Annotated in this window: 210 protein-coding genes, 1 tRNA gene, 2 pseudogenes and 1 riboswitch (2 of these 214 only partly in view); of the genes and pseudogenes, 131 read left to right on the forward strand and 82 right to left on the reverse strand. The window is 69.8% G+C overall.

Annotated features, from left to right (window positions below):
- Window positions 1-165, forward strand: partial view of an alkyl hydroperoxide reductase subunit C gene (ahpC, locus tag JNX00_RS10095; RefSeq protein ID WP_070397877.1) — the final stretch only. 399 nt of this gene lie to the left of the window's left edge; 165 of the gene's 564 nt are visible here — the last part of the coding sequence; the start codon falls outside the window, past its left edge; it ends in the stop codon at window positions 163-165.
- A gap of 101 nt (window positions 166-266) precedes the next feature.
- A complete protein-coding gene (ahpF, locus tag JNX00_RS10100) occupies window positions 267-1844 on the forward strand; it encodes an alkyl hydroperoxide reductase subunit F (RefSeq protein WP_204744863.1) in 1578 nt (525 codons plus the stop codon).
- A 2-nt stretch (window positions 1845-1846) separates the two neighbouring features.
- Here ahpF and JNX00_RS10105 read toward each other — a convergent pair whose 3' ends face one another.
- A complete protein-coding gene (locus JNX00_RS10105) occupies window positions 1847-2668 on the reverse strand; it encodes a pyruvate, water dikinase regulatory protein (RefSeq protein WP_070397875.1) in 822 nt (273 codons plus the stop codon).
- 164 nt (window positions 2669-2832) lie between these two features.
- Here JNX00_RS10105 and ppsA point away from each other — a divergent pair, with 164 nt between their 5' ends.
- The 15 genes from ppsA to JNX00_RS10180 all read left to right on the forward strand — a co-directional run bounded on the left by ppsA (window position 2833) and on the right by JNX00_RS10180 (window position 17929).
- The gene (gene ppsA / locus JNX00_RS10110) at window positions 2833-5238 is read left to right on the forward strand and encodes a phosphoenolpyruvate synthase (protein ID WP_070397874.1); all 2406 of its coding nucleotides are present in this window, start codon (window positions 2833-2835) and stop codon (window positions 5236-5238) included.
- 64 nt (window positions 5239-5302) lie between these two features.
- Window positions 5303-5590, forward strand: coding sequence for a sodium/substrate symporter small subunit (locus JNX00_RS10115; protein WP_070397873.1), 288 nt, complete (start codon window positions 5303-5305; stop codon window positions 5588-5590).
- Window positions 5583-7646: a VC_2705 family sodium/solute symporter gene (locus JNX00_RS10120; RefSeq protein ID WP_239478302.1), complete on the forward strand. Its 2064-nt coding sequence runs from the start codon at window positions 5583-5585 to the stop codon at window positions 7644-7646. The genes JNX00_RS10115 and JNX00_RS10120 overlap by 8 nt, the downstream gene beginning before the upstream one ends.
- 236 nt (window positions 7647-7882) lie before the next feature.
- On the forward strand, window positions 7883-9553 hold the full coding sequence (locus tag JNX00_RS10125) for an MFS transporter (RefSeq protein ID WP_204744864.1): 1671 nt from the start codon (window positions 7883-7885) through the stop codon (window positions 9551-9553).
- 178 nt (window positions 9554-9731) lie between these two features.
- Complete coding sequence (locus tag JNX00_RS10130; RefSeq protein WP_070397870.1) at window positions 9732-10031, forward strand: hypothetical protein; 300 nt, start codon at window positions 9732-9734, stop codon at window positions 10029-10031.
- The gene (locus JNX00_RS10135; RefSeq protein WP_204744865.1) at window positions 10028-10603 is read left to right on the forward strand and encodes a tetratricopeptide repeat protein; all 576 of its coding nucleotides are present in this window, start codon (window positions 10028-10030) and stop codon (window positions 10601-10603) included. Before JNX00_RS10130 ends, JNX00_RS10135 begins: the two co-directional genes overlap by 4 nt.
- A gap of 144 nt (window positions 10604-10747) precedes the next feature.
- The gene (locus JNX00_RS10140; protein ID WP_070397868.1) at window positions 10748-11008 is read left to right on the forward strand and encodes a DUF4212 domain-containing protein; all 261 of its coding nucleotides are present in this window, start codon (window positions 10748-10750) and stop codon (window positions 11006-11008) included.
- A 3-nt stretch (window positions 11009-11011) separates the two neighbouring features.
- Entirely contained in the window at window positions 11012-13126 is a 2115-nt protein-coding gene (locus JNX00_RS10145) for a sodium:solute symporter family protein (RefSeq protein ID WP_204744866.1), read from the forward strand.
- Between the two features lie 195 nt (window positions 13127-13321).
- A complete protein-coding gene (rpsF, locus tag JNX00_RS10150) occupies window positions 13322-13693 on the forward strand; it encodes a 30S ribosomal protein S6 (protein ID WP_070397866.1) in 372 nt (123 codons plus the stop codon).
- 30 nt (window positions 13694-13723) lie between these two features.
- Window positions 13724-14011, forward strand: a complete 288-nt coding sequence (priB, locus tag JNX00_RS10155; protein WP_070397865.1) for a primosomal replication protein N — start codon at window positions 13724-13726, stop codon at window positions 14009-14011.
- A gap of 12 nt (window positions 14012-14023) precedes the next feature.
- Complete coding sequence (gene rpsR, locus JNX00_RS10160) at window positions 14024-14305, forward strand: 30S ribosomal protein S18 (protein WP_009520643.1); 282 nt, start codon at window positions 14024-14026, stop codon at window positions 14303-14305.
- Window positions 14306-14319: 14 nt separating this feature from the next.
- Entirely contained in the window at window positions 14320-14775 is a 456-nt protein-coding gene (gene rplI / locus JNX00_RS10165) for a 50S ribosomal protein L9 (protein WP_070397864.1), read from the forward strand.
- Window positions 14776-14932: 157 nt separating this feature from the next.
- Entirely contained in the window at window positions 14933-16354 is a 1422-nt protein-coding gene (dnaB, locus tag JNX00_RS10170) for a replicative DNA helicase (RefSeq protein WP_070397863.1), read from the forward strand.
- A 229-nt stretch (window positions 16355-16583) separates the two neighbouring features.
- A complete protein-coding gene (locus JNX00_RS10175) occupies window positions 16584-17474 on the forward strand; it encodes a hypothetical protein (RefSeq protein ID WP_204744867.1) in 891 nt (296 codons plus the stop codon).
- A gap of 104 nt (window positions 17475-17578) precedes the next feature.
- Entirely contained in the window at window positions 17579-17929 is a 351-nt protein-coding gene (locus JNX00_RS10180) for a hypothetical protein (protein ID WP_204744868.1), read from the forward strand.
- A gap of 9 nt (window positions 17930-17938) precedes the next feature.
- Here JNX00_RS10180 and JNX00_RS10185 read toward each other — a convergent pair whose 3' ends face one another.
- The 3 genes from JNX00_RS10185 to JNX00_RS10195 all read right to left on the reverse strand — a co-directional run bounded on the left by JNX00_RS10185 (window position 17939) and on the right by JNX00_RS10195 (window position 20895).
- Window positions 17939-19678 carry a PhoH family protein gene (locus tag JNX00_RS10185; protein WP_204744869.1) on the reverse strand — a complete coding sequence of 580 codons (1740 nt, stop codon included), beginning with the start codon at window positions 19676-19678 and terminating at the stop codon, window positions 17939-17941.
- Between the two features lie 209 nt (window positions 19679-19887).
- A complete protein-coding gene (locus JNX00_RS10190) occupies window positions 19888-20364 on the reverse strand; it encodes a peroxiredoxin (protein WP_070397859.1) in 477 nt (158 codons plus the stop codon).
- A gap of 129 nt (window positions 20365-20493) precedes the next feature.
- Complete coding sequence (locus JNX00_RS10195) at window positions 20494-20895, reverse strand: Mth938-like domain-containing protein (protein WP_070397858.1); 402 nt, start codon at window positions 20893-20895, stop codon at window positions 20494-20496.
- Window positions 20896-21011: 116 nt separating this feature from the next.
- Between JNX00_RS10195 and JNX00_RS10200 the strand changes: the two genes are divergently transcribed.
- The 9 genes from JNX00_RS10200 to clpB all read left to right on the forward strand — a co-directional run bounded on the left by JNX00_RS10200 (window position 21012) and on the right by clpB (window position 31204).
- Window positions 21012-22238 (forward strand): pyridoxal phosphate-dependent aminotransferase, encoded by a 1227-nt coding sequence (locus tag JNX00_RS10200; RefSeq protein WP_070397857.1) that lies wholly within the window; start codon window positions 21012-21014, stop codon window positions 22236-22238.
- A 22-nt stretch (window positions 22239-22260) separates the two neighbouring features.
- Window positions 22261-23583, forward strand: a complete 1323-nt coding sequence (locus JNX00_RS10205) for a homoserine dehydrogenase (protein WP_070397856.1) — start codon at window positions 22261-22263, stop codon at window positions 23581-23583.
- A complete protein-coding gene (locus tag JNX00_RS10210) occupies window positions 23583-25106 on the forward strand; it encodes a threonine synthase (protein WP_204744870.1) in 1524 nt (507 codons plus the stop codon). Before JNX00_RS10205 ends, JNX00_RS10210 begins: the two co-directional genes overlap by 1 nt.
- A gap of 61 nt (window positions 25107-25167) precedes the next feature.
- On the forward strand, window positions 25168-25701 hold the full coding sequence (mobB, locus tag JNX00_RS10215) for a molybdopterin-guanine dinucleotide biosynthesis protein B (protein WP_204744871.1): 534 nt from the start codon (window positions 25168-25170) through the stop codon (window positions 25699-25701).
- A complete protein-coding gene (gene glp, locus JNX00_RS10220) occupies window positions 25698-26981 on the forward strand; it encodes a gephyrin-like molybdotransferase Glp (protein ID WP_204744872.1) in 1284 nt (427 codons plus the stop codon). The genes mobB and glp overlap by 4 nt, the downstream gene beginning before the upstream one ends.
- Window positions 26978-27232: a molybdopterin converting factor subunit 1 gene (moaD, locus tag JNX00_RS10225; RefSeq protein WP_204744873.1), complete on the forward strand. Its 255-nt coding sequence runs from the start codon at window positions 26978-26980 to the stop codon at window positions 27230-27232. Before glp ends, moaD begins: the two co-directional genes overlap by 4 nt.
- Window positions 27233-27234: 2 nt before the next feature.
- The gene (locus JNX00_RS10230; protein ID WP_070397852.1) at window positions 27235-27708 is read left to right on the forward strand and encodes a molybdenum cofactor biosynthesis protein MoaE; all 474 of its coding nucleotides are present in this window, start codon (window positions 27235-27237) and stop codon (window positions 27706-27708) included.
- 11 nt (window positions 27709-27719) lie between these two features.
- Entirely contained in the window at window positions 27720-28472 is a 753-nt protein-coding gene (locus JNX00_RS10235; protein WP_204744874.1) for a GNAT family N-acetyltransferase, read from the forward strand.
- A 125-nt stretch (window positions 28473-28597) separates the two neighbouring features.
- Window positions 28598-31204, forward strand: a complete 2607-nt coding sequence (clpB, locus tag JNX00_RS10240; protein ID WP_070397850.1) for an ATP-dependent chaperone ClpB — start codon at window positions 28598-28600, stop codon at window positions 31202-31204.
- Between the two features lie 32 nt (window positions 31205-31236).
- Here the strand turns inward: clpB and JNX00_RS10245 are convergent, their stop codons facing one another.
- Entirely contained in the window at window positions 31237-31476 is a 240-nt protein-coding gene (locus JNX00_RS10245; protein ID WP_070397849.1) for a hypothetical protein, read from the reverse strand.
- A gap of 264 nt (window positions 31477-31740) precedes the next feature.
- Here JNX00_RS10245 and JNX00_RS10250 point away from each other — a divergent pair, with 264 nt between their 5' ends.
- The 5 genes from JNX00_RS10250 to JNX00_RS10270 all read left to right on the forward strand — a co-directional run bounded on the left by JNX00_RS10250 (window position 31741) and on the right by JNX00_RS10270 (window position 38704).
- Window positions 31741-34155 carry a DUF1631 family protein gene (locus JNX00_RS10250; RefSeq protein ID WP_204744875.1) on the forward strand — a complete coding sequence of 805 codons (2415 nt, stop codon included), beginning with the start codon at window positions 31741-31743 and terminating at the stop codon, window positions 34153-34155.
- Window positions 34156-34288: 133 nt separating this feature from the next.
- On the forward strand, window positions 34289-35536 hold the full coding sequence (locus JNX00_RS10255) for an MFS transporter (protein ID WP_204744876.1): 1248 nt from the start codon (window positions 34289-34291) through the stop codon (window positions 35534-35536).
- On the forward strand, window positions 35533-37239 hold the full coding sequence (locus tag JNX00_RS10260; RefSeq protein ID WP_204744877.1) for a thiamine pyrophosphate-binding protein: 1707 nt from the start codon (window positions 35533-35535) through the stop codon (window positions 37237-37239). Before JNX00_RS10255 ends, JNX00_RS10260 begins: the two co-directional genes overlap by 4 nt.
- A 114-nt stretch (window positions 37240-37353) precedes the next feature.
- Entirely contained in the window at window positions 37354-38043 is a 690-nt protein-coding gene (locus JNX00_RS10265) for a LuxR C-terminal-related transcriptional regulator (protein ID WP_204744878.1), read from the forward strand.
- Window positions 38044-38053: 10 nt separating this feature from the next.
- The gene (locus JNX00_RS10270; RefSeq protein WP_070397844.1) at window positions 38054-38704 is read left to right on the forward strand and encodes a Crp/Fnr family transcriptional regulator; all 651 of its coding nucleotides are present in this window, start codon (window positions 38054-38056) and stop codon (window positions 38702-38704) included.
- A 79-nt stretch (window positions 38705-38783) separates the two neighbouring features.
- On the opposite strand, the gene JNX00_RS10275 is transcribed toward JNX00_RS10270, so the two are convergent.
- The 4 genes from JNX00_RS10275 to JNX00_RS10290 all read right to left on the reverse strand — a co-directional run bounded on the left by JNX00_RS10275 (window position 38784) and on the right by JNX00_RS10290 (window position 44306).
- Complete coding sequence (locus tag JNX00_RS10275) at window positions 38784-40724, reverse strand: S8 family serine peptidase (protein ID WP_204744879.1); 1941 nt, start codon at window positions 40722-40724, stop codon at window positions 38784-38786.
- Between the two features lie 58 nt (window positions 40725-40782).
- The gene (locus JNX00_RS10280; protein WP_204744880.1) at window positions 40783-41868 is read right to left on the reverse strand and encodes a phosphatase PAP2 family protein; all 1086 of its coding nucleotides are present in this window, start codon (window positions 41866-41868) and stop codon (window positions 40783-40785) included.
- A gap of 21 nt (window positions 41869-41889) precedes the next feature.
- Window positions 41890-43710, reverse strand: a complete 1821-nt coding sequence (locus JNX00_RS10285) for an adenylate/guanylate cyclase domain-containing protein (RefSeq protein ID WP_204744881.1) — start codon at window positions 43708-43710, stop codon at window positions 41890-41892.
- Between the two features lie 143 nt (window positions 43711-43853).
- Entirely contained in the window at window positions 43854-44306 is a 453-nt protein-coding gene (locus tag JNX00_RS10290; protein WP_070397840.1) for an SWIB/MDM2 domain-containing protein, read from the reverse strand.
- Between the two features lie 275 nt (window positions 44307-44581).
- On the opposite strand from JNX00_RS10290, the gene rraA reads away from it, so the two are divergent.
- Entirely contained in the window at window positions 44582-45079 is a 498-nt protein-coding gene (gene rraA, locus JNX00_RS10295) for a ribonuclease E activity regulator RraA (RefSeq protein ID WP_204744882.1), read from the forward strand.
- On the opposite strand, the gene JNX00_RS10300 is transcribed toward rraA, so the two are convergent.
- The 3 genes from JNX00_RS10300 to JNX00_RS10310 form a co-directional block, all read right to left on the reverse strand.
- On the reverse strand, window positions 45076-45891 hold the full coding sequence (locus JNX00_RS10300; protein ID WP_070397838.1) for a sulfite exporter TauE/SafE family protein: 816 nt from the start codon (window positions 45889-45891) through the stop codon (window positions 45076-45078). The two genes, rraA and JNX00_RS10300, sit on opposite strands and share 4 nt — an antisense overlap.
- Window positions 45892-46165: 274 nt before the next feature.
- Window positions 46166-46576: a cell division protein ZapA gene (locus JNX00_RS10305; protein ID WP_070397837.1), complete on the reverse strand. Its 411-nt coding sequence runs from the start codon at window positions 46574-46576 to the stop codon at window positions 46166-46168.
- Window positions 46573-46800 (reverse strand): DUF904 domain-containing protein, encoded by a 228-nt coding sequence (locus JNX00_RS10310; protein ID WP_070397836.1) that lies wholly within the window; start codon window positions 46798-46800, stop codon window positions 46573-46575. Before JNX00_RS10310 ends, JNX00_RS10305 begins: the two co-directional genes overlap by 4 nt.
- Before the next feature lie 53 nt (window positions 46801-46853).
- Window positions 46854-47115, forward strand: a riboswitch (cobalamin riboswitch).
- Between the two features lie 72 nt (window positions 47116-47187).
- On the opposite strand from JNX00_RS10310, the gene JNX00_RS10315 reads away from it, so the two are divergent.
- The 16 genes from JNX00_RS10315 (at window position 47188) to JNX00_RS10390 (ending at window position 62707) form a co-directional block, all read left to right on the forward strand.
- A complete protein-coding gene (locus JNX00_RS10315) occupies window positions 47188-49029 on the forward strand; it encodes a TonB-dependent receptor (RefSeq protein ID WP_204744883.1) in 1842 nt (613 codons plus the stop codon).
- Complete coding sequence (locus tag JNX00_RS10320) at window positions 49026-50348, forward strand: cobyrinate a,c-diamide synthase (protein ID WP_204744884.1); 1323 nt, start codon at window positions 49026-49028, stop codon at window positions 50346-50348. The genes JNX00_RS10315 and JNX00_RS10320 overlap by 4 nt, the downstream gene beginning before the upstream one ends.
- 58 nt (window positions 50349-50406) lie before the next feature.
- Complete coding sequence (locus JNX00_RS10325; protein WP_204744885.1) at window positions 50407-51216, forward strand: ABC transporter substrate-binding protein; 810 nt, start codon at window positions 50407-50409, stop codon at window positions 51214-51216.
- Complete coding sequence (gene cobU, locus JNX00_RS10330; protein WP_070397833.1) at window positions 51209-51775, forward strand: bifunctional adenosylcobinamide kinase/adenosylcobinamide-phosphate guanylyltransferase; 567 nt, start codon at window positions 51209-51211, stop codon at window positions 51773-51775. The genes JNX00_RS10325 and cobU overlap by 8 nt, the downstream gene beginning before the upstream one ends.
- Window positions 51772-52653: a helical backbone metal receptor gene (locus JNX00_RS10335; RefSeq protein WP_204744886.1), complete on the forward strand. Its 882-nt coding sequence runs from the start codon at window positions 51772-51774 to the stop codon at window positions 52651-52653. The genes cobU and JNX00_RS10335 overlap by 4 nt, the downstream gene beginning before the upstream one ends.
- A gap of 83 nt (window positions 52654-52736) precedes the next feature.
- Window positions 52737-53714 carry an iron ABC transporter permease gene (locus JNX00_RS10340; RefSeq protein WP_070397831.1) on the forward strand — a complete coding sequence of 326 codons (978 nt, stop codon included), beginning with the start codon at window positions 52737-52739 and terminating at the stop codon, window positions 53712-53714.
- An 80-nt stretch (window positions 53715-53794) separates the two neighbouring features.
- A complete protein-coding gene (locus tag JNX00_RS10345; RefSeq protein ID WP_204744887.1) occupies window positions 53795-54556 on the forward strand; it encodes an ABC transporter ATP-binding protein in 762 nt (253 codons plus the stop codon).
- Window positions 54557-54575: 19 nt separating this feature from the next.
- On the forward strand, window positions 54576-55145 hold the full coding sequence (cobO, locus tag JNX00_RS10350) for a cob(I)yrinic acid a,c-diamide adenosyltransferase (protein ID WP_204744888.1): 570 nt from the start codon (window positions 54576-54578) through the stop codon (window positions 55143-55145).
- A 13-nt stretch (window positions 55146-55158) separates the two neighbouring features.
- On the forward strand, window positions 55159-55554 hold the full coding sequence (locus JNX00_RS10355) for a DUF1636 domain-containing protein (protein WP_204744889.1): 396 nt from the start codon (window positions 55159-55161) through the stop codon (window positions 55552-55554).
- Window positions 55555-55579: 25 nt separating this feature from the next.
- Entirely contained in the window at window positions 55580-56539 is a 960-nt protein-coding gene (gene cbiB / locus JNX00_RS10360; RefSeq protein ID WP_204745043.1) for an adenosylcobinamide-phosphate synthase CbiB, read from the forward strand.
- The gene (locus tag JNX00_RS10365; RefSeq protein WP_204744890.1) at window positions 56536-57555 is read left to right on the forward strand and encodes an aminotransferase class I/II-fold pyridoxal phosphate-dependent enzyme; all 1020 of its coding nucleotides are present in this window, start codon (window positions 56536-56538) and stop codon (window positions 57553-57555) included. Before cbiB ends, JNX00_RS10365 begins: the two co-directional genes overlap by 4 nt.
- Before the next feature lie 75 nt (window positions 57556-57630).
- Window positions 57631-58608: a biotin synthase BioB gene (bioB, locus tag JNX00_RS10370; protein ID WP_239478332.1), complete on the forward strand. Its 978-nt coding sequence runs from the start codon at window positions 57631-57633 to the stop codon at window positions 58606-58608.
- Window positions 58609-58738: 130 nt separating this feature from the next.
- Window positions 58739-60202, forward strand: coding sequence for a cobyric acid synthase (locus JNX00_RS10375; RefSeq protein WP_204744892.1), 1464 nt, complete (start codon window positions 58739-58741; stop codon window positions 60200-60202).
- A gap of 8 nt (window positions 60203-60210) precedes the next feature.
- A complete protein-coding gene (gene cobT / locus JNX00_RS10380; protein WP_204744893.1) occupies window positions 60211-61338 on the forward strand; it encodes a nicotinate-nucleotide--dimethylbenzimidazole phosphoribosyltransferase in 1128 nt (375 codons plus the stop codon).
- Window positions 61335-62156, forward strand: a complete 822-nt coding sequence (locus tag JNX00_RS10385) for an adenosylcobinamide-GDP ribazoletransferase (RefSeq protein ID WP_070397824.1) — start codon at window positions 61335-61337, stop codon at window positions 62154-62156. The genes cobT and JNX00_RS10385 overlap by 4 nt, the downstream gene beginning before the upstream one ends.
- Window positions 62153-62707 (forward strand): histidine phosphatase family protein, encoded by a 555-nt coding sequence (locus JNX00_RS10390; RefSeq protein WP_204744894.1) that lies wholly within the window; start codon window positions 62153-62155, stop codon window positions 62705-62707. Before JNX00_RS10385 ends, JNX00_RS10390 begins: the two co-directional genes overlap by 4 nt.
- Window positions 62708-63392: 685 nt before the next feature.
- Here JNX00_RS10390 and JNX00_RS10395 read toward each other — a convergent pair.
- Complete coding sequence (locus JNX00_RS10395) at window positions 63393-63995, reverse strand: glutathione S-transferase family protein (RefSeq protein WP_070397808.1); 603 nt, start codon at window positions 63993-63995, stop codon at window positions 63393-63395.
- Window positions 63996-64112: 117 nt separating this feature from the next.
- Here JNX00_RS10395 and JNX00_RS10400 point away from each other — a divergent pair, with 117 nt between their 5' ends.
- Complete coding sequence (locus tag JNX00_RS10400; RefSeq protein WP_204744895.1) at window positions 64113-65087, forward strand: YafY family protein; 975 nt, start codon at window positions 64113-64115, stop codon at window positions 65085-65087.
- A 15-nt stretch (window positions 65088-65102) separates the two neighbouring features.
- On the opposite strand, the gene JNX00_RS10405 is transcribed toward JNX00_RS10400, so the two are convergent.
- From JNX00_RS10405 to grpE, 6 genes are all read right to left on the reverse strand, one after another.
- Window positions 65103-66284 carry a lytic murein transglycosylase gene (locus tag JNX00_RS10405; protein ID WP_204744896.1) on the reverse strand — a complete coding sequence of 394 codons (1182 nt, stop codon included), beginning with the start codon at window positions 66282-66284 and terminating at the stop codon, window positions 65103-65105.
- A 60-nt stretch (window positions 66285-66344) separates the two neighbouring features.
- Complete coding sequence (locus tag JNX00_RS10410; RefSeq protein WP_204744897.1) at window positions 66345-67709, reverse strand: MBL fold metallo-hydrolase; 1365 nt, start codon at window positions 67707-67709, stop codon at window positions 66345-66347.
- Window positions 67710-67746: 37 nt separating this feature from the next.
- Window positions 67747-68745 carry a ZIP family metal transporter gene (locus JNX00_RS10415; RefSeq protein ID WP_070397805.1) on the reverse strand — a complete coding sequence of 333 codons (999 nt, stop codon included), beginning with the start codon at window positions 68743-68745 and terminating at the stop codon, window positions 67747-67749.
- A gap of 185 nt (window positions 68746-68930) precedes the next feature.
- Entirely contained in the window at window positions 68931-70067 is a 1137-nt protein-coding gene (gene dnaJ, locus JNX00_RS10420; RefSeq protein ID WP_070397804.1) for a molecular chaperone DnaJ, read from the reverse strand.
- A gap of 80 nt (window positions 70068-70147) precedes the next feature.
- Window positions 70148-72085 carry a molecular chaperone DnaK gene (gene dnaK / locus JNX00_RS10425; RefSeq protein WP_204744898.1) on the reverse strand — a complete coding sequence of 646 codons (1938 nt, stop codon included), beginning with the start codon at window positions 72083-72085 and terminating at the stop codon, window positions 70148-70150.
- A gap of 98 nt (window positions 72086-72183) precedes the next feature.
- Window positions 72184-72747 (reverse strand): nucleotide exchange factor GrpE, encoded by a 564-nt coding sequence (grpE, locus tag JNX00_RS10430; RefSeq protein ID WP_070397802.1) that lies wholly within the window; start codon window positions 72745-72747, stop codon window positions 72184-72186.
- A gap of 162 nt (window positions 72748-72909) precedes the next feature.
- Here grpE and JNX00_RS10435 point away from each other — a divergent pair, with 162 nt between their 5' ends.
- Complete coding sequence (locus tag JNX00_RS10435) at window positions 72910-73761, forward strand: fumarylacetoacetate hydrolase family protein (protein WP_204744899.1); 852 nt, start codon at window positions 72910-72912, stop codon at window positions 73759-73761.
- Window positions 73762-73778: 17 nt separating this feature from the next.
- Here JNX00_RS10435 and otnI read toward each other — a convergent pair whose 3' ends face one another.
- From otnI to JNX00_RS10490, 11 genes are all read right to left on the reverse strand, one after another.
- Window positions 73779-74600: a 2-oxo-tetronate isomerase gene (gene otnI, locus JNX00_RS10440; protein ID WP_070397800.1), complete on the reverse strand. Its 822-nt coding sequence runs from the start codon at window positions 74598-74600 to the stop codon at window positions 73779-73781.
- Window positions 74601-74616: 16 nt separating this feature from the next.
- The gene (gene otnK / locus JNX00_RS10445) at window positions 74617-75924 is read right to left on the reverse strand and encodes a 3-oxo-tetronate kinase (protein ID WP_070397799.1); all 1308 of its coding nucleotides are present in this window, start codon (window positions 75922-75924) and stop codon (window positions 74617-74619) included.
- Complete coding sequence (ltnD, locus tag JNX00_RS10450; RefSeq protein WP_239478303.1) at window positions 75921-76826, reverse strand: L-threonate dehydrogenase; 906 nt, start codon at window positions 76824-76826, stop codon at window positions 75921-75923. Before ltnD ends, otnK begins: the two co-directional genes overlap by 4 nt.
- A 5-nt stretch (window positions 76827-76831) precedes the next feature.
- A complete protein-coding gene (locus JNX00_RS10455) occupies window positions 76832-77545 on the reverse strand; it encodes an alpha/beta fold hydrolase (RefSeq protein WP_204744900.1) in 714 nt (237 codons plus the stop codon).
- A gap of 18 nt (window positions 77546-77563) precedes the next feature.
- Window positions 77564-78157: a cupin domain-containing protein gene (locus tag JNX00_RS10460; RefSeq protein ID WP_204744901.1), complete on the reverse strand. Its 594-nt coding sequence runs from the start codon at window positions 78155-78157 to the stop codon at window positions 77564-77566.
- A gap of 27 nt (window positions 78158-78184) precedes the next feature.
- On the reverse strand, window positions 78185-79018 hold the full coding sequence (locus JNX00_RS10465; RefSeq protein ID WP_204744902.1) for a carbohydrate ABC transporter permease: 834 nt from the start codon (window positions 79016-79018) through the stop codon (window positions 78185-78187).
- Entirely contained in the window at window positions 79015-79905 is an 891-nt protein-coding gene (locus JNX00_RS10470; RefSeq protein WP_070397794.1) for a sugar ABC transporter permease, read from the reverse strand. Before JNX00_RS10470 ends, JNX00_RS10465 begins: the two co-directional genes overlap by 4 nt.
- A 13-nt stretch (window positions 79906-79918) precedes the next feature.
- The gene (locus JNX00_RS10475; RefSeq protein WP_070397793.1) at window positions 79919-81253 is read right to left on the reverse strand and encodes an extracellular solute-binding protein; all 1335 of its coding nucleotides are present in this window, start codon (window positions 81251-81253) and stop codon (window positions 79919-79921) included.
- A gap of 35 nt (window positions 81254-81288) precedes the next feature.
- Window positions 81289-82389 carry a sn-glycerol-3-phosphate ABC transporter ATP-binding protein UgpC gene (gene ugpC, locus JNX00_RS10480; RefSeq protein WP_070397792.1) on the reverse strand — a complete coding sequence of 367 codons (1101 nt, stop codon included), beginning with the start codon at window positions 82387-82389 and terminating at the stop codon, window positions 81289-81291.
- A complete protein-coding gene (locus JNX00_RS10485) occupies window positions 82389-82823 on the reverse strand; it encodes a VOC family protein (RefSeq protein ID WP_070397791.1) in 435 nt (144 codons plus the stop codon). Before JNX00_RS10485 ends, ugpC begins: the two co-directional genes overlap by 1 nt.
- 89 nt (window positions 82824-82912) lie before the next feature.
- Window positions 82913-83701: a FadR/GntR family transcriptional regulator gene (locus JNX00_RS10490; RefSeq protein ID WP_070397790.1), complete on the reverse strand. Its 789-nt coding sequence runs from the start codon at window positions 83699-83701 to the stop codon at window positions 82913-82915.
- Between the two features lie 37 nt (window positions 83702-83738).
- Between JNX00_RS10490 and JNX00_RS10495 the strand changes: the two genes are divergently transcribed.
- Window positions 83739-84743, forward strand: a complete 1005-nt coding sequence (locus JNX00_RS10495) for an alpha/beta hydrolase fold domain-containing protein (protein ID WP_204744903.1) — start codon at window positions 83739-83741, stop codon at window positions 84741-84743.
- On the opposite strand, the gene JNX00_RS10500 is transcribed toward JNX00_RS10495, so the two are convergent.
- On the reverse strand, window positions 84677-85687 hold the full coding sequence (locus JNX00_RS10500; RefSeq protein WP_204744904.1) for a bile acid:sodium symporter family protein: 1011 nt from the start codon (window positions 85685-85687) through the stop codon (window positions 84677-84679). The two genes, JNX00_RS10495 and JNX00_RS10500, sit on opposite strands and share 67 nt — an antisense overlap.
- A 102-nt stretch (window positions 85688-85789) precedes the next feature.
- On the opposite strand from JNX00_RS10500, the gene JNX00_RS10505 reads away from it, so the two are divergent.
- Complete coding sequence (locus JNX00_RS10505; protein WP_204744905.1) at window positions 85790-86689, forward strand: LysR family transcriptional regulator; 900 nt, start codon at window positions 85790-85792, stop codon at window positions 86687-86689.
- Window positions 86690-86699: 10 nt separating this feature from the next.
- Here JNX00_RS10505 and JNX00_RS10510 read toward each other — a convergent pair whose 3' ends face one another.
- The 6 genes from JNX00_RS10510 to JNX00_RS10535 all read right to left on the reverse strand — a co-directional run bounded on the left by JNX00_RS10510 (window position 86700) and on the right by JNX00_RS10535 (window position 91668).
- Window positions 86700-87026, reverse strand: a complete 327-nt coding sequence (locus JNX00_RS10510) for a winged helix-turn-helix transcriptional regulator (protein WP_070398708.1) — start codon at window positions 87024-87026, stop codon at window positions 86700-86702.
- A gap of 162 nt (window positions 87027-87188) precedes the next feature.
- Entirely contained in the window at window positions 87189-87743 is a 555-nt protein-coding gene (locus tag JNX00_RS10515; RefSeq protein ID WP_070398707.1) for a MarR family winged helix-turn-helix transcriptional regulator, read from the reverse strand.
- 19 nt (window positions 87744-87762) lie between these two features.
- Complete coding sequence (locus JNX00_RS10520) at window positions 87763-88182, reverse strand: acyl-CoA thioesterase (RefSeq protein WP_070398706.1); 420 nt, start codon at window positions 88180-88182, stop codon at window positions 87763-87765.
- Window positions 88179-88943 carry an SDR family NAD(P)-dependent oxidoreductase gene (locus tag JNX00_RS10525; protein WP_116957949.1) on the reverse strand — a complete coding sequence of 255 codons (765 nt, stop codon included), beginning with the start codon at window positions 88941-88943 and terminating at the stop codon, window positions 88179-88181. Before JNX00_RS10525 ends, JNX00_RS10520 begins: the two co-directional genes overlap by 4 nt.
- Complete coding sequence (locus JNX00_RS10530) at window positions 88940-90883, reverse strand: feruloyl-CoA synthase (protein ID WP_083293118.1); 1944 nt, start codon at window positions 90881-90883, stop codon at window positions 88940-88942. The genes JNX00_RS10525 and JNX00_RS10530 overlap by 4 nt, the downstream gene beginning before the upstream one ends.
- A complete protein-coding gene (locus tag JNX00_RS10535; protein ID WP_070398704.1) occupies window positions 90880-91668 on the reverse strand; it encodes a crotonase/enoyl-CoA hydratase family protein in 789 nt (262 codons plus the stop codon). Before JNX00_RS10535 ends, JNX00_RS10530 begins: the two co-directional genes overlap by 4 nt.
- 344 nt (window positions 91669-92012) lie before the next feature.
- Here JNX00_RS10535 and JNX00_RS10540 point away from each other — a divergent pair, with 344 nt between their 5' ends.
- Window positions 92013-92876 carry an amidohydrolase family protein gene (locus tag JNX00_RS10540; RefSeq protein WP_070398703.1) on the forward strand — a complete coding sequence of 288 codons (864 nt, stop codon included), beginning with the start codon at window positions 92013-92015 and terminating at the stop codon, window positions 92874-92876.
- Window positions 92873-94720 carry an AMP-binding protein gene (locus JNX00_RS10545; RefSeq protein WP_204744906.1) on the forward strand — a complete coding sequence of 616 codons (1848 nt, stop codon included), beginning with the start codon at window positions 92873-92875 and terminating at the stop codon, window positions 94718-94720. The genes JNX00_RS10540 and JNX00_RS10545 overlap by 4 nt, the downstream gene beginning before the upstream one ends.
- Window positions 94721-94750: 30 nt before the next feature.
- Here JNX00_RS10545 and JNX00_RS10550 read toward each other — a convergent pair whose 3' ends face one another.
- Window positions 94751-95341 carry a 2-hydroxychromene-2-carboxylate isomerase gene (locus JNX00_RS10550; protein ID WP_070398701.1) on the reverse strand — a complete coding sequence of 197 codons (591 nt, stop codon included), beginning with the start codon at window positions 95339-95341 and terminating at the stop codon, window positions 94751-94753.
- Window positions 95342-95530: 189 nt separating this feature from the next.
- Between JNX00_RS10550 and JNX00_RS10555 the strand changes: the two genes are divergently transcribed.
- Window positions 95531-96571 (forward strand): TRAP transporter substrate-binding protein, encoded by a 1041-nt coding sequence (locus JNX00_RS10555; RefSeq protein WP_070398700.1) that lies wholly within the window; start codon window positions 95531-95533, stop codon window positions 96569-96571.
- 51 nt (window positions 96572-96622) lie between these two features.
- Here the strand turns inward: JNX00_RS10555 and JNX00_RS10560 are convergent, their stop codons facing one another.
- Complete coding sequence (locus JNX00_RS10560; protein WP_204744907.1) at window positions 96623-97744, reverse strand: 5-methyltetrahydropteroyltriglutamate--homocysteine S-methyltransferase; 1122 nt, start codon at window positions 97742-97744, stop codon at window positions 96623-96625.
- Window positions 97745-97905: 161 nt separating this feature from the next.
- Here JNX00_RS10560 and JNX00_RS10565 point away from each other — a divergent pair, with 161 nt between their 5' ends.
- The 7 genes from JNX00_RS10565 to JNX00_RS10595 all read left to right on the forward strand — a co-directional run bounded on the left by JNX00_RS10565 (window position 97906) and on the right by JNX00_RS10595 (window position 104895).
- Entirely contained in the window at window positions 97906-98997 is a 1092-nt protein-coding gene (locus tag JNX00_RS10565; RefSeq protein ID WP_070398698.1) for an aromatic ring-hydroxylating dioxygenase subunit alpha, read from the forward strand.
- 28 nt (window positions 98998-99025) lie between these two features.
- Window positions 99026-99766 carry a GntR family transcriptional regulator gene (locus tag JNX00_RS10570; protein ID WP_239478333.1) on the forward strand — a complete coding sequence of 247 codons (741 nt, stop codon included), beginning with the start codon at window positions 99026-99028 and terminating at the stop codon, window positions 99764-99766.
- Window positions 99767-99771: 5 nt separating this feature from the next.
- Window positions 99772-100764 carry a PDR/VanB family oxidoreductase gene (locus tag JNX00_RS10575; protein WP_204744908.1) on the forward strand — a complete coding sequence of 331 codons (993 nt, stop codon included), beginning with the start codon at window positions 99772-99774 and terminating at the stop codon, window positions 100762-100764.
- A 178-nt stretch (window positions 100765-100942) separates the two neighbouring features.
- Window positions 100943-101977 (forward strand): TRAP transporter substrate-binding protein, encoded by a 1035-nt coding sequence (locus JNX00_RS10580; RefSeq protein ID WP_070398695.1) that lies wholly within the window; start codon window positions 100943-100945, stop codon window positions 101975-101977.
- 115 nt (window positions 101978-102092) lie between these two features.
- On the forward strand, window positions 102093-102611 hold the full coding sequence (locus JNX00_RS10585; protein WP_070398694.1) for a TRAP transporter small permease: 519 nt from the start codon (window positions 102093-102095) through the stop codon (window positions 102609-102611).
- On the forward strand, window positions 102611-103921 hold the full coding sequence (locus tag JNX00_RS10590) for a TRAP transporter large permease (RefSeq protein ID WP_070398693.1): 1311 nt from the start codon (window positions 102611-102613) through the stop codon (window positions 103919-103921). The genes JNX00_RS10585 and JNX00_RS10590 overlap by 1 nt, the downstream gene beginning before the upstream one ends.
- Before the next feature lie 11 nt (window positions 103922-103932).
- Window positions 103933-104895 carry a tripartite tricarboxylate transporter substrate binding protein gene (locus JNX00_RS10595; protein WP_070398758.1) on the forward strand — a complete coding sequence of 321 codons (963 nt, stop codon included), beginning with the start codon at window positions 103933-103935 and terminating at the stop codon, window positions 104893-104895.
- Between the two features lie 3 nt (window positions 104896-104898).
- Here JNX00_RS10595 and JNX00_RS10600 read toward each other — a convergent pair whose 3' ends face one another.
- From JNX00_RS10600 to JNX00_RS10615, 4 genes are all read right to left on the reverse strand, one after another.
- Window positions 104899-106794 carry a hypothetical protein gene (locus JNX00_RS10600; RefSeq protein WP_204744909.1) on the reverse strand — a complete coding sequence of 632 codons (1896 nt, stop codon included), beginning with the start codon at window positions 106792-106794 and terminating at the stop codon, window positions 104899-104901.
- Window positions 106795-106805: 11 nt separating this feature from the next.
- On the reverse strand, window positions 106806-107279 hold the full coding sequence (locus JNX00_RS10605) for a CesT family type III secretion system chaperone (protein ID WP_204744910.1): 474 nt from the start codon (window positions 107277-107279) through the stop codon (window positions 106806-106808).
- A gap of 165 nt (window positions 107280-107444) precedes the next feature.
- Complete coding sequence (locus JNX00_RS10610) at window positions 107445-109679, reverse strand: ATP-binding protein (RefSeq protein WP_204744911.1); 2235 nt, start codon at window positions 109677-109679, stop codon at window positions 107445-107447.
- A gap of 61 nt (window positions 109680-109740) precedes the next feature.
- Window positions 109741-111975, reverse strand: coding sequence for an ATP-binding protein (locus JNX00_RS10615; protein WP_204744912.1), 2235 nt, complete (start codon window positions 111973-111975; stop codon window positions 109741-109743).
- A 206-nt stretch (window positions 111976-112181) separates the two neighbouring features.
- Here JNX00_RS10615 and JNX00_RS10620 point away from each other — a divergent pair, with 206 nt between their 5' ends.
- Genes JNX00_RS10620 through JNX00_RS10635 form a run of 4 tightly spaced genes read left to right on the forward strand, consistent with a single transcriptional unit; the run spans window position 112182 to window position 114915 of the window.
- On the forward strand, window positions 112182-112814 hold the full coding sequence (locus JNX00_RS10620) for a response regulator (protein WP_204744913.1): 633 nt from the start codon (window positions 112182-112184) through the stop codon (window positions 112812-112814).
- A gap of 2 nt (window positions 112815-112816) precedes the next feature.
- Complete coding sequence (locus JNX00_RS10625; RefSeq protein ID WP_204744914.1) at window positions 112817-113437, forward strand: hypothetical protein; 621 nt, start codon at window positions 112817-112819, stop codon at window positions 113435-113437.
- Window positions 113434-114246, forward strand: coding sequence for a hypothetical protein (locus JNX00_RS10630; RefSeq protein WP_204744915.1), 813 nt, complete (start codon window positions 113434-113436; stop codon window positions 114244-114246). The genes JNX00_RS10625 and JNX00_RS10630 overlap by 4 nt, the downstream gene beginning before the upstream one ends.
- Window positions 114247-114303: 57 nt before the next feature.
- On the forward strand, window positions 114304-114915 hold the full coding sequence (locus tag JNX00_RS10635) for a LysE family transporter (protein ID WP_070398685.1): 612 nt from the start codon (window positions 114304-114306) through the stop codon (window positions 114913-114915).
- A 37-nt stretch (window positions 114916-114952) separates the two neighbouring features.
- On the opposite strand, the gene JNX00_RS10640 is transcribed toward JNX00_RS10635, so the two are convergent.
- A complete protein-coding gene (locus JNX00_RS10640; RefSeq protein ID WP_070398684.1) occupies window positions 114953-115711 on the reverse strand; it encodes a GntR family transcriptional regulator in 759 nt (252 codons plus the stop codon).
- Entirely contained in the window at window positions 115708-116964 is a 1257-nt protein-coding gene (locus JNX00_RS10645; RefSeq protein ID WP_070398683.1) for an iron-containing alcohol dehydrogenase, read from the reverse strand. The genes JNX00_RS10640 and JNX00_RS10645 overlap by 4 nt, the downstream gene beginning before the upstream one ends.
- Window positions 116965-117034: 70 nt before the next feature.
- Here JNX00_RS10645 and JNX00_RS10650 point away from each other — a divergent pair, with 70 nt between their 5' ends.
- From JNX00_RS10650 to JNX00_RS10685, 8 genes are all read left to right on the forward strand, one after another.
- Window positions 117035-117790: an alpha/beta hydrolase gene (locus tag JNX00_RS10650; RefSeq protein ID WP_204744916.1), complete on the forward strand. Its 756-nt coding sequence runs from the start codon at window positions 117035-117037 to the stop codon at window positions 117788-117790.
- 65 nt (window positions 117791-117855) lie between these two features.
- Window positions 117856-118668: a sterol desaturase family protein gene (locus tag JNX00_RS10655; protein ID WP_070398681.1), complete on the forward strand. Its 813-nt coding sequence runs from the start codon at window positions 117856-117858 to the stop codon at window positions 118666-118668.
- A 48-nt stretch (window positions 118669-118716) separates the two neighbouring features.
- The gene (gene dctP / locus JNX00_RS10660) at window positions 118717-119784 is read left to right on the forward strand and encodes a TRAP transporter substrate-binding protein DctP (protein WP_070398680.1); all 1068 of its coding nucleotides are present in this window, start codon (window positions 118717-118719) and stop codon (window positions 119782-119784) included.
- An 83-nt stretch (window positions 119785-119867) separates the two neighbouring features.
- The gene (locus JNX00_RS10665) at window positions 119868-120374 is read left to right on the forward strand and encodes a TRAP transporter small permease subunit (RefSeq protein WP_083293113.1); all 507 of its coding nucleotides are present in this window, start codon (window positions 119868-119870) and stop codon (window positions 120372-120374) included.
- Window positions 120371-121693, forward strand: coding sequence for a TRAP transporter large permease subunit (locus tag JNX00_RS10670; RefSeq protein WP_204744917.1), 1323 nt, complete (start codon window positions 120371-120373; stop codon window positions 121691-121693). The genes JNX00_RS10665 and JNX00_RS10670 overlap by 4 nt, the downstream gene beginning before the upstream one ends.
- A 13-nt stretch (window positions 121694-121706) precedes the next feature.
- Window positions 121707-123029, forward strand: coding sequence for an FAD-dependent oxidoreductase (locus JNX00_RS10675; RefSeq protein WP_204744918.1), 1323 nt, complete (start codon window positions 121707-121709; stop codon window positions 123027-123029).
- 18 nt (window positions 123030-123047) lie between these two features.
- On the forward strand, window positions 123048-124727 hold the full coding sequence (ilvD, locus tag JNX00_RS10680) for a dihydroxy-acid dehydratase (RefSeq protein ID WP_204744919.1): 1680 nt from the start codon (window positions 123048-123050) through the stop codon (window positions 124725-124727).
- 16 nt (window positions 124728-124743) lie between these two features.
- Window positions 124744-125562 carry an isocitrate lyase/phosphoenolpyruvate mutase family protein gene (locus JNX00_RS10685; RefSeq protein WP_204744920.1) on the forward strand — a complete coding sequence of 273 codons (819 nt, stop codon included), beginning with the start codon at window positions 124744-124746 and terminating at the stop codon, window positions 125560-125562.
- Window positions 125563-125598: 36 nt separating this feature from the next.
- Here the strand turns inward: JNX00_RS10685 and JNX00_RS10690 are convergent, their stop codons facing one another.
- The gene (locus JNX00_RS10690) at window positions 125599-126018 is read right to left on the reverse strand and encodes a hypothetical protein (RefSeq protein WP_204744921.1); all 420 of its coding nucleotides are present in this window, start codon (window positions 126016-126018) and stop codon (window positions 125599-125601) included.
- A 99-nt stretch (window positions 126019-126117) separates the two neighbouring features.
- The gene (locus tag JNX00_RS10695) at window positions 126118-127272 is read right to left on the reverse strand and encodes a hypothetical protein (RefSeq protein ID WP_204744922.1); all 1155 of its coding nucleotides are present in this window, start codon (window positions 127270-127272) and stop codon (window positions 126118-126120) included.
- Window positions 127273-127395: 123 nt separating this feature from the next.
- On the opposite strand from JNX00_RS10695, the gene JNX00_RS10700 reads away from it, so the two are divergent.
- From JNX00_RS10700 to JNX00_RS10730, 7 genes are all read left to right on the forward strand, one after another.
- Window positions 127396-129036, forward strand: coding sequence for an acyl-CoA synthetase (locus JNX00_RS10700; protein ID WP_204744923.1), 1641 nt, complete (start codon window positions 127396-127398; stop codon window positions 129034-129036).
- A gap of 16 nt (window positions 129037-129052) precedes the next feature.
- Window positions 129053-129850: an enoyl-CoA hydratase gene (locus JNX00_RS10705; protein WP_204744924.1), complete on the forward strand. Its 798-nt coding sequence runs from the start codon at window positions 129053-129055 to the stop codon at window positions 129848-129850.
- A 7-nt stretch (window positions 129851-129857) separates the two neighbouring features.
- On the forward strand, window positions 129858-130850 hold the full coding sequence (locus JNX00_RS10710) for an NADPH:quinone reductase (RefSeq protein WP_204744925.1): 993 nt from the start codon (window positions 129858-129860) through the stop codon (window positions 130848-130850).
- A gap of 12 nt (window positions 130851-130862) precedes the next feature.
- Entirely contained in the window at window positions 130863-131342 is a 480-nt protein-coding gene (locus JNX00_RS10715) for an SAM-dependent methyltransferase (protein ID WP_204744926.1), read from the forward strand.
- Between the two features lie 13 nt (window positions 131343-131355).
- Window positions 131356-131817, forward strand: a complete 462-nt coding sequence (locus tag JNX00_RS10720) for a CoA-binding protein (RefSeq protein ID WP_204744927.1) — start codon at window positions 131356-131358, stop codon at window positions 131815-131817.
- A 1-nt stretch (window position 131818) separates the two neighbouring features.
- On the forward strand, window positions 131819-133102 hold the full coding sequence (locus tag JNX00_RS10725) for an O-acetylhomoserine aminocarboxypropyltransferase/cysteine synthase family protein (protein WP_204744928.1): 1284 nt from the start codon (window positions 131819-131821) through the stop codon (window positions 133100-133102).
- 692 nt (window positions 133103-133794) lie between these two features.
- Complete coding sequence (locus JNX00_RS10730) at window positions 133795-134607, forward strand: hypothetical protein (protein ID WP_204744929.1); 813 nt, start codon at window positions 133795-133797, stop codon at window positions 134605-134607.
- Window positions 134608-134838: 231 nt separating this feature from the next.
- Here the strand turns inward: JNX00_RS10730 and JNX00_RS10735 are convergent, their stop codons facing one another.
- Window positions 134839-135300 (reverse strand): helix-turn-helix transcriptional regulator, encoded by a 462-nt coding sequence (locus tag JNX00_RS10735; RefSeq protein ID WP_239478304.1) that lies wholly within the window; start codon window positions 135298-135300, stop codon window positions 134839-134841.
- Between the two features lie 82 nt (window positions 135301-135382).
- On the opposite strand from JNX00_RS10735, the gene JNX00_RS10740 reads away from it, so the two are divergent.
- Window positions 135383-135868: a hypothetical protein gene (locus JNX00_RS10740; RefSeq protein WP_204744931.1), complete on the forward strand. Its 486-nt coding sequence runs from the start codon at window positions 135383-135385 to the stop codon at window positions 135866-135868.
- Between the two features lie 28 nt (window positions 135869-135896).
- Here the strand turns inward: JNX00_RS10740 and JNX00_RS22360 are convergent, their stop codons facing one another.
- The gene (locus tag JNX00_RS22360; RefSeq protein WP_239478305.1) at window positions 135897-136727 is read right to left on the reverse strand and encodes an ACT domain-containing protein; all 831 of its coding nucleotides are present in this window, start codon (window positions 136725-136727) and stop codon (window positions 135897-135899) included.
- A gap of 308 nt (window positions 136728-137035) precedes the next feature.
- Between JNX00_RS22360 and JNX00_RS10755 the strand changes: the two genes are divergently transcribed.
- Entirely contained in the window at window positions 137036-137629 is a 594-nt protein-coding gene (locus tag JNX00_RS10755) for a hypothetical protein (RefSeq protein WP_070398667.1), read from the forward strand.
- 50 nt (window positions 137630-137679) lie between these two features.
- Here JNX00_RS10755 and JNX00_RS10760 read toward each other — a convergent pair whose 3' ends face one another.
- Complete coding sequence (locus tag JNX00_RS10760; protein ID WP_204744932.1) at window positions 137680-138048, reverse strand: VOC family protein; 369 nt, start codon at window positions 138046-138048, stop codon at window positions 137680-137682.
- 52 nt (window positions 138049-138100) lie between these two features.
- Here JNX00_RS10760 and JNX00_RS10765 point away from each other — a divergent pair, with 52 nt between their 5' ends.
- The gene (locus tag JNX00_RS10765; protein ID WP_204744933.1) at window positions 138101-139315 is read left to right on the forward strand and encodes a multidrug effflux MFS transporter; all 1215 of its coding nucleotides are present in this window, start codon (window positions 138101-138103) and stop codon (window positions 139313-139315) included.
- On the opposite strand, the gene JNX00_RS10770 is transcribed toward JNX00_RS10765, so the two are convergent.
- The gene (locus JNX00_RS10770) at window positions 139305-141515 is read right to left on the reverse strand and encodes a TonB-dependent receptor (protein ID WP_204744934.1); all 2211 of its coding nucleotides are present in this window, start codon (window positions 141513-141515) and stop codon (window positions 139305-139307) included. The genes JNX00_RS10765 and JNX00_RS10770 overlap by 11 nt on opposite strands.
- A gap of 269 nt (window positions 141516-141784) precedes the next feature.
- Between JNX00_RS10770 and JNX00_RS10775 the strand changes: the two genes are divergently transcribed.
- The 6 genes from JNX00_RS10775 (at window position 141785) to JNX00_RS10800 (ending at window position 149333) form a co-directional block, all read left to right on the forward strand.
- A complete protein-coding gene (locus JNX00_RS10775; protein ID WP_204744935.1) occupies window positions 141785-142738 on the forward strand; it encodes a bifunctional helix-turn-helix transcriptional regulator/GNAT family N-acetyltransferase in 954 nt (317 codons plus the stop codon).
- Window positions 142739-143570: 832 nt separating this feature from the next.
- Window positions 143571-144479, forward strand: a complete 909-nt coding sequence (locus JNX00_RS10780; RefSeq protein ID WP_239478334.1) for an MBL fold metallo-hydrolase — start codon at window positions 143571-143573, stop codon at window positions 144477-144479.
- 95 nt (window positions 144480-144574) lie between these two features.
- Complete coding sequence (locus JNX00_RS10785; protein WP_239478306.1) at window positions 144575-146023, forward strand: TolC family protein; 1449 nt, start codon at window positions 144575-144577, stop codon at window positions 146021-146023.
- A 1-nt stretch (window position 146024) separates the two neighbouring features.
- Complete coding sequence (locus JNX00_RS10790; protein WP_070398663.1) at window positions 146025-147002, forward strand: efflux RND transporter periplasmic adaptor subunit; 978 nt, start codon at window positions 146025-146027, stop codon at window positions 147000-147002.
- Window positions 147003-147018: 16 nt separating this feature from the next.
- Window positions 147019-148203: an ABC transporter permease gene (locus JNX00_RS10795; RefSeq protein ID WP_204744938.1), complete on the forward strand. Its 1185-nt coding sequence runs from the start codon at window positions 147019-147021 to the stop codon at window positions 148201-148203.
- Complete coding sequence (locus JNX00_RS10800; protein WP_070398661.1) at window positions 148200-149333, forward strand: ABC transporter permease; 1134 nt, start codon at window positions 148200-148202, stop codon at window positions 149331-149333. Before JNX00_RS10795 ends, JNX00_RS10800 begins: the two co-directional genes overlap by 4 nt.
- A 4-nt stretch (window positions 149334-149337) precedes the next feature.
- On the opposite strand, the gene JNX00_RS10805 is transcribed toward JNX00_RS10800, so the two are convergent.
- From JNX00_RS10805 to JNX00_RS10830, 6 genes are all read right to left on the reverse strand, one after another.
- Window positions 149338-149859, reverse strand: a complete 522-nt coding sequence (locus JNX00_RS10805) for a GNAT family N-acetyltransferase (RefSeq protein ID WP_204744939.1) — start codon at window positions 149857-149859, stop codon at window positions 149338-149340.
- Between the two features lie 123 nt (window positions 149860-149982).
- Complete coding sequence (locus JNX00_RS10810; RefSeq protein WP_204744940.1) at window positions 149983-151575, reverse strand: amidohydrolase; 1593 nt, start codon at window positions 151573-151575, stop codon at window positions 149983-149985.
- On the reverse strand, window positions 151568-152293 hold the full coding sequence (locus JNX00_RS10815) for an ABC transporter ATP-binding protein (RefSeq protein ID WP_204744941.1): 726 nt from the start codon (window positions 152291-152293) through the stop codon (window positions 151568-151570). Before JNX00_RS10815 ends, JNX00_RS10810 begins: the two co-directional genes overlap by 8 nt.
- Window positions 152287-154047: a branched-chain amino acid ABC transporter ATP-binding protein/permease gene (locus JNX00_RS10820; protein WP_204744942.1), complete on the reverse strand. Its 1761-nt coding sequence runs from the start codon at window positions 154045-154047 to the stop codon at window positions 152287-152289. The genes JNX00_RS10815 and JNX00_RS10820 overlap by 7 nt, the downstream gene beginning before the upstream one ends.
- Window positions 154037-155080: a branched-chain amino acid ABC transporter permease gene (locus JNX00_RS10825; protein ID WP_083293104.1), complete on the reverse strand. Its 1044-nt coding sequence runs from the start codon at window positions 155078-155080 to the stop codon at window positions 154037-154039. Before JNX00_RS10825 ends, JNX00_RS10820 begins: the two co-directional genes overlap by 11 nt.
- A gap of 3 nt (window positions 155081-155083) precedes the next feature.
- On the reverse strand, window positions 155084-156274 hold the full coding sequence (locus JNX00_RS10830; protein ID WP_070398656.1) for an ABC transporter substrate-binding protein: 1191 nt from the start codon (window positions 156272-156274) through the stop codon (window positions 155084-155086).
- A gap of 178 nt (window positions 156275-156452) precedes the next feature.
- Here JNX00_RS10830 and JNX00_RS10835 point away from each other — a divergent pair, with 178 nt between their 5' ends.
- Genes JNX00_RS10835 through JNX00_RS10845 form a run of 3 tightly spaced genes read left to right on the forward strand, consistent with a single transcriptional unit; the run spans window position 156453 to window position 158896 of the window.
- Complete coding sequence (locus tag JNX00_RS10835; RefSeq protein ID WP_204744943.1) at window positions 156453-156941, forward strand: flavin reductase family protein; 489 nt, start codon at window positions 156453-156455, stop codon at window positions 156939-156941.
- The gene (locus JNX00_RS10840) at window positions 156938-158143 is read left to right on the forward strand and encodes a hypothetical protein (protein WP_204744944.1); all 1206 of its coding nucleotides are present in this window, start codon (window positions 156938-156940) and stop codon (window positions 158141-158143) included. Before JNX00_RS10835 ends, JNX00_RS10840 begins: the two co-directional genes overlap by 4 nt.
- A 24-nt stretch (window positions 158144-158167) precedes the next feature.
- Window positions 158168-158896, forward strand: coding sequence for a Crp/Fnr family transcriptional regulator (locus JNX00_RS10845; protein WP_083293097.1), 729 nt, complete (start codon window positions 158168-158170; stop codon window positions 158894-158896).
- A 32-nt stretch (window positions 158897-158928) separates the two neighbouring features.
- Here the strand turns inward: JNX00_RS10845 and JNX00_RS10850 are convergent, their stop codons facing one another.
- The 3 genes from JNX00_RS10850 to JNX00_RS10860 form a co-directional block, all read right to left on the reverse strand.
- The gene (locus JNX00_RS10850; RefSeq protein ID WP_204744945.1) at window positions 158929-159333 is read right to left on the reverse strand and encodes a nuclear transport factor 2 family protein; all 405 of its coding nucleotides are present in this window, start codon (window positions 159331-159333) and stop codon (window positions 158929-158931) included.
- A 94-nt stretch (window positions 159334-159427) separates the two neighbouring features.
- Window positions 159428-159820, reverse strand: a complete 393-nt coding sequence (locus JNX00_RS10855) for a nuclear transport factor 2 family protein (protein ID WP_204744946.1) — start codon at window positions 159818-159820, stop codon at window positions 159428-159430.
- Window positions 159821-159912: 92 nt separating this feature from the next.
- Complete coding sequence (locus tag JNX00_RS10860; RefSeq protein ID WP_204744947.1) at window positions 159913-160461, reverse strand: cytochrome b; 549 nt, start codon at window positions 160459-160461, stop codon at window positions 159913-159915.
- 548 nt (window positions 160462-161009) lie between these two features.
- On the opposite strand from JNX00_RS10860, the gene JNX00_RS10865 reads away from it, so the two are divergent.
- From JNX00_RS10865 to JNX00_RS10905, 9 genes and pseudogenes are all read left to right on the forward strand, one after another.
- Window positions 161010-161279, forward strand: a complete 270-nt coding sequence (locus JNX00_RS10865; RefSeq protein WP_204744948.1) for a hypothetical protein — start codon at window positions 161010-161012, stop codon at window positions 161277-161279.
- Between the two features lie 168 nt (window positions 161280-161447).
- Window positions 161448-162662 (forward strand): hypothetical protein, encoded by a 1215-nt coding sequence (locus JNX00_RS10870; RefSeq protein WP_204744949.1) that lies wholly within the window; start codon window positions 161448-161450, stop codon window positions 162660-162662.
- A 16-nt stretch (window positions 162663-162678) separates the two neighbouring features.
- Window positions 162679-163555, forward strand: a pseudogene (locus JNX00_RS10875) (hypothetical protein).
- Window positions 163548-164042: pseudogene (locus JNX00_RS10880) on the forward strand (hypothetical protein); the annotation flags it as partial. The pseudogenes JNX00_RS10875 and JNX00_RS10880, both read left to right, overlap by 8 nt.
- A gap of 59 nt (window positions 164043-164101) precedes the next feature.
- Window positions 164102-164497, forward strand: coding sequence for an SET domain-containing protein-lysine N-methyltransferase (locus tag JNX00_RS10885; RefSeq protein ID WP_204744950.1), 396 nt, complete (start codon window positions 164102-164104; stop codon window positions 164495-164497).
- A gap of 150 nt (window positions 164498-164647) precedes the next feature.
- Entirely contained in the window at window positions 164648-164977 is a 330-nt protein-coding gene (locus tag JNX00_RS10890; protein ID WP_204744951.1) for a YegP family protein, read from the forward strand.
- A gap of 5 nt (window positions 164978-164982) precedes the next feature.
- Complete coding sequence (locus JNX00_RS10895; protein WP_204744952.1) at window positions 164983-165267, forward strand: hypothetical protein; 285 nt, start codon at window positions 164983-164985, stop codon at window positions 165265-165267.
- A 76-nt stretch (window positions 165268-165343) separates the two neighbouring features.
- Entirely contained in the window at window positions 165344-166687 is a 1344-nt protein-coding gene (locus JNX00_RS10900) for a hypothetical protein (protein WP_204744953.1), read from the forward strand.
- Window positions 166684-167004: a hypothetical protein gene (locus JNX00_RS10905; RefSeq protein ID WP_204744954.1), complete on the forward strand. Its 321-nt coding sequence runs from the start codon at window positions 166684-166686 to the stop codon at window positions 167002-167004. Before JNX00_RS10900 ends, JNX00_RS10905 begins: the two co-directional genes overlap by 4 nt.
- An 891-nt stretch (window positions 167005-167895) precedes the next feature.
- Here the strand turns inward: JNX00_RS10905 and JNX00_RS10910 are convergent.
- The 6 genes from JNX00_RS10910 to JNX00_RS10935 form a co-directional block, all read right to left on the reverse strand.
- Window positions 167896-168192: an AlpA family phage regulatory protein gene (locus JNX00_RS10910; protein ID WP_239478307.1), complete on the reverse strand. Its 297-nt coding sequence runs from the start codon at window positions 168190-168192 to the stop codon at window positions 167896-167898.
- A 118-nt stretch (window positions 168193-168310) separates the two neighbouring features.
- Entirely contained in the window at window positions 168311-169135 is an 825-nt protein-coding gene (locus tag JNX00_RS10915; protein ID WP_204744955.1) for a hypothetical protein, read from the reverse strand.
- A 130-nt stretch (window positions 169136-169265) separates the two neighbouring features.
- Window positions 169266-169355: transfer RNA gene (locus JNX00_RS10920), tRNA-Ser, on the reverse strand.
- Window positions 169356-169391: 36 nt separating this feature from the next.
- Window positions 169392-169787, reverse strand: coding sequence for a DUF2237 domain-containing protein (locus JNX00_RS10925; RefSeq protein WP_204744956.1), 396 nt, complete (start codon window positions 169785-169787; stop codon window positions 169392-169394).
- Window position 169788: 1 nt separating this feature from the next.
- Window positions 169789-170709 (reverse strand): stomatin-like protein, encoded by a 921-nt coding sequence (locus JNX00_RS10930; protein ID WP_070398632.1) that lies wholly within the window; start codon window positions 170707-170709, stop codon window positions 169789-169791.
- 47 nt (window positions 170710-170756) lie between these two features.
- Window positions 170757-171182 (reverse strand): NfeD family protein, encoded by a 426-nt coding sequence (locus JNX00_RS10935; protein ID WP_070398631.1) that lies wholly within the window; start codon window positions 171180-171182, stop codon window positions 170757-170759.
- A gap of 125 nt (window positions 171183-171307) precedes the next feature.
- Here JNX00_RS10935 and JNX00_RS10940 point away from each other — a divergent pair, with 125 nt between their 5' ends.
- Window positions 171308-173596, forward strand: a complete 2289-nt coding sequence (locus tag JNX00_RS10940; protein WP_070398630.1) for an arginine/lysine/ornithine decarboxylase — start codon at window positions 171308-171310, stop codon at window positions 173594-173596.
- A gap of 67 nt (window positions 173597-173663) precedes the next feature.
- Here JNX00_RS10940 and fabI read toward each other — a convergent pair whose 3' ends face one another.
- Entirely contained in the window at window positions 173664-174455 is a 792-nt protein-coding gene (gene fabI, locus JNX00_RS10945) for an enoyl-ACP reductase FabI (RefSeq protein ID WP_070398629.1), read from the reverse strand.
- Between the two features lie 38 nt (window positions 174456-174493).
- Between fabI and JNX00_RS10950 the strand changes: the two genes are divergently transcribed.
- The 14 genes from JNX00_RS10950 (at window position 174494) to JNX00_RS11015 (ending at window position 191734) form a co-directional block, all read left to right on the forward strand.
- Window positions 174494-176341 (forward strand): extracellular solute-binding protein, encoded by a 1848-nt coding sequence (locus JNX00_RS10950; protein WP_239478308.1) that lies wholly within the window; start codon window positions 174494-174496, stop codon window positions 176339-176341.
- Between the two features lie 107 nt (window positions 176342-176448).
- Complete coding sequence (locus JNX00_RS10955) at window positions 176449-177474, forward strand: ABC transporter permease subunit (RefSeq protein WP_204744957.1); 1026 nt, start codon at window positions 176449-176451, stop codon at window positions 177472-177474.
- 94 nt (window positions 177475-177568) lie between these two features.
- The gene (locus tag JNX00_RS10960; protein ID WP_204745047.1) at window positions 177569-178603 is read left to right on the forward strand and encodes an ABC transporter permease; all 1035 of its coding nucleotides are present in this window, start codon (window positions 177569-177571) and stop codon (window positions 178601-178603) included.
- On the forward strand, window positions 178600-180204 hold the full coding sequence (locus tag JNX00_RS10965) for a dipeptide ABC transporter ATP-binding protein (protein ID WP_204744958.1): 1605 nt from the start codon (window positions 178600-178602) through the stop codon (window positions 180202-180204). Before JNX00_RS10960 ends, JNX00_RS10965 begins: the two co-directional genes overlap by 4 nt.
- Window positions 180205-180254: 50 nt before the next feature.
- Window positions 180255-181001, forward strand: coding sequence for a DUF2189 domain-containing protein (locus JNX00_RS10970; protein ID WP_070398625.1), 747 nt, complete (start codon window positions 180255-180257; stop codon window positions 180999-181001).
- Window positions 181002-181007: 6 nt separating this feature from the next.
- On the forward strand, window positions 181008-181232 hold the full coding sequence (locus JNX00_RS10975; protein ID WP_070398624.1) for a DUF2788 domain-containing protein: 225 nt from the start codon (window positions 181008-181010) through the stop codon (window positions 181230-181232).
- A gap of 132 nt (window positions 181233-181364) precedes the next feature.
- A complete protein-coding gene (rimP, locus tag JNX00_RS10980) occupies window positions 181365-181964 on the forward strand; it encodes a ribosome maturation factor RimP (RefSeq protein WP_070398623.1) in 600 nt (199 codons plus the stop codon).
- A gap of 37 nt (window positions 181965-182001) precedes the next feature.
- Window positions 182002-183501 carry a transcription termination factor NusA gene (nusA, locus tag JNX00_RS10985; protein ID WP_070398622.1) on the forward strand — a complete coding sequence of 500 codons (1500 nt, stop codon included), beginning with the start codon at window positions 182002-182004 and terminating at the stop codon, window positions 183499-183501.
- Window positions 183502-183531: 30 nt separating this feature from the next.
- A complete protein-coding gene (gene infB, locus JNX00_RS10990; protein ID WP_204744959.1) occupies window positions 183532-186384 on the forward strand; it encodes a translation initiation factor IF-2 in 2853 nt (950 codons plus the stop codon).
- A 26-nt stretch (window positions 186385-186410) separates the two neighbouring features.
- Entirely contained in the window at window positions 186411-186785 is a 375-nt protein-coding gene (gene rbfA / locus JNX00_RS10995; RefSeq protein WP_070398620.1) for a 30S ribosome-binding factor RbfA, read from the forward strand.
- Between the two features lie 2 nt (window positions 186786-186787).
- Window positions 186788-187762, forward strand: coding sequence for a tRNA pseudouridine(55) synthase TruB (gene truB / locus JNX00_RS11000; protein WP_070398619.1), 975 nt, complete (start codon window positions 186788-186790; stop codon window positions 187760-187762).
- On the forward strand, window positions 187759-189585 hold the full coding sequence (gene typA, locus JNX00_RS11005) for a translational GTPase TypA (RefSeq protein WP_070398618.1): 1827 nt from the start codon (window positions 187759-187761) through the stop codon (window positions 189583-189585). The genes truB and typA overlap by 4 nt, the downstream gene beginning before the upstream one ends.
- Before the next feature lie 7 nt (window positions 189586-189592).
- Complete coding sequence (locus JNX00_RS11010; protein WP_239478309.1) at window positions 189593-190609, forward strand: DMT family transporter; 1017 nt, start codon at window positions 189593-189595, stop codon at window positions 190607-190609.
- 30 nt (window positions 190610-190639) lie between these two features.
- Window positions 190640-191734, forward strand: a complete 1095-nt coding sequence (locus JNX00_RS11015) for an enoyl-CoA hydratase/isomerase family protein (RefSeq protein ID WP_204744960.1) — start codon at window positions 190640-190642, stop codon at window positions 191732-191734.
- Between the two features lie 42 nt (window positions 191735-191776).
- On the opposite strand, the gene JNX00_RS11020 is transcribed toward JNX00_RS11015, so the two are convergent.
- Together JNX00_RS11020 and JNX00_RS11025 are read right to left on the reverse strand one after the other, a co-directional pair.
- Window positions 191777-193132 carry a kelch repeat-containing protein gene (locus tag JNX00_RS11020; protein ID WP_204744961.1) on the reverse strand — a complete coding sequence of 452 codons (1356 nt, stop codon included), beginning with the start codon at window positions 193130-193132 and terminating at the stop codon, window positions 191777-191779.
- 124 nt (window positions 193133-193256) lie between these two features.
- Entirely contained in the window at window positions 193257-194132 is an 876-nt protein-coding gene (locus tag JNX00_RS11025) for a pirin family protein (protein ID WP_070398614.1), read from the reverse strand.
- A gap of 114 nt (window positions 194133-194246) precedes the next feature.
- Between JNX00_RS11025 and JNX00_RS11030 the strand changes: the two genes are divergently transcribed.
- Window positions 194247-195158 (forward strand): LysR family transcriptional regulator, encoded by a 912-nt coding sequence (locus JNX00_RS11030; protein WP_070398613.1) that lies wholly within the window; start codon window positions 194247-194249, stop codon window positions 195156-195158.
- A gap of 31 nt (window positions 195159-195189) precedes the next feature.
- Here JNX00_RS11030 and JNX00_RS11035 read toward each other — a convergent pair whose 3' ends face one another.
- Together JNX00_RS11035 and hpnC are read right to left on the reverse strand one after the other, a co-directional pair.
- Window positions 195190-195948, reverse strand: coding sequence for an SDR family oxidoreductase (locus JNX00_RS11035; RefSeq protein ID WP_204742282.1), 759 nt, complete (start codon window positions 195946-195948; stop codon window positions 195190-195192).
- A 147-nt stretch (window positions 195949-196095) separates the two neighbouring features.
- Entirely contained in the window at window positions 196096-197052 is a 957-nt protein-coding gene (gene hpnC / locus JNX00_RS11040) for a squalene synthase HpnC (RefSeq protein ID WP_239478120.1), read from the reverse strand.
- A 72-nt stretch (window positions 197053-197124) separates the two neighbouring features.
- Between hpnC and JNX00_RS11045 the strand changes: the two genes are divergently transcribed.
- The 5 genes from JNX00_RS11045 (at window position 197125) to JNX00_RS11065 (ending at window position 205328) form a co-directional block, all read left to right on the forward strand.
- Complete coding sequence (locus JNX00_RS11045) at window positions 197125-198213, forward strand: efflux RND transporter periplasmic adaptor subunit (protein ID WP_204742284.1); 1089 nt, start codon at window positions 197125-197127, stop codon at window positions 198211-198213.
- Between the two features lie 18 nt (window positions 198214-198231).
- On the forward strand, window positions 198232-201387 hold the full coding sequence (locus JNX00_RS11050; protein ID WP_204742285.1) for an efflux RND transporter permease subunit: 3156 nt from the start codon (window positions 198232-198234) through the stop codon (window positions 201385-201387).
- A 58-nt stretch (window positions 201388-201445) separates the two neighbouring features.
- Window positions 201446-202135: a glutathione S-transferase family protein gene (locus tag JNX00_RS11055; RefSeq protein ID WP_204742286.1), complete on the forward strand. Its 690-nt coding sequence runs from the start codon at window positions 201446-201448 to the stop codon at window positions 202133-202135.
- A gap of 68 nt (window positions 202136-202203) precedes the next feature.
- Entirely contained in the window at window positions 202204-204858 is a 2655-nt protein-coding gene (locus JNX00_RS11060) for a cation-translocating P-type ATPase (protein ID WP_204742287.1), read from the forward strand.
- A gap of 47 nt (window positions 204859-204905) precedes the next feature.
- A complete protein-coding gene (locus JNX00_RS11065) occupies window positions 204906-205328 on the forward strand; it encodes a universal stress protein (RefSeq protein WP_204742288.1) in 423 nt (140 codons plus the stop codon).
- Between the two features lie 9 nt (window positions 205329-205337).
- On the opposite strand, the gene JNX00_RS22490 is transcribed toward JNX00_RS11065, so the two are convergent.
- A complete protein-coding gene (locus tag JNX00_RS22490) occupies window positions 205338-205688 on the reverse strand; it encodes a DUF167 domain-containing protein (RefSeq protein ID WP_345774085.1) in 351 nt (116 codons plus the stop codon).
- 127 nt (window positions 205689-205815) lie between these two features.
- Complete coding sequence (locus JNX00_RS11075; protein ID WP_204742290.1) at window positions 205816-206991, reverse strand: hypothetical protein; 1176 nt, start codon at window positions 206989-206991, stop codon at window positions 205816-205818.
- 178 nt (window positions 206992-207169) lie between these two features.
- On the opposite strand from JNX00_RS11075, the gene JNX00_RS11080 reads away from it, so the two are divergent.
- A complete protein-coding gene (locus JNX00_RS11080) occupies window positions 207170-207427 on the forward strand; it encodes a hypothetical protein (RefSeq protein ID WP_204742291.1) in 258 nt (85 codons plus the stop codon).
- Here JNX00_RS11080 and JNX00_RS11085 read toward each other — a convergent pair.
- From JNX00_RS11085 to tsaE, 4 genes are all read right to left on the reverse strand, one after another.
- On the reverse strand, window positions 207424-208605 hold the full coding sequence (locus tag JNX00_RS11085) for a hypothetical protein (RefSeq protein ID WP_204742292.1): 1182 nt from the start codon (window positions 208603-208605) through the stop codon (window positions 207424-207426). The two genes, JNX00_RS11080 and JNX00_RS11085, sit on opposite strands and share 4 nt — an antisense overlap.
- A 237-nt stretch (window positions 208606-208842) precedes the next feature.
- Window positions 208843-209076 (reverse strand): DUF167 domain-containing protein, encoded by a 234-nt coding sequence (locus JNX00_RS11090; RefSeq protein WP_204742293.1) that lies wholly within the window; start codon window positions 209074-209076, stop codon window positions 208843-208845.
- 17 nt (window positions 209077-209093) lie between these two features.
- Window positions 209094-210521: an N-acetylmuramoyl-L-alanine amidase gene (locus tag JNX00_RS11095; RefSeq protein ID WP_239478121.1), complete on the reverse strand. Its 1428-nt coding sequence runs from the start codon at window positions 210519-210521 to the stop codon at window positions 209094-209096.
- 8 nt (window positions 210522-210529) lie between these two features.
- Complete coding sequence (gene tsaE / locus JNX00_RS11100; RefSeq protein WP_204742295.1) at window positions 210530-211057, reverse strand: tRNA (adenosine(37)-N6)-threonylcarbamoyltransferase complex ATPase subunit type 1 TsaE; 528 nt, start codon at window positions 211055-211057, stop codon at window positions 210530-210532.
- 9 nt (window positions 211058-211066) lie between these two features.
- On the opposite strand from tsaE, the gene queG reads away from it, so the two are divergent.
- On the forward strand, window positions 211067-212143 hold the full coding sequence (queG, locus tag JNX00_RS11105) for a tRNA epoxyqueuosine(34) reductase QueG (protein ID WP_204742296.1): 1077 nt from the start codon (window positions 211067-211069) through the stop codon (window positions 212141-212143).
- 7 nt (window positions 212144-212150) lie between these two features.
- Here queG and JNX00_RS11110 read toward each other — a convergent pair whose 3' ends face one another.
- Complete coding sequence (locus tag JNX00_RS11110; RefSeq protein WP_204742297.1) at window positions 212151-212588, reverse strand: MarR family transcriptional regulator; 438 nt, start codon at window positions 212586-212588, stop codon at window positions 212151-212153.
- Window positions 212589-212659: 71 nt separating this feature from the next.
- On the opposite strand from JNX00_RS11110, the gene JNX00_RS11115 reads away from it, so the two are divergent.
- On the forward strand, window positions 212660-213463 hold the full coding sequence (locus JNX00_RS11115) for a siderophore-interacting protein (protein WP_204742298.1): 804 nt from the start codon (window positions 212660-212662) through the stop codon (window positions 213461-213463).
- Window positions 213464-213487: 24 nt separating this feature from the next.
- On the opposite strand, the gene JNX00_RS11120 is transcribed toward JNX00_RS11115, so the two are convergent.
- The gene (locus JNX00_RS11120) at window positions 213488-215053 is read right to left on the reverse strand and encodes a fatty acyl-CoA synthetase (RefSeq protein ID WP_070398604.1); all 1566 of its coding nucleotides are present in this window, start codon (window positions 215051-215053) and stop codon (window positions 213488-213490) included.
- Between the two features lie 163 nt (window positions 215054-215216).
- On the opposite strand from JNX00_RS11120, the gene JNX00_RS11125 reads away from it, so the two are divergent.
- The 3 genes from JNX00_RS11125 to JNX00_RS11135 are packed head-to-tail and all read left to right on the forward strand — an operon-like array spanning window position 215217 to window position 217703.
- Window positions 215217-216023, forward strand: coding sequence for an ABC transporter permease (locus tag JNX00_RS11125; RefSeq protein ID WP_139146990.1), 807 nt, complete (start codon window positions 215217-215219; stop codon window positions 216021-216023).
- 4 nt (window positions 216024-216027) lie between these two features.
- On the forward strand, window positions 216028-217053 hold the full coding sequence (locus JNX00_RS11130; protein WP_204742299.1) for an MlaD family protein: 1026 nt from the start codon (window positions 216028-216030) through the stop codon (window positions 217051-217053).
- Window positions 217050-217703: a hypothetical protein gene (locus JNX00_RS11135; RefSeq protein ID WP_204742300.1), complete on the forward strand. Its 654-nt coding sequence runs from the start codon at window positions 217050-217052 to the stop codon at window positions 217701-217703. The genes JNX00_RS11130 and JNX00_RS11135 overlap by 4 nt, the downstream gene beginning before the upstream one ends.
- A gap of 77 nt (window positions 217704-217780) precedes the next feature.
- Here the strand turns inward: JNX00_RS11135 and JNX00_RS11140 are convergent, their stop codons facing one another.
- The gene (locus tag JNX00_RS11140; protein ID WP_070398601.1) at window positions 217781-218770 is read right to left on the reverse strand and encodes a tripartite tricarboxylate transporter substrate binding protein; all 990 of its coding nucleotides are present in this window, start codon (window positions 218768-218770) and stop codon (window positions 217781-217783) included.
- A 38-nt stretch (window positions 218771-218808) separates the two neighbouring features.
- A complete protein-coding gene (locus JNX00_RS11145) occupies window positions 218809-219681 on the reverse strand; it encodes a fumarylacetoacetate hydrolase family protein (RefSeq protein WP_204742301.1) in 873 nt (290 codons plus the stop codon).
- Window positions 219682-219831: 150 nt separating this feature from the next.
- Here JNX00_RS11145 and JNX00_RS11150 point away from each other — a divergent pair, with 150 nt between their 5' ends.
- Complete coding sequence (locus JNX00_RS11150; RefSeq protein WP_204742302.1) at window positions 219832-220503, forward strand: FadR/GntR family transcriptional regulator; 672 nt, start codon at window positions 219832-219834, stop codon at window positions 220501-220503.
- A 59-nt stretch (window positions 220504-220562) separates the two neighbouring features.
- Window positions 220563-221801 (forward strand): FAD-dependent oxidoreductase, encoded by a 1239-nt coding sequence (locus JNX00_RS11155; RefSeq protein WP_204742303.1) that lies wholly within the window; start codon window positions 220563-220565, stop codon window positions 221799-221801.
- A 7-nt stretch (window positions 221802-221808) separates the two neighbouring features.
- On the opposite strand, the gene JNX00_RS11160 is transcribed toward JNX00_RS11155, so the two are convergent.
- Window positions 221809-222316 carry the final stretch of a hypothetical protein gene (locus tag JNX00_RS11160; RefSeq protein WP_204742304.1) on the reverse strand. The gene runs 671 nt beyond the window's last position, so 508 of the gene's 1179 nt are visible here — the last part of the coding sequence; its start codon lies off the right edge, out of view; the stop codon is at window positions 221809-221811.

The following is a 222316-nucleotide window of genomic DNA, read 5'->3' on the forward strand; positions in this document are numbered from 1 at the left end:
GCCGAGATCCACGACAACGCGATCGCCCGCGACATGAAGGAAACCCTGCGCAAGCTCAAGGCCGCCCAGTTCGTGGCCAAGAACCCGGGCCAGGTGTGCCCCGCCAAGTGGAACGACGGCGCCAAGACCCTGACGCCCTCGCTGGACCTCGTCGGCAAGATCTGATCGCCGCGATCCGCTGAAAACCCGTTGAGGGTTTTGCGTTGAACCTTGGGTGCCATGCGCCCAGGGTTCCTCGCAAAACGCTGAATCGAAAGGAGTCCCCCATGCTCGACGACACCCTCAAGGCCCAGTTGCAGGCCTACCTGGGCAAGCTGCAGCGGCCCATCCGCCTCATCGCCTCGCTCGACGGTTCCGCCCCGTCGCAGGAGTTGCGCGAACTGCTGCAGACCATCGCCGGCCTGTCGGACCAGGTGAGCTACGACGACAGCGGCACGGACGCGCGCAAGCCCTCGTTCGTGATCGCCCGCGAAGGCGAGACCACGGGCGTGCGCTTCGCCGCCATTCCCCTGGGCCACGAGTTCACCTCGCTGGTGCTGGCCCTGCTATGGACCGGCGGTCACCCGCCCAAGGCCGAGCAGGAAACGCTGGACGCCATCGCCACGCTGCAGGGCGACCTGCGCTTCGAGGTCTACATGAGCCTGAGTTGCCACAACTGCCCGGACGTGGTTCAGGCGCTGTCGCTGATGGCCATCCGCAACCCGGCGGTGCAGGTCACCGTGATCGATGGCGGGCTGTTCCAGGCCGAGGTCGAGCAGCGCCAGGTGATGGCGGTGCCCATGGTCTTCCTCAATGGCGAAGAGTTCGGCGGCGGCCGCATGTCGCTGGAAGAGATCGTCGCCAAGCTCGACGTGAACGCCGACGCCCGCGAAGCGGCCAAGCTGGACGCCAAGGACCCGTTCGACGTGCTGATCGTTGGTGGTGGCCCGGCCGGCGCCGCCGCGGCCGTCTATGCGGCGCGCAAGGGCATCCGCGTGGGCGTGGCGGCCGAGCGCTTCGGCGGCCAGGTGAACGACACGCTGGCCATTGAGAACTACATCAGTGTGCTGGAAACCGACGGCCCGAAGTTCGCCGCCGCGCTGGAAGCCCAGGTGCGTCACTACGGCGTGGACATCATGAACCTGCAGCGCGCCGAGAAACTGGTGCCCGCCAGCGAGCCGGGCGGCCCCGTGCAGGTGGTCATGGCCAATGGCGCCACCCTGAAAGCGCGCAGCGTGATCCTGTCGACCGGCGCGCGCTGGCGCAACGTGAACGTGCCCGGCGAGGCCGAGTACCGCAACAAGGGCGTGGCCTACTGCCCGCACTGCGACGGCCCCCTGTTCAAGGGCAAGCGCGTGGCGGTGATCGGCGGTGGCAACTCGGGCGTGGAGGCCGCGATCGACCTGGCCGGCATCGTCGAGCACGTGACGCTGATCGAATTCGCCGACGCGCTCAAGGCCGATGCGGTGCTGGTCACCAAGCTCAAGAGCCTGCCCAACGTGGCGATCCACACGAATGCGCAGACCACCGAGATCACCGGCGCCAACGGCACGGTGAACGGCCTGAGCTACAAGGACCGCGCCAGCGGCGAGCAGCGCCACGTCGAACTGGAAGGCGTGTTCGTCCAGATCGGCCTGGTGCCCAACACCGAATGGCTCAAGGGCACGGTGGAGCTCAGCCGCTTCGGCGAAATCGTGATCGACGCCAAGGGCCACACCAACGTGGACGGCGTGTTCGCGGCCGGCGACTGCACCACGGTGCCGTACAAGCAGATCGTGATCGCCGCCGGCGCGGGATCGACCGCGGCCCTGAGCGCCTTCGATTACCTGATCCGCCAGCCGGTGGCGGAAGCCACGGCGGCCTGAGCTCAGTACTCGAGGCGTTCGGGCCGCACCTCTTGCAGGATGGTGGTCGCGATTTCCTCGATCGACTTGGTGGTGGTGGAGAGCCAGCGGATGCCCTCGCGGCGCATCATGGCCTCCGCCTCGGCCACCTCCATGCGGCAGTTCTCCAGGTCGGCGTAGCGCGAGTTGGGGCGGCGCTCGTTGCGGATTTCGCTCAGGCGATCCGGCGCGATGGTCAGGCCGAACAGCTTCTTGCGGTGCGTGGCCAGGGCGGGCGGCAGCTTGCGGCGCTCGAAATCCTCGGGAATCAGCGGGTAGTTGGAGGCCTTCAGGCCGTACTGCATGGCGAGGTACAGCGAGGTCGGCGTCTTGCCGCTGCGGCTCACGCCGACCAGGATCACGTCGGCGCTCTCCAGGTCCTTGTCGCTCTGGCCGTCGTCGTGCGCCAGCGAGTAGTTGATGGCCTCGATGCGGTCGTGGTAGGCCTTGCTCTTGGACGCGTCGGAAAAGCGCCCCACGCGGTGGTTGCTCTTGATCCCCAGCTCTTCCTCCAGCGGCTGCACGAAGGTGCCGAACATGTCGAGCAGCATGCCACGGCAGTGGTGCTGGAAGACGTCGAGCACCTCGGCGTTGACGACGGTGGTGAACACCAGCGGGCGCCGGCCCTCCACCTCGGCGGTGTGGTTGATCTGGCGCGCCGCCTGGTGGGCTTTGTCCACGCTGTCCAGGAAGGGCAGGCGCACCCGGCGCACCGTGGCCTCGAACTGGGCGAGGATGGCGTTGCCGAAGGTTTCGGCGGTGATGCCGGTGCCGTCGGAGACGAAAAAGACCGTTCGGTGGGACATGGGAGGGGCGTCCTTACAATCCGCTGCTGTTGCGTGGCGGGCCATTATCCGGGCCCGTGGCGCCCCCCCAGATTTCCGCCTTGCCCGGTGGCCGACCCACAACACAACCACAGGTCACACGCTGGTGCATGGAACCCCGGTTTTTCAACCTTAGGAGTTTTTCCATGTCCAACCTGTTCGAGGCGACCGCCCTGGTCGTGCCTTTCGAGAAGCTGCGGATGAGCGACGTCGAGTCGGTCGGCGGCAAGAACGCCAGCCTCGGCGAGATGATTTCTCAGCTGCCCAGCGGTGTGAAGGTGCCCACCGGCTTCGCCACCACGGCGCACGCCTTCCGCGAGTTTCTCCAGCACGGTGGCCTGGCCGACCGCATCAACCAGCGCCTGGCCACGCTCGACACCGAGGACGTGCGCGCCCTGGCCGCCGCCGGCGCCGAGATCCGCGCCTGGGTCGAGGCCCAGCCCTTTCCGGCCGACCTGGAAAGGGCCATCCGCGAGGCCTTCGCCACCCTGAGCGAGGGCAACGCCAAGGCCTCGTTCGCCGTGCGCTCCTCTGCCACCGCCGAAGACCTGCCCGACGCGTCCTTCGCGGGCCAGCAGGAAACCTTCCTCAACGTGGTCGGCATCGAGGAGGTGCTGCACAAGATGAAGGAGGTGTTCGCCAGCCTCTACAACGACCGCGCCATCAGCTACCGCGTGCACAAGGGCTTCGCCCACGCCGAGGTGGCCTTGTCGGCCGGCGTGCAGCGCATGGTGCGCTCCGACCTGGGCGCGGCCGGCGTGATGTTCACCATCGACACCGAGAGCGGCTTTTCCGATGTCGTCTTCATCACCAGCAGCTACGGCCTGGGTGAGACCGTGGTGCAGGGCGCCGTGAACCCCGACGAGTTCTACGTGCACAAGCCCATGCTCAAGGCCGGCAAGCGCGCGCTCATCCGCCGCAACCTGGGCAGCAAGCTGATCCAAATGGTGTTCAGCACGGCCGAGGAGAAGGCCGCCGACGGCCCGCTGAAGGGCAAGCTGGTGAAGACCGTGGACGTGCCCGTGGAGCAGCGCAACCGCTACAGCCTGAGCGACGCCGACGTGGCGCAGCTGGCCCAGTACGCGCTGGTGATCGAGCAGCACTATGGCCGCCCCATGGACATCGAGTGGGGCAAGGACGGCACCGACGGCCAGATCTACATCCTGCAGGCCCGCCCCGAAACGGTGAAAAGCCAGAGCGCCGGCAAGACCGAGGTGCGCTACAAGCTCAAGGGCAAGGGCTCGGTGCTGGCCAGCGGCCGCGCCATCGGCCAGAAGGTGGGCACCGGCCCGGTGCGCCTGGTGCACAGCATCGGCGAGATGGACAAGGTGCAGCCCGGCGACGTGCTGGTCACCGACATGACCGACCCCAACTGGGAGCCCGTGATGAAGCGCGCCAGCGCGATCGTCACCAACCGCGGCGGGCGCACCTGCCACGCGGCCATCATCGCGCGCGAACTCGGCATCCCGGCCGTGGTGGGCTGCGGCGACGCCACCGAGCGGCTCAAGGACGGCACCCTGGTCACCGTGAGCTGCGCCGAGGGCGACACCGGCAACATCTACGACGGCCTGCTCGAGACCGAGATCAGCGAGGTCAAGCGCGGCGAGATGCCCGATCTCGACGTGAAGATCATGATGAACGTGGGCAACCCGCAGCTGGCCTTCGACTTCGCCCAGATCCCCAACGGCGGCGTGGGCCTGGCGCGGCTGGAATTCATCATCAACAACAACATCGGCGTGCACCCCAAGGCCATCCTCGACTACCCCAACGTCGACGCCGACCTGAAGAAGGCGGTGGAGTCGGTGGCGCGCGGCCATGCCTCGCCGCGCGCGTTCTACGTCGACAAGGTCGCCGAGGGCGTGGCCACCATCGCCGCGGCCTTCTGGCCCAAGCCGGTGATCGTTCGCCTGTCGGACTTCAAGAGCAACGAGTACCGCAAGCTGGTGGGCGGCTCCCGCTACGAACCCGACGAAGAAAACCCCATGCTGGGTTTCCGCGGCGCGGCGCGCTACATCAGCCACGACTTCGCCGAGGCCTTTGCCATGGAATGCGAGGCGCTCAAGCGCGTGCGCGAGGACATGGGCCTGAGCAACGTGCAGGTGATGGTGCCCTTCGTGCGCACGCTGGCGCAGGCCCAGCGCGTGACCGAGCTGCTGGCGGCCAAGGGCCTCAAGCGCGGCGAGAATGGTCTGCAGCTCATCATGATGTGCGAGATCCCCAGCAACGCCGTGCTGGCCAAGGACTTCCTGCAGTACTTCGACGGCTTCTCCATCGGCTCGAACGATCTGACGCAGCTCACGCTTGGCCTCGACCGAGATTCCGGCCTGGAACTGCTGGCGCACGATTTCGACGAGCGCGACCCGGCGGTGCGCGCGCTGCTCAAGCTGGCCATCGGCGCCTGCAAGGCCGAGGGCAAGTACGTGGGCATCTGCGGCCAGGGCCCCAGCGACCACCCCGACTTCGCGCAGTGGCTGCGCGACGAGGGCATCAGCTCCATCTCGCTCAACCCCGACACGGTGATCGACACCTGGCAGCTGCTGGCGCGGGGCTGAGCGCGCGGGGCAGCCCGCGCAAACACCTAAGGCGGGGGGGCGCGCGCAATGCGATGATCCCGCGATGCCCCCCGCGCCCGCCACGAACCCGCGCCACGACCGCCGCGCACTGGCCCTGAAGGCCGTGCTGCTGGCGGTGCTGGTGCTGGTGTCCTTTGGCACCTGCTTCTTCGCGCGAGAGCTCAGCTTCTCCGTGATGGGCTGGCCCCTGCATTTCTGGATCGCCTCCCAAGGGGCGGTGCTGGTGTTCATCGCCATCCTGGCGGTCTACACCTGGGCCATGAACCGCCTGGAGGCCCGCGACGGCGAGGGCGGCGGGGACGGGCCGGACGACGGGGGCGGCGGTGGCTGACGGCCCGGCCTACGCCGCCTACCAGCGCCGCCTGCACCGCATCCTGGCGCTGTATGTGGTGGCGCTGATTGCTTTCCTGCTGCTGATGGCCTGGGCCGAGCAGAGCGGGCTGTCGCGCCGCTGGCTGGGGCCGATCATGTTGTTCGCCACCGTCATGATGTACGGCGGCATCGGCGTCTATGGGCGCACCGCCGACCCCGAGGAGTACTACGTGGCGGGCCGGCGCATTCCGCCGGTCTACAACGGCATGGCCGCGGCCGCCGACTGGATGAGCGCGGCGTCCTTCATCAGCCTGGCCGGCGGCCTCTACCTGCAAGGCTTCGGCGGCACCGACGTGCAAGCTGGCGGACTGGCCTTCGTGCTGGGCTGGACCGGCGGCTTCTGCCTCGTGGGCCTGCTCATCGCGCCGCACCTGCGCCAGCTCAAGCTCTACACGGTGCCCGAGTACTTCATGCACCGCTTTGGCGGCCGGTGGCCGCGCCGCCTGGCGGCGTTCTCGGCGATCCTGTGTTCCTTCACCTACGTGGTGGCGCAGATTTATGGCATCGGCCTGGTGGCTTCGCGCCTGACCGGGGTGCATTTCGAGATCGGCATCATGCTGGGCCTGGGTGGGGTGGTGCTGTGTTCCTTCCTGGGCGGCATGCGGGCCATCACCTGGACCCAGGTCGCGCAATACGTGATCCTGTTGCTGGCCTTTCTGGTCCCCGTGTCCTGGTTGGCCTACCAGCAATTGGGCAACCCCCTGGCGCCGTTGGCCTACGGCAAGCAGCTCGAGAAGATCGCAGCGCTCGAGAGGGACCTGCAGGCTTCGCCGCAGGAGCGGGCGGTGCAGGCCGAGTTCCAGGCGCGGGCCCGCCAGTACCAGCGCTGGCTCCAGGACGTGGAGGGCTCGCTGCGGGAGCAGCGCATGCTCGCGCAAGAGCGCGTGCGCGAGCTGGTGGCCCAGAACGCATCTGTCGAGCGCGTCGTCGCCGCGCGCCGGGCGCTGTCGGCCTTGCCCCGGGACGCGGCCGACGCGCGCGAGCAATGGACGCGCGCCATGAAGGACAGCCAGGACCGTTCCCGCTTCCTGGGCGGGCTGCCGCCCCACACGCAGGCCTATGTCGGCGATCCGAATGGCAGCGAGGCCGAGCGCCGGGCCTTCCAGTCGTCCCGCGCGAACTTCCTGGCGCTCATGTTCTGCCTCATGGTGGGCACCGCCGGGCTGCCCCACCTGCTGACGCGCTACTACACCACGCCGTCCGTGGCCACCGCGCGGGCCTCGGTGGCCTGGTCGCTGTTCTTCATCGCGCTGCTGTACCTGAGCGCGCCCGCGCTGGCCACACTGGTGAAGTACGAGCTGATGCAGAACGTCGTGGGCAGCAGCTTCAACGCGTTGCCGTCGTGGATCGCGCAGTGGTCGCACTACGACGATTCCTTGCTCTCGGTGAGCGACATCAATGGCGACGGCATCCTGCAGTTCGGCGAGATCCGGCTGGGAGCCGATCTGATCATGCTCGCCACGCCCGAGTTGGGCGGCATGCCCTACGTGGTGTCCGGCCTGGTGGCCGCGGGTGGTTTGGCCGCCGCGCTGTCCACCGCCGATGGCCTTTTGCTGACCATCAGCAACTCGCTGGTGCGCGACACCTACTTGCAGGAGTTCGGGCGCCATGTGGCGCCCGAGCAGCGCGTGATCCTCTCCAAGTTCGCGCTGTTGAGCGTGGCCACGGTCGCGGCTTTCGTGGCATCGCTCAGGCCGGCGGAGATTCTGCCGCTGGTGGCCTCATCGTTTTCGCTCGCGGCCTCTGCCTTGGTGCCGGCCATGGTCATGGGCATCTTCTGGTCGCGCACCACGGGCGCTGCCGCGGTGGCCGGCATGCTTGCGGGCCTGAGCGTGACGGTGGGCTACATGGTGGTCAACGCCCCGGCGGTGCGCGCCGTGCTGCGGCTGCCGGCCGGCCAGTCGCTCTGGTTCGACATCCAGCCGGTGTCCGCGGCGGTGTTCGGTGTGCCGCTGGGTTTTGCGGTCATCCTTGTCCTGAGTTTGCTGACGCGCCGCCGCGTGGCGGGGGCGTAGTCGCATCGGCCTGGGCCGGTCGCGCACCGCAATCGGTGCCGCTTTAATTCCTCCTTCAGTTCTGGGTCAGTTTGAAGTCAGTTCCGGGTCAGGGGCTGGTAAGCGCGCGTCTCTACAAATCGGCTCCGGAAGCCATCGGGCCTTCCAGCCCATTGAATGAGGAGACGCATGTGAACAGGAACACCGCAGCCATGGCGGCCGGCGCAAGCAGTGCGCCGGACCCCCGAAAACGTCCCATGACCCGCGAAGAGAAGCGGGTCATCCTGGCCTCATCGGCCGGCACCATCTTCGAGTGGTACGACTTCTATCTCTACGGCTCGCTCGCCGCGATCATCGGCGCGCAGTTTTTCTCTTCCTTTCCCGAGGCCACGCGCAACGTGTTTGCCTTGCTGGCCTTCGCGGCGGGCTTCCTGGTGCGGCCCTTCGGTGCGCTGGTGTTCGGCCGCCTCGGTGACCTGGTGGGCCGCAAGTACACCTTCCTGATCACGATCCTGATCATGGGCATTTCGACCTTCGTCGTCGGCCTGCTGCCCAGCTACGACTCCATCGGCTGGGCCGCGCCCGTGCTGCTGATCGCGCTGCGCATGCTGCAGGGCCTGGCGCTCGGTGGCGAGTACGGCGGTGCCGTGGTCTACGTGGCCGAGCACGCGCCGCATGGCCGCCGCGGCTTCTTCACGAGTTGGATCCAGACCACCGCGACGCTGGGCCTACTGCTCTCGCTCATGGTGATCCTGGTGGTGCGCTCGGTGGTGGGTGAACAGGCCTTCACCACCTGGGGCTGGCGCATTCCCTTCCTGCTGTCGATCTTCCTGCTCGGGGTCTCGCTGTGGATTCGCCTGCAGATGGAAGAGTCTCCCGCCTTCAAGAAGATGAAAGCCGAAGGCGCCCAATCGAAGGCGCCGATTTCCGAGGCCTTCGGCAACTGGAAGAACGGCAAGTACGCCTTGCTGGCGCTGCTGGGCCTGGTGGCCGGCCAGGCGGTGGTCTGGTACACGGGCCAGTTCTATGCGCTGTTCTTCATCCAGACCATCCTGCGCGTGGACATGTTCACCGCCAACATGCTGATTGCCTGGGCGCTGATCCTGGGCACCGGCGGCTTCGTGGTGTTCGGCTCGCTCTCCGACACGATAGGCCGCAAGAAGATCATCCTGGCGGGCTGCCTGCTGGCCGCGCTGACCTACTTCCCGGTCTTCAACGCCATCACCCGGCTGGCCAACCCGGCGCTGCACGCGGCCCAGCAGAACACCACCGTGACGATCATCGCCGACCGGTCCGATTGCTCGTTCCAGTTCAACCCCACCGGCACCGCCAAGTTCACCAGTTCCTGCGACGTGACCAAGGCGCTGCTGGCGCGCAACTCGGTGAGCTACTCGGTGCAGTACCAGTCCGGCGTGGTGCCCGCGAAGGTGCAGATCGGCAGCACGGAGATACCTTCCTATGAGGCCGCCAAGCTCAGCGGCGACGACGCCAAGGCCGTGCCCGCCGCGTTCACGAAGAGCGTGAACGCGGCGCTGGCCGCGGCCGGCTACCCCGCCGCCGACAAGCCCGCGCCCGGCATCGTGAAGGTGGACGGCTTCTTCGGCGTGTTCAACGCACAGGCCTTCCCGCTGGTGATCATCCTCACCTACCTGGTGGTCCTGGTGACCATGGTGTACGGCCCGATCGCCGCGGCGCTGGTCGAGCTGTTTCCCACTCGCATCCGCTACACCGGCATGTCCCTGCCGTACCACATCGGCAACGGCTGGTTCGGCGGCCTGATGCCGGCGACGGCCTTCGCCATGATTGCCCACACCGGCGATCCGTACTACGGCCTCTGGTACCCCATCGTCATCGCCCTGGCCACGGTGCTCATCGGCGCGGTGTTCGTGCCCGACAACCACAAGAAGGACATCTTCGCCGCCGACTGAATTCGCGTGACCGGGTCCTCCCGGCCAGGCAAAGGGCTCTTCGGAGCCCTTTTTTGGTTTGCGATCTAGGGATAACCCTCACAGGGATCACCCGCTGTGGGGCGTTTGGTGTGAGGAATCGTAAGTAAACCGTAAGGGGCAGCGAAAGAATGGCGCCAACCCAAGGTGTCACTCACGCATGTTGCTGTTCCTGTCCATTGCCAAGCTGATCTGCGAGATCGCGCTCATGTCGCTGTTCGGCCAGTGGGTGCTGGGCCTGCTGGCGGGCGCCAAGCGCGACACCAACTTCTTCTACCAACTGCTGGCGCAGATCGGCCGTCCCTTCGTGGTGATGGCGCGCTTCATCACGCCGCGCAGCATCGTGCTGGACCGCCATGTGCCGCTGGTGGCTTTCCTCGTGCTGGCCTTTGCGTGGATCGTGGTGACGGCGCTGCGCATCCAACACTGCCTGCGCATCGGTGTGGAGCTGTGCAAATGAACGCCTCGATGCAACTGCGCTTCCTGCGCGGGCAGATCAAGCTGCTGCTGGCCCTCGGCCGGCGTGCGGCGGCGCTCGAGCGCGTGGAGCGCATGCTGGCCATCGATCCCGACGACGCCTACGCCTGGGCGACGCTCGCCCATCTTAGGGCGGAGCAGGGCGACAAGGCCGGCGCGGTGGCGGCGCTCGAGCGCGTGGTCGCCGTGCGGCCGCAGCAGGCGGCGGGCTGGTTCAACCTGGGCTTCCTGCGCGAAGAACTGGGCTTGCTGGAAGACGCCGAGGCGGCGTTTCGCCAGGCCATCGCCCTTGAAGAAAAGATGGACCGGGCCTGGTACGGCCTGGCCTTGTGCCTGATCCGCCAGCGGCGCTTCGACGACGCCGTGGTCGCGCTCAAGCGCAACACCCAACTGCAGCCCATGAGCCCGTACGGCTGGTATCAGCTCGCGCGGGTTCATGTCGATCGGCAAGAGCCCGAAGAGGCGGCGAAGATCATTCGCCACCTCAAACGGTTCGAGCCCAAGGTGGCCGCCCAGCTGGAGCGCGAGACAGGGCTGGTTCAAGAACCGACCTGAGGCGCGCTGCCGCCGAGCGGCCGCAAAAGGGGCACCGTCCGCAAGGCGGTGCCGACAACATGGACTTGGCGTGCAGGTCACCCATGAGGAGACGGGTGGTGTCCGTGACGTGCCCGTGAGGGTTTGTTGATGGAGGTCGATGCAATGCAATTGACAGAGAAGCACCGCCTGTACTGGCGGAAGAACCTCAACATCACGGCCATATTGCTTGCAATCTGGTTCGTCGTGACGTTCGTGGTGGGCTACTTCGCCCGGGATCTGCACTTCAACTTCTTCGGTTGGCCGTTCAGCTTCTGGGTGGGTGCGCAGGGGGCTTTGGTGGTCTATGTGGCCATCATCGCCTTCTACGCCTGGTACATGAACAAGCTCGACATCGAACACGGTGTCGACGAGGCCGAGGAGTAAACCATGGCAGGCATGTTTGAAACAGGCGGCGCCGGTGGCGCCCGCTCCAACGCTGCCTTCAAGCAGCAGCTCAACAAGGTCTACAAGTGGTACACGGGGGGCTTCTTCGTCTTCGTGATTGCTCTGGCCATCTTCGAGCAGCTCGGGCTGTCGCGCGAGTGGATCGGCTTCATCTTCCTGATCGCGACGATCGCGCTCTACGCCGGCATCGGCATCATGAGCCGCACCACGGATGCGGCCGAGTACTACGTGGCCGGGCGCCGCGTGCCAGCCGTCTACAACGGCATGGCCACCGGCGCCGACTGGATGTCGGCCGCGTCCTTCATCGGCATGGCGGGCACGCTCTACCTCACGGGCTATGGGGGCCTTGCCTTCATCATGGGCTGGACCGGTGGTTACTGCCTGGTGGCGCTGTTCCTGGCGCCGTACCTGCGCAAGTTCGGCCAGTTCACCATTCCCGACTTCCTGGGTGAGCGCTACGGCGGCAACCTGCCGCGCTTTCTGGGCATCCTCGCGGCCATCCTCTGTTCCTTCACCTACGTGGTGGCGCAGATCTACGGCGTGGGCATCATCACGGCGCGCTTGACCGGCGTGGCCTTCGAGCTTGGGATCTTCCTGGGCCTCGGCGGCATCCTGGTGTGCTCGTTCCTGGGTGGCATGCGCGCGGTGACCTGGACGCAAGTCGCCCAGTACATCATCCTGATCATTGCCTACATGATCCCGGTGGTCTGGCTGTCGGTGAAGCAGACCAACGTGCCCGTGCCGCAGCTCATTTATGGGCAGCAACTGGTCAAGGTGACCGAAGCCGAGACGCGGCTGATCAACGATCCGAAGGAGATCGAGGTCCGCAACGTGTTCAAGCAGCGCTCAGATGCCCTGGCCGAGAAGCTGAAGGACCCGGCCGCCGCGCTGGCCGCCGACAAGGCCGCTGCCGACAAAAAGCTGGCCGACCTGCGCGCCGCCAATGCGCCTACCGCCGAGATCGCGGTCGCCGAGAAAGCCGTCGCGGACCTGCCGAAGGACGAGGCCGCCGCCAAGGCCGCCTGGACGCGCGCCAAAGCCGCTGCGGACGCGAAGACCAAGCCGCTCAATGGCATGCCGCGCCACGCCGCGCAGTACGTCGGCGACCCGAACGGCGACGCGGCCGCGAAGAAGACCTTCGACGAATCGCGGCGCAACTTCCTCGCGCTGATCTTCTGCCTGATGGTGGGCACCGCCGCGCTCCCGCACATCCTGATGCGCTACTACACGGTGCCCAGCGTGAAGGAGGCTCGGGCCTCTGTGACGTGGTCGTTGTTCTTCATCTTCCTGCTGTACTTCACCGCGCCGGCCCTGGCCGTGCTGGTCAAGTTCGAGGTGTTCAACGTCCTGGTGGGCACACCGTTCAACAACCTGCCGGAGTGGATAGCGGCATGGAACCGTGTCGACCCGACCCTGCTGTCGGTGACCGACGTGAACAAGGACGGCATCCTGCAGCTCAACGAGATGAGCATTGGCGGCGACATCATCGTGCTGGCAACCCCCGCCATCGGTGGTCTGCCGTACGTGATCTCGGGCCTGGTGGCGGCCGGCGGCCTGGCCGCGGCGCTGTCCACGGCCGACGGTCTGCTGCTGACCATCGCCAACGCGCTGTCGCACGACCTGTACTACAAGATGATCGACCCCAACGCCTCGACGGCCCGCCGCGTCACGATCTCCAAGACGCTGCTGCTGATCGTGGCCCTGGCCGCCGCCTATGTGGCCGCCCAGAAACCGGCCGACATCCTGTTCCTGGTCTCCGCGGCGTTCTCGTTTGCTGCCTCGGCGTTCTTCCCGGCACTGGTGCTCGGCATCTTCTGGAAGCGCGCCACCGGCATCGCCGCTTCGCTGGGCATGATCGCGGGCCTGGGTATCACCTTCTACTACATGGCCACCACACAGCCCTGGCTGCGTGGCATCTTCGGCGTCACCTCGCCGATCGAGCTGTGGTGGGGCATCCAGCCGATCTCGGCCGGCGTGTTCGGCGTGCCGCTGGGCATCGCGGTGATCGTCCTGGTCAGCCTGGTGACCCCGGCGCCGAGCAAGAAGATCCAGGAGCTGGTGGAGCACGTGCGCTACCCCAACCTGAAGGCCGCCTGAACGGCGCCCGATAGGTCCCCGCCCGCCGCGAAGGCGGGCGGTCCCAGGCCCGGACCATCGGCAGGTGGCCCGGGCTTTTCACTTTTGTATAATCGCGGGCTTGCCTTGCTGCACCCCTGCTGACGCCTGGGGGCGGCTGTCAATCTCCCAGGCCAGGGTTTTCCGATCGGCCGGGGGCATCCACAAGGAGAGTCCATGCGTCACTATGAGATCGTCTTGCTGATCCACCCGGATCAGAGCGAACAGGTTCCGGCCATGCTGGAGCGCTACAAGGGCATGATCACCGCCGGTGGCGGCAAGATCCACCGCGTTGAAGACTGGGGCCGCCGCCAGCTGGCTTACCAGATCAACAAGCTGTCCAAGGCCCACTACCTCTGCGTCAACATCGAGGCCGACCAGGCCGTGATGAACGAGCTGGAGCACGCCTTCCGCTTCAACGACGCGGTGCTGCGCCACCTGAGCGTGCAGCGCAAGAAAGCCGACACCGGCCCGTCGTCCATGATGAAGACGGTCGAGCGCGAAGAGGCCCGCAAGGCCCAGCAGCAATCGCAGGAGCAATCCGCCTGACGCCCCTGGCGTGAGGTTCGCGGGAATCGGGTGAACCGTCTCCAGTTGCAGGCCGCGGTGGTGCAGGTGCAGAACCTGCGCTACACACCGGCAGGCATCCCGGTGCTCAATCTCGTGCTCGAACACGAGTCGCAGCAGACCGAACTGGACACACCCCGCACCGTCGCCCTCCAGATCCGTGCCGTGGCCTTCGGGCCCCTGGCCGAGACCCTGCAGAAGCAGGCGCTCAACGAACTGGCGGACTTCGACGGGTTCCTCGCGAACGCGCGCAACGGCAAAGGCGTGGTCTTCCACATCCAGGCATTCAGCAAGACATAGGAGAGGCCCATCATGGCTGCACCCAAGCGTTTCAACAAAGACAAGCGCCCCAAGCGCAACACCCAGTCGCTGCTTTTCAAGCGCAAGCGCTTCTGCCGCTTCACCGTCGCCAAGGTCGAAGAGGTGGACTACAAGGACATCGACGTCCTGCGCGACTTCATTTCTGAAAACGGCAAGATCATCCCGGCGCGCCTGACCGGCACCCGCGCGATCTACCAGCGCCAGGTCACCACCGCCATCAAGCGCGCGCGCTTCCTGGCCATGCTGCCCTACAGCGATCAGCACCGCGTCTGATTGAGGAGCCCGACATGCAAGTGATTCTTCTCGAAAAAGTCCATAACCTCGGCGCCCTCGGCGATGTCGTCAAGGTCAAGGACGGCTACGCCCGCAACTTCCTGATCCCGACCGGCCAGGCCCGCCGCGCCACCAAGGACGCCCTGGCGGCCTTCGAGGCCCGCCGCGCCGAACTGGAAAAGGCCGCCGCTGCCAAGCTGGCCGCCGCTCAGGCCGTGGGTGAGAAGCTGGCCGCCACCACCCTCAAGCTCACGCAGAAGGCTGGTGTGGATGGCCGTCTGTTCGGCTCCGTCACCAACCACGACGTGGCCGACGAGCTGCACAAGCAAGGCTTCAAGGACGTGGTCAAGTCGCAGGTGCGCATGCCCAATGGCCCGCTCAAGGCCGTGGGCGACTACACCGTGCAGATCAACCTGCACACCGACGTCACGGTCGACGTGGCCGTCTCGGTGCTCGGCGAAACCGCCTGATCGCCGCGGACCCCCAGTCCGCCAGAAAGCCGCTGTCCTCGGGCAGCGGCTTTTTCTTTTCACCGGGCATGCACCGCATTCCCACCGGTTCTCCACAGGGTTGTCCCCTGACGAGGACTACCCGGGGGCGTACCATTCCCCTTTGCCCTGACGCCGCATGTCCACCGCCTTCTCCAGCCCATTTCCTGACCTTGGCAGCGGCCTTGACGAGACCGGTGACCGCCAGGTCGCGCAGCTCCGCGTTCCGCCGCACTCCATCGAAGCCGAGTCCAGCGTGCTTGGCGGCCTGTTGCTGGACAACGGCGCCTGGGACCGCGTCGCGGACCTGCTCAACGACTCCGACTTCTACCGTTACGAACACCGCCTGACGTACTCGGCCATCGCTGCGCTGGTCAATGCGTCCAAGCCGGCCGACGTGGTGACGGTGTTCGAGCACCTGCAGAACCTGGGCAAGGCCGACGAGGCGGGCGGGCTGGCCTACCTCAACTCGCTCGCGCAGTACGTGCCCAGTGCGGCCAACATCCGCCGCTACGCCGAGATCGTGCGCGAGCGCGCCGTGCTGCGAAAGCTCGTGGCCGCCAGCGACGAAATCGCCACCTCCGCCTTCAACCCGCAGGGCAAGCCGGTCGCCAAGATCCTCGACGAAGCCGAACAGAAGATCTTCAAGATCGGCGAGGAAGGCTCGCGCATGAAGGAGGGCTTCCAGTCGATGGACCGGCTGGTGGTTGAGCTGCTCGATCGCGTGCAGGAGATGGCCGACAACCCGCAGGACGTGACCGGCGTGCCCACCGGCTTCATCGACCTCGACCGCATGACCGCGGGCCTGCAGGGGGGCGATCTGATCGTGCTGGCGGCGCGTCCTTCGATGGGCAAGACCGCTTTCGCCATCAACATCGCCGAGCATGTGGCGCTGAACGAAGGCCTGCCCGTCGCCGTGTTCTCCATGGAAATGGGCGCGGCCCAGCTCGCGGTGCGTATCGTGGGCTCCATCGGCCGCATCAACCAGGGCCACCTGCGCACCGGCAAGCTCACCGACGACGAATGGCCGCGCCTGACGGAGGCCATCGAAAAGCTGCGCAACGTGTCGCTGCACATCGACGAGACGCCCGGCCTCACGCCCAGCGAGCTGCGCGCCAACGCGCGGCGCCTGGCGCGCACCTGCGGCAAGCTCGGTCTGATCGTGGTCGACTACCTGCAGCTCATGAGCGGCTCCAGCAGCGACGGCGGCGACAACCGGGCCACCGAACTCGGCGAGATCTCGCGTGGCCTGAAGATGCTGGCCAAGGAGCTGCAATGCCCGGTGATCGCGCTGTCGCAGCTCAACCGCTCGGTCGAACAGCGCACCGACAAGCGTCCCATGATGAGCGACCTGCGTGAATCGGGCGCCATCGAGCAGGACGCGGACATCATCATGTTCATCTACCGCGACGAGTACTACACCAAGGACGCCTGCAAAGAGCCGGGTGTGGCGGAGATCATCATCGGCAAGCAGCGAAACGGCCCCACGGGAACGGTCAAGCTGGCGTTCTTGAATATGTTGACCCGTTTCGAATCGCTCGTGGGCGGCGGCGACTACTGAGTCCCTTCACGCCGGAGAGGCGCGGGCGCCCGACCACCCTGACGCCCTAAGTTCTCACCATCTGCTGTTCTCTATGGCCCGGTCACACCAGTACCGGTAGGAGGACGCACATAGTTCGCGCCTCTTGATGCAGGGAGGACGCATGATCAGCCAGTCGCCACCATTGGATGTGCCCGCCGTGGTGCCACCGAGCCCCGCCACTTGGCGGGGCCACCCAGGCCCCGAGGGCGTGACGATCGGATCGCTGGCCCTGCCAGCCCAGGACACCACCATCCTGCGGGCGCTGGTGCGCTTGCTGGACGGGGCGTTGGGCATGGGGCTTCGGTACAGTGAGGACGTCGCCGGTTGCCATGTGGTCTTTGCCTCGCCGGCGGCACTGAGCACCTGCCCGGGCCGCACCACCGTCGTGGTCACCGACGCCGCCACCGTGCCGCTCGGGTGGGGTGGCCCGATCACCATCAGTTCTCCCTTGCGCATGATCGGCGTCATCACGGCCTTGCAACAGGCCTTGCCCCGGCGGCGGTCTTCGAACCCCCTGGATCGCCAGCGGTGGTTGTCCTCGCTGTTCGAGCGTCTGCGAGCGGCGCTTCGGAGCTGTGGCCACAGCGTTTTGCCGATCGGCGGAGGGCAGTTGCTCCGGCTCGATGCGGTGTCGCAGTCCATGCAGGCCACCGTTCCGGTCGAGCAGCTGCTCTCGCACGCGCATGACCTGGGTGCGCTGCGCCCGTGCACGGCGGCCGATGAAGACGCGCTGCAAGGGGCCGAGACGCATTCGCTGAGCGTGTTCCTGTGGCGCCTGAGCGCGACCATGGTGGAGGCGCGCGCGCCCCATCCGCCCTTGCGCGGCGCCTGGCGCCTGCGGCGCTGGCCTCAGGCCATGGGGCTCATGGCGCCGGGCCATCCGCACCTGGCGGCCTTGCTGTGGCGCCGGCCATACACCGCCCTGGAGTTGGCCGAGCGTGCAGGTTTGCCGCTGCCTGTGGTCCGGGCCTTCGTGCTCACGGGTGACGCGCTGGGCCTGGGCCAACTGGAAGAGGCCACCCATCCCCTGGACGTGGCCCGCGAAGCCGCGGCTTGGGGCCGGTTCAAACCCTTGCGCGAGAAGTGGCGGTTGTGGTGACCCCCGCCACGACACCCGCCGAATTCAAGATTGTCATCACCGGGCCCAGGGGGGCTGGCAAGGCCACCGCCAGCCGATCCATTGGTGAGGGCATCGCCGTGCCCATGAGCCTCGACGGAAGCGGGAGGGCGCTGGATGGCCTGCCCCCCGCCGCCGCCGGCGCGTTGGGCTTGATCGTGCTGGTCGACAACAGCCAAACCGACCCCATTGCCCAGGTGGAGTGGCACCTGCGAGTGCTGGCCGGGCCCATCGGGCCCCTGCCCACGGTGGTGGGCGTGGGGCGGCTGGAGACGCATCCCTGGCCCGGCGTCGAGGCCTACTGCGCTGGCCTGGAGGCGGCGGGCTGGCGCGTGCCGGTCATCGATGTCGACGTGCGCCGTGAGGCCGATGTCCGGCTGTTGCTCTCCGTTCTGGTGGGCCTGGCCGAGGCCGACGGGGGCGCGCCACCCGAATGAAGGCGGGCCTTAGAGCACTTCGGAGGCGAAGTCGGCGAGCCTTGAGCGTTCGCCACGCGCCAGCGTGATGTGCCCGCCGTGCGGCCAGCCCTTAAAGCGGTCCACCGCGTAGGTCAGGCCCGAGGAGCCTTCGGTGAGGTAGGGCGTGTCGATCTGCGCCAGGTTGCCCATGCAGATCATCTTGGTGCCCGGGCCCGCGCGCGTGATCAGCGTCTTCATCTGCTTGGGCGTCAGGTTCTGCGCCTCGTCGATGATCACGTACTTGTTCATGAAGGTCCGGCCGCGCATGAAGTTCATGCTTTTGACCTTGATGCGGCTGCGGATGAGTTCATTGGTGGCCGCGCGACCCCATTCGCCCGCATTGCCGCCGTCGCCCTTGGCCAGGAACTCCAGGTTGTCGTCCAGCGCGCCCATCCAGGGGCCCATCTTTTCTTCCTCGGTGCCGGGCAGGAAACCGATGTCTTCGCCCACGCTGACGGTGGCGCGGGTCATGATGATCTCGGTGTAGCGCCGGTCGTCCAGCACCTGCGTGAGGCCGGCGGCCAGTGCCATCAGCGTCTTGCCCGTGCCAGCCGTGCCGGCAAGCGTCACGAAGTCGATTTCGGGGTCCATCAGAAGGTTGAGGGCGAAGTTCTGCTCGCGGTTGCGGCTGGTGACTCCCCAGACGGCGTTCTTGAGGTGGGTGTAGTCCTTGAGCGTCTTGAGCACCGCGGTCTTGTCGCGGATCTCGGTCACGCGCGCGTACAGCGAGGGCTCGCCCGGCGCTTCGAAGTAGACGAACTGGTTGATGTGGAACTGGCCCACCGCCGGGCCGCTCACGCGGTAGAACGTGTGGCTGCCGCTCTGCCAGCTTTCGATGGTCTTGCTCTGGCGCGTCCAGAAGTCCTGTGGAAGGGCCAGCGAACCCGGGTACAACAGCTCACCGTCGTCCAGGGTCTTGTCGTTCTCGTAGTCCTCCGCGGCCAGACCCAATGCGCGCGCCTTCACGCGCATGTTGATGTCCTTGGACACCAGGATCACGTCGCGATCGGGGTGGCGCTGGCGCAGCGCCGCCACCACGCCGAGGATCTGGTTGTCGGCCTTGCCCTGGGGCAGGGACGGGGGCAACTCGCTCAGCAGCGGCTCGGTCTGGAAGAACAGCAGGCCGCGCGCGGATTGGTGGCCGGTGGCGGAGAGCTTCAGGCCCTTGGTCATGTCGCCACCGGCCTGGGCGGCCAGGGCGTCGAGCGTACGGCTGGTCTGGCGGCCGTTGCGGGCGACCTCGGTCATGCCCTTTTTGTGGCCGTCCAGCTCTTCCAGCACGATCATCGGCAGGTAGATGTCGTGTTCCTCGAAGCGGAAGAGGCTCATCGGATCGTGCAGCAGCACGTTCGTGTCGAGGACGAAGAGGCGGGCGGGGCCGCCGCTGGCCGCCTTGCCGCCGGCGCGGCGCCGCGGGGCGGCCACGGGCGAGGAGGGAGCGAGGCTGGTGGAGGCGGGCGCGGCCGGCTCGGGACGCTCGGCGCGGTCCTTGAGTTCCAGGGCGGGGGCCGGTGCGCGGCGGGTCTTGGCGGCCGGCGCGGGACGCGTTTTGCGCGGGGCGGGTGCGTCGACCGGTGCGGGCGCCGCCAGCGTATCGTCATCCGGGAGGATGTTCAGGCCGCCGGTGCGCTCGTCGAAATCTTCGAGGTTGGCGTTGGAGGCCTTGAGGGTGTAGGCGTCGGGGGCGAGGAGGGCGGCGCGTTTGGAGGGGGCGGGGGGCAGGGGCATGTGGGCTTGGCGTTCAGCGCGCGGGCTCGAAAAAACAAAAAGCCGCCGGGAAAACCGGGCGGCCTTGCGTGCGTCGGAGGGGGCGGAAACAGCGGTGGACAGGGAAGATGCCCGAAGACATGCGAATCACTATACACCTTCCGCATGTCACCGAAAGCGCGGTGACGCGGTGGGGCAGCGGGGTGTCGCTGCGCCGCACCACCAGGCGTTCAGGCGGCCTTTTTGAGCGCCTTGACGGCCTTGAGCACTTCCTCGACGTGGCCGGGAACCTTCAGGCCGCGCCACTCCTGGCGCAGCACGCCGTCGGGCCCGATCAGGAAGGTGCTGCGCTCGATGCCCTTGACCTTCTTGCCGTACATGATCTTGTTCTTGACCACGCCGAACATGTGGCACATCTTTTCCTCGGTGTCGGCAATGAGCTCGAAGGGCAGCTCCAGCTTGGCCTTGAAGTCATCGTGCGACTTCATGTTGTCGCGCGAGACGCCGAACACCTGGGCGCCGGCCTTGACGAAATCCTTGTACTTGTCGCGAAACTGCATGGCCTCGGTGGTGCAGCCAGGCGTATTGTCCTTGGGGTAGAAATACAGCACGAGCGTCTGACCGAGGTGGCTCTGGTGGCTGACCTTGACGCCGCCGGTGGCCAGGGATTCGAACTCGGGGATGGGTTTATTGACAACGACGGCCATGCTGTGGAGACCCCTGACGTAAGTGGATGGTGTTGCGTTGGCTGCCCGAGTGGCCGGACCGACGCTGCGCATGCATACGGAAGGTCTGACCGGGCAACAACCCAATATTTTACCTCTTTGGGGGCCCGATTACCCGGATACGGGCTGGGAACCACCTTCTTGTAGGAGGGCCGCCGCAACGCGGCGCCCTTCGCCGGCCAGGATGTTGTAGGTCCTGCAGGCGGCCGCTGTGTCCATGGTTTCCACGCCAATACCCCGTTCCAGCAGGGCCCGCAGCAGCCGGGGTGCAACGAAGCGCAGCCGCGCGCCGCTGCCGAAGACCACCAATTCCGGCGCCACGCCGGCCGGGTCCAGCAGTTCCTCGAAGTGCCCCGGGCCCAGGTCCTCGAAGCGCTGGCAGTTCCAGGGGCGCAGTTGCCCGCTGGCCGTGAGCACCACACTGGCCGTGTGGCGTTCGCCGTTGATCGCGATCCAGCCCTCGCCGAGGGCGGTGATGGCGAGTTGGTGGGGCGTGTCGGCGTGCAGTTTCATGGGGCGTTCGCGCCCTGGGCGAGCTGGAGAACTGTGGTCAAATCGCAAGTTTGCTCGTGACCGGCGCGGCATCCATCTTAGCCTTCCCGTGCCAGGCTTCCGCCCTCGGAGGGACTTTGAAGACCATCCAGAAATCCGCCAAGCTCGCCAACGTCTGCTACGACATCCGCGGTCCCATCATGGACGCGGCGCGGCAGATGGAGGAAGAGGGCCACAAGATCATCAAGCTCAACATCGGCAATCTGGCGGTGTTCGGTTTTGATGCGCCCGAGGAGATCCAGCAGGACATGATCCGCAACCTGCCGAATTCGGCGGGTTACTCCGACAGCAAGGGCATCTTCGCGGCGCGCAAGGCGGTGATGCACGAAACCCAGCTGCAGGGCATCCAGGGTGTCACCCTGGAGGACATCTACCTCGGCAACGGCGCCAGCGAGCTGATCGTGATGGCGACCAACGCGTTGCTCGACGATGGCGACGAGCTGCTGCTGCCGGCCCCCGACTACCCCCTGTGGACGGCGGCGGCCAGTCTGTCGGGTGGCACGCCCGTGCACTACATGTGCGACGAGTCCAAGGGCTGGATGCCCGACATCGAGGACATCCGCCGCAAGATCACGCCGGCCACCAAGGGCATCGTGGTCATCAACCCGAACAACCCCACCGGTGCGCTGTACCCCAAGGAACTGCTGCAGCAGATCGTGGGCCTGGCGCGCCAGCACGGCCTGGTGATCTTCGCCGACGAGGTCTACGACAAGGTGCTGTACGACGACGTCAAGCACGTGCCGATCGGCAGCCTGTCGAACGACGTGCTCACGCTCACCTTCAACTCGCTGTCCAAGAGCTACCGCTCCTGCGGCTACCGCGCGGGCTGGCTGGTGGTGTCGGGCGACAAGAAGCCCGCCAAGGACTACATCGAGGGCCTGAACATGCTCTCGAACATGCGCCTGTGCGCCAACGTGCCGGGCCAGTGGGCGATCCAGACCGCCCTCGGCGGCTACCAGAGCATCAACGACCTGGTGCAGGAGGGCGGGCGCCTGCGCCGCCAGCGCGACCTGGCCTACGAACTCATCACGGCGATCCCGGGGGTGAGCTGCGTCAAGCCGCAGGCGGCGCTCTACATGTTTCCGAAGCTCGATCCGGCGATGTACCCCGTGCAGGACGACCAGCAGCTGTTCCTGGAACTGCTGCAGGAAACGCGCGTGATGCTGGTGCAGGGATCGGGCTTCAACTACCCCGACAACCAGCACTTCCGCATCGTCTTCCTGCCGCACGAGGACGACCTGCGCGAGGCCATCGGCCGCGTCGCGCGCTTTCTCGAACACTGGCGAAAACGCCACGGCAACTGAGTTTTTCCTTTTTCACCGACCGATGAAACCGATTCAAGTGGGCCTGCTGGGCATTGGCACCGTGGGCAGCGGCACCTTCAACGTGCTGCAACGCAACCAAGAAGAGATCCGCCGCCGCGCCGGCCGCGGCATCCAGATCACCATGGTGGCCGACCTCGACGTGGCGCGCGCCAGGGCCGTGGTGGGTGAGGGCGTCACCGTCGTGGGCGATGCGCGCGAGGTGATCGCCAATCCCGACATCGACATCGTGATCGAGCTCATCGGCGGCTATGGCATCGCCAAGGCCCTGGTGATGGAGGCCATCTCGGCGGGCAAGCACGTGGTCACGGCCAACAAGGCCCTGCTCGCGGTGCACGGCACCGAGATCTTCGCGGCGGCCTCGGCGCGCGGCGTGATCGTGGCCTTCGAGGCCGCCGTGGCCGGTGGCATCCCCATCATCAAGGCGCTGCGCGAGGGCCTCTCGGCCAACCACATCGAGTGGATCGCCGGCATCATCAACGGCACCACCAACTTCATCCTCTCGGAGATGCGCGACAAGGGGCTCGACTTCGAGGTCGTGCTCAAGGAGGCGCAGCGCCTGGGCTATGCCGAAGCCGACCCGACCTTCGACATCGAGGGCGTGGACGCGGCGCACAAGGCGACCATCATGAGCGCCATCGCCTTCGGCATCCCGGTGCAGTTCCCCAAGGCCTATGTCGAGGGCATCACCCAGCTGTCGGCCACCGACATCCGCTACGCCGAGCAGCTGGGCTACCGCATCAAGTTGCTGGGCATCACCAAGCGCGCGCCGCGCGGCATCGAGCTGCGCGTGCACCCTTGTCTGGTGCCGGCCAAGCGCCTGCTGGCCAACGTCGAGGGGGCGATGAACGCGGTGGTGGTGCACGGCGACGCCGTGGGCACCACGCTGTACTACGGCAAGGGCGCGGGCAGCGAACCCACGGCCAGCGCCGTGATCGCCGATCTGGTGGACGTGACGCGCCTGCACACGGCCGACCCGCACCACCGCGTGCCGCACCTGGCCTTCCAGCCCGACGCCCTGAGCGACCTGCCGGTGCTGCCCATGAGCGAGGTGGTCACCAGCTACTACCTGCGCCTGCGTGTGGCCGACGAGGCCGGCGTGCTCGCCAAGGTCACGGGCGTGCTCGCGCTCAACGGCATCAGCATCGACGCCGTGCTGCAGCGCGAGGCCGACGAGGTGGGCGGCGAGGGCGCCACCAGCACCGACCTCATCATCCTCACGCACGACACGCGCGAAGGCACCATGGACAAGGTGCTGGCCGAGCTGCAGGCCCTGCCCACGGTGCTGTCGCCCATCGTGCGTATCCGCAAGGAAGAGCTCCGCTGATGCGTTACCTGTCCACGCGCGGCCACGCCGAACGCAAGCGCTTCTGCGAGATCCTGCTGGAAGGGCTGGCGCCCGACGGCGGCCTGTACCTGCCCGAGCGCTACCCGCAGGTGGACGCCGCCGCGCTGCAGCGCCTGCGCGCGGTCTTCAACGAAGGCAAGCCCGGCGGCTACGCGGCGCTGGCCTTTGAGATCCTCTCGCTCTACATCGACGACATTCCCGCGGCCGACCTGCGTGCCCTCTGCGAGCGCACCTACACCGAGGCGGTGTTCGGCAACCCGGCCATCGTGCCGCTCAAGCAGCTCGAGGACGGCTTCTACCTCGAGGCCCTGTCCAACGGCCCCACGCTGGCCTTCAAGGACATGGCCATGCAACTGCTGGGGCAGCTGTTCGAGTACGAGCTGGGCCGCCGCGGCGAGTCGCTCAACATCCTGGGCGCCACCAGCGGCGACACCGGCAGCGCGGCCGAGCATGCCATGAAGGGCAAGCGCGGCGTGCGCGTCTTCATGCTCAGCCCGCACGGCCGCATGAGCCCCTTCCAGCAGGCGCAGATGTTCAGCCTGACGGACCCGAACATCCACAACATCGCCATCGAGGGCGTGTTCGACGACTGCCAGGACATCGTCAAGGCCGTCAGCAACGACCTCGACTTCAAGCGCCGCCACAAGATCGGCACGGTCAACTCCATCAACTGGGCGCGGCTGCTGGCCCAGGTGGTCTATTACTTCGCCGGCTACTTCCAGGCCACCAGCGGAGCCCCCACGCTCCCCGCTGCGCGTGGTTCGCAGCCCCCCCAGGGGGCTGATTCGCCTGGGGGCGGTCCGGCGGCGAATCACAACGCCGAGCGCGTGAGCTTCACCGTGCCCAGCGGCAACTTCGGCAACGTCTGCGCGGGCCACGTGGCGCGGCAGATGGGCCTGCCCATCCACCGGCTGGTGGTGGCGACGAACGAGAACGACGTGCTCGACGAGTTCTTCCGCACCGGCGTCTACCGCGTGCGCGGCAGCGCCGACACGCACGAGACCTCCAGCCCCTCGATGGACATTTCCAAGGCGAGCAACTTCGAGCGCTTCGTCTTCGACCTCGTGGGCCGCGACCCGGCGCGCTGCAAGGCGCTGTTCGCCGACGCGCTGTCGCGCGAGGGCCGCTTCGACCTGAGCGGTGATGCCGTCTTCGCCGATGCCTCCGCGCACTACGGCTTCCAAAGCGGGCGCAGCACCCACGCCGACCGCCTGGCCACCATCCGCGAGGTCGACCGGCGCCACGCCGTGGTGATCGACACCCACACCGCCGATGGCGTCAAGGTGGCGCGCGAGCACCTCGAGCCCGGCGTGCCCATGGTGGTGCTGGAAACCGCGCTGCCGATCAAGTTCGCCGAGACCATCGTGGAGGCCCTGGGCCACGAGCCCGAGCGCCCGGCCGCCTACGTGGGCATCGAGTCGCTGCCCAAGCGCGTGACCGTGATGCCGGCCGACGTCGACCGGGTCAAGGCCTACATCGCCGAGCGCACCGCGGCCGCATGAGCGCCGCCGGGCCGTTCCCCAGGCGACCAGCCCCGCCGTGCGCGGCGCGGAGGGTGATCCGGTGAACGTCGTCGGCTTCGCGGGCTTCTCGGGTTCTGGCAAGACCACGCTGGTCGAACAGCTCATTCCCGCCCTGCGCCTGCGCGGCCACCGCGTCTCGGTCATCAAGCACGCGCACCACAGCTTCGACATCGACCACCCCGGCAAGGACACCTGGCGCCACCGCGAGGCCGGCGCCGTGGAGATCGTGGCCGCGTCGCCCCGGCGGGTGGTCTTCATGCGCGAGTTGGAGACCGAGGCCACGCACGACGTGCACGCGCTCATCGCGCGGCTCAGCGCCGAGGTGGACTGGGTACTGGTCGAGGGCTTCAAGGGCAGCAGCCTGCCCAAGATCGAGGTCTGGCGCCAGGCCAGCGGCCAGCCTGTGATCTACCCGTCGCAGCCCCGGGTGCTGGCCGTGGCCACCGACAGCCCCGCAGCCCTGCCCGAACCACCCGCACGCCCGGTGCTGGATTTGAACGCGCCCGATGACGTGGCCGCGTGGCTGGTCGACAATGCCAGCCGGTTCCACTACAGACCTCCCGACGCCCCATGAACGCTCCGGCCCGCGCGCCCCTGATGGCCCTGGACGACGCCCTGGCCGCCTTGCTCGGCCGCGCCACGCCCCTCGCCGACACCGACACGGTGCCCACCATCGACGCCGTGGGCCGCGTGCTGGCGCAGGACCTGGTGAGTGCCCTGCAGGTGCCGCCGCAAGACAACTCCTCCATGGATGGCTACGCCGTGCGCTGCGCCGACGTGACCGACAAAGGCGTGGTGCTGCCCATCAGCCAGCGCATCGCGGCCGGCCACGCGGGCGGGCCGCTGCAGCCCGGCACCTGCGCGCGCATCTTCACCGGCGCCCCCATGCCCGAAGGCGCCGACGCGGTGGTCATGCAGGAAGACACGCGCGAGGTCGGCGGCGACCTGCACGCGGTGCACATCGACAGCATTCCCGAACCCGGCCAGTGGGTACGCCGCTCGGGCGAGGACGTGGCGCGCGGCGCCACCGTGCTGGCGCGCGGCCAGCGCCTGGACGAAGGCGCCCTGGGACTGGCGGCCAGCCTGGGCCTGCCCCATCTGCGGGTGGTGCGCCGCCCGCGCGTGGCCCTGTTCTCCACCGGCGACGAGCTCGTGATGCCCGGCGAGGTGCCGCCCGAGGCCATGAAACCCGGCGCCATCTACAACTCCAACCGCTTCTTTCTGCGCGCACTGCTTCAGCGTTTCGGCTGCGAGGTAAGCGACCTCGGCATCGTGCCGGACCAGCGCGAGTCCACGCTGGCCGCGCTCAAGACGGCGGCCGACCACCACGACCTGATCCTCACCAGCGGCGGCGTGTCCGTGGGTGAGGAAGACCACATCAAGCCCTCGGTGCAGCAACTGGGCGGGCTCGACCTCTGGCAGATCGCCATGAAGCCCGGCAAGCCCTTCGCCTACGGCCATGTGCGGCGCGACGCGGGGGCGGGGCAGGGCGTGGGCAGCCATTGCCACTTCATCGGTCTGCCGGGCAACCCGGTGTCCAGCTACGTCACCTTCCTGCTGCTCGTGCGCCCCTTCCTGCTGCAGCTGCAGGGTGTCGCCGATCCGCGCGCCCTGCGCCTGCCCGCGGCACTGCCGCTGCGCGCCGACTTCAGCCTGCCGCGCGCCGACAGGCGCCGCGAGTTCCTGCGCGCGCGCCGCAACGCCAGCGGCGGCGTCGAGCTGTTCCCGAACCAGAGTTCGGGCGTGCTCACCTCCGTGGTCTGGGCCGACGGCCTGGTCGACAACCCCTCGGGCACCACCATCGCGCCGGGCGACACTGTGCGCTTCATCGCCCTGTCGGACCTGCTTGCATGAACACCATCCAGCTGCGCTACTTCGCCTCCATCCGCGAGGCCATCGGCACCGGCGCCGAGCGCCTGAGCACCGCCGCGCCCACGCTGGCGGCGCTGCGCGACGAACTCATCGCGCGCGGCGGCGCGCACGCGCAGGCGCTGGCGCGCGGCAAGGCCGTGCGCGTCTCGCTCAACCAGTCCATGGCCGACGAAAGCGCCGCGCTCGCCGACGGCGCCGAGGTGGCCTTCTTCCCGCCCGTGACCGGCGGTTGAGCATGGCCGCGCGCGTTTCCATCCAGACCGCCGACTTCGACCTGAGCACCGAGGTCGCGCTGCTGCGCCTGCAGGACAAGGGCGTGGGCGCGGTCTGCAGCTTCATCGGCACCGTGCGCGACCGCAACGACGGCCTGGCCGTCAGCGCGATGGAGCTGGAGCACTACCCTGGCATGACCGAAAAGGCCATCGAGGCCATGATCGACGAGGCCTTGCGGCGCTTCGACATCCTCGGTGCGCGGGTCATCCACCGCGTGGGGCCGCTGCAGCCACTGGACCAGATCGTGCTCGTGGTCGTCAGCGCCGCCCACCGGGGCCAGAGCTTCCAGGCCTGTGAGTTCCTGATGGACTACCTCAAGACCCAGGCGCCGTTCTGGAAGAAGGAGCAAACGCCCGAGGGCGCGCGCTGGGTCGACGCGCGCGTGAGCGACGACGCCGCGCTGGCCCGCTGGGGCCTGCCGGCGAACAACGCCTGAGGACCCAGGGCATGGACAGCGGCACCGTCGAGGCGATCGAACGCAACACGGTGCAGGCCGTGGCGCCCGAGCGGCTCGACGATGGCCTGACGGGCTGGCTGCTGCCCATGGACCGCGGCACCGTGGGGCGCGCGCAGTGCGCGGTGCCGCTGTCGCACGCGGCCCCCGATCCCGTCCTCATCGACGCCATCGCGGAGCGCTACCGCGCGCGTGGCTTTCCCGTGGCCTGGCGCCTGCCCGAATGGCCCGAGTGGGCGGCCTTCACCCAGGCCCTGGGCGAACGCGGCTTCCGGCGGACCCAGCCCACGCAGACCCACATCGCCGAGGTGGCCGAGCTGCTGCGCCGCCTGCCCGACCCGCCGCACGGCGTCGAGCTGCGCCTGGCCGATGCCCCGGACGCCGCCTGGCTCGCCATGTTCCTCGGCGAGGGCCTGGACCCGGTGGACGGCGCCAGCCGCTCGCGCGCGCTCTCGCGCGCCCAGGGCACGCGCTTCGTCAGCCTGAGCGAGGCGGGGCAGACCCTGGCCTGCGGCGCCGCCAGCGTCGGCCATGGCTGGCTGGGCGTGCACGGCATGCGCACGGCGGCGCGCCAGCGCGGGCGCGGGCTGGCGGGCATGGTGCTGCGCGCCATGGCCGGCGAGGCGCTGCGCCGCGGCATTCCACGCGTGTTCCTGCAGGTGGACGCCGGCAACGCGCCGGCGCTGGCGCTGTACCAGCGCGCGGGTTTCCAGCTGGCCTGGCCCTACGCCTACTGGCGCCGCTGAGGCCGGCGAGGCGGGCCGGCTTGACCTGGATCAAGCGCGGGCGTTGGCAGGGGGCCGGGCCGGCTTGAAAATGGCCCCATCGCCGCCATGTGCCTGGCAATCCACATTTTCGGAGCGCCCCTCCCATGCGTCTCGACAAACTCACCACCAAATTCCAGGAAGCCCTGGCCGACGCCCAGTCGCTCGCGCTGGGCAATGACCACGCCTACATCGAACCCGTGCACCTGCTGCTGGCCATGCTGCGCCAGACCGACGGGCCAGTGTCCATCCTGCAGCGCGCCGGCGTGAACGTGCCCGGCCTCGTGCAGGCGGCCGAGGCGGCCGTCAAGCGGCTGCCCCAGGTGCAGGGCCAAGAACAGGTGCAGGTCGGCCCCGAGCTGGCCAAGCTGCTCCAGGCCACCGAAAAGGACGGCATCAAGCGCGGCGACGCCTTCATCGCCAGCGAACTCTTCCTGCTCGCCGTGGCCGACGCCAAGGGCGAACTGGGCCGCATCGCCAACGAGAACGGGCTGTCGCGCAAGAGCCTGGAGGCGGCCATCGCCGCCGTGCGTGGCGGCCAGCAGGTCAACAGCCCCGAGGCCGAGGGCCAGCGCGAGGCGCTCAAGAAATACACCATGGACCTGACCGAGCGCGCCCGCGCGGGCAAGCTCGACCCGGTGATCGGCCGCGACGACGAGATCCGCCGCGCCATCCAGGTGCTGCAGCGGCGCAGCAAGAACAACCCCGTGCTGATCGGCGAGCCCGGCGTGGGCAAGACCGCCATCGTCGAGGGCCTGGCCCAGCGCATCGTGGCCGGCGAGGTGCCCGACAGCCTGAAGGGCAAGCGCGTGCTCAGCCTGGACATGGCCGCTCTCCTGGCCGGCGCCAAGTACCGCGGCGAGTTCGAGGAGCGCCTCAAGAGCGTGCTGAACGAACTGGCCAAGGACGAAGGCCAGACCATCGTCTTCATCGACGAGCTGCACACCATGGTCGGTGCCGGCAAGGCCGAAGGCGCCATGGACGCGGGCAACATGCTCAAGCCCGCGCTGGCGCGCGGCGAATTGCACTGCGTGGGCGCCACCACGCTGGACGAGTACCGCAAGTACATCGAGAAGGACGCCGCGCTGGAGCGCCGCTTCCAGAAGATCCTGGTGGACGAGCCGTCGGTGGAGGCCACCATTGCCATCCTGCGCGGCCTGCAGGAAAAGTACGAGGTGCACCACGGCGTGGAGATCACCGATCCGGCCATCGTGGCCGCGGCCGAGCTGAGCCACCGCTACATCACCGACCGCTTCCTGCCCGACAAGGCCATCGACCTGATCGATGAGGCCGCGGCCAAGATCAAGATCGAGATCGACTCCAAGCCCGAGGCCATGGACCGGCTGGACCGCCGGCTCATCCAGCTGCAGATCGAGCGCGAGGCCATCAGGAAGGAAACCGACGAGGCCTCGCAGAAGCGCCTGGGCCTGATCGACGAGGAGATCGACCGGCTCAAGCGCGAGCTGGCCGACCTGGAGGAGATCTGGAAGGCCGAGAAGGCCCAGGCCCAGGGCTCGGCCCAGGTGAAGGAAGAGATCGACAAGCTGCGCCACCAGATCGAGGAGTTCACCCGCAAGGGCGACTTCAACAAGGTCGCCGAGCTGCAATACGGCAAGCTGCCTGAACTGGAAAAGCGCCTGAAGGACGCCCAGGCGGCCGAGACCGGCAAGAAGGCCGGCGGCCGCCCGCAGTTGCTGCGCACCCAGGTCGGCGCCGAAGAGATCGCCGAGGTGGTGGCGCGCGCCACCGGCATTCCGGTGAGCAAGCTCATGCAGGGCGAGCGCGACAAGCTGCTGCAGATGGAAGACCGCCTGCACCAGCGCGTGGTCGGCCAGGACGAGGCCATCAGCGCGGTGGCCAACGCCATCCGCCGCTCGCGCTCGGGCCTGTCCGACCCGAACCGGCCCACCGGCTCCTTCCTGTTCCTCGGCCCCACCGGCGTGGGCAAGACCGAGCTGTGCAAGGCGCTGGCGGGCTTCCTGTTCGACAGCGAAGACCACCTCGTGCGCATCGACATGAGCGAGTTCATGGAGAAGCACTCGGTCGCGCGCCTGATCGGTGCGCCGCCCGGCTACGTGGGCTACGAGGAGGGCGGCTACCTCACCGAAGCGGTGCGCCGCAAGCCCTACTCGGTGCTGCTGCTCGACGAGGTGGAGAAAGCCCACCCCGACGTCTTCAACGTGCTGCTGCAGGTGCTCGACGACGGTCGCCTCACCGATGGCCAGGGCCGCACCGTGGACTTCAAGAACACCGTGATCGTGATGACCAGCAACATCGGCTCGCACATGATCCAGTCCATGGTCGGCCAGCCCTACGACGAGGTGAAGGAAGCCGTGTGGGGCGAGCTCAAGGGCTACTTCCGCCCCGAGTTCCTCAACCGCATCGACGAGACCGTGGTATTCCACGCGCTCGACGCCAAGAACATCGAGGCGATCGCCGCCATCCAGCTGCAGGCGCTGCAGGCGCGGCTGCAGAAGATGGACCTCAAGCTCGAGGTCTCGCCGGCGGCGCTGGGCGAGCTGGCCAAGGTCGGCTTCGACCCGGTGTTTGGCGCGCGCCCGCTCAAGCGCGCGATCCAGCAGCGCATCGAGAACCCGCTGTCCAAGCTGCTGCTGGAGGGCCGCTACCCGCCCAAGTCGGCCATTCCGGTCGACGTGGACCCGGTGCGCAACCCGGGCGTGTTCGAGTTCGGCGAGCCGCTGCCCATGGCCTGATGCGCCGCCGCGCGTGGCGGCGCGGCCGGCCCTCAGGCCGCCTCGTCGTCCGCGTCGGCCAGCGCCGGTGCCTGGTTGTCCAGCAGATAGCCCTGCGCGGTCAGGCGGCGGGCCAGTTCGTGCACGTCCTCGTCCAGCAGGCGCGAGAGTTCGCGCAAGCTGCGCCGGCCGTTGGCCATCAGCAGCAGGGTGTGCGCCCGGCGGTCCAGCCCGTCGGGGCGGGCCAGCGCCTCCCAGGCGCGCGGCGTCTTCGTGTAGAGATGGCCTTCCATGTTCCTGAAGCGTGCATGGGTGGCGTGACTTCACCGTGAAACCGCGCCAGGCACCCAGGCATACAAGTTCCGGGCCAGGCGCGGGCGCCCGCCTGCGGGGCCGTCCGGCAGCCCCGGGCGACCGGTTGGAGCCCCAGGGGCTACCCCTGTCCGGAAATCGGCCGATCACCACTTCGTTCACACCCCGGGCGGCTATAACCGTGACCTGCATCACGTGATGCTTTCATCACTGGTGACCGCCGCTCCCCTGGCCCCTTTGCCGACATGACCGTTCCCTCTCCCTTGCTGGAGCAGTGCTTCGAGGAAGCCGTCCGCCACGCCGCGCCCATGCTGGGGCGCTGCATCGACGTGGGCGTGTCCTCCCTGCAGGCCGAGGAGAAGGACATGCGCGAGGTGGCCGCGCGCGACCGCGCGGCGCGGTCCTGGTTCGCGCTGCTCAAGCACCGCAACGGCTGGGGCCCCAATTTCGCGCAGCGCCTGAAAGCGGCCTTTCACACCGGGTACAACGAAGGCAATACCTCCAGCCTGGCCTTGCTGTCCAACACCGAGCTGCTGGCGCTGGTGGACGACAACGCGGTGGCCGAGTCGATCGAGTCCGCCAAGCTGCTGCAGAACCTGCTGCCCGAGGTGGAGCAGGCCCTGGCCGTGCTCGACGCCCGCATGAGCTCGCTCATCGGCCTGGACACCGTGCACGCCGAGAAAAACCCGCTGCGCCCCTCGGTCTACGTGCGGGTGCTGCGCGAGATGCTGACCGCCAGCGAGAGCGACGCCGAGGTGCGCACGCTCTGGATGCGCCACCTGGCCCCGGTGCTGGGCCGCGAGCTGCGCGGCCTGTACGAAAACCTGGCGCTGATGCTGCAGCGCGCGAACGTGCAGGAGGCCAGCTACCGCGTGCGCCTGGTGGCCGATCCGCAGGCCACGCGGCCCGCGCAGCCCAAGCGCGACCTGCTCGATTTCGGCTTCACGCCCAGTGGCGTGGCCACCGAGGCCGCGCCGGCCCGGCCCGAGCCGGTCCATCCCTTCATGCCGGCCATGGGCGATCTGGCGCGCGCCCACCCCACGCTCGACCACGACGTGATGCAGCAGTTCCTGCAGCAGGGCGGCGAGGAGTACGCGCAGGCACTGAACGAGCAGTATTTCCGCCAGCTCGATCGCGAAATGGCCGCGATGCAGGCCGAGGCCTCGTTGCCCGTGCTCGACGACGCGGTGCTCGAAGAGGAGCGCACGCGTTTTCGCGACCTGCCCGTGGTGGACCGCCCGGCGCGCGGCGTCAGCATCGGCTCCCAGCTCAAGGCCGAGGCCTGGGGCGATTTCGCCAGCGCCGTCGCGCGCACGCGCGCGCTGCTCGACCTCAAGCGCCAGGCCCGCTCGGTGGGCCAGGCCATCGGCCTGGACGTGGTGCGCAAGCTGGTCAACCAGGTGGCGCGCGACCCGCTGCTGCTGGCGCCGGTGCGCGAGGCCGTGGTGGCGCTGGAGCCCGCGCTGCTCAGCCAGGCGCTGACCGAGCCGCGCTACTTCAACGAAGACGCCCACCCCGCGCGCCGCCTCGTCGAAAGCGTGGCGCAGCGCAGCTTCCGCTACAACGACGAGTTCAGCGAGGAGTTCGAATCCTTCTTTGGGCCGGTGCGTGATGCCTTCCGCCAGCTCAACGAGCGCGCCAGCAAGGAGCCCAAGGCCTTTGGCGAGGCGCTCGACAAGCTGCGCGGCCACTGGCGCTCGCAAGACGACCGCGAACAGCAGCTGCAGAACGACCGCCTGCACGCCCTGCGCCACGCCGAAGAGCGCCAGGCCCTGGCCGACCGCACCGCCTGGGATCTGAGCCAGCGCCCCGACGTGGAGAACGCGCCGGGTTTCATTCTGGATTTCATCTATGGCAGCTGGGCCCTGGTGCTGGCGCAGGCCGAAATGGGCCTGCCCGACAGCCAGGCCGAGCTCAACGCCTACCGCAAGGCGGTCACCGACCTGCTGTGGAGCATCCGCAAGGAAGTGACCCTGCGCCGCCCGGCCGACCTGTTCCGCATCGTGCCCGGCCTCATCAAGACCCTGCACCAGGGGCTGGACGCCCTGGGCAAGACGCGCGAGGAAACCCAGCCCTTCTTCGACGCCCTGATGCGCCTGCACGAACCCGTGCTGGGCCTGCGCCGCGCCAAGGTGCGCAGCGACTCGGGCCATTCCGACCCGATCCCGCTGGAACCCGCCTTCGACCCCACCCGGCTCGACGAATTCGCCCCGGCCACGCCCGAGCAGCGCCTGCCCAAGGCGGCGGCGCAACCCTGGCTGGGCCAGAAGGAGCTGGCCAACGCCGGTTTCGAGGACACCCTGGCCTCCGACCTGGGCAGCCTGCACGGCGAGGGGGATTCCGACCACGCGCCGCTGGAGGAGCCGGCCATGGACGCCGAGCAGCTGCTGATGTCGCTGCGCGAAGGCACCTGGGTCGACATGTACTCGCACGGCGAGTGGCTGCGCGCCCAGCTCATCTGGGCCAGCACGCGCGGCACCCTGTTCATGTTCACCAGCCGCGGCGGCCGGGCGCACTCCATGACCAAGCGCGTCTGCGTGCGCCTCATCCGCAACCGCTGGCTGCGTCCGGTGGAGGCCCGTCCGGTGGTGCAGACGGCGCTGGACACGGTGCTGGCCTCGGGCGCGCCGCCGGTGCTCGAGCCGGTCAGCGTGCAATAAGGGCCCACCTCTGCCGCCCGGCGTGCCCCTCAAGGGGCGGCGCCAGCGGCCCGGCCAAGCCGGTGGCGCGGCACCTCCCGGTGAAAGCCCGTGGGCGCCCGGGGCGGGTGCCGCCTGGGTACCATCTCGGCCCATGACTTCCGCCGCCACCGCGCTGGGCACGCTGCCGCCCGCGAACCCCGTTCCCCTCAGGCAAGACGCCGCCGTCATCGGGCTGGTCGGCCTGGCGCACGGCACCTCCCACTTCTCCCACATGCTGCTGGCGCCGCTGTTCCCCGTGTTCATCCGCGACTTCGGCCTGGGCTTCGCCGACGTGGGCTTGCTCATGACGGTGTTCTTCATCATCTCGGGCGTGGGCCAGGCGCTGTCGGGCTTCCTGGTCGACCGCGTGGGCGCCCGCCCGGTGCTGTTCGCCGCCATCGGCTGCTTCCTGCTGGCCTCGCTGGTGGCCTCGCAGGCCACGGGCTACTGGGGCCTGATGGCCACGGCCGTGCTCGCGGGCCTGGGCAACGCGCCGTTCCATCCCTGTGACTTCACCATCCTCAACCAGCGCGTGTCCACCGCCCGCCTGGGCCATGCCTTCAGCGTGCACGGCGTGACGGGCAGCCTGGGCTGGGCGCTGGCGCCGGTTTTCCTGGTCGGCATCACCAGCCTGAGCGACTGGCGCACGGCCTACTACTCGGCTGCCCTGCTGTACACGGGCGTGCTGGCGCTGCTCTGGTGGCAGCGAGACAAGCTGCGCACCGAGGTGGTGGTGCGCACCCCCGCGGCGCACGCCGCCGGGCCCCACGACCTGGCCTTCCTGAAGCTGCCCGTGGTGTGGTGGTGCTTCGCCTTCTTCCTGCTCTCCACCATGACCCTGGCCGTGGTGCAGAGCTTCGTGCCCTCCATCCTGCAGGCGCTGTACGGCACCTCGATGGAGGCGGCCACGCTGACCGTCAGCGCCTACATGCTGTGCTCGGCCTTCGGCATGTTCGTCGGCGGCTTCGTCACCGTCTATGGCCAGCGGCACCAGATTTCCAGCGACACGGTGCTGGCCTGGGGCATGGGCCTGGGCGCGCTGCTGATGCTGCTGTGCGCCACCGGCTGGTTCGGCGAGTTCGGCACCATGGCCGTGCTGGCCATCACCGGCTTCGCGCTCGGCGTGGCCGGGCCCAGCCGCGACATGCTCATCAAACGCGCCACGCCCAAGGGCGCCACCGGCCGGGTGTACGGCACGGTCTACTCGGGCCTGGACGTGGGCTTCGCGCTCGCGCCGCTGATGTTCGGCGTGCTCATGGACCACGGCTGGTACGCGGCCACGCTGGCCGGCGGCGCGGTGGTGCTGGCCCTGTCCGCCTACGCCGCGCTGGGCGTGGGCAAGCGGGTGGCCACGGCATGAGCGCGGCCACCCGGCTCGCGGGCCACCTGCTGGTCGAATGCCTGATCGAGCAGGGCGTGACGCACGCCTTCGGCGTGCCGGGCGAGAGCTTCCTGGCCGTGCTCGACGGTTTTCACGCGCACGCGGAGCGCATCCGCTTCATCACCAATCGGCAGGAGGGCGGTGCCGCCTTCATGGCCGAAGCCCAGGGCAAGCTCACGGGCCGGCCCGGCGTCTGCTTCGTCACGCGCGGGCCGGGTGCCACCAACGCCTCCATCGGCGTGCACACCGCCTTCCAGGACAGCACGCCGATGGTGCTGTTCGTGGGCGACGTGGCCAGCGACGCGCGCGACCGAGAGGCCTTCCAGGAAGTGGACTTCGCCGCCTTCTTCGGCCCGTCCACCAAGGGCATGGCCAAGCGCGTGGAGCGCATCGACGACGCCCGCCGCATTCCCGAGTACGTGGCGCGCGCCTTCGCCACCGCCATGAACGGCCGCCCCGGCCCGGTGGTGCTGGTGCTGCCCGAGGACATGCTCACGCAGCGCGTGGACAGCGTGTCGCTGCCGCGTGTGGAGCCGGTGCAGGCCTGGAGCGACCCGGGCGCGCTGCGCGAGCTGCGCACGCTGCTGCTGGCGGCCGAGCGGCCCCTCGTCATCGCCGGCGGCGGTGGCTGGACGCCGCAGAGCGCCGCCGCCCTGCAGCGCTTCGCCGAGGCCTGGCGCTTGCCCGTGGCCAACGCCTTCCGCTTCCAGGACACCTTCGACAACCACCACCCGCAGTACGCGGGCGACGTGGGCCTGGGCATCAACCCCGCGCTGGCGCGCCGCGTGCGCGAAAGCGACCTGCTCATCGCCCTGGGCCCGCGCCTGGGCGAAAGCACCACCGGCGGCTACACGCTGATCGAGGCGCCGCTGCCCCGGCAGCGGCTGGTGCACATCCATGCCAGCGCCGAGGAACTGAACCGGGTGTACCAGCCCGCGCTGGCCATTCAGGCCAGCATGAACGCCGCCGCGCGCAGCCTGGAGGTGCTGAGCCCGCCGCCCAGCCTGCCCTGGTCCGCCTGGACCGAGGCCTGCCACGCCGACTACCTGGCCAACGTCGACCCCGCCAACGGCGGCGTGCAACTGCCCGGGCCGATCGACATGCCGGCCATCGTGCACACGCTGCAGCGCCTGCTGCCGGCCGACGCGGTGCTCACCAACGGCGCGGGCAACTTCGCCAGCTGGCTGCACCGCTTCTACCGCTACCCAGGCCTGGCGCGTGGCCACAAGACGCAACTGGCGCCCACCAACGGCGCCATGGGCTATGGCGTACCGGCCGGCATCGCGGCGTCCCTCCTGACCGGGCGCACCGCCTTCACCATCGCGGGCGACGGCGACTTCCTCATGAACGGGCAGGAGCTGGCCACCGCCGTGCAGCACGGCGCGCGCAGCATCGTGCTGCTGCTGGACAACGGCAGCTACGGCACCATCCGCATGCACCAGGAGCGCGAGTACCCGGCGCGGGTGAGCGGCTCGAACCTGAACAACCCCGATTTCGCGGCCCTGGCGCGCGCCTATGGCTACGCCAGCGAGCGCGTGGAGCGCACCGCCGACTTCGAACCGGCGTTGCGGCGCGCGCTTGCGCACCCTGGCGGAACGCTCATCGTGGTGCCCTTGTCGCCCGAGGTGATCACCACCCGGGGCACGCTGAGCGCCATCCGCGACGCCGCGCTCAAGCGCTGATCCGCCCCCGCCGGCGGGGGGCGGAATGTGAATGGATCACAGGTTTCGGCCCCACCACGGCACAGCTTTCGGCGCCGGCGAATGGAACACTTCCAGTCATACGGAGGTATTCATATGCGACAGGCAACGGAAACGGTTTGGGGCAACAGCACGCAGTACGCCACGGGCGAGGCCCGGGCGCTGAGCCAGGCGCACCTGCTGAGGGTGTTCGACGAGGTGGACTACGGCATGCTGCTGCTCGACCCGCAAGGGCGCATCCTCCACGCCAACCACCTGGCGCGCCACGAACTGGCGCAGCGGCGCGTGCTGCGCGCCTGCAGCGGCAGCCTCATGGGCAGCAGCGCCGAGCACAGCGAGCGCATCCAGCAGGCGCTGGACGCGGCCAGCCGGGGCCAGCGCCGCCTGCTGCTGATGCGCGAAGGCGACCGCGACCTGTCTATGGCCTTCACGCCGCTGTCGCACCCGCTGGAAGACGACTCGCCCACCGTGCTGGTGCTGCTGTCGCGCCAGAGCGCCAGCGACAACCTGGCCGTGCGCATGTTCGCCCGCGCCCTGAGCCTGAGCCCCACCGAAGAGGTGGTGATGCTGGCCCTGTGCCGCGGCCTGGACGTGCAGGAAATCGCCGCCGAGAACGGCGTGGCCATCTCCACCGTGCGCAGCCAGGTCAAGACCCTGCGCGAGAAGGCCGGCGCCAGCAGCGTGCGCCGGCTGCTGCAGCGCGTGAACAGCCTGCCCCCCGTGGTGCCTGCCTTGCGCATCATCACGCCGGTCGCGCACAATCCGGCGGGTTACTCCCACCCCTAGACCCCACCGGATGCCCCCCGCCAGCGCTTCGACACTCTCTTCGCAGAACACGCAGCACATCGAAGCACTGGCCGCGCAAGGCATCCAACGCCGCTACCGGCGCGGCGCCCTGCTGATTCAGGAAGGCGAAACCGGGGACACCCTCTATATCGTGCTGCAGGGCCGCTTGCGCGCCTATGTGGCCGACGCCTCCGGCCGCGAACTCACCCTGGGCCTGTACGGCCCCCTGGAATACGTGGGCGAGATGTCGCTCGACGGCGGCCCGCGCTCGGCCAACGTGGAGGCGGCCGAGGCCAGCACCTGCTCGGTCATCACGCGCGAGCGCCTGCTGGCCTACATCGCCGAGCACCCGGAATTCGCCTTCGAGCTCATGGCGCGCCTGATCCGGCGCGCCCGCCTGGCCACCGAAAGCGCGCGCAGCGTGGCGCTGATCGACGTCTACGGCCGCCTGGTGAAGCTGCTCAACGGCTGGGCGTTGGCGCCGCAGGACGACGGCGCGCGCCCGCTGCGCGAGCGGCTGACGCACCAGCAGATCGCCCAGCACCTGGCCTGCTCGCGCGAGATGGTGAGCCGGCTGCTGAAGGACCTGGAGAACGGCGGCTACGTCGCCGTGCGCGAGCGGCGCCTCTGGTTGCTGAAGAACCTGCCGGCGCGCTGGTGAGCCGGCAGGGGGCATGAGCCCCACGCCGCACCGCCGCGCGGGCCACGGCCCCCGAGGGCGCGGCCCGGCGGGGGCGGTCTCAACCCAGGTCGTTGAGCAGGCGGCGCGCTTCCTTCGGGGCCGACGAGCTGGTCCCTGCCAGCCGCACCGTGCTCCCGCTCAGGCTGCCCACGCCGCGCACGCCCCACAGGGCGGTGTTGCTGTCGCAGGCCGCCAGGGTTTCCGGCGTGATCTTCACACCGGGGCGCTGCGGCCGGGCGGGGCCGGGGTCGGGCCGCTGCGGCGAGTAGCGCGCGAATCGCGCCAGCTCCTGAGGTCCGCTGTCGGCCACGCGCGTGCCCCCCACGCTGATGGTGCGCTGCCCGGTGGACAGGCTGTTGAACACGCCGCTGCGGCGGATGGCCGTGGGGTTGCCCGGCTGGTCGACCCAGCCATTCAGGTTGCCCAGGGTGTCGTAGTGCCGGTCTTCCAGGTACGACTGTCGCGCGCCGGTGCTCACGCCCAGGGCCACGTCGTCGCGCTCCACGTAGGCGTCGAACACCACGGGGGTGCGCCCCCAGTTGCGCAGGGTCACGTTCCACACGCCGCAGGGCGCGAGCGGGTGCTCAGGGTCGTGGCTGGCCGTGCATTCCAACGCCAGCAGGGCGCAGGTGCCCCGGCCCAGCGCGCTGCTCGACGGGTAGATCAGTGACCAGGTGGGCAGGCCCTGCGCATTCGCCCACATGCCCGACTGGCCCTGCGTGAGCGTGACCGTCTGGTCGGGGCGGTCCGGCGGCGCGACCGTCAGGCTCACGCCCCCGGCGCCGTCGGGCAGCCAGATCTCCAGGAAGCTCTGCGTGTGGTCGTCGGGCTGCACGCGCCAGTGCAGCGCCTGCGATTCGCCGGGCGCCAGCGCGGCGTTGGCGTGCGTGCGGCTCTGGTAGCCGTTGCCCCCAGGCAGGGTGATGCGCAGGCGCCCGCCGAGCTTGTCCACCAGCTCGTCCATGGCCGCTTCGAGCAGCGAGCTGCCGTCGTGCGGCCCGGCCAGGGTGCCCCAGCTGACGTTGACCACGATGTCCGCGTCGGCCGCGCAACGCGAGACGATGTAGAGCAGGCCGTCGAGCACGCTCACGTTCATCGCGCCGCCCGAGGTATCGAGCACGTTGGCCCAGTCGAGCTGCACGGCGACGATGGCGCTGCGGCTGGCGGCGTCGTTGAGGCCGGGGTCGAGCGGTCCGCCGGGCGCGGTGGCCAGGCCGGTGACGTGCGTGCCGTGGTTGACGGGGCGCGCCAGGTCCCAGAGCTGGAAGTACCGGTACACCGCGTCCTCGTCCACCTGGCCGTCGCGCGTGTACTCCGCCCTCACGCGATCGATGGTCTCGCGGTCGAGCTCGTGGCCGTAGCCCAGGTCGGGCGGCCGGGGGCCGGCGCGGCGCGGGTCCAGCGGCACGCGGCGGTTGTCGGGCGAGCCGGGCCAGCGGCCGCCATAGAAGTTGTCCTGCCGCCAGAAGTGGCGCACGCGCGTGCGGCCCCGGTGATCGAGGAAGGCCGCGTTGGCGATGGCCAGGCCGCCGTCGATGACGCCCAGCACCGGCCCGCGCACGCGCTGGCGCGGCGGTTGCGGGCGGCAATGGGGCGTGCAGAACTCGGTCAGGCCCAAGGGGAGCTGTTCGACTGGCAGGCCCAGCTCGAAGCGCTCGATGAGCGCGCGCAGCGCCGGGTCGTGGCGCCAGTGGCGGAAGAACTCGCGCGAGACGCGCGCGCTGCAGTGGCGCAGGCCCGGCACCAGCAGGTAGGCCAGGGGCACGCGCAGCCAGCGGGTGGCGGTGGCGTTCACCAGCTGGCGCACGTCAACGCCTTCGCGCAGGCCGATGACGATGGGCAGCCACTTGAGTTTTTCCGGCTCGCGGCCATGGACGTGGTAGCCCATGAAGCCGTCGGCTTCGGCCCAGGCCAGGTAGGGGTCCATGCCATCGATGGCGCCAGGGGCGGACCAATCGATTCCGGTGAACTCGCCCGTGGGCAAGGGCTTCCAGCTCATTGGAAAGTCTCCGCGCCAGGCGCTGCGGCGCGAGCGCCTTCGGGCGGCCGTGCGGCGCTCATGGCCATTCCTTCACGGCTTCCTGCCACAGCCAGGTCAGCAGCGGCGCCTCGCCCACGGCGCGGGCGCGCGGGTCGCGGGTGTAGGGGTAGCCGCTGGCGTGGTCCATGGGGTCGTTCAGGCTGAAGTCCTTGGGCGCGCCGTCGGGCTCGTGGAACAGCGCGGAGTTGAAGCCGCGCGCGTGCACCTTGCCGCCGGTGGCGCGCGCCACGATGAACTCGGCCAGCGCGGTACCCAGCAGGCGGCCGGCGGCGCTGTCCACCGGGTAGTGCACGCCGGCCACGGTGCGGTTGACGGCGATGCGCGCGGCCAGGCGCTGCAGCTGCTCGCGGCTTTCCTGGCCATTGCCGGGGTGGCGGGCGGTGGCGGGCATGCCGGCGTCCAGCAGGGCCTGCAGCAGGTTCGCGGCCAGGAAGGCCTCGGTGGCGTGGCCGCTGGGCCAGGCGCCGTGCCCCGGGGTGGGGATCATGGGCTGGATCTGCGGCGAGAACTCCACCGGGCGGGTGGTGGAGAACATGAACTTGAAGCGCTGGATGACACTGGACGTGAGGTTCAAACCGACCTCCAGCAACTGCAGCGTGTACTTGTGCCGGTGCGCGGTGAGGCCCACGACCGAGCCCCAGAACGGGATGGGATAGCCCATCTGCTCGGTGATCTCCAGCGAGCGGTCGCTGCGCAGGTCGGCGTAGGCGGCGACGAGCGAGAGCTGCTTCTTCAGCAGGGCTTCGTCCGGCCCTTTGAGCGTCACCAGCGGCTGCGGGCGGCCCTGGCGGGCGTATGTCAGTTCGGCGCGGTACTGGCGCGCATTCGTATCGAAGCTCAAGCCCTCCATTAGCTCCGAGCCGATGGCTTGCACGCGTGGGCCGTTGTCCCAGCGCTTGAGGTTGGCCGGGTCGTTGAACGCCGGCCATTTGATGCGCAGCACCGGGCCTTCGTAGGGGCCGACGATGGCGGCGCGCGAGAGGGTGAGGGCGTCGGCGGACGCCAGGGCGCCTGGGGCGTTGCCCCCGAAGCCGCCGCTGAACCCGCCGCTGAACCCTCCGCTAAAGCCGCCGCTGAATCCTCCGCTGAATCCTCCACTCATTGCTTCTCTCCTTCCTGCTGGTTAATCGAGGCCTAAGGCTGACAAAACTTTTGCCGTGCGCTGACGAGTCGGGCTCACAGTTCCCGTCTGCAGATACGTGGCCAGCGTGAGCGACGGCTGAAGCTGTTTGACCAGCCCGAACATCTCGCGCGCCCGCTCGATCTGGCCCAATTCGTAGTGCGCGGTCATCAGCGTACGAATGGTCGGCAGGTGGTATCTGTTCTTCTTCAGCGAGCGTTCGCCATGCTGGATGGACTTCTCCAGCTCTCCCGCGCCCAGGTGGCTGGCGGCCAGCATCATTTCGAAGTAGTAGCGCTGTGGATCCAGTGGAGACAACTCCAATGCCCGGGAGGCCTCGGGAATGGCATCCGCCGTATTGCCCCACATCGTTGACCAGACGCACCGGTACAGCCAGGCCATGGGGTCGTTGGGATTGGCGTCTGTGGCGGAGAAGAGCAATCGCTGGGATTCGCCTATGTTTTCGCCCAGGTGACACAGCGCGTGGCCCTTGATGGCCATGGCCAGCGAGCTGTGCGGTTCCAGATCGAGTGCGCGGTCGGCCACGCTGACCGCCTCGCGAAAGGCATGGGCGGGCTCCGCCGTCAGGCCCTGCACCACCTGCATGATGTGCCACTTGGACAGCCAGGCCCAGGGCGTGGCCACGCGCTTGTGGCGGTCCACCACGGCCTCCAGCAACTGCTGGCTTCGCTGCAGGTCGCGCGGCGTGGAGCGGTGCATCAGCGTGATGCCGCCCAGCATCAGCGCGTTGCTGTCGAGCTGCGGCACCGGTAGCACCAGGGTGCGCTGCACCATGTGGTGCAGCAAGGCCTCGGAGCAGGCCTCACTCAGCTGGTGGATCAGTTGGCTCTCGGTCTGCAGCAGGTCCATCACCTCGCCGGCCAGGCGATCGGCCCAGACCACCTCGCCGCGGCGGTTGTCGCAGAGCTCGGCGTTGATCACCACCTTGTCGCCGTAGCTCACGTAGCTGCCGCTGAGCGTGTACGCGGCCTCCAGTCGCTGGCCGACCTCGGCCGCCGTGGCCTGGCGGCCGCGGAAGGCGCTGGTGGACAGGCGCGAGATCACCCGCAGGTCGGGGCTGCGCGAGAGCTGGGTGATCACGCCGTCGGCCAGCAGGTCACCGATGACGAACTGTTCGGCCACGTGGCTGCGCGTCTCGAAGGGCACCACCGCGATGCTGGGACGGAAGTCGCTGGTGGCGGCCTCGGGCGCGGGCATGCGCGGCACCGCGCCCTGGGCGGCAACGGGCGTCACCGTCCAGGTGCGCACCGGCTCGGGCCAGTGCTTGAGGTAGCTCTCGCCGCGGTCCTGCACGTCTGCGTCGATGCCGACCACGATGGCGTCGTACACGCTGGCGGTGACCACGGTCTCGCCTGGTGCGGCCAGGTCGGCCACACGCGCCGCCAGGTTCACGCCCTGGCCGTAGATGTCGTTGTCGTCGATGTAGAGCTGGGTGGCGTTGAGTCCGGCGCGCAGGTGCAACTGCTGGGCCGCCGGCAGGTTCTGGTTGGCGTTGTCGAAATGGCGGTGCAGCGCCATCGCGGCGCGCACCGCCTGGGCCGGGTGCTCGAACTCCGCCAGCAGGCCGTCGCCCAGGCTCTTGACCAGGCGGCCACCGTGCAGGGGGAACACCTCGGTGGTGGCGTGGTGCACGAAGCCGCGCCACAGCCGCACCACCTGCTCCTCGTTGTGCGCCATCAGCCGCACCGATTCCACCAGGTCGATGACGAGCACGGTCTTGTGTTGCACCGGCGGCAGCTCGACGGCCTGGCCATGGGGTGGCGAGGCAGGCTCGGGGGAGGAGGGCGCGGGTGAGGGGACCATGCAAGCGGATGTGACAAACAATTCAGTTTCGCACAATCGAATTCGTGCGATGGAGCCAATGCCCGATGAACGAGCAGAAACGACAAAGCCGACGGGACGTCGGCTTTGTCGGGTTCACCGCCGTGTCACGGGCGGTTGGGGGATCACTTGAGGTGATCGTTGACCAGTTTGGTCATCTCGAACATGGACGCCTGGGCCTTCTTGAAGATCTCCTTCAGCTTGGCGTCGGCGTTGATCATGCGCTTGTTGACCGAGTCCTGGAGCTTGTTCTTCTTGATGTAGTCCCAGACCTTCTTGGTCACTTCGGTGCGCGGCAGCGGGTTGGCGCCCACGATGGCGGCCAGGGCGGCGCTGGGGGTCAGGGCCTTCATGAAGGCGGCGTTGGGGGTGCGCTTCTTGGCGGGGGCCTTCTTCGCCGGGGCCTTTTTGGCCGGGGCGGCTTTCTTCGCCGGAGCGGCTTTCTTGGCCGGGGCGGCCTTCTTCGCCGGAGCGGCTTTCTTGGCCGGGGCGGCCTTCTTCGCCGGAGCGGCTTTCTTGGCCGGAGCGGCCTTCTTCGCCGGGGCCTTCTTCGCGGCGGCTTTCTTCGCAGTTGCCATGGTGGATGTCCTTCTAGAAGTTGATGTGTTCGCTTGCGGAAAACGCGCTCTCACACAAGCGACATGATGCTAATGGAGTTGCACGCGGCTTCCAAGGAGGAAGACGCGGTTTTGCGAGGGGTGTCCAGGGGGAAACCGCGCTTTTTGGCGCGGAAAACAACACTCCTCGGGGGTGTGCGGCCCGTGGGGCGTTCCAGTGGGGCACCCAGGCGCGCGCCCGGTGGGTTTGTCTCGACAATGCGCGCGAGTCGAAACCCCTCTGTGCGGAGCCCGCCATGAACACGCCTTCCCCCGCCACCTGCGATCTTTGCGACGCCCACAAGTCGGACGACAGCGGCGCCTTTCGGGTGCTGCCGCCGGTGTGGCGGCACTTCGGCGCGCGCCGCCGCTTCCACGGGCCGGTGAGCACGGTGCAGTGCTTCGAGGACAACTCGCTGGTGAAGGCGGCGGTGGAAAGCGCGGGCGAGGGGCGGGTGCTGGTGGTGGACGGCGGCGGCTCGCTGCGCCGCGCGCTGCTGGGCGGCAACCTCGGCGCGGCGGCGGCGCGCAATGGCTGGGCGGGGGTGGTGATCGACGGCTGCGTGCGCGACGTGGCCGAGCTGGCCGGCAGCGAGGTGGGCATCTGCGCGCTGGCGCCGGTGCCGCTGCCGACGCAGCGTCGGGGCGAGGGGCAGCGCGACGTTGTCGTGCGGGTGCAGGGCGTGTGGGTGCGCCCGGGGGACTGGCTCTACGCGGACGAGGACGGGATCGTGGTGGCCGCGACCGCGCTTTAAGCGGCCAGGCCCTTCCAGAGCATGTACGCCGCGAGCGCGTACAGGATGCCCGCGAACACCCGCCTCAGCGTGGCGATGGGCAGCGCGTGCGCCGCCCGCACGCCCAGCGGCGCCATCAGCACGCTGGCACTGGCGATGACCACCAGCGCCGGCGCGTAGATGTAGCCCACCGAACCGGCCGGCAGCCCGCTCACGCCCTGGCCCGAGACCACGTAGCCCAGCGCGTTGGCCAAGGCGATCGGAAAGCCCAACGCGGCGCTCGTGGCCACCGCGTTGTGGATGGGCACGTTGCACCAGGTCATGAAGGGCACCGAGACGAAGCCACCGCCCGCACCCACCAGGCCGGACAGAAAGCCGATGACGCCGCCCGCACCCAGCTGGCCGGCCGTGCCCGGCATGGTGCGCGTCGGCTGGGGCTTGCGGTCGAGCAGCATCTGCGTGGCCGAAAAGCCCACGAAGAGCGAGAAGAACAGCGCCAGCCACGAGCCCTTGAGCAGCGCGAACACGCCCAGGCTGGCCAGCGCCGCGCCCAGCACGATGCCCGGTGCCAGCCGCTTCACGATGTCCCAGCGCACGGCGCCGCGCTTGTGGTGCGCGCGCACGCTGGAGATGCTGGTGAAGATGATGGTCGCCATCGAGGTGGCGATGGCCATCTTGACGGCCAGGTCGGGCGCGACGCCGCGGCCGTTGAGGATGAGGGTGATGAACGGGACCATCAGCATTCCGCCGCCGATGCCGAGCAGGCCCGCGAGGAATCCGGTCCCCACGCCGAGCAGCGCGAGCTCGGCGATCAACAGGGGTTCAAGTGGCATGAAAAGGTGTCTGCAAGTGAGCGCCGGGTCGTTGGCCTGAACCGGGGTTCAGGTGGGCAAGGGCAGCGCGGCGTCGGGTTCGTCTGACGCGAGACGCTCGCACCAGCCGCGCAATGTACCAAGCCCGGGCTCAATGAGCATTGGTTCAAGGACATGAGAACCCGGCACACACTGCAGACGGGGTTGATTCTAGAAGCACCGGGAAAGCCCTGCGGACCATCGGTCGGTGTGGCCGCGCGCGCTGATGGGCGGCGGCGGATTCACGCGGCGTTCGTCAGAGCAGCCGGCCGTCCTTGTCGAGCGTCTGATCGAGCCGGCGCATGAGGTCTTCGACGCGCGAGAGCGTCTGCGGATCGATGGCGTCCTGCTCGAAGCTGCCACCGGCCTCGGCGAAGGCGCTGCCTTCGGCCTGCGCGAAGGACGAGGCCTGGAACTGCTGCTGCTCGGCCTCGCGCTCGGCCTCCTTGCGCTCCAGTTGCGACAGCTCGAACGCCAGGTTCAGCGAGGCCAGCACGGCGATGCGGTCGCGCGCCTTGACCTTGCCCGCGTCGCGGATGCGGCACATGGCGGTGTCCACGCGCTCCACGGCGTCGAGCAGCGCGGTCTCGCCACCGTCGGGGCAGGACAGCAGGTAGCTCTGTCCCATGATCTGCACCTCGATCTGCTTGAAGCCGGGCCGGTTCATGTGCGCTCCTTGCGTTCTTCGGCGCTGGCGCCGGGCAGCCGCTCCAGCAGCGCGTCGATGCGCGCGCGCGCCGCCATCAGGCGCGACTTGAGCGAGTCGCGCTCGGCCTGCAGCGCATGCACCTGCTCGACGAGCAAGGCATTGGTGCGTTGCAGCTCCTCGTGGCGCAGCAACAGCCGCTCCACCTTGTCGGTGATCTGGTCGATGGGCGAGGGCGCGGCCATGGTCTTTGCGTGGCGAAGGGCGTGGGGCATTGTAGGCGTCACCAAAGGCTTTGCTTAGAATCACGGGCGTTGGTGCTCGCGGCGTGGTTCACGCGCCGCGGTTAAACGGGAAGCAGGAGGGCGCGCTGCCAGCGGCGGCGAACCTAACCTGCGCTGCCCCCGCAACGGTAAGCAGACGAGATGGCCGGCGGCCCCAAGCCGCCGGATGCTCTGCCACCCTCACACCGCCACTGGCCGGCGCCCCGCGCGCCGACTGGGAAGGCGAGGGTGGTTGGTCTGCCAGCCCGGATACCGGCCAGCGAGGTGGCGGTGCGTCTTCGGGCGTGCCGCCGTGATGCCCATGCACCGTCGGGGAAGGCGGTGAGGGCTTGCCACCGCTTGTTCACCATGAAAATCCCCGCCCCGCGCGCGCCCCAGGCCGCGCTCCCGCTGGCCCTGCTGGCCGCCTTCGGCGTGTCCGCGTCCCACGCCCAGACCGCTCCCGACGCCACCCTCAAGGAAACCGTGGTCACCGCCACGAGGGTCGAGACCCGCAGCGATGAGCTGCTCAGCGACGTTGTCGTCATCGACGCCCAGGCCCTCGAGCAGGCCGCCGGCCGCACGCTGTCCGAGGTGCTGGTGCGCCAGGCCGGCCTGCAGATGAGCGCCAACGGCGGCCGCGGCAAGCAGACCGGCCTGTTCGTGCGCGGCACCGAAACGCGCCATGTGCTGCTGCTGGTCGACGGTGTGCGCTACGGCTCGTCCACGTCCGGCACGCCCAACTGGGACAACATCCCGCTCGGCCTGATCGACCGCATCGAGGTGCTCAAAGGCCCGGCCTCGGCGCTCTACGGCAGCGACGCCGTGGGCGGCGTGGTGCAGATATTCACCAAGCGCGGCGTCAAGGGCTTCCACCCCGACGCCCGGATCACCGTCGGCAGCGAAGGGCACCGCGAGCTGGCCGCCGGCCTGCGCGGCGGCACCGACAGCTTCACCTACAGCCTGGGCCTGAGTTCCCTGAGCGAAGACGGCTTCTCCTCCACCAACCCGCGCATCGGCGCCAACTACAACCCCGACCGCGATGGCGTGAAGCAGGACAGCGTCTCGGGCTCGCTGCGCTGGCGCCTCGGCGAAGGCTGGTCCACCGACCTGAACTTCACCCAGGCCGACGGCGTCAGCCGCTTCGACCAGGGGCCGGGGACCGTCGATGCCCGCTCCAAGGCGACGACGCGCGTGCTCGGCTGGGGCCTGGAGCGCCAATGGTCCACCGACTCGCGCACGCGCCTGAACGTCTCGCGCAGCGACGACGACACCGACAGCTTCGGCGCCCCCGGCGCGCCCTCGGTGTTCGACACCTCGCAGACCCAGATCACGCTGCAGCACGACTGGAGCACCCGCCTCGGCACGCTGCTCGTGGGCGCGGAGTCGATCAAGGAAGCGGTGTCGGGCACGCAGGCCTACGCGGTGAACTCGCGCACCACCGACGCCGTCTTCCTGGGCCTGACCGGCGGCGTCGGCCAGCACCTGTGGCAGGCCAACCTGCGGCGCGATCAGAACTCGCAGTTCGGCGGCGCCACCACCGGCTTCGCCAGCTACGGCTACCAGCTCACGCCGAACTGGCGCCCGCACATCGCCTACGGCACCTCGTTCAAGATGCCGTCGTTCAACACGCTGTACTACGTGTCGCCGTTCTTCACCGGCAACCCGACCACGCAGCCCGAGCGCGGCAAGAACAGCGAGATCGGCCTGACCTACACCCAGGGCCTGCACGAGGTGAAGCTGACCCGCTTCGACAACCGCGTGCGCGGCTTCATCACCCTGCAGCCAGCGGTGGCCAACGTGCCGCAGGCGCGCATGCAGGGCTGGTCGCTGGGCTACACCGGCGAGGCTGGGGCCTGGTCGTGGTTCACGCAGCTGGAGCTGCTCGACGCCCGCAACGTCCGCACGCGCCAGAAGCTGCAGCGCCGCGCCGACGAGACCCTCAGCGCCGGCCTGGACCACCGCTTCGGCGCCTGGCGTTGGGGCGCCTCGCTGCAGTTGGTGGGGGAGCGGTTCGAGAACGCCGCCAACACCATCCGCCTGCCCGGCTTCGGCACGCTGGACCTGTACACGCGCTACGCCATCAACAAAGACTGGTCGCTCGCCCTGCGCCTGAACAACGTGGGCGACAAGGACTACCAGACCGCCAACGGCTACAACCAGCCGGGCCGCGCGGCCTACCTCACCCTGCAGTGGGCGCCCCAGCGATGAGGCACCAGGCAGCGGCCATCCTCGTGGCGGCCCCGGCCTCGGGCCAGGGCAAGACCACCGTGGCCGCGGCCGTGGCGCGGCTGCACGCGCGCGCCGGGCGGCGCGTGCGCGCCTTCAAGTGCGGGCCCGATTTCCTGGACCCGCACTGGCTCGCGCTGGCCAGCGGCCACCCGGTGCACAACCTGGACCTCTGGATGACCGGCGAGGACGACGCCCGCGCCCGCCTGCACGAGGCGGCGGGGCAGGCCGACCTGATCGTGGTCGAGGGCGTGATGGGCCTGTTCGACGGCGAGCCCAGCGCGGCCGAGCTCGCGCGGCGCTTCGGCCTGCCGGTGTTGGCGGTGATCGACGCCTCGGCCATGGCCGGCACCTTCGGTGCGCTGGCCTTCGGCCTGCGCCACTTTCGCGCCGGCCTGCCCTGGGCCGGCGTGCTGGCCAACCGCGTGGCGGGCGAGCGCCATGCCCAGCTGCTGCAGGACGCCCTGGGTGAGGACCGCGACAGCTGGCTGGGCGCGGTGAACCGCGACGCCGCCTTCTCGCTGCCCGAGCGCCACCTGGGCCTGTCCGTCGCGTCCGAACTGCCCGACGCCCTGGCCCGGCTCGACGCCGCCGCCGACGCGCTGGCGGCCACGCCCCTGGGCGGCATGGACCGCGCCGCGCTGGCGCGCTGGACCGTCTCCTTCGAGGCCCCCGCGCCGCGCCCCGACCCGGGCCGCCCGCTGGCCGGCCGCACCGTCGCCGTCGCGCGCGACGCGGCCTTCTGCTTCATCTACCCGGCCAACCTGGACACGCTGCGCGGGCTGGGCGCCGAACTGGCCTTCTTCTCGCCGCTGGCCGACGAGCCCTTGCCGCCCTGCGACGCCGTCTGGCTGCCCGGCGGCTACCCCGAACTGCACGCGGCCGAACTGGCCGCGAGCCAGCGCTGCCGCGCCGGCCTGGCCGCGCACCTGCAAGCGGGCCGGCCGGTGTGGGCGGAATGCGGTGGCATGCTGTTGCTCATGGACGAACTGCGCACGCACGAGGGCGGCGCCCATGCGATGTGGGGCCTGCTGCCCGGACAGGCCGCGATGCAGCCGCGCCTGGTCGCGCTCGGGCCGCAGCGGCTGGACCTGCCGGCCGGCTCGCTGCGCGGCCACACCTTCCACCACTCGCGCACCGAATCGCCGCTCGCGCCGATCGGCCGCACGGTGCCCCAGCGCGGCGGCGCGGGCGAGGCCCTGTACCAGGCCGGTGGCCTGCGCGCGAGCTACTTCCACGCCTGGTTCCCTTCCAGCCCGGCGGCCACCGCCTCGCTGTTTCTGCCGGAGGCTTCTGCATGAGCCCCGCCCGGCCGCCCGAAGGGGCCCGCACCGCAGCGCGCCGCGCGGAGGTGTTCCTGTGACCACCGCCACGCTCGGCCCGCAGCGCATCGTCTGCCTCACCGAAGAAACCACCGAATGGCTCTACCTGCTGGGGCAGGAGGCGCGCATCGTGGGCATCTCGGGCTACACCGTGCGCCCGCGCCGCGCGCGCGAGGAAAAGCCCAAGGTCAGCGCCTTCCTGAACGCCAAGATCGACAAGATCCTGGCGCTGGAGCCCGACTGCGTGTTCGGCTTTTCCGACCTGCAGGCCGACATCGCCTCGGCGCTGATCCGCGCGGGTGTGCAGGTCACCGTCTTTAACCAGCGCAGCGTGGCGCAGATCTTCGACATGCTCTACCAGGTGGCCGCGGTGGTGGGCCAGGCCGAGCAGGGCCTGGCCTGGATCGCGCGCACCCGGGCGCGGCTGGCGGCCATCGCCGAGGCGGGGCGCGCCCTGCCGCGCCGCCCGCGCGTGTACTTCGAGGAGTGGGACGAGCCCTGCATCAGCGGCATCCGCTGGGTGTCGGAGCTGGTCGGCATCGCCGGCGGCGACGACTGTTTTCCCGAACTGGCCCTCATGCCGCTGGGCAAGGACCGCATCATCGGCGAGCCCCAGCGCATCGTCGATCGCGCGCCCGACATGGTCGTCGGCTCCTGGTGCGGCAAGAAGTTCCGGCCCGAGCGCGTGGCCGCTCGGCCCGGCTGGCAGGCCGTGCCCGCCGTGCGCGACGGCGAACTGCACGAGATCAAGTCGGCCGACATCCTGCAGCCCGGCCCGGCCGCGCTCACCGACGGCGTGGAGCGGCTGCACCGTCTCGTGATGGACTGGAGCGCGCGCCATGGCTGAGACCATCGCCCGCAGCGAATTCATCCTCGGCGGCCAGCGCAGCGGCAAGTCGCGCCGCGCCGAATCGCTGGCGCGCCGGTGGCTGGACGCCGGCGCCGGCCGCGGCGCCGTGCTGATCGCCACCGGCCAGCCCTGGGACGAGGAGATGCGCGCGCGCATCGCGCAGCACCAGCGGGAGCGCGCCGAGCGCGTGCCCGGCATGGCCACGGTGGAGGCGCCGCTGGCGCTGGCCGAGGCACTGGGTGAACACGCGTCGCCCGACACCTTGGTGGTGGTGGACTGCCTCACCCTGTGGCTGACCAACCTGCTGATGCCGGCCCAGGGCGGGGCCGCCGACCCCCAGGCGCCCACGCAGGCCCTGCTGGACGCCATCGCGGGCGCGCGCGGCCCCGTGGTGCTGGTGGGCAACGAGATCGGCCTGGGCGTGATCCCTCTGGGCCGCGAGACCCGCGCCTTCGTGGACGCATTGGGTCGCCTGAACCAGGCCGTGGCCGGCGCCTGCGAACGCGTGACCCTGATGGCGGCGGGCCTGCCGCTGACCTTGAAAGCCCCGCGATGAAGCGTCTCGCCTTTCCCTTGCTGCTGGCCCTGTGGCTGGCCCTGGCCAGCGCCGCTGCCCCGGCGCACGCCAGCGAGATCCGGGTCGTCGACGACCGCGGCGTGGCCGTGAGCCTGCCGCGCTCGCCGCAGCGCATCGTCTCGCTGCTGCCCTCGCTCACCGAAACCGTGTGCGAGCTGGGCCAATGCCACCGCCTGGTGGGCGTGGACCGCTACTCCAACTACCCGGCCTCGGTGCGCGCGCTGCCGCAAACGGGGGGCGGCATCGACCCGAACATCGAGGCCATCGTCGCGCTGCGGCCCGACCTGGTGCTGGCGGCCACGTCCTCGCGCGGCGTGCCGCGCCTGGAGTCCTTCGGCCTCAAGGTGCTGGCCCTGGAGCCGCGCACCGCGGCCGGCGCGCAGCGCGTGATGGGCGTGCTGGGCCAGGTGCTGGAGGTGCCCGACGCCGAGCGCGTCTGGCGCGCCATCGACGCCGGCGTGTCGGCGGCGGCGTCCTCGCTGCCGCCGCCGGCGCGCGGCCTGCGCGTGTACTACGAGGTCAGCACCGGCGGCTACGCGGCCGGGCCGGGCTCCTTCATCGGCGAGCTCATGGACCGCCTGGGCGCGCGCAACATCGTGGGGCGCGAGCTGGGCCCGTTCCCGCGCATCAACCCCGAGTACGTGGTGCGCGCCAACCCGGACCTCATCATGATCGGCCAGCGCAACGTCGCCGGCCTGGCGCAGCGCCCCGGCTGGCAGGGCATGCGCGCCTTGCGCGAAGGCCGCGTCTGCGTGTTCAGCGCCGACGAATCCGACGTGCTGGTGCGCCCCGGCCCGCGCATGGCCGAGGCGGCGCGCATCATGGCGCGCTGCATGGCCGAGAAAGGCGGGAAATGATCCACCCCCGCCGCGCTTTGCGCGACCCCCTCAGGGGGGCGACACCGGCGGCCCGGCACAGCCGGTTCCGCGGTGTCCCTGGCTTGGGGGGGGCTCTGCTGCTGGCGGCGCTGCTGCTGTTGCTGCTGGGCGCGGGCGTGGGCAGCACCGGCTTCGACAGCGTGCTCAACGCGCGCCACGACGCGGTGGCCTGGCAGATCCTGTGGGACATCCGCCTGCCGCGCACCCTGGGCGCCTGGGTCGCGGGCGCGCTGCTGGGCCTGGCGGGCGCGGTGGCGCAGGGCCTGTTCCGCAACCCGCTGGCCGACCCCTACCTGCTGGGCAGCGCCTCGGGCGCCGCGCTGGGCGTGGCCATCGCGCTCGCGCTGTTCGGCGCCTCCACCCTGGCCACGCCCTGGCTGGTGCGACTGGGCCTCACCGGCGCGGCCTTCCTGGGCGCGGTGCTGGGCGTGGCGCTCACGCTCATGCTGGCCAAGGGCGTTCAACAGACGCTGCGCCTGCTGCTGGCCGGCGTCATCGTGGGCGTGGTGCTGGGTGCGGCGCGCGACCTCATCACCATCGCCGAGCCCGACGTGCTGCAGGCCATGCAGGGTTTCATGCTGGGCAGCACGGGCTTCGTGGGCTGGTCCGCCTGTGGCGTGATGGCGGCCATGCTGCTGCTGGCGCTGGGGGTGTCCGCCGCGCTGGGCCGCGTGCTGGACGGCCTGGCCCTGGGCGAGGCCACGGCCCTGAGCCTGGGCCTGCCGCTGGGCGCCGTGCGCGTGGTGCTGGTGGCTGTGCTGGCCCTGGCCACCGGCGCGGCCGTGGCGCAGACCGGCCTGATCGCCTTCGTGGGCCTGGCCGCGCCGCACCTGGTGCGCTCGCTGGTCAAGACCACGCACGCGCGCCTGGTGGTGTTGAGCGCCTTCATGGGCGGGCTGCTGCTGATGGCGGCCGACGTGCTCGCGCGCTGGGTCATCGCGCCGCAGGAACTGCCCGTGGGCGTGCTCACCGCGGTGCTGGGTGGCAGCTACCTGCTGTGGCTGATGCACCGGCGCCGCCGGCCGGGGGGAGGGCTGTGAGCCCCCTCGCTCCACCGCTGCGCGGGTCGCTGCCCCCCGAGGGGGCTGATCCGGCTTGGGGCGGCCGGGCGCCGGATGGTGTGAGCGCCGCGCTGCAAGCCAAAAACATCGGCGTGTCGCTGGGCGGCGTCGAGGTCCTGCATGGCATTGAGTTGAGCCTGCCCACCGGGCGCTGGACCAGCGTGGTCGGCCCCAACGGCGCGGGCAAATCGACCCTGCTCAAGGCCCTGGCCGGGCTGCTGCCGCACAGCGGTCAGGCCGAGCTGCTGGGCCGGCCTTTCGCCAGCTGGCGCGGCCGAGAACGCGCCCGCCGCCTGGCCTGGCTGGGGCAGGGTGAAACCGGCGCCGAGGACCTGAGCGTGTGGGACGTGGCCATGCTCGGCCGCCTGCCGCACCAGCCCTGGCTGGCCGCGCCGTCCGAGGCCGACCGCGCCGCCGTGGAGCAGTCCCTGCGCGCCACCCAGGCCTGGGACTGGCGCGAGCGCGCGCTCGGCGCGCTGTCCGGCGGCGAGCGCCAGCGCGTGCTGCTGGCGCGCCTGCTGGCGGTGAACGCCGACGTGCTGCTCATGGACGAGCCCCTGGCCAACCTGGACCCGCCGCACCAGGCCGACTGGATGCAGCTCGTGCGCGGTCTCGTGGCCCAGGGCAAGACCGTGGTGAGCGTGCTGCACGAAATCGGCGTGGCCCTGCACGCCGACCAGATGGTGATCGTGGCCGCCGGCCGCGTGCGCCACCAGGGCGCCTGCGACGCCGCCGCCACCCACCGCGCGCTGGAAGCCGTGTTCGACCAGCGCATCGCCATCCACCCGCTGGGCGACCAGTGGGTGGCCTTGCCCCGTTGATTGTTTCCTGGAGAAGCCGATGCAGATCGAAGCCCCCCCCGTCGACCGCGACACCCCCAAGCCGCAAGGCGAACGCCGGGGCCTGGTCATCGTGCACACCGGCAACGGCAAGGGCAAGAGCACGGCCGCCTTCGGCCTGGCGCTGCGCGCGCACGGGCGCGGCAAGGCGGTGAAGGTGTACCAGTTCATGAAGGTGCCGTCGGCGCGCTTCGGCGAGCACCGGCTGTTCGAGCAGCTGGGCGTTCCCATCGAAGGCCTGGGCGACGGCTTCAGCTGGAAGAGCCGAGACCTGGAGCACTCGGCCGAGCTCGCGCGCGCGGGCTGGGCCAAGGCCGAAGCCAGCATCCGCTCGGGCGAGCTTTTCATGGTGGTGCTCGACGAAATCATGTACCCGCTGCGCTACGGCTGGGTGCCGCTGGACGCGGTGCTGGCCTGCCTGCGCGAGCGCCCGGCCGCGGTGCACGTGGTGCTGACCGGGCGCGGCGCGCCGGCCGAGCTGGTGGAGCTGGCCGACACGGTGACCGAGATGGCGCTGGTCAAGCACCACTTCCAGGCCGGCGTGCCGGCGCAGCGTGGCATCGAGGACTGATGAAGCGCGCCGAATGACCACCACCACCGAACTCATCGTCTGCACCACCTGCCGCCCGCCCGGCGCGCCGCGCGAGGGGCTCGCCGCGGGCGAAGAGCTGCTGGACGCCGTGCGCTGGGCCCAGGCGGACGGGCCCGCGAGCGCCATGGCCAGCGTGCGCGTGCGCGGCGTGGCCTGCCTCGGTGGCTGCTCGCGCGCCTGCACCGTGGCCCTGCAGGCACCCGGCAAGGCGAGCTACCTGTTCGGCGACCTGGCGCCCGACGCCGAGACCGCTCGCCAGGTGCTGCAGTGCGCCGCCCTGCACGCCGCCACCGCCGACGGTCAACTGCCCCGCCAGGCCCGGCCCGAGCGGCTGCGCGGCGGATTGCTGGCGCGGTTGCCCGCCCCGCTGGCGGCGAGCGAGGCATGAGGGCGCGCGCGGAGGGCGCCGGTTGATGGTGGTGTTCGGCCCGTTTCCTGCGCTGGTCATTCCCCTGGCGCTGCTGCTGGCGCTGGCGCTGGACCGCGCGCTGGGCGAGCCGCCCGCGCGCTGGCACCCGGTGGTGGGCATGGGGCACTACCTCGGCTTCATGGGCCGGCGCATGGCGCCGCGGGTGGGCGCGCCGCCCCGGCCGGCGCGGGCCTTCGTCGGTGGCGCGCTGGCCTGGTGCCTGGGCGCGCTGGGGGTGTTGGCCCTGGCGCTCGCGCTGAACCGGCTGGTGGCTGGCTGGGCGGCTTGGGCGCAGGCGCTGGCGCTGGGCGCGCTGCTCAAGCCCCTGCTGTCGTGGCGCATGCTGCGCGACGAGGTGGCGGCGGTGGAGGGCGCCCTGGGCGAATCGCTGGCCGCCGGCCGCGCGCGCCTGGCCTGGCTGGTGAGCCGCGACGTCACCACGCTCGACGCCTCGCAGGTGCGCGAAAGCGCGATCGAGTCGCTGGCCGAGAACCTGAACGACTCGGTGGTCGCGCCGCTGTTCTGGTTCGCGCTGGCGGGCCTGCCGGGCGCCGCGCTCTACCGCTTCGCCAACACCGCCGACGCCATGTGGGGCTACCGCGGCGAGCGCCAGGGCCGCGACTGGACCTGGGCCGGCAAGTGGGCCGCGCGCGCGGACGACGCGCTGTCCTGGCTGCCGGCGCGCCTCACGGCCCTGCTGCTGAGCCCGCTGCGCCTGTGGCCGGCGCTGGCGGGCGAGGCCGCCCGCACGCCATCGCCCAACAGCGGCTGGCCCATGGCGGCCATGGCGCTGGCCCTGGGCGTGCGGCTGCGCAAGCCCGGCGTGTACGCGCTCAACGCCGACGGGCGCGGGCCCGAGGCCGCCGACACCCGGCGCGCGCTGCGCCGCGCCGGCCGCGCGCTGGCCGGGCTGGTGGCGCTCGCGCTGCTGTGGGCCTTGTTCGAATGGAGCCCCTGGGCATGAGCCTCGCACCACCCGCCGCGCATGGTGGACCCGACGCGCTGGGCGCGCCCGCGCACGACTTCTCCACCAACGCCAACGCCCTCGGGCCCTGTCCCATGGCGCTGCTGGCCATCGCGCGGGCCGACGCCTCGCGCTACCCCGATCCCGCCAGCACGCGCCTGAAGGCCGCGCTGGCCGACTTCCACGGCGTGGCCCCCGAGCGGCTGCTGCTGCTGGCCAGCGCGAGCGAGGGCATCCAGCGCTTCTCGGCCTGGGCCGCGCGAACGGCGGGCGCCTGCGTGTGGCTGCCGCCGCACCACTACGGCGACCTCTCCCGCGCCGCCCAGGCCTGGGGCCTGGTGCGCACACCGCAAGCGGGCAGGGCGCGGCTGCTCTGGGCCTGCGAGCCCTCGTCGCCGCTGGGCCAGGCCGAGGCCGGCCTGGCCGAACGGCTGGCCGGCCTGCGGGTCGAGCAGGCCCTGGTGCTCGACCAGGCCTACGCGCCGCTGCGCCTGAGCGGCGCGCCCTCGCTGGAGGGCGCCGCGCTGGACCGCGTGTGGCGCCTGGTCTCGCCCAACAAGGCCCTGGGCCTCACGGGCGTGCGCGGCGCTTACGCCATCGCCCCGCTGGCCGCGCGCCAGGCGGTGGCCGAGCTGGAGGCCCTGGCGCCGTCCTGGCCGCTGGGCGCGCACGCCGAGGCCATGCTGATGGCCTGGGCCGCGCCCGACACCCAGCGCTGGCTGGCCGACAGCCTGGACACGCTGCGCGACTGGAAGGCCCGGCAGATCGCGCTCTGCGAATCGCTGGGCTGGACCGTGCTGCCCAGCGAGGCCAACTACTTCGTCGCCCGACTGCCGGCGCCGCGCGACACCGACGCGTTGCCCGCGCTGCGCCGCGAGCGCGGCGTGAAGCTGCGCGACGCCACCTCCTTCGGCCTGCCGGGCCACGTGCGCCTGGGGGTGCGTTCACCCGAGGATCAAGCCGCCCTGCGCGCCGCCTGGCCGCGCGGGCGCGGCGGCGACAATTCCCCGCGGTGACGGCCCCGCCACCGCCCCGAAAGCGTTTGAGAGAAACCCACCATGCAAGACACCACCGAACAGACCATCCGCCTCATGCCGCGCCCCGGCGCGGCGCCGTCCGCGCCGTCCACCGAGCGCTGGAGCGTCGAGGCCATCGAGGCCCTGTTCGATCTGCCCTTCGCCGACCTCATGCACCGCGCCCAGAGCGTGCACCGCGAGCACCACGACCCGCGCGAGGTGGAGTTGGCCACGCTGCTGTCCGTCAAGACCGGTGGCTGCCCGGAAGACTGCGGCTACTGCCCGCAGTCGGTGCACTTCGACACCGGCGTGCAGGCTGGCAAGCTGATGGCCGTGGACGCCGTGCGCGAGGCCGCGCAACGCGCCAAGGCCGCCGGCGCCACGCGCTTCTGCATGGGCGCGGCCTGGCGCGCACCCAAGGACCGCGACGTGCAGGCCGTTGCCGAACTGGTGCGCGCCGTCAAGGCCGAGGGCCTGGAGGCCTGCGCCACCCTGGGCATGCTGGACGAGGGCCACGCCGAGCAGCTGCGCGACGCGGGCCTGGACTACTACAACCACAACCTCGACAGCGACCCCGACTTCTACGGCGACATCATCTCCACGCGCGACTACCAGGACCGCCTGGACACCCTGCAGCGCGTGCGCGGCGCGGGCGTGAAGGTCTGCTGCGGCGGCATCGTGGGCCTGGGCGAGTCGCGCCGCCAGCGCGCCGGCCTGATCGCGCAGCTGGCCAACCTGTCGCCCGATTACCCCGAGTCGGTGCCCATCAACCACCTGGTGAAGGTCGCCGGCACGCCGTTGGCCGACCAGCCCGACCTCGACCCGCTGGAGTTCGTGCGCACCATCGCGGTGGCGCGCATCACCATGCCGCGCGCGCGGGTGCGCCTGTCGGCCGGGCGCCAGCAGATGGGCGAGGCCGTGCAGGCCCTGTGCTTCCTGGCCGGGGCCAACAGCATCTTCTACGGCGACAAGCTGCTCACCACCGGCAACCCCGACGTGGCGGCCGACCAGGCGCTGCTGGACAAGCTGGGCCTGCGCGCCCGCCAACAATGAATCACTCCCGCCGCGCTTCGCGCGACCCCCTCGAGGGGGCGACACCTGCGGCCCGGCCAAGCCGGTTCCGCGGTGCCTCCCGCTGGCGGTTCGTCGCACGCAAGGCCCCGCGGGCGCAGGGAGTACCGATATGACAGCGGTTTGCGTGATGGTGCTGGGCACCAGCAGCGGGGCGGGCAAGAGCTGGATCGCCACCGCCCTGTGCCGCCACTACGCGCGCCAGGGCCTCAAGGTGGCGCCGTTCAAGTCGCAGAACATGAGCAACAACGCGCGCGTGGTGGCCGGGCCCGGCGGCGCCTGGGGCGAGATCGGCAGCGCGCAGTACTTCCAGGCCCTGGCCGCGCGCGCCGAGCCCGACGTGCGCATGAACCCGGTGCTGCTCAAGCCCGAGGCCGACACCCACAGCCAGTTCGTGCTGCTGGGCCGGGTCGACGAGGCCATCACGCGCCTGCCCTGGCCGCAGCGCGGCGCCAAGGCCTGGCCGGCGGTGGCCGAGTCGCTGCGCGCGCTGCGCGCCGAGAACGACGTGGTGGTGATCGAGGGCGCGGGCTCGCCGGCCGAGATCAACCTCATGCGCCACGACATCGTGAACCTGCGCATCGCGCGCGAGGCCGAGGCGCGCTGCTGGCTGGTCACCGACATCGACCGCGGCGGCGCCTTCGCCCACCTCTACGGCACCTGGGCGCTGCTGCCGCGCGCCGACCGCGCGCGCCTGCGCGGCTTCGTGCTCAACAAGTTCCGAGGCGACGAAGCCCTGCTCGATCCCGCGCCGCGGCGGCTGCAAACGCTCACCGGCGTGCCCACCGTCGGCGTGATCCCCATGCAGTGGCACCACGGCCTGCCCGAGGAAGACGGCGTCTTCGACGACCGCTCGCGCGCCGCCGGCGAGGTGCACACCCGCATCGCGGTGATCGCCTGGCCGCGCATCAGCAACCTCGACGAGTTCCAGCCGCTGAAGAACCTGCCCGGTGTGCGCCTGCAATGGGTGCGCTCGCCGGCCGACGGCGCCGGGACCGACGTGATCGTGCTGCCCGGCAGCAAGGCCACCGCGGCCGACCTGGCCTGGCTGCGCGGGCAGGGCCTGGACCGCTGGGTGGCCGAGCACGCCGCGCGCGGCGGCCGCGTGCTGGGCGTGTGCGGCGGCCTGCAGGTGCTGGGCGAGGCGCTCATCGACACCGAAGGCATCGACGGCAACGCGCCCGGCCTGGGCCTGCTGCCGCTGGTCACCACCTTCGAGCGCGACAAGACCGTGCGCCGCACCGAGGCGCGCTTCGGCGCGCTGCACGGGCCCTGGTCCGCGCTCTCGGGCGTGCCGGTGCGCGGCTACGAAATCCACCACGGCCAGACCGCGCCGCACCCGGCCCTGCAGGCCGCCGGACAGACGGCGCACGAGGCCATGCCCGGCCTGGCCTGGCAAAACCGCGAAGGCAACGTGCTGGGCCTGTACCTGCACGGCCTGTTCGAGGACGATCGCGTGCTTCAGGCCCTGTTCGGTGCCCGCGTCCCCACGCTGGAAACGGTGTTCGAGGGCCTGGCCGACACCCTGCAGGCCCACGTGGCCCCGGGCGCGCTGGACGCGCTCATCGCTTCATGAGCAACACCATGCCCCACACCACCGCTTCTCCTTTCCGCGTGCCGGAGGTCGCCGACCTGCACGACGCCGCGCTGACCGCCGCGCTGCAGTCCGCCATCGACGGCAAGACCAAGCCCCTGGGCTCGCTCGGGCGCATCGAGTGGCTGGCGCAGCGCATCGGCGCCGTGCTGGGCACGGCCACGCCCGAGCTGCGCGAGCCGCAGATGCTGGTCTGCGCGGCCGACCACGGCCTGGCCGCGCGCGGTGTGTCGGCCTACCCGAGCGAGGTCACACACCAGATGGTGCGCAACTTCGTCGCCGGCGGCGCGGCGGTGAGCGTGCTGGCGCGCCAGCACGGCATCGCCCTCACCGTGGTGGACTGCGGCGTGCGCGAGGCCGTGCCCGAGCAGCCCGGCCTGCTGTCGCGCCGCCTGGGCCCGGGCACGCAGGACGCGCTGGACGGCCCGGCCATGAGCGCCGAGCAGTGCGAGCAGGCCCTGGCCCACGGCGCCGACGTGGTGCGCGGCCTGCCGGGCAACGCGCTGCTGCTCGGCGAGATGGGCATCGGCAACACCTCGGCCGCCTCGCTGCTGCTGGCGCGCCTGGGCGGCCTCGAGGTGGGCGACGTCACCGGTGCCGGCACCGGCCTGGACGCCGATGCCGTGCTGCGCAAGATCGGCGTGCTGCGCGCGGTGCTGCAGCGCCACGCGCAGGCGCGCGAACCCCTGGCCGCGCTGGCGGCCTTCGGCGGCTTCGAGATCGCCACGCTCGCGGGCGCGGCGCTGCAGGCCGCCGCCGAGCGGCGCGTCATCCTGGTCGACGGCTTCATCGCCAGCAGCGCGGTGCTGGTGGCCAGCAAGCTGCGCCCGCACCTGCTGCAGCGCTGCGTGTTCGCGCACCGCTCGGGCGAGCGCGGGCACGCGCTCATGCTGGCGCACCTGCGGGCCGACCCCTTGCTCGACCTTGGCCTGCGCCTGGGCGAAGGCTCGGGCGCGGCCCTGGCCTGGCCGCTGCTGCAAAGCGCCTGCGCGCTGCTCAATCAGATGGCCAGCTTCGCCAGCGCGGGCGTGTCGCAGTCGGCCATCGACGCGGCGCCCACCGCGCGGGCCGAGCCCGAGCTCACGGCGGCCGACGCCTCGGGCAAGCCCGCTCGATGAGCCGCTTCCTCCGGCACTACCTGCTGGCCCTGCAGTTCTTCACGCGCGTGCCCGTCACCGGCCGCCTGGCCGCCTGGGTGGGCTACAGCCCGGCCATGCTGCGCGCCAGCGCGGCGCATTTCCCGGGCGTGGGCTGGCTGGTGGGCCTGTGGGTGGCGGCGGTGTTCGCCGCCTTGCTGTGGGCCTTGCCCGCGCTGCCCGCCGCGCCCTGGGTGGCGGCGCTGGGCGCCACCGTGGCCGGCGTGCTCATGACCGGTGCCTTCCACGAGGACGGGCTGGCGGACCTGGCCGACGGCCTGGGCGGCAGCGCGGACCGCGCGCGGGCGCTGGAGATCATGAAGGACTCGCGCATCGGCAGCTTCGGCGCCATCGCGCTGGTGCTGGCGCTGTCGTGCAAGGTGGCCTTGCTCGCGCTGCTGGCGCAGGGGGACCCGGCGCGCGCGGTGGCGGCGCTGTTCCTGGCGCAGGTGGTGTCGCGCGCGGCGCCGCTGGCGGTCATCTACACGCAGCCGCACGTGGGCGACGTGGCCGGCTCCAAGAGCAAACCGCTGGCCGATGGCCTGACGCTGGCCGCGCTCCTGGCCGGCCTGTCGTGGATGGCGCTGGCGCTGCTGCTGGTGGTGGCGCGTTTTCCCGGCATGGGCTGGTGGGCCGGCGTGCTCGGCGCGGCGCTGGGCACCGCCTGGATGGCGCGCCTGCTGTGGCGCCGCCTGCGGGGCTTCACCGGTGACGGCCTGGGTGCCACGCAGCAGGTGGCCGAGCTGCTGTTCTACCTGGGCCTGGCCGTCGCCTGGTCTGTCGAGGGACCCACCGCATGAAGCTCTGGTTGATCCGCCATGCCGCCGTCGCCTTGCCGCCGGGCCTGTGCTACGGCACCACCGACGCGCCCGCCCTCGCCGACGCCACGCTGGCGGCGGCCGAGGCCGTGGCCGCCACGCTGCCGCGGCATGTGCCGCTGTGGGTGTCGGGCCTGACCCGCGCGCAGCAGCTGGCGGCCGCACTGCAGCGACTGCGGCCCGACCTGGGCGCCGCGCGCGTGGAGCCGCGCCTGAACGAGATGGACTTCGGCCGCTGGGAGATGCAGGCCTGGGAGGCCATCCCGCGCGCGGCTTTCGACGACTGGATGGCCGATTTTTCGCACCACCGCTTCGGCGGCGAGGAAAGCACGCAGCAGGTGATCGACCGTGTGGCCGAGGTCGTGCTGGAGTTGCACGCGGCCGGCATCCGCGAGGCGGCCTGGGTCACGCACGCAGGGGTGGTGCGCGCGGCGCTGTACCTGCGCGAGCACGGGCCGCGCACCATCGCGGGCGCGCAGGAATGGCCCGAGCGGGTGATCGAGCCCGGCGGGTGCGTCGAGCTGGTGTTCTGAGGGGGCGTTGCGGTTGGCGCTGCTGCGTTTTTCGCGGCTTCGTGCAATGGTTTCGTGCAACGGCTTCGTGCAACGGCTTCGCATGGGCCGCCGGTGTGGGTGCCCGTTCTCCGGCCCACGCTCGCGGTCCTCCACCTGGGTAGGCCTGCGTTGTTTCATCAACACCGCTTTGGCGCTCAGCCTCTGTGGCAGCCGCGAATGGGGCCTGCGCCCGGGCACCCACACCGCCGTCCCCGAAACGCGCGGGCCGGCCAAAGAAGACCGGACACCCTTCGAGCGTTGATCGCTGGCCAGATGGAATCTGACCCCGATTCCTGCGTGACCCCGATTCCTGTGACCCCGATTTCCTTGGCCTGCTTGGGTGTCACTCTCGACGGATGGTGGGGTTCGCGGGCGCAGGCCCCATTCGCGGCTGCCACAGAGGCTGAGTGCCGGAACGGTGTTGATGAAACAACGCAGGCCTACCGGGGTATGCGCCCGCGAGCGTGGGCCGGAGAACGCGGACCACGCCAGCCGTCAGCGCGGGGTCTCCGAACAAGGTCTCCGAACGACGCCCACGGCAGCCCGGAGCACAGGAGCACAGGAGCACAGGAGCGAAAGAGCGAAAGAGCGAAAGGCGCAGCGCCCGTGGGCTAAGCTGCCACCGGCGCGCGCGGCACGGCGGTGAAGCCGTGAGCCCCCTGGCTCAGGCGTCGATCCGCATCGCCGGGCGCGCCTGCACCCGCGCCAGCCAGGCCAGTACGTGAGGGTGCTGGTCCACCGGCGCGCCGATGTAGGCGCTGTAGCCGATCACCGAACCCACCGACAGGTCCACCAGCGAGTAGGCCTCGCCCAGCATCCAGGGCCGCTTCGCCAGGTGCGCGTCGAGCAGGGCCAGCAGCTGGTCCATGCCCTCGCGGCCCGCGCGGCCGTGCGCATCGTCGGGTGTGCCCATGTCGCGCGCGGCCTGCAGGCGCACCAGCTGCGCGCCGTAGGTGACGTAGGCCCAGGTGCACCAGGAAAAGGCCTGCAGCTGCGCGGGCGTGCCGGGCGCCGGCCACAGGCCGCGCTCGACGCCGTGGCGTTCGCCCAGCCACAGCTCCATGGCCAGGGCCTCGAACATGGGGGCGCCGTCCACCGTCAGGGTGGGCACCTTGCCGTTGGGGTTGAGCGCCAGGAACGCGGGGCGGCGCTGCTCGCCGGTGGTGATGTCGACCTTCACGCGTTCGTGCGGCAGGCCCAGTTCGGCGAGGGCGCAGGCGATGGGCGTGGCGCTGGACATGGGGTGCCAGTAGAGAACGATGGACATGGCGGGCTCCTGAATGAATGGGGGTGAAACCGGTCCGGCACCGCGCCGATCCGTGCCGCGAACTGTCGCCGCCATTGCGGACAGATTCCGCCCTCGATCAAAGATAGAGTGCGACCCATGCTCAGTTCCTCTTCCCGGCTGCTGCGGGTGCTCTCCTTGCTGCAGGCGCGCCGCCACTGGGCGGGCGCCGAACTGGCCGAGCGCCTGGGCGTGCACCCGCGAACGCTGCGCCGCGACATCGATCGCCTGCGTGAGCTGGGCTACCCCATCCACGCCAGCAGCGGCGTGGCCGGCGGCTACGCTTTTCGGGCCGGGCAGGCCCTGCCACCGCTGCTGCTGGACGACGAGGAGGCGCAGGCCGTGGCCATCGCCCTGCAGACCGCGGCCGCCGGCACAGTGAGTGGGGTGGAGGAGGGCTCGCTGCGCGCCCTGGTGAAGCTGGAACAGGTGATGCCCGCGCGCCTGCGCCGGCGCGTCGATGCCCTGCGCTCGGCCATCCTGCCGCTGGCGAGCCTGCGCCCCACGGTGGACGCGGGTGCGCTGGCCAGCCTGGCCGTGGCCTGCCGCGACCAGCTGCGCCTGGCCTTCGCCTACCGCGACAGCCGTGGCCAGGACACGGCGCGCACGGTGGAGCCGCAGGGCCTGGTGCACACCGGCAGCCGCTGGTACCTGGTGGCCTGGGACCTGGCGCGCGATGACTGGCGCACTTTCCGCCTGGACCGCATCGACGGCGCGCCCGCCCTGGGCGCGCACTTCGCGCCGCGCGCGGGCCCCGAGGGCGGCGACTTGCGCGCCTACGTGTCGCGCTCGATCGGGGTTTCGGCCTACACCGAGCAGGCCCGCGTGGTGCTGCACCGGTCGCTGGAGGCGATGGCCCGGCAGATTCCGCCCACGGTGGCGCGGCTGGAGGCCCTGGACGGCGAGCGCTGCGTGATGCACAGCGGCGCGAACCACCTGGAGTCGCTGGCCTACTGGCTGCTGGCGCTGGACGTGGAGTTCGAGGTGCTGGAGCCGCCCACGCTCAAGGCGCTGCTGTGCCAGGCGAACGAGCGCGTGGCGCGCGCGCTGGCGCGCTCGGGCGGCGGCGCCTAACGCCGGCGCGCCGCCTCAGCCCCCGCGCAGCGCCTTCAGCAGCTTCTGCCCGGCGCGGCCATTGGCTTCCCAGCCCAGGCGCGTCTGCTCGGCGCGCACGGCGCTGCGGGTCTTCTCGCCGAGCAGACCGTCGACCTCACCGATGTCGTGGCCGCGCGCGAGCAGCAGGGTCTGCAGCTCGCGGCGTTCGGCGCGCGTGAGGCCCAGGTCGTCGGTGGGCCAGGGCGTCACGAACGGCCCGCCGCCGCGCAGACGGTCGGCCAGGTGGGCGATGGCCAAGCCATAGCTTTCGGCGGCGTTGTAGCTGTAGATGGCGTCGAAGTTGCGCGTGACGAGGAAGGCCGGGCCCTGCGCACCGGCCGGCGCCAGCAGGCCCAGGCTCATGTCCGCCGGCACCGGCGTGCCGTCGACGCGCTGGACGCCGCGCGCGGTCCATTCGCTGCCGGGGCGCTTGGTGCGCCGGCCTTCGCCAAGCACGGAAAAGCCCTCGGGCAGCTTCACCTCGAAGCCCCAGGGCAGTTCCTGGCGCCAGCCCGCGCGCTGCAGGAAGTTGGCGGTGGAGGCGAGCGCGTCGGGCACGCTGTCGATGAGGTCGGCGCGGCCGTCGCCGTCGAAGTCCACCGCCAGGCGCTCGTAGGTGCTGGGCATGAACTGCGTGTGGCCGAAGGCGCCGGCCCAGGAGCCCTGCAGCCGCTCGGGCGGGAAGTGCCCGGCCTGCAGCAGGCGCAGCGCGGAGTAGAACTCGGTGCGGAAGTAGGCCTGGCGCCGGCCGTAGCACGACAGCGTGGCCAGCGACTGCACGATGGGCGTCTTGCCGAAGCCCTGGCCGTAGTTGCTCTCCACGCCCCACACGGCCACCACCGTGGCCGGGTCCACGCCGAAGCGCTGCTGCACGCGCTGCAGCAGCTCGGCGTTCTGCTGCAGCCGCTGCGCGCCTTCTTCCACGCGCTGCGGGTCGACCAGCACGGTGAGGTAGTCCCAGATCGGGGTCTTGAATTCGGGCTGCGCGTCCAGGTTGCCGATGACCGACATCAGCGGTTGCAGGCTGTCGGTGTGGGCGCGGAAGGTGGTCTCGTTGACGCCGTTGGTACGGGCCGTGGGGCGCAGGCCGTCCAGGCACTGCTGGAAGCTGGCGTCCTGGGCGAGGGCGGGAGCGGCGAGCGTGGCCGCGAGGCAGAGGGTGGTGAGTCGTTGCATGGCCATGGGGTCGCCCGGGGGCGGAAAAGTTCAGGCCGGACCGCCGCGGGGCGGGCCGGCTCAGGCGGGCCAGGTGCTGCCGTGCTCCGGCACCAGCGCGGGCCAGCCCAGTTCGTTTTCGATGCGCAGGCGCAGCGCGTCGGCGGCGTCCATGTCGCCGTGGGTGACGAAGGTGCGCCGCGGCGCCTTGGGCAGGCCGCGCAGCCAGGCCATGAGCTGCTCGGCGTCGGCGTGCGCCGAGCCGGCGGTGAGTTGCACCACCTCGGCGCGAACGGGCCATTGCTGGCCGAAGATGCGCAGGCTGGCCTGGCCGGCGGCCAGTTGCGCGCCGCGCGTGCCCGGCGCCTGGTAGCCCGCCAGCACGACCATGGCCCGGTGGTCGCCGAGGTGGTGCGTGAGGTGGTGCAGCACGCGCCCGCCCGTGGCCATGCCACTGGCCGACAGGATGACCTTGGGCCCATGCCGCTGCGCGATGGCCTTGGACTCTTCCACGCTGGTGACCATTTGCGCGGTGCGCTCCATCTCGCGGCACTGGGCGGCGTCGAGGCGGTGTTGGCCCAGGTGGCGTTCGTACAGCTCGGTGGTCGCCACGGCCATGGGGCTGTCCAGGTACACGGGCAGGGCGCGCGGCAGCTCGCCCCGCGCCTTGAGCCGCGCGATGGCCAGCAGCACGGCCTGCGCGCGGCCCACCGCGAACACCGGCACCACCACCGTGCCGCCGCGCGCGGCGGCGCGAGACAGCGCGGCGCCCAGTTCGGCGAGCAGGTCCTCCTTGGGGTGCAGGCGGTTGCCGTAGGTGGACTCGCACAGCACCACGTCGGCCGCGGGCGGTGGCTCGGGCGGCAGCATGAGCGCGTCGTCCGGGCGGCCCAGGTCGCCCGAGAACAGCAGACGCCGCCCCCCCACTTCCAGCAGCACGCTGGCCGCGCCGAGGATGTGGCCGGCGCCGCTGAAGCTCGCGCTCCAGCCGGGCAGCGGCTCGAAGCGCTCGTGCAGGCGCGCGGTGTGCAGGCGCTTGAGGCTACGGCGCGCGTCTTCCACGGTGTAGAGGGGCAGGGCGGGCTGGTGCTTGCCGAAGCCCTTGCGGTTGGCGTACTCGGCCTCTTCTTCCTGCAGGTGGCCGCTGTCGGGCAGCATCACGTGCAGCAGGTCGCGCGTGGCGGGCGTGCACCAGGCGCGGCCCGTGAAGCCCTCGCGCGCCAGCAGCGGAAAGTAGCCGCTGTGGTCGATGTGCGCGTGCGTGAACAGCACCGTGCCGATCTGGTCGGGCGCCACGGGCAACGGCTCGCGGTTGCGCAGACGCAGCTGCTTGTAGCCCTGGAACAGGCCACAGTCCACCAGCAGCCGCTGGCCACCGTAGTCGATGAGGTACTTGGAGCCGGTGACGGTACCGGTGCCGCCGAGGAAACGGATGCTGACGCCCATGCGGAGCATCTTAGCCGTGCGCGCGGGCACGGCCCGTTCAGGCCAGGGCGCTGTCCAGCCAGACCATGAAGATGAAGCCCGCCAGCAGCGTGGCGCTGGCCGCGCCTTCGAAGCCGTCGCGGTGCGTCTCCGGGATGATCTCGTGGCTCACCACGAAGATCATGGCGCCGGCCGCCAGGGCGAGGCCCAGCGGGTAGAACACCGGGGCGCTGCCCAGCACCACCACGCCCAGCAGGGCGCCCAGGGGCTCGGCCAGGCCGGTGAGGGCGGCCACGCCCCAGGCCCGTCCGGCGCCCAGGCCCAGGGTGCGCAGGGCCATGGCCACGATCAGGCCCTCGGGCATGTTCTGCAGTCCGATGGCCAGGGCGACGGCGGCGCCGTCGTGCACCGCGTCCTCGCCCGACGGGCCGGCATAGGCCGCGCCCACGGCCAGGCCTTCGGGCAGGTTGTGGATCATCAGCGCCAGCACCATCAGCCAGGCGCGCTGCGCGGCCGGCTCGCGCGGCAGCCAGGCGCTGGTGTGGGTGTGCGCGGCCGGCGGCAGCACGGCGTGTTCGTGCGGCAGGGCGCGGTCGATGGCCAGCATCAGCCCCATGCCCAGCGCCAGCCCGGCGCCCGAGAGCAGGGCGCTGGCGCCGCCCTCGCCCACCAGGGCGCGGCTGGCCTCCAGCGAGGGCAGCAGCAGCGCGAACACGGCGGCCGCCAGCATCACCCCGGCCGAGAACGCCATGAAGGCCGACTCCTGCCGCTTGCTCACGCGCTGCACCACGAACACCGGCAAGGCGCCCACGGCGGTGGCGATGGCCGCCAGCAGCGAGGCCTGCACGCCCGCGACGAGGGCGCTGCCGCCTTCCACGGCCAGCCACCAGGCGCGGGTGGGCGCCCAGAAGGTGGAGCCGGCGGCGATGCCCGCCATCACCAGCACGCCCGCGGCCAGCGCCAGCAAGGCCTTGCGCAGGGCGTGGGCTGGCACGGGCCACTCCAGCCGCTGGAGCTGGGCCCAGGCGGGTGGGATCTGGCGGAGGAGGGTAGACATGCTTGGGCTGCTATCGATGTTGACCCATAGCTTGTCAAAAACGATCAAATAAGGCCAATCGATGCTGCTTATGGTGGCGATAGGGGCACCGCTGGCGGCGCACGCGCCAGGCACCGAGGGAGCGCGAATGGCCCAAAAAAAAAGCGACGCCGTGGCGTCGCTTTTTTTTGGGGGGAGCGTCTGGCTCAGCTGAAGAAGTCCTTCGCCTTCTCGAACCAGCCCTTGTCGTTCGGGCTGTGCTTGTGGCCGCCTTTTTTGAAGGACTCGTCCAGTTCCTTGAGCAGCTTGCGCTGGTGCTCGGTGAGCTTGACCGGCGTTTCCACCGCCACGTGGCAGTACAGGTCGCCCGGGTAGCTGGAGCGCACGCCCTTGATGCCCTTGCCGCGCAGGCGGAAGGTCTTGCCGCTCTGCGTGCCCTCGGGCAGGTCGATGGTGGCCTTGCCCTGCAGCGTGGGCACGTCGATCTCGCCGCCCAGGGCGGCGGTGGTCATGCTCACCGGCACCTGGCAGTGCAGGTCGTCGCCGTCGCGCTCGAAGATGTCGTGCTTGCGCAGGCGGATCTCGATATAGAGGTCGCCCGCGGGGCCGCCGTTCTGGCCGGGCTCGCCGTTGCCGGTGGAGCGGATGCGCTGGCCGTCGTCGATGCCGGCCGGGATCTTGATCTCCAGCGTCTTCTGGCGCTTGATCTTGCCCTGGCCGTGGCAGGTGGTGCAGGGCTCGGGGATGACCTTGCCGCGGCCCTGGCAGGTGGGGCAGGTCTGCTGCACGCTGAAGAAGCCCTGGCGCATCTGCACCACGCCCTGGCCGTGGCAGGTGCCGCAGGTCTTGGCGCTGGTGCCGGGCTTGGCGCCGCTGCCGTGGCAGGTGTCGCAGTCGTCCCAGCTGGGGATGCGGATCTGCGTTTCCTTGCCGTTGGCGGCTTCCTCCAGCGTGATCTCCATGGCGTAGGACAGGTCCGCGCCGCGGTACACCTGCCGCCCGCCGCCCGCGCCGCGGCGCGCGCCGCCGAAGATGTCGCCAAAAATGTCGCCGAAGGCGTCACCGAAGCCGCCGAAGCCTTCGGCGCCGCCCGGGCCGCCGCGCATGTTCGGGTCCACGCCGGCGTGGCCGTACTGGTCGTAGGCGGCCTTCTTCTGCGCGTCGGAGAGCATCTCGTAGGCCTCCTTGGCCTCTTTGAATTTCTCTTCGGCACCCTTGGCCGCATCGCCCTGGTTGCGGTCGGGGTGGTACTTCATCGCGAGCTTGCGGTACGCCTTCTTGATCTCCTCGTCGGAGGCGTTCTTCGGCACGCCGAGCACTTCGTAAAAGTCGCGTTTGGCCATGGTTTCTCTGGCTGGTGTTTGAACACGAACGCCGCGTCAGGTTGCCCGGACGCGGCGGTGTGGCGGACGTCGCGGCGCGATCAGCCCTTCTTGACTTCCTTCACCTCGGCGTCGACGACGTCGTCGTCGGCCGCCTTGGACGCTTGCTGCGGCTGGGCGTCGGCGGCCCCCGCCTCGGCACCGGCCTGATCGGCCTGCTGCGCGGCGTAGACCTTCTCGCCCAGCTTCTGGCTGGCGGTCATGAGCTCGGTGGTCTTGGCCTCGATCGCGTCCTTGTCCTCGCCCTTGGCGGCTTCTTCCAGGGACTTGATCGCGTCCTCGATGGCCGACTTCTCGCCCGCCTCCAGCTTGTCGCCGTGCTCGCTCAAGCTCTTCTTCACGCTGTGCACCATGGCCTCGGCCTGGTTGCGCGCCTGCACGAGCTCGACCTTTTTCTTGTCCTCGGCCGCGTTGAGTTCGGCGTCCTTCACCATCTGCTGGATCTCGGCTTCGGACAGGCCCGAGTTCGCCTTGATGGTGATCTTGTTTTCCTTGCCGGTGCCCTTGTCCTTGGCGCCCACGTGCAGGATGCCGTTGGCGTCGATGTCGAAGGTCACCTCGATCTGCGGCAGGCCGCGCGGCGCGGCGGGAATGCCTTCCAGGTTGAACTCACCCAGCAGCTTGTTGCCGGCGGCGATCTCGCGCTCGCCCTGGAACACCTTGATGGTCACGGCCGGCTGGTTGTCGTCCGCGGTGGAGAACACCTGCGAGAACTTGGTCGGGATGGTGGTGTTCTTGGCGATCATCTTGGTCATGACGCCGCCCATGGTCTCGATGCCGAGCGACAGCGGGGTCACGTCCAGCAGCAGCACGTCCTTGCGGTCACCCGAGAGCACCTGGCCCTGGATGGCGGCACCGACGGCCACGGCCTCGTCGGGGTTGACGTCCTTGCGCGGCTCCTTGCCGAAGAACTCCTTGACCTTCTCCTGCACCTTGGGCATGCGGGTCATGCCGCCGACCAGGATCACGTCGTGGATGTCGCCCACGCTCACGCCGGCGTCCTTGATGGCGGTGCGGCAGGGCGCGATGGTGCGCTCGATCAGTTCTTCCACCAGGGCCTCGAGCTTGGCGCGCGTGAGCTTGATGTTCAGGTGCTTGGGACCCGAGGCATCGGCCGTGATGTAGGGCAGGTTGATGTCGGTGGCGGCCGAGGACGACAGCTCGATCTTGGCCTTCTCGGCCGCTTCCTTCAGGCGCTGCAGGGCCAGCACGTCCTTGCTGAGGTCGACGCCCTGGTCCTTTTTGAACTCGGAAATGATGTAGTCGATGATGCGCTGGTCGAAGTCTTCGCCACCCAGGAAGGTGTCACCGTTGGTGGACAGCACTTCGAACTGCTTCTCGCCGTCGACGTCGGCGATCTCGATGATGGACACGTCGAAGGTGCCGCCGCCGAGGTCGTACACGGCGATCTTGCGGTCGCCCTTGTCCTGCTTGTCCAGGCCGAAGGCCAGGGCCGCGGCGGTGGGCTCGTTGATGATGCGCTTGACGTCGAGGCCGGCGATGCGCCCGGCGTCTTTGGTGGCCTGGCGCTGCGCGTCGTTGAAGTACGCGGGCACGGTGATGACGGCCTCGGTCACGGGCTCGCCCAGGTAGTCCTCGGCGGTTTTCTTCATCTTGCGCAGGATGTCGGCCGAGACCTGCTGGGCCGAGATCTTCTTGCCGCGCACCTCCACCCAGGCGTCGCCGTTGTCGGCGGCCACGATGGAGTAGGGCATGAGGTCGATGTCCTTCTGGACTTCCTTCTCACTGAACTTGCGGCCGATCAGGCGCTTGATCGCGTACAGCGTGTTCTTGGGGTTGGTGACGGCCTGGCGCTTGGCCGAGGCGCCGACCAGCACCTCGCCGTCTTCCTGGTAGGCCACGATCGACGGCGTGGTGCGCGCACCCTCGCTGTTCTCGATCACCTTGGTGTTGTTGCCTTCCATGACGGACACGCACGAGTTCGTGGTGCCGAGGTCGATGCCGATGATGCGTCCCATGTGAGTGACTCCGAGGATGTGGTTAAAGCTGTTGAAGAAGTGTGGATAAGCCGGGGGAATTCAAGGGGAGGGCGTGTGCACAAGTCCCTTGGCGGCCCTTACTTGGGGGCGGACACCGTGACCAGGGCCGGGCGCAGCACCCGCTCGGCGATGAGGTAGCCCTTCTGGAGCACGGTCACCACGGTGTTGGGTTCCTGCTCGGCCGGCACCATGCTGATGGCCTGGTGCTGGTGGGGGTCGAATTTGGTGCCGGCGGGCGGCGCGATCTGCACGACCTTGTGGCGCTCCAGCGCGCTCAGCAGCTGTTTGAGCGTGGCCTCGGTGCCCTCGCGCAGCTGTTCGCGCGTGGCCTCCTGCACGGCCAGGCCGGCCTCCAGGCTGTCGGCCACGGCCAGCAGGCTCTCGGCGAAGCTCTCCACCGCGAACTTGCGGGCCTTGGACATTTCCTCTTCGGCGCGGCGGCGGGCGTTTTCGGCCTCGGCCTTGGCGCGCAGGTACTGGTCGGCCAGGTCGGTGTTCTGGGCCTTCAGGGTGGCCAGTTCGGCCTGCTGGGCGGCCTGGGCCTCGGCCTCGCTGGCCGCCCGGGCGGCTTCGGCCTCTTCGGGGCTCAAGGGCGCGCTGTTGTCCTGGGGTGGCGGGGCGTTGGGGGGCGTCTGGCTCATCGTGGCGAGTCTGTGGATAAGGTGAAACGGGGGCGGTTGCGGTGGGCGGTTTGCCCGACAAGTCGGGCAGCTGGGGCCGCCTCGGCGGATTTCAAGGGCCGGCCGGGACCGGATGGCCCCAGGCGGCAGAATCGGCGGTTTTCACCACCACCGAAGCCCAGCATGAAACTGATCCGCCACGGCCTGCCCGGCGCCGAACAACCCGGTCTGATCGACGCCAGCGGCACGCCGCGTGACCTCTCCGGGGTGCTGGCCGACATCGCGCCGGCCACGCTGGGCCCGGATTCTATGGCGCGCCTGGCCGCGCTCGACCCCCTGACGCTGCCGCCCGTGCCCAGCGGCACCCGCCTGGGCCCCTGCGTGGGCCAGGTCGGCAACGTCATCGGCATCGGGCTGAACTACGCCGACCACGCCGCCGAGGCCGGCCTGAAGGTGCCGGGCCAGCCCATCGTGTTCAACAAGCACGTCAGCGCCATCAACGGGCCGAACGACGAGGTCTGGCTGCCGCCGGGCTCGCGCAAGCTCGACTGGGAGGTGGAGCTGGGTGTGGTGATCGGCCAGCGCGCCTTCCACGTGGGCGAGGACCAGGCCCTGTCGCACGTGGCCGGCTATTGCCTGCTCAACGACGTGTCCGAGCGCGCCCACCAGATCGAATATGAAGGCCAGTGGGTCAAAGGCAAGAGCTACCCCACGCACTGCCCCCTGGGCCCCTGGCTGGTGACGCCCGACGAGCTGGGCGATCCACAGGACGTGGCGCTGTGGCTGGAGGTGAATGGCCAGCGCCGCCAGAACGGCAGCACGCGCACCATGGTGTTCGGCGTGGCCACGCTGGTGAGCTACCTGAGCCGCTTCATGGCCCTGCAGCCGGGCGACGTGATCGCCACCGGCACGCCGCCCGGCGTGGGCATGGGCCACCAGCCGCCGCTGTACCTGAAGGCGGGCGACGTGATGACCCTGGGCGGGCGCGGCCTGGGCGAGCAGCGCCAGCTGGTGGTGGACAGCCCGGTGGGCTGAGGCGCGGGGGAGCGGCGTCAGGCGGCTGCGGCCTGGGCGGCGCGCAGCCAGCCCAGTCCGGCCGAGGTGCCCCCGGGAACCGCGCCGCGGCTGGGGCGGTACTCGCAGCCGATCCAGCCGTCCCACTGGCCGGCGGCCATGAGCTCGTCGATCACGCCGAACAGGTAGGGGTGGTTCAGCTCGCCCAGGTCGGGCTCGTGGCGCTGCGGCACGCCGGCGATCTGCAGGTGACCGACGCGCCCCGTGGGCAGGTACTGCCGCAGCTTGGTGGCGACGTCGCCCTCGACGATCTGGCAGTGGTACAGGTCCATCTGCACCTTCAGGTTGGGCGCGCCGACCGCGTCGAGGACCTGGTGCGCGTGGTCCTGCCGGTTGAGGAAGAAGCCGGGGATGTCGCGCGGGTTGATCGGCTCGATGAGGATGTCACGCCCGGCGCGGGCGGCCTGTTCGGCGGCCCAGCGCAGGTTGCCCAGGTAGGTGGCCTGCATGTCCTCGCGCCGCAGGCCCGGGGACACCAGGCCGGCCATGGCGTGCAGGCGGGGGCAGTCCAGGGCGTCGGCGTAGCGCAGGGCCAGTTGGACCGCCTCGCGGAACTCGGCCTCGCGGCCGGGCAGGGCGGCCAGGCCGCGCTCGCCGGCGTCCCATTGGCCGGGTGGCAGGTTGAACAGCACCTGGCGCAGGCCATTGGCCTGGAGGCGGGCGGCGAGCTCGTGCGCCGGGTAGGCGTAGGGGAAGAGGAATTCGACGGCCTCGAAGCCGTCGCGCGCGGCGGCCTCGAAACGGTCCAGGAAGTCGAGCTCGGGGTAGAGCATCGACAGGTTGGCGGCAAAACGGGGCATGGCAGGGGTCCGGTGGTCAGTGCGCGGCCGCGGGGCGGTGCGCGCCGTCGGGGGTCGGGGTGGTCAGCGAGAAGGCCCGGGTGAAGAAGTCCTCGCCGCCGAAATTGCCCGATTTGAGCGCCAGCCAGAGCGGCGCGCCAGCCGCGGCGGCGGCCGTGGCGTGGCACCAGGGCACGCCGGGGTCGATCTGCGGGCCGATCTGCAGCCGGGCGATGCCCAGCGCCTGCACGCAGGCGCCCGAGGTCTCGCCACCGGCCACGATGAGCCGGCGCACGCCGGCCCGCACCAGGCCGCTGGCGATGGCGGCGATGCAGCGCTCGACCAGTTCGCCCGCCTGCGCGCCGCCCAGTTGGGTCTGCGCGGCGCTGACCGCCTGCGGCGGCGCGGTGGAGTACAGCAGCACGGGCCCGCCGGCCAGGTGCGGCGCCGCCCAGGCCAGGGCCTCGGCGACCACGTCCTCGCCGGCGGCGATGCGCAGCGGGTCGAGCTGGAACGCCGGCCGGCCGCTGGCGATGAAGTGCGCCACCTGCTGGTTGGTGGCCAGCGAGCAGCTGCCCGAGACAATGGCCTGCGCGCCCGCCACCGGTGGCAGCGCGCTGGCCCGTGCCGAGGGCGCCAGGCCGGCGTTGGCCGGCAGCGCGATGGCCACGCCGGAGCCGGCCGTGAGCAGGGGCAGGTCGGCCAGGGCCGGGCCCAGGCGCAGCAGGTCGTCGTTGGACAGGGCGTCGACCACGGCGATGCCCACGCCCTGCTGCCGCAGCGCCTGGATGCGTTCGCGCACCGCCGCGGCGCCCGCGGCCACCACGCGGTAGTCGATCAGCCCCACGCGGCGGCGGCACTGGGCCTGCAGCACGCGCACCAGGTTGGCGTCGGTCATGGGCGTGAGCGGGTGGTCCTTCATGCCGCTTTCGTTGAGCGGCACGTCGCCCACGAACAGGTGGCCCTTGAAGACGGTGCGGCCGTTGTCCGGGAAGGCCGGCGTGGCGATGGTGAAGTCGATGCCCATGGCGTCCATGAGCGCCTCGGTCACCGGGCCGATGTTGCCGGCGGGTGTGCTGTCGAAGGTCGAGCAGTACTTGAAGTAGATCTGGCGCGCGCCCTGCCCGCGCAGCCAGTGCCAGGCGGCCAGCGATTGCTCGACGGCCTCGGCCGCCGGGACGGTGCGCGACTTGAGCGCGACCACCACCGCGTCGATGCCCGCCTCGATGGGCTCGCGCGGCACGCCGATGGTCTGCACCACCCGCATGCCGGCGCGCACCAGGTTGTTCGCCAGGTCGGTGGCGCCCGTGAAGTCGTCGGCGATGGCGCCCAGCAAAAGGCTCATGCCAGGGGCCTCGGCAGTTCGATGCCAGGGAAGATCTTGATCACGGCGCTGTCGTCTTCCTTGGCGAAGCCGGCGGTGGAGGCCTGCATGAACATCTGGTGCGCGGTGGACGACAGCGGCAGCGGAAACTTGCTGGCGCGGGCCATGTCCAGCACCAGGCCCAGGTCCTTGACGAAAATGTCGACCGCCGACAGCGGGGTGTAGTCGCCCGCGAGCACGTGGGCCATGCGGTTCTCGAACATCCAGCTGTTGCCCGCGCTGTGGGTGATGACCTCGTACAGCGCGGCCGGGTCCACGCCTTCGCGCAGGCCCAGGGCCATGGCCTCGGCCGCCGCGGCGATGTGCACCCCGGCCAGCAGCTGGTTGATGACCTTGACCTTGCTGCCCGCGCCGGCGCGATCGCCCAGGCGGTAGACCTTGCCTGCCATGGCCTCGAGCACGGCCTCGGCCTTGGCGTAGGCCTCGGGCCGGGCGGCGGTCATCATGGTCATTTCGCCGCTGGCGGCCTTGGCCGCGCCGCCGGAGATCGGCGCGTCGATGTAGAGGATGCCCAGGCGCGCCAGCCGCTCCTCAAAACCGATGGACACGCCGGGGTCCACCGTGGAGCACATGACGAAGACGCTGCCGGGCGCCATGGCCGCGGCCAGGCCGTCGTCGCCGAACAGCACGCTCTCGGTCTGCGCGGCGTTGACCACCACGCTGACCACCACCTCGCTGCCCGCGCCCAGCTCGGCCAGGCTGGCGCAGGCCTGGCCGCCGTCGCGGGCGAAGGCCTGCGCCACGTCCGTGCGCAGGTCGAACACCCGGGGCGCGAAGCCCGCCCGGCGCAGCGATTTCGCCATGCCCAGGCCCATGGCGCCCAGGCCCACCACTCCCACTCGGCTCATATCGGTTTCTTCCACAACACTCAACTCAGGAAATCGACGACGGCGTCGCTGTTCGTCAGCATCATCAGGTGGCCGCCGGGCGCCTCGGCGACCGGCCAGCCGGCCTCACGCGCGATGGCGGCATAGCGCAGGTAGGGCTGCGGCGAGCGGTCGCTGGCCAGCAGGTAGCGGCCCGGGAAGCCGCGCACCTCCGCCTGGGGCGCGGTGACGGGTTCGGCGAAGCTGCGCAGCGGCTGCGGCGTGAGCTGGCGGGCCACGGCCTGCGCCATCTCGTCCGTGGGCAGCTGGAACTGCGCCACGTCGGGTGGGGGCATCCACCAGCCTTCGCCGCGCGAGGCGGCCTGCGCCACGTAGCGCGCGGCGGCCTCGGGCGTGGTGAGCTCCAGCATGGGCTGGCCGGGCGAGGGGATCACCGCTTCCAGCCAGGCGATCTCCACCAGGCGCTCGCGCAGGCGGTGCAGCAGGGCCGGGCCCAGCAGGCCGGCGTAGGAGTGCAGCACCAGGGTCACGCCGCGCAGGTCGAGCGCCTCGATCAGCGAGGCGACGTCGTCCACGTGGGTGTCGGCGCTGGTCTCCCGGCTCAGCCCGGCGCGGCGGTGCGCCAGGCCGCTCAGCGTGGGCGCGTAGCAGCGGCGACCCTGGCGTTCGAGCTTGTCGGCCACCTCGCGCCAGCACCAGCCGCCATGCCAGGCGCCGTGCACCAGCACCAGCGGTCCGTGGTTCTTCGGTTCCATGGACAGGGCGACCCGCGTTCAGCCGTGGCTGGCCTGGGCGGCCATGCCGTTGGCGTCGAAGCCGGCGCCAACGGCCTTGGCTTTTTCGGCCAGCGTGGCGTCCCATTTCACGCGGCCCGGGGTCTTGCCGCCCAGGATGGACACCAGCATGCCGCCGCTGGCCGGGTCCTCGCCGTCCAGGCTGCGGAAGGCGCGGTGCACGAAGGGCGGCACGCTGATGGTGTCGCGCGGCCCCAGGGTGACGGTGTGGGTCTGGCCGGTGGCGCCATCGACCCAGTCGAACTCCCAGCGCCCGGCCTGCACCACGAAGACCTCTTCGCTGTCGTGCCAGTGCAGGGCCGCGCCGCAGCCCTTGGGCGCGACGATGTAGTCGACGTGGAAGTTCTCGGCCGCGGCGATGCTGGGCTTGAAGTTGGGGTCGTCGGTGACGCCGGAGCCGATCACGCTGTAGAGCGTGCGCTCATGGCCCTTGACGTAGGTGTCGACGAAGGCGCGCGGGCTGGCGGGGATGGCGCCCCAGCGCGCCACGCGCCGGGCCATGTCGTCGGGCGAGCAGGGCTGAGAAGGTGCGACGTAGTCGTTCCAGGAGTCGATCAGTGCTTGTTTGTCCATGGGGGGGGTCCTCGAAGGTGGCGGGGCTCAGCCCTTGACCGCGCCCGCGGTCAGGCCGGTGATGATCTGTTTGGCGGCGACGAAGGTGAAGATCAGCGGCGGCAGCGCGATCAGCACGCCGGCGGCCATGATCTTTCCCCACTCCACGCCGGTGTCGGTGATGTAGTTGGAGATGGAGGCGGGCAGGGTGCGCGTGATGCGGTTGGTCAGGATGAAGCCCAGGATGAATTCGTTCCAGGCCAGCCGGAAGGTGAAGATGGCGGCCGCGGCCAGGCCGGGCTTGAGCAGCGGCAGCACGATCTTGTAGAACACCCGGAAGGGGCCGCAGCCGTCGATGGCGGCGGCTTCCTCCAGCTCGATCGGCAACTGGTCGATGAAGCCGTAGAGCAGCCAGATGGTGAAGGGCAGGTTCAGCGCCACGTACACCAGCACCACGCCCGACAGCGTGTCACCTATTCCCCAGGCCGACCAGATGACGAACACCGGCACGGCCAGCACCGCGGGTGGCAGCGTGCGCAGGATCAGGGTCGAGTAGCTCAGCGGCTCGCGGCCGAGGAAGCGAAAGCGCGCCATGGCGTAGGCGCACATGGTGCCCAGCATCAGGGTGATGAGCGTGGCCGCCAGCGAGACCTTCAGGCTGTTGAGCATGTAGCGCTCGATGTGGTTCTCCTCCACCACCGCGCGGTAGTTGTCCAGTGTGGGCGCGAACAGCCAGGACCACTGGGTGTCGAAGATCTGCGCCTCGGTCTTGAGCGAGGTCATGGTCATGATGACCAGCGGCAGCAGGCAGGCCGTGGCCAGCAGCGCCAGCAACAGGTAGTGCAGCGGCGAGCCGCGCGGCACCGAGGTGGGATGGCTCATCGGCGGGCCTTGGCTTTGAGGGGGTTGGAGATCAGCAGGATCGCGAGCGACAGCGCCGAGACAATGACCAGCAGCAGGATGGACAGGGCCGAGGAGTAGCCCAGCTTCTGGCTGATGAAGGCCGCCTTGAAGATGTGCAGCGAGAACAGTTCGGTGCTCAGGCCCGGGCCACCGAAGGTCATGACGTAGATCACCTCCAGGCCGCGGAAGCCGTCGATCATGCGCGCCAGCAGCGTCACGATCAGGATGGGCTTGAGGATGGGCAGCTTGACCCGAACGATCTGCTGCCAGGCGTTGGCGCCGTCGATGCGGGCGGCCTCGATGACGCTTTCGTCCAGGCCTTGCAGGCCGGCCAGCACCATGATGAGCACGAAGGGCGTCCACTGCCAGATGTCGGTAATCACCATGGCGCTGAAGGCCAGCACCGGGTCGGCCAGCCAGGCCTGGGGCGACAGCCCCAGCCAGGCGCTCAGGTGGTTGATCGGGCCGAAGTTGGCGTCGAACAGGTAGCGCCAGATCAGGCCCACGCAGATCGGCGCGACCATCATGGGCAGCACGAAGACCGTGCGGAAGAAGCGCATGCCGCGCACGGGCTTTTCCAGGAACAGCGCGAGCGCGATCCCCAGCACCAGCTCGGCCGACACCGCGATCAGCACGAAGGCGACCGTGATGCCCATGGAGGTCCACACCTGCGTGGACGCCAGCATCTCGGCGAAGGCCTGGAAACCGACGAAGCGTGCGCTGTCGAAGTCGGTGCCCAGGGGCCAGTCGTAGAAGCCGAGCCGCACGGCGCTCAGGATGGGGTACACCAGCCCGGCCAGCATGACCAGCACGGCCGGCAGGATATAGACGTACGGCGTCAGGCGCGCCAGGCGGGCGGAAGGCATCGGGGCGCGGTCCTCAGGCCTTGAGCCAGCCGCCCTGGCGGACGACGTCCTCGGCGGCCTTCACCACCGCGTCCAGCGCCTGCTTGGCCGGCTTGCCGCCGGTGATCACGTCGGGCAGCGCCTGGCCGAGGATCTGCTGGCTGATGTGGTCCCACTCGGGGATCAGCGGGCGCCAGTCGGGGTTGGCGATCTTGAGCGACTCGCGCAGGGCCGGCAGCTCGATGGGGTACTTTTTGGCGACGTCGGCGTTGTCCAGCGTGCTCCAGCGGTTGATGTTGCCGCCCGCCAGCGCGATCTTCAGGTCGGCCTGCTTGCTGGTCATCCACTGCATGAAGAGGAAGGCGGCGTCCTTGTTGCGCGCGTTCTTCGGGATGGCCATGGCGAAGCCGCCGCTCTGCGCCGAATGCTTGCTGCCCTTGGGGTGCACCGCGTAGGCGATCTTGCCGGCGACGCGGCTCTTGGCCGGGTCCTGCGCCGGGCCGAAGATGGACACGGAGTCGAGGTACATCGCGGCCTGGCCCTGCAGGAAGGCGTTCTGCATTTCGCCAAAGCCGTAGCTGGGAATGCCGGCGGGGCCGGTGTCCACGATTTCCTTCAGGATCTCGGCGGCGCGCACGCCCTGGGCGTTGTTGAAGGCCGCGCGCCACTGGCTGTCGAACACCTCGCCGCCATTGGGCGTGAGGTGCAGCAGCCAGGCGGCCGTGACCTGGTGGCCGGTCTGCCCGCGCGAGGTCAGGCCGCCGATGCCTTCCTTGTCCTTCATCAGTCGGCAGGCGGCCAGCAGCTCATCGTAGGTCTTGGGCGCGGCGAGCTTGTGCTTGGCGAACAGGTCGGTGCGGTAGGCCAGCACGCCGGTCTCGGCGCCGAAGGGAATGCCGTAGGGCCGCGCGCCGGGGCCGGGCAGGTACATCTTGGGGCCGCCCACCAGGGCGTTCGTCTCCCAGTAGCGGTCGATGATGTCCTTCTGGTCCCAGGCGGGATCGGCCAGGGCGCTGTTGGCGAAGTAGCCGTCCAGGGGCTGCAGCAGGTCCTTCTTGACGTACTCGGTCTTCCACATCACCACGTAGACCACCACGTCGTAGTCGCCGTTGCCGCGCTTGCCCATCTCCAGCACCTGCTTGTCCTTCATGCGCAGGTACTGCATCTTGTCGCGCTCGACCTTGATGCCGGTCTCGGCCGTGAACTCGGCGAACAGCTTCTCGGCCTGGTCGTAGTGCGGGTGGGCCGGGTAGTTGACGACGATGGTCTGGCCCTTGTACTTGGCGTAGCGGTCCTGGGCCAGGGTGTGCACCCAGGGGCCCAGGGCGGCGCCCGCGGCGGCGCCTTGAAGCAGTTGGCGGCGTTTCATGCTGTGTCTCCTGTTGTGGGTGGGGGCGGATCGGATCAGAGGCCGAGCGAGCGGCCGTGCTCGCCCGGTTCGAAGGCATGGAGGCTGTCGAGCGGCGCGTGCACCGCGACGGTCTGGTTGATCAGGCCCGTGTGGTTGCCCGGCGCGCTGAGGGTGAGTTCGCCGGCCTCGCCCGGCAGCGAGCCGCTGAGCACGCTTTCCGTGCCCAGGTACTCGCAGACCTTGACCTGCAGCCGCAGGCCCAGGCCGTGTTCGCTGGCGCCCAGGCGCAGGGCCTGCGGGCGAACGCCCAGCACCACGGGGCGGCCGGTGAAGCGCCGCGCGTGTGGCGCCATGGCGGCGGGCACCTCGCAGGCGAAGTCGCGGCCCACGAATCGCAGGGGCCCGCCGCCGTCCTGGACCTCGGCGTCCAGGAAGTTCATGGTCGGGCTGCCGATGAAGCCGGCGACGAAGCGGTTGAGCGGGCGGTTGAAGACCTCGTCCGGGCTGCCCATCTGCTGGATGCGGCCCTGGTCCATCACCACGATGCGGTCGGCCAGCGTCATCGCCTCGACCTGGTCGTGCGTGACGTACACCGTGGTCTTGCCGAGCCGGCGGTGCAGCAGCGCGATCTCGATGCGCATGTGGCCGCGCAGCTTGGCGTCCAGGTTGGACAGCGGCTCGTCGAACAGGAAGACCTTGGGTTCGCGCACGATGGCGCGGCCCATGGCCACGCGCTGTCGCTGCCCGCCCGAGAGCTCGCGCGGCTTGCGTTCCAGCAGGTGCTGGATGTTGAGCACCTGGGCCGCGGCCTGCACGCGCTCGGTGATCACCGCCTTGGGCGTGCGCGCCAGCTCGAGCGCGAAGCTCATGTTCTGCGCCACGTTCATGTGCGGGTACAGGGCGTAGTTCTGGAACACCATGGCGATGTCGCGGTCGGCGGGCGTGGCCGCTGTCACGTCGCGGCCGTCGATCACGATGTGGCCCGAACTGGGCGATTCCAGGCCGGCGATCATGCGCAGGGTGGTCGACTTGCCGCAGCCCGAGGCGCCCACCAGCACGATGAACTCGCCGGCCTCGGCGCTCAGGTCCATCGCCTGGACCACCTGGACATCGCCGAAGCGCTTGGCGACTTTCTGGAGTTGCAAATAGGACATCAGTACGCCAGGGCTTTGGTGGAAGGGCCGGCCTCATGCAGCTCGGCGGCATCGAAGGTCAGTTCGATCTTCAGACCGACGGGGTCGAGCAGGAAGATCTGGTGCAAAGGGACACCGGGCACGGGCGCCTCGCGCCAGTCCATGCCCTGCGCCTGCAGGTGCTCGCGCGTGGCCTTCAGGCCGGTGGCGCGCAACGAGACGTGGTTGAACTTGCCCGTGGGCAGGGCATCGGACGCGGCGGGCTCGCCGGCCGGCTCGTTGCCCGCCAGGTGCACCAGGGCCTGGCCCTTCGCGTACAGCCAGTGGCCGGGGAAGTCGAAGGCCGGGCGATCGCCCTCGCGCAGGCCCAGCACGCGCGTGTAGAAGTCCAGCAGCTCGGGCAGGCGGGCCGCGGCCACGCGCAGGGTGAAGTGGTCTATGTGTTCGAGCCGCATGTCACTTGATTGATCCGGTGATATGGTCATCATATGACTTGGTCGTGGCCATCGGCATCGGGAAATCCCTATGTGGGGGGCGGCCGGACTCAGCGCGGCGCGCTGGGCGCCTGGTCCACCATGAGGGCGCGCGCCAGCACCGCGCCTTCCTGCCGCCAGAAGGCCGGGTCGGCCTCTTCGATGCGGCGGATGGCGTTGTTCATGTGGTTGAAGGCGGCGGCGCGGGCGGCGGCCGAGTCCTGGTCCTCGATGGCGGCGAGGATGGCCTCGTGCTCGTCGCGCACCTGGCGCGCGAAGTCGCCGCGCCGCGCCTCGTTGGCCCGGGTCACGCGCGTGGCGCCGTGCAGGAAGCGGCTGAGGTACTGCAGGGTGCTCAGCAGGAAGGGGTTCTTGGCCGCTTCGGCGATGGCCCGGTGGAAGGCCACGTCCTCGCGCACGCCGTCGCCGCCGGCCTGCACGGCCTGGTCGAGCGTGGTGATGGCGTCGCGGATGGCCTGCACGTCGGCCTCGGTGCGGCGCTGAGCGGCCAGGCCGGCGACCTCGGCCTCCAGGGCGCGGCGCACCTCCACCATCTGGATCACCGCCTCCTTGGACACCGCGTAGCTGGCGTCGAAGCTCAGGGGCGGGATGCTGGCCTCCAGCACGTAGACCCCGCTGCCCTGGCGCGACTCGACCAGCCCGATGGATTTCAGGCGCGAGACCGCCTCTCGGACCACGGTGCGGCTGACCGAGAACTGCTCGGCCAGCTCGGGCTCGGTCGGCAGCTTGTCGCCGGGGCGCAGGCGGCCCGAACGGATTTCCGCGCTCAGGGTGTCCGCGACCCGCTCCGACAGCCGCGCGCCCGGGGCGATGGCGGGAAAGGGCGATGAACCCGACATAATGGCCTCTCCTGAATTCATCCTACGACTTTATCGCATGAGCCCCGCCTTGCCCACGTTCCTCGTCGACGCCCTGGCGCACTGGGGCCCGCGCTGGCACCAGGACATCACGGCCGGCCGCGACGCCATGTTCGAGGCCTGGGCGCCGCTGCTGGAGGCCTCGGCGCTGGCCCCGACGGCGCGGGATTTGCCGTATGGCGAAGACCCGCGGCAGGTGCTCGACGTCTATGCCCCCCAGGTCGAGCGACCAGGCGGCGGGCCGGGCGTGCCCATCCTGGTGTTCGTGCACGGCGGCGCCTTCGTGCGCGGCGACAAGGAGCAGACGCCCTGGATCTACGCCAACGTGCCGGCGGAATTCTCCCGCCATGGCTACCTGGCGTTCAACGTGGAGTACCGGCTGGCGCCCCAGTCGCCCTGGCCGGGCGGCGCCGAGGACGTGCGCGAGGCCCTGCGCTGGGTGGTCCGGCACGCCGCGCGCTGGGGCGGCGACCCCTCGCGCCTGTTCCTGATGGGGCATTCCGCGGCCTGCGCCCATTGCGCCAGCGCGCTCTGGGACGCGCGGGTGCGCCCCGACGGCGGCCTGCCCGTGGCCGGCTTGGTGCTGGTGAGCCCGCGCGTGGTGGCCGACACCCGCGCCGACAACCCCAACGCGCACGGCGTGCGCGCCTACTACGGCGAGGATGAGGCCCTGTACGCAGGGCGCGAACCCCTGGGCCAGGTGCGGGCCGACGCACCGCCCACCTTCATCGCCCTGGCTCAGTACGAAAACCCCTTGCTGGATTTCTATGCGCTCGCGCTGGCGCAGCGCCTGGCGGTGGTGGCGGACCGGGACAAGGGGCCCATGCCGCGGGTCGTGCAATTGATGGACCACAACCACGTGAGCATCGTGGCGCAGTTCAATACCCCCTTCAACGCGCTGGGCGGGCCGATCCGCGACTGGTTCGCGCGCGTGCTGGCCGGCCAGTACGCCGGCCCTCAGCGCCTGAGCGCGGGCGCGGCGCCCGCCACCTCGGCCGCCGGCGCATCGGCCCGGCGTGCGTAGCGCTGTGCCAGCACGGCGCAGACCATGAGTTGCATCTGGTGGAACACCATCAGCGGCAGCACGATCGCGCCGGCCACGCTGGCGGAGAACAGCACGTTGGCCATGGGCACGCCGGTGATCAGGCTCTTGGTCGAGCCGCAGAAGACGATGGCGATTTCGTCCTCCTTGGAAAAACCCAGGCGGCGGCTGCCCCAGGCGGTGAGCACGAGCACCACGGCCAGCAGCAGCGCGCACACCGCCAGCAGGCCGGCCATCGCCGACAGCGGCAGCTGCGACCACAGGCCGTTGATGACGGCGTGGCTGAAGGCGGCGTAGACCACCAGCAGGATGGAACCCTGGTCCACCACCTTCATGATCACGGCGCGGCGCTGCAGGAAGCCGGCGATCCACGGGCGCATCAGGTGGCCGACGACGAAGGGCAGCAGCAGCTGCAGGCTGATGCGGCCCACGGCCTCCAGCGGATCGCCCATGGCGGCATCTTGCGTGAGCATCAGGCTCAGGGCCACGGGCGTCAGGAACACGCCCAGCAGCGTCGAGGCCGAGGCGGCGCAGACCGCCGCCGGCACGTTGCCGCGCGCCATGGAGACGAAAGCGATGGCCGATTGCACGGTGGCGGGCAGGGCGCAGAGGTAAAGAACCCCGGTGTAGAGGTCCGGCGTCACCAAGGGGCGCAGCACGGGCGCCAGCGCCCAGCCGAAGAGGGGGAACAGGGCGAAGGTGGTGGCCACCACCATCAGCTGCAGCCGCCAGTGCCCGATGCCGGCCCAGATGGCCGGGCGCGAGAGCTTGGCCCCGTGCAGGAAGAACAGCAGGCTCACGGCCGCCTTGGTGGCCCAGGCCAGCGCGTCGGCGAACACCCCCTGGGCCGGGAACAGGCTGGCCAGGATGACGGTGGCGATCAGGTAGAGCGTGAAGTTGTCGGGCAGCAGGCGGGAGCGGGCCATGGGAGAGCGCGGGCAGCGTGGTGGGCGGTGAAGCGCGTGATTGGACCCGAGCGGTCAACCAAAGAGAAATGAATTTGTGTGATTCATATATGATTCGGAATCATGAATGTGAGCTTGCGCCAATTGCGGGTGTTCCAGGCCGTGGCCGCGCATGGCAACTTCACCAAGGCCGGCGAGCACCTGGGGCTGACGCAGCCGGCCGTGAGCCGCTGCGTCACCGAGCTGGAGCACCAGCTGGGGCTCAAGCTGCTGGACCGCACCACGCGCGAGGTGGCGCTCACCGCCGCTGGCCGCAGCCTGGCGGCCCGCCTGGAACGGGCGCTGGACGAGCTGGACGCCGTGCTGCTGGACGTGCGCGGCCTGGCCACGCAGCGCCAGGGCCGGGTGCGCGTGGCCAGCAGCCCCACACTGTCGGCCCACCTGCTGCCCGAGTGCATCGCGCGCTGCCAGCGCGAACACCCCGGCCTGGACCTGGTGCTGCTGGACCGCATGCAGAACGATGCGCTGGCCAGCGTGCTGTCGGGCGAGGTGGACTTCGGCGTCGTGATCGACCCCGGAGCGCACGAGGACCTGCACGCCGAGGCCATCCTGTCGGAGCCCTTCTGCTTCGTCGGTCCGTCCGGGCACCGGCTGGTCCGCCGGCGCGCGGTGCGCTGGGCCGACCTGGCCGGTGAGCCGCTGGTGCTGCTGGACCACGCCTCGGGCAGCCGGCGGCTCATCGACGAGGCCTTGCGCGCGCACGGCGTGCAGGCGCAGGTGGCGCAGGAGGTGGGCCACGTCACCACCATCTACCGCATGCTGGACGCCGGTCTGGGCGTGTCGGTGGTGCCCACGCTGGCCCTGCCGCCCAGCGGCCTGCCGGGGCTGCAGGCCCGGCCCCTGTCGCCGCGTGTGGAGCGGCGCATCCTGCTGGTGCGCCGGGCGCGGCGCGTGCTGGCCCCGGTGGCCGAGCTGGCCTGGCAACTGGTGGCGCGCGTCGCGGCCGAGCGCGCCGCGGCCTAGGCGCGCTCGTCTACCGGCCGGCGGCGCGGGTGGGCGCGCGGGCGGCGGCGCGCTGCTGCCAGCGGCTGGCGAAGCCGCGCATCTCGGCCAGCCGGCGCGCCAGGTCGGCGCCCTGCGGGGTGAGCCGGTAGCCGCTGCCGTTGTGGTCGATCAGGCGCGCGGCGCGCAGCTCTTTGATGCGGGTATTGAGTGTGTTGGGGGTGATGCCGCCCACGCTGTCCTGCAACAGGCGGAAGGTCTGCGGGTGGCCGTCGGACAGGGCCCAGAGCACGCGCATGGCGTAACGCGATTCCAGCAGCTCGAACAGCTGGGTCACGGCTTCCTGGTCCTTGCTCATCGGCGGTCTCCTGGCGCGGCCTGGACTGGGCTCTTCGCGCGTGTGTCTCGGATGATCACTATAGGCAGCAAGCCGCCCGCTACCAAGTTGCTAGCTGTGTGCGGTGCAGCAATGTCGCGCCGCCGTCACCCGGGTTTGCCCCGATGGGCGCGGCGCGGGGCTTCAGATGGCGTCGTCGCCCAGGCCCTGCGCGGGGCCGCGCCGGTACACCTTGCGCAGCAGGCCGATGAGGGTCTGCACCTCGTCGGGCGTGAGCGCGCCGGTGGCTTCCGTTTCGAGTTCGGTGGCCGTCGCCTGGGCCTGACGGTGCAGCTTCTGGCCGGCGGGCGTGAGGTGCAGGCCCTGGGCCCGGCGGTCGCTGGGGTGGGGTTTGCGCACCACCAGGCCGCGCGCGTGCAGGGCCTTGACCATGCCCACCAGGTTGGGCGGCAGGATGTCCAGCGCGGCGCAGATCTGGCGCGAGGTGACGCCCGGGTTGTGCGCGATCACGGTGAGCACGGAAAAATCCACCGGCCGCAGGCCATAGGGCGCCATGCGGCGCAGGAACACCGCGATGACGGTGAGGGCCGCGCGCCGCGCGTTGTAGCCCACCAGGGTTTCCAGGAAGTGGGTGTCGGGCAGGCCGTCGCCCGCGCCGCTGGCGTCATCGCCCGGCGGGCTGCCCTTGCGCGCGCCGCGGGGGCGGCGCATGGCGTTGGCGATGGAGGCGTCGCTCATGCGGGGCTGGATCAGGGGCTCAGTGGCACAAGGCCTTGATGTCCTCGGGCACGGGGATGGCGCGGATGCGCGAGGCGTCGGCCGGGTCGCGCTCGCAGAAGGCGCGCACTTCGGTGCCTTCGCACAGCAGGGTGTCGCCGCGCATCACGCGGTGCTGGTGCTTGAACACCTTGGCGCCCCATTCGATGACGCTGGTGTGCACCTGCAGGCGCTCGCCGTAGGTGGCGGGCTTCATGAACTTGGTGTGGATCTCCAGCAGCGGCGTGCCGATGATGCCGCGCGTCTTGACCAGTTCGCGCCAGGGCTGCACGCCGCACTTGACGAAGAAGTTCAGCGAGGACGCGTCCATCCACTTGCTGAAATTGGGGAAAAAAACGATGCCGGCGGGGTCGCAGTCGCCGAACATGACTTCCACTTCATAGATCTGGGTTTTGCTCATCGGGGGGCCATGCGAAGCGCGCCGTCGAGACGGATCACTTCGCCATTCAGGTGCGTATTGGTGACGATGTGCGCGGCCAGGGCGGCGAATTCCTCGGGCTTGCCCAGGCGCGGCGGGAAGGGGATGCTCGCCGCCAGCGAGGCCTGCACCGCGTCGGGCAGCTGGCGCATCAGCGGCGTGGAGAACAACCCGGGCGCGATGGTACACACGCGGATGCCGTGCTGCGCGAGGTCGCGCGCCATGGGCAGCGTCATGCCGACCAGGCCCCCCTTGGAGGCGCTGTAGGCCTGCTGGCCCACCTGGCCGTCGAAGGCGGCCACGCTGGCGGTGAACAGCATCACGCCGCGCTCGCCGTCCTCCAGCGCATCGAGCTTCGCGCAGGCGGCGGCGAACAGGCGGCTGGCGTTGTAGGTGCCGATGAGGTTGACCTGGATCACCTTGGCGAAGTCGTCCAGCGGCGCGGCGCTGCCGTCCTTCTGCACCACGCGCTTGGCGGTGCCGATGCCGGCGATGTTCATGAGCAAACGCGCCGGGCCGTGCGCGGCGGCGGCCGTGTCCAGCGCCGCCTGCACGCTGGCGGTGTCGGTCACGTCGCACTTCACCGCGATGCCACCGATGTCCTGGGCCACGCGCTGCGCGCCTTCCAGGTTGACGTCGAGCACGGCCACCTTGGCGCCCAGGCGGGCGAGCTCGCGCGCGGTGGCTTCGCCCAGGCCCGAGCCGCCGCCGGTCACGAGCGCGGCCTGTCCTTCGATCTTCATGCGTGTCTCCTCTGTTCGGTGGTGGGAAGCAGGGTGTTGGCCGCCGCGCCCGCGTGCAGGGCGGCGACGAGTTCGGCGCGGTGCTTGAGCACGGCGCGCTGGTTGATGGAGCCCTTGTCGGTGACCTCGCCCTTGTCGATGCTGGGCGGCTCGGCCAGCAGGATCAGGCGCGCCACTCGCGTGGCGCTGCCGGTGGCCGAGGCCGCCAGGTCATTGAGCACCTGCTGGAAGTGCCCGAGTACCTTGGGGTGGGCCAGCACCTCGGCCAGTGGGGCCTCGGGCCCCAGGCCCGCCAGGCCGCGCACCGCGCCGGTGGGGAACAGCATGGCGCCCACTTCGCGCTCGTTCAGGCCGGTGATGACCGCGTCCTGCACGAAGGGCGCGCCGGCCGCGATGATCTTCGCGCGCAGCGGGCCCACGCTGACGAAGGTGCCGGTGGCGAGCTTGAAATCCTCGGCGATGCGGCCGTCGAAGCGCAGGCCCAGGTTCGGCCGCGCGGGATCGATCCAGGCCACCGCGTCGCCGGTGCAGAAGAAGCCTTCCTCGTCGAAGGCCTCGGCCGTGGCCTCGGGGCTGCGCCAGTAGCCGGGCGTGATGTTGGGGCCGCGGTAGCGCACCTCGGTCTTGTCGCCGCTGGGCACCAGCTTGAGCTGCAGCCCGGCCGCTGGCAGGCCCAGGTCGCCCGAGCGCACCTCGGGCCGCGTGATGTACAGACCGAAAGGGCCGGACTCGGTCATGCCCAGGCCGGTGCCCATCACCACGCGCTCGCCGATGGCCTGCTCCTGCACGCTGTGCAGCGTGTCCCACACGGGCTGCGCGAGCGCGGCGCCGGCGTAGAAGAACAGGCGCACGCGACTCAGCAGGTTCGTGCGCAGCACCTCGTCGGTCTTCATCGCGTTGGCGATGGCCTCGAAGCCGGTGGGCACGTTGAAGTAGACGGTGGGCGCGATCTCGCGCAGGTTGCGCAGGGTCTCGCCGATCAGCGCGGGCGTGGGCTTGCCGTCGTCGATGTAGAGCGTGCCGCCGTGCATGAGCGTTAGGCCCACGTTGTGGTTGCCGCCGAAGGTGTGGTTCCAGGGCAGCCAGTCCACCAGCACCGGGGGCGTGTGCGGGTCGGCCAGCACGGGCATGCTCTGCGCCATCTGCTGCTGGTTGGCGCACCACATGCGCTGGGTGTTGATGACGGCCTTGGGCAGCTTGGTGGAGCCCGAGGTGAAGAGGAACTTGGCGATGGTGTCGGGGCCGGTGGCGAGCATGGCCGCGTCCACGGCCGGCGTGGGGGCGGTGGCGCGCAGCGCGGCGAAGCTGGTGGTGGCGCGGCCGGGCACGCTGCCGCTGGCGGTGACGATCTCAACGTCCTCGCCGAGGGTGGCGAGCAGGGCGCGCTCATAGCGCGGCGCGTCGGCGGCGAACACCAGGCCGGGCGTGAGCGTGTTCACCAGGTGGCGCAGCTTGTCGTAGTCCTGGCTCACCAGCGAGTACGCGGGCGAGGCCGGCGCCCAGGGAATGCCCGCGTACAGGCAGCCCAGCGCGATCTGCGCATGCTCCAGGTCGTTCTCGCTCACGATGAGCACGGGGCGCTCGGCGCTCAGGCCGCGGTCGAGCAGGGCCTGACCGATGCAGCGCGCGGCGTCCAGGGCCTCGGCGTAGCTGAGCCGAACCCAGTCGCCGGTGCTGCCGTCGGCGTTCTTCGCGCGGCGCGCCATGAAGGTGCGATCGGGCGCGGCGCTGGCCCAGTGCACCAGGCGGTCGGTCAGGCGGTGGGGAAAGGCGTGCAGCGGCTGGCGGGCCTGGAGGTAGGCGGTGCCGTCGGCCGTGTGGCGCAGTTCGGCTTCGGTGATGCCGAAGTCCAGCGCCCGGTAGCGGGGCGCGGCGCCGTCGCAAGCCTGCGCGCTGCGCGCTGCGGTGCGAGCGCCTTCGGGCGGCCGGGCGGCGCTCATTGCTTCTTGACCTTCGGGCCGCGGCCTTCCAGGAACTCGCGCACGCGGGCCTTGGCCTCGGGCGCGTCCTGCACGATGGCGGAGATCAGGGCCTCGGTGAAGAAGCCGTGGTCGGCCGTCTGGTCGGCGATGCGCGGCAGCGCCTGCATCAGCGCGTAGTTGGTGAGCGGCGCGTTGCTGGCGATGCGCGTGGCCAGCTCCAGCGCCTTTTCCAGGGCCGTGCCCTGCGGCACCAGGTACTGCGCCAGGCCGGCGCGCTCGCCTTCCTCGGCGTTGAGCACGCGGCCGGTGAACATCATGTCGGCCATGCGCGCGGTGCCGATCAGGCGCGGGATGCGCACCGAGCCGCCGCCGCCGACGAAGATGCCGCGTGAGCCTTCGGGCAGCGCGAAGAAGCTGGAGGTGTCGGCCACGCGCAGGTGGCAGGCGCTGGCCAGTTCCAGGCCGCCGCCCACCACGGCGCCGTGCAGCGCGGCCACCACGGGCACGGGGCCGCGCTCCACCTGGTCGAGCGCGTGGTGCCACATGCGCGAGTGGTGCAGGCCGGCGGCGGCGTCGCGCTCGCTCAGCTCGGACAGGTCCAGGCCGGCGCAGAAGTGTTCGCCGTTGCCATGGATGACGGCGGCGCGCACGCTGTGCGGCATGCCCTGGAAGACGTCGCGGATGGCGAGCACCAGGCCGTCGTTGAGCGCGTTGCGCTTGCCGGGGCGGTTGAGGGTGATGAGGGCGATCTGCTGCTGGTCTCCGCGCAGTTCGATCGTCAGGTCGTTGGTCTGGATGGGCATGAAAAGGGGGCGCTTCGGCTTCTTGTGAGGGTGTTGGATTATTGTTATAAACGATAACCAAATTCAACCGGTTCCCTCTGAAAAGGGATGCGGGTTTACCCTGATTTTGGTGAGCAGACGGGATGCCTGCTGTGGTTCGTCGGCGGTCTTGGCTGGCAAGCCAAGGGCTTGGGCTGTGCCGCCGGGGGCTTCGATGCGCAGCCCTTCGCGCGGCGAGGACCACCGCATTGCAACCGCCAGGGCCAGGGGCACAGCCCTGACACCCCCGACCACCGGACGTGAAATCGCAACGCCAAGCAGCCAAGCAGCCAAGCAGCCAAGCAGCAACGACAAAAGAGACGCCAATGGACCACCAGAACCTCATCGCCATCGACATCCACACCCACGCCGAAGTGAGCTGCTGGAACCCCTTCGACAACTACGGCGAGGAATACGACCGCGCGGCCGACAAGTACTTCGGCAGCAACCGCCGCCCCAGCATCGCCGAGACCATCGCCTACTACCGCGAACGAAAGATCGGCCTGGTGATGTTCACCGTGGACAGCGAATCGAAGCTGGGCCGCCGCCGCATCCCCAACGAAGAGATCGCCCAGGCCGCGCGCGAGAACAGCGACATGATGGTGGCCTTCGCCAGCATCGACCCGCACAAGGGCAAGATGGGCGCGCGCGAGGCCGAGCGCCTCATCAAGGAAGAAGGCGTCAAGGGCTTCAAGTTCCACCCCACGGTGCAGGGCTACCACCCCTACGACAGGATGGCCTGGCCCATCTACGAGGTGATCAACGCCCACAAGCTGCCGGCCATCTTCCACACCGGGCACAGCGGCATCGGCAGCGGCATGCGCTGCGGCGGCGGCCTGCGGCTGGAGTACAGCAACCCCATGCACCTGGACGACGTCGCCATCGACTTCCCCGACATGCAGATCGTGATGGCCCACCCCAGCTTCCCCTGGCAGGACGAGGCCCTGTCCGTGGCCACGCACAAGCCCAACGTCTGGATCGACCTGAGCGGCTGGAGCCCCAAGTACTTCCCCAAGCAGCTGGTGCAGTACGCCAACACCCTGCTCAAGGACCGCGTGCTCTTCGGCAGCGACTACCCGCTGATCACGCCCGAGCGCTGGATGAAGGACTTCGAGGCCGCCGGCTTCAAGCCCGAGGTCATGCCCGGCATCCTGAAGGGCAACGCCGTGCGCCTGCTGGGGCTGGCATGAAGGCCTTCACCTCGCTCGCCGACATCGAGGCGCTGGAGCGCCGCCCGCTGGCCGAGGTGGCGCCGCTGCGCACGCCCTACGGCCTGATCCGCGCCGCCGCCGAGCGCTTCCCCGAGCGCGAGGCCTTCACCTTCCTGCCCGACGCCGATCTGGCGCGCGCGCCGCGCCGCGTGAGCTACCGCGAGCTGCTGGCCATGGTGCACCGCGCGGCCAATGCGTTTCGCGCGTTGGGCGTGGGCCCCGAGGACAGCGTGGCCCTGCTTGCGCCCAACACGCCCGAGGCGCACGCCGTGCTGTGGGGCGCGCAGCTGGCGGGCCGCGTGTGCCCCATCAATACGCTGCTGCAGCCGGACCACATCGCCTCGCTCATGCAGGCCGCGAACGCCAAGGCGCTGGTGGCCCTGGGGCCCAACGCCGAGCTCGCGGTCTGGCCCACGGCGCTGAAGGCGCAGGCGCTGCACCCCTGCGCGCTGGTGCCGATCGCGGTCGACGAGGCCGTGCCCGGCCTGGCCTCGCTGCAGGCGCTGATGGCCGCGCAGCCCGACACGCTCAGCTTCGAGCCCGACCTGAACCCGGACCGGGTGGTCGCGCTGTTCCACACCGGCGGCACCACCGGCGCGCCCAAGCTGGCGCAGCACACCGCCGGCAACGAAGCGCACACCGCCTGGTTCGCGCACGCCTTCTACGGCTGCGACGAACACAGCGTCGAGGTGAACGGCTTCCCGCTGTTCCATGTGGCCGGCGCCTTCGTCTACGGCCTGGCGCTGCTGGCCATCGGCGCGCGCCAGGTGCTGCCCACGCTCAGCGGCATGCGCAACACCGGCTTCGTGCAACGCTACTGGCGCTTCTGCGAACGCGAGGGCGTGACGCACCTGGCCTGCGTGCCCACGGTGCTGGCCAGCCTGCTGGGCGTGCCCGTCGACGCCGACATCTCGCGCGTGCGCGCGGCCTACACGGGTGGCTCGCCGCTGCCCAGCGAGCTCGCGCAGCGTTTCGAGGCCACCACCGGCATCGCGGTGCGCAACATCCTGGGCATGACGGAGTGCGCGGGACTGGTCAGCATCGAGCCCCTGCTGGCGCCGCGGACGGCCGGCTCGGCGGGCTGGCGCCTGCCCTTCACCGAGGTGCACGCCGTGCCCTGGCGCGACGGCGAGGCCCGGCTGGACGAGCGCTGCGCGCCCGGCGAAACCGGCGTGGTGGTGCTGCGCGGGCCGCACATGAGCCCGGGCTACCTCGACGCGACGCGCAACGCCGGCCTGTTTCAGCACGGCTGGATCGTCTCGGGCGACCTCGGCCACCTCGACGCCGAGGGCCGCGTGCACCTCACCGGCCGCGCCAAGGACGTGATCATCCGCGGCTCGCACAACATCGACCCCGGTCTGGTGGAAGACGCCTTCCTCACCCACCCGGCCGTGGCGCAGTGCGCCGTGGTGGCCGAGCCCGACGCCTACGCGGGCGAGGTGCCCGCGGCCTTCGTGGTCTTGCGCGAGGGCGCCAGCGCCGAGGCCGAGACCCTGCTGCGCGAGGTGGCGCCGCGGGTGTACGAGCGCCCCGCCGTGCCCAAGCGGGTGGTGGTCGTGCAGACGCTGCCGCTCACCGCCATCGGCAAGGTGTTCAAGCCCGCGCTGCGGCTGCGGGCGATCGAGCTCAAGCTGGCCGATCTGGCGCGCGAGCTGGCGCCCGACCGGGTGGTGGCGGTGAGCGCGGTGGACGAGGGCGGGCGCCAGCGCGCCACGGTGCGCTTCGCCGGCGCGGCCGACGAGGCGCTCGCCGAGGGCTTGCGGGCCGCGCTGGCGGCGATCGCGGTGCCGACGGCGGTGGAGTTCAGTGGGGCGGAGGGCTGAGCCGCCCCACCAGCCGCCCCACCAGCCGCCTCACCAGCCGCCGCGCTCCAGCCAGCGCTCCAGCTGCTCCAGCTTGTCCACGCCCCAGAAGGGTTCACCGTCCACCACCACCGTGGGCGAGCCGAACACGCCTTGCGCCAGCGAGGCATCGACCTCGGCGCGCAGCAGCGCGGCCGCTTCCTCGCCGGCGGCCGCGCGCGCCAGGGCCTCGCCCAGCACGGGCGCCAGCGCGTCGGGCGTGGACAGGTCCAGCCCCTGGCCCCAGTAGGCGCCGTAGACCGCGTGCACCACCTCGCTGGCGCGTTCGGGCGCGTGGCGATTGGTCCAGGCCAGGGCGCGAGCGCAGGCCAGGGGGTTCATCACCGCGTCGCGCGGCTGGCGCTTCAGGGGCACGCCGCGCTCGCGCGCGTAGCGGCGCACGTCGCGCTCCACGTAGTCGCCCTTGAGCGGCGTGTCCATCAGGGGCTTCAAGCCCATCACCTTCATCACCGCCACGCCCAGCAGCATGGGGTGCCAGGCGACCGTGCGGCCATGCCGGGCGGCGATGGCCTCCAGCCGCAGCGAGGCGAAGTAGCCATAGGGGGAGATGAAGTCGAGGTGGCAGTGCAGGGGGGTGGGCATGGGGGCGGGAGGCGGCATCGAGGCAATGGTTTCATACCATAACGGCATATCAGCCAGTCCCGAAACCGGCTTGTGCAGCCCCACCGGCGCCTGCACAGTGGTGGCCTTGTGTCTGACGTGGCACATGCCTTCGGCGCGCCCTTGGTGGGCGCTGCCCGTCGTGTCTTTTCATTCAGCCAGGTTCTTCCCATGACCCTTCTCCGTCGCCGCAGCGCGATCGTGGCCGCCGCCGCATTGGGCGCCACCTCGATCGCCGGCAAGGCCTTCGCCCAGCAGACCGTGACCCTGCGCCTGCACCAGTTCCTGCCGCCGCAGGCCACCATTCCGGCCCGCGCCATCGTGCCCTGGGCCAAGAAGCTCGAGGCCGAATCGGGTGGCCGCATCAAGGTGCAGCTGTTCCACTCCATGTCCATGGGCGGCTCGCCGCCGCAGCTGTTCGACCAGGCGCGCGACGGCGTCGCCGACATCGTCTGGACCGTGCTCGGCTACACCCCGGGCCGCTTCAACAAGGCCGAGGTGTTCGAGCTGCCCTTCATGAGTGGCAAGGCCGAGCCGGCCTCGCGCGCCTTCCACGAGTACGTGCAGAAGCACGCCGCCGACGAGTTCCGCCAGGTGCACCTGCTGGCCGCGCACACGCACGGCCCGGGCCTGTTCCACAGCAAGTCGGCCATCACCGGCCTGGACAGCCTGCGTGGCCTGAAGGTGCGCGGCGGCTCGCGCATCATCAACAACATGCTCACCAAGCTGGGCGCCGCCCCGGTGGGCATGCCGGTGCCGGCCGTGACGGAGGCGCTGTCGAAGTCGGTGATCGACGCCACCACCATTCCCTGGGAGGTGACGCCCTCGCTGAAGATCGCCGAGCTGGTGAAGCACCACACCTCGTTCTCGGGCCCCACGGGGCTGTTCACCCAGACCTTCGCGCTGGTGATGAACCGCGGCAGCTACCAGAAGCTGCCGGCCGATCTGAAGGCCATCATCGACAAGCACTCGGGCGTCGAGACGGCGGCCCTGTTCGGCCGCGCCATGGACGACGGTGACCAGGACGGCCTGGCGGTGGCGCAGAAGGCCGGCAACAGCATCGTCACCCTGGACGCCGCCGAAACCCAGCGCTGGAAAACCACCGCCGCCGCGGTGGAGGCCGACTGGGTGAAGGAGATGCAGGGCAAGAAGCTCGATGGCGCCCAGCTGGTCGCCGAGGCGCGCGCGCTGATCGCCAAGCACAGCAAGTAAGCGGGCCAGCCCCGCGCGAACACAGGGCGGCCGCGGGCCGCCCTGTGTGTTTCAGCCCCAGACCTCGCGCGCCGTCTCCACCACCAGCGCCAGCTTCTTGCGCTGATCTTCCACGGCGATGTTGTTGCCGTGCACCGTGCTGGAGAAGCCGCACTGCGGCGACAGGCAGAGCTGCTCCAGCGGGGCATATTTCGCGGCGTCGGCGATGCGGCGCTTCAACTCGTCTTTGCTTTCCAACTGGCCGAACTTGGTGGTCACCAGGCCCAGCACCACGGTTTTGCCGGGCTTGAGGTAGCGCAGCGGGCGGAAGTCGCCCGAGCGGTCGTCGTCGTACTCCATGAAGTAGGCGTCGAGGTTCATCTCGGTGAGCAGGGCCTCGGCCACGGGCTCGTAGTTGCCGGCGGCCGCGTGCGTGCTCTTGAAGTTGCCGCGGCACAGGTGCATGGCCAGGGTCATGCCCTTGGGCTTCTTCGCCACCACCTTGTTGATGAAGGCGGCGTAGCGGTGCGGCAGCTCGTTCGGGTCATCGCCGCGCTGGCGCGCGGCCTCGCGCATCTTCTCGTCGCACAGGTAGGCCATGTTGGTGTCGTCCATCTGCACGTAGGTGCAGCCGGCGTCGGCCAGGCTTTGCAGCTCGTCCGCGTAGGCCTGGGCCACGTCGTCGTAGAACACCGGGTCCAGCTCGGGGTAGGCGTCCTTGCTGATGCCGGCGCGCCCGCCGCGAAAGTGCAGCATGGTGGGGGAGGGGATGGTCACCTTGGGCATGAGGCCCGGCAGGCCCAGGGCCTTGACCTGCGCTTGCAGGTACTGGAAGTCGGCGAGCTGGATGTTCTTGGCGTGGCGCACCTTGTCGATGACGCGGATCACCGGCGGCGCCAGCTCCTCGCTGCCGTCGGGCTTGCGGATGGTGACGGGAATGTCGGTCTTCACGCCGCCCAGCTGCTCCAGGAAGTCGATGTGGAAGTAGGTGCGGCGGAACTCGCCGTCGGTGATGGACTGCAGGCCCACGTCGGCCTGGAACTTCACGATCTCGGTGATCGCGCGGTCTTCCACCGCGCGCAGCTGGGCCGCCGTGATCTCGCCCTTGGCCTTCTGTTCGCGCGCCTGCAGCAGGTAGGCCGGACGCAGAAAGCTGCCGACGTGGTCGGCGCGGAAGGGGGGATTCAGGCTCATGGGGTCTCCTCGGGGTTGCGGAAATGGACGGCGCCGACGGTAGCCCAAGCCCCGGTGGTCGGCAATATCGGTGTTTTCAATGGATACATAAAAGCGAAAATCAGATCTCTATAGAAGGATTTCATGGAAAAAACGGCAATTAATGTATACATTGCGTATCCATGAATACCGATCCAGCCCATTTCCCGCTCAACGCCTGGTACGCGGCCGCCTACGACGTGGAGGTGGGACGGGCCCTGTTCCCCCGCACCGTCTGCCAACAGAAACTGGTGCTCTACCGCCAGACCGATGGCCGCGTGGCCGCCCTGGAGGACGCCTGCTGGCACCGGCTGCTGCCGCTGTCCATGGGCCGGCTGGAGGGCGACGAGGTGGTCTGCGGCTACCACGGCCTGGTGTTCAACGCCGAGGGGCGCTGCACCCACATGCCCAGCCAGGAAACCCTCAACCCCTCGGCCTGCGTGCGCCGCTTCCCGGTGGCGGAGCGGCACCGCTTCATCTGGGTCTGGCCGGGCGATCCGGCGCTGGCCGACGAATCGCTGATCCCCGACCTGCACTGGAACCACGACCCGGCCTGGGCGGGCGACGGCAAGATGATCCGCGTGAAGTGCGACTACCGCCTGGTCATCGACAACCTGATGGACCTCACGCACGAAACCTTCGTGCACGGCAGCAGCATCGGCAACCGCGCCGTGGCCGAGGCGCCCTTCGTGGCCACGCACGGCGATCGCACCGCCACCGTCACGCGCTGGATGGAGAACATCGAGGCGCCGCCGTTCTGGGCCGGGCAGCTGCGGCAGGCGCGCGGCCACCAAGGCCCGGTGGACCGCTGGCAGATCATCCGCTTCGAGGCGCCATGCACCGTGGCCATCGACGTGGGCGTGGCGCCGACCGGCACCGGCGCGCCGCAGGGGGACCGCAGCCAGGGCGTCAACGGCATGGTGCTCAATACCATTACCCCCGAGACCGGCAACAGCTGCCTCTACTTCTGGGCCTTCGCGCGCAACTACTGCCTCGACGAGCAGCGCCTGACGCACCAGCTGCGCGAGGGCGTGGCCGGCATCTTCCGCGAGGACGAACTGGTGCTCGAAGCGCAGCAGAAGGCGATCGAGGAGCACCCCGACCACAAGTTCTACAACCTCAACATCGACGCCGGCGCCATGTGGGCGCGGCGCCTGATCGACAAGATGGTGGACGCCGAGCGCGGCACGCCCGGCGCGGGCTCCAGCGTCATTCCCATCCGCCGCGCGGGCTGATCCCATGGCCACCAGCACCTCGAACCCCATGCCCGACACCGCGCCCGAAAGCGCGCAGGTGCGCACGCTGCTGCAGCTGCGCGAACTCATCCTCTCGGGCGAGCTGCCCGGCGGCTCGCGCATCGCCGAGCTCGCCATCGTCGAGCGCCTGGGCGTGTCGCGCACGCCCGTGCGCGCCGCGCTGCTGCGCCTGGAGCAAGAGGGCCTGCTGCGCGCGCTGCCCGGCGGCGGCCATGTGGTGCAGACCTTCACCGAGCGCGACATCGCCGACGCCATCGAGCTGCGCGGCACGCTCGAAGGCCTGCTGGCGCGCCTGGCGGCCGAGCGTGGCGCACCGGCCGCCGTGCTGACCGAGGCGCGCGGCGTGCTGGAGCGCATCGACGCCGTGCTGGCCGCGCCGGCGCTGGACGCCGAGGCCTTCTCCGAGTACGTGGCGCTCAACAGCCGCCTGCACGAGCTGCTGGCCGAAATGGCCGACAGCCCCACGGTGGAGCGCCAGCTGGAGCGCGTGTGCGCGCTGCCGTTTGCCTCGCCCTCGGGCTTCGTGCTGGCCGAGGCCGGCTCGCCAGCGGCGCGCGACATGCTGGTGGTGGCCCAGGACCAGCACCGCCAGGTGCTGGACGCCATCGAGCGCCGCGAGGGGGCGCGCGCCGAGGCCATCCTGCGCGAGCACTCGCGCCTGGCCCAGCGCAACCTGCGCGCCGTGCTCGCGGGCCTCAGCAACAGCCCGACCCACGCGCCCGCGCTCAAACTCATCCGCCGCCGCTGACCCTCATGAAAAGCAACCCGATCTGGCAGACCGCACGCGTGGCCGCGCTGCGCGACCTCACCCCCAGCGTGCGCGAGTTCGTGCTGCAGCCGCTCGACGGCGAGGCCATCGCCTGGCCGCCCGGCGCGCACCTGCAGGTGCGCCTGCGCGTGGCCGGGCGTGAACAGACCCGCTCGTACTCGCTGGTGGGCCAGCCGGTCGACACGCCCGGCGGCTACCGCATCGCCGTCAAGCGGCTGGACGACGGGCGGGGCGGCTCGCGGGCGATGTGGTCGCTGGCCGAGGGCGACGCGCTGAGCCTGAGCGCGCCGCAGAACCACTTCCCGCTGGACCTCGACGCGCCGGCCAGCCTGCTGGTGGCGGGTGGCATCGGCATCACGCCCATGGTGGCCATGGCCCAGGCCCTGGCGCGGCGCGGCCGCGCGGTGCGCCTGCTGTACGCCGCGCGCCACGCTGGCGAACTGGCTTACGCCGAGCGCCTGCGCGACACCCTGGGCGACCAACTGGTGACGGCGGTGTCGGGGCAGGGCCAGCGGCTGGACCTGGCGGGCGAGCTGGCGGCCCTGCCGCCTGGCGCGCCGTGCTACGTCTGCGGCCCCAGCGGCCTGCTGGCGTCGCTGCGTTCGCTCTGGGCCGAGGCGGGACGCCCCGCGAGCGGCCTGCGCTTCGAAACCTTCGGCAGCGGCGGCCAGCGGCCCAGCCAGGCCTTCTCGCTGGCCGTGCCCCGCCATGGGGCATCGCTCACCGTGTCGGCCGACGAGTCCCTGCTCGACGCCCTGGAGGCCGCCGGCATCGAGGTGATGAGCGACTGCCGGCGCGGCGAATGCGGCTTGTGCGCGATGGACGTGCTGGCCGTGGACGGCGAGATCGACCACCGCGACGTCTTCCTCAGCGAGCACGAGAAGCAGGGCAACCGGCGCATCTGCGCCTGTGTCTCGCGCGTGGTCGGGCGCATCACCCTGGACAGCGCCTGGCGTCCCGACGCGGCGCCCCACTGATAAACCCTGAGAGGGTTCCTACTGGTTTCATAACATAACGGCATAGCTGAAAGTCCTTCACCGGACTGGCTGCTGCGCCAAGCCGCATGCACAGTGTGGGTGTTCAGTTCCCCCCATCGCCCGTGCCAATGAGCACCCCCATCTGAGAGGGCCGGGCGCAACCCGAACGGAGACAAGGATGAAACCGATGAAGCGACGCGCCGCGCTGGCGCTGCTGGGTGCCTCGGCCACGCTGGCGCTGCCCGCCCTGGCGCAGCAGACGGTCACGCTGCGCCTGCACCAGATGCTGCCGCCGCAGGCCACCATTCCGGCGCGCGCCCTCACGCCCTGGGCGCAGAAGGTGGAAGCCGAGTCGGGCGGACGCATCAAGGTCCAGCTGTTCCACGCCATGCAGCTCGGCGGCGCGCCGCCGCAGCTCTACGACCAGGCCAAGGACGGCGTGGTCGACCTGACCTGGACGGTGCTGGGCTACACGCCCGGGCGCTTTCCCAAGACCGAGGTGTTCGAGCTGCCCTTCATGAGCGGCAGCGCGGAATCGTCCTCGCGGGCGCTGCAGGAGTACGTCGAGAAGTTCGCGCCCGAGGAGTTCAAGGACGTCAAGCTCATCGCCGTCCACACGCATGGCCCGGGCCTGTTCCACACCAAGACGCCCGTCACCGGCCTGGAGAGCCTGCGTGGCATGAAGATCCGCGGCGGCTCGCGCATCATCAACAACATGCTCACCAAGCTGGGCGCCACGCCCGTGGGCATGCCGGTGCCGGCGGTGACGGAGGCGCTGTCCAAGGGCGTGATCGACGGCACCACCATTCCCTGGGAGGTGACGCCCTCGCTGAAGGTGACCGAGCTGGTGAAGAACCACACCACCTTCGCTGGCAAGGAGGGCCTGTACACCCAGACCTTCGCCTTCTCCATGAACAAGGCCGCCTACGACAAGCTGCCCGCCGACCTGAAGGCCGTGATCGACAAGAACTCGGGCATCGAGACCGCCGCCATGTTCGGCCGCGCGATGGACGAGGGCGACAAGGCCGGCCGCGACATCGCCGTCAAGGCCGGCAACAACATCGTCGCGCTGGACGTGCAGGAGACGCAGCGCTGGCGGCGCACCGCCGCCTCGGTGGAGACCGACTGGGTCAATGAAATGAAGGGCAAGAACATCGACGGCGCCAAGCTGGCCGCGGAGGCCAGGGCGCTGATCGCCAAGTACAGCAAGTGATCCATCCCTTTGGGATCAACGGCCGTCCTCGCCAGAGGGCGGCCTTTTTGTTGAGGGGGCGTGCGGCCGATGTTGGACAATCGCGCCTCTCAGTCTTTCCTAGAAAGCCATTCGCATGATTGCATTCGTCTACCGGCTGTCCCAATGGGCGGCCATCATCGGCGGCTTGGCGCTGGTCGCGCTGACGCTGATGATCGTGGCCAGCGTGAGCGGCCGCGCCATGCTCGGGCTCGGCCTGGGCCCCGTTCCCGGTGACTTCGAACTCGTTGAAGTCGGCACCGCCATCGCGGTGTTCTTTTTCCTGCCCTGGACCTACCTCAAGGGCGGCCACGCCACGGTGGACCTGCTGTACATGCACCTGCCCGCCTGGGCCCAGAAGGCCATCGTGCTGGTGTGCGACCTCGTGATGCTGGTCGTTTGGTTCGTGCTCACCTGGAAGCTCTACGAAGGCATGATCGAAAAGAAGGACTACTTCGAGACCACCTTCATCCTGCAAATGCCGATCTGGTGGGCCTACGCGGCCTGCCTGGTGGGCGCGCTGGTTGGCTGCCTGGCCTACCTCGCCAAGACGGCGACCATGCTGGGGCTGGGCAAAGAGCCCGAGGGCTGGACCACCGAAGCGGGGGCGCACTGATGTCTGGCGTCGAACTCGCGGCCTGGTCCTTCCCGATCCTGCTGCTGCTCATCTTCGTGCGTGTGCCCATCGGGCTGGCGATGCTGGTCTGCGGCATGGCGGGGGCCTGGATGATCTACGGCACCGCTGATCCCATCCTGAACCAGCTCAAGCAGCTCACCTACAGCACCTTCTCCAACTACAACCTGTCGGTGATCCCGCTGTTCCTGCTGATGGGGCAGTTCGCGGCGCTGGGGGGCCTGTCGCAGGCCCTGTTCAAGGCGGCCGAGGCCTGGATCGGCCACCGCAAGGGCGGCGTGGCGATGGCCGCCGTCGGCGCCTGCGCCGGCTTCGGCGCCATCTGCGGCTCCTCGTTGGCGACCGCGGCCACCATGGGCCAGGTGGCGCTGCCCGAGCTCAAGCGCGCGGGCTACGCCGGCGGCATCTCCACCGCCACGCTGGCGGCCGGCGGCACGCTGGGCATTCTGATCCCGCCTTCGGTGGTGCTGGTGATCTACGCCATCCTGACCGAGCAGAACATCGCCAAGCTGTTCCTGGCCGCCTTCGTGCCCGGCGTGCTGGCCGCCATCGGCTACGTCATCGTCATTGCCATCTACGCGCGCCTGAAGCCCGAGGAAGTGGGCTCCATGGCGCCGGTGCCCATGGCCCAGCGCTGGAAGGCCACCGTGAAGGTCTGGCCCGTGCTCACCATCTTCCTGGTGGTGGTCGGCGGTATCTACCTGGGTTACTTCACGCCCACCGAGGGGGCGGCCGTGGGCGCCTTTGGCACCGGCCTCGCGGCCTGGGCGGCGGGCGGGCTGAACCGCAAGACGCTGGTCGCGGCGGTCCTGGGCACGGCCGTGGCCACCGGCATGATCTTCATGATCGTGCTCGGCGCGGGGGTCTACAACACCTTCCTGGCCCTGTCGCAACTGCCGCAGGAGGCCGCCTCGCTGGTGTCGGGCTCGGGCCTCAGTCCCATGGTGGTGCTGGTCGCGATCCTGGTCATCTACGTGATCCTGGGCTGCTTCATGGATTCCCTGTCCATGATCCTGCTGACCATTCCGGTGTTCTTCCCCGTGGTGACGGCGCTGGACTTCGGCATGCCGCCGGAGCACTTCGCCATCTGGTTCGGCATCTTGGTGCTGATCGTGGTGGAGGTGGGCCTGATCACGCCGCCGGTGGGCATGAACCTCTTCGTCATCAACAGCATGGCCAAGGACGTGCCCATTCTGGCGACCTACAAGGGCGTGTTGCCCTTCGTGCTCAGCGATTTCATCCGCACGGCGATCCTGGTGGCGTTCCCGGTGATCGTCACCTTCGTCCTGTAGTGGTGGCGGGCATGCGTCGCCGCCGCTTGATGGCCCTGGCCGCTGCGGCGCTGCCGCTGGCGGCCGTCAGGGCGCAGTCGTTTCCGTCGAAGAACCTGCGCCTGGTCGTGCCCTTCGCGGCCGGCGGCGTGGGGGACCTGACGGCGCGCATCGTCGCCGGGCGGCTGGCCGAGGGCCTGGGCCGTTCCGTGGTGATCGAGAACCGCCCCGGCGCCGGCGGCGTGGTGGCCGCGGAGACGGTGGCGCGCGCGGAGCCCGACGGCCACACGCTGTTCCTCATGTCCAACGGCACGGCGGTCACCGCCGGCCTGTTCAAGTCGCTGCCTTTCGACACCGTCAAGGACTTCGCGCCGGTCTCCACGCTGGGCTTTTTCGACATCGCCGTCGTGGCCCATCCCGACGCGCCGTTCAAGGGCCTGCCCGAGTTGCTGGCCTACGCGAAGGCGAACCCCGGCAAGCTCAACATCGGCAGCATCAACATCGGCAGCACGCAGCACCTGGCGGCCGAGCTGTTCAAGAGCAGCGCCGGCATCGACGCGCAGACCGTGCCGTTCAACGGCACGCCCAACCTCATCGGCGCCCTGCGCGGGCGGCAGGTGGACGTGGGCGTGGAAATCCTCGCGCCGGTGCTCGCGCAGATCCGCGGCGGCGCGCTCAAGGCCCTGGCCGTGGCGGGCGAGAAGCGCTCGCCCGTGCTGCCCGAGGTGCCCACCGCGGTGGAGTCGGGCGTGGCGGGTTTCGTGGCCTCGTCGTGGAACGCCATCGCCGCGCCGGCGAAGACGCCACGCCCCGTCATCGAACGGCTGCAGCGCGAGATCGCCGCGGCCGTGGCCGACGCCGAGGTGCAGAAGAAGCTGCGCGAGCTCAACATCGACCCGCGCTCGTCCACGCCCGAGCAGGCGGCGGCGCTGCTGGTGAACGACATCAAGCGCTGGAGCGCGGTGATCGAGCGCGCGGGCATTCCGAAGCAGTGAGGGCTACTCGTTGGACGGTGCGACGCCCTCGATGAGCCCGTCGATCACCGTCACCGAGCAGGGTGGGTGCGCAGAGGCCTGCGCCGCCACGCTCTGGTCGGCGGTCCCGCCATCGACCACGACGTCGACGAGCGGGGGTGAGGCCCCGTCGTCGGGTGGTGGGGGCCGGTACCCTGGCGGCGGCGGGCCGTCGCTGTCCTCGGTGCCGTCGTCGCTCGCCGATGGCGCGCCGCGCTCGCGGGGGTCCGACGGGCGGCCTATCCATGCCACGGCGGCGTAGAGCAGGTTCAGCAGCAGCTCCGTTGCAGGAATCAGCCCGGCCCGCAGCGAGAAGGCCGCGATGAGGATCCAGCCGGCCCAGCTGGAGTAGAGCTGGGTGTCCTCGGGAACCCCGGCCCCGGCCTGCGTGCCATTGGTGAAGCCCATGTCGCCTGTGTGGGCCCAGGCATCGCTGCCGTTGAGCGGTGCGCCGAAGGGCACCGCTGCCGCGGTGTCCGTGAAGGGCATGGTGCTGGCGAACAGGGTGTACAGGTAGAACATCGAGTACGCCTGGGCGAGCATCGCGAGCATGTTGCCCACCACCTCGCCGGTGGTGCGCAAGCGGATCGCCGCCGGCGAGCGGTTGATGAGCTTGTGCGCTGTCTTGCCCGCGCCTTCGAAGACGATGGCGCCGGTCTTTTCCCGGGCGATCTGATTGCGGCCTTCCGTGGTTTCCAAGAGCGCGCTGCGCCGCTGGTACTTCCGGTGCACCCGCTGCAGCCGCTCGATCGCGGGATCGAGCAGGGGCAGCACCTGGGCCTCGAAGCCCGCCAGCCGCAGGCGCTTTTCTGCCGTGCTCAGGGGACTCTCCAGAATGCTCGCCTCGATGGCGCTGCGGATGTTGACCAGCTCGAGCAGCGAGGGCGTGACCGCCAGGCACTTCTTCAGCGCCACGGCTTGTTCCTGCTTCCAGGTCTGGTGCAGGCCCGGCTTGTCGGCGCCGTGCTGGATCCCGGCATTGCCCAGCATGTGCAGGCTCATGGTGGAGATGCCGGCGAGCTGGCCCATGGCGGCCGACGCCAGGAAGTCCGACAGCGCGAACAGCCCGGCCTTCTGGGCAAGGGTGGCGGGCAGTTGCTCGATCCACGCGCGCAGGTGCGGCGCCAGGCTGCCCGAGAACAGGTACACCATCGAATAGCTGAAGAAGGCCAGGTGGAAGTGGCCGTTGCGCAGCCAGCTCCCCAGCAGGGGGTGTTCGCGGAAATCGAAGCACAGCGGCGTGCCCTTGTCCTGCTCGGCCTGGGCCCGGGCGATCACGCCATCCACCAGCTCTTGCAGGGCGGCGGCGATTTCCTGGGTCTGTTCCGCATCGCCCCGCGCCGAGGCCACGTACCACATGCCCAGCAGGGTGACGTAGTTGTCGAAGGCCGCCTTGTCCGGGGCCTGCGGGCCGCCGTAGTTGGCGCCGGGGCCGAAGGCCACGGTCTTGGCCACCGTGGCGTGCAGGAAGGAGGCGATCAGATCGAACCCCGCCGCGCCCACGAGGAAAAAAAGGCGCGGATCGCTCTGGGACAGCGAGGGCAGGAATCCCCACAGCGAGGCCCAGGCCTTGGCCAGCATGAAGGACACGCTGAACCCCAGGCTGCCGGCGCCACAGACGGCCCTGACCTTGTCTCCGGTGGGGACCACCGCCGCGCTGGCGGGGGCGGGCACGGTGGCCACCTGCTCCAGGGCGGTGCTCAGCAGGTGGTGGATGTACGCCTGCGGGTCCTGGCGCCATTGGCGTGTGCGTTTGCGGCTCAGCCCGGTGTAGGCGGCGAAATCCGCGGGTGTCTCGGGGCGCTTGTGGGGGTTGTTGATGGTTCGCTGGTTGTGCTCGGGGCTGAACTTGCGGGGCTTGGCGCTCGTCTTTGGGTGCATGCGGCGCTCCGTCAGGCCAGCGTGGTGCGGGGCCCGTGGGCGCCATCGCGGGGTGCCTGGCCGGCGCCGACCCCCTCCCAGACGAACATGCCCGCCAGCAGGGTGGCTCGCCATTGCTTCACCTGCGCCGCCATGCCGCGCAAGGCCTGGGCCAGCCAAGGGCCGGTCATGTCCTCGCGCAGCGGCACGCCGAGCATCAGCACCACTGCGTCGCTGCCCTCGTCGTAGCCGAAGCGAACGCCAGGCTGGTGCCAGGTGAGCAGTTGAAGGGCCAGCAGCTGCCGGTAGACCTGTGCGGGATCCTCGGCCGTGATGCGGCCAAGTTCCGCGAGCACCAGCATCGAGGCACTGGATTCGTGGTGCGTCACTTCCAGGCTGACGCCATCGATCTCGACGGTCTCCTCCTGGCCCATGCGCTCGGTGTTGTCCAGGCGCAGCTCCCGGCTGGCGTGGCGGCACAGGTCGTCAAAAAAAACGGCGGTCACAAAGGGACTCCTCTTCATCGGGGTTGCACGCGGTTCGCGTGTGGCCCTGTGTCGGGAGCGCACCCATATGGTTCCGAAGGCCGTCGGCCCTATGGCCGATGGTCATCAGAATGTCATTGATCTGAAGGCCGCCTCTCTGCGGCTGGCGTGCCAGGCGCGCCGCCGCTAGTCCGCCGCGCGCAGGAACCGCTGCAAGGCCTCGGCGCTCACCGGCTTGTGCAGCAGCGTGAAGCCATGGCGGTTCGCCTGCTCGATGCGCTCGGCCGACATGTCGCCCGTGACCATGCAGACGGGCAGGGGGCCGAGGTGCCGCGCGCGCAGCCCCAGCAGCAGCTCCAGCCCGTCCATGGAGGGGTCGAGCATGTAGTCGCAGATCACCGTGTCGATGCGCATCGGCTGCGCCTCGCACAGGCGCAGGGCCTCGCTGGCGTTGGCCGCGCTGAGCACCTGGTGGCCCCACGACGTGAGCAGGTGCGTGGTGGCGAGCAGCACCTGTTCGTCGTCGTCGATCAGCAGGATGTGCCGGCCGGTGCCCGCGGGCGGCGGATCGTCGGGGGCCGGCGCCTGTGCCTGCCGCTGGGGGGCGCATTGCGGCAGCCGCACGGAGAACATCGAGCCCTTGCCGGGCATCGAGCGCACGTCGAGCCGCGCGCCCAGTTGGGCGGCCGCGCGCCGCACGATGGACAGGCCCAGGCCTTCGGAGCGGCCGTCGCGCGTGGGCGCGGTGTCGACGCGGAAGAACTCCTGGAAGATGGCGTCGATTTTTTCGGGCGGGATGCCGATGCCCGTGTCCCATACCTGCACCTCGACACTGGCGCCGCGCCGGCGCGCGCCCAGCACGATGCGCCCTTGCTGCGTGTAGCGCACGGCGTTGGACACCAGATTGGCCAGGATGCGGCGCAGCACCGTGGGATCGGCCAGCACCCAGGCGCGGCTGGGCACCGCGTGCAGGCTCAGTCCCTTGCGCGCCGCCATGGCAGCGAATTCCGACATCAGGTCGTCGAACGGCGCCTGCAGCGGCGTGGGGCGCGGCAGGAGCGGCTTCTGCCCGGTGCCGTGCAGGGAGGCGCCGAGCAGCATGTTGAGCAGCTCCATCAGGCTGTCCAGCGAGGCACGCATGCGCTGCACGATGGGCACGAAGGGTTTGCTGGGCAAGGGCGAGGGCGCGTGGCTCAGGCTGCGGATGGTGGTGAGGAACAGGCCGAGCGCGTGGATGGGCTGGCGCAAGTCGTGACTGGCCGAGGCCAGGAAGACGGACTTGCCACGATCGGCCGCCTCCGCGCGTTCGGTCTGCCAGCGCAGGTCGACGAGCAGGCGGTCGATGCGGCGCTGGGCCTGGTAGCGGTAGCTCATGTCCTGGATCAACACGGCCTGGCAAGGACTGTCCCCGTCCATGAAGGTGATGGCCTGGATCTGCATGGGGGGCTTGTCGTGCGCGCCCGGGAGCAGGGACAGGCTCAGGTCGATGGGCTGGCCGCCGCCCGCCCAGGCCTCGGGCGGTACGCCCAGCCGGTCCAGCACCTGCGCCAGCGACAGGCCGACCAGCTGCTGCCGTTCGAGGCCGGTGTGGCGGCTGGCGATCGGGTTGGCGTCCGTGATGACGCCCTGGTCGCACAGCAGGATGCCTTCGATGCCGGCCTCGAACAGGGCGTTGAGCCGCTCCAGCGTCTGGCGCAGGGCCTGCATGCCCCGGTGGCGCAGCGTGACGTCGCGGGTGAGCGTGGCCATGCGGTTCATCTGCCCGGGCCCGCCTGGTATTGGCCACAGCAGCACATCCATGACGCGGTCCTCGCCTTCGCCGCTGACCAGGGGGCGTTCGTAGCGCACGGGCCGCAGGGTGCGAAACGCCTTGGCCCGAAACGGCGCGGTCATGGCGTGGTTCTCTTCCCCCATCACGGTGAGCACCGAGCGGCCCTCGGCCTGTTCCGGCGTGGTGCTGTAGAAGCGCGCGAACGACACGTTGGTGAAGAGCATGGTCTCGCCCTCGGTCACCATGGACATCAGTTCCTGCAGCTGGTCCAGGGTATGCCGAAGGTGCCGCAGCGTCAGCGCGCGGCGGCCGCGCCGTTCCTCGACGTCCGACAGGTCGACGACGGTGCACAGCCAGTCGCCATTGCCCATGGGCGCCAGGTCGGCGTGCAGCAGGCGCGCGCCATGGCCGTGGGCGGCGGGTTCAAGGCGCAGGCGCCCGTGGAACGGCTCGCCACGCCGCAGCGGTTCGGACAGCTCGCCGCCAGCGTCGAAGGCCCGCCGCCATTCGGCCTCGCCCTGCCCATCGGCGCCCAGCAGCCCCTGCAGGGCCGCATTGGGCGTGAACCGCCAGGGGCTGGGCCGCAGCACGGCGGCCAGGCCCCCTATCTGTTCGATCCAATCGGGTGAAACCGTCGCACCGTGGTTCATGGGATGGAGCCCGCTCGGCATCGCTGTCGGTGCCCGTCGGCGCAGCGTGCGATGCTCGCGTTCATCCCTGTTCCAGCACTTGTCGCAGTAGATCGTGTTGCACGGGCTTGTGCAGCAGCGATAACCCCAAGGCCCGGATGTTCTGGGCCACGGGCACCGAGGTGTCGGCCGTGAAAACGTGCACGGGCACCGGCCGCACCAGACAGGCGCGAACGGTGCCGATGAACTGCGCCGCATCGACCTGCCCGCCCAGGTGGTAGTCCGAGAGCACCAGGTCGATTTCCTCCGCGTGGATGATGGCCAGCATGACCGCCTGGTCCTGGTCGGCCGCGCACCAGACCTGGTGGCCCCAGGCCTGCAGCAGCTGCTGCATGGCCTGCAGCACCATGGCGTCGTCGTCGATGACCAGCACCCGCCTCGGGGCGCTGCCGGCCCTTCGTTTCGCGGCGGGCGAGGGCGGCGGCGCCAGCGGGGCCGCGGCGGGCGTGCCGCGGGGCACGGTGATGGAGAACATGGAGCCGCGCCCGGGCGCCGAGCGCACGTTCAGCCGGGCATCGAGCAACTTGGCCGAACGCTTCACGATCGACAGCCCCAGGCCGAGGCCGCGCAGGCCGCTGTCGCTCGCGCTGGCCGGGCTGACCTGGTAGAACTCGCCGAAGATGGCGTCGAGCTGGTCGGCCGCGATGCCGATGCCGCTGTCCCAGACCTGCAGCTCCACGCACGCGCCGCGGGGCCGCGCGCCCACCAGGACCCGGCCCTGCCGGGTGTAGCGGATGGCGTTGGAGACCAGGTTGTCCAAGATGCGGCGCAGCACCACCGGGTCGGTGAACACCCAGGCGCGGGTGGGCACCACGTCCAGGCGCAGGCCCTTGCTGCTGGCGGCATCGCCGAGATCGGCCGCCAGCTCGCCGAACAGGGGGCCGAGGGGCACCGCGATCGGGTGCACCACCACCGCGTTGGCGTCCAGGCGCGAGACGTCGAGCAGCGAGTTGAGCAGGCGGCCCAGCGCGTCCAGCGAAGCGCCCATGCGCCGCGTCACTTGCTCCAGCGCGGGCAGCGGCAGGTACCGCGACTGGACGAGGGTTTCCAGGCTGGTGAGGAACAGGCCGAGCGCGTGGATGGGCTGGCGCAGGTCGTGGCTGGCCGCGGAGAGGAAAAGCGACTTGGCGCGGTCGGCCGCTTCGGCCCGGTCCCTCTGGGCGCTCAGGTGGTTGATGAGCTCGTGGATGCGCGCCTGCGCTTCGCGCCGGTCGCGCACGTCGCGAACGATGGCCATGCGCATGCGCTGGCCCTTGCGCTGCACGGTGCGCCCGATCAGCTCGACCGCGATGCGCGTACCGTGCCGGTCGACCAGGTGGCATTCCTGCGCCTCGTGCGAGGCCGCGTCGGCGTGGGCCAGGCAGGCCGCCTGGTCTTCGGTGGCGATCAGGTCCAGGAAACGCCGCTCGCGCAGCGCTTCGGCCGTGGTGGAGAGCAGGCGGCAGGCGGCGGGGTTGGCATCGACGATGCGCTCGTCCATGTGCACGACGATGGCGTCGCTGCTCGCGATGACGAAGCGGCGCAGGCGCTCCTCGGAGGCGGTCAGCGCGGCCATGGTGGCGTGGTAGGCCGTGGTTTCCAGGGAGTCGAGCAGGTGGCCGCTGGGGCGGCCCTGGCTGTCGATGAGGGTGCGCAGCGTGCCCTCCAGCACGCGCAGCTGCCCCTGGTCGTCGTGCGCGCGCCAGATGAAAGGCCGCGCGCCGCCGGCCGGCTGGATGGCCTGGATCTCCTGGCGCAGGTGCGCGAACAGCGCCGGGCCGAACAGGCCGAGCGCCGCCTGGCCCACCGGGTTCTGCTGGTACGGGACCAGCAGCCGCAGCAGGCTGCCGGCCGCGAAGGCGCAGCGCAATTCGGGACTGGTGTCGAGCTGAATCACCAGCAGCGGCAGGCTGTCGACCATGTCCTGCAGCTGCAGCAGGGCGTGGCCGGTGGTGTCGTGTGCCGCCTGCAGGTCGCTGATGTCGGCGAGCTGGCAGAGGTGGGACTGGCGCGCCGCCTGCCAATGGCCTTGGCAGCGCACATGCACGGGCTGGCCGTGGGCGTCGTCGAGCAGGCGCAGGCTCAAGGCGAAGGGCCGCGTCTGGCGCAGGGCCGCGAGCAGGGCGGCGCGGGCGGCGGGTGCGACGATGGACCAGTCCGACCAGTGACCCGGCAGGCGCGCCTCCAGCGCCCGGCTGGCGGCGCTCAATGCCGTGGGGGTGCCGCCGAACGGCACGGTGAACCGGGCCCCGGGCGGATCAGGGGCCTGGACGTTCATTGACCACGCATCCACGACAGTGCCAATCGGCTTTGAAGTTTGATGGGATTCTGACCACGCAACCCCGCTTTGGGAAGCTGGCCCGGCGGCGCCGGCACCGGGGTGGGGCGCCGCCCAGGCATGCCTATGCGCCGGTGGGGATTGGCTCCGGCGCCCAAGCGCACTAGCATCGCCGCACCGGCCGGGAGCCGCGTCAGGAGCGGTCCATGAGCGATGCGTCGAGCCTGTGGGTGGAGTTGATCAAGGTGTCGCCCAGCCTGCTGATGGCCCTGGTGGTCATCGTGCTGCTCATCGCCAACGCCGACGCCATCGCGCGCCTGCTGAAGAAGGCGTCCAAGGTCAGCGCGCTGGGCATCGAAATCGAGGCCTCGGCGGCGTCCCTGGACAAGGCGGTCGAGCTGCGCGGCCTGGACAACGTGGTGAGCCACCGGGCGCGCATGGCCGTGCTGCGCCGCCTCTCGGCCAATGCGGCCCTGCTGCGCGGCGCGCGCGTGCTGTGGGTGGACGACCAGCCGCCCAACAACCGCAACGAGCGGGCGCTGCTCGAGACGCTGGAGCTGCGCATCGACCTCGCCACCAGCAGCGCCGCCGCCGAGCAGTTCCTGCGCAACCACCACTACCTGCTCATGCTCACCGACGTCCGGCGCGAAGGGCGCCCCGACGAGGGCATCCGCTTCGTGCAGGGCCTGCCGGCGAAGGGCTTGCTGCTGCCCGCCATCGGCTATGTCGGTACGGACCAGGGTGGCCTGGCGCGGCCCGCGTTCTTCTTCGGCATGACGAACCGCCCCGACGAGCTGATGCAGCTGGTGTGCGACGTGGCGCAGCGAGAAGGGGTCTGAGCGTGTTCGTGCAGCGCTGCATCAAAGGGATCTGGGGGGGGCCGGGCGGGCTGGCCGGCGAGAACGACGCCGATGCCGATCGCATCACGCAGGGCGGCGAGGGCATTCGCTGCAACTGGTGGCGCAACCGGGGGCAGCCCGCGCCCGAGCAGGTGGAGGGGCGGCTGCGCGCGCACGAACTGCACGACCACATTCACCGGTACGCCAGCGCAGGGCCCCTCACGCCCTTCATCTCGCTCACCGCGGGCAGCGTTGAGCGCGACCGCGTGGCGAGCATCAACCGGCTGCTCACGGCCGAGGAAGTCGCCCTGCGCTTCGCCACCGACTGGGGCCGGCGCCCGGGGTACCTGTTCCACTGCTGGGTGCTGGTCGGCCTGAACCCGGCGGTGGAGGTCCAGGCGGTCGCCGAAGAGGTGCGTGAGCTGCACACCTACACGCGGTGGTCCGACTTCCAGCTCGAAGGCGAGATCACCGCCAAGCTGCTGGTGCCCTCGCACCAGATCGAGCGCTGGGCGTACTGGGACATTTCCATTGACCCCGCGGCGCCGCTGAGGCAACACACCAACCCGCGTTACCGGCCCCCCGAGCGCGTGTCCAACCTGCGCGAGGCCCTCGCCCGATGACGCTGCTGGAAGCCATCACCCGGTACGCGCCACCGGACGAAACGGACGAGCTGCGCTCCACGCTGCAGGCCCGGCTGCGGTACCTCCTCGCTCGGGCCGAGGGCCTGCACGAGGCGGGGCGTGCGCCGGATATGGCGATTGCCACGCTCTGGCTCGACGCCTGCGAAACGGCCAGCTTCCTGGGCGACGACAGCGCCGCGCGCCGGGCCTTGCGCGGCGCCGCGCGCGCGCTCACGCTGGCCGGCAATCCGTTTGGCGAGACCTTGCGCGCCGCGTTTCTCGGCCGCTCGCCGCCGCGGTTCGTGGCGCCGGAGGGCGTGGACGAGGTCGCGCCAGTACGGGGTGCCGAACAGGCCTGGGCTGTCTTCAACAGCGCGCAACGCCAGCCATGGAGCGACGAGGCCCAGGCGGCGCAGCGGAGCGGCTTCACCGGTGCCGAACGGTTCGGGCGCCTGGGCTGGACCCAGGACGAACTGCTGTCGGTGCTCACCGAGGGCCGCGAGCAGCGCCGGGCCTTCTTCGCCACCCACCTGCTGGCGCAGTTCCACGCCTTGCGCGCGGCCCAGCGCAACACCGACCTCTGGAGGCGCCAGCTGGCGCCCGTGGCCCTGTTCGACATGGAACTGGCCGTGCTGATCCGCCATGGCCTGGCCGAGCGCTGGGGCGAGGTGAGCACCCCTTGGACGGCGCAGACCGTGGAGGACCCCGAGCGGCGCGACTTCATGCGGGCCTATCTCGACAGCGTGTCCCGCCTGATCGAACCCGAACCGGGCGGCGAGCTGCCGATCCGGGTGGAGCAGCCGGTCTGAGCCCGGCGCGCGGCGGCGGCCATTGACGCCCGGCGGCCTCGCGGCGAGCATCGCCCCATGTCGCTCGATACCTGGCTCATCTACCTGGCCGCCGCCATCGGCCTGTCGCTGTCGCCCGGCCCCAACGGCCTGCTCGCGCTCACGCACGGCGCCCTGCACGGGCGCCGGCTCACGCTCTACACCATCGCCGGCGGGGCGCTGGGCTTCGTGCTGGTCATCGCGCTGTCCATGTTCGGCATTGGCGCGCTGCTCAAGACCTCGCTGGTCTGGCTCACGGTCTTGAAGTGGGTGGGCGGCGCCTACCTGGTGTGGCTGGGCATCCAGGTGTGGCGCTCGCCGCCGCTGGGCGAGGGCATGGCGCAGGCGGCGGCGCCGCGCAGCGGGGCCTCGCTGTTCCGCCAGGGGCTGCTGTCGGCGGTGAGCAATCCCAAGGCCGTGCTGTTCTTCGCTGCCTTCCTGCCGCAGTTCATCGACCCGGCGCGTGGCCTCTTCACGCAGTTCGTGCTGATGGCGGGCACCTTCGCGCTGGTGGAGATCCTCACCGAGCTGTTCATCGCCAGCGCCGCGAACCGCATCCGCCCCTGGCTGCAGCGCACGGGCAAGGCCTTCAACCGGGCCTGCGGCGGCGTGTTCGTGGCCATCGGCCTGGCCTTGCCGCTGCGCGGCTGAGGGACCGTCCTGGCCCAGCCGGCGCGCGGCGGGGCCTTCAGAAGTCCGTGTTCACCGTGGAGCGGGTGAAGGCCTCGTTGTGGTCGATGAGCTCGTCCAGGGCCTTCGCGGCCAGGGTCTCGTCGCCGTCGGCGATGGCCTGCGAGATGCGGGCGTGCAGCACGGCGATGGGCTGCGTGTCGTCGGCCTGGCGGTGGTGCATGAACCAAAAGCGCCGCGACAGGCCATGCATGAGGCCCATGGCGCCGCTGGCGAATTCGTTGCGCGCGGCGCGCAGCGACAGGTCGTTGAAGGCCTTGTCGGCGCGCATGAAGCGCGTCTGGTCCTTGGCCTTGGCGGCGGCGTTGAACTCCTTGGCCAGTTCGGCGAACTGCTGGCGCTCCTGGTCCGTGGCGCGGCGCGCGGCGCAGCGCGCCACCAGGCGCTCGACTTCCCGGCGCGTCTCGAGCAGCCGCAGCTGGCGCTTGATGTCCAGCGCCGACACCAGCACGCCGCGCTGCGGCAGGATCTGCACCAGGTGTTCGCGGGCCAGGCGCTGCAGCGCCTCGCGCACCGGCGTGCGCCCGATGCCCAGGCGGGCCGACAGCTCGGCCTCGCTGAGCGCGGTGCCGGGCAACAGTTCGAGCTGGACGATCAGCGCCTCGATGCGCTCATAGGCCTGCGTGGTGAGGCTGCGGGGCCGGGCCGCGGGCGCTGACGCGTCGGCCGGCGGGGCGGCCTTGCCGCTGGCCTTCTTCGCGGTGGCCCGCGGGGTGCTGGGGGTCCCTGGTGTCTTTTTCGCCGTCGCTTTGCTCATGGGCGCGATTCTCCGGAAAGTTCTCCGTGGTAGGCATGGTGCACGATGCGGGCGTAGGCCTCGTTGGCCGGCCCCCCTGGCCAGGCCTTGGTCAGCCGCGTCACCGCCAGGCCGTCCGACACCAGCTGGGCCAGTTGTGCCGGCCCGACGCCGAAACTTATCAGATCGCCGGCCAGGCCCAGCCGGCGCACCAGCGCGCGCGTGAGCACCGGCGCCTGCCGGGCCAGGGCCAGCGGGTCGTCGCCCGTGGCGCCCGCCAGGCGCGCGATCTCGGCGAGTTCGTCGCGCCGCGTGTCGACCAGCGCGTCCATCACGTAGGGCAGCATCACCGCGTTGGTGCTGCCGTGGCTGGCGTGCGTCAGTCCGGCCAGCGCATAGGCCAGACCGTGCACCGCGTTCAGGCCCGCGGTCGCGTAGGACATGGCCGCGTACAGGCTGGCGCGGGCCATGGCGTTGCGGGCGGCGCGGTCGTGCGGTCGCTCGAAGGCCGTGGCCAGGTGGGTGAAGGTCAGCGCCGTGGCCTGGCGCGCGAATTGAACGGTCAGTTCGTTGCGGCCGCTGTAGCCGGGGTCGGGGTCCTCGCCGTTGTCGAAGCGCGCCGCGTCCAGGGTCAGCCAGGACTCGATGGCGTGCGTCAGGGCGTCCAGGCCCGCGTCGGCCGTGACGCGTGGCGGGCAGGTCCAGGTCAGCTCCGGGTCGATCAGCGCGACCGCGGGCCGCAGCGCGTTGGCCATCAGCGCCACCTTGGTGGCGCTGCCCGGCTGCACCAGGATGGCGCCGGGCGTGATCTCCGAGCCGGTGCCGGCCGTGGTGGGCACGGCCACCAGCGGCAGCGGCGCCGCCGGCCAGTTCGCGCGGTCCATCAGCTCGGCCACGGGCCGGCCGCTGGGCAGGGCGACGCTGAGCGCCTTGGCCAGGTCGATGTTGCTGCCGCCGCCCCAGGCGATCAGGTGGTCGGGCCGCGCGCCCTGTTCGCGCACCCAGGCGCTGGCGCGGTCGGCCAGGGTGGTGGATGGGTCGGGCTCGCCGCCGTCGAACACGCGCACCGCGATGCCCTGCGCGCGCAGCGCCGCCAGCACCTCGGCCAGGGCGGGGCTGTTCTGCTGGAACCAGGCGTCGGTGACGACGAGGGCCTCGTGCCAGCCCAGGCTTTTGCAGAGCGGTGCGAGGCGGTGGCGGGCGCCGTCGGCGCAGATGACCCGGGGCGGCGTGTACAGGGCGACGGGCTGGTCGGAGAGGGGCTGCTGGGACATCAGGGTCAAAACGGATAGGCGTTGCGGAAGGTCTGTGAAACTATTGAAACACGATTGATATGTTACTTGTATGGCAAATCCTTCCATCGACCGATCGGCACAAACCCTCGAATGCAGGCTGGTGGGGCAGGGCGCTCCCCTGCTGCTGCTGCACGGCATCCAGGGCACGTCAGAGGCCTGGGCACCCGTGCTGCCCGCGCTGCTGGCGCGCCGCTGCGTGCTGCCCAACCTGCCCGGGCGTGGGCTGTCGCCGCGCTGGCGCGCGGACCAGGCCTTGCCGCACGCGTGCTACTACCACCTGGACCACTACGCCGACCTGGTGCACGCGCTGGTGACCGACCTGGCGCAGCGCACCGGCTCGCCGGTGGCCCTGGCCGGCTGGAGCATGGGCGTGAGCGTCATCCTGAACCTGCTGGCGCGCCATGGCGATGCTGCGCTGGAGCGCCTGGTGCTCGTGTCGGGCACCGCCTGCGCCACGCCGGGCGCGGTGTGGTTCCGCGGCGAGACGCCCGAGGCCCTGGAGCGTGAGGCCCGCGAGCGCGCCGAGCGCCTGCAGCTGAAGGCCGTGGCCGATGCCGACGCGGTGGCCGCCAGCTGGGCCTCGGTGCGCGGCGCCGACCTGCGCGCGGCGGCGCGTGGCATCCGTCGCCCGACCCTGGTGGTGCACGGCGACCGCGACGGCGACTGCCCGTTCGAGCACGGCCGCTGGCTGGCCGATCACGTGCCCGGCGCGGCCTGGCTGCCCTTGCCAGGGGTGGGGCACTCGGTCATGGCCCAGGCGGGCGAGGCCCTAGGGTCTTCCATGAGTGCCTTCCTCGGTTCTTGACATGCGTATGATCGACTTCTACTATCCGACTAGTATGTTAGTTGGATTGCACAGGAGACGAGACCATGATGACTGAAAAGCAGCGCCGGTTCCGAGAGAAGTACAAGGGCGGCATCAGCCCCTTCTACAACGGCATCGTCCACACCAGCGTGATGTTCGCCGCTGGCATCGCGGCGCTCTGGTATTGCGCGCAGCGGCTCGACAACCCGACCTGGGAATGGCTGCTGGTGCTGCCCGTGTTCCTGGCGGGCAACTTCATCGAGTGGTTCATGCACAAGTACGTGATGCACCGCCGCATCGACGTCTTCGCGCTGCGCGCCATCTATGAGCGCCACACGCGCGAGCACCACCAGTACTTCACCGACAACGACATCACCATCGACACGACGCGCGAGTTCCGCATCGTGTTCTTTCCCTGGCGCGTGCTCATCGTGCTGGGCGTCTTCGGCACCGGCCTGGGCTGGATCGCGGCGCAGGTCTTCAACCCCAACGCGGGCTACATCCTGTTCATGACCATGGTCTGCCACTACCTGGTCTACGAGGTGTTCCACCTGTGCTGCCATGTACACGAGAACTGGTTCGTGCGGAACATGCCCTTCATCAACACCATCCGCCGCCACCACACCGCGCACCACAACCAGGGGATCATGATGCACAAGAACATGAACCTCAGCTTTCCCATCTTCGACTGGATCATGGGAACCAGCGACCTGGACCGCGGCCTGATCGGCACGCTGTTCAACGGCTACGACGAGCGCTACATCAAGCCCGAGTTGAAGCCCATCGTCGCGCGCTTTCGCAACAACGAAACGCAGGAGCAGCGCGTCACGCTCGACGGCCCCGAGCTGACCGCCGAGGAAAAGCAGGCCCTGGCCTGAACACACGGGCCACCGCCTGAACACATACCCATACGCAGGAGACAACAGATGAAGCGACGTCAACTCATCGGCACCGGCCTGGCCGGCGCCGGCCTGCTGGCCAGCGCCAGCGCCAATGCCCAATCCGGCCCCACCTACAACTGGAAGATGGCCACCGGCTGGGCGGGCGGTCCCCTGATGGACATCGGCGCCAAGGCCTTCGCCGAGCGCATGAACCAGCTCTCGGGCGGGCGCTTCAAGATCCAGACCTTCCCGGGCGGCGGTCTGGGCAATGCGCTGAAGGTGCCCGAGACGGTGAAGAACGGCCTGGCCGAATGCGGCCACACCTGGATCGGCTACGACTGGGGCAAGGACGTCACCACCGCGCTGTTCGGCGGCTACGCCGGCAGCTTCGACGCCGAGCGCATGCTGCACTGGCTCTACGAGGGCGGCGGCGTGGAGCTGCAACGTGAGTTCCGCGAAGGCGCCGACGGCGTCATCTCCTTCCCGCTGTTCATGCGCACCGCCGAGGTCTTCGTGCACTCGCGCAAGCCGGTGAAGACGCTGGAAGACCTCAAGGGACTGAAGCTGCGCACCGCCGGCGCCTGGCTGGAGATGTCCAAGGAGCTGGGCGCGGCGCCGGTGACCACGGCCGGCGGCGACATCTTCCCCATGCTGGAGCGCGGCGCGATCGACGCGGTGGAGTGGGGCACGCCGTGGGAGAACGTCTCCTCGGGCTTCTACAAGGTGGCGCGCTACCTGAGCTACCCGGGCGTTCACCAGCCTTGCGCGCCGTTCGAGCTGGTGCTCAACAAGGGCGTGTGGGACAAGATGCCCGAGGCCGACCGCAAGCTGGTCGAGGTGGTGGCCAAACTGGTCACCTTCGAGAGCTGGGCCCGCATCGGCGCGGAAGACGCGAAGGCCTTCGAGTTCTACAAGAAGAACGGCGTCACCCTGATCGAGCTGGACGACGAGGTGCAGTTCGCCACGCGCAAGATCGGCCTGGACTGGGCCGACAGGACCGCCAAGGAAGGCAAATCCAAGTGGTTCGCCAAGGTGCACGAAAGCCAGAAGGCCTTCGACGCCGCCTGGCGCGACGCGGACGACTGGCGCAAGGTGAAAGTCAAGCGCACCTGATGCGAATGGGCGGCGCGCACCGCTCCCGGTGCGCGTCCGCGAACGGCGGCCCCACGCCGCCGCCTCTTTGATTGGGGTTTTCCTTGAATCGACTGATTGACCTCGCCGAGCGCTGGGTCGTGGGCGTTGGCGTGCTCGCGGCCTTGTTGCTGGTGCCCCTGGTGCTGGCCACCACCTGGGAGGTGGTGTCGCGCTACGCGCTGCACGCCCCCACCATCTGGGCCTACGAGATCGGCTACACGCTGACCGGCGCCCACTTCCTGCTGGCCCTGGCCTACACCCTGCGCCAGGGCGAGCACATCCGCATCGACGTGCTCAGCGTGTTCCTGTCGGACCGCGCGCGCCGCCGGATCGACACCGTGGTCTACGCGCTGCTGCTGCCCATCCTGGTCTGGGTCTCGTGGACGCTGTGGAACTACATGGCCGAGGGTTTCGCTCGCGGCGAGACCTCGGGCCAGTCGGCCCTGAACCTGCCGGTGTGGCCCTTCCGCGCGGTGTTCACGCTGGCCTTCGCCACGCTGGCGCTGCAGGTGCTGTGCGAACTGCTCAAGTCCTTCGTCCGCCGCGAACCGGAGGCGCAAGGCTCATGATGGAATACCTGCCCTTCTTCATGCTGCCCGTCACCTTCGGGCTGATGTTCCTCGGCGTGCAGGTCGCCTTCGCGATGCTGCTCACCGCCACGATGTTCGGCCTGATCACCTTCGGCCCGGCGGTGGCGCACCAGTTCGTCGAGAAGATCGACGACCTCGCCTCCAACTTCGTCTTCGCCGCCATTCCACTGTTCGTCTTCATGGGCGCGGTGCTGGAGAAGTCGGGCATCGCCGACCGGCTGTTCGAGGCCATCCACATCTGGACGCGCCGCCTGCCGGGCGGCCTGGCCATCGCCACGGTGCTGATGTGCATCGTGTTCGCCGCCTCCAGCGGGGTGATCGGCGCGACCGAGTCGGTGGTGGGGCTGCTGACCATCCCCATCATGCTGCGCTACGGCTACGACAAGCGCCTGATCAGCGGGGTCATCTGCGCCGGCGGCTCGCTGGGCACCATCATCCCGCCCTCGGTGGTGGTGGTGGTCATGGGCCCGCTGGCCGACGTCTCCGTGGGCGACCTCATGTACGGCATGGTGTTTCCCGGCCTGCTGATGGCCGGCCTGTACCTGGTCTACATCCTGGTGCTGTGCATCGTGAAGCCCGAGCACGGCCCGCGCATCCCGCGCGAGCCGGGTGAGCCGGGCTTCGCCGAGAAGCTGGGCATCACGCTGCGCAACCTGGTTCCCCCGCTGCTGATGATCGTGGCGGTGCTGGGCTCCATCCTGGGCGGCCTGGCCTCGCCGACCGAGGCCGCGGCCATCGGCTGCGTGTGCGCGGTGCTGCTGACCATGCTCTACCGCCGCTTCACCTGGGCCGGCCTGTACGACTCGCTGCTGAAAACCGTGCGCGTCACCGCCATGATCATGGCGGTGCTGCTGGGCGGCACGCTGTTCACCGGCGTGTTCGTCGGCGGCGGTGGCATCAGCCTGGCCAGCACGGTGATCGAACAGTTCCAGCTCGGCCCCTGGGGCCTGGTCTTCCTGCTGCTGCTGATCCTGTTCATCGCCGGCTTCTTCCTGGACTGGATCTCGATCGTGCTGATCTTCCTGCCGATCTTCACGCCGCTGGTGACCGCCGCGGGCTTCGACCCGGTGTGGTTCTGCATCCTGTTCCTCATCATGATCCAGACCAGCTACCTCACGCCGCCGCTGGCGCCCGCGATCTTCTACCTGCGCGCCGTGGCGCCGCCCGAGATCACCATGCGCCACATGTACGCGGGCATGGTGCCTTTCATCCTGCTGCAGGTCGTGGTGCTGGCGGTGACGATGGTCTGGCCCCAGATGGTGACCTGGCTGCCCGGCTGGGCCATGCAACTGCGCTGAAGGAGAAACGACCATGGACCAACGACCTGTCGAGCGTGTGCGCACCGACGTGCTGGTCATCGGCGGCGGCGCCACCGGCGTGGCCGCGGCCTGCACGGCGGCGCGCGCCGGCCTGTCGGTGCTGCTGGTGGAGCGCTACGGCTTCTGCGGCGGCGGGGCGGTGGCGGGCCTGTCCGGCACCATCTGCGGCCTGTACGAGGCCAGCGACACGCCGGTGACGCCGCGCCAGCTGGTGCACGGTTTCGTCGACGACTTCATCGCGCAGATGGAGTCGCGCGGCGGGCTTACCGAGCCCATGCTCTACGGCAAGACCTTCACGCGCGTGCATGAGCCGCTGGCCTGGCGCGAAAGCGCCGACGCCCTGCTGGCCCAGGCCGGCGTGCGCGTGCTGTACCACGCGCTGGCCACCGGCGTGCACCGCGACGGCGACCTGGTGGGCGGCGCGAACATCTGGACCAAGTCGGGCCTGCTCGACGTGCGCGCGCCCATCACCATCGACGCCAGCGGCGACGCCGATCTGCTGGCCATGGCGGGTTTTCGCACCTGGTGCGGGGCCGACGGCGTGGTGCAGAACCCGACCATGATCTTTCGCCTGCAAGGCGTGGACACGGCGCGCTTCATCGCCGAATACGGGCACGACACCATCATGCCGGCGGCGGTGAGCGAGCGCATCCTGGCCGCGCAGAAGGGTGGCCTGGACCTGCCGCGCGCCAAGATCTGGCTCTTCACCACCACGCGACCCGGTGAGCTGCTGTGCAACTGCACCCGCGTGCGCGGCGCCGACGGCCGCGAGCTCAACGCCGCCATCGCGCGCGACTTGAGCGAGGCCGAACCCCAGGGCCGCGCGCAGGTGCGCGCCTACGAGCGCTTCTTCCGCGAGAACCTGGCCGGCTGCGAGAACGCCTGGGTCAACGACACCGGCGTGCAGGTGGGCGTGCGCCAGACGCGCCAGGGCGCGGGCATCGCGGTGCTGCGCAACAGCGACGTGGTGGCCGGCAGCAAGTTCGCCGACGGCGTGGCGCGCTCGCCCTGGCCGATCGAACTGCACGCCGGCAGCAAGCCGCGCGTGGAATGGCTGCTGGGCGACTTCTACGAAGTGCCCTACGGCTGCTTCGTGCCCGAGGTGGGCGAGGGCCTGCTGTTCGGCGGGCGCTGCCTGTCGGCCGAGCACGAGGCCGTGGCCTCGGCGCGCGTCACGGCGCAGTGTTTCTCCTACGGGCAGGCGCTCGGCGTGGCGGCCACGCTGGCCGTGCGCGGACGGCGCCAGCCCCGGGCCATCGACGGGCGCGAGGTGCGCGCCGAACTCAACCGCCAGGGCGCGCGGCTGGACGACTGAACCCTTTCCAGGACACCAATGACCTATCGCAGCAACTTCGAACGCGGCTCCACCCGCTGGGCCGTGCGCATGGCGCAATGGACGGCCATGGGCATTCCCGAGAGCGACTTCGACAAACCGAAGATCGCCGTGGTCAACACCTCCAGCGGCCTGTCGGTGTGCTTCTCGCACCTGGACCGCATATCGAAGATCGTGCAGGACGCCATCCGCGCCGCCGGCGGGCTGCCGTTCGAGATCCGCACCGCCGCGCCCTCGGACTTCATCACCAGCGCGGGGCGCCAGGGCCGCTACCTCATGCCCACGCGCGACCTCATCGTCAACGACATCGAGGTGCAGGTCGAGGGCGCGGAACTCGACGGCATGCTGCTGCTGTCCAGCTGCGACAAGACCACGCCGGCCCACCTGATGGCCGCCGGCCGCCTGGACGTGCCCAGCCTGGTGCTGGCCTGCGGCTACCAGCTGGGCCGCCAGTGCGGCGAGCACCACGTCGACATCGAAGAGGTCTACAAGGCCGTGGGCACGGTGAAGGCGGGCCAGCTCTCGCTCGACGGCCTGCACGACATGTGCCGCGCCGCCATCGACGGCCCGGGCGTGTGCGCCGGCCTGGCCACGGCCAACTCCATGCACTGCCTGGCCGAGGCCCTGGGCCTGGCGCTGCCGGGCAATGCGCCGATCCGCGCCGATGGCCCGCGCCTGCACGCCCTGGCCGCCGAGGCCGGCGCGCGCATCGTCGAGCTGGTGCGCGAAGGCCTGCGGCCGCGCCAGATCCTCACGCCCGCCGCGCTGCGCAACGCCGTGCGCGCCGCGGTGGCCATGGGCTGCTCGGTGAACGTGATGCGCCACCTCATCGCCATCGCCACCGAGGCCGAATGCCCCGTCGACGTCATCGCCGAGTTCGAGGCCTGCGCCGACACCGTGCCCATGCTCACGCAGATCCGCCCCAACGGCCCCGACCGCATCGAGGACCTGGACGCGGCTGGAGGCGTGCGCGCGGTGATGCAGCGCATGGGCCCGCTGGTGGACGGCGGCGCCCTGAGCGTGTCCGGGCGCACGGTGGGCGAGGTGCTGGCCGAGCCGCTGACCATCGACGAGCAGGTCATCCGCACGCTGGACGAACCCTTCGCGCGCGAGCCTGGCCTGATGGTGATCCGCGGCTCGCTCGCGCCCGACGGCGCGCTGGTCAAGCTGGCCGCCGTGCCCGCCGGCATCCGCCGCTTCGTGGGCACCGCCAAGGTCTTCGAGGACGAGTCCTTGGCCATCGACGGCCTGCGCACCGGCGCCGTGCAGCCGGGGCAGGTGATCGTGCTGCGCATGCTGGGGCCGCGCGGCGGCCCGGGCACGGTGTTCGCGGCCAGCTTCATGGCGGCCCTGGTGGGTGCTGGGCGCGGCGCCGACGTGGCCGTGGTCACCGACGGCGAGCTCTCCGGCCTCAACAGCGGAATCACCATCGGCCAAGTCATGCCCGAGGCCGCCGAGGGCGGCCCGCTGGCCGCCGTGCGCGACGGCGACACGGTCGAGATCGACCTGAACGCGCGCCGCATCGAGCTGGCCGTGCCGGCCGAGGAGATCGCCGCGCGCCTGCGCGACTTCAAGCCGCCGGTGCCGCAGGGCCGCTTCGGCTGGCTGCACCTGTACGGGCAACTGGTACAACCGCTGTCCAAGGGCGCGGTGCTGGGCGAGCGCGCGCCGCTGAAGTGACACGAAAGGGGACACGATGACCTCCATGGCCGAACGCGCCGAGCGCTTCGTCGAGCTGCACCGCCAGGGCTGCTTCATCGTGCCCAACCCCTGGGACCGCGGCTCGGCCGTGCTGCTGGCGGGGCAGGGCTTCCAGGCCCTGGCCAGCAGCAGCGCCGGCCACGCCTTTGCCCTGGGCCTGCCCGATGGTGGCCTGGGCCGCGATCGCACCATCGCCCATTTGCGCGACCTGGCCCAGGCCACGGCGCTGCCCCTCACGGCCGACCTGGAGAACGGCTTCGGCGACCAGCCGCAGGACTGCGCCGACACCATCCGCCTGGCCGCCGAGGCCGGCGTGGTGGGCGGCTCCATCGAAGACGCCACCGGCCGCGCCGACGACCCGATCTACCCCTTCGACGCCGCCGTGGCGCGCGTGCGCGCGGCGGTGCGGGCGGCGCGGGCGCTGCCCCATCCCTTCGTGCTCACCGCGCGGGCCGAGAACCTGCTGTGGGGCCGGCCCGACCTGGACGACACCATCCGCCGCCTGCAGGCCTTCGCCGAGGCCGGTGCCGACGTGCTCTACGCCCCCGGCCTGAAGACCGCCGAGCAGGTGGAGCGCGTGGTGCGCGCGGTGGCGCCGCGCCCGGTGAACGTGGTGATGGGCCTGGCCGGCGGCGCGCTCACGCGCGCCGAACTGGAGCGCCTGGGCGTGCGCCGCATCAGCGTGGGCTCCTCGCTGGCGCGCGCGGCCTATGCGGCGCTGCTCAAGGCCAGCGAAGAAATGAACGGGCAGGGCAGCTTCGGCTACGCGGCGGGCCTGCCCGGGCTGGGCGCCTTCAACCAGATGTTCCGCTAGGGCGGCGCGCCCGGGCCGGGCGCGGCGGGCCGTGTCTCAGGTCCGCAGAAGCCGGGCGGCCTGCGTGTGCGTCCAGGCCTCGAACAGGGTCCAGGCGCCGGCGCCGATGAACAGCACCCCCACCAGCACCAGCAGCAGCGGCAGCCCCACCAGCACCAGCAGCGCGCCGAACACGTAGGCCATGGTGGTGGGCATGCCGTAGATGGCGCGCGTCTGGTCGTTGCGCATGGCCAGGGCGCGGAAGCTGCCGTTCTTCATGCGCCCGGCCAGGGTCACGCGCTCGCCGTCCTGCACGTCGGGCATGTTCATGAGCTTGATTTCGGCGGGCTGCCCGTCCACGCGAAAAGCGATCACCTGCTTGGTGTGCACGTTGCCGCCGTTCTTGCCGATGTGGCCCGAGGTTTCCGAGGAGTGGCGGATGCCGCTGACGGTGCCGGACAGGGTGATGAGGGACATGGTCGCGAAGCCTGGGTGGATGGACTGGACGCGACGATAGGCAGGCGCGCGCCGCGCGGCACCTCCCAAATGGGAGGTGCGCAGCGCGCGGCGCCGGGATCAGCCCGGACCGAGGGGGCGCGGCAGGTCGCGGCGGATGCACTCGACCAGCGCGGCCTGGCGGTGCGTGCCCGTCTTGCCGAACACCGCCTTGAGCCGCGTGCGCGCCGTGCCGTAGGTGATGCTCAGGGCCTCGGCCGCCTCGCGCAGGCTCAGGCCTTCGCACAGCGCATGGGCCAGGCGGGCCTCGGCCGGCGTGAGGTGGTACAGGCCCTGCAGCACCTCGGTGGGCGGGCCGCCGCGCGGGGCGCCCGCCGGTCCCAGCGACACCAGCACGCAGCGCCGCGGGCTGTGCCAGGACGAGAGCGGCAGCGTCCAGCCCGAGGCGCGCAAGGCCAGCGGCAGGCGGCTGCCGCCGCGCGCCAGGGTCAGCGTGTCGGGCACCGAGGCCGCGCGCAGCGAGCCCGCCGCGTGCGCCCTGAGCCAGGCGGTGAAGCGCGGGCGTTGGCCGGGCTGCAAGGGCTCCACGCCGCCATGGCGCAGCTGCAGGCCGTCGCGGCGCGCCAGCCAGTCCAGTGCGGCCCGGTTGCCGTGCAGCAGCCGGCCGTCGTCGTCCAGCAGGAGCAGGGCGTCGCCCAGGCCGTCGAGCATCGCGGCCAGGCCGTCCCGCGTGGCGCGCAGGGCGTCGAGGTGCTGGCGCACGCGCAGCGCCCGCACGAAATGCACGCTGAGCTGCTCGAACAGGCGAACCTCGGCGGCGTTGAAGCGCGGCAGGTCGGGCGCGCGCAGCAGCGTCACGTTGGCGATGGCGCGGCGGTCGCTGGTGAGCGTGTTGCCAATGCTGTGGTGAAAGCCCTGCGGCACCATCCACTCGTGGTAGTAGCTGGAGCGAAAGAGCGCGCCGCGCTGGCGGGTGAAGGCGTCCAGGCGCTCGTTGGTGCGCACCATGCCCTGGCGGTGCAGGGCGGTGGAGTGCACGTTCCAGGGGTTGTCGGGCGCGAAGTAGAAGCGGTTGAAGTGGCTCACCCAGTAGGGCGATACGCCGGCCAGGTGGGCCTCGCCGATCTCGCGCGTGGCGAAGTCGAGCACGTAGAAGGTCTCGGCCTCGGTGCGAAACGCGGTCTTGAGCCGGCCCAGCACCGAGGGCCAGTGCGTGGCGTCCAGCGCGGCGTCGTAGATGGCCTCGGTCAGGGCGTGGGTGGCGGGCGCGTCCATGAGCGCAGGCTTGTAGCACCCGCGGCCCTGGCGCACAAGGTGTCGGCGCGGCGACATTCGCCCCGCGCCCCATCGGGTAAGCCCCGCTGGTCACCCCCTGTCCGCGCTGCCTACGATGCCGCCATGAGCATCTACGACCAGCACCTGGACCGCACCCCGGCCAACTTCGTGGCCCTCTCGCCCGTGAGCTTCGTCGAGCGAACGGCCGAGGTCTTTGGCGACATGCCCGCCGTGGTGCACGGCGCGCGGCGCCTCAACTGGGCCCAGGTGCGCGAGCGCGCCGCCCGGCTGGCCGCGGCGCTGCGCGCCCTGGGCATCGGCAAGGGCGACACCGTCAGCACCCTGCTGCCCAACACGCCCGAGATGGTGGAGGCGCACTACGCCATTCCCGCGCTGGGCGCCGTCATCAACACCCTCAACACGCGCCTGGACGCCGCCCTGCTGGCCTGGCAGATGAACCACTGCGAGGCCAAGGTGCTGATCACCGACCGCGAGTTCGCGCCGGTGGTGGCCCAGGCCCTGGCCGCCCTGGGCCGGGGCATCGTGGTCATCGACGTCTGCGACAGCGAGTACGGCGGGCCCGGCGAGCGCCTGGGCGCGCACGAGTACGAGGCCCTGCTGGCCGCGCACGCGCCGCTGCCGCGCCTGGACGGCCCCGCCGACGAGTGGGACGCCATCGCCGTGAGCTACACCAGCGGCACCACCGGCGACCCCAAGGGCGTGGTCACGCACCACCGGGGCGCCTACCTCAACGCCGTCAGCAACGTGGTCACCTGGACCATGCCGCAGTTTCCGCGCTACCTGTGGACCCTGCCCATGTTCCATTGCAACGGCTGGTGCTTCCCCTGGACGGTGGCGCTGCAGGCCGGCGTGCACGTGTGCCTGCGCCGCGTGGAGCCGCTCGCCATCCTGGCCGCCATGCGCGAGCACGGCGTGGACCACTACTGCGCCGCGCCCATCGTGCACAACGCCGTGCTCTCCGCCGTGGGCGCCGACCCGGCGCTCAAGCACGGCATCGGCGCCGTGCGCGGCATGGTGGCGGGCGCCGCGCCGCCGGCCGCCATGATCGAAGGCATGGCGCGCCTGGGCTTCCAGATCACCCACGTCTACGGCCTCACCGAGGTCTACGGCCCGGCCTCGGTGGCCGTGGCGCGGCCCGGCTGGGCCAGCGCCGAGCTCGGCGAGCAGGTGCGCCTGAACGGCCGCCAGGGCGTGCGCTACCCGCTGCAGGAAGGCATGACCGTGATGGCGCCCGAGACCATGCAAGAGGTGCCCGCCGACGGCCAGACCATGGGCGAGATCATGTTCCGCGGCAACATCGTCATGAAGGGCTACCTGAAGAACCCCGCGTCCACCGCCAAGGCCTTCGAGGGCGGCTGGTTCCACACCGGCGACCTGGCCGTGCTGGAGCCCGACCGCTACGTGAAGATCAAGGACCGCAGCAAGGACGTGATCATCAGCGGCGGCGAGAACATCAGCTCCATCGAGGTGGAGGACGCGCTCTACCGCCACCCCGCCGTGATGGCCTGCGCCGTGGTGGCCAAGCCCGACCCGAAGTGGGGGGAATCGCCGCTGGCCTTCGTGGAGCTGCGCCCCGGCGCGCAGACTACGGAAGCCGAACTCATCGCCCACTGCCGCACGCTGCTGGCCGGCTACAAGGTGCCCAAGGCCGTGCGCTTCGAGGCCATCCCCAAGACCAGCACCGGCAAGATCCAGAAGTTCGAACTGCGCGAGCGCGCCAAGAGTTCGAGCGCCATCGAATGACCGAGCGAGACAGACCATGAACGACCGGCTTGACCCCTCCGTCAGCAACGAACCCCTGCGCTACGAGCGCGACCCGCGCGGCGTGGTCACGCTCACGCTGAACCGCCCGCAGTCCTTCAACGCCCTGAGCGAGGGCATGCTGGCCGCGCTGCAGGCCGCCGTGGACCGCGTCGCCGCCGACGAGGGCGCGCGCGTGGTGGTCATCGCCGCCGAGGGCAAGGCCTTCTGCGCCGGGCACGACCTGAAAGAGATGCGCGCCGAGCCCTCGCTGGACTACTACAACCGCCTGTTCGCCCAGTGCGGCCGCTTCATGATGGCCGTGCAGCAACTGCCCGTGCCCGTCATCGCGCAGGTGCAGGGCATCGCCACGGCGGCGGGCTGCCAGCTGGTGGCCATGTGCGACCTGGCCGTGGCCGTGCGCGAGGCGCGCTTCGCCGTCAGCGGCATCAACGTGGGCCTGTTCTGCAGCACGCCCAGCGTGGCGCTGAGCCGCAACCTGGGCCGCAAGGCCGCCTTCGAGATGCTGGTGACGGGCGACTTCATCGGCGCCGACGAAGCCAAAGCCAAAGGCCTCATCAACCGCGTGGTGGACGCGGCCGACCTGCAGGCCGAAGTGGCGAAGCTGGTGGACAGCATCCTGGCCAAGCCGCGGATGGCCATCGCCGCCGGCAAGGGCCTGTTCTACCGCCAGCTGGAAACCGGCATCGCCGCCGCCTACGACGACGCGGCCCGCACCATGGCCTGCAACATGATGGACCCGAGCGCGCTGGAAGGCGTGCAGGCCTTCATCGACAAGCGCAAGCCCAACTGGTGAGCGGCCCATGAAAGCCGCCTTCTACGAGACCGTGGGCCCGGCCCACGAGGTGCTGCAACTCGCCGACATTCCCGAGCCCCAGCCCGCCCCCGGCGAGGTGCGTGTGCGGGTGGCCTGGTCGGGCGTGAACCCGTCCGACGTGAAGTCCCGCGCCGGCCTGCGCAGCAAGGCGCTGCCGTTCCCGCGCATCGTGCCGCACAGCGACGGCAGCGGCGTCATCGACGCGGTGGGCGAGGGGGTGAGCCGCGCGCGCCTCGGCGAACGCGTGTGGCTGTGGAACGCCGCCTGGGGCCGCGCGCACGGCACCGCCTGCGAGGCCCTGTGCCTGCCGCAGCGGCAGGCCGTGCGCCTGCCCGACGCCGCCAGCGGCGAGGCCGGCGCCTGCCTGGGCATTCCCGCGCTCACCGCGCTGCACGCGGTGCTGATGGACGGCGGCGTGGCCGGCAAGACCGTGCTGGTGGCCGGTGGCGCGGGCGCCGTGGGCCACGGCGCGGTGCAACTGGCCAGCCAGCTCGGCGCGGCGCGGGTCATCGCCACCGTGAGTTCGGACGAGAAGGCGCGCCTCGCGCGCGAGGCCGGTGCCGACGAGGCGGTGAACTACAAGACCGAGCCCCTGGTGCAGCGGGTGGCCGAGCTCACGCAAGGGCAGGGCGTGGACCGCATCATCGAAACCGACATGGCCGCCAACGCCGCCGCCAACCTCGACATGCTCAAGCCCGGCGGCGAGGTGGTGGCCTACGGCAGCGGCGCCTCGCCCCTGGCCATTCCCTTCTACCCGCTGATCGTGAAGAACCTGCAGCTCAAGTTCTTCATGGTCTACCACCTGAGCGAGGCCGACCGCGCGCGCGCCACCGGCACGCTCAACCGCCTGCTGGAACGCGGCGCGCTGCGCTTCCCCATCGCCGAGCGCCTGCCGCTGGAGCGCATCGCCGACGCGCACCAGCTGGTGGAGAGCGGGCGCGCCGTGGGCAACGTGGTGCTGCGCGTGGGCGCGGCCTGAGGCACCCGAACGATGAACACAGCACCGAACCCCGCTTACCACTACACCCCCATCGGCCTGGTGCGCGGCGGCCGCGCCGAGGCCACCAAGGACGGCTGGGGCCCGAACCGCTCGCGCATCGAGCTCAGCGACCCGCGCCTGGGCCCCGACAGCCTGCTCGGCCTGGACGCGGTCTCGCACATCGAGGTGGTCTTCCACTTTCACGTGGACGAACAGGAGCCCGTTGAAACCGGCGCCCGCCACCCGCGCAACCGCGCCGACTGGCCGCGCGTGGGCATCTTCGCGCAGCGCGCGCGCATGCGGCCCAACCGCATCGGCCTGTGCATCTGCCGCGTGCTGGGCGTCAGCGGCACCACCATCGAAGTGGAGGGCCTGGACGCCGTGGACGGCACGCCCGTGCTTGACATCAAACCCGTGTGGAGCGCCACGCTGCCGCGCGGCGAGTTGCGCGAACCCGCCTGGGCCCAGGCCCTGATGGCGAACTACTGGTGACACCCCCCCAGCCATGCAAGACGACATCCCCACCCTGAGGCGCATCCTCAAGGACTGCCGCACCATCGCCGTGGTTGGCCTCTCGGCCGAATGGCACCGGCCCAGCTACTTCGCGGCCAAGTACATGCAGCAACACGGCTACCGCATCGTGCCGGTAAACCCCAAGTACCCCGAGATACTGGGCGAGCCCAGCTACGCCCGCCTGGAGGACATTCCCTTCCCCGTGGACATGGTCGACGTGTTCCGCAAGGAGCAAGACATTCCGCCCATTGCCAAGAGCGCCGCCGCCATCGGCGCCAAATGCCTGTGGCAGCAACTGGGCCTGCGCAGCCAAGAGGCCGACCGCATCGCCACCGAGGCCGGCCTGGACAGCGTGTGGGACCGCTGCGTGAAGATCGAACACGCCCGCCTGTTCGGCGGCCTGAACTGGGCCGGCGTGAACACCCAGGTGATTTCGGCCAGGCGCCCGGTGTGACATGGCCGACCGACAGTTCCACCCCGAGACCCTGGCCATCCACGCCGGCCAGATCCCCGACAGCAGCACCGGCTCGCGCGCGCTGCCCATCTACCAGACCACCAGCTTCGTCTTCGACAGCGCCGAGCACGCCGCCAGCCTGTTCAACCTGCAGACCTTCGGCAACGTCTACTCGCGCCTGAGCAACCCCACCGTGTGCGCGCTGGAAGAGCGCGTGGCCGCGCTGGAAGGCGCGCGCGCCGCCGTGGCCTGCGCCAGCGGCATGGCCGCCGAGACCTTGGCCCTGACCACCCTGCTGCAAAGCGGCGACCACGTGGTGGCCGCCGGCGCCCTGTACGGCGGCAGCGTGACCATGCTGGCCGTGAGCCTGCGCAAGTTCGGCATCGAAACCAGCTTTGTGGACGCCACCGACCCGGACGCCTTTGCCGCCGCCATGCGCCCCAACACCCGCGCCGTGTACGCCGAGACCCTGGGCAACCCCAGCATGGTGGTGCTGGACATCGGGGCAATAGCCGACGTGGCCCACGCGCACGGCGTGCCCCTGATCGTGGACAACACCGTGCCCAGCCCCTTTCTGTGCAACCCAGTGAAGCTGGGCGCGGACATCGTCATCCACAGCGCGACCAAGTACCTGGCGGGCCACGGCACCACCCTGGGCGGCGTGGTGGTGGAGGGCGGCAAATTCCCCTGGGACAACGGCAAATTCCCCGGCATGACCGAGCCATCGCCCGGCTACCACGGCGTGAAGTTCTACGAGACCTTTGGCGACTTTGGCTTCAGCATGCGCTGCCGCATGGAAGGCCTGCGCGTCTACGGCGCCTCACTGGCGCCCACCAGCGCGTGGCAGATATTGCAGGGCGTGGAAACCCTGCCGCTGCGCATGGAACGCCACTGCGCGAACGCGCTGGCCCTGGCCAAGTTTTTGAAAGACGACCCGCGCGTGAGCTGGGTGAACTACCCCGGCCTGGAAGACCACCCGCAGCACGCGCTGATGAAGCGCCAGATGCGCGGCGCTTCAGGCCTGCTGGCCTTTGGCGTGAAGGGCGGGATCGAGGCGGGCGTGCGCTTCATCGAAAGCGCGCAGTTCATGAGCCACCTGGTGAATATTGGGGATACGCGAACGCTGATCTCGCACCCGGCGAGCACGACGCATCGGCAGTTGGATGAGGCTCAGCAAATCGCCGCCGGTGTGCTGCCGGACATGATTCGGATATCGGTCGGGCTGGAGCACATTGAGGACATTCTTTGGGATGTGGGGCAGGGGTTGGGGAGGGCGGTGGGGTAGGGGAGTCGTTGGGGCAGGTTGGGCGGTTTACCTTGGTGTGTGCAGGGGCGGCTTTAGTTAAAGAGACTGAACTCGGAAGTTCGGCCCTTCTGCCCCTGCCGACGGCTTTCGACCCACAACAGTCCTTCGCCCGCGTCTCGAAAGCCGGACCTATAATTGTCAAAGGATGTCGCGTCCAGTGGGCTATTCGCGCAATTGGCAGTCACCTTCGGCATATGCGTGTGGATCCCAATTATCCATATCCATCCTGGCTGCAGGCCGCCAACAATACAAAAACCTTGGCCCAGTAGACAGGAGCTCTCTCGGTTGGTAGTCTGTCGTGCAAGTAGCGAACCCGTTCGCTAACCTGATCGAGCAGATTGTCGGGCTGGGGAGGTCGTTGGACATCCGGTATTCGGTCATATGAATAACAAGTCGGGCTTCATAGCCTTTTCCGGGCACAACTACCAATGCCAAAGTCATTAGTGCTAGTCGTCGGCGCTGGCGCCAGCAAGGAAGTCAATCTTCCAGTAGGCGCTGAGCTTCGCTCTAAGGTAGCTCGCGCGTTAGACATTCGCTATGACGATGGCTTCCGACGAAACAGCGGTGACGGTTGCATTGACGAAGCATTTCGTGAACTCGCGCGCCAACATGATTCGCAGCGGGCAGACATAAGCCCGTTTCTTCACACTTCCTGGCGGATTAGAGATGCTATGCCACAGGCTATCTCGATCGACAATTTCATCGACTCTCACCGCAGCGATGCGCGCCTTGCGACATGCGGCAAGTTGGCCATCGCCCGCTGCATTCTTGATGCTGAGGCAAGCAGTGCATTGTTTGTGAATCGCCAAGAGCGCTTTCCGAAAATCGACTTCGCTCGGGTCGAGTCAACCTGGTTCAACGCGTTCTTCCAGTTGCTTACCGAGAACTGCCAGGAGTCCGAACTTGAAGATCGCATGGCAAAGGTGGCTGTTATAACGTTTAACTACGACCGATGTATCGAGCACTATCTTCATGGCGCGCTACAGAACTATTACGCATTAAAGCCCGATAGGGCTGCAGAAATTTTGGCGAACCTGCACATCTTTCACCCATATGGTCATGTTGGCCTATTGCCATGGCAGCAACCCGGAGGATCCATCGAATATGGCGCCAAGGTTAGTGGCCGCACATTGGTTGAATCGGCCAACGGTATACGGACATTCACCGAAGGTGTTGACCCTGAAAGAAGCGAAGTGCAAGCAATCCGCGCAATGCTTCGAGAAGCAAGCCGCATAGCATTTCTTGGCTTTGCGTTCCATCGCCTTAACTTGGCTCTTCTCTTCCCAGGCTTGCATGATGGTGAGCAAGTGCTCAATCGGCCAACGTTCGCTACGGGCCTTGGAATTTCTCAGGCCGACGGCAAAGAAATCGCCGAAGAGCTGTCCAGAGTAGGAGCCATCTTCGCAAATCGCTTCTACTTCAGGAATGACTTGACTTGTGCAGCTCTTTTCAGAGAGTACTGGCGAAGCCTTGGTCTTTCCTAGTGACACGCACCCTACTTCTCGCAATTCAGCCTAACCAGTCCATCAACCGGCCGCTCAAAAAGCCGCGCCTTTTAAGCGCCAGCTATGTCGAATGTTGAACGACTGTTTCTGCGACCGAGAGACGTCCGCTCCTCGCCGGAAGCGGTTGAACTCAACTGCAGTACTAAAGACCGCAACCGCTGCAAATCCGACTCTCAGCCGATCAATACAACCCGCTCGACCCAGCCCGATCTATTTGCTCAACAACGCCTCAAGCGATAGATCGAGCGAAGCCGCAAGCTTCGCCAGCGTTTGAAGCGATGGGTTGCGCGCTTGACGTTCGATGTGCGCGATGACGTACATGCTGACGCCCGATCGCTGACCCAGTGTGTCCTGGGTCAGCATCAGCGCTTTCCTTGCCGAGACGAGCTTGTGTGCCAGAAGCTCCTCGATCGGCGCGTCACCTTCTTGTCGGGCCACTGGCCTCAAGCCGACCAGAGAGCCGGTGGTGACACCGAGTGCCCGGGCCAGTTTGTCTACCGTGTTCAAGGAGACGTTGACCTGCCCCTGCTCCATCAACCGGATCATTCGTGGGTTCACACGCGCCTGTTCCGCCAGCGCAGCAATGCTCCAGTTCCCTGTTGCTCGCAGAGCAATCAGGTTCTCAGCCAGTGGGGCAAGAAAGGGGGGGGTATCGGGGGCTTTGGCGGACACCAAAAAAGTGTTGGCTTCGAAAGCCTTCGTGCAAATACTTTGAGGCAGAATCGCGCTCCCTTTGGCCTTTGGGACTCTCAACGTGTTCGTCACCGCCCCCGGCCTCGTCCAGCACCTCCATCCCGCCCAGGTTGCCCCGCGCCAGACGCACTGGCCGGCCATCACGCTCGCGCTGGAGCGGCCCTGGTACCTGCTGGTTCACCAGGTCTCGTGCAACGGCCAGAAGCGGTCGCAGACCTCGCTGGTGGCCTGGGACACGACGCTGTTGGACCTGCTGGCCCGCATTCCCATCGCCGACCTCAGCGGCATCGCGCGCCTGGAGCGGCGCCACGATGCGGGCCCCAGCTGGGCCCTGGAGTGGATAGGCGCGCTGTGGGCGCCCGCGCCGGGCGAGTCGCCGGCCCTCGGCCCCTTGTTGTTCCAGCTGGGCCAAGACCCGCAATTGCGCAGCACCGATCTGCTGCCCGTGGGCGAGGCCGCGGGCCGGCGCCTGCTGTATGAAGCGGCCCGCGCGCGCCCTGCAGGGGAAGACCCAGGCCCTTCCGGTGTGGCTTGGCGTAGAGCGTGAGGCGACCCTGGCGTCGAACGGCCCCGCGTCAGCCGGGCCGGGATAGCTCGTCCAAGGCCCGCAGCGCGTCGTCCAGCCTGTCCCTGGGCACGAACAGGTGGTCGTGGTGGAAGGCCGAGACCACGTTGCAGGCGATGCCCCGGGCCGCAAGCGCCGCGCTGATGCGGGCCAGGAAGCCCACGGCGTCCAGGGCCGAGTGGATGGTCAGCGTCACCATCCTCGACTCGAACTGAAACGCCAGCCCCAGCGCCTGCGCCTGTCGCAGCGGGACGATGGCCGTCAGGCCTTCGGGCTCATGGAAACTGCCAGCCGGACTGAGCGCTTCGGGGAGCCGGCCGTTGGAGAAGCTGCAGAAAACGAACACCTCGGGGTGGACCGAGGGGGCCATCTGCTGGAGCAGGGTGGGGAGGTGGTGTTCGGCGGGCATGTGACCCGCATCCAGCAGGCGCAAGGTCTGCTCGTCCGGCTGGCCTTGGTAGAACACCGCCAGTGCCTGGGCGAAGCAGGGTTCCTGCGGCGCCACCGCCGCAAACAGCGTCAGACACGACCGGAGCTTCGTCGCGTCCACCTCGCCCAGCATCGCCACCGCGCTGCGATCGGGGTGGCCGAGCAGGGCGTTGACGCAGTCCACCAGGCGGGGGCCCAGCACGGGGTGGGCCAGGTAGTCGGCGGCTTCCTGGCGGTCGCGGATGCCGTACTCGCGCGCCCTCTGACTTCGGCCCAGCTCGCGCAGCTGCGGCAGCACGTACCAGATCCAGTGCGTGCGCTTCTGGCCCGCCTTCAGTTCGGTCAGGGCCTGGGGGTAGTCGCGGGCCTGGGCGTGCAGGAAGCGGTCGAGGGGCGAGGGCGGGGCGGTCATGGCGGCGCGGGGGGGGGCGGGCTTGTCTCCCTCAAGCGTGCACGAAATTACCGCCCTCGCGGTATTTCCGGTCGGCCTGGGCGCTGATGCAATCGCTCGCGCTGTTTTTCCTGGGCCGCCCCGTCGCCGCCCACCAACGGCCCTTGAAGCCATCGCCCGGTGACAGGCCCTCAGCCCCGCGCTGACGTCTCGCCCCCCGCGCTCCCTTTCCACCTTGTCTTCCTTCCCAGCGGCTGCCCGGCGAGGCCAGCCACCGGGAGGCTTCGTCCCGTCCTGCCTCGCCGCCCGAGAACCAAGAAAGTCTTTTCATGAAGCTGTCCCATGCCCTGTTGACCACCGCCTTCAGCTTGTCGCTCGCCGCCTGTGGCGGTGGGGGCGGCGATGCCCCGGCGCCCGCCTCCGCCGACCAAGCCAAGGTGTCGCTGGCGGAGTTCGAAGGCGTCTGGAAACGCGACGCCGCCCACGACGTTTGCGTGCCCGACTTCGTCTACAACCAGGACTACGCCGCCCGCGTGCGCGACGTCACGCTGACGAAGACAGGCAGCAACGAGCTGGAAATCGCCTACGCGGTGCAGGTCTACAGCGACGACGCCTGCACGGTCAAACAAGGCCTGGTGAGGGAACGCTTCACCGTGAGCCTGGTGCCGGTGACCCGGGCCGGCCGGGACAACGTGGTCAAAGGCATTCCCCGCTTTGTCGGGGCCGTGGCCAGCGCCGATGGCGGGGCGGGCATCACCCTCACCGCGCTGCCCGACGGTCGCATGACCGGTTTGACCAACGTGAAAACCATCGGCGACGTGCAAGGCGGCCGGCTCCAGTTCTCCGTGGCCGAGCCGGGCCAACCGGTGGACGCCGACGGCTACCCGAACGACTTCAACGCCAACGACTACTTCGTTCGCTGAGTGCTTGACATCCCGCGCGCTCCGTCCCCCCGGGCGTGCGGGCGCGTCCCTCAATCCGTGCTCTGACCGATGCGCCACAACACCCCGCAGGGATCGAACAGCACGAACTCGCGCATGCCCCAAGGCTGTTCCTCCACGGCGCCGATGCGCACGCCGTAGCGCTCGGCCACGCCGCGTTCCGCCAGGCGCTGGCGCCAGGCGTCCACGTCTTTCACCAGCAGGTGCAGCATCAGGTTCTCGGCGAAGGCCTGTTCGTAGAAGTTCTGCAGCAGGAAGCGCGCGCTGCCGTGGTGCAGGTAGGCCATCTGTTCGTTGTGCCAGTTCAGGCGGAAACCCACGTCCTGGTAGAAGCGTTGGGAGAGTTCGAAGTCCTTGGCGGGCACGAAGGGCTTCATTTCGATGACGTCGAAGTCGGGCATGGATGGGCTCGGCGGGTCAGGGGGCATGGGCCTCGCGGCGAAAATCGCCGCGATGCAATCTTCCTCCTATTACCGAATGGCCCTGATCCTGGGCCTGCTGTCGGCCATCGGCCCCTTCGCCATCGACATGTACCTGCCCGCGCTGCCGGCCATCGGCAGCGCCCTGGGCGCCGAGGTGGGTGCCGTGCAGTTCAGCCTGACGGCTTTCTTCCTATCGCTGGGCGTGGGGCAGCTCTTGTACGGGCCGGTGTCCGACATGGTGGGGCGCAAGCCGCCGCTGTATTTCGGCCTGGGCCTGTTCGTGGTGGCCAGCGTGGGCTGCGCGCTGGCGTCCGACATCCAGACCCTGGTGGCCTTCCGCTTCCTGCAGGGCCTGGGCGCGGCGGCCGGCATGGCCATTCCGCGCGCCGTGGTGCGCGACCTGCACACCGGCACCGAGGCCGCGCGCCTGATGTCGCTGCTGATGCTGGTGTTCAGCGTGTCGCCCATCCTGGCGCCGCTGGCCGGCAGCGGGGTGATCGCGCTGGCCGGCTGGCGCGGCGTGTTCTGGGCGGTGGCGTTGGCGGCCGTGGCCGGGCTGGCGCTGGTGGGGGCCACGCTGCGCGAGACGCGCCCGCCCGAGCAGCGGGTGGAAAGCAGCGTCGGCGGCGCGCTGCGCGCCTACCGTCTGCTGTTGGGCGACTGGCACTACCTCGGGCTGGTGGGCATCGGCAGTTGCGCGCTGGCGGGCTTCTTCGTGTTCCTGGCGGGCTCGCCCTTCGTGCTCATCAACCACTACGGGCTCACGCCCACGCAGTACAGCCTGGCGTTTTCGTTCAATGCGGTGGCTTTCATCGGCGCCTCGCAGTTCACGGCCACGCTGGGGCGGCGCTTCGGCCTGGCGCCCATGGTGAAGGTGGCGGCCACGGCCTCGGGTTCCACCATCGCGTTGCTGCTGGCCTACTACCTGTTCGGCGGTGACGCTCTGTGGGTGCTGATCGCGCTGAACTTCATCGCCAGCGCGTTCATGGGCCTGGTGATTCCCACGGTGTCGGTGCTGGCGCTGGAAGAGCACGGCCCCATCGCGGGCACGGCCTCGGCGCTGATGGGCACGCTGCAGATGCTGGTGGGCGCTCTGGCCATGGCGGTGGTGGGCCTGTTCGCCAACGGCCAGCCGCTGCCCATGGTGGTGGGCATGGCGCTGGGTTCGTTCAGCAGCGTGGCCCTGACCTGGCTGACCCTGGCGCGATCGGCAGGGGGCTCGCGCCCCCATGCCCTCAGAACGTGATGTTCGCGGACAGCCAGAAGGTGCGGCCCGGCAGCGTGGTGCCGCTCACCGAGGCGCCGCCCTGGAAGTACCCGTTCACCCAGGTCGGCGTGCCGTTGAGGTTGACCAGGCGGTACTGACGGAAGTCCTTGTCGAACAGGTTGTAGATGTTGGCGTTGAGCGTCACGTTCTTCGACAGCTTGTAGGCGCCGCCCAGGTGGAAGAGGGCGTGGGCCTTGATGTCGCCCACGGCCTGGTAGATGGCCAGGTTGTTGCCGGTGAGGCGGGCCGGGTCGCCGCTGAAGCGCGGGCTCTTGCCGCGGTACTCGCCGCGCAGCCACAGGCTCCACTTGTCGCTCGGGTCCCAGCTCAGCTGGGCGTTGGCCACGTGCCGGGCGGTGTTGGCCAGCTGGCCGTTTTTCACGCCGTCCTCGACCACCTCGCTGCCGGTCCAGGTGTAGCCCAGCTTCAGGCCCCAGCCCTTGGCGATCTGGACGCGGCTGCTCAGCTCCAGGCCATAGGTGGTGGCCTCGTCCACGTTGATGGCGTAGGTGGCGTTGGGGTTGGCCGAGCAGCTCGACACCCAGTTGACCGTGCAGTCGCCGCCGCCGCTGATCTTGTCCTTGACTTTGTTGTGGAACAGGGTGACGGCGCTGCTCAGGCCGGCCTGGCTGTCGAACAGCGCCGAGATTTCCGTGCTGGTGCTGGTTTCGGGCTTGAGGTTCGGGTTGCCGATGTTGATGGTGGCGCCCTGGCCGCTGACGCCGCTCACGCCGTCGATGAGCTGGTTCAGGCGCGGCGCGCGGAAGCCCTTGCTGACGCCGCCCTTGAGGGTCCAGTGCCGGGTGGCGTCCCACACCAGGTAGGCGCGCGGGCTCACCTGGCCGCCGAAGGCGCTGTGGTTGTCGTAGCGGGCGCCGAGCGTGGCGGTCAGTGCCTGGCTGAGTTTCCATTCGTCCTCGGCGAACACGGCCCACATGGTCTGGTCGTGCTTCTCGGGCAGCAGGCCGTCGGTGAGCTGGGCGTCCCACCACTGGCCGCCCACGGTCAGCACGTGCGCGTCGCCCACCGGGGCCACGAGCTTGCTGTCGAGCACCAGGTTGGTGGTCTTGAGTTCGCGCGGCGTGCCGCGGCGCGGGTCGCCGGCGGGCACGGCGCCGCCGGGGATGGTGCGGCCGATGGTCTCGGTCTCGGTGTGCATCAGGCTGGACTCGAGCAGGCCCACGCCCAGGCGTGCGGTGTGGCCCACGGCCACCTGGTCGCGGTTGAAGCGCAGGGCGTCCTGGTAGCCGGGCGGGTTGTTGCCGAGCAGGTTGGTGGTGGCGTCGCGCGTGCCCAGGCGGCCGTCGCTGTTGTCGTACCAGGTGCGGCCCTGTTCCACGTCGAGCCAGAGGTCGTGCTGGCGGTTGGGCGTGAGCGTCAGGCGCGCGCCCACGTTGTGCTGGCGGCTTTCGGCGGGCGCGGGGTTGCGCGCCGAGGCGGGCTGGGCCGCGCCGGGGGCGAGCACGAAGTCCGAGGCCTCGCGGCGGTAGAGGTTGCCGCGCACGGCCAGGCCCAGCAGGTCCTGCACCAGGGGGCCGCTGGTGTACAGGTTGTAGCGCTGCTGCACGCCCCAGTCGCTGTCCTGCGGGATGCCGGTCTCCAGCGTGAGCTGGCCGCCCCATTGCTTGGCCACCTTGCGCGTGATGATGTTGATCACGCCGCCCATGGCGTCGGAGCCGTAGAGCGTGGACATGGGGCCGCGGATGATCTCGATGCGCTCGATGGCGGCCACCGGCGGGATCAGGCTGGTGTGCGCGGCGCCGAAGCCGTTGGGCGTGACGTCGCCCGCCACGTTCTGGCGGCGGCCGTCGATGAGGATCAGGGTGTACTCGCTGGGCATGCCGCGGATGCTGATGTCCAGGCCGCCGGTCTTGCCCGTGCCGCCGAGCACGTCGATGCCTTCAACGCCGGCCAGGGCTTCCGCCAGGTCGCGGTATTGGCGCGTTTCCAGCTCCTGGCGCGTGACGACCGAAATCGAGGCGGGTGCCTGCTTGAGTTCCTGCTCGAAGCCCGAGGCGGAGACCACGACCTCGCTGAGCGAGACCTCGGCGGTTTGGGCGTGGGCGTGGCCCAGGCCCAGCGACAGCAGGCCGCAGGCGAGGGCGGTGGCCTGCAGGGGGAACCGGCCAGCCGGCGGGGTGCGCCGCTGCGCGGGCGGCGGGGTCAGGTGTCGAGACATCAGCTTCCTCTGTGGGATGTGTTGGGTTGGCGGACTGGCTGGCTACTGCTGCAACCCGACCCACACGCGGCGCACAGGGCGCGGCTGACGGGAGAACGGTGAACTTGGCTGGCTGGCTGGTTACGGATTATTGCAAATAAAAATGATTCTTCTTAACTTATTCTTAAGTTTTGATCGGGAAACGGGTGATTTCCTGTCGCCAGTGCCTTCGGGCGATGAGCGTCGCAGGGCTTGGTTTTGTATTGCCATTGGCAAGTAAAAACTTGACAATGGCAAGTATGTCGACGCCCCAAGCCCTCAGCTCCGTCCCCCCAGCCGCCGTCAAGGCGGTGCGCCGCTTCAACCGCTTCTACACCCGCCGCGCGGGCGTGCTCTCGCCCTACCTGGGGGGCGATCTGTCGCTGACCGAGGTGCGCGTGCTCTACGAACTGGCGCACCAGCCGGGCCTGGTGGCCACCGAGCTGGCGCGAGAGCTGGGCATGGACGGTGGCTACCTCAGCCGCATCCTCAAGCGCTTCGAGCAGTCGGGCTGGCTCAGCCGCGCGCCCAGCCCGAAGGACGCGCGCCAGAGCCTGCTCACGCTCACCGACGCCGGGCACGAGGCCTTCGCGCCGATGCAGCAGAAGTCGCGCGAGGAGGCCGCGGCGCTGCTGGCCCCGCTGGCGCCGACCGAGCAGCAGGCGGTGGTGGACGCGATGGCGCGCATCGAGCGGCTGCTGAGCCCCACGGCCGCGGCGCGCACGCGCGCGGCCGTGCTGCGCGACCCGCGACCCGGCGACATGGGCTGGGTGGTGCAGCAGCACGGCGAGGTCTACGCGCGTGAGTACGGTTGGAACATGGCCTTCGAGGCCCTGGTGGCCGACATCGTGGCCAAGTACGTGCGCGAGTTTCAGCCCGACTGGGAGCGCTGCTGGATCGCCGAACTCGACGGCGAGCGCGTGGGCTCGGCCTTCGTGGTGCGCAAGTCGGCCAGCACGGCGCAGCTGCGCATGCTGCTGCTGACGCCGGCCGCGCGCGGCCTGGGCCTGGGCGCGCGCCTGACCGACGAATGCCTGGCCTTCGCGCGGCACAAGGGTTACCGCAAGATGGTGCTGTGGACCAACAGCTGCCTCACGGCGGCGCGCGAGATCTACGCCAAGCGCGGGTTCAAGCGGGTGAAGTCGGCGCCGTACGAGGGCTTCGGGCAGTCGCTGGTGGGCGAGACCTGGGAGCTGAAGCTCTGAGGGGTCCGGGGGTGAAAGGCACAGGGCGCGTCCCTGGCCAGGTCTTGCGTTCGTTGAACAGCCGGGGGGATGGACTGTGGGGGTGTCAGGTCCAGGCGCAGGGCCGTGGCGGCTTCGATGCGGCGCCCCTCGCTGCGCGAGGGGTCCCTTGCGATGCTCGGGCCAGCGGCGCGCGGCGGAACTCGCTGCGTGGGCTTCGCCCACTCCGCTCAGACAGCCGCCGCGAGTCAGTTGACGAAGCGCGCTGCGCGCGCCACCGCCGGCCCTGCGCTTCTCAGCACCGCATAGGCGCCGCCACGGCCCTGCGCCCGGCCCTGACGTGCAGCACCTGAGCCGGCCAACCAACGAAAGAACCTCGTTTCTCGCGCCAGTCCTGTCTGCAGGCCGAGGGTTCGGGCAATGGCGGGGTGGGCGCCTATGCGCAGGCGAGGAGCGCAGGGTGGGCGGCCCGCGCGCGCAGCGCGCTTCGTCAACTGACTCGCGGCGGCTGTTTGAGCGCAGTGGGCGCAGCCCACGCAGCGAGTTCCGCCGCGGGGCCGCTCACCCGAGCACCGCAGCGGACCCCTCGCGCAGCGAGGGGCTGCGCATTGAAGCCCACCCCGCCATTGCCCGAACCCTCGGCCCGCCCGCCCATCGCGCCAGAAGCCCCTGAAGCCCTGAAACGTCCGCTCGGCATTTGGGGTCGTCGCTGCTACATTCGAATTTACTTATGAATGAGGCGGCCGCCCCCCACCCCCGTTCCCGTGTGCAAGCCCCCAGCAACCCCATCGGCTGGCCCCGGCTGAAGCGCCGGGCGCGCGCCGCCCTGGGGGCACTGGCGGGCGCCTGGGCCCTGTCCGGCGCGCTGGCGCAAACGCCCGCGCCCGAGCCCCTGCCGGTCCAGCAGGTGGCGCCCGGCACCTGGCTGGCCCAGGGCGAGGCGGCCCTGGGCTCGCCAGCCAACCGCAACTTCATCTCCAACGCCGCCTTCGTCGTCACGCCCGATGGCGTGGTGGTGATCGACGCGCTGGGCTCGCCCGCGCTGGCCGACGGCCTGCTGGCCGCCATCGCGCGCATCACCCCGCTGCCGGTGCGCTACGTCATCGTCACGCACTACCACGCCGACCACATCTACGGCCTGCAGCGCTTCAAGGCGGCGGGCGCCCGCATCGTGGCCGGCACGCAGGGGCGCGAGTACCTGGCCTCGGACACCGCCCGGCTGCGCCTGCAGGCCAGCCGCGAAGAGCTGGCGCCCTGGATCGACGAGGCCACGCAGCTGGTGCCCGCCGACCGCTGGCTCGACGGGCCAACCGTCATCGAACTGGGCGGCGAGCGCTTGCGCGTGCAGCCGGTGGGCCCCGCGCACACGCCGGAAGACCTGGTCGTGCTGCACGAACGCACGGGCGTGCTGTTCACCGGCGACCTGGTCTTCCAGGGGCGCATCCCCTTCGTGGGACAGGCCGACAGCAGCAGCTGGATCCGTTCGCTGGACCAACTGCTGGCCCTGGAGCCCCGGCTGCTGGTGCCGGGCCACGGCGCCATCTCCTCGCAGCCGGCGGCCGACCTGCGCCTCACGCGCGACTACCTGGTGCACCTGCGCCAGGCCATGGGCGAGGCGGCGGCCAACCTGGAGCCCTTCGAGGACGCCTACGCGCGCACCGACTGGTCGCGCTTCGAATCGCTGCCGCTGTTCCAGGCGGCCAACCGCATCAACGCCTACAACACCTACCTGCTGATGGAGCGCGAGGGCATGGGGCGCTGAGGCCCGGCGCGCGCGCCGCCGCCTAGAATCGGTCGCCTCATTTCCTGGCCGCGCTCGAGCGGCGGCCGCAGACACCGGGGTTGCTCGATATGCGTTTGATCCTGACCGCATGGGGCCGCAGGGGCTGGCGCGCCGGCTCGCGCGGCCTGTGGCTGGCCGCGCTCGCGGCCGCGGCCTCGGCGCAAGCGCCCGCGCCGTCGCCAGGTCCGGCGGCCACGCCCATCGCTTTCACCGCCGCCTGGGACCAGCTGCTGCGGCGCTCCGACAAGCTGGCGGCGGCCCGCGCCGCCACCGACAGCGAGGACCTGCGCGCCAGCGGCCTCGCGGGGCTGGGCGGGCCGGTGGTCAGTCTGTCGGGCGCCGCCTACGCCTACAACGCCAACCTGGACGTCAACCTCGACCCGGTGAACCAGCGCATCGCGCAGCTGGAGCAGCGCCTGCCGATCCCGCTGCAGAACCTGCCGATTCCGGTACCGGTGCCGCAATTCCCCTCGCGCTACACCTACAACCGGCACGACAGCGGCACCACCGCCGCCATCGGCGCGGTCTGGCCGATCTACGCCGGCGGCATGGCCGACGCGGTGCGCGGCATGCAGGAGGCGCGCGCCAGCGAGTCGCGCGCCGACGCCGACAAGACCACCCACGAGCTCGCCACGCTGCTGGTGCAGCGCTACTTCGGCGCCCAGCTCGCCGCCCGCGCCGCCAGCCTGCGCGAGGCGGCGCTGCAGACCATCGCCCTGCACGACGCCTCGGCGCAGAAGATGCTCGACGCGGGCGTCATCGCGCGGGTGGACCGGCTGCAGGCGCGCAGCGCGCTCGAAGAGGCGCGGCGCAACGCCATGAAGGCGCGCGACGACGCCGAACTGGCCGCCACCGCGCTCACGCGCACCATCAAGAGCGACACCCCGGTGGTGCCCAGCAACCCGCTGTTCGTGCTGTCGGCCCCCATCGAGCCGCTGCCGCATTTCCTGTCGGCCGCGCTGCAGCGCCACCCCGGCCTGGCCAAGGTGGCGGCCAAGAAGAGCGAGGCCGAGCGCCTGCACGCCGCTGGCGAGGCCTCGCGCAAGCCCCAGGTCTTCTCCTTCGGCCAGCGCGAGCTCAAGAGCGGCAACGCCGACTGGGTGGCCGGCATCGGCGTGCGCTACACGCTGTGGGATTCGGTGGACCGCCACAAGCTGTCGGCGGCCACGCTGCAGCAGATCGAACAGGCCGAGCGCACCGACGCCCAGGCCCGGGCCGACATCTCGCTGCTGGTCGAGCGCAACTGGCTGGCGGTGGAGCAGGCGCGGCGCCAGTTCATGGCCATGGCCCCGGGCGCCGAGCTGGCCGACGAGGTGCTGCGCCTGCGCGAGGCCGGTCTGCGCGAAGGCACCAGCACCATGCTCGACCTGATCGACGCGCGCACCAACGTCACCAAGGTGGCGACCGAGCGCGCCCAGGCGGCCAACGACTACGTCAATGCCCTGGCCGCGCTGCTGGAAGCCTGCGGCCTGTCCGAGGAATTCGCGGGCTACATGGCGCGCGCCGACATCCGTCTGGAATGACATGAGCCCCCAACAGAAACGCCTGTCCGCTGCCGCCGCCGGCGCGGCGCTGATCGCCTTGCTGGCCTACGGTTTCTGGCGCGCCTCGACGCCGCCGCCGGACTACTTCCAGGGCCAGATGGAGGCCCGCGAGACCGACATCGCGCCCAAGATCGCCGGGCGCATCGCCGAGGTGCTGGTGATCGAGGGCGACCGTGTCGCGGTGGGCACGCCGCTGATGCGCATGGACAGCCCCGAGGTGGAGGCCAAGCTGGCCCAGGCCACCGCCGCGCAGCAGGCCGCCCAGGCGGTGTCGGAGAAGGCCGAGCGCGGTGCGCGCAAGGAAGAGGTGGAAATGGCGCGCCTGAACTGGCAGCGCGCCCAGGCCGCCGCCGACCTGGCCCAGAGCTCTTTCCGCCGCGTGGAGAACCTGGCGCGCGAAGGCCTGGTGGCGGCGCAGAAGCGCGACGAGGCCGAGGCCAACTACAAGGCCTCGCGCGATCAGGCCATGGCCGCGCGCGCGCAGTACGACATGGCGCGCGCCGGTGCGCGGCCCGAGGACAAGGCGGCCGCCGCCGCGCAGGCGCGCCAGGTGGCGGGCCTGGTGGCCGAGGTGGAGGCGGCCCGCGCGGAGACTGCCTTGCAGAGCCCGGTGGCCGGCGAGGTGGCCAAGGTGCTGGCGCGTCCCGGCGAGCTCTCGCCCCAGGGTGTGGCCGTGGTCACCGTGGTCGACCTGAACGACCAGTGGGTGGTGCTCAACGTGCGCGAGGACCGGCTCTCGCGTTTTCCCATCGGCGCCGAATTCGAGGCCACGCTGCCGGCCTTGCCCGGCCTGAGCGCGCGCTTCAAGGTCTTCTACAGCGCGGCGCTGCCCGACTTCGCCACCTGGCGCGCCACGCGCGCGGGCCAGGGTTTCGACGCGCGCACCTTCGAAGTCCGGGCCCGCCCGCTGCAGCCCATCGAGGGCGCGCGGCCCGGCATGAGCGTGCTGGTGCGCTAGGCAAGCCGCCCAGGCCATGCGCTTCGCCCGGGCCTTCACGCAGGCGTGGTCGCGCGAATGGGCGCGCCTGCGCGCCAGCCCCTGGGACCTGGCCATGCTCAGCTGGGTGCCGCTGGCGGGCGTGGCGCTGCTGTGGTGGCTGTTCTCGGCCGGGCTGCCCACCCAGCTGCCGATCGGCGTGGTCGACCAGGACCACAGCGCCATGTCGCGCCAGCTGGTGCGCTTCCTCGACGCCACGCCGGGCCTGCGCGTGGCGCGGCAGCTGCCCGATCCGCACGCCGCGGGCGGCGCGCTCACCCGGGGCGAGCTGCACGCCGTGGTGCTTATCCCCAACGGCTTCTCGCGCGAGGTCAAGCTGGGCCGCGCGGCCCAGCTCACGCTGCTGCACAACGCGCAGTTCGGCACGCACTCGGGCCTGATCCAGCGCGACGTGCGCACGGTGGTGGGCACCTTGTCGGCCGGCGTGGAGATGGCGGCGCGCCAGAAGCGCGGCGAGCCGGCGCGCGGCGTGCGCGTGGCCATGGAGCCGATCAAGGCCGACATGGTCACGCTGTTCAACCCCTCGCTGAACTACGAGCAGTTCCTCGCCGCCGCGCTCATTCCCGCGCTGCTGCACATCCTGGCCATGACCGCCGGCGCCTGGGCCGTGGGACGGGAGCTGCGCGACGGCACGGTCTGGTCCTGGCTCGGCGTGGCGCCGTCGCCCGCGGCCACGGCCGGCGCCTTGCTGGGCAAGCTGGCGCCGGCCTGGCTGCTGCTGCTGGGCGTGGCCAGCGCGGGCCTGCTCTGGTTGACCGGGGGGCGCGGCTGGCACCCGGCCGGGCACCTGTCCTGGGTCTGGCTGGCGCTGGCGGCCCTGCTGGCGCTGTCCATCGGCCTGGGCGCGCTGGTGGCGTCGGCCACCGCCTCGCTGCGCACGGCCCTGTCGGCCACCGGGCTGATCACGGCGCCGGCCTTCGCCTTCAGCGGCGTGGGCTTTCCGCTGCAGTCCATGCCGGCCGGCGCGCGCGCCTGGGCCGAGGCGCTGCCCTACACCCACTACATCCGCCTGCAGATGGAGCAGCTGCAGATGGGCGCGCCCGTGTCGCTCAGCGCGCCCACGCTGGCGGTGTTCGGGCTCGCCACGGCGGCCTTGCTGGCCGGCTGCGTCTGGCCGCTGATGGGCGCCAGCCGCTACCCGCACCGATGGGGGGGCCGATGAGCGCGTCGGGTGCCTGGCGCGAGCTGGCGGGCCACTGGCTCGCCACCCTGCGCGCGCTCTCGCGCGACGCGGGCATCCTGTTGATCCTGGTGGGCGCGCCGGTGCTCTACGGCTTCTTCTATCCCTGGCCCTACGCGCACCAGGCCGTCACGCGCGTGCCGGTGGCGGTGGTCGACCTGGACCGCAGCGGCCTGTCGCGCCAGATCACCCGCTTCGCGTCGGCCAACCCGCGCATCGACGTGCGCTGGGTTGGCGGCAACGAGGAGGACGCGCGCCAGGCCCTGTGGCGCGGCGAGATCGAGGGCTACGCCGTGCTGCCGCGCGAGCTCAAGCGCAGCGTGGTGCGCGGCACGCCGGCCGTGGTCGGGGTGCACGCCAACGGCGCCTACGCGCTGCTCAACAAGGCCGTGCTCTACGGCTTCGCCGAGGCCGTGGGCACGGTGTCGGCCGGGGTGGAGATCCGCAAGCTGGAGGCGCGCGGCCAGCCCGCGCTGCAGGCCCAGGCCAGCCGCAGCCCGGTCAACCTGCAGATGGTGCCGCTGTTCAACCCCACCGAAGGCTATGGCGACTACGTGGTGCCCGCCGTGGCGCTGCTGATCCTGCAGCAGACCCTGCTGATGGGCGCGGCCATGCTGGCCGGCACCCTGGCCGAGGCGGGCCGCCTGCGCGCGGGCGCGGCGGCCTGGGCGGGCCGGGCGCTGGCGCTGTGCGGCGTGGGCTGGCTCAGCGGGCTGTTCTACTTCGGCTGGGTCTTCTTCATCGAGGATTTCCCGCGCGGCGCCAACCCCGGCGGCGCGCTGGTGCTGCTGCTGGCCTACATCCCCACCGTGTGCCTGAGCGGCCTGGCGCTGGGGCGTTGGTTCGGCGACCGCGAGCGCGCGCTGCAGGTGCTGCTGTTCACGGCGCTGCCCATGGCCTTCCTCTCCGGCTTTTCGTGGCCGGTGGAGGCCATGCCCACGGCGCTGCAGTGGCTGCGCTGGCTGATCCCCAGCACGGCGGGCATCCAGGCTTCGCTGCGGCTGAACCAGATGGGCGCCTCGCTGGGCGATGTGATGCCACTGATCCTGTGGCTGGTGGCGCTGGGTCTGTTGGCCGCGCTGGCGCTGGGCGTGCGCCGGGGACGGCACTGAGGCCTCAGAGCGGCGCGACCATGTACGCCGCCTCCTCGCCGTAGCTGAGCAGGTGGCGCTGCTGTTGCGGGTCCGTCACGGCCCGTCGCGTGAAGCCGTGGCGCGCCCAGTAGGCTTGCGAGCCCTGCACCGAGACCAGCGCCGCCTGGCGCACGCCGCGCGCGCGGGCGCGCTGGAAGAGGGCCCCGAGCAGCGCGCCCGCCGCGCCACGCCCGCTCCACTCGGGCGCCACCGACACGTCGTGCAGGTAGAGCACGGGCTGGTGCGCGCGCGGCGGCAGGAAGCCGCCGTCGAAGGGCGTGACCTTGCCGGGGTCCGACCAGTAGGCCGCCGCATAGGCGCGCAGCGCGCGCGTGCGCTCGCAGGCGATGCCCAGCGACTGCTGGTGATCGCTGGCCAGCCGCCGCGCGTAGACCTCGGCGCTTTCGAGGAAGTCCTCGCCAAAGCAGCGGGCCTGCAGGTCCAGCAGGTCGTTCAGGTCGTCGGGGAGAAGGGAGCGGATGGTCCAGGCAGGCGCGGCGGGCATGAAGCAAGGCGTGGCGCGAAGGCCGGTGGGCGCAGGGGCCCCAAAAAAAACGAAAGGGCCCGAAGGCCCGGCGCGCATTTTATCGGGCGCGGCTTGGCCCCCGGCTGGGGGCCGGCGGGCGCTTCAAGCGGTCCACACGGTGCGGCCTCCCAGCAGATGGCGCAGGACCCGCGTGCGCCGCACGGCGGCGGTGTCGGCCTGAAAGGGGTCCGTGTCCACCAGGATGAGGTCCGCGTCGGCGCCCACGTTCAGGTGGCCGATGCGGTCCCACAGGCCCATCGCCCGCGCGGCGTTTTCCGTGTGGCTGCGCAGCGCTTCGGCCGCATCCAGGCGCTCGCTGGCGCCCAGCACCGCGCCCGAGGGCGTGCGCCGCTCGCGCGCGTCGGCCATGGAGGCGAAGGGCGAGAAGTCGCCGGCGGGGGCGTCCGAACTGCCCACCAGCCGCACGCCGCGCTCGATCAGGCTGCGGGCGGGGTAGAGGCGCTGGGCGCGCTCGGGCCCGAGCGCGGCCGCGAAGCCATCGCCCATGCGGCCGATGAAGCTGGGCTGGGTCGCCACCGCGGCGCCGGTGGCCGCGAGCCGGTCCAGCGCGCCGTCGGACAGCAGGCCGAGGTGTTCGACGCGGTGCGGCCGGCCATCGGCCAGCGGCGCGGCCGCGCGCAGCGCGTCCAGCGCCTCGTCCACGCCGTGGTCGCCGATGGCGTGGATCGCCACCTGCCAGCCCGCCGCCGCGGCGGCCGACACGCCGTGGCGCAAGGCCGCCGGGCTGCCCATGAGCAGGCCCTTGCGCTGCGCGCAGGCGCAGTAGGGCTGGTGCAGCGCCGCGGTCTGGCTGCCCAGGGTGCCGTCGCTGAAGCACTTGAGCGTGGCGGCGCGCCAGCGCGGGTCGAGCGAGGGCCGCAGGCCGCGCAGCGCGGCCTCGGTGGCGCCGATGGCGAACATGAAGCCCATGCGCAAGGGAAAGCCGCCCTGGTCGCGCACGCGGCACCACAGGTCCCACTCGGCCTCGAAGCCCGCCGTGAAGCCGACGGCCGCCTCCACCACGGTGCCCACGCCGAGCGACAGCGCGTGCCGCGCCACGGCGTGCAGGGCGCTGGCCAGTTCGTCGGCGGCGGGGCGCGGCAGCAGCGGGTACAGGGGCACCGCGGCGGCCTCGCGCAGGATGCCGTTGGGCACGCCGCCCTCGCGCTCGAGCAGGCCACCGGGCGGGTCGGGGCTGTCCTCGCGGTAGCCGGCGCGGCGCAGGGCCTCGGTGTTGGCCACGGCCGCGTGCCCGCACACCCGCCGCAGCACCACCGGCCGGTCCGCCACGGCGCGGTCGATCTCGGCGCGCGTGGGCAGGCGCCGCTCGGCGAGCCGGGCCTCCGACAGGCCGTGGCCCACCAGCCAGTCGCCGTCCCCGCGCGCGCGCTCGCGCAGCGCGTCCAGCAGCTCGGGGATGGAGGCGGGGGCCTGCGGCCCCGACAGCTGCCAGACCAGCCGGTCCATCGCCATCCACCACAGGTGGGCGTGCGCGTCGATGAAGCTGGGCAGCGCGGTGGCGCCGCCCGCGTCGATGACCTCGTCCGCCGGGGGCAGGGCCTCGCCGGCCTGGCCCAGCCAGCGCACGCGGCCGCCTTCCATCAGCAGCGCCGTGGCGCGCGCGCCCGACGCGTCCGGGTAGAGGCGGGCGTTGCGCAGCAGCACGCGCCCGGTGGGGATGCACGCCTCAGGCATGGGTGGCCCCGCTGCCGAGGTAGCTGTCGATCACGCGCGGATCGCGCGCCAGCTCGCTGGAGGGGCCGTCGAGCACCACGTCGCCCATTTCGAGCACATAGGCCCGGCCGCTGAAGCGCAGCGCCAGGCGTGCGTTCTGCTCGACCAGCAGCACGGCCAGGCCCTGGCTCGCGCGCAGGGCATCGAGGGCCTGCAGGATCTGCAGCGTGATGCGCGGTGCCAGGCCGGTGGACGGCTCGTCGAGCAGCAGCAGCCGGGGGCGCGACATCAGCGCACGGCCGATCGCCAGCATCTGCTGCTCGCCGCCCGACAGCGTCTGCGCCATTTGCGACTGGCGCTCCCGCAGCACGGGAAACAGGCCGAACACGAAGTCCACGTCGGCCTTGAGCGCGCTGCGGGCCTGGTGCCGGCGCAGGTAGGCGCCCAGGCGCAGGTTGTCGATCACCGACAGGCCGCCGAACAGCTCGCGCCGCTCGGGCACCAGGGCCATGCCGGCGCGCAGGCGCTGCGCCGTGCCAGGCCCCAGGGCGCGGCCGTTCCAGGTCAGCGCGCCCGAGGCCTGCGCATTGAGGCCCATGAGCGCGTTGAGCAGGGTGGTCTTGCCCGCGCCATTGGGGCCGATGACGGCCACCGCCTCGCCGGCGTCCACGCGCAGCGACAGGTTCTGGATCACCTCGGAGCGGCCATAACCCGCCTTCAGTCCCTCGACGTTCAACATGCCTCGTCTCCCATGCCCAGGTAGGCCTCGATCACGCGCGGGTCGCGCCGCACCGCCGCCGGCGCGGCGTCGGCGATCAGGCGCCCGCGGTCCAGCACCACCACGCGGGTGGCCAGGGCCATCACGATGTCCATGTCGTGCTCCACCAGCACGATGGTGCAGCCCTGCGCGTGCAAGGCGCGGATGAGCACCACCAGGCGCTCGCGGTCGGCGCGGCGCAGGCCGGCGGCCGGCTCGTCCAGCAGCAGCACCTCGGGGTCGGCCATGAGCGCACGCGCCACCTCCACCAGGCGGCGTTCGCCGAGCGATAGGGTCTCCACCAGGCGCTGCGCGTGCGCCTCCAGGCCCACGCGCGCCAGGCAATCGCGGGCCGAGGCGGCCACGCGGGCCTCGTCTGTCGCGTCGCGCCCGAACACGGCCGCCAGCACGCCGCTGCGGGTGCGCCGGAACGCGCCGAGCATGACGTTGTCGAGCACCGTGCGGTCTTCGAGCAGGCGCGTGTGCTGGAAGCTGCGCGCCAGGCCGCCGGCCGCGCGCGCCTGGGCCAGGGGCTCGCCGCGCAGGCGCACGCGCCCGGCGTGCCGCGCATTGACGCCGCTGATGACGTCGAAGCAGGTGGACTTGCCCGCGCCGTTGGGACCGATGAGGCCCAGCACCTCGCCGCGGTGCAGCCGGAAGCTCACGTCGCTGAGCGCCTTCACGCCGCCGAAGGCCACGCCCACCGCCTCGACCTCGAGCAAGGGCTCGCCGGCCTCGCCGGGCGCGGCGCCGGCCCGCGAGGGCAGGGCCACGCCGCCCGGCCGCGTCGCGCGCGTCGCGAGCGCGCGGTCCACCCGGGTCCACAGGCCTTCGGGGAAGAACAGCATCACGGCGATGATCAGCACGCCGTAGAACAGCGGCTCCAGGCTGCTGGCCGTGGACGACACGGCGGGCAGCACCGCCTGCAGCACCCAGTTCAGCCCCTCGACGATGCCGGTGCCCGCGAGCGCGCCCATGGCACTGAGCTCGCCGCCCACCACGGCGATCATCAGGCCCTTGATGGAGCCCGACAGGTCGAACGGCGAGGGGCTGATGAAGCCCAGGTAGTGCGCGTACAGGCCGCCGGCCCAGCCCGCCACCATGGCCGACACCACGAAGGTCCACAGGCGCACGCCGCTGACCGAGATGCCGAAGCTCTCGGCCATGACCTCCTGCTGGCGCACCGCGCCGAGCGCGCGGCCGGTGCGCGAGCGCTGCACGCGCAGGATGGCGAAGACCACCAGCAGCGCGCAGCCCCAGCTCAGCAGGGCCATGGGGCGGGGCGCACTCAGCGACTGGCCGAACAGCGTGAAGGGCGCGATGCCCGCCAGGCCCGAGGCGCCGCCGGTCCAGTCGGCCGCCGCGCGGAAGCACACGGCCAGCGCGATGCCCCAGGCCAGCGTGGTCAGGGCCAGGAAGTGGCCGCGCAGGCTGCTGGTGGCACTGCCGATGAGCCAGGCCGCCGCGCCCGACACGCCCAGGCCCGCGATCAGGCCCGTGGCCGGGTGCAGGCCGGTGCGCGCCACCAGCAGGGCGCTGGCGTAGGCGCCCAGGCCCATGAAGGCGGCGTGCCCGAGCGAGACCTGGCCGCTGAGCGCCAGGATCACCAGCGACAGGCCGAGCAGGGCGTAGATGCCCATGGTGGCGAGCACGGAGGCGTGGAACTCCGCGCCCGCGACCGACACCAGCGCGACCAGTGCCGCGACGACAAGAAGTCCGCGCGCCTCAATGCCCATGAACGACTCCCCGGCGCTTGTGGCGTGCGGTCTGCAGCAGCAGGATGGGAATGATGAGCAGGAACACCAGGGCATCGCGGTAGGCGCTGCTCAGGTAGGAGAACACCGACTCGAAGCCGCCGATCAGCACGCCGCCGACGATGGCGCCGGGGTAGCTCACCAGGCCGCCGAGCGTGGCGCCCACGAAGCCCTTGAGCCCGATGAGGAAGCCCATCTCGTAGTGCACCCCGACCACGGGGGCGATCAGCACCCCGGCCACGGCGGCCAGGCCCGCGCCCAGGCCGAAGGCGCGGCGGCCGGCGCTCGCGACCTCGATGCCGCACAGGTCGGCGCCCGTGCGGTTGACCGCGCAGGCGCGCAGCGCCGTGCCCGCCAGGGTGTGGTTGAAGCCCAGGTAGAGCGCCACCACCAGCAGCACCGTGAGGCCCAGCACCAGCAGCGACTGGTGGCTGATCACCACCGCGCCGATGGCGAGGCTGCCATCGAGCAGGGGCGCCACCGAGTGGGCCTGCGGACCCCAGAGCTGCAAGGCCAGGCCTTGCAGGATGAGGTGCATGCCCAGGGTCACGATGATGTAGACCAGCACGCTCGCGCGCGCAATGGGCTCGATCGCCAGGCGGTGGAACATGGGGCCGAGCGCCGACACCATGAGCACGGCGGCGGCGGCGTTGAGCGCCGCGGGCGCCCGCAGCGCCGCCAGGGCCAGCGGCAGCGCGAACGCGAGGGCCGCGGTGGCCAGCGCGCCCAGGCAGGGCCGTGCGATGGCCCAGGCCCCCTGGCGGCGGGCCGCCAGGGCGCTGAGCGCGCCCCACAGCAGCGCGCCCGCGCCGAGCAGGTAGCTGGTGCCCGGCAGCAGGCCTTGCTCCAGGCTCACCAGGGTCATGGCCGCGAGCATGGCGAAATCGCCGTGGGCGATGTTGATGACGCGCGTCACCAGGTAAATGAGCACGATGCCCAGGCCGAGCAGCGCGTACACGGCGCCGCTCGTGAGCCCGTCGATGCCGAGGAACAGCAGGGTGTCCAGCGATGCCACCGCTCAGTCCCCCAGCAGCTTGAAGCGCCCGTTGTCGACGCGCAGCATGACCAGGCCGACATCGTCGAGGCCCAGGTGGTCGTCCTTGGACAGGTTGAAGATGCCGTTGGCGCCGGCGTGGCCGCGGATGCGCTCCATCTGGTCGCGCGCGGCGGTGCGCAGCGCGGGCAGCGGCGCGCCCGCGGGCACCGCCTTGGTGGCGGCCGACAAGGCGCTCAGCGCGAGGTGGGCCGCGTCCCAGCCCTGGCCCGCGAACAGGTCGGCCGTTTCGCCGGGGAATTTGCGCGCGTAGGCTTCGACGAAGCGTTGCAGCGGCTGCTTGAGCGGGTGGCTCGCCGGCAGCTGCTCATGCACCTGCAGGGCGCCGCTGACCACGTAGGCGCCGTCCAGCGAGCCCTTGGCCATGGCCAGGAAGCCGGCGTTGGCCGCGCCCGCGCTGTGGAACACGGGCCGGTCCACCCCCACACGCAGCAAGGCCTGGTGCGCCAGCACGCTGGACGGCGGGATGGCGTGCAGGTAGACCGCGTCGGCGCCGGCCTGGCGGATGCGCAGCGCCTGCGGCGTGAAGTTGGTGTCGGCGCGGGAGAAGCGCTCGCTGGCCACGATCTGCAGGCCGTACTCGGGGGCGAGCTTGCGCAACTCGTTCCAGCCGGCTTCGCCATAGGCGTCCTCGAGCCCGAAGTAGGCGATGCGCTTGGCGCCGCTTTTCTTCAGGCGCTCGAGCGTGAAGGCGATCTGCATGCGGTCGGTCATCGGCGTCTTGAAGGTCCAGTGGCGCTCGGCCACGGGCTCCACCACGGTGGCGGCCGAGGCCATGGAGATGTTGAGCACACCGGCCGCCTTGACGGTGTCCAGCACGGCCATCGAGGCGGGTGTGGTGGTGCAGCAGATGACCACCGCGGCGCCGTCCTCGCTGGCCAGCTTGCGCACCGCGTTGACGGCGCGCGTGGGATCGGAGCCATCGTCCAGGTAGACGAAGCGCGGCTGGAACGGCAGGTCGCCGCGCGAGCGCGCCATCTCCTCGACCAGCTCGATCGCCTTCTTCTCGGGCAGGCCCAGCGCGGCGGCCGGCCCGCTGGCCGATGCCACCACGCCGATCACCAGCGTCGGTTTGCCAGGGGCCTGTGCCCAGGTCGTGGCGTGGGTTGCCGCCAGCAGCAGGGTCGCCGCCAGCAGCCGTTTGATGGGCTTCATGTGAGTGCTCCTCGTTGTGGATGCCGCGACGGTACGCAGCGCGCGCGCTCCTCGCGGTATCGGCCGATACAAGCGCGCTAGGGGAATGCCCTGGCGTGCAGGTATCGACCGATACAGACGCTGCGCGCCGGGCTCGCGAGACTGCGGCCCACCATCAATCACAACGGAGGTCCCCAGGATGGACAGCACTCTCGACAGCCGCCGGTATCGCGCCGCGATGGCTTGTCTTCCCACCGGCGTCACCGTGGTGGCCTGCGGCACGGCCGAGGCGCCCGCGGCCATGACGGCCAACTCGGTCACCTCGGTGAGCCTGGAGCCGCCGCTGCTGCTCGTCTGCGTGCGCAACGAAAGCCGCTGGCTTTCGCCGCTGCGGCGCCACGGCCGCTTCTCGGTCAACGTGCTCAAGGCCGGCCACCAGGCCGTGTCCCAGTACTACGCCGGCCGCCGCGACGCCGGCTGCGAGGCCCCCTGGGCCCTGGAGCAGGGCGTGCCCGTGCTCGACAACGCCGGCGCCGCCCTGGTCTGCGAGGTCGTGGCGCAGCACGCCGCGGGCGACCACACCATCGTCGTCGGACAGGTGAACGCCCTGCGCCACGGCGATCTCGACGCGCGCGCGCTGGTCTACCTGCGGGGCCAGTACCACGAACTCGGAGGGGCCGCCGCATGAGCCGCACCGCAACAGCTTCACCCGCCCCGGCGATCGAGGAACTGGTGGCGCGGGCGCGTGGCCTGGCGCCGCTGCTGCGCGACTGCGCGCCGCGGCACGAGGCCGAGCGCCGCGTGTCCGACGAGGCGATGGCCGCGATGCGCGGCATCGGCCTGTTCCGCATCGTGCAGCCCGCGGCCTGCGGCGGCTGGGACATGCACCCGCGCGCGCTGTTCGAATGCGCGCGCGAAGTGGCCCGCGCCGACACGGCGGCCGGCTGGATCCTCTGCCTGGCGGGCGTGCACCCCTGGCTGCTCGGCATGTTCGAGCCGCGCTTTCAGGACGAGGTGTTCGCCGGCGGCCGCGACGCGGTGGTGCCCGTGCTCAGCGGCGGGGTGGGGCGCGACGTGCAGGTGCGCCTCGAAGGGGATGCGCTGCGCCTGTCGGGCCGCTGGTTGTACGCCTCGGGCGTGGACGTGGCCGACTGGCTGTGCGTGATGGTGGCGGTGCCGCGGGACGGCGGCCCGCCCGAGCAGCGGCTCGCGGCGGTGCCGCGCAGCGCCTTCACGGTCGACGACACCAGCTGGCAGGTGGCCAGCATGCGCGGCACCGGCAGCAAGGACGTGAGCCTGAGCGACTGCCTCGTGCCGCTGTACCGCACCCTCTCCTGGGCCGACGCGCAGCGCGGCGTGTACCCGGGCCAGGTCCGCAACCACGGCCCCATGTACCGCATGCCGCTCAACGCGGTGTTCGCGTTGTGCACCGCGGCGGGCGTGGTGGGCGGCGCCTTCGGCCTGCTCGACGCCGTCATCGCGCTGGGCCGCAAGCGCATCGCCAACGCCACCTCGACCGCGCAGTCGGAGGACCGCCACAACCAGATCGAACTGGGCCAGGGCGCGGCGCAGATCCACATGGCGCACCGCCTGATCGTCTCCGACATCGACGAGATGCACGCCCAGGCCGAGCGCGGCGAGCCCTTTGGCCAGGAACAGCGCGCCCGCTACCGGGCCGACGCCGCGCTGGCCTCGCGCATGGCGGTGGCGGCGGCTGGCCGGCTGGTGGCCACCTGCGGCGGGGCCATCCTGCCGCAGGGGCCGGTGGAGCGCTTCTTCCGCGACATCCACGGCATGGCCTCCCACTTCCTGCTGCAGGCCGAGGTGGGTGGCGAGCTCTACGGCAAGACGCTCTATGGCCTGGAACTGCCGCCGACCACGCGCCTGTGAGCGCGGCATTGAAGGATCGCGGCCATGAAGCTAGATTCCCCCGCCATGAGCGAACGCCGACAAGAAACCTGGGGCCTGTCCCCCGAGGACGTGGAGCTGTGGCTGCGGCACGACTACCTGGCCGACCGCCTGCGCATCCGCAAGGGCAACCTGCTGTATGGACAGGGGGAGGTGTCGCCGCACTTCTTCCTGATCCTCTCGGGCGAGGTGCGCATCTCCTGCTTCGAGGAAGACGGGCAGGAGATCACCATCGAGGTCATGGGCCCCAACGGCCTGTGCGGGGACGCCCCGGCGTTCGACGGGCTGCCGCGCTTCTCCACCGCGGTGGCCCTGCGCGACGCCGAGGTGCTGCGCTTTGACGCGCGGCGCCTGCGCGAGGCCTTCGCTTCCCACCCCGAGCTGGCCCTGTCCCTGCTGCGCATCGTGAGCATCAAGCAGCGCGTGCTGGCCATCCGGCTCGAATACGCCTTCTCGCTGCCCCCCGAGGCGCGCGTGCTGCACCTGCTGCGTCGCGTGGCCGGCATCTTCGGCACCACCACCGCGCAGGGGCGGGAGATGACCGTGCACCTCACGCACGAGCAGGTGGGGCGAATGACCGGCACCTCGCGCGTGACCGTCACGCGCGTGATCAACCGCCTGCGCCAGCGCGGCCAACTGGCGATGAACGGGTCGCGCTTCGTGGTGCTCAACGAAGGCGACCCGCCGGGCGAAGGCTGGCCCGAGACGCGGGCCGAGGCCTCCAACACACGCTGAGGGCGCGCGCCCGGCGCGCCCTCAGCGCGGACTCAGGCCTGGGCCTCGGGTCCGTTGTCGTTGTCCATGTCGAGCATGGCGCGCCATTGCCCGTCGACCTTCTTCCACACCACCACGTACTTGCCGACGAAGCTCACCGGCCCCTCGTCCTTGACCATGCTGATGCGGTAGCGGCCGATGTCGTAGGCCATGTCACCGGCGTCCGACACGTGCAGCGTGGGCGTGTACTCGGCCACGAAGTCCTTGCGCTGCAGGTAGCCGCCCCAGACCTCCTGCAGCTTGGCCCGGCCCGTGGCCAGCGGCCGGCCGGGCGGCATGTAGGTGGCGTCGTCGGCGTAGATGGACAGGATGGCCTGCAGGTCGCGTTCGCGGATGGCCTTCATCCACTCCTGGTAACGCTGGGTGATCGCCGCGACGGCGTCGGGGTGCTTGCTCATGAAATCTCCATGTGATCCGTGCAACCGCTTGTGCACGGGGCCATGGTGCGCACGGCGGCCCGCCGTGTCTGTATAGGCCGATACCGAGCGCGGCTCAGAGGCCGAGCCGGCGCATGCGATCGGCCATGTCGGACCAGACCTCCTTGGAGGCGATGAGGCCGTTGTCGATGTCGAAGCGGTCGATGTAGCGCACGCCATCGAAGGCCTGGCCATTGGCGAACACGCCGCTGACCGTGCCTTGGGCGAAGACCACGGTGCGGCCCTGGTGGTTCTGCGCCAGCTCCATCGCGCCATAGGTGTAGGCCACGCGCTGGTAGCGTGGACCGCTCAGGGCGAGGAAATCGGCCACGCGCTGGAAGCGGGTGGGGCCGGGAAAGACCAACTGGGCGTCGGGCGTGAGGCAGCGCTGGGCCGCGTCGGCGTCACCGTCGTTGACGGCGCGGATGAAGCGCTCGATCAGTTCGCGGGCGTGTTCTAGGGGTGTCATGGCGAAGGCCCAAGTGAAGGAAACCCCATTCTTGGGCCGCGGCGCGGGTCGCGGCTGTATCGGGTGATACCGGCGCGGCGGGGGGCGTGGCGCTACTGCCTTTGCGGCCACATTCGAATCAGCGTGTTGTCCCGCGTGATGAAGTGGTGGAACAGCGCCGCAAAGGCATGCGCGCCCACCAGGAAATAGCCCAGCGTGCCGAGCGCTTCGTGGACCTCTTTCAACTGCTTGCCAAGGTCCTTGTTTTCCGCCAAGAGCGCTGGCAGCTGGATGCCGAAGAACGGGATCGGTTTTCCCGAGGCGCTGAGCGTCAGCCAGCCGAGCAGGGGCATGGCCACCAGAAAGACGTACAGCGTGACGTGCATGGCGCTCGCCAGCCATTGCTGCCAGCGGGGCATCGGTGGCACGACGGCCGGGGTCTTGCCCAGGATGCGGTTGAACAGGCGCGGGGCCATGAGGGCCAACACCGCCAGGCCGAGCATGAAATGCCCGTCCTTCAAGGCTTCGCGCGGTGCGCTTCCCTTGGCGAAGAGGTCGGTCAGGTTGATGCAGGCATAGACGCCGATCAAGACGAGCACCGTCAACCAGTGGAGGGTCATGGAAACGGTGCCGTAGCGGCTCGACGTGTTTTTCCAGTTCATTTCGAGAGTCCTTGGTCCGCGGGAGCACGCAGTGTTCAATCCCAGGATTTACGCTGCCTTAAGTCCAAGCCTGTGCCGCCTTGAAGGCGGGCGCCCTGAGCGAGGCCTCGAGTGCAGAAACAAAAAAGCCCCGCAACACGAGGGTTGACGGGGCTTTCAGGGCTCTGGGTGAATCGACCTGGGTCGTTCTGAGCGAGGGCGTCGTTCACATCTATGGCTGTAGGCCGCATAGTTACTTAGTTTTTGTGATTTGGTTTTGTCTCATACCACCAAAAATACCACCAGGCCGGCTCGGCGCTGTTTATGCCGTCTAGGTAAGCTGAGCTTCCGTGCTTAAAGGGGCTCTGTGAAGGGGGCAAGGCCGTTTTCACGCCTCAGGTTCATGGAGGTCACCGCGCCAGGTGTGCTGATGCGAGACGGGCGTTATGCAAACATGGGGCTGTGGCCGCCTGAGGTGGCAGTATTGTGCCAACTCCATGTGTCATGGCCTATTGCAGCAGGCCTCCGTGCATGACCAGGCCCCACTGGCTATCGCAGAAGCATCACCAATGACCCTTTCTCCTCACCGCGCACTCTCACCGACTGCTGACGAGCTGAGCAAGCTCGAACGCCTAGTTCACCGATTCGGGTGTGACTTGTCGCAGTTCACCGTTCAGATCTATCAGTGCCAAGCGACGTTGGGGCCAACGGTGGAGGTGGTTCACGTCAGCGGCCATGGCATCCATGCGTCCTATGGCCGCAATCATCCTAAGTACTGGATCCAGCAGCTTGAGGACGATCTTCCGATGCTCGACGTGAAGTTGGACCCGGAAGGGTGAGTCCGAAATCCTATATTTGTTGCGACACAATCTCCCCAAAGAGTCGGGGTGAATCGCGTTCGGATTGGGAGCCAGGGAGGGGAGCTCCCCTTATCACAAGTCATGGCCAGTGGATCCAGAAATCCTTGATAGCTAGAACTTGAATCGAGTAGCAACGCTGTCGATGCCATGAAAAATTTCTTCTCTGCCATTCAAGGCAAATTCGATGCCAAGTATCACGGTCGATATCTGGGGAACATCATTGAACAGATTGCGGCAATGCGGCGTGACGTTGTTTATCCCTTGATCAAAGTGGCTCCGCTCGAACATGGCCGCTGGCCGTTGTCGTCGGTGCAGAACGTGGATGCCGAGTCCCTGTATCTATCCGAGGATCATCGGATCAACGATCGGCGTGCAGACCTCCAGATCACCTTGGAGTCCAACGTTCGAACAGCGCGCATCCTGATCGAGATCAAGATGCGCGACCAGTTTCTGAAAGGTCAGTTGGAGGACTACGTTCAATGGGTTCGAGGACGCAGTGCCGACGACGCAGATGATCGAGCGGTAGTTGTTCTCACCGCCTTTCCTCTCTCGGAGGCGGAGGACGCCTACCTTCGTGCCAACAGAGCCTTCGTCAAACACATGTACTTGTCTGAGTTCATGGAGGCACTTAACCCGAGGGAAGCTGGCTCGGAACTGATCTCACTGTTTGCTGACTATCTTCGAGAAGAGGGCTACGCGATGTATCAACTGTTGAGTGCCAAGGACGACACCGCGGACCTGAGCGCACTACGCTCATTTTTTGTCTTGAACTTTTTGCCTCACCAATCCGGACACAGTAGGGTCGCTTCCTCGCAAAAGGTTGCGCGAGGCCCGATCGTGTTTAGCAACCTGATTCAGAACTGGCAACTTGTGTCCGACCGACTTTTCTCTTTGAACCTTAAGTTGGGCCGTCGACCAACGGTGCGTTACTTTCCACAGCAAGCCCAGAGGGAGGGCGGGCAGCCCAAAACCATTGAAGGGGCCGGACTGTTTTCGATCCGTCGCCAAGCCAGACTTTCGAAAGAATGGGGACGTTACTGGCTCACTGCAGACTGCATCTGTCGCGGTGAAGAATCCGCAGATAGCATTCGGATCGAATGGGGTCAGATCATCGAAATACACCATGGCGACAGCCGGAAACCTGATGAGCCAATGATTGATTGCGCAATCTATGCCATGGTGCGAAAAGGTGCAAGGCAACTGGGTGGCAGCATTCGATCAATTGAGAAGGGAATAGAAAACCCTCTTCTGTACAGCGTCGAGCCGTTCATGAAGGCGCTTATGGAGCAGATTCACAAGGCGACAGCTGAGGCCTGTGCGAATGACTCAGCGGCTGCATCGTGCTTTCCTTGGCGCTCCTGAGGGGAGAATTTTCTTGATGAAAACAGAAGACCGAAACATAGGGGAGCACCCTGCGGAAGAATCTGAGGCCAACTCCTTCGAGGGGTACTTCCGAGATCCCGGATTTGCGGCGGAGTCGTCGCTCGGCTGGGCGCTGGGGCAGCGCCTGGATGCGATCGATGCATTGCGCGGAATCCTGTCTGGAGGGCAGGCTACGGCCCGTCTGCGAATGTGGGTCTTCTTGGAAGTGGCGGCTCAACCGCAGGCTCGATTGCAGCGCGAAGACCTGAACCAGCTGTTTCACGGTCTGAAGTCAGTTCACGCGTGCCTTGCAGCAGGCCGACCGCCAGCGCGTGACACTGGGCTCCACCGGCATTACTAGTTCGGATGTTCGGCAGTGGTTGCAGGCACATCCGGCCTTGCACGGGTTGTTGGGCGATGCGTTGTCAACCGGCGTTCGCCCCGTGTTCGTAAGCGGGCACGAATTGCTCGATGTTGCTGAAGGTGAATTCGATAGGGACCGCCCAGATCCGGAGCGCTCGCAGGGGTTGCCGCCGCCGTCCTTGGCCGGGGTGGGTCAGATGGAGGTACTGCGTATGCCTGTGGAACTGGAAGACTTGATCACCCAAATTGGGACGTGGACGGGCGCAACCGAAGATAGCCCGCCAGAGCGGCGCCTAGTGGCAGACGCAGTGCTCGGCGGCCGTTTCGCACAAGCCGCGTACCGCATGCAACTACTGCCTTTGTTGGGTGATGCGCAAGCGCGCACCCTGCGTGGTCAAACTGGTGAACTGGCTCGCTTGCCGTGGCACGTTGAGCTGCAACCGGTGGTGCAACTCGTAGATGACGAGATGGTGGCTGCCATCAGCGTTGGTCAGTTCCAACCCGATACCGAAAGTGATTCTCATGACTGAAGCACCTGACGAAGCGGCCTTGCTGGTGGCAGAACTGCTGGCGCGTCGTTGGCTTCCTCGTCAGCACCCGCGCGTGCGTAGAGCATTGATTGATGCGGACCTCTGGCAGTCGGTACAAGACCGCTTGACCCAGATTGGACTGCGCTTGGTCGACAACATTCACGCCGACCACGTCTGCGTTGCATTGCTGCGCGGGGCGGAGTCCGTTGTGTTCGGTGAAATGAGCCTCGATGCCAACAATAACGTTGAATTGCCTCGCGACGCAGTTTCCTTGCTGGTGGTACTTTGGTCCCTGATCATCCTACCCAAGCGGGAGCGCCAGGCCGCGCGAGCTGCTTCTGCCGAGGGAGATTTGCAAGATGAGATGTTTCGCACCGAGCGGCCCATGCCCACTGCTGCGACTGTGAGCCCATTGGTGTCCTACAAGGCACTGTTGGCCGATTTCGGAATGCAGTTGGGTCGCAAGACACGCATGGATGGCAACCTCATGGGCGCGCGATAGGGACTATGAGCACGGTACTCATCAGGCCCGTTCCCGGCTATTGCATGGACACGAAGACAGCCAAAGGTCGAGGCGTCTTCTCCTCTCGAAAGATCGCCAAAGGAGATGTTGTCGAAGTGTGCCCGGTCATTCTCTTCGATCGCAGGGTTACGCCATTGCCGGAGCTGTTCGCACTCCGCGTGTTTGATTGGGGCGCTTTGACTGGTTCATCGGATTTGACATCAGCTTTCGCTCTCGGTTGGGGGAGCTTGTACAACCATGCCAACCCGGCAAACATGCGGTTCACAGCGCCCTTCGCGGGCGAGCTTCTTCTGACGTTTGAGGCTGTCCGCGACATCGATCCGAACGAAGAACTGACCATCAACTACAACTCCTCGGTGGACGGTATCCATTCGTTGGAAGACGATTGGTTTGAGGGAACGGGCATTCAGCCGATCTAGCCTGCAGGTCTGAGCCAATGCACAAATGTGGTATCCGCTGATAGGTGGTTTCCCTCGATAGGGTTCGCGCGCTGGCAGCCTGCCGCTAAAACTCCGTTGCGCTCATGCGTTGGACACGTCGTCCATTCATCCACCGGAGGAGACTCAGCAATGGCAGGCTACTTTGAACTCAAGGCGTCGGGGTCGCAGTACATGTTCAATCTGAAGTCGGGGAATCATGAAGTGATCCTCACCAGCGAACGGTACACATCGAAGCATGGCGCGCAAGGCGGGATCGATTCGGTGAAGGCGAACGCGCCTCATGATTCGCGGTATCAGCGCAAGGTAGCCACGAACGGCTCCCCCTACTTCGTCTTGGTGGCCACCAACGGTGAGACGCTTGGGCGAAGCGAGATGTACTCGTCCGCAGCGGCCATGGAGAGCGGCATTGCGTCTGTGAAGAGCAACGCACCCGGCGCGCCGACCAAAGACCAGACGTAGCGGCGATGGAGTTTGTTCTTCGGCTGTTGATCGCCTGCCCTCGGTGCTGGATGGCATTGGGGGGCATGTTGGCCAGCGTCAGTGCGGCGGTGTTCTTCCTTGGCTTGCGCTTGGCGAAGAAGTCCGACCGACTGGAAGGGGCTACAGGGGTGGTGATCGATTGGGGCAGTGTTCTGGCCGCTCTGCCGCTTCCGATCCCCACCACTGGTCCAGACTTTGTGCTGGCCGCATTGGGTGCAGCACTGGGCCTGCTTATGGCCTACCTGGGGCGCTGGGCATCTAAGTTCTGAGCGTGAGACTCGTTCTTGTACGGATTGTTACCATGTCCCGTACACTCTCTTCCACGTAGTGGAGGAGACAAATCGATTGTCAAACAAGCTTGCCAAAATCAACGTCCCGCTATTCATTCGCAATAAGCGACTGCGCAAGGCAACGCGTAGAAAACATCGCGAGTGGAAGCTTGCTCAGGCCGGAGATCGGGCTCGGGCTCGGTTTAATTCAGCATTCGGTATTCGATCGAAAATCGCTGAGATGATGGCTGAAATGACTGATCGCGACACGCAGCGCCATCGAGGGAACATCAAGTTCAACTTGCCTCCGCGATTTTCCTTGATTGATCACCCTGAGCAGGCATTGGCGCCACTAGCCAAGTTGGCGCAAGCCATGCAGTCTAGGGCGATAGCATCAGTGTTCGTGAATTTTGATTCACTTGAGCAATATGATCTAGGGGCAAATGGACTGTTTGATGTGCTAGTGGAAGAATTGGCCGTCGAGTCCAGAAGATCAGGGAGAACCGTGAATTGGCGGGGTAATTTTCCGGCCGATCCCGCACACGCGCGCTTCGTTCGAGCACTAGGACTGATCAAGCGGCTCAAGATCAAGAACCACTACCCCTCGCCGGAGGATGAGCGGCGGTTGGAGTTGTTTGACACGCGCTGCAGGCACTACATTCGAAAAATAAAGCCACACCTGGCGGATCAAAAATCACGGGTCACTGCTGCATTTGCAGATCACATAAATCGCTGCTTGGCTCGAATTGGTCGTGAGTTGATGCCAGAGTCTAGAAGTCAGCTCTGCGCATATGTGAGTGAGATCTTGGACAATGCTGAACAGCATTCGGGGATGTATGACTGGTCAATTCAAGGATATTTGGATACTCAGCTCAGTACACCAATGTGTGAGGTAGCAATTTTCAATTTCGGGCAGTCTATTGCCGAGACTTTTGCGCGCTTGCCGGCGGACAGTTTCCCTCGCCGACAAGTTCAGCGGTATCTGGATCTGCACACACGTCGCAGCTTCTTCAATGCAGGGTGGCGCGAAGAGGATCTTTTTACGCTCATAGCGCTCCAAGGGAACGTAAGCAGCAAGAACGTTACAGAGGCGGACACAAGGGGGAACGGTACGGTCGACCTCATCGACTTTTTTCAGCGTGTCCATGCGGAGTGCGCTGCTTCATCGGAGGAGGGCGCGAGAATGGCGATCGTCTCTGGATCAACGTATGTGCTATTTGATGGGAAGTACGAAATGCGCAACAATGATCGAGGAATGAAGATTATTGCATTTAATAATGACAACAGTCTTGAGGAGCGCCCTGACCGCAGCTATGTAAGGCCTCTCGCGGGCGTGATGTTCCCTGGGACGGCCATAGGGATAAAATTCCCTCTGTCAACTTCGAAGAGTACCGTTGCTACTCAAGGGGGACAGTCATGAGCGAACCGAAAACGATCGACTTCGGCGGCATCTCTGGCCCTGTCTACACTGGGCGCGAGAGAGGGGAGCAGCTTCGCAGTACGCTGGGGCTGGATGTCTACGACTCTGAGCCTGGTGTGGTTGAGGTGGTCATTCCGCCGAGTACCTACACCATCAGCAGTTCGTTCTTCCTCGGCTTGTTTGGACCGAGTGTTGTGAAGGCCGGTAGTAAGGAGGCTTTCTACGACCGGTATCACTTCACGTCGCCCAAGTTCCTAGAAAACGTGATGGACGGCTACGTCACGCGTGCGTTGCAGTCTAAGAACTTGTTCGCGTGAGTTCTGAGGCTGAACCTACGGGTGCGCCTTCCAGTCCCGCCAACCCGCAGGCACAAGTAGCTGAAAAGACACGCGAGGCGACTTCGTCTGGCAAGGGCGTGGAAACGCAGACTGCTTCAAATGAGGCGGCCGTTCAGAGTTCGCCTAAAGGCGACGAGAAGAGTTCCAGTAACGCCACGCCGGCGGGTCAAGTAGCGGTGGGACCCGCAGTGGAACAGACACCTGTCCAGACAGCACCGGTGGAGCTAAGTCGTCTGTCCCTGCCAAGTCACTGCTCTGCAGTGTCCGCGCCAGGGCACGCTACCGTTGTCATGTGTCAGCCTGAGAAGGATGGCTATGGAAGCCAGCTCCTGGCGCAACTCCCGACGTTGACGACAAGCCTGATAGCCATTGGCATTTCACTCTATACGCTGAGGAAGAACTCGGCCCGCGAAAGGGCTATGCGAGAACGCTCAGTGCTGGATGAGTTTTGGCTCAGGGCGGTGGTGGCTCCACTCTCCATACAGCCATACTTGGATCACATCCATGGACTGCGTGCGTCTCTACCGCTAAGCGACACGCAATCACTTGAAGCGGTGCAGCAGTACTGGGGGGAAAAGGCCAAGCGAGCCTCCGAGCTGGCCGCAGCCTTCCAGTCCCTCGATCTAGTAGACGCTTCTTTGCAGCAGAAAGTCCGCGACCATCTTGAGGAAGTTGAGGACATCCTCGCGCAGTACTGTGGTCGTTTGTGCAGCTTTCTAAACGCAGAAACGACGGAGGCTCCCGATCGGGGACTTGCTTTGCAAGCTATCCACTCGGAGACGGTAGCCGCGATGCGGTGCATTCGTGATCATCAAGTTTTCGATGATCAGGCGGACAGCCGATGGAATCTCGGGCGCCTGCTCAAACTTTTCAAGCGGTCGTCAAGCCACTCTTCTCCAACCAACGTTGAACCTCATCCACGCGCCACGCGGTGATGCGCGGACTGAGCTTGACGGGCTTCGGGAAGGCTTCCTTGTTCACCCAGCGCCAGAGCGTTGCCGAGGAGATCGGTAGCACCTTGAGCAAGCCGGCCTGCCTGATGTACCCAGCCTGAGGCATCTGCGCCTGTAGCGCCTGGAGCTTCTCGATCGGGGTGAGCGGTACGTCTTTCTGGGCCGTGGCCTGAGTGCCCGCGAAGATGGCTTGCTTCAGTCGTTTCTGCATCATTGAGACTCCATGAGTTGAGGTGGAGCGGAGTCTCTTGGGGGCTGAGCCCGACGCACATAGACGTGCCTGGGCTCGTACATCTGTCAGCCAAGCCCATCCATGTACTTGCCTGGCAGATCTACTTTTTCGAGGGGGTTCCTGGCGCGGCATTGGCGCGCTTGGGAACGGAGAAGTTCCGTTCGCGGAACCAACCCAGTACGGTCGCCAAGTCATACGGTGTTCCCTTGTTGTCCTTCGGGAGCTGGTTGATCACTTCTTCTGCTGCGGCCTTTTTCGTGCGGAAGGACTTCGCCATGGCGATATCAATTGCCTTGTCCAAGAGGGCTTCCCGGTCCTTGTGCAAAACGCCGGCTGCGTGTTTCGACTTCGCAATACGTTCCTGTGCAGCTCGACGCTTGTCGCGAGCGATCTGCAATCCGCACATCGCCTCCATTGCAAGCGAGGCTGCTCGTTCGTACGTCCGCACCACCTGCGGAATATCGACGATGCTCAGTTCATCTTGGCTGACGTTGGGCGTTGGCAGTGTCGCCAAGACCTCGACGCTTGAGCGAAGCTGTATCAGGGCGAAGACTGCGTACCGCTCCCAATCCGTTGGTTGTGGCGAGATGCTGCGCCATGGGGCTTTACTCTCAAGGAAAGCAAACTGACCGACGCGGCCCGGATGACGCAGCAGCTCCGAGAAGGACAGCAGCGAAGTCTCATTCTTGCTGCGCATCTCAAAGCGCAGAGCGTCAGAGGTGCCAGGCGCGCGGTTCACGATCAAAGCAGCAACCACATCTGCGACGGCATTGACCCACGCGCTGTCACGACCGGACAGCATGCCTTGGCTCTCAATCTGGATCTGAGTGAGCCACCCGGAGAAGTGGCCCCCGACGGGGAGGTCAAACGGGTCGGGAGAGGGGAACGGCTTGTGATCCGTTGTCGTGCTGAGCTGAAAGTACATCGGCTGTTCGTGGTTGGGCCACAACACGCCGGGCAACTCAGATCATCTCGCTAGGTCTTATGCGGGATGGCACCTGGGATGGTGCATTTTGGTTTGAACCCCGCTGGAAGCCGCATAAACACTAGGGGGGTGGCGGAGAGGGCGGGATTCGAACCCGCGGTGGGGATTAACCCACACACGCTTTCCAGGCGTGCGACTTAAACCGCTCATCCACCTCTCCGCGAAGCGCGGGATTGTAGCTCACTCGCGCGCGGGCTCAGCCGGTGTGGCTGCCGTCCTCGGCCTTGCGCCAGGCGTGGCGTTGCAGCACCTCCAGCGAGACGTGCTGCAAGGCGTTCTGGTGCGTGGCCTCGAGCACCACGGGCGGGGCCACGCCGGCCTGCAGCGCCTCCAGCCAGCGGCTCACGCACAGGCACCAGCGGTCGCCGGCCTTGAGGCCCGCGAAGCGCTGCTCGGGCCGGGGCGTGGCGAGGTCGTTGCCACGCTGGGCGGAGAAGTCCAGAAACTCGCGCGTGACGCGCGCACAGACCACGTGCGTGCCTTCGTCGTCGGCGCCGGTGTGGCAGCAGCCGTCGCGGTAGAAGCCGGTCAGCGGGTCGAACGAGCAGGCTTGCAGCTCGCCGCCCAGCACGTTGTGCGCGAGGTCGTCCATGTCAGGCCCCTGTGGGCTTGCCCGTCTGCACCATCTTCATGGCCGAGCCGATCAGGGCCGAGACCTCGGTCATGTTGCTCGGCACGATGAGCGTGGTGGTGGCGTCGGCCGCCACGCTGGCGTAGGCCTCGACGGCCTTCTCGGCCACCTTCAGCTGCACGGCCTCTTGGCCGCCGGGCTGGCGGATGGCCTCGGCCACCTGCCGGATCGCGCCGGCCGTGGCCTCGGCCACGGCGAGGATGGCGGCCGCCTCGCCCTGGGCCTTGTTGATCTCGGCCTGCTTCTCGCCCTCGGAGCGCGCAATGAAGGCCTCGCGCTCACCGGTGGCGATGTTGATCTGCTCCTGGCGGCGGCCTTCGGAGGCAGCGATCAGGGCGCGCTTCTCGCGCTCGGCCGTGATCTGGGCCTGCATGGCGCGCAGGATTTCGGCCGGCGGCGTCAGGTCCTTGATCTCGTAGCGCAGCACCTTCACGCCCCAGTTGAGCGCGGCCTCGTCGATGGCCGAGACCACCTGCGCGTTGATCATGTCGCGCTCCTCGAAGGTCTTGTCGAGTTCGAGCTTGCCGATGACCGAGCGCAGCGAGGTCTGCGCCAGCTGCGTGACCGCGACGATGTAGTTGGACGAGCCGTAGCTCGCGCGCATGGGATCGGTCACCTGGAAGTAGAGGATGCCGTCCACCTGGAGCTGGGTGTTGTCGCGCGTGATGCAGACCTGGCTGGGCACGTCCAACGGGATTTCCTTCAGGCTGTGCTTGTAGGCCACCTTGTCGATGAAGGGCACGATGATGTTCAGGCCGGGCGCGAGCGAGGCGTGGTACTTGCCCAGGCGTTCGATCACCCAGGCGGTCTGCTGGGGCACGATCTTGACGGCGCGCGTGACGAAGATCGCGGCGACGACGATGAGCAGGATGGCGATTTCCATGGTCGGGTCTTGTTCTTTCTATGGAGCGGTTGCAGGGCGGCCTGGACTCAGGCCTTCTCGACGAGCAGGCGGTTGCCCACGAGTTCGGTGACGCGGTAGGCGCCGGGTGTGGGCGCGTTGCCGGGTCGCTGGATCACGGTCCAGGCGGCGCCGCGGTATTTGACCGTGGCCGTGCCGTCGTTGTTCCACTGCTCGACGTGAATGACCTCGCCGATGTCGAGGTTGACGCTGCGCAGGCTGCGCACCGAAGGGTCGCCGGGCCGGCGGCGCGAGTGCCAGTGCCATCCCGCCACCGCGGCCGCGCCCACCAGGGCGGCCACCACCAGCTGTCCCGTCAGGGGCAGTCCCAGGTGCGCGGCGATGGCGCCGGCCGCGGCGCCCAGCGCCAGCATGAGCAAGTAGAACGTGCCGGTGAGCAGCTCGGCGCCCACGAGCACGCCCGCCAGCAGCCACCACCAGGTCGAATCGGCCATGTGCCTTGTCCTCCATGTAGCGGTCCCCCGTCGGGACCGCTTCGCATTCTGCGCCAATCCAGGCCCGACAAGGCCGGACGGACATGCGTTTTCCGTACACTTGCGCGCTTCGCCAGGAGAGCCGCATGAAGTTCCGTTTCCCCATCGTCATCATCGACGAGGATTTCCGCTCCGAGAACACCTCGGGCCTGGGCATTCGCGCGCTCGCGCAGGCCATCGAAAGCGAGGGCATGGAGGTCGTTGGCGTCACGAGCTATGGCGACCTGTCGCAGTTCGCGCAGCAGCAAAGCCGCGCCAGCGCCTTCATCCTGTCCATCGACGACGAGGAGTTCAGCCAGGGGCCGGACCTCGACCCCGCGGTGCTGAACCTGCGCAACTTCATCGAAGAGGTGCGCCGCAAGAACGCCGACGTGCCGATCTATATCTACGGCGAGACCAAGACCAGCCGGCACCTGCCCAACGACGTGCTGCGCGAGCTCCACGGCTTCATCCACATGTTCGAGGACACGCCCGAGTTCGTGGCGCGCCACATCATCCGCGAGGCCAAGAGCTACCTCGAAGGTATTCAGCCGCCGTTCTTCAAGGCCCTGCTGGACTACGCCGAGGACGGCTCCTATTCCTGGCACTGCCCGGGCCATTCGGGTGGCGTGGCCTTCCTCAAGAGTCCCGTGGGCCAGATGTTCCACCAGTTCTTCGGCGAGAACATGCTGCGCTCGGACGTGTGCAACGCGGTCGAAGAGCTGGGCCAGCTGCTCGACCACAACGGCGCCATCGGCGCCAGCGAGCGCAACGCGGCGCGCATCTTCAACGCCGACCACTGCTTCTTCGTCACCAACGGCACCAGCACCAGCAACAAGATGGTCTGGCACCACACGGTGGCCCCGGGCGACGTGGTGGTGGTGGACCGCAACTGCCACAAGTCCATCCTCCACAGCATCATCATGACGGGCGCCGTCCCCGTCTTCCTCAAGCCCACGCGCAACCACTACGGCATCATCGGCCCGATCCCGCAGAGCGAGTTCGAGATCGAGGCCATCCAGGCCAAGATCCGCGCCAACCCGCTGCTCAAGGGCGTGGACGCCGCCGCCGTCAAGCCGCGCATCCTCACCCTCACGCAGAGCACCTACGACGGCGTGCTCTACAACACCGAGGCCATCAAGCAGATGCTGGACGGCTACGTCGGCAACCTGCACTTCGACGAAGCCTGGCTGCCGCACGCGGCCTTCCATCCCTTCTATGGCAATTACCACGCCATGGGCAAGAAGCGCGCGCGACCCATGGAGTCGGTGGTGTACGCCACCCAGTCCATCCACAAGCTGCTGGCCGGCATCAGCCAGGCCAGCCATGTGCTGGTGCAGGACTCGCAGAACGTCAAGCTCGACCGGCACCTGTTCAACGAGTCCTACCTGATGCACACCAGCACCAGCCCGCAGTACGCGATCATCGCGAGCTGCGACGTGGCCGCGGCCATGATGGAGCCGCCCGGTGGCCGAGCGCTGGTCGAGGAAAGCCTGCTGGAGGCGCTGGACTTCCGCCGCGCCATGCGCAAGGTCGAGGACGACTTCGGCGCCGACGACTGGTGGTTCAAGGTCTGGGGCCCGGACCGCCTGGCCGACGAGGGCGTGGGCGAGGCCAAGGACTGGGTGCTCAACCGCCGCCGCGACGACGCCGCCGAGCACCACACCGAGCGCGACTGGCACGGCTTCGGCGACATGGCGCCGGGCTTCAACATGCTGGACCCGATCAAGGCCACCATCGTCACGCCCGGCCTCAACATGGACGGCAGCTTCGGCGAGACCGGCATCCCCGCGTCCATCGTCACCAAGTTCCTGGCCGAGCACGGCGTGGTGGTGGAGAAGACCGGCCTCTACAGCTTCTTCATCATGTTCACCATCGGCATCACCAAGGGCCGCTGGAACACGCTGCTCACGGCGCTGCAGCAATTCAAGGACGACTACGAGAAGAACCAGCCGATGTGGCGCATCATGCCGGAGTTCTGCGCCAAGCAGCCGCGCTACGAGCAGATGGGCCTGCGCGACCTGTGCCAGCACGTGCACGCGCTCTACGCCAAGTACGACATCGCGCGCCTGACCACCGAGATGTACCTGAGCGACCTCACGCCGGCCATGAAGCCCAGCGAGGCCTTCGCCCACATCGCCCAGCGCACCACCGAGCGTGTGCCCATCGACGAGCTGGAGGGCCGCATCACCACCAGCCTGGTGACGCCGTACCCGCCGGGCATCCCGCTGCTGATCCCGGGCGAGGTGTTCAACCGCAAGATCGTTGACTACCTCAAGTTCAACCGCGAGTTCGCGCGCGAGTGCCCGGGTTTCGAGACCGACATCCACGGCCTGGTGGAGACCGTGGGCGAGGACGGCCGCAAGGCCTATTTCGCGGACTGCGTGAAGGCCTGAGCGGCCCGCGCGCATCCAGCAAAAAGGCCCTGCGCTGCAGGGCCTTTTTTGTGGCTGAGGCCCGAGGTCAGGCTTCGGCGTTGGCCGAGTCGCCCACCACGTGGCTGAAGCCGCCGTCGACGTAGATGATTTCGCCCGTGATGCCCGAGGACAGGTCGGACAACAGGAAGGCCGAGGCATTGCCCACGTCCTCGATGGTGACGTTGCGGCGCAGCGGTGACACGGTGGACACCAGGTTCATGAGCTTGCCGAAGCCCTTGATGCCGCTGGCGGCCAGGGTCTTGATGGGGCCGGCGCTCACGCCGTTGACGCGCATGCCCTTGGGCCCCAGGGATTCGGCCAGGTAGCGCACCGAGGCCTCCAGGCTGGCCTTGGCCAGGCCCATGGTGTTGTAGTTGGGCACGCAGCGCTCGGCGCCCAGGTAGCTCAGCGTGAGCAGGGCGGCGCGATCGTTGAGGTAGGGCAGGGCGGCCTTGGCCATGGCCGGGAAGCTGTAGGCGCTGATGTCGTGCGCGATCTTGAAGGCCTCGCGCGACAAACCCTCCAGGAAGTCGCCCGCGATGGCCTCGCGCGGCGCGAAACCGATGGCGTGCACGAAACCATCGAAGGTGGGCCAGGTCTGAGACAGGTCGCTGAACAGCTTCTCGATCTGGGCGTCGTCGCCCACGTCGCAGTCGAAGACCAGCGTGGAGCCGAAATCGGCGGCGAACTCGGTGATGCGGTCCTTGAAGCGCTCACCCACGTAACTGAAGGCCAGTTCAGCGCCTTGTTCGTGGCAGGCCTTGGCGATGCCGTAGGCGATGGAACGGTTGGACAGCACCCCAGTGATGAGCAGCTTCTTGCCAGCGAGAAAACCCATTGATCGGACTCCAGGAAAAAATCACGCAGAATTGTCGCATGCACGTCACGCCCCTTTCCTTGCTGCGCCGGCTGTGCCGCTGGGGCGTGGCGTGGACCCTGGGCCTGGCGGCGCCGGCGCTGTGGGCCGCGCACGGGTATGCGATCTGGGGCGAACTGAAGTACCCCGAGGGATTCACCCACTTCGATTACGTCAATCCGCAGGCGCCCAAGGGCGGCGAACTGCGCCTGGTGAGCAACCTGCGCGTCAGCAATTTCGACAAGTACAACCCGTTCACCCTGCGCGGTACCGCCCCGGCCTACCTCAGCGGCCTGATGTTCGATTCGCTGCTGACCGGGGCGCTGGACGAGACCGGGTCCGGCTACGGTCTGCTGGCCGATGACGTGCGGGCCGCGCCCGACGGCCTGTCCGTGGTGTTTCGGCTGCGCGACACGGCCAAGTTCCACAACGGCGACCCGGTGCTGGCCGCCGACGTGAAGTTCAGTTTCGACACCCTGTTGGGCCCTTATACCTCGCCGGCCTACAAGACCATCCTGGCGGACGTGGCGGGCCTGGACGTGCTCGGCGAGCGCACCGTGCGCTTCCGCTTCAAGCGGCCCAACCGCGAACTGCCGCTCACCGTCGGCGCCATACCCATCTTCAGCCGGCAGTGGGGCAATGAGACCGACCCCGCCACCGGCCAGCGCAAGACCTTCGACAAGGTCGTGATGGACCCGCCCATTGGCAGCGGCCCCTACACCATCGGGCCGGTGAAGTTCGGACGCGACATCACCTATGTGCGCGACCCGGGCTACTGGGCGCGCGACCTGCCGGTGCGTCGCGGCACGGCCAACTTCGACCGCATCTCGGTGAAGATCTACAAGGACAACACGGCGCGGCTGGAGGCGCTCAAGGCGGGCGAGTTCGACCTGATGCGCTTCTTCTCGGCCGGCGACTGGGCGCGCCGCGTCAATGGCCGCAAGTTCGACAGCGGCGAGCTGGTCAAGATCGAGCTGCCCCACAAGCTGCCCACGGGCTTCCAGAGCTACGTGCTCAATACCCGGCGCAAGCCGCTGGACGACATCCGCGTACGCGAGGCCCTGGACCTGGCGGTGGACTACGAGTGGATGAACCGGCAGATGTTCTATGGCGCCTACCAGCGCGTGCGGGGCCTGTTCGGCAACACCGAGTGCGCGGCCGACGGCCCGCCCTCGCCCGAGGAGCTGGCGCTGCTCGAGCCCGGCCGCGCGCAGCTGCCGCCGGCCGTGTTCGGGCCCATGTATGCGCCGCCGCGCACCGACGGCGGGCAGTCGCTGCGCGACAACCTGCGAAAGGCCCAGGCGCTGTTGCGCGAGGCGGGCTGGACGGTACAGGACGGCGTGCTCAAGAACGCCCAGGGCGAGCCCTTGGTACTGGAGTACCTCGACAGCAACGAGACCGGCGCGCGCGTGGTCTCGCCCTGGATCCGCAACCTGCAAAAGCTCGGCATCACGCTGCGCTTCCGGCCCGTCGACTTCGCGCTCTACCAGCAGCGCCTGCGCACCTTCGACTTCGACATCATTTCGATCGCCTTCCAGGGCACGACCAACCCCGGCGCCGAGTACGCCGACCTGTTCGGCAGCGAGGCCGCGAAAACGCCCGACTCGGGCAACTACGCGGGCATCGCCAACCCGGTGGTGGACCGGCTCATCGGCCGCATGGTGGGCGCCAAGACCAAGCCCGATTTCCTCGCCGCCTGCCGCGCGCTGGACCGCGCGATCGCCCACAGCCACATCCTGATTCCGCAGTGGTCGGCGTCCACGCACCGCCTGGCCTACAACGCCTGGCGCCTTCAGCGCCCACCCGAAATGCCCCCGTACGCCACCGGCGAGGCCTGGGCCATCGACACCTGGTGGGCCAAACAATGAACACCCCCGCGCCGCGCTTCGCGCGTCACCCCCTCGAGAGGGCAACCGCTGCGGCCTGGCAAAGCCGGCGCCGCGGTGTTTCCCGCCTGGGCTTCTTCTGACGTCCTATGTGGGTCTACATCCTCAAACGCCTGCTGCTCATGCTGCCCACGCTGTTCGGCGTGCTGCTGATCACCTTCGTGGTGATCCAGTTCGTGCCCGGCGGCCCGGTGGAGCAGTACCTGGCCGAGGCGCGCGCCGCGGGCGGCACCGGCGCTGAAGGCGGGGCGCTGTACCGCGGCGGGCAGGGCGTGGACCCGCAGCGCATCGAGCAGATCAAGGCGCTCTATGGCTTCGACAAGCCCCCGCACCAGCGCTTCGTCGAGATGATCGGCCGCTTCGCGCGTTTCGACCTGGGCACCAGCTTCTTCCAGAACAAGCCGGTGTCCCAGCTCATCGCCGAGAAGCTGCCGGTGTCCATCAGCCTGGGGCTGTGGACCTTCCTCATCAGCTACGGCGTGGCCGTGCCGCTGGGCGTGGCCAAGGCGGTGCGCGCCGGCACGCGCTTCGACCTGGTCAGCACGCTGGTCGTGCTCGTGGGCTACGCCATCCCGGGCTTCGTGCTCGGCGTGGCGCTGCTGGTCGTCTTCGGCGGGCAGCTGCAATGGTTCCCGCTGCGCGGCCTCACCTCGGCCAACTGGGACGAACTGAGTTGGGGCGCGCGCATCGTGGACTACCTGTGGCACATCACCCTGCCGGTCACGGCCATGGTGCTGGGCAGCTTCGCCGTCATCGCCATGCTGACCAAGAACGCCTTCCTGGAAGAGATCCGCAAGCAGTACGTGATGACCGCCAGGGCCAAGGGCCTGGGCGAGCGCCAGGTGCTGTGGAAGCACGTGTTCCGCAATGCGCTGATCCCCATCGTCACGGGTTTCCCGGCCGCTTTCATCGGGGCCTTCTTCACCGGCGCACTGCTCATCGAGACCCTGTTCTCGCTCGACGGCCTGGGCCTGCTGAGCTACGAGAGCGTGATCCGCCGCGACTACCCGGTGGTGCTGGGCACGCTGTTCCTGTTCACCCTGATCGGCCTGGTGACCAAGCTGATCTCCGACCTCTGCTACGTGTGGGTGGACCCGCGCGTGAAATATGACTAAGCCCCCCGCAACGCCCGCGCGCGGCGCGGACGTTTCCGCCCCTTCGGGGGGCGATGCGAGCGGCCCGGCCCAGCCGGTTGCGCCGCATCGCTCGCTGCCGCGGGCTTCTATCGGTCCCGGCCGGCGCGCCTGGCAGCGCTTCCGGCGCAACCGCCTGGGCTACTGGAGTCTGCTGGTGTTTGGCGCGCTGGTGGTGGCCAGCCTGTTCGCCGAGGTGCTGTCCAACGACCGGCCGCTGGTGGTGCGCTACGAGGGCAAAACCTATTTCCCCATCGTGCAGGACCTGCCCGAGACCGTGTTCGGCGGCGACTTCCAGACCGCCACCGACTACCTCGACCCGTTCATCCGCGAGCAGATCACCCGGGACGGCAACTGGGCCCTCTACGCGCCCAACCCCTACGGCTCGCAGACCATCAACTACTTCGCGGAACAGCCCAATCCCTCGGGGCCCAGCGCCGCCAACTGGCTGGGCACCGACGACCGCGGGCGCGACCTGCTGGCCCAGCTCATCTACGGTTTCCGCGTGAGCGTGCTGTTCGCGCTGGCGCTCACGGCCATCGGCGTGCTGCTTGGCGTGCTCACCGGCGCCATCCAGGGCTTCTTCGGCGGCAAGACGGACCTGGCCTTCCAGCGTTTCATCGAAATCTGGGGCGCCATGCCCGAGCTGTACCTGCTCATCATCTTCTCGGCCGTGTTCGCGCCCAGCGTGGGCCTGCTGCTGGTCCTGCTGAGCCTGTTCGGCTGGATGGGCCTGTCCGACTACGTGCGCGCCGAGTTCCTGCGCAACCGCCAGCTCGACTACGTGCGCGCCGCGCGGGCCATGGGCCTGAGCAACGTGCAGATCATGTGGCGCCACATCCTGCCCAACAGCCTGACGCCGGTGGTGACCTTCCTGCCATTTCGCATGAGCGCGGCCATCCTGGCGCTCACCTCGTTGGACTTCCTGGGCCTGGGCGTGCCGCCCGGCACGCCCTCGCTGGGCGAGCTGCTGAGCCAGGGCAAGAACAACATCGACGCCTGGTGGATCTCGCTGTCCACCTTCGGCGTGCTGGTGCTGACCCTGCTGCTGCTCACCTTCATGGGCGACGCGTTGCGCGATGCGCTCGATCCTCGAAAGGCCGACCGATGAGCGAACGACCGGCGCTGCTGGACGTGCAGGACCTGCGCATCGCCTTCGGCGGCCAGCCGGTGGTGCACGGCATTGGCTTTGCCATCGCCGAGGGCGAGAAGCTCGCGCTGGTGGGCGAGTCGGGTTCGGGCAAGACGGTGTCGGCGTTGTCGCTGCTCAGGCTGGTGGTCAACGCCGAGGTCTCGGGCCGGGCCCTGCTGGGTGGGCGCGACCTGCTCGCTCTGGGCGAGCGCGAGCTGCGCGGGGTGCGCGGCGACGAGGTGGCGGTCATCTTCCAGGAGCCCATGACCGCGCTCAACCCGCTCTACAGCGTGGGCAACCAGATCGGCGAGGTGCTGCAGCTCAAGCGCGGCCTGACGCCGCGCCAGGCGCGGGCCGGGGCGGTGGAGCTGCTGGCGTCCACCGGCATTCCCGAGCCCGAGCGCCGGGTCGACGCCTTTCCGCACCAGCTCAGCGGTGGCCAGCGCCAGCGCGCCATGATCGCCATGGCACTGGCCAGCCGGCCCAGGCTGCTGATCGCCGACGAACCCACCACCGCGCTGGACGTGAGCCTGCGCGGCCAGATTCTGGCGCTGCTGTCGGATCTGCAGCGCCAGCACGGCATGGCGGTGCTGCTCATCACGCACGACCTGCACCTGGTGCGCCGCTTCGCCGACCGCGTGGCGGTGATAGAGAAGGGCCATCTGGTGGAGCAGGGCGGCGTGACCGAGGTGTTTCAGCGCCCGCAGCACGCCTACACCCGCAAGCTGCTGGCCAGCCAGCCCGAGCGCGCCGTGGTCGAGCCCCCGGCCGGCGCCGCGCCGGTGATGCGCGCCGAGGGCCTGCGCGTGAGCTACCCCGTGCCCCTGCCGGGCTTCAAAGGCTGGTTCCGCAAGGGGGCGTTCACGGCGGTGCAGGGCGCCGACCTGGCCGTGCCCGCGGGTGGCACCCTTGGGGTGATTGGCGAATCGGGCTCGGGCAAGAGCACCCTGGCCCTGGCCGCGCTGGGCCTGCTGCCTTTCGAGGGCCGGCTGGACGTGGCCGGCAGCGACTGGGCCGAGGCCCGGCGCAACAAGCGCCTGCGCGAATTGCGCCAGCGCGTGCAGGTGGTGTTCCAGGACCCGTTCTCCTCGCTCTCGCCGCGCCTCACCATCGAGCAGATCGTGGGCGAGGGGCTGGCGGTGCACCGGCCGGACCTGCCGGCCGCCGCGCGCCGCGAGCGCGTGAGCGCGCTGCTCGCCGAGGTGGGCCTGGTCGATGACCCGCAGCGCGGCGCCGATTGGCTGCAGCGCTACCCGCACGAGTTCTCCGGCGGCCAGCGCCAGCGCCTGGCCATCGCGCGCGCGCTCATCGTGGAGCCGCAGCTGCTGGTGCTCGACGAGCCCACCAGCGCGCTCGACGTGACCGTGCAGAAGCAGGTGCTGGCCCTGCTGCAGCGCCTGCAGCGCGACCGGGGCCTGAGCTTCCTGCTGATCACGCACGACGTGGACGTGATCCGCGCCATGGCGCACGAGGTCATCGTCATGAAGGACGGCGCCATCGTCGAGCGCGGCCCCGCGCTGCAGGTGCTGGCCGCGCCCGCCCACCCCTACACGCGCCTGCTGGTGCAGGCCGCGGCTTGATCCAGGTCAGCCCCGCGCCGGCGCCCCCAGCCCAGAATCGCCCGCACGCCATGGCCGAGACGATCCCGCCCATCACCCCCCGTTCCTGCCTGCGCTGGCTCGCCCTGGGCTGGCGCGACCTCTGGGCCCAGCCGCTGCCGGGCCTGCTGCACGGCGCGCTGATCGCCGGCTTCGGCCTGCTGCTGCTGGCCCTGGCGCGCGACCGCTTCTGGCTGCTGGCGGGGGCGTTCTCGGGCTTCCTGATCGTCGCGCCCATCCTGGCCACCGGCCTGTACGTGGTGAGCCAGGCCCTGGCGGCCGGGCGCCGTGCTCCGCTGTCCGAGGTGCTGGGCCTGTGGCGCTCGGGCGATGGGCGGCTGGTGCGTTTCGGTCTGCTGCTGGCGCTGGCCGGCACCGGCTGGGTGCTCACCTCGGCCGGGCTGATCACCCTGGCCTCGCCGGTGCCGATCGAAAAACCCCTGGATTTCCTGCGTTACGTGGTGCTGGCGCCCGAGCCCGGGCTGTTCGAGGTCTGGCTGCTGCAGGGCGCCTTGCTGGCGGCGCCGGTCTATGCCAGCACCGTGGTGGCCCTGCCCATGCTGGTGGCCCGGCCGGTGCCGGTGCACACCGCCGTGGGCGCCAGCTGGCGCGCCGTGGCCAGCCACCCGCTCACGCTTACCCTGTGGGCGGTGCTGATCGCGGCGCTGGTGGCCCTGGGCATGGGGCTGGCCTTGCTCGGGCTGGTGGTGGCGATCCCCTGGCTGGCGCACGCCAGCTGGCACGCGGGGCGCGAGTTGCTGGCCGACGCGGAGCGTTGAGGCGCCATGGCCACCGGCACCCTGTGGGGCTTTACCGAGGCGCAGATCGCCCAGTTCGGCATGACCGTGGGCATCGGCGCCTTCATCCTCTACATGCTATTCATCGTGTTCAACCTGGCCCGGGAGTCCAAGGCTGGGCGCTTCGGCACCTTCGTGCTGTTCATGGTGCTGTCCTTCGGCATGCTGGGTTTTCTGGCCAAGAGCGTGATCCAGTGGCTGCTGGGCATCTGAGCCTGGCTCGCAGCTTGCTAGGCCAGGTTTGGCGCGCTACAATGCGCGCTTCACGACCAAATGGGCGGGTACTTACCGGCCCTTTTTTTTTGGCCGGGCGGGAAACCGATGCCGGCCTGATGCATTTCAACCATGGGCTGGCAAGACACCGTCGCGCAAACCGTCACCGCGCTGGGCTTCGACCTGGTGGACCTGGAACGGTCCGCCGGCGGCCTGCTGCGCGTCACGGTGGATTGGCCCTGGCAGCCCCCGGCCGACGGCCAGCCCCGCCCGCCCGAGCGCTTCGTCACGGTGGAGGACTGCGAGCGCATCACCCGCCAGATGCAGTACGCGCTGGAGGTCGAAGGCACGGACTACCGGCGCCTGGAAGTCGGCTCGCCGGGCATCGACCGCCCGCTGCGCCATGAGAACGACTTCCTGCGCTTCGAAGGTCACGTGATCGACATCACGCTCAAGGCGCCGCTGGGCGCCAATGGCGCCGTGTCGGCCAACCGCAAGAAATTCCGCGGCACGCTGGAGCGCGCCGCCGACGGGCGCTGGCAGATCGTCTGGAGCGACGAGCCGCCGGTGAAGCCGGGCCAGCGCGTGAGCAAGAAGCGCGAGCCCGCGCCGCTGCAGGCGCTGGGCTTCACGCTCGACGAAATCGCTCAGGCGCGGCTGGCGCCGATCGTGAACTTCAAGGGCCGGGGCACTGCCGGCGAGGCGGGCGCCGAGCCGGCCGACAGAACATAACAACGGACCGTATTGGATTGGAAAGGTGGGCTGAACGATGAACCGCGAAATGTTGATGCTGATCGATGCCATCTCGCGCGAGAAAAACGTCGAGCGCGACGTGGTGCTCGGCGCGGTCGAGCAGGCGCTGGCTTCGGCCACCAAGAAGCTCTACAAGGGCGAGGTCGACATCCGCGTGGCGATGGACCCGGACACGGGCGCCTACGAAACCTTCCGCCGCTGGCTGGTGGTGCCCGATGAGGCCGGCCTGCAGAACCCCGACGCCGAGGAAATGCTGTCCGACGCGCGCGACGAGATCGCCGACATCGAAGAGGGCGACTACATCGAGAAGCCGGTGGAGAGCGTGCCCATCGGCCGCATCGGCGCCATGGCCGCCAAGCAGGTCATTCTGCAGAAGATCCGCGACGCCGAGCGCGAGATGCTGCTCAACGACTTCATGTCGCGCGGCGACAAGATCTTCGTCGGCACCGTCAAGCGCATGGACAAGGGCGACCTGATCGTCGAGAGCGGCCGCGTGGAAGGCCGCCTCAAGCGCGGCGAGATGATCCCCAAGGAGAACTTCCGCACCGGCGACCGCGTGCGCGCCATGATCATGGAAGTGGATCTCACGCTGCGCGGCGCGCCCATCCTGCTGTCGCGCTCGGCACCCGAGTTCATGATCGAGCTGTTCCGCCAGGAAGTGCCCGAGATCGAGCAGGGCCTGCTGGAGATCAAGAAGTGCGCCCGCGACGCCGGCTCGCGCGCCAAGATCGCCGTGCACAGCTTCGACAAGCGCATCGATCCCATCGGAACCTGCGTGGGCGTGCGCGGTTCGCGCGTCAACGCCGTCACCAACGAGCTCGCGGGCGAGCGCGTGGACATCGTGCTGTGGTCCGAGGATCCGGCACAGTTCGTGATCGGCGCGCTGGCGCCGGCCAACGTGGTCTCCATCGTGGTCGACGAAGAGCGCCACGCCATGGACGTGGTGGTGGACGAAGAGAACCTGGCCATCGCCATCGGCCGCGGCGGCCAGAACGTGCGCCTGGCCAGCGAGCTCACCGGCTGGCGCATCAACATCATGACGGCCGACGAATCGGCCCAGAAGCAGGCCGAGGAGGCCAGCTCGATCCGCACGCTGTTCATGTCCAAGCTGGACGTGGACCAGGAAATCGCCGACATCCTGATCGAGGAAGGTTTCACCAGCCTCGAGGAAGTGGCCTACGTGCCGCTGCAGGAGATGCTGGAGATCGAGTCCTTCGACGAAGACACGGTCAACGAGCTGCGCACCCGCGCCAAGGACGCGCTGCTGACCATGGAGATCGCCCGCGAGGAAAGCGTCGAGGAAGTCTCGCAGGACCTGCGCGACCTGAACGGCCTCACGCCCGAGCTGATCGCCAAGCTGGCCGAGGCCGGCATCCATACCCGCGACGACCTGGCCGATCTCGCGACGGACGAACTCACCGAGATCACGGGCCAGTCGGAAGCGCAAGCCACCGAGCTGATCATGCAGGCGCGCGCGCACTGGTTTACCGGTGACGAAACGCAGTCCCCGTCCTGATCACCCGGAGGCCCACGGAGCACAGAACACATGACCAGTAATACCGTCGCCGAATTCGCCGCCGAACTGAACAAGCCCGCCGCCGTGCTGCTGGAGCAGCTGGCGGCCGCCGGCGTGCGCAAGTCCACGCCATCCGACCCCATCACCGAGACGGACAAGCAGCAGCTGCTCGGCCACCTCAAGGCCGCGCACGGCACGGCCGGGGGCGAGCGCAAAAAAATCACGCTGGTCAAGAAGTCCACGTCCGAGATCAAACAGGCCGATGCCATGGGCCGCGCGCGCACCATCCAGGTGGAGGTGCGCAAGAAGCGCACCTTCATCAAGCGCGACGATGAGCCGGCGGCCGCGCCCGCCGTGGCCGAGGAGCCGGCGGCACCCGCCGCGCCCGTGGTCGATGAAGGCGAACTGGCACGCCGCGAGGAAGAAGCGCGCCGCCAGGCCGAGCTGATCCGCCGCCAGGAAGAAGAACTGGCCGCCAAGCGCGCCGCTCGCGAGGCCGAGGAGGCCAAGGCCGCCGCCGAAGCCGCCGCCAAGCAGGAGCGCGAAGCGGCTGCTGCTGCTGCTGCTGCCGCCGCCGCGGCGGTACCGGCGGTCGAAGAAGCGGCCCCCGCCAAGCCCGCGACCACGGCCGTGAAGGTCAAGGGTCCGGACAAGGAGGCCGTCGCCAAGGCCGCCGCCGACAAGGCGGCCGAGGAACGCAAGGCCGAAGAGCTGCGCGCCGCCGACCTGCAGGAGCGCCGCCGCAAGGCCGAGGCCGAGGCCGCGAACATCCGCGCCATGATGGCCGCGCCGGCCAAGACCCTGGTGGCCAAGAAGCCCGAGCCCCCGGCCGACGCCAAGGCCGGCCTCAAGGGCACGCTGCACAAGCCCGCGGGCACCGCCGCCAAGGCCCCCGCCACTGCGGCGGCGGGTGCGGCCGCGGGTGCCGGCAAGAAAGAGGTCAAGTCCGAGAACCTGTCCTCCACCTGGAAGGACGACGCGGCCAAGAAGAAGGAAATCAAGACCCGTGGCGACACCAGCTCGGGCCGCGGCAACTGGCGCAGCGGCCCGCGCGGCGGTGGCCGCCGTGGCGACTCGCGCGATTCGCGCGACGGCCAGAGCAGCTTCCAGGCACCGGCCGAGTTCAAGCAGATCGAGGTGCACGTGCCCGAGACCATCACGGTCGCCGAGCTCGCGCACAAGATGGCGGTCAAGTCGTCCGAGCTGATCAAGCAACTGATGAAGCTCGGCCAGATGGTCACCATCAACCAGTCGCTGGACCAGGACACCGCGATGATCTTGGTCGAGGAACTGGGCCACAAGGCCGTGGTCGCCGCGCTGGACGACCCCGAGGCCTTCACCGACGAAGAGGTGTCGCAGCAGCAGGCCGAGGCCAAGCCGCGCGCGCCCGTGGTCACCGTCATGGGCCACGTGGACCACGGCAAGACCTCGCTGCTCGACTACATCCGCCGCAGCAAGGTGGCGGCGGGCGAGGCGGGCGGCATCACGCAGCACATCGGCGCCTACCACGTCGACACGCCGCGCGGCATGGTCACCTTCCTCGACACCCCGGGCCACGAGGCCTTCACGGCCATGCGCGCCCGTGGCGCCCAGGCCACCGACATCGTCATCCTGGTCTGCGCTGCCGACGACGGCGTGATGCCGCAGACCAAGGAAGCCATCAAGCACGCCAAGGCGGCCGAGGTGCCCATCGTGGTGGCCATGACCAAGGCCGACAAGCCCGAGGCCAACATCGAGCGCGTGAAGTCCGAGCTCGTGGCCGAGCAGGTCGTGCCCGAGGAGTTCGGCGGTGAGTCGCCCTTCGTGGCCGTGTCGGCCAAGACCGGCATGGGCATCGACGACCTGCTCGAGCAGGTGCTGCTGCAGGCCGAGGTGCTGGAGCTCACCGCGCCGGTGGACGCCATGGCCAAGGGCCTGGTGATCGAGGCGCGCCTGGACAAGGGCCGCGGCGCCGTGGCCACGGTGCTGGTGCAGAGCGGCACGCTCAAGGTGGGCGACGTGGTGCTGGCGGGCCAGACCTCGGGCCGCGTGCGCGCCATGCTCGACGAGAACGGCAAGGCCACCAAGGAAGCCGGCCCCTCCATTCCGGTGGAGATCCAGGGCCTGGCCGAGGTGCCGCAGGCGGGCGACGAGTTCATGGTGATGGCCGACGAGCGCCGCGCGCGCGAGATCGCCACCTACCGCGCCGGCAAGTTCCGCAACACCAAGCTGGCCAAGCAGCAGGCCGCCAAGCTGGAGAACATGTTCGCGGACATGGCCGCCGGCGAGGTCAAGACCCTGCCCATCATCATCAAGGCCGACGTGCAGGGCTCGCAGGAAGCGCTGGCCGCTTCGCTGCTCAAGCTCTCCACCGACGAGGTGAAGGTGCAGCTGGTGTATGCGGGCGTGGGTGGCATCAGCGAAAGCGACGTCAACCTGGCCATCGCGGCCGGCGCCGTGGTGATCGGCTTCAACGTGCGCGCCGATGCCGGCGCGCGCAAACTGGCCGAGGGCAACGACGTCGACCTGCGCTACTACAACATCATCTACGACGCGGTGGACGAGTTGAAGGCCGCCATGTCGGGCATGCTCGCGCCGGAGAAGCGCGAAGAGGTCATCGGCATGGCCGAGATTCGCACGGTGTTCGTGGCGTCCAAGATCGGCACGGTGGCGGGCTGCATGGTCACGCAGGGCATGGTCACGCGCAGCGCGCACTACCGCCTGCTGCGCGAGAACGTGGTGGTGCACACCGGCGAGCTGGAATCGCTCAAGCGCCTCAAGGACGACGTGCGCGAGGTCAAGGAAGGCTTCGAGTGCGGTATCAAGCTGCGCAACTACAACGACATCAAAGAGGGCGACCAGCTCGAGTTCTTTGAGGTCAAGGAAGTGGCGCGCACGCTGTAATCCACCCGAGCCGACAGAGACACACCATGCCCCGCAAGGCCTCGTCCGTTCCCAACCGCGGCTACCGCGTGGCCGACCAGATCCAGCGCGATCTGGCCGAGCTGATCGCGCGCGAGTTGAAGGACCCGCGCGTGGGCATGGTCACGCTCAACGCGGTCGAGGTCACGCCCGACTACGCGCACGCCAAGGTGTTCTTCAGCCTGCTCACGGGCAACCCCGAGGAAACCGCCGAAGGCCTGAACGCCGCGGCGGGCTTCCTGCGCAACGCGCTGTTCAAGCGCCTGCACATCCACACCGTGCCCACGCTGCACTTCGTGTTCGACCGCACCACCGAGCGCGCGGCCGACATGAACGCCTTGATTTCCAAGGCGGTGGCTTCGCGTTCCAAGAACGAGGACTAGCCATGCAGCGCCAACGCACGAGGGTGCAACGGCGCCCCGTGCATGGGGTGCTGCTGCTCGACAAACCGCTGGGCCTGTCCAGCAACCAGGCCTTGCAGAAGGCCAAGTGGCTGCTGCGCGCCGAAAAAGCCGGCCACACCGGCACGCTCGACCCCCTGGCTACGGGCGTTCTGCCGCTGTGTTTTGGCGCGGCCACCAAGTTCAGCCAACTGCACCTGGACGCCGACAAGACCTACGAAACCACCGTGCGACTGGGCGTGCGCACGCGCACGGCCGACGCCGAGGGCGAGGTCATCGACACCCGCCCCGTGTCGTGCTCCGCCGGCCAGGTGGTGGAGGTGCTGGACCGCTTCATGGGCGAGATCGACCAGGTGCCGCCCATGCACAGCGCGCTCAAGAAGGACGGCAAGGCCCTGTACGAATACGCGCGCGAAGGCGAGACCGTGGCGCGCGAGCCGCGCCGCGTGCGCATCCACGAGATCGAGCTGCTCGACATGCGGCTGCAGGGCGAGGCCCCCCAGCTGCGCCTGCGCGTGGTCTGCAGCAAGGGCACCTACATCCGCACGCTCGGCGAAGACATCGGCGAGGCCCTGGGCTGCGGCGGCCACCTGATCGCGCTGCGCCGCGTGGCCACCGGACCATTCGGCGTGGCCGACGCCGTCACGCTCGACGCACTCGAGGCGATGGGCGAAGCCGAGCGGCTGGGCGCCCTGAAACCGGTCGAGGCCCTGCTCGAGGGCCATGAACGGATCGCGCTCGACGCCGAGCACGCCGGGCGCTTCCTGAGCGGCGTGCGCCGCCGTGGCGACTGGCCCAACCGCGAGCGCGTGGCCGTCTTCGGCCCTTCGCCCGCCAACCCCACGCCCACCGTCCTGCTGGGCACCGCCCACGTACAGGGCGGCGAACTCATCCCGGGGCGCCTGTTGAGCCCCACCGATATCCAGCAAATCCTCGAAACAGAGGCACCCGCACCATGAGCAGACCCATCCGCAACATCGCCATCATCGCCCACGTCGACCACGGCAAGACCACCATGGTCGACCAGCTCCTGCGCCAGTCCGGCACCTTCGCCGAGCACGAGAAGGTCGTCGACACCGTGATGGACAACAACGCCATCGAACGCGAGCGTGGCATCACCATCCTGGCCAAGAACTGCGCCGTGAGTTGGAAGGGCACGCACATCAACATCGTCGACACCCCCGGCCACGCGGACTTCGGCGGCGAGGTCGAGCGCGCGCTGTCCATGGTCGACGGGGTGGTGCTGCTGATCGACGCCCAGGAAGGCCCGATGCCGCAGACGCGCTTCGTGACCAAGAAGGCGCTGGCCCTGGGCCTCAAGCCCATCGTGGTGGTGAACAAGGTGGACAAGCCCGGCGCCAATCCCGACAAGGTGATCAACGCCGCCTTCGACCTGTTCGACAAGCTCGGCGCCACCGACGAACAGCTCGACTTCCCCGTGGTCTACGCCTCGGGCATCAACGGCTGGTCCTCGCTGGAGGAAGGCCCGGCGGGTGAGCAATGGGGCCCGGACATGTCGGCCCTGTTCGAGACCGTGCTCAAGCACGTGCCCGCGCACGAAGGCGACCCCGATGCGCCGCTGCAACTGCAGATCTCGGCGCTGGACTACTCCAGCTTCGTGGGCCGTATCGGCGTGGGCCGCATCAACGCCGGCACGCTCAAGCCGTCCATGGACGTGCTGGTGATGGAAGGCCCCGACGGCAAGAGCTTCAAGGGGCGCGTCAACCAGGTGCTGACTTTCCAGGGCCTGGACCGCGTGCAGACCAGCGAGGCCCGTCCCGGCGACATCGTGCTCATCAACGGCATCGAGGACATCGGCATCGGCGTGACCCTGACCGACCCGGCCAATCCCGCGCCGCTGCCCATGCTCAAGGTCGACGAGCCCACGCTGACCATGAACTTCTGCGTCAACACCAGTCCGCTGGCCGGCCGCGAAGGCAAGTTCGTCACCAGCCGCCAGATCTGGGACCGCTTGCAGAAGGAACTGCAGAGCAACGTGGCCCTGCGCGTGAAGGACACCGATGAGGACGGCATCTTCGAGGTGTCGGGCCGCGGCGAACTGCACCTGACCATCCTGATCGAGAACATGCGCCGCGAGGGCTACGAACTGGCCGTGAGCAAGCCGCGCGTGGTGTTCAAGGAGATCAATGGCGAGCGCTACGAGCCCATCGAACTGGTGACGGCCGACGTGGAAGAGCAGCACCAGGGCGGCGTGATGCAGGCCCTGGGCGAGCGCAAGGGCGAGCTCATCAACATGGAGCCTGACGGCCGTGGCCGCGTGCGCCTGGAGTACCGCATCCCGGCGCGTGGCCTGATCGGCTTCAGCAACGAGTTCCTCAACCTCACGCGCGGCTCGGGCCTGATCGCCAACATCTTCGACGGCTACGAGCCGCACAAGGGGGAGGTCGCCGGCCGCAAGAACGGCGTGCTGATCAGCATGGACGACGGCGAGATCTTCAACTACGCCCTGGGCAAGCTCGACGACCGCGGCCGCATGTTCGTCAAGGCCAACGACCCGGTGTACGAAGGCATGATCGTCGGCATCCACAGCCGCGACAACGACCTGGTGGTGAACGCCACGCGCACCAAGCAGCTCACCAACTTCCGCGTCAGCGGCAAGGAAGACGCGATCAAGATCACGCCGCCGATCCAGCTCACGCTGGAGTACGGTGTCGAGTTCATCGAGGACGATGAACTGGTCGAGATCACGCCCAAGAGCATCCGCCTGCGCAAGCGCTTCCTCAAGGAGCACGAGCGCAAACGCGCCAGCCGCGACAGCTGATCCCGCCATGCCCTTTCGCCTGCTCAGTCGCCTGACGCACACGCAGGCGGTGTTCCTGATGGTCGCGGTGACCTTGATGTGGTCCATCGCCGGCGTGGTCGCGCGCCAGCTCGAATCGGCCGCTCGCTTCGAGGTGACCTTCTGGCGCAGTGCCTTCACCGCGCTGTCGCTGCTGGTGATCCTGCCGCTGTGGCGCTCGGCCGACCGCGCGGCGGGCAGCCTCGAGGACGAACCAGGGCAGGGCCCATGGCAGCGCCACTGGGGCATGCAGCCGGGGTCCGGGGCATTCTGGATGAGCGGTGTGTGCTGGAGCGTGATGTTCACCGCCTTCATGCTGGCGCTGACCTTCACCACCGTGGCCAACGTGCTCGTCATCATGGCGGCGGGACCGCTGTTCACCGCGCTGCTGGCGCGCTTCACGATCGGCCAGACGCTGGCGCCACGGACATGGGCCGCCATCGTGGTCGCGGGCCTGGGCATTGTCTACATGTATGGCAGCCAGTTCCTGCTGGCCTTTGCCCGGCCCGACATCGACACCCGCGCGCTGGTGATCGGCTCGCTGGTGGCGCTGTGCGTGCCCATTGCCGGCGCCATCAACTGGACGGTGATGCAGCGCGGCAAGTCCCAGGGCCGGCACATCGATCTCGTGCCGTCGGTGCTGCTCGGCGGGCTCATCTCGTCCTTGTTCACGCTGCCCATGGCCTTGCCCTTCGAGGCCACGGGCCGCGACATCGCCTGGCTGGCACTGCTGGGCCTGGTGCAGCTGGCCATTCCCTGCGCGCTGGTTGTCGTCTGCTCGCGCGCCCTCAAGGCGCCCGAGGTGTCGCTGCTGGCCTTGTTGGAGGTGATCTTCGGCATCCTGCTCGCCTGGCTGGGTGCGGGAGAAGAGCCCGGTGCCGAGGTGCTGATCGGCGGCAGCCTGGTCATCGGCGCGCTGCTCACCAATGAACTGCTGGGCTGGCGCTCGCGCAGCGTCACCCCCCGCCTACAGACCCTGGACGCCCGCGACTCGCGCGGCGTCTAAGGAAGAACCACCATCGCCTGGAGCAACCGCATGTCTTCGACCGAACCGCTCGTGATCACCGAAGTGCAGGGCCGCGTGGGCCTGATCACGCTCCACCGTCCCAAGGCGCTGAACGCCCTGTCGCTGGAGATGATCCGCGCGCTCACGGCCGCGCTGCTGGCCTGGCGCGAGGACCCCGCGGTGCTGGCCGTGGCGATTCGCGGCGTGAACAAGGAAGGCCCCTTCGGCGCCTTCTGCGCGGGCGGCGACATCCGCTTCTTCCACCAGGCGGCGCTGGCCGGCAACCCCGAGCTCGAGGATTTCTTCACCGAGGAGTACGCGCTCAACCACCTGATCCACACCTACCCCAAGCCCTACATCGCCTTCATGGACGGCATCTGCATGGGCGGGGGCATGGGCATCAGCCAGGGCGCCAGCCTGCGCGTGGTGACCGAGCGCAGCAAGCTGGCGATGCCCGAAACCAACATCGGCCTGTTCCCCGACGTGGGTGGTGGCTACTTCCTGAGCCGTTGCGCGGGCCACCTGGGCGAGTACCTGGGCCTCACCGGCCGGATGCTGCAAGGCCGCGAAGCGCTGAGCGCGGGCCTGGCCGACGGCCACATCGAATCGCAGCGCCTGCCCAAGCTCTGGGACAGCCTGGGCGCCACGCCCTTCGAGAACGGCGAGGCCGTGCAGCGCTGGGTGGAAAGCCACCTGCAGGCACAGGCGCCCGCCGCGCCCTGGCCGGTGGACGAGGTCAACACCGTCTTCGGCCTGGGCTCGGTGCCCGCCATGGTGGCCGCGCTGGGGGCCAGCGGCAGCGAGTGGGCCAAGGAGACGCTGCAGGTGCTGCGCCAGCGCTCGCCGCTGATGCTGCACGTGGTGCTGGAGCAGATCCGCCGCGCGCGCCGGGTGGGCCTGGCCGAGGACCTGCGCATGGAGCGCGACCTGGTGCGCCACTGCTTCCACCTGCGCCCGGGCGCGGCGAGCGAAACCGTGGAAGGCGTGCGCGCGCTCGCCATCGACAAGGACCACGCGCCGAAGTGGAACCCGGCGCGCATCGAGGACGTTACGCCCGAACAGGTGGCTGCCTTCTTCGTCTCGCCCTGGCCGGCGCACGCGCACCCGCTGCGCTCGCTGGGCTGAAACCGGCGGACCCACGCGCCAGGCGCGGGGCCCGGCGCGCCCTCAGGGCGTGTAGCGTTCGGTCGAGTTGACCTCGGCTCCGGCGTCAAAGCCGCTCACCACCAGCACCTGGCCGTTGTCGAGTCGACTGGCCACGGCGGACTGACGCACATGGGCCATGGAGGCGGCGCTGGTCCAGACCTTGAGGTCCGGGTTGTAGATCTCGGCGGTGTTCTGGCCGGAGCCACCAGCCAGAAGGACGCGGCCATCGGCCAGCAGCGTCATGGTGGGCAGGCTCCGGCTGCTGTTTCGCGTGCTCGTGGTCCAGGTCGACGTGTGCGGGTCGAATCGCCACGCCGTGGTGCCGGCATCGCTCGTCACGAGCACGCTGCCATCGTCCAATGGCACCGACAGCATGACGTTGCCGCTGCCGCCAAAGGCGATCGGCGTGGTGCCGCTGCCGTCCACCGCGTAGAGCTCGGCCGAGGTGACGAAGCCCCCGCTATTGACCCCGCCCGCGACCAGCAGCGTGGTGCCGCCCGGCAGCAGCTGCGCCGCGTGCTGCGCCCGTGCGGTGGACAAGGGGGTGGGCAGCAAGGTCCAGGTGCCGGTGGCCGGGTCGTACACCTCGGCCGTGCTCGAGAAACTGGTGGGCGCCGGGCCGCGGAATCCGCCGACGACCAGGACCTTGCCATTGGGCAACACGCTGGCGGTGGGCCGCGTGCGCGCTTCGTTCATGCTGCCCGTGGCCGTCCAGGTATTGGCCACCGGGTCATAGAGTTCGGCGCTGGCCAGTGTGCTGAAGCCGGCGGCATCGCCGCCGAAGACCAGGACACGGCCATCGACCAGGACCACGGCCGTCGGATCCGCGCGCGCGACGAGCATGGGGGCCGCCGCGCTCCAGCTGCTGCTGGCGGGGTCGTAGATGTCGGCTTCGAAGGACGGGCCGCCGAGGGCATAACCGCCCGCCAGCAGCTGGCGGCCATCGGGCAGGCGCGACAGGGTCGCGTAGTGGCGGGGCGTCGGAACGGTCGCGACGGACGTCCACGCACCGCGCCCCGTGACGGTCAGGCGCAACTGCGTCTGGACCGAGCCCGCGGGGTGGTTGGCGCTGACCGTGTGGCTGGTCTCGCGCTGCAGCGCGGTGGGCGTGCCGGTGATCGCTCCAGTGATCGCGTCGAGGGTCAGCCCGCTGGGCAGGGCCGGCGAAACGGTGAATCCGTTGGCGGAGCCGCCGCTGAGCCGCGCGTGGTTGGTGGCAATGGACTCGCCCACCACGTACAGCGCCCTTGGGGTGTCGTAGGTCAGCGCAGTCGGGCTGGGTGTGCTGGAGTGATTGCCCCCGCAAGCGGCCAGCAGGGCCGCGGCCGACAAGGCCAGGGCCCGCAGCCAGGCCGCGGGCCCTGCTTGATTTTGCACTATGGAATTTGGAGCAATCGAATAGGCCATGGCCGAATCTACCATCGGCGGCCCGCGTGCCCCCATCGCTCGCGCACCAGCAACTGGCCAGCGTGTGCGGTCGACCCTTCGCGCGCTGGCGCCTTCAGGCGCTCGCCGCCAAGCGCCCGAACCGCCCGCTCTGGAAGTCGTGGAAGGCCTGCACGATCTCCTCGCGCGTGTTCATCACGAAGGGACCGTGGCCCACCACGGGTTCCTCGATCGGTTCGCCGCCCAGGAACAGCAGCTTGGCGTCGGTGTTGGCCTCGATCTCCAGCGCGTCGCCGTCGCGCTGGAACTGCACCAGTTGGGCCTCGCGGGCCACGGCCTCGCCGTTGACCAGCACGGTGCCCGCCAGCACCACCAGCGCGGCGGTGTGGCCTTTGATCAGCGGCAGGCGCGCGGTCTTGCCCTGGTTAAGTCGCACGTCCCACACGTCCATGGGCGTGTGCGTGCGCGCCGGGCCGGCGTGGCCACCGTAGGCGCCCGCGATCACGCGCACGCGGCCCGCCCCCTCGGGCAGGTCCACGCCGGGGATCTGCGCGTCCAGGATGTTCTGGTAGCCGGGCGCTTCCATCTTGCTGCGCGCGGGCAGGTTCACCCACAGCTGCACCATCTCCAGCTGGCCCCCGCGCTGCGTGAACGCGGGCGAGTGGAACTCCTCGTGCAGGATGCCCGAGGCGGCGGTCATCCACTGCACGTCGCCGGGGCCGATGGTGCCGCCCGCGCCGGTGGAGTCGCGGTGCGCCACCTCGCCGTCGTAAACGATGGTCACGGTCTCGAAACCGCGGTGCGGGTGCACCCCCACGCCGCGCGGGCGATCGCTGGGCGGGAATTGCGCCGGGCCGGCGTAGTCGAGCAGCAGGAAGGGGCTGAGCTGGGCGCCGTGGTCACCGTAGCTGAACAGCGAGCGCACGGGAAAACCGTCGCCCACCCAGTGCGGGCGGGGCGCGCTGTAGACCCCTTGGATCGGCTTGAGCATGGATTTCTCCTGAGAACACCACCCCGGTGGAACGGGGAATGGTGAGAGGATATGTGTGGAACGATACCCTGGGTAGATGGCGATAATCGGTCGCAATGTTCTATAGGTGGAACGATGAAGCTGCCCGACCTGAACGACCTCTATTACTACGCCCAGGTGGTGGAGCACGGCGGCTTCGCGGCGGCCAGCCGCGCCCTGGGCGTCCCGAAGTCGCGCCTGAGCCGGCGCATCGCGCTGCTGGAAGAGCGCCTGGGGGCGCGGTTGATCCTGCGCTCCACACGCAGCTTCTCCGTCACCGACGCGGGTCGCGGTTACTACACGCACTGCCGCGCCATGCTGACCGAGGCCGAGGCGGCCGAGGAGTCCATCGCCGTGGCGCGCGGCGAGCCGCGAGGCGTGGTGCGCATGAGCTGTCCGGTGGCGCTGCTGGCCACGCGCATGGGCGGCATGCTGGCCGACTTCCTGGCGCGCCACCCGCGCGTGGAGCTGCACCTGGAGGAGACCAACCGCCGCGTGGACGTGGTGGCAGAGGGCATCGACCTGGCCGTGCGCGTGCGCCCGCCACCGCTGGAGGACAGCGAACTGGCCATGCGCGTGCTGTCCGAGCGCAGCCAGTGCCTGGTGGCCAGCCCGGCGCTGATCGAGCGCCTGGGCAACCCGCAGGGGCCCGGCGACCTGGCGCGTTTTCCGAGCATGGACCTGGGCCAGCCGCAGGAGGTGCATCAGTGGGTGCTCGAGGGCCCGAACGGCGCACGCGCCGAGGTGCGGCACCAGCCGCGCTATGTCACGCGCGGCATGCTGGCGCTGCGCGCCGCGGCCGTGGCGGGCGTGGGCATCGTGCAGTTGCCGCGCATGATGCTGGCGGCCGAGTTCGGGCCGGGCGAGCTGGTGCCGGTGCTGCCGGGCTGGGCACCGCGGCGCGAGATCGTGCACGCGGTGTTCGCCTCGCGGCGCGGCCAGTTGCCCGCGGTGCGGCTACTGATCGATCACCTGGCCGAGCGCTTCGCCGCGCTGAGCGAGGACTGAGCCACGAGCGAGCGACAAGAAGGCGGCGGCCTCAGGCCGACGCGGTGGCCCTCGCGGCCAGCCAGGCCTGCAGCGTGGTCGGCGCCAGCCAGGCACCGGGGCCGGGCAGCAGCGAGTCGGCTTGGAGCGGTGCGCCGAAATAGCCCGCGCCCTCGTCCGTCACGACCTCGCGCCCATCGCCGCGCTGGCGCAGCAGGTCACGCAGCAGCTCGTCCATGGGCCAGGCCTGGGGGCCGGCGATCTCGGTGAGGCCATTCAGGGGTTCTGCCGTGGCGGCGCGCGCCACGGCCGCGGCCACGTCGGACGCGGCGATCGGCTGGATGCCCGCCGAGGGCGCGTGCACGCGCCCGTCCCGGGTGGCGGCGTCGGCGATGGCGCCGAGAAACTCGTGGAACTGCGTGGCGCGCACGATGGTGTGGGGCAGGGCGCCGCCGCGGATCAGCTGTTCCTGCGCCAGCTTGGCGAGGAAATAGCCGCTGTCGCGCAGGCGATCGGTGCCGACGACGGACAGCGCCACGACATGGCGCACGCCGGCCGCGGTCGCTTCGTTCAGGAGCTGGCGCGTGGAGGTTTGGAAGAAGTGCATCACCGCCGCCGGCTCGAACGAGGGCGAGTTGCTCACGTCCACCACCACCCGCGCGCCCCGCAGCGCCTGGGGCAGGCCGTCGCCGGTGAGGGTGTTGACGCCGGTGGAGGGAGCGGCGGCCAGCACGTCGTGCCCGCCCTGGCGCAGCAGCGCGCCGACCTGTTGGCCGATGAGGCCAGTGCCTCCGATGATCACGACTTTCATAGGGGTCCTTTGTGTCTGGGGATGGCGAGGACCCGCGGTCTCGGCGCAGGCCGAAGCGGCGTCCTCAGCCCCAAGACGGCGCCGTTGCCCCGCTTGTGACCGGCGCAGCCGACCATCCGTCGGCGGGGCCTTCGCCGCCGGCCCGCATCACATCCAGAGCGCGCGCCACAGCAGCCGCGGCAGCTCGCTCTTGTCGACGGTGACCCGCTGGGCCCAGCTGCGGTGCTGGATGGCGGCGATGCGGTCGAGCACGCGCAGGCCGCCTTGCACCACCAGGCGCAGCTCCCAGCCCGCGCGACCGCCGACCTGGCGCACCAGCGGCGCGCCCATCTGCATCAGGCCGCGCGCCTGCGCGCACAGCTCGGCCACCACGGCCTGGCGCTCGCGCTCGCGTTCGCCGGCGCCGGGCAGGAAGTCCTCCACCGCCACGCCATGGCGGCGCAGCGTGTCGGCCGGCAGGTACACGCGCTGGCGCGACAGGTCGACACCCAGGTCCTGCCAGAAGTTGATCAGCTGCAGGGCGCTGCAGATGCGGTCGCTGCGTTCCAGCGCGGCGGCGTCCGTCACGCCCCACAGGTGCAGCAGCAGCCGCCCCACCGGGTTGGCCGAGAGCCGGCAGTAGGCGAGCAGCTCGGCCGTGTCGGCGTAGCGGTGGCCGCTGGCGGTGTGGCGCACGTCCTGCTCGAAAGCGCTGATCAGGTCGCGCAGCAGGTCCGCGGGCCAGGCGTGGCGCTGCACGGCGGCGGCCAGGGGCGCGAAGACGGCCTGCCAGCGCGGTGGCACGGGACGGCCAGCCAGGGCCTCGTCCAGCGCCGCGCGGTAGGCGGCCAGCTCGGCCAGGCGCGTGGTGGCGTCGGCCTCGCCTTCGTCGGCGATGTCGTCGGCCGTGCGCGCGAAGCGGTAGAGCGCGGCCACCGCCGGGCGCAGCGGGGCGGGGCAGAGCCAGCTCGCCACCGGGAAGTTCTCGTAGTGCTCGACCGAGGCGCCGAAGGCGGCCGATGCCCCGGGCGGCGCGGTGGCGCCGGGCGCTCTCGCCGTGTCGGGCGCGGCCGTGTCCGTGTCCCCGCTGGGAGGGGCGGTGTCGGAGGGGTGGGGTGTTTGCACTAGAATTTCGGTTACTAACCGGTCAGTCATTAATATCTGGTGCCGCATCCGGCCCGAACGCGGGGGAACTCCATGAAAACGACGCTGATTGTCTGCGTATTGGCCAGCACCGCCGCGCTGGCCGCCTGCGCCCGGCCCGAGCCGGCGCCCGAGCCGGTGCGCGCCGTGAAGCTGCTCACCGTGGGTCCGTCGGTGCTGAACGCCAACAGCGAATACGCCGGCGAAGTTCGTGCCCGGGTCGAATCGCGTCTGGGGTTTCGCGTCGGCGGCAAGCTGGTGGAGCGCCCGGCCGAGGTGGGCCAGCGCGTGAGGGCGGGTCAGCTGCTGGCGCGGCTGGACGCGCAGGACCTGGCGCTGTCCGGCCAGGCCGCGCAGGCCGCGGCCACCGCCGCGCTCACCCAGCGCGACCTGGCGCGCGCCGACCTGGAGCGCTTCAAGGGCCTGCTGGCCCAGGGCTTCGTGAGCCAGGCCGAGATCGACCGTCGCCAGGCCGCGCTGGAAGCGGCCGAGGCCTCCTTGCGCCAGGCCCGCGCGCACAGCGCGGTGCAGGGCAACCAGGCGGGCTACGCCCGCCTGCTGGCCGACGTGCCCGGCGTGGTGACGGCCGTGCCGGCCGACCCTGGCCAGGTGGTTCAGGCCGGCAGCCCGGTGGTGGTGCTGGCGCAGGACGGCGAGCGCGACGTGGTTTTCGCCGTGCCCGAGGACCGGCTGGCCCTGGTGCGCCCCGGCACGCGCGCGCGCGTGCGGCCCTGGGCCCATGCCGATGGCAAGGAACTGGAGGCCACCGTGCGCGAGGTGGCGGCCAGCGCCGACCCGGCCACGCGCACCTACCAGGTGAAGCTGGCGCTGCCGGCCGACGCGAAACTGCCGCTGGGCGCCACCGCCTACGTCACGCTGGCCACGGCGCACACCGGTCAGGCCGCCATCACCCTGCCCACCACGGCGGTGATGCAGTCGGCCGAGGGCGATCGCCGCGGCAGCGTGGTGTGGGTGTTCGACGAGGACAAGGGCACCGTGCAGCCGCGCCCCGTGCAGGTGGCCGGCGCCGACGGCAACCGCGTGGTGATCGCGGGCGGCCTGGAGCCGGGTGACGAGGTGGTGGCCACCGGCGGCCATGTGCTCAGCGCGGGCCAGAAGGTCGTGCGCTTCATGGCGCAATAAGGGCGCGGGCGAATCAACATGCAAGAAACGCCACCTGGCCAGACAGGCCCGTTCTCGCGCTTCAACCTCTCTCGCTGGGCGCTGGACCACCCGGCCTTCACGCGCTACCTCATGGTGGTGCTGATGCTGTTCGGCATCGCCTCCTATTTCCAGCTCGGGCAGGACGAAGACCCGCCGTTCACCTTCCGCGCCATGGTGGTGCGCGTGTTCTGGCCCGGCGCCACTGCGCCGCAGGTGGCCGAACAGGTGGCCGACCGCATCGAGCGCACCCTGCAGGAGGTGCCCTACGCCGACAAGATCCGCAGCTACACCAAGCCGGGCGAGGCGCTGATCCTTCTGCAGCTGGACGACGCGTCGCCGCCGGGCGAAGTGCAGGACATCTGGTACACGGTGCGCAAGAAGGTGGGCGACATGCGCGGCGAGCTGCCGCAGGGCGTGATCGGCCCCTTCTTCAACGACGAGTTCGGCGACGTCTACGGCGTGATCTACGCCCTGCAGGGCGAGGGCTTTTCCGATGCCGAGCGCAAGGACGTGGCCGAGGCCGTGCGGCAGCAGCTGCTGCGCGTGAACGATGTCGCCAAGGTCGAGCTGTTCGGCGTGCAGGACCAGAAGATCTATGTGGAGGTCTCGCAGAAGCGCCTGGCCACGCTGGGGCTGAACCTCAACGCCGTGCTCGACCAGATGGGGCAGCAGAACGCCGTGGCCTCGGCTGGCGCGGTGCAGACGCCGCTGGACGTGGTGCAGGTGCGCGTGGACGGCGGGTTCAACTCGGTGGACGAGCTGCGCGCGATGCCGATCCGCTCGGCCGCCAGCGGGCGCACCATCCGGCTCGGCGACATCGCCGACATCGCGCGCGGCACCATCGACCCGCCCGAGGTGCTGGTGCGGCACGACGGCCAGGACAGCATCGCGCTGGGCATTTCCATGGCCAAGGGCGGCGACATCATCGCCCTCGGCCAGGCGCTGAAGGCGGCGGTGGCGGGCATCGGGTCCACGCTGCCCGCGGGCATGCACCTGGTGCAGGTGCAGGACCAGCCGGCCGCCGTGGCGGCCTCGGTCAACGAGTTTGTGAAGGTGCTGATCGAGGCCGTGGTGATCGTGCTCGCGGTGAGTTTCCTGGCGCTGGGCCTGCATCGGCGCCCCGGCGGCCGGGGCCTGCGCCGCTACGTGCTGGACATGCGGCCCGGCCTGGTGGTGTTCATCACCATCCCGCTGGTGCTGGCCATCACCTTCCTGGCGATGAACCACTACGGCATCGGCCTGCACAAGATCTCGCTGGGCTCGCTCATCATCGCCCTGGGCCTGCTGGTGGACGACGCCATCATCGCCGTCGAGATGATGGTGCGAAAGCTGGAGGAGGGCTACGACATGGTGCGCGCGGCCACCTTCACCTGGGACGCCACCGCCATGCCCATGCTCACGGGCACGCTGATCACGGCCGCGGGCTTTCTGCCCATCGGCCTGGCCCAGTCGGTCACGGGCGAATACACCTTCGCCATCTTCGCGGTCACGGTGATCGCGCTGCTCGTTTCCTGGGTGGTGGCGGTGCTGTTCGTGCCTTACCTGGGCGTGAAGCTGCTGAAGATCAAGCCCAAGGTGGAAGGAGAGCCGCACGAGGTCTTCGACGGTCCCTTCTACCAGCGCTTTCGCCGCGCCGTGGACTGGTGCGTCGAGCACCGCTGGTTGACCATCGGCGCCACGGTCCTCACCTTCGTGCTGGGCCTCGCGGGCATGGGCCAGGTGCAGCAGCAGTTCTTCCCCGACTCGAGCCGGCCCGAGATCCTGGTCGACATCTGGCTGCCGGAGGGCAGCAGCATCCGCGCCATGGACGAGGTGGCCGAGCGCGTGGAGCAGCGCCTGCTGAAAGAGACCGGCGTGAAGAGCGTGACCACCTGGGTGGGCTCGGGCGTGCCGCGCTTTTACCTGCCGCTGGATCAGATCTTTCCGCAGAGCAACGTGGCGCAGTTCATCGTGCTGCCCGCCGGCCTGAAGGAACGCGAACGCATCCGCCGCGACCTGCCGGCGCTGCTGGCCACCGAGTTCCCCGAGGTGCGCGGCCGCGTGAAGCTGCTGCCCAACGGGCCGCCGGTGCCGTATCCCGTGCAATTCCGCGTGGTGGGCGACGATCCCGTGGTGCTGCGCGGCTTGGCCGACGAGGTCAAGCGCGCGGTGGCGCAGAACCCCAACGCGCGCGGCGTGAACGACAACTGGAACGAGGCCGTCAAGCAGATCCGCCTGGAGGTGGACCAGGCCAAGGCGCGCGCCCTGGGCGTGAGCAGCGCCAGCATCGCGCAGGCGGCGCGCACCATCCTCGTGGGCAGCACCGTCGGCCAGTACCGCGAGGGCGATGAGCTCATCGACATCGTGCTGCGCCAGCCGCTGGAAGAGCGTGACACCATCACCGACCTGGCCAACGCCTACCTGCCCACCGCGAGCGGGCAGGCTGTGCCCTTGCTGCAGGTGGTGCGGGTGAACTTCGGCTGGGAGCCGGGCGTGATGTGGCGCGAGAACCGCGAGTACGCCATCACCGTGCAGAGCGACGTGGTGGAGGGCCTGCAGGGCGCCACCGTCACCGCCCAGTTGCAGCCCCGGCTGCAGGAGATCCAGCGCCGCTGGCTGAGCGAAGGCCTGAGCGGCTACCGCATCGAGGTGGCCGGCGCGGTGGAGGAGAGCAGCAAGGGCTCGGCCTCCATCGCCGCGGGCGTGCCGCTGATGCTGTTCATCGTGTTCACGCTGCTCATGGTGCAGCTGCAGAGCTTCAGCCGCGCGATGCTGGTGTTCCTGACCGGCCCCATGGGCATGGCCGGCGTGGCCGGCGCGCTGCTGCTGCTCAACCGGCCTTTCGGCTTCGTGGCACTGCTGGGCGTGATCGCGCTCATGGGCATGATCCAGCGCAACTCGGTGATCCTCATCGACCAGATCGAGCAGGACCGCGCGCGCGGCGTGCCGGCCTGGGACGCGATCGTGGAGGCCGCCGTGCGCCGCATGCGGCCCATCGTGCTGACGGCCGCGGCGGCGGTGCTGGCCATGATCCCCCTGTCGCGCAGCGTGTTCTGGGGACCGATGGCCGTGGCCATCATGGGCGGCCTGATCGTGGCCACGGTGCTCACGCTGCTGGCGCTGCCGGCGATGTACGCGGCCTGGTTCCGGGTGAAGCGGCCGCGGGGAGCCTGACTTGACGGGCCGGCGTGCCGCGTCGATATTTTCCGATGTGAAAACCACCGAGGCCGCCATGCCCCTCCCGACGCTGCACTACCACCCGCTGTCCTCGTACTGTCACAAGCTGCTGATCGCGCTCGACGAGCTGGGCGTCGAGGTCGACAAGCGCCTGCTGAACCTGGGCGATCCCACGCAGCGCGAGGCCTTCTTGGCGCTCTGGCCCCTTGGCAAGATGCCGCTGCTGGAGGACCAGGGGCGGGTGATCGCCGAGACCAGCATCATCATCGAGCACCTGCAGCGCCGCCATGCGCCGCCCGGGCGGGCGCTCATCCCCGCCGACGCCGAGCAGGCGCTTGAGGTGCGTCTGTGGGACCGCCTGTTCGACCTCTACGTGATGACGCCCATGCAAGCCTTCACGGCCGACCTGCTGCGCCCCGAGGCCCAGCGCGACCCGCTGAACGTGGCCCAGGCCCGCGAAGCGCTGCTCAAGTCCTATGCGCTGATCGACAGGCATCTGCAGGGCCGCCAGTGGGTGGCCGCCGATGGCTTCAGCATGGCCGATTGCGCGGCGGCGCCGGCCCTGTTCTATGCAGTGACCTACGTGCCGCTGTCCGAAGACCAGCCCCGCCTGGCGGCCTACTTTGAACGCCTCATGGACCGCCCCTCGGTGGCGCGCACCGTGGAGCAGGCGCGGCCTTTCTTCGAGTTCTATCCGGGGCGCGCCGGCCTGGCGCGGCGCTTCTTCGAGCCGGAGGGGCGTTGAGAGGCGCGCGGCGAGCCGGCGTTGTTTGATCGCCCGCCCGTCGCACTGCAGACCGTGCGCGTGAACGCATGAACCGGGCCGAAGCCCCCTCCACCGCCCACGGCACCCCCGAGGCCATCGGGCTCACCGCGGCCGAGGCGGCGCGGCGGCTGGCGCAGGAGGGCCCCAACGCGCTGCCGGGCGGTGAGCGGCACACCCTGCTGGCGATCACGCGGGAGACCTTGCGCGAGCCGATGTTCCTGTTGCTGCTGGCCGCGGGCCTGCTCTACCTGGCGCTCGGCAATCTGCAGGAGGGCCTGACGCTCCTGGGCTTCGTGGTCGTCACGCTGGCGCTGACCTTGTACCAGGAGGGCCGCACGGAACGCGCCATCGAGGCGCTGCGCGAGCTCACCAGCCCGCGCGCGCTGGTCATCCGCGACGGGCAGCCGCAGCGCATCGCGGGCCGCGAGGTGGTGCGCGGCGACCTGCTGGTGCTGAGCGAGGGCGACCGCGTCCCCGCCGACGGCTGGCTGCTGACCGCCGACAGCGTGCAGGCCGATGAGTCGCTGCTCACGGGCGAATCCGTGCCGGTCGGCAAGCGCCAGGCCCGCGCCGAAGAAGGGGCCGATCCCGCCACGCCGGCGTCGGCGCGCACCGCCCCCGGTGGCGACGACCAGCCGATGGTGTATGCCGGCACGCTGATCGTGCAGGGGCACGCGATGGCGCGCGTCGCGGCGACCGGTGCGCGCAGCGCGATCGGCCGCATCGGCGAGGCGCTGGGCACGCTGGCCAGCGAGCGGACGCCGCTGCAGCGGCAGACGGACCGGCTGGTGCGCCGCCTGGCTCTGCTGGCCTTGCTGTTCAGCCTGGCGCTGGTGCTCATCCTGGGCGCGTCCAGCGGCGACTGGCTGCAGGCGCTGCTCGCCGGCATCGCGCTGGCCATGGCCATGCTGCCCGAGGAGTACCCCGTGGTGCTGACCGTGTTTCCCGCCCTGGGGGCGCGCCGCCTGTCGAAGGAGGGCGTGCTGACGCGGCGGCTCACCGCGATCGAGACGCTTGGGGCCACCACGGTGCTGTGCGTCGACAAGACCGGCACCCTGACCGAGAACCGCATGGCGGTAACGCACCTGGTGGCGGGCGGACCCGCGGTCAGTGAGCGCCTGGTGCTGGACCCGCTGGCCGACGGCGAGCTGCCGGAGGCGTTCCACGGCCTGGTCGAGGTCGCGATTCTGGCCAGCCAGATCGATCCCTTCGACCCGATGGAGAAGGCCTTCCACCGCCTGGGCCAGCGCTTCCTCGCCCACACCGAGCACCTGCACCGGGACTGGCGCTTGGTGCAGACCTACGCCCTGACACCGGCGCTGCGCGCCATGTCCCACGTTTGGGCCGATGGCCGCGACGGCGCCCGCACGGTGGTGGCCAAGGGCGCGCCGGAAGCGGTCGTCGACCTGTGCCACCTGGGCCCGGCGGACCGGCAGCGCATCGCCGCCGCGGTCGATGCGCTGGCCGCCCAGGGGCTGCGCGTGCTGGCGGCGGCCCGCGGTGTGGTCGCCGGCCACGAACTGCCCACCCACGAACACGGCTTCGACTTCGAGTTCGTGGGCTTGCTCGGCCTGGCCGATCCGGTGCGGGCCGAGGTGCCGGCCGCCGTGGCCGAGTGCCGCGCGGCCGGCATCCGTGTGGTGATGATCACCGGCGACTACCCGGTGACGGCGCGCGCCATCGCCCGCCAGGCCGGCCTGGACGACGGCGGCGCGGGCGTGCTGTCGGGCGATGAGATCGCCACGCTCAGCGACCAGGCCTTGCGTGAGCGCATGGCCGAGGTCAGCGTGTGCGCCCGCATTGCCCCCGAACAGAAGCTGCGCATCGTCCAGGCGCTCAAGGCGCGCGGCGAGGTGGTGGCGATGACCGGCGATGGCGTGAACGACGCGCCCGCGCTGCGGGCGGCGCACGTCGGCGTGGCCATGGGCGGGCGCGGCACCGACGTGGCGCGCGAGTCGGCGTCCCTGGTTCTGGTCGACGACAACTTCGCGGCCATCGTGCGCGCGGTGCGGCTCGGGCGCCGCATCTTCGACAACCTGCGCAAGGCCATGTCGTACATCCTCGCGGTGCACGTGCCGATCGCCGGCATGGCCCTGCTGCCGGGGCTGTTCGGCTGGCCGGCGCTGCTGTACCCGATGCACATCGCGCTGCTCGAACTCATCATCGACCCGGCCTGTTCCCTCGCGTTCGAGAACGAGCCGGCCGAGCGCCGGGTGATGCAGCGCCCCCCGCGGCGGCCCGAGGCGCCGCTGTTTGGTGGGGCGACGCTGTGGCTCGCGCTGCTGCAAGGCCTGGGCGTGTTGGCCGCGGTCCTGCTGGCCTTCGCCTGGGCCCGTGGATCGATGGCGGAGGAGCAGGCGCGGGCCTTCGGATTCGCGACGCTCGTGACCGGCAATCTCGCGCTCATCCTGTCGAACCGCTCCGCCAGCGGCTCGTTGTGGGCCTCCCTGCGCACGCCGAACCGCACGCTGTGGTGGGTCATCGGCGCGGGGTTGGTGCTGCTGGCGCTGGCCTTGTACCTGCCCTGGGCGGCGGGCGTGCTACGTTTTGCGCCGCTGGCCCCGCTCGAACTGGCCGCGGCCGTGGCTGGCGGCCTGGCGAGCGTGGTCTGGTTCGAGGTGGTCAAGTGGGTGCGCCGGCGCGCGCCCGACCCGGGCCAGCCCGAGCCCCGTAATGGACAGGGTGTCGCGCCGCCCGGGTGACGGCGCCCGGCGCAACTGCTATGGTTGCCGGGCTAGGAGGTTCATGCGTGAAGATCCTGATCGCGGCCGATGGCAGCGCTTGCACCAAGCGCATGCTGGCTTTTATTGCGGCCCACGACGAATGGCTGGGCCCGCAGCACCGCTACACGGTGCTGCATTGCGTGCCGGCGATTCCCCACCGCGCGGCGGCTTTTGTGGGCAAACCGCAGGCGCAGGCCTTGTACCGGGACGATGCCGAGACGGTGCTGAGGCCGATACGGACCTTCCTGAATCGGCACCTACAGGGCGTCACCTTTGTCCACCGGGTCGGCTCCCCCGGATCGACCATCGCCAGGTTCGCCAGCGAGCGCCGGTTCGACCTGGTCATGATGGGCACCCACGGCCATGGCGCGATGGCCGGGCTGGTGATGGGGTCGGTGGCGACGAAGGTGCTGTCCTTGTGCCGCACGCCGGTGCTGCTGGTGCGGTAGCGCCGGGGCTCAAGCCCCGCCGATCACCAGCCGCTTGCGCCTGCCGCTCGCGCCCGTCTTGATGCCCACTTCGGCCTTGGCGCAGCCGAAGCGCCTGGCCACCAGCGCGATCAGCTCCTCGTTGGCCTTGCCGTCCACCGGCGGCGACTTCAAGCGGGCGGTCCAGCTGCCGAGTGGGTCTTGCGGCTGGGATCGACGAGCTGTGCATCGAGGTTCACAAGCGGTTGCTGAACCTGGGCGATCCCGCCTGGCGCGCAGCCTTGATCGAGCAATCGCCCATGCGCAAGATGCCCACCGCTGATGGACCAGGGGCGGCCAGTCTTCGAGACCAACGTCATCATCGAGCACCTGCGGCGTCACCGCGCCGTGCCCGGGCGGGCGCGGCCGGCCTGTCGCGGCGCTTCTTCAATCCCGAGGTACACAGCTGATCGGGCATCAAAGCACCGCGTTCATCCCATGGGGGCATACAAGCGACCCCGAGAACGGTTCAACTGCACCCGAGGGCTTCCTGACGGGTCGCTTCGCAAAGCCATGCACGCAAGGGCGCGAGGGTCTGCGCGCGGCCGAGGGGCGCATTCAGGCATTGATCCACCGGCGGCAGGCCCTGCGCCACTCCTTGCGCGCCTGAAACGATGGCAATCAGCTCGCGTGGGGCCTCGATGGGCGAACCGTTCTGCCCATGGCCGTAGACAGCCCCCCCGGAATCACCAAAGCAGCTTCGGGTCCTTCGCCCTTTGGTCGGCGCTATGTAGACCAAGCCGCCGTCCAAGGCGGTGGGGCCGTCGTGGTGGCTCCATCCAACGATGGGGTTGCCGTCGTCCGCAATCTCCCGCCGGTCGGTGAGCCCAAATCCGAGTGTGGTGATCAAACCTGGCACCGATGGGTTGGATGGGAGCCGTGCAAAGCGAGGAGGGGTATCGGCAGGAAAACGCACCTTCATGACGGCAAGGTCGGGAACGGGAAAGGCGGTGCCGATGCCCTTGGCATCTGCCCAGGCCACGTCCGGATGAAACACGACCTCTCCTTGCGGAAAGCCGACGTGATAGCCGCAATCATTCGCGTGCGTCCAACACCTCATGAGATCGCGCGAGCGGGGTGTGTTCGCTTTAGCTGCAGCGTCCGACGGAATCAGGGCCAGCAATCCGTTCATCAGCGGTTCGGACGCCAACACTTTGCCTTCCCGACGGTCGCTTGCCGCGACGCAGTGGGCCGCGGTCACGATATACGTTGGCGACACACGAACAAACGTGCAGTGCTTGACGATTTCGATGCCACCGCTTTTGAATGCAAGAACGCCCACTTCGCGAAAGCCTGCGGGGTCATACATGAGGTTCGTTGTGTTGTGAGTGGCATCGAGCCGCCAGTCGACATCCCGGGCCGGCCGCCAGCAAGGCGCCCCATCGGGCATGCGGCCCCCCGCCACCAACTCACCACCAGGGGCCCCGCCCAGCCCGCCCTCGGGCACCGCGGTCCCACCACCGGTTTGGCAGTTGGTGCAGCCCGTGTCGCCGGCCTTCTTTTTCAAGCCTTTGGGCGTTTGCACCCAAATGGAGTCCTTGATGGACCTCGATCCCAGTACCCGAAACCACGGGTTTTCTTCGCTACTGGCGCGGGCCGTAAACCATGGCTCGTGCTCTGTGACGCGGCGCAGCCATTCGGCCACGCGTCCTGGCTCATAGGGGTTCGCGGCGGTCGAGGGCCTCGCGCCAGTGGTCCATTCGCTGCGATCCGGCCGCACCTGCGGAGCCATGCCAGGGCCGTATGGCCCGCCGATACCCGCGGCGTCACCCAGGGCCAACGGGAATTCGCTTGGCAGGGCCCAGGGGCCCGGCGATCCACTGTTGGACCCGATCCGGCCCGAATACGTCCACGAGGCGATGGACGAGGTGTCGCTGCTAGGTGACTTCATGGCCGCGGTGACTGCCGACGCAACGGCCGCGGCGACAGCGTTGGCGCTGGGCAGGGAGGTGTCGAGGCTTGCTGCTGCCTGGGGTGGGCACCGCGGCAAGGCCTGGCTTGCCGAGGCAAGGACCATCAGCGCGGCGGTGATCGCCCAGGGCCGGAAATCAGGCTGTCGCATGGGCACCTCGCGCGCCTAGGATGCCGGACGCGGCGCCGCGTCGATGGCTTTGGGCACGGACTGCGGCTGATTGAAGTTGGCATCCCCAGGTGGGGGCGACGGAGACATCTCACCTGTTTCAAGGTTGACCCGCCACCGGACACCGCGGTAGCCAATGGCGATAGGGCGCTCATAGGTTGCGCGCAGGGCCACATCGCCAGTGGAGGCGGCCAACACCTGGGCGGTGACGCCCGGTGCGGGCTGGCTGGGCACGGATCTCCACTGCACCAGAGAAGCATCGCGCAGCGCTTGGGCGGCGGACGAGGCATTGGCGGGTTTCGAGGCGTCTTTGTCGGCTGGGGCGTTGGCGCCGTCCGACGCGCTCGCCACGGTGGGTGCTGCGGGCGCCACCGACGCTGGGGCGACGTCGATCGCTGCGCCGGCTTGATCCGAGGCATGAAGTGAAACGTCGAATGTTCGAACGACGTACAGCTCCGTCACCAGCGTGAGATCAACCAGCCGCTGGGACGCATCCTGGTTGCCGGCGGCCGCGAGGCGCAGCCACGCGAGTTCCATCGGGTTGATTTTTGTCGTCGCCTGGGGCTGTTGCGCAATCATGACCCAGTGCCTGACAAAGGGTTCAAGCGCGACCCTTGTTGGAAGTCCATAGCTTTCACCCGCCGACACAGAAACCGTGGCGCTTCTCGCGGACGACGCGCCAGCGCGAACCGCGACGGCGTATACATCCGGCGGCAGGTAGGCGCCCAACTGCGCGGAGTTCACTTGGGCACGGACGAACAAGGGGAAGGCGACCTGCCTCAAGAGATCACCGGTCCGTCCGCCATTGCAGCCTGCCGATGGCACGGGTATGCCGCTCGATGTGCTGCCGGAAGCCGTCTCGACGGTGCGGGCGGGGAATCGATGGCGTTCGGCGTAGTGCCGGTCCAGCTCGGCCTTCATGCTCACATGGGCGTGGAACGAGCCGATCGGCACAAATCCCGAGGGATCGGATAGCGGTTTCTGTGGGTCGGCGCTGACTGGGCTGACGAATAGGTCGCCCACGCAAACATCTTCGCGTGGCGGGAACATGGGATATATGCCAAGTTCGCGCAGATTCGTGGACCAATCGCGGACCACGAATCCGGGTTTGCTGGCGCTGCAGCCGACCAGCAAGATGGACCACAAAGCGAACGCGCACACGGTGCGACTGGGCATCATGGATGTCTCTCCTGGGATCACACACTGTCGGCGTCGCTGTGGCTCTGCCAGCGACGGAAAGCAGCGAATATTCAGTCCGTGTTGCGGAACGCCACTCGGTCGGAGGGCGCGTGGCGCCGTGACATCTGCGGAAAATTCTGTCGGAAACAGTTTGTAGCGAACATCCCACGCTTTGAGGATGAGTCACCCGCGTCGACGAGCGGTGTCAAGGTGGCCCACTCAGCCCGGCATGGGTGTTTATTTCTCTTGAATGACCAGGCGCTTCTTCCTGCCCGACGCCCCCGTCTTGATCGCCACCTCGGCCTTGGCGCAGCCGAAGCGCCTGGCCACCAGCGCGATCAGCTCCATGTTGGCCTTGCCGTCCATCGGCGGCGACTTCAAGCGGGCGGTCCAGCTGCCGTCGCCGTTGTCCACCAGCTCGCTCACCCGCGCGTTGGGTTTCACCTGCACCTCGATGATGCGAGTCGCCACGGGGCTGGCCGCTCCGTTCAGATCGTGCGGTTGCGCGCCAGCGGTGGGTTGGCCTCGAAGTACTTCACGATGCCGCGCAGCAGGGCGTCGGCCAGGTCGTCCTGGTACTTCGGGTCGCGCAGGCGGCGTTCTTCGTCGGGGTTGCTGATGAAGGCGGTTTCCACCAGCACGCTGGGAATGTCGGGCGCGCGCAGCACCGCGAAGTTGGCGTGCTCCACCTGCGGCTTGTGCAGCTTGCCCAGGCGGCCCACCTCGCCCAGCAGCTTGGTGCCGATCTTGCGGCTGTCGTTGATCTGGGCCGTGGTGCTCATGTCGAGCAAGGCGCGCTGGATGGTGGCGTCCTTGGCGCGCACGTTCAGGCCGCCCACCAGGTCGGCCTTGTTTTCCTTGTCGGCGATCCAGCGCGCCGCGGCCGAACTGGCGCCGCGCGTGCTCAGCGCGTAGACGCTGGCGCCCTGCGGTCGGGCGTTGTAGAAGGCGTCGGCGTGGATGCTGATGAACAGGTCGGCGCGCACGCGCTGGGCCTTGGCCACGCGGGTCTGCAGTGGCACGAAGAAGTCGGCGTCGCGCGTCATGAAGGCGCGCATGGGGTTGCCGTTGACGGTGGTGGCGTTGATGCGGTCGCGCAGCTTGCGTGCGATCTGCAGCACCACCTGCTTTTCCTGCGTGCCTTTGGGGCCGATGGCGCCGGGGTCTTCGCCGCCGTGGCCGGGGTCGAGCGCCACGATGATGAGGCGCTCGGTGGGCGCCTGCCTGGCGCCGCCACCGGGGCGCTGCTTGCTCGGGCCGGGCGGCAGCGGGGCCTTGGCCACGGGCGGCGGTGCGGACGGGGTGTCGGCCGGGGTCTCGGGCGGTGGCGCCTCGCCGCGCTGGCTGCGTGCGATCAGATCGCCCAGCGGGTCGGGCTGGGTGCGGGCCAGGCCCTCGGTTTCCTTGCCCAGCAGGCGGGCGGCGCGCTCGCTGGCGGCCTTGTCGGCCTGGGACTGCTGCTCCACCAGCTGCAGCAGCGGGTCGGGCGGGGCGCTGGGGTAGAGGTCGAAGACCAGGCGGTGCTGGTAGGCCGCCACGGGCTGCAGGTTGAAGATCTGCGGCTTGATCGGGTGCTTGAGGTCGATCACCAGGCGCACCACGTTGGGCGCGTTCTGCGCCACGCGCAGGCCGGCGATGTTGGGGTCGTCGGACTGGAGCTGGCCCACCAGCTCGCGCAGGCCGGGCAGCAGGTCCACGCCCTCGATGTCCACCGCCAGGCGCGGCGGGTCGTTCACCATGAAGGAGTTGGTCTTGAGCAGCGCGTCGCTTTCGATGGTGACGCGGGTGTAGTCCTCGGCGGGCCACATGCGCACGGCCACCACCTTGGCGCCGCGGGCGAGGTGGGCGGTGCCCAGCAGCAGCACCAGGGTGCCGGCCTGCAGCAGCCTGCGGCGGGGCAGGGGGGCGTGATGCATCGGCCCCGTCATTGGACTGCGGCCAGCAGCAGCTGGCCGGCGGGGGTTCGGGCCTCGGCGCGCACCTGGCGCGCGTCGTCGTGCTCGGGGTCGGTGTTCATCGGGTCGGGCGTGATGTACAGGTCCAGGTCGATGGGGGGCAGGAAGCCCGCGGCGCGTTCGGGCCATTCGACGAGCTTGAGGCCAGGACTGGCGAACAGTTCCCGAAAGCCCGCTTCCTCCCATTCGCGCGGGTCGTTGAAGCGGTAGAAGTCGAAGTGCCAGATGGACAGCGCCTCGCCCGGCGGCATGAGGGGGCAGTCGATGGCGCTGTGCGGTTCGACCACGGCGTAGGTGGGGCTCTTGATGCGGCCGTTGACGCCGAGCGCGCGCAGCAGGTGGCGCACGAAGGTGGTCTTGCCGGCGCCGAGGTCGCCGTGCAGGGCCAGGGTGGCGTGGGCGACGGCGGGGCACAGGGCCAGGCGCTGGGCGAAGGCCTGGGTGTCGGCCTCGTGGGCCCAGCGGCCCTGCCAGATGGCGGGGGCCGTTGCTACCATCGGCGCCCCATGAAGGCTGTGTTGGATGCTGCTCAACTCGTCTCGCAGTTGCGTGCTTGGGGACGACAGCTCGGATTCTCCCAAATCGGGGTGGCCGGGGTGGATCTGAGCGCCGCAGAACCGGGATTGATGGCCTGGTTGTCGGCTGGATGCCACGGTGAGATGGCCTACATGGCCGCGCACGGCCTCAAACGCGCCCGTCCGGCCGAGCTGGTGCCCGGCACGCTGAGCGTGATCACCGCACGCATGGACTACCTGCCGCGCGACACGGCGCCCGACTGGGTGGCGCAGGAATGGGCCCGCCTGCAGCGCCCCGGCGAGGCCATCGTCTCGGTCTACGCGCGGGGGCGGGACTACCACAAGGTGCTGCGATCGCGCCTGCAGCGGCTGTCCGAGCGCCTCGCCGAGGCCGTCGGCCCCTTCGGCCACCGCGTGTTCACCGACTCCGCCCCCGTGCTGGAGGTGGAGCTGGCGGCGCGCAGCGGCATCGGCTGGCGCGGCAAGCACACGCTGACGCTGCACCGCGAGGCGGGCTCCATGTTTTTCCTCGGCGAGATCTACGTGGACCTGGCCCTGCCACCCTCCGAGCCGGTGACGGAGCACTGCGGCAGCTGCAGCGCCTGCATCGACGTCTGCCCCACCCAGGCCATCACCGGCCCGCGCCGCGTGGACGCGCGCCGCTGCATCAGTTACCTCACCATCGAGCACGCCGGGCCCATCCCGCTCGAGCTTCGCCCGGCCATGGCCAATCGCATCTATGGCTGCGACGACTGCCAGCTGGCTTGCCCCTGGAACAAGTACGCCCAGCGCTCGCCGCTGCCGGACTTCGACCCGCGCGAGGGCCTGGGCGGCGCCACGCTGATCGAGCTGTTCACCTGGGGCGAGGCCGAGTTCCTGCGCCGCACCGAGGGCAGCGCGATCCGCCGCATCGGGCACGAGCGCTGGCTGCGCAACCTGGCGGTGGGCCTGGGCAACGCGCTGCGGGCCACCGGGGACGAGGCCGTGCGGCGGGCCTTGCGGGCGCGCGCCGACGACCCCAGCGCGCTGGTGCGTGAACACGTGGCCTGGGCGCTGGCGCAGGGCTGAGAAGGGGTCAGCCACCGGGCAGGTTGTGTTGCAGCCGGTCGAGCAGGGCAAGCAGGGTGGCGCGCTCCTGCGCGCTGAGCCCGGCCGTCAGGGCCTTCTCGAAGCGGGCGCGGTGCTGCTGCAGGCGGCGCTGCAGGGCCTGGCCAGCGGGGGTCAGGCGCAGGCGCTGGACGCGACCATCGGCCGGGTCGGCCTGGCCCTGCAGCAGGCCGCGCTCGTGAAGGCCCTTCACCAGGCGCGCGATCTGCGCTTTGTCGCGCCCCGCGTGCTGCACCAGGTCGCTCTGCGTGTGGTCCTCGTGGAGCGCGAAGTAGTTGAGGCAGCGGGCCTCCATCGGGTTCAGGCCCTCGGCGTCCTCGCGCAGGGCCTGCTGCAGGTGGCGGCGAAGGCCGTGCATGACGGCGTGCAGCCGGTCGGTCACATCGGTGGTCGTGGGGCGGATCATGATGTCCACATGGTTGATGTGGTCAACCAGTTTGAGAAATGATGGTTGTCATTGTCAACCAAAACACCTTCATGAACACCAACACCCCTTCTTTCCTGAGCGTGGAGCGCGTGCGCCACGCGCTGAAAGTGCGCCGCCTGCGGGTGAGCGACATCCGGCGCCTGGGCGCGAACTTCCTGCGCCTGCGCTTCACGGGCGATGGGCTGGGCGATTTCGTCAGCGCCTCCTTCGACGACCACCTCAAACTCATGCTGCCCGCGCGGGCCGGCGCGCCGCTGGTGCTGCCGGAGCCCGGCCCGGACGGCCTGGCCCTGCCGCCGGGCGCCGAAAAACCCCGGATGCGCGACTACACGCCGCGCGCCTTCGACGCCGCCGCCGGCTGGCTGGACATTGAGTTCCTGCTGCACGGCGATGGCGCGGCCAGCGAATGGGCCGCCGGCGCCCGGGTGGGCGACGAGGTGGGCGTGGGCGGGCCACGCGGCTCATTCGTGGTGCCCACGGGGTTCGATTGGCACCTGCTGGTGGGCGACGAGACCGCCTTGCCGGCGATCTCGCGGCGCATCGAGGAGCTGCCCGAGGGCGCGCGCGTCCTGGTGGTGGCGCAGACCGCCGACGAAGCCGACCGCCGCGGCTTCGGGGACCGGGCGCTGGCCGAGGTTCATTGGGTCCGGGCCGGCGCCGCCGACGCGCTGGCGCGCGAGGTGGCCGCACTCACGCTGCCCGTCGGCGAGGGCTTCGCCTGGGCCGCGGGCGAGGCCGCCAGCATGGCCGCCGTGCGCCAGGCCCTGGTGCAGGGCCATGGCCTGGACAAATCGCGCGTGCGCGCCTCGGCCTACTGGAAGCGCGGCAGCGCGGGCCACCACGAAACCCTGTGAGCGCGCGCCGGCGCGGGCGCGCGCTCAGCCCGTCGCGTAGCGCACCCGCAGCTCGCGCTTGAGCAGCTTGCCGCTGGGGTTCTTGGGCAGGGCGTCGGTGAACAGCACGCGCTTGGGGGCCTTGAAGCCGGCCATGTTCGCGCTGCAGTGCGCGATGACCTCGTCCTCGCTGAGCGACTGGCCGGCCTTGACCACCACCACCGCCGTCACGGCCTCCACCCACTTGGCGTCGGGCAGGCCGATCACCGCCACCTCGCTCACCGCGCCCAGGCGGTAGATCATTTCCTCGACCTCGCGGCTGGCCACGTTTTCGCCGCCGGTCTTGATCATGTCCTTCTTGCGGTCGACGATGGTGATGTAGCCCTCGGCGTCAATGGTGGCGAGGTCGCCGCTGTGGAACCAGTCGCCCGAGAAGCTGGCGGCGGTTTTTTCGGCGTCGTTGAAGTAGCCCAGCATCAGGTGCGGCGAGCGGTGCACCACCTCACCCACCTCACCGGGCATGACGTCTTCCATCAGTTCGTTGACGACGCGCGTCTCCACGTTGAGCACCGCCTTGCCGCAGGAGCCGGGCTTGCGCAGCTGGTCCTCGGGGCCGAGCATGGTGGCCAGCGGCGCGATCTCGGTCTGGCCGTACAGGTTCCACAGCCGCACCGCCGGCAGGCGCGCGGCCAGTTCCTTGAGCACCTCCACCGGCATGATGGACGCGCCGTAGTAGCCCTTGGCCAGGGTTGTCAGGCGCGCCGCGTCGAAGGCCGGCGAGCGCAGCAGGGCGATCCACACCGTGGGCGGGGCGAAGAAGCTGGTGATGCGGTGTTTCTCCAGCAGGTTCAGCAGGTGGTCGGGCACCGGCTTGCCGGTGATGACGTTGCTGCTGCCGATGTAGATGGCGGGGCCGAAGAACACGTCGAGCTGGGCGCAGTGGTACAGCGGCAGCGCGTGCAGGGCCACGTCGGCCTCGGCGATCTCGGCGTTGATGACGCAGCTCACGTACTGCCACAGCACGGCGTCGTGCGTGAGCATGGCGCCTTTGGGCATGGACTCGGTGCCGCTGGTGTAGACGATCTGCGCCAGGTCGGTGCTTTGCAGCCGCACCTCGGGCAGCGGGTCCGCGCAGGCCGCGAGGTGGTCGAAGCGGTGCATGGCGGCGTCGGGCTCGCTGGGGTCTTCGCTGGGCAGCCAGATGAAGCGCTCCACGGCGGTGTCCTGCGCGGCGGCGGCGCGCGCCAGCTCGGCCAGGCCGCTGTCGGTGGCCAGGGTCCTGGCGCCGGCGTGGCGCAGGATGTAGGCGACCTCGTCGGCCTTGAGCATGAAGTTGATGGGCACCAGCACCGCGCCCCGGCGCGCGATGGCGAAGCGCAGCGCTGCGAAGCCGTGCGAGTTGCGCGCCAGCACGGCCACGCGGTCGCCTTCCTCGACGCCGAGCTGGGCCAGGCCGGCCGCCAGGCGCGTGACCAGGGCGTTGAAGTCGGCGTAGCTCCAGCGGGTGTCGCCGCAGGCGATGGCGAGCTTGTCGGGCAGGCGCTGGGCGGTGCGGTGCAGCGCGTCGGCGATGGTCTGGCGGCGCACCACGGGTGCGATGGCGGTGGTCATTCTGGGTGTCTCCTGGGAAGGGGGCGGCGGCAACGGGCTTCGATTGGAGCGGCCGCGCGCATCTTGGCCATCGGCGTTTTCACCATGTTGTCGCCGGGGCGACCCCGGTTTTCTCAGCTTGAGACACGCGGGGCCGACACCGGCGCTGGCTATCATGCGCCGCATGCGTGGCATCACCTCCCATGTGGACCAGGGCTTCAAGCGCCAGACGCGGCTGCGCCGCGCCCAGCTGGTGGCCTGGTGGCACACGCTGCAGATGGGCGCGCAGATCACGGTGCTGATGCTCTCACCCAGCAGCTACACGGGCGGGCGCGCGCGCTCGGTGCTGTCGCACCTGGTGGTGGCGGTGTTGCCGCTGCTGCCGTGGTTCCTGGTGCTGTCGGCCCTGATCAGCCTGGTCATCATCCGCATCGTCACGGCCACGGCCGGCAGCTATGGGCTGTCTCAGTACGCGCTGGAGGTGCTGGTGCGCACCCTGGTGCTGGAGCTGATCCCGCTGTTCGCGGCCCTGTTCGTGGCGCTGCGCCACGCCATGCCGGGCGCCGAACTGCTGCGCCACCAGCTGGACCAGCGCCAGCGCGCGGGCCGGCGCATCCCCGGCATCGCCGGCCTGGCCGGCACCCTGCTGCCGCGCGCCCTGGCCAGCGTGCACGCGGTGGTGCTGCTGGCCGCGCTGTCGGGCGTGGTGGCCCTGGTGCTCACCTACCTGACGGTGCACGGGCTGTCGCCCTGGGCGGTGCCGTCCTACACCTACGACGTCGGGCGCGTGTTCAACTCGGTGGTTTCGCTGATCTTCGTGCTCAAGACCGCGTTCTTCAGCCTGGCGGTGGCCGTGGTGCCGCTGGCCGCCGCGGCCGAACCCGACGAGCACGGCCGCTACGTGGCGCGCAGCGAAATGATGGAGTTCGCGCGGCTGTTCTCCGTGCTGTTGATGGTCGAGATCGGATCCCTGGTGGGCAACTACTACTGAGCGCATGAACGAACACGAGCGATCACCCGCGTCCGAGGAACCCCTGGTGCCCGAGCCGCCGCCCGTGCGCGGCCTGGAGTTCAAGGCCGCGCTGCTGATGGCGCTGACCCTGCTGCTGGTGGTGGGCTCGGCGCTGTACGTGATGTTCGCGCGCGGCGTGTTCGAGCCCACGCAACGCGTGGTGCTGATCGCCGACGACGCCGAGGGCGTCACCGTGGGCATGGACATGACCTTCGCCGGCTTTCCCATCGGCCGCGTCACGCGCGTGGAACTGGCCGCCGACGGCAACGCGCGCATCCTGATCGACGTGCGCGAGCGCGACGCCAAGTGGCTGCGCACGTCCAGCATCTTCACCATGGAACGCAGCCTGGTGGGCGGCACGCGCATCCGCGCCTTCAGCGGCGTGCTCGACGACCCGGCGCTGCCCGACGGCGCCGAGCGCACCGTGCTGCGCGGCGACGCGGCGGCCGAGATCCCACAGATCACGGCGGCGGCGCGCTCGCTGCTGGACAACCTCAACGCCATCACGCGCGAGGACGCGGCACTGCAAGGCACGCTGGCCAACCTGCGCGCCACCACCGAGAAGCTCAACGGTCCGCACGGCGCCATGGGCGTGCTGGTGGGCAACGAGGCGGACGCGAAACAACTCAGCCTGGCGATCGAACGCAGCAACGCGCTGATCGCGCGCGCCGACGCCCTGGCCACCCGCCTGGACAGCCTGGTGGCCAACGCCGACCGGCAGGTCTTCGGCCAGGGCGCCAAGCCCGGCGAGGGCAGCGTGGTGGGCGATGTGCGCGCCACCGTGGTGCAGATGAACGGCCTGCTCGAGCAGGCGCGGGGCAGCCTGCAAAAACTCGACGCCGTGCTGGTGGAGGCCCAGGGCGTGGCCAGCAACGCGCGCGAGGCCACCACCGACCTGGGCCCGCTGCGCGCCGACGTGGAAAGCAGCCTGCGCAAGATCGACGGCCTGATCGACGACATCAACCGCAAGTGGCCCTTCGCGCGCGACACGGAGATCAAGCTGCCATGAGCCGGGCCGTCGTTTCCCTGCTGCTCGCGCTGGCGCTCGCGGCCTGTTCCAGCGGACCGCCCACCCCGGCCTGGCAGATGAGCGCGCGCAGCGGGCTCGACGCCGCCGCCCTGGCCTGGCTGGAAGGGCGCACCGCGACCGAGGCGGTGGAATTCACGCGCGCGCGCGCCGCCATCGCGCGCACCGGCCGCCTGGACCTGCTGGCGCGCGCCGAGCTGCACCGCTGCGCGCTGCGCACGGCGACGCTGGTGTTCGAGCCCTGTGCGGGCTTCGAGGCCCTGGCGGCCGACGCCACGCCCGAGGACGCGGCCTACGCGCGCTACCTCGCCAACCGCCTGCGGCCGGGCGATGCCGAGCGCCTGCCGGCCGCGCACCGCGCCGCGCTCGCGGCGGCCGACCCGGCCAGCGCGCTGGCCGGCGTGCAGGACCCGGTGACGCAACTGGTGGCCGCCGGCGCCGCCCTGCAGCGTGCTCAGGCCAACCCGGCGCTGGTGCAGCTGGCGGTGGACACCGCCTCGGCCCAGGGCTGGGCCCGGCCGCTGCTGGCCTGGCTGCTGGTGCAGCAGCGCGCGGCCCAGGCCGCGGGCGACACGGCCAGCGCCGAGCGCCTGCAACGGCGCATCGACGCGGTGGCGCCGCGCGGGCGCTGAGCGCGGCGGATCGCCCGTTCGACCGGGCGCGCGGGGGAGCCGGCCGCGCGGCGAACCGCTGCCCGGCCCTGTGCCCTTCAGTTCACCTTGCCGATGCGCTGCACCACGCTCTTCATGGCCGCGGCGTCGGCCTTGACGAAGGCGTCGAACTCGGCCGCGTCCTGGTACTGGAACTGCGTGCCGGCGGTGGTCATCACCTGGATGGTGCGCTCGTCGCGCGCCGCGGCGCGCGCGGCCTCGCGCAGCTTGTCGATCACCGGCTGTGGCGTGCCGGCCGGCGCGAACAGCCCGGCCCACTGCGAATAGCCGATGTTCACGCCCAACTCCTTGAAGCTGGGCACGTCCGGCAGCAGGGCCAGCCGGCCTTCGCCCCAGTGCGCCAGCGCGCGCATGCGCCCGCTCTTGATGTGGCCCACGATGCTGGCCGGCCCGCTGGCCAGCGCGTCCACCTGGCCGCCCAGCAGGCCCACGATGGCCGGGCCCGCGCCGGTGTAGGGCACGTGCAGCATGAAGCTGCCCGTGGCGGCCTTGAGCTGCTCCATCGGCACCTGCATGGTCCCGTAGTTGCCGGACGAGCCGAAGCTGACGCGTCCCGGGTTGGCCTTGGCGTAGGCGATGAACTCGGCGTAGGTCTTCCAGGGGCTGTCGGCGCGCACCACCAGCACGGTGGGGTCGGCCGTCATGCGCGCGATGGGGGCCAGCTGGTTCACCTCGAACTGCGGCGGGCGGTTGAGGATGCGGTCGGCTTCGGGCAGCACCACCAGGGACGACAAGGCCATCAGCACGGTGTAGCCGTCGGCCGGGGCCTTGGCCACCTGCGCCATGCCGATGGCACCGCCCGCGCCGCCGCGGTTCACCACCACCACCGACTGGTTCAGGTGGCGCGCCATGGCCTCGGCCACCGGCCGGCCCACGGCGTCGGCCACGCCGCCGGGTGGGAAGGGCACCACCATGGTGATGGGCTTGCTCGGGAACGGGTCCTGCGCGAAGGCGGTGGCGGTGCCGCCCAGGCCGCCGAGGCCGAGGGCCGAGGCGCCCAGCAGGCGGTGGAAGTCGCGTCGTTGCATGCTGTCTGTCTCCTGTGGTTGTGGGGAAGGGCGCGGGCTCAGGCGAAGCGGTTTTCGATGAAGCCGATGCCGTCGATCTCGACCCGCACCACGTCGCCCGCCTTCAGGAACTGCGGCGGGCTCAGGCCCATGCCCACGCCGGCCGGCGTGCCGGTGGCGATCACGTCGCCCGGGTAGAGCGTGATGCCGCGCGAGACCGTCTCGATCAGCGTGGGGATGTCGAAGATCAGGTCTTCGGTGCGGCCGTCCTGGCGCTGCTCGCCGTTGACCCAGCAGCGCACGCGCGTGTGCTGGCCATCCAGCTCGTCGGCCGTGACGATCCAGGGGCCCATGGGGCAGAAGGTGTCGAAGCTCTTGCCCATGTCCCACTGCTGGTGGCGCATCTGCACGTCGCGCGCGGTCACGTCGTTGACGGCGGTGTAGCCCCAGACGTGCTTCATGGCATCGGCCTTGGCGATGTTCTTGCCGCCGGTGCCGATGACCACCGCCAGTTCGGCCTCGTAGTCGATCTGCGACGAAATGGCCTCGCCGGGCAGGGTCACGGTGTCGGTGGGGCCGACCACGCACTCCGGCACCTTGGTGAAGACGATGGGCCACTGGGCCGGGTTGGCGTTGTTGTTCTTGAAGACCGAGCCCTGCAGTTCCTTGGCGTGCTCGTGGTAGTTGCGGCCCACGCACCAGAGGTTGCGCCGGGGCCGCGGGATAGGCGCCTCCAGCCGCACGGCCGACAGGGCGATGGGCTCGCCGCGGGTGGGCGGCAGGGCCAGTCCCTGGGCCTGGGCCTCGACCAGGGCGAGGGCGCCGCGCTGGGCCTCGGCGGGCGACAGGTCGAAGGGGGTCACGGACCGGGCGTCGGCCGAGACGAGGCCGACGCGGCGTTGGCCCTCATGGGCGAAGGTGGCGATGCGCACGAAATCTCCTGATGGTTCAATTCAAAATACCAATAAATACCATTTGGTACCAGAGCGGCAATGGTAGGACGTCATAGGACGGATCGAGTGGGGGAATACCCTGGGCCTGCTTGGGTCGATGAATTGGTCTGATTTGGTACAGTGCCGCGCATGAGCCTGTCCCACCAGTTGCACCAGAGCCTTCTCGATCAGGTCCAGAGCGGCCAGTGGCGCGCGGGCGATCGCCTGCCCACCGAGCGCGAGCTGTCCGAGCAGCACGGCGTGAGCCGCACCACGGTGCGCAAGGCGCTGCTGGCGCTCAAGCAGCAGGGCCTGATCGAGCAGACCGTGGGCAGCGGCACCTACGTCACCGAGCGGGCCGGCGAGCGCCTGGGGCGCCGCGGCGCGCAGGACTCGTCGCGCACCACCAGCCCGGCCGAGCTGATGGAGGCGCGCCTGGCGATGGAGCCGGCCATCATCGACATGGCCATACGCAACGCCAACGCGGCCGACCTGCAGCGCATGGACCGCTGCTGCGACGAGGCCGAGCGCGCGACCACGCTGGAGGCCTTCGAGCACTGGGACGCCGAGCTGCACCAGGCCATCGCCGACGCCGCGCACAACAGCTTCGTGGCCAACGTCTTCGAGCTGATGAAGACCGTGCGCGCCCAGGGCGACTGGGGTCAGCTCAAGAAGAAGAGCGTGACGCCCGAGCGCCGCCTGGCCTACCAGGCCGAGCACCGCGAGATCGTGAACGCCCTGCGCGACCGCGACGCGGCGCGCGCGAAGGAGATGACACGGGCGCACCTGCTGCGCGTGCGGCAGAACCTGCTGGGGCACTGAGCAGGGGCGAGGCCTCGGGGCGCGGGAATAATCCCGACTTCTTCACGACGCCTTCGCTCATGGCAGATCCCGTCATCGTTCTCGGCGCCGGCATGGTCGGCGTGTGCACCGCGCTGCACCTGCGCCAACGCGGCCACGCCGTCACCCTGGTCGACCGGCGCGGGCCCGGCCGCGAAACCTCCTACGGCAACGCCGGCATCATCCAGCGCGAGGCGGTGGAGCCCTACGCCTTCCCGCGCGACTGGGCCATGCTCGCGCGCGTGGCCCTCAAGCGCGGCGCCGACGTCAACTACCACCTGGGCGCCTTGCCCGCGCTGGCGGGGCCGCTGGGCCGCTATTGGTGGAACTCGCGCCCCGCCAGCCACCAGCGCATCGCGCGGTCCTACGCGCGCCTGATCGAACACTGCCTGAGCGAGCATCAGGCGCTGATCGAGCGGGCTGGCGCGCAGGACCTGGTGCGCCGCGAAGGCTTTCGCGACGCGTTCCGCGAGGCCGGCTCGATGCGACAGGCCGTGGCCGACGCGCGCCGCGTGGCCGACGGGTACGGCGTGCGCTACGCCGTGCTCGACAGCGAGGCGCTCGCGCAGGCCGAGCCGGCGCTGCGCCGGCGCCTGGCCGGCGCCATCCACTGGCTGGACCCCTGGTCGGTGAACGACCCGGGCGAACTCGTGGCGCGCTACGCCGCGCTGCTGCGCCAGTCGGGCGGGCGCGTGCTGCGCGGCGACGCGGGCACGCTGCGCCAGGTGGGCGCGGGTTGGCGGGTGGGCACCGACGAGGGCGAGATCGACGCGGCGCACGCCGTGGTGGCGCTGGGCCCCTGGTCCGACGGCCTGCTGCGCCCGCTGGGCTACCGCTACCCGCTGTTCGTCAAGCGCGGCTACCACCGCCACTACAGCGGCGGCGAGCCGCCGCGCCTGCCGATGCTCGACGCCGACGGCGGCCTGGTCATCGTGCCCATGCGCCAGGGCGTGCGCGTGACCACGGGGGCCGAGTTCGCGCGCCTGGACAGCCCGCCCACGCCGGTGCAGGTGCCGCGCGCGCACGCGCTGGCGAGCGAGTTGTTCGACCTGCCGCGGCCGGTGGAGGACCAGCCCTGGATGGGCTCGCGCCCCTGCACGGCCGACATGCTGCCCGTCATCGGCGCCGCGCCGCGCCACCGGGGCCTGTGGTTCAACTTCGGCCACGCGCACCAGGGCTTCACCCTGGGGCCGGTGAGCGGTCGGCTGCTGGCCGAGCTGCTGGGTGGCGAGACGCCGCTGGTGGAGCCGCGGCCGTACGCGCCGGCGCGCTTCGGCTGAGCCGGGTCTAGGGGCCTTGCCGCGTTGGGGGGCCGATGGCGAAGACCTGGTCCCTCAGCCAGGGCTTCAGCTTCAACCAGTTGGCGTCACGGTCATCGGTTGACGCGGCACACGCGATCAGGTGCGCGCCGTAGGCGACCGGGTGGGCGTCGGACAGTTCGGCGGTGGTGCCGTCGTTGTTGGGCGGTCTCGCGTCCGCCGCACCGTGCTCGCTCGGGATCTCGTCGCGGTAGTTGCGAAAGCCGGTGATGCGGCCCCGATCCTTCAGCCGTGCGGCCTGCGGATGCTCGCGGTTGGCGTGGCTGAGAGAGAACGAGTCCTGCACCGTGTGCAACAAGGCGCCCAGCGCGATCTGGCGGACGTGGTCGGGGTCGGGCGCGCCCTTGGTGCCCGCGAACAGGCGCCCGACGCTGGCCTTGCCGTAGCCGCTGAAGCCCAGGTTGTAGGCCTTCTGGCGACCGGGTTCCAGATAGGGCGGCACGGCGGTCAAGGCCGTGGTCGACGGGATGGTGCCG

It is taken from the genome of Hydrogenophaga sp. YM1 (genome assembly GCF_016903055.1).
Classification (GTDB): domain Bacteria; phylum Pseudomonadota; class Gammaproteobacteria; order Burkholderiales; family Burkholderiaceae_C; genus Hydrogenophaga; species Hydrogenophaga borbori.

What these genes read in the sequence shown, in the direction of transcription:
- moaD (WP_204744873.1), top strand. Translation starts at nt 26,978, where the DNA reads ATGAACACCATCCAGCTGCGCTACTTCGCCTCCATCCGCGAGGCCATC.
- JNX00_RS10355 (WP_204744889.1), top strand. Translation starts at nt 55,159, where the DNA reads ATGACCACCACCACCGAACTCATCGTCTGCACCACCTGCCGCCCGCCC.
- JNX00_RS10955 (WP_204744957.1), top strand. Translation starts at nt 176,449, where the DNA reads ATGTGGGTCTACATCCTCAAACGCCTGCTGCTCATGCTGCCCACGCTG.
- JNX00_RS10145 (WP_204744866.1), top strand. Translation starts at nt 11,012, where the DNA reads ATGGCAGGCATGTTTGAAACAGGCGGCGCCGGTGGCGCCCGCTCCAAC.
- bioB (WP_239478332.1), top strand. Translation starts at nt 57,631, where the DNA reads ATGCCGCGCCCCGGCGCGGCGCCGTCCGCGCCGTCCACCGAGCGCTGG.
- JNX00_RS11025 (WP_070398614.1), bottom strand. Translation starts at nt 194,132, where the DNA reads ATGCTCAAGCCGATCCAAGGGGTCTACAGCGCGCCCCGCCCGCACTGG.
- JNX00_RS10280 (WP_204744880.1), bottom strand. Translation starts at nt 41,868, where the DNA reads ATGAGTGGAGGATTCAGCGGAGGATTCAGCGGCGGCTTTAGCGGAGGG.
- JNX00_RS10285 (WP_204744881.1), bottom strand. Translation starts at nt 43,710, where the DNA reads ATGGTCCCCTCACCCGCGCCCTCCTCCCCCGAGCCTGCCTCGCCACCC.
- infB (WP_204744959.1), top strand. Translation starts at nt 183,532, where the DNA reads ATGACCAGTAATACCGTCGCCGAATTCGCCGCCGAACTGAACAAGCCC.
- JNX00_RS10405 (WP_204744896.1), bottom strand. Translation starts at nt 66,284, where the DNA reads ATGCAACGACTCACCACCCTCTGCCTCGCGGCCACGCTCGCCGCTCCC.
- JNX00_RS10475 (WP_070397793.1), bottom strand. Translation starts at nt 81,253, where the DNA reads ATGAAACGCCGCCAACTGCTTCAAGGCGCCGCCGCGGGCGCCGCCCTG.
- JNX00_RS22360 (WP_239478305.1), bottom strand. Translation starts at nt 136,727, where the DNA reads ATGACCGCCCCGCCCTCGCCCCTCGACCGCTTCCTGCACGCCCAGGCC.
- JNX00_RS10620 (WP_204744913.1), top strand. Translation starts at nt 112,182, where the DNA reads ATGAGCGATGCGTCGAGCCTGTGGGTGGAGTTGATCAAGGTGTCGCCC.
- rpsF (WP_070397866.1), top strand. Translation starts at nt 13,322, where the DNA reads ATGCGTCACTATGAGATCGTCTTGCTGATCCACCCGGATCAGAGCGAA.
- JNX00_RS10530 (WP_083293118.1), bottom strand. Translation starts at nt 90,883, where the DNA reads ATGAGCGCCGCCCGGCCGCCCGAAGGCGCTCGCACCGCAGCGCGCAGC.
- JNX00_RS10905 (WP_204744954.1), top strand. Translation starts at nt 166,684, where the DNA reads ATGAGCGAACCGAAAACGATCGACTTCGGCGGCATCTCTGGCCCTGTC.
- JNX00_RS10835 (WP_204744943.1), top strand. Translation starts at nt 156,453, where the DNA reads ATGGACAGCACTCTCGACAGCCGCCGGTATCGCGCCGCGATGGCTTGT.
- JNX00_RS10390 (WP_204744894.1), top strand. Translation starts at nt 62,153, where the DNA reads ATGAAGCTCTGGTTGATCCGCCATGCCGCCGTCGCCTTGCCGCCGGGC.
- JNX00_RS10950 (WP_239478308.1), top strand. Translation starts at nt 174,494, where the DNA reads ATGCACGTCACGCCCCTTTCCTTGCTGCGCCGGCTGTGCCGCTGGGGC.
- JNX00_RS10690 (WP_204744921.1), bottom strand. Translation starts at nt 126,018, where the DNA reads ATGTCCCTCATCACCCTGTCCGGCACCGTCAGCGGCATCCGCCACTCC.
- JNX00_RS10205 (WP_070397856.1), top strand. Translation starts at nt 22,261, where the DNA reads ATGAAACCGATTCAAGTGGGCCTGCTGGGCATTGGCACCGTGGGCAGC.
- JNX00_RS11125 (WP_139146990.1), top strand. Translation starts at nt 215,217, where the DNA reads ATGCGTGGCATCACCTCCCATGTGGACCAGGGCTTCAAGCGCCAGACG.
- JNX00_RS10635 (WP_070398685.1), top strand. Translation starts at nt 114,304, where the DNA reads ATGTCGCTCGATACCTGGCTCATCTACCTGGCCGCCGCCATCGGCCTG.
- JNX00_RS10505 (WP_204744905.1), top strand. Translation starts at nt 85,790, where the DNA reads ATGAATGTGAGCTTGCGCCAATTGCGGGTGTTCCAGGCCGTGGCCGCG.
- cobU (WP_070397833.1), top strand. Translation starts at nt 51,209, where the DNA reads ATGGCTGAGACCATCGCCCGCAGCGAATTCATCCTCGGCGGCCAGCGC.
- JNX00_RS10765 (WP_204744933.1), top strand. Translation starts at nt 138,101, where the DNA reads ATGCAATCTTCCTCCTATTACCGAATGGCCCTGATCCTGGGCCTGCTG.
- JNX00_RS10115 (WP_070397873.1), top strand. Translation starts at nt 5,303, where the DNA reads ATGCCCCCCGCGCCCGCCACGAACCCGCGCCACGACCGCCGCGCACTG.
- JNX00_RS10125 (WP_204744864.1), top strand. Translation starts at nt 7,883, where the DNA reads ATGACCCGCGAAGAGAAGCGGGTCATCCTGGCCTCATCGGCCGGCACC.
- JNX00_RS10190 (WP_070397859.1), bottom strand. Translation starts at nt 20,364, where the DNA reads ATGGCCGTCGTTGTCAATAAACCCATCCCCGAGTTCGAATCCCTGGCC.
- JNX00_RS10500 (WP_204744904.1), bottom strand. Translation starts at nt 85,687, where the DNA reads ATGGCCCGCTCCCGCCTGCTGCCCGACAACTTCACGCTCTACCTGATC.
- JNX00_RS10140 (WP_070397868.1), top strand. Translation starts at nt 10,748, where the DNA reads ATGCAATTGACAGAGAAGCACCGCCTGTACTGGCGGAAGAACCTCAAC.
- JNX00_RS10470 (WP_070397794.1), bottom strand. Translation starts at nt 79,905, where the DNA reads ATGCCTTCCGCCCGCCTGGCGCGCCTGACGCCGTACGTCTATATCCTG.
- JNX00_RS10560 (WP_204744907.1), bottom strand. Translation starts at nt 97,744, where the DNA reads ATGAGCCTGAATCCCCCCTTCCGCGCCGACCACGTCGGCAGCTTTCTG.
- JNX00_RS10590 (WP_070398693.1), top strand. Translation starts at nt 102,611, where the DNA reads ATGTCTGGCGTCGAACTCGCGGCCTGGTCCTTCCCGATCCTGCTGCTG.
- JNX00_RS10840 (WP_204744944.1), top strand. Translation starts at nt 156,938, where the DNA reads ATGAGCCGCACCGCAACAGCTTCACCCGCCCCGGCGATCGAGGAACTG.
- JNX00_RS10570 (WP_239478333.1), top strand. Translation starts at nt 99,026, where the DNA reads ATGCCCGACACCGCGCCCGAAAGCGCGCAGGTGCGCACGCTGCTGCAG.
- JNX00_RS11120 (WP_070398604.1), bottom strand. Translation starts at nt 215,053, where the DNA reads ATGACCACCGCCATCGCACCCGTGGTGCGCCGCCAGACCATCGCCGAC.
- JNX00_RS10965 (WP_204744958.1), top strand. Translation starts at nt 178,600, where the DNA reads ATGAGCGAACGACCGGCGCTGCTGGACGTGCAGGACCTGCGCATCGCC.
- JNX00_RS10730 (WP_204744929.1), top strand. Translation starts at nt 133,795, where the DNA reads ATGCCACAGGCTATCTCGATCGACAATTTCATCGACTCTCACCGCAGC.
- JNX00_RS10235 (WP_204744874.1), top strand. Translation starts at nt 27,720, where the DNA reads ATGGACAGCGGCACCGTCGAGGCGATCGAACGCAACACGGTGCAGGCC.
- JNX00_RS10790 (WP_070398663.1), top strand. Translation starts at nt 146,025, where the DNA reads ATGAGCCCCCAACAGAAACGCCTGTCCGCTGCCGCCGCCGGCGCGGCG.
- rbfA (WP_070398620.1), top strand. Translation starts at nt 186,411, where the DNA reads ATGCCCCGCAAGGCCTCGTCCGTTCCCAACCGCGGCTACCGCGTGGCC.
- JNX00_RS10305 (WP_070397837.1), bottom strand. Translation starts at nt 46,576, where the DNA reads ATGAACCGGCCCGGCTTCAAGCAGATCGAGGTGCAGATCATGGGACAG.
- otnI (WP_070397800.1), bottom strand. Translation starts at nt 74,600, where the DNA reads ATGCCCCGTTTTGCCGCCAACCTGTCGATGCTCTACCCCGAGCTCGAC.
- JNX00_RS10640 (WP_070398684.1), bottom strand. Translation starts at nt 115,711, where the DNA reads ATGAGCAAAGCGACGGCGAAAAAGACACCAGGGACCCCCAGCACCCCG.
- tsaE (WP_204742295.1), bottom strand. Translation starts at nt 211,057, where the DNA reads ATGGTAGCAACGGCCCCCGCCATCTGGCAGGGCCGCTGGGCCCACGAG.
- JNX00_RS10895 (WP_204744952.1), top strand. Translation starts at nt 164,983, where the DNA reads ATGGAGTTTGTTCTTCGGCTGTTGATCGCCTGCCCTCGGTGCTGGATG.
- nusA (WP_070398622.1), top strand. Translation starts at nt 182,002, where the DNA reads ATGAACCGCGAAATGTTGATGCTGATCGATGCCATCTCGCGCGAGAAA.
- JNX00_RS10415 (WP_070397805.1), bottom strand. Translation starts at nt 68,745, where the DNA reads ATGTCTACCCTCCTCCGCCAGATCCCACCCGCCTGGGCCCAGCTCCAG.
- grpE (WP_070397802.1), bottom strand. Translation starts at nt 72,747, where the DNA reads ATGAGCCAGACGCCCCCCAACGCCCCGCCACCCCAGGACAACAGCGCG.
- truB (WP_070398619.1), top strand. Translation starts at nt 186,788, where the DNA reads ATGCAGCGCCAACGCACGAGGGTGCAACGGCGCCCCGTGCATGGGGTG.
- JNX00_RS10195 (WP_070397858.1), bottom strand. Translation starts at nt 20,895, where the DNA reads ATGAAACTGCACGCCGACACGCCCCACCAACTCGCCATCACCGCCCTC.
- JNX00_RS10800 (WP_070398661.1), top strand. Translation starts at nt 148,200, where the DNA reads ATGAGCGCGTCGGGTGCCTGGCGCGAGCTGGCGGGCCACTGGCTCGCC.
- ugpC (WP_070397792.1), bottom strand. Translation starts at nt 82,389, where the DNA reads ATGTCCTATTTGCAACTCCAGAAAGTCGCCAAGCGCTTCGGCGATGTC.
- JNX00_RS10675 (WP_204744918.1), top strand. Translation starts at nt 121,707, where the DNA reads ATGGACCAACGACCTGTCGAGCGTGTGCGCACCGACGTGCTGGTCATC.
- JNX00_RS10485 (WP_070397791.1), bottom strand. Translation starts at nt 82,823, where the DNA reads ATGCGGCTCGAACACATAGACCACTTCACCCTGCGCGTGGCCGCGGCC.
- JNX00_RS10575 (WP_204744908.1), top strand. Translation starts at nt 99,772, where the DNA reads ATGAAAAGCAACCCGATCTGGCAGACCGCACGCGTGGCCGCGCTGCGC.
- JNX00_RS11110 (WP_204742297.1), bottom strand. Translation starts at nt 212,588, where the DNA reads ATGATCCGCCCCACGACCACCGATGTGACCGACCGGCTGCACGCCGTC.
- cobO (WP_204744888.1), top strand. Translation starts at nt 54,576, where the DNA reads ATGCAGATCGAAGCCCCCCCCGTCGACCGCGACACCCCCAAGCCGCAA.
- JNX00_RS10455 (WP_204744900.1), bottom strand. Translation starts at nt 77,545, where the DNA reads ATGGAACCGAAGAACCACGGACCGCTGGTGCTGGTGCACGGCGCCTGG.
- JNX00_RS10320 (WP_204744884.1), top strand. Translation starts at nt 49,026, where the DNA reads ATGAGGCACCAGGCAGCGGCCATCCTCGTGGCGGCCCCGGCCTCGGGC.
- JNX00_RS10885 (WP_204744950.1), top strand. Translation starts at nt 164,102, where the DNA reads ATGGACACGAAGACAGCCAAAGGTCGAGGCGTCTTCTCCTCTCGAAAG.
- JNX00_RS10815 (WP_204744941.1), bottom strand. Translation starts at nt 152,293, where the DNA reads ATGTTGAACGTCGAGGGACTGAAGGCGGGTTATGGCCGCTCCGAGGTG.
- otnK (WP_070397799.1), bottom strand. Translation starts at nt 75,924, where the DNA reads ATGAGCCTTTTGCTGGGCGCCATCGCCGACGACTTCACGGGCGCCACC.
- queG (WP_204742296.1), top strand. Translation starts at nt 211,067, where the DNA reads ATGAAGGCTGTGTTGGATGCTGCTCAACTCGTCTCGCAGTTGCGTGCT.
- JNX00_RS10850 (WP_204744945.1), bottom strand. Translation starts at nt 159,333, where the DNA reads ATGAGCAAGCACCCCGACGCCGTCGCGGCGATCACCCAGCGTTACCAG.
- JNX00_RS10705 (WP_204744924.1), top strand. Translation starts at nt 129,053, where the DNA reads ATGAACGACCGGCTTGACCCCTCCGTCAGCAACGAACCCCTGCGCTAC.
- JNX00_RS10650 (WP_204744916.1), top strand. Translation starts at nt 117,035, where the DNA reads ATGGCAAATCCTTCCATCGACCGATCGGCACAAACCCTCGAATGCAGG.
- JNX00_RS10890 (WP_204744951.1), top strand. Translation starts at nt 164,648, where the DNA reads ATGGCAGGCTACTTTGAACTCAAGGCGTCGGGGTCGCAGTACATGTTC.
- JNX00_RS10250 (WP_204744875.1), top strand. Translation starts at nt 31,741, where the DNA reads ATGACCGTTCCCTCTCCCTTGCTGGAGCAGTGCTTCGAGGAAGCCGTC.
- JNX00_RS10105 (WP_070397875.1), bottom strand. Translation starts at nt 2,668, where the DNA reads ATGTCCCACCGAACGGTCTTTTTCGTCTCCGACGGCACCGGCATCACC.
- rimP (WP_070398623.1), top strand. Translation starts at nt 181,365, where the DNA reads ATGGGCTGGCAAGACACCGTCGCGCAAACCGTCACCGCGCTGGGCTTC.
- JNX00_RS11085 (WP_204742292.1), bottom strand. Translation starts at nt 208,605, where the DNA reads ATGATGCCCAGTCGCACCGTGTGCGCGTTCGCTTTGTGGTCCATCTTG.
- JNX00_RS10710 (WP_204744925.1), top strand. Translation starts at nt 129,858, where the DNA reads ATGAAAGCCGCCTTCTACGAGACCGTGGGCCCGGCCCACGAGGTGCTG.
- JNX00_RS10615 (WP_204744912.1), bottom strand. Translation starts at nt 111,975, where the DNA reads ATGAACGTCCAGGCCCCTGATCCGCCCGGGGCCCGGTTCACCGTGCCG.
- ahpF (WP_204744863.1), top strand. Translation starts at nt 267, where the DNA reads ATGCTCGACGACACCCTCAAGGCCCAGTTGCAGGCCTACCTGGGCAAG.
- JNX00_RS10245 (WP_070397849.1), bottom strand. Translation starts at nt 31,476, where the DNA reads ATGGAAGGCCATCTCTACACGAAGACGCCGCGCGCCTGGGAGGCGCTG.
- JNX00_RS10975 (WP_070398624.1), top strand. Translation starts at nt 181,008, where the DNA reads ATGGCCACCGGCACCCTGTGGGGCTTTACCGAGGCGCAGATCGCCCAG.
- JNX00_RS10555 (WP_070398700.1), top strand. Translation starts at nt 95,531, where the DNA reads ATGACCCTTCTCCGTCGCCGCAGCGCGATCGTGGCCGCCGCCGCATTG.
- JNX00_RS10290 (WP_070397840.1), bottom strand. Translation starts at nt 44,306, where the DNA reads ATGGCAACTGCGAAGAAAGCCGCCGCGAAGAAGGCCCCGGCGAAGAAG.
- fabI (WP_070398629.1), bottom strand. Translation starts at nt 174,455, where the DNA reads ATGGGTTTTCTCGCTGGCAAGAAGCTGCTCATCACTGGGGTGCTGTCC.
- JNX00_RS10265 (WP_204744878.1), top strand. Translation starts at nt 37,354, where the DNA reads ATGCGACAGGCAACGGAAACGGTTTGGGGCAACAGCACGCAGTACGCC.
- JNX00_RS10275 (WP_204744879.1), bottom strand. Translation starts at nt 40,724, where the DNA reads ATGAGCTGGAAGCCCTTGCCCACGGGCGAGTTCACCGGAATCGATTGG.
- JNX00_RS10870 (WP_204744949.1), top strand. Translation starts at nt 161,448, where the DNA reads ATGAAAAATTTCTTCTCTGCCATTCAAGGCAAATTCGATGCCAAGTAT.
- JNX00_RS10395 (WP_070397808.1), bottom strand. Translation starts at nt 63,995, where the DNA reads ATGTCCATCGTTCTCTACTGGCACCCCATGTCCAGCGCCACGCCCATC.
- JNX00_RS10925 (WP_204744956.1), bottom strand. Translation starts at nt 169,787, where the DNA reads ATGGACGACCTCGCGCACAACGTGCTGGGCGGCGAGCTGCAAGCCTGC.
- JNX00_RS10565 (WP_070398698.1), top strand. Translation starts at nt 97,906, where the DNA reads ATGAATACCGATCCAGCCCATTTCCCGCTCAACGCCTGGTACGCGGCC.
- JNX00_RS10130 (WP_070397870.1), top strand. Translation starts at nt 9,732, where the DNA reads ATGTTGCTGTTCCTGTCCATTGCCAAGCTGATCTGCGAGATCGCGCTC.
- JNX00_RS10755 (WP_070398667.1), top strand. Translation starts at nt 137,036, where the DNA reads ATGAAGCTGTCCCATGCCCTGTTGACCACCGCCTTCAGCTTGTCGCTC.
- JNX00_RS10715 (WP_204744926.1), top strand. Translation starts at nt 130,863, where the DNA reads ATGAACACAGCACCGAACCCCGCTTACCACTACACCCCCATCGGCCTG.
- dctP (WP_070398680.1), top strand. Translation starts at nt 118,717, where the DNA reads ATGAAGCGACGTCAACTCATCGGCACCGGCCTGGCCGGCGCCGGCCTG.
- JNX00_RS10915 (WP_204744955.1), bottom strand. Translation starts at nt 169,135, where the DNA reads ATGTACTTTCAGCTCAGCACGACAACGGATCACAAGCCGTTCCCCTCT.
- JNX00_RS10335 (WP_204744886.1), top strand. Translation starts at nt 51,772, where the DNA reads ATGAAGCGTCTCGCCTTTCCCTTGCTGCTGGCCCTGTGGCTGGCCCTG.
- JNX00_RS10810 (WP_204744940.1), bottom strand. Translation starts at nt 151,575, where the DNA reads ATGCCTGAGGCGTGCATCCCCACCGGGCGCGTGCTGCTGCGCAACGCC.
- JNX00_RS10725 (WP_204744928.1), top strand. Translation starts at nt 131,819, where the DNA reads ATGGCCGACCGACAGTTCCACCCCGAGACCCTGGCCATCCACGCCGGC.
- JNX00_RS10585 (WP_070398694.1), top strand. Translation starts at nt 102,093, where the DNA reads ATGATTGCATTCGTCTACCGGCTGTCCCAATGGGCGGCCATCATCGGC.
- JNX00_RS10210 (WP_204744870.1), top strand. Translation starts at nt 23,583, where the DNA reads ATGCGTTACCTGTCCACGCGCGGCCACGCCGAACGCAAGCGCTTCTGC.
- JNX00_RS10805 (WP_204744939.1), bottom strand. Translation starts at nt 149,859, where the DNA reads ATGCCCGCCGCGCCTGCCTGGACCATCCGCTCCCTTCTCCCCGACGAC.
- JNX00_RS10465 (WP_204744902.1), bottom strand. Translation starts at nt 79,018, where the DNA reads ATGAGCCATCCCACCTCGGTGCCGCGCGGCTCGCCGCTGCACTACCTG.
- JNX00_RS11035 (WP_204742282.1), bottom strand. Translation starts at nt 195,948, where the DNA reads ATGAAAGTCGTGATCATCGGAGGCACTGGCCTCATCGGCCAACAGGTC.
- JNX00_RS10550 (WP_070398701.1), bottom strand. Translation starts at nt 95,341, where the DNA reads ATGCCCACCCCCCTGCACTGCCACCTCGACTTCATCTCCCCCTATGGC.
- JNX00_RS10695 (WP_204744922.1), bottom strand. Translation starts at nt 127,272, where the DNA reads ATGGACGCGCCCGCCACCCACGCCCTGACCGAGGCCATCTACGACGCC.
- JNX00_RS11130 (WP_204742299.1), top strand. Translation starts at nt 216,028, where the DNA reads ATGAACGAACACGAGCGATCACCCGCGTCCGAGGAACCCCTGGTGCCC.
- JNX00_RS10400 (WP_204744895.1), top strand. Translation starts at nt 64,113, where the DNA reads ATGCTCAGTTCCTCTTCCCGGCTGCTGCGGGTGCTCTCCTTGCTGCAG.
- JNX00_RS10865 (WP_204744948.1), top strand. Translation starts at nt 161,010, where the DNA reads ATGACCCTTTCTCCTCACCGCGCACTCTCACCGACTGCTGACGAGCTG.
- JNX00_RS11060 (WP_204742287.1), top strand. Translation starts at nt 202,204, where the DNA reads ATGAACCGGGCCGAAGCCCCCTCCACCGCCCACGGCACCCCCGAGGCC.
- JNX00_RS10670 (WP_204744917.1), top strand. Translation starts at nt 120,371, where the DNA reads ATGATGGAATACCTGCCCTTCTTCATGCTGCCCGTCACCTTCGGGCTG.
- ilvD (WP_204744919.1), top strand. Translation starts at nt 123,048, where the DNA reads ATGACCTATCGCAGCAACTTCGAACGCGGCTCCACCCGCTGGGCCGTG.
- ppsA (WP_070397874.1), top strand. Translation starts at nt 2,833, where the DNA reads ATGTCCAACCTGTTCGAGGCGACCGCCCTGGTCGTGCCTTTCGAGAAG.
- JNX00_RS11050 (WP_204742285.1), top strand. Translation starts at nt 198,232, where the DNA reads ATGCAAGAAACGCCACCTGGCCAGACAGGCCCGTTCTCGCGCTTCAAC.
- JNX00_RS10795 (WP_204744938.1), top strand. Translation starts at nt 147,019, where the DNA reads ATGCGCTTCGCCCGGGCCTTCACGCAGGCGTGGTCGCGCGAATGGGCG.
- JNX00_RS10930 (WP_070398632.1), bottom strand. Translation starts at nt 170,709, where the DNA reads ATGGAAATCGCCATCCTGCTCATCGTCGTCGCCGCGATCTTCGTCACG.
- JNX00_RS10135 (WP_204744865.1), top strand. Translation starts at nt 10,028, where the DNA reads ATGAACGCCTCGATGCAACTGCGCTTCCTGCGCGGGCAGATCAAGCTG.
- JNX00_RS11135 (WP_204742300.1), top strand. Translation starts at nt 217,050, where the DNA reads ATGAGCCGGGCCGTCGTTTCCCTGCTGCTCGCGCTGGCGCTCGCGGCC.
- JNX00_RS10940 (WP_070398630.1), top strand. Translation starts at nt 171,308, where the DNA reads ATGAAGTTCCGTTTCCCCATCGTCATCATCGACGAGGATTTCCGCTCC.
- JNX00_RS10595 (WP_070398758.1), top strand. Translation starts at nt 103,933, where the DNA reads ATGCGTCGCCGCCGCTTGATGGCCCTGGCCGCTGCGGCGCTGCCGCTG.
- rraA (WP_204744882.1), top strand. Translation starts at nt 44,582, where the DNA reads ATGAACACGCCTTCCCCCGCCACCTGCGATCTTTGCGACGCCCACAAG.
- JNX00_RS10460 (WP_204744901.1), bottom strand. Translation starts at nt 78,157, where the DNA reads ATGGACAAACAAGCACTGATCGACTCCTGGAACGACTACGTCGCACCT.
- JNX00_RS11055 (WP_204742286.1), top strand. Translation starts at nt 201,446, where the DNA reads ATGCCCCTCCCGACGCTGCACTACCACCCGCTGTCCTCGTACTGTCAC.
- JNX00_RS10230 (WP_070397852.1), top strand. Translation starts at nt 27,235, where the DNA reads ATGGCCGCGCGCGTTTCCATCCAGACCGCCGACTTCGACCTGAGCACC.
- cbiB (WP_204745043.1), top strand. Translation starts at nt 55,580, where the DNA reads ATGGTGGTGTTCGGCCCGTTTCCTGCGCTGGTCATTCCCCTGGCGCTG.
- JNX00_RS10580 (WP_070398695.1), top strand. Translation starts at nt 100,943, where the DNA reads ATGAAACCGATGAAGCGACGCGCCGCGCTGGCGCTGCTGGGTGCCTCG.
- JNX00_RS10435 (WP_204744899.1), top strand. Translation starts at nt 72,910, where the DNA reads ATGAAACTGATCCGCCACGGCCTGCCCGGCGCCGAACAACCCGGTCTG.
- clpB (WP_070397850.1), top strand. Translation starts at nt 28,598, where the DNA reads ATGCGTCTCGACAAACTCACCACCAAATTCCAGGAAGCCCTGGCCGAC.
- JNX00_RS10855 (WP_204744946.1), bottom strand. Translation starts at nt 159,820, where the DNA reads ATGACACCCCTAGAACACGCCCGCGAACTGATCGAGCGCTTCATCCGC.
- JNX00_RS10260 (WP_204744877.1), top strand. Translation starts at nt 35,533, where the DNA reads ATGAGCGCGGCCACCCGGCTCGCGGGCCACCTGCTGGTCGAATGCCTG.
- JNX00_RS10645 (WP_070398683.1), bottom strand. Translation starts at nt 116,964, where the DNA reads ATGTCCCAGCAGCCCCTCTCCGACCAGCCCGTCGCCCTGTACACGCCG.
- JNX00_RS10860 (WP_204744947.1), bottom strand. Translation starts at nt 160,461, where the DNA reads ATGAACTGGAAAAACACGTCGAGCCGCTACGGCACCGTTTCCATGACC.
- JNX00_RS10255 (WP_204744876.1), top strand. Translation starts at nt 34,289, where the DNA reads ATGACTTCCGCCGCCACCGCGCTGGGCACGCTGCCGCCCGCGAACCCC.
- JNX00_RS10270 (WP_070397844.1), top strand. Translation starts at nt 38,054, where the DNA reads ATGCCCCCCGCCAGCGCTTCGACACTCTCTTCGCAGAACACGCAGCAC.
- JNX00_RS10185 (WP_204744869.1), bottom strand. Translation starts at nt 19,678, where the DNA reads ATGCCCCTGCCCCCCGCCCCCTCCAAACGCGCCGCCCTCCTCGCCCCC.
- dnaK (WP_204744898.1), bottom strand. Translation starts at nt 72,085, where the DNA reads ATGGGACGCATCATCGGCATCGACCTCGGCACCACGAACTCGTGCGTG.
- JNX00_RS10610 (WP_204744911.1), bottom strand. Translation starts at nt 109,679, where the DNA reads ATGAACCACGGTGCGACGGTTTCACCCGATTGGATCGAACAGATAGGG.
- JNX00_RS11140 (WP_070398601.1), bottom strand. Translation starts at nt 218,770, where the DNA reads ATGCAACGACGCGACTTCCACCGCCTGCTGGGCGCCTCGGCCCTCGGC.
- glp (WP_204744872.1), top strand. Translation starts at nt 25,698, where the DNA reads ATGAACGCTCCGGCCCGCGCGCCCCTGATGGCCCTGGACGACGCCCTG.
- JNX00_RS10820 (WP_204744942.1), bottom strand. Translation starts at nt 154,047, where the DNA reads ATGGGCATTGAGGCGCGCGGACTTCTTGTCGTCGCGGCACTGGTCGCG.
- JNX00_RS10300 (WP_070397838.1), bottom strand. Translation starts at nt 45,891, where the DNA reads ATGCCACTTGAACCCCTGTTGATCGCCGAGCTCGCGCTGCTCGGCGTG.
- JNX00_RS11015 (WP_204744960.1), top strand. Translation starts at nt 190,640, where the DNA reads ATGTCTTCGACCGAACCGCTCGTGATCACCGAAGTGCAGGGCCGCGTG.
- JNX00_RS10685 (WP_204744920.1), top strand. Translation starts at nt 124,744, where the DNA reads ATGACCTCCATGGCCGAACGCGCCGAGCGCTTCGTCGAGCTGCACCGC.
- JNX00_RS10540 (WP_070398703.1), top strand. Translation starts at nt 92,013, where the DNA reads ATGGACCACCAGAACCTCATCGCCATCGACATCCACACCCACGCCGAA.
- JNX00_RS11030 (WP_070398613.1), top strand. Translation starts at nt 194,247, where the DNA reads ATGAAGCTGCCCGACCTGAACGACCTCTATTACTACGCCCAGGTGGTG.
- JNX00_RS10720 (WP_204744927.1), top strand. Translation starts at nt 131,356, where the DNA reads ATGCAAGACGACATCCCCACCCTGAGGCGCATCCTCAAGGACTGCCGC.
- dnaB (WP_070397863.1), top strand. Translation starts at nt 14,933, where the DNA reads ATGTCCACCGCCTTCTCCAGCCCATTTCCTGACCTTGGCAGCGGCCTT.
- JNX00_RS10655 (WP_070398681.1), top strand. Translation starts at nt 117,856, where the DNA reads ATGATGACTGAAAAGCAGCGCCGGTTCCGAGAGAAGTACAAGGGCGGC.
- JNX00_RS11045 (WP_204742284.1), top strand. Translation starts at nt 197,125, where the DNA reads ATGAAAACGACGCTGATTGTCTGCGTATTGGCCAGCACCGCCGCGCTG.
- JNX00_RS10510 (WP_070398708.1), bottom strand. Translation starts at nt 87,026, where the DNA reads ATGAGCAAGGACCAGGAAGCCGTGACCCAGCTGTTCGAGCTGCTGGAA.
- typA (WP_070398618.1), top strand. Translation starts at nt 187,759, where the DNA reads ATGAGCAGACCCATCCGCAACATCGCCATCATCGCCCACGTCGACCAC.
- JNX00_RS11155 (WP_204742303.1), top strand. Translation starts at nt 220,563, where the DNA reads ATGGCAGATCCCGTCATCGTTCTCGGCGCCGGCATGGTCGGCGTGTGC.
- JNX00_RS10490 (WP_070397790.1), bottom strand. Translation starts at nt 83,701, where the DNA reads ATGTCGGGTTCATCGCCCTTTCCCGCCATCGCCCCGGGCGCGCGGCTG.
- JNX00_RS10775 (WP_204744935.1), top strand. Translation starts at nt 141,785, where the DNA reads ATGGCAAGTATGTCGACGCCCCAAGCCCTCAGCTCCGTCCCCCCAGCC.
- JNX00_RS10760 (WP_204744932.1), bottom strand. Translation starts at nt 138,048, where the DNA reads ATGCCCGACTTCGACGTCATCGAAATGAAGCCCTTCGTGCCCGCCAAG.
- JNX00_RS10630 (WP_204744915.1), top strand. Translation starts at nt 113,434, where the DNA reads ATGACGCTGCTGGAAGCCATCACCCGGTACGCGCCACCGGACGAAACG.
- JNX00_RS11095 (WP_239478121.1), bottom strand. Translation starts at nt 210,521, where the DNA reads ATGCATCACGCCCCCCTGCCCCGCCGCAGGCTGCTGCAGGCCGGCACC.
- rplI (WP_070397864.1), top strand. Translation starts at nt 14,320, where the DNA reads ATGCAAGTGATTCTTCTCGAAAAAGTCCATAACCTCGGCGCCCTCGGC.
- JNX00_RS10365 (WP_204744890.1), top strand. Translation starts at nt 56,536, where the DNA reads ATGAGCCTCGCACCACCCGCCGCGCATGGTGGACCCGACGCGCTGGGC.
- cobT (WP_204744893.1), top strand. Translation starts at nt 60,211, where the DNA reads ATGCCCCACACCACCGCTTCTCCTTTCCGCGTGCCGGAGGTCGCCGAC.
- dnaJ (WP_070397804.1), bottom strand. Translation starts at nt 70,067, where the DNA reads ATGGCCAAACGCGACTTTTACGAAGTGCTCGGCGTGCCGAAGAACGCC.
- JNX00_RS10515 (WP_070398707.1), bottom strand. Translation starts at nt 87,743, where the DNA reads ATGAGCGACGCCTCCATCGCCAACGCCATGCGCCGCCCCCGCGGCGCG.
- JNX00_RS10535 (WP_070398704.1), bottom strand. Translation starts at nt 91,668, where the DNA reads ATGCCCATCCAGACCAACGACCTGACGATCGAACTGCGCGGAGACCAG.
- JNX00_RS10310 (WP_070397836.1), bottom strand. Translation starts at nt 46,800, where the DNA reads ATGGCCGCGCCCTCGCCCATCGACCAGATCACCGACAAGGTGGAGCGG.
- JNX00_RS10970 (WP_070398625.1), top strand. Translation starts at nt 180,255, where the DNA reads ATGGCCGAGACGATCCCGCCCATCACCCCCCGTTCCTGCCTGCGCTGG.
- JNX00_RS10545 (WP_204744906.1), top strand. Translation starts at nt 92,873, where the DNA reads ATGAAGGCCTTCACCTCGCTCGCCGACATCGAGGCGCTGGAGCGCCGC.
- JNX00_RS10180 (WP_204744868.1), top strand. Translation starts at nt 17,579, where the DNA reads ATGAGCCTCGACGGAAGCGGGAGGGCGCTGGATGGCCTGCCCCCCGCC.
- JNX00_RS10770 (WP_204744934.1), bottom strand. Translation starts at nt 141,515, where the DNA reads ATGTCTCGACACCTGACCCCGCCGCCCGCGCAGCGGCGCACCCCGCCG.
- JNX00_RS10385 (WP_070397824.1), top strand. Translation starts at nt 61,335, where the DNA reads ATGAGCCGCTTCCTCCGGCACTACCTGCTGGCCCTGCAGTTCTTCACG.
- JNX00_RS10375 (WP_204744892.1), top strand. Translation starts at nt 58,739, where the DNA reads ATGACAGCGGTTTGCGTGATGGTGCTGGGCACCAGCAGCGGGGCGGGC.
- JNX00_RS10910 (WP_239478307.1), bottom strand. Translation starts at nt 168,192, where the DNA reads ATGATGCAGAAACGACTGAAGCAAGCCATCTTCGCGGGCACTCAGGCC.
- JNX00_RS10935 (WP_070398631.1), bottom strand. Translation starts at nt 171,182, where the DNA reads ATGGCCGATTCGACCTGGTGGTGGCTGCTGGCGGGCGTGCTCGTGGGC.
- JNX00_RS10520 (WP_070398706.1), bottom strand. Translation starts at nt 88,182, where the DNA reads ATGAGCAAAACCCAGATCTATGAAGTGGAAGTCATGTTCGGCGACTGC.
- JNX00_RS11010 (WP_239478309.1), top strand. Translation starts at nt 189,593, where the DNA reads ATGCCCTTTCGCCTGCTCAGTCGCCTGACGCACACGCAGGCGGTGTTC.
- JNX00_RS10315 (WP_204744883.1), top strand. Translation starts at nt 47,188, where the DNA reads ATGAAAATCCCCGCCCCGCGCGCGCCCCAGGCCGCGCTCCCGCTGGCC.
- JNX00_RS10410 (WP_204744897.1), bottom strand. Translation starts at nt 67,709, where the DNA reads ATGGGCGTCAGCATCCGTTTCCTCGGCGGCACCGGTACCGTCACCGGC.
- JNX00_RS10830 (WP_070398656.1), bottom strand. Translation starts at nt 156,274, where the DNA reads ATGAAGCCCATCAAACGGCTGCTGGCGGCGACCCTGCTGCTGGCGGCA.
- JNX00_RS10600 (WP_204744909.1), bottom strand. Translation starts at nt 106,794, where the DNA reads ATGCACCCAAAGACGAGCGCCAAGCCCCGCAAGTTCAGCCCCGAGCAC.
- JNX00_RS11115 (WP_204742298.1), top strand. Translation starts at nt 212,660, where the DNA reads ATGAACACCAACACCCCTTCTTTCCTGAGCGTGGAGCGCGTGCGCCAC.
- JNX00_RS10525 (WP_116957949.1), bottom strand. Translation starts at nt 88,943, where the DNA reads ATGAAGATCGAAGGACAGGCCGCGCTCGTGACCGGCGGCGGCTCGGGC.
- JNX00_RS11150 (WP_204742302.1), top strand. Translation starts at nt 219,832, where the DNA reads ATGAGCCTGTCCCACCAGTTGCACCAGAGCCTTCTCGATCAGGTCCAG.
- JNX00_RS10495 (WP_204744903.1), top strand. Translation starts at nt 83,739, where the DNA reads ATGAGCCCCGCCTTGCCCACGTTCCTCGTCGACGCCCTGGCGCACTGG.
- JNX00_RS10845 (WP_083293097.1), top strand. Translation starts at nt 158,168, where the DNA reads ATGAAGCTAGATTCCCCCGCCATGAGCGAACGCCGACAAGAAACCTGG.
- rpsR (WP_009520643.1), top strand. Translation starts at nt 14,024, where the DNA reads ATGGCTGCACCCAAGCGTTTCAACAAAGACAAGCGCCCCAAGCGCAAC.
- JNX00_RS10700 (WP_204744923.1), top strand. Translation starts at nt 127,396, where the DNA reads ATGAGCATCTACGACCAGCACCTGGACCGCACCCCGGCCAACTTCGTG.